218 protein-coding genes, 4 tRNA genes and 5 pseudogenes (2 of these 227 running past the window's edge) are annotated in these 224,127 nt (G+C 63.1%); 121 read left to right on the forward strand and 106 right to left on the reverse strand.

What is annotated here, in order from left to right:
- The 3 genes from IVB07_RS14570 to IVB07_RS14580 all read right to left on the reverse strand — a co-directional run.
- Positions 1-1,106: the 5' portion of a caspase family protein gene (locus IVB07_RS14570; protein WP_085361707.1), read on the reverse strand. Its footprint begins 253 nt before the window's first position; 1,106 of the gene's 1,359 nt are visible here — the first part of the coding sequence; its start codon is at positions 1,104-1,106; the stop codon falls past the left edge of the window.
- Positions 1,107-1,216: 110 nt separating this feature from the next.
- A complete protein-coding gene (locus IVB07_RS14575) occupies positions 1,217-1,855 on the reverse strand; it encodes a glutathione binding-like protein (RefSeq protein ID WP_247361932.1) in 639 nt (212 codons plus the stop codon).
- A 13-nt stretch (positions 1,856-1,868) separates the two neighbouring features.
- Positions 1,869-2,462, reverse strand: coding sequence for a cysteine hydrolase family protein (locus IVB07_RS14580; protein ID WP_018455620.1), 594 nt, complete (start codon positions 2,460-2,462; stop codon positions 1,869-1,871).
- Between the two features lie 132 nt (positions 2,463-2,594).
- On the opposite strand from IVB07_RS14580, the gene IVB07_RS14585 reads away from it, so the two are divergent.
- Positions 2,595-3,428, forward strand: a complete 834-nt coding sequence (locus IVB07_RS14585; protein ID WP_018455621.1) for a LysR family transcriptional regulator — start codon at positions 2,595-2,597, stop codon at positions 3,426-3,428.
- A gap of 109 nt (positions 3,429-3,537) precedes the next feature.
- Complete coding sequence (gene lepB / locus IVB07_RS14590; RefSeq protein WP_247767728.1) at positions 3,538-4,284, forward strand: signal peptidase I; 747 nt, start codon at positions 3,538-3,540, stop codon at positions 4,282-4,284.
- A 115-nt stretch (positions 4,285-4,399) separates the two neighbouring features.
- Here the strand turns inward: lepB and groL are convergent, their stop codons facing one another.
- Together groL and IVB07_RS14600 are read right to left on the reverse strand one after the other, a co-directional pair.
- Positions 4,400-6,040, reverse strand: a complete 1,641-nt coding sequence (gene groL, locus IVB07_RS14595) for a chaperonin GroEL (RefSeq protein ID WP_085351091.1) — start codon at positions 6,038-6,040, stop codon at positions 4,400-4,402.
- 44 nt (positions 6,041-6,084) lie between these two features.
- Complete coding sequence (locus IVB07_RS14600; protein ID WP_007611913.1) at positions 6,085-6,399, reverse strand: co-chaperone GroES; 315 nt, start codon at positions 6,397-6,399, stop codon at positions 6,085-6,087.
- Between the two features lie 373 nt (positions 6,400-6,772).
- On the opposite strand from IVB07_RS14600, the gene IVB07_RS14605 reads away from it, so the two are divergent.
- Entirely contained in the window at positions 6,773-7,060 is a 288-nt protein-coding gene (locus IVB07_RS14605; RefSeq protein ID WP_007611911.1) for an usg protein, read from the forward strand.
- Between the two features lie 149 nt (positions 7,061-7,209).
- Positions 7,210-7,749: a cupin domain-containing protein gene (locus IVB07_RS14610; RefSeq protein ID WP_247299792.1), complete on the forward strand. Its 540-nt coding sequence runs from the start codon at positions 7,210-7,212 to the stop codon at positions 7,747-7,749.
- A gap of 12 nt (positions 7,750-7,761) precedes the next feature.
- On the opposite strand, the gene IVB07_RS14615 is transcribed toward IVB07_RS14610, so the two are convergent.
- Both IVB07_RS14615 and IVB07_RS14620 read right to left on the reverse strand, forming a co-directional pair.
- Positions 7,762-9,888, reverse strand: a complete 2,127-nt coding sequence (locus IVB07_RS14615) for a tetratricopeptide repeat protein (protein WP_247299790.1) — start codon at positions 9,886-9,888, stop codon at positions 7,762-7,764.
- A gap of 102 nt (positions 9,889-9,990) precedes the next feature.
- Positions 9,991-11,241, reverse strand: coding sequence for a nucleoside transporter C-terminal domain-containing protein (locus tag IVB07_RS14620; RefSeq protein WP_247767729.1), 1,251 nt, complete (start codon positions 11,239-11,241; stop codon positions 9,991-9,993).
- Positions 11,242-11,399: 158 nt separating this feature from the next.
- On the opposite strand from IVB07_RS14620, the gene IVB07_RS14625 reads away from it, so the two are divergent.
- The gene (locus IVB07_RS14625) at positions 11,400-12,638 is read left to right on the forward strand and encodes an MFS transporter (protein ID WP_247361939.1); all 1,239 of its coding nucleotides are present in this window, start codon (positions 11,400-11,402) and stop codon (positions 12,636-12,638) included.
- Positions 12,639-12,876: 238 nt separating this feature from the next.
- Here IVB07_RS14625 and IVB07_RS14630 read toward each other — a convergent pair whose 3' ends face one another.
- The 5 genes from IVB07_RS14630 to IVB07_RS14650 all read right to left on the reverse strand — a co-directional run bounded on the left by IVB07_RS14630 (position 12,877) and on the right by IVB07_RS14650 (position 17,827).
- Positions 12,877-13,635, reverse strand: coding sequence for an SDR family oxidoreductase (locus IVB07_RS14630; protein WP_247299787.1), 759 nt, complete (start codon positions 13,633-13,635; stop codon positions 12,877-12,879).
- Between the two features lie 26 nt (positions 13,636-13,661).
- The gene (locus IVB07_RS14635; protein WP_026232918.1) at positions 13,662-14,420 is read right to left on the reverse strand and encodes a proteasome-type protease; all 759 of its coding nucleotides are present in this window, start codon (positions 14,418-14,420) and stop codon (positions 13,662-13,664) included.
- Between the two features lie 122 nt (positions 14,421-14,542).
- Complete coding sequence (locus tag IVB07_RS14640) at positions 14,543-15,391, reverse strand: transglutaminase family protein (protein WP_247299785.1); 849 nt, start codon at positions 15,389-15,391, stop codon at positions 14,543-14,545.
- A 68-nt stretch (positions 15,392-15,459) separates the two neighbouring features.
- A complete protein-coding gene (locus IVB07_RS14645; RefSeq protein ID WP_018455303.1) occupies positions 15,460-16,404 on the reverse strand; it encodes an alpha-E domain-containing protein in 945 nt (314 codons plus the stop codon).
- 4 nt (positions 16,405-16,408) lie between these two features.
- Positions 16,409-17,827 (reverse strand): circularly permuted type 2 ATP-grasp protein, encoded by a 1,419-nt coding sequence (locus tag IVB07_RS14650; RefSeq protein ID WP_018455304.1) that lies wholly within the window; start codon positions 17,825-17,827, stop codon positions 16,409-16,411.
- A gap of 277 nt (positions 17,828-18,104) precedes the next feature.
- On the opposite strand from IVB07_RS14650, the gene IVB07_RS14655 reads away from it, so the two are divergent.
- The 3 genes from IVB07_RS14655 to IVB07_RS14665 all read left to right on the forward strand — a co-directional run bounded on the left by IVB07_RS14655 (position 18,105) and on the right by IVB07_RS14665 (position 20,131).
- Positions 18,105-18,842, forward strand: a complete 738-nt coding sequence (locus IVB07_RS14655; protein ID WP_018455305.1) for a molybdopterin-binding protein — start codon at positions 18,105-18,107, stop codon at positions 18,840-18,842.
- 36 nt (positions 18,843-18,878) lie between these two features.
- A complete protein-coding gene (gene gpt, locus IVB07_RS14660; RefSeq protein WP_007602504.1) occupies positions 18,879-19,406 on the forward strand; it encodes a xanthine phosphoribosyltransferase in 528 nt (175 codons plus the stop codon).
- 107 nt (positions 19,407-19,513) lie between these two features.
- Positions 19,514-20,131 (forward strand): hypothetical protein, encoded by a 618-nt coding sequence (locus IVB07_RS14665; RefSeq protein ID WP_026232920.1) that lies wholly within the window; start codon positions 19,514-19,516, stop codon positions 20,129-20,131.
- Here the strand turns inward: IVB07_RS14665 and IVB07_RS14670 are convergent.
- Positions 20,128-20,355 carry a hypothetical protein gene (locus IVB07_RS14670; RefSeq protein ID WP_085351097.1) on the reverse strand — a complete coding sequence of 76 codons (228 nt, stop codon included), beginning with the start codon at positions 20,353-20,355 and terminating at the stop codon, positions 20,128-20,130. The genes IVB07_RS14665 and IVB07_RS14670 overlap by 4 nt on opposite strands.
- Positions 20,356-20,359: 4 nt before the next feature.
- A complete protein-coding gene (locus IVB07_RS14675; protein ID WP_247767730.1) occupies positions 20,360-21,382 on the reverse strand; it encodes a methionine synthase in 1,023 nt (340 codons plus the stop codon).
- Between the two features lie 110 nt (positions 21,383-21,492).
- Between IVB07_RS14675 and IVB07_RS14680 the strand changes: the two genes are divergently transcribed.
- Complete coding sequence (locus IVB07_RS14680; protein WP_247299784.1) at positions 21,493-22,101, forward strand: 2-hydroxychromene-2-carboxylate isomerase; 609 nt, start codon at positions 21,493-21,495, stop codon at positions 22,099-22,101.
- Entirely contained in the window at positions 22,101-23,078 is a 978-nt protein-coding gene (locus IVB07_RS14685) for an NADPH:quinone oxidoreductase family protein (RefSeq protein WP_247299783.1), read from the forward strand. The genes IVB07_RS14680 and IVB07_RS14685 overlap by 1 nt, the downstream gene beginning before the upstream one ends.
- A gap of 12 nt (positions 23,079-23,090) precedes the next feature.
- On the opposite strand, the gene IVB07_RS14690 is transcribed toward IVB07_RS14685, so the two are convergent.
- The 8 genes from IVB07_RS14690 to IVB07_RS14725 all read right to left on the reverse strand — a co-directional run bounded on the left by IVB07_RS14690 (position 23,091) and on the right by IVB07_RS14725 (position 33,262).
- Positions 23,091-23,981 carry a crotonase/enoyl-CoA hydratase family protein gene (locus IVB07_RS14690; RefSeq protein WP_085351100.1) on the reverse strand — a complete coding sequence of 297 codons (891 nt, stop codon included), beginning with the start codon at positions 23,979-23,981 and terminating at the stop codon, positions 23,091-23,093.
- Between the two features lie 150 nt (positions 23,982-24,131).
- Complete coding sequence (locus IVB07_RS14695; RefSeq protein ID WP_204511611.1) at positions 24,132-25,553, reverse strand: amidase; 1,422 nt, start codon at positions 25,551-25,553, stop codon at positions 24,132-24,134.
- Positions 25,546-26,718 (reverse strand): M20 aminoacylase family protein, encoded by a 1,173-nt coding sequence (locus tag IVB07_RS14700; protein WP_085351102.1) that lies wholly within the window; start codon positions 26,716-26,718, stop codon positions 25,546-25,548. The genes IVB07_RS14695 and IVB07_RS14700 overlap by 8 nt, the downstream gene beginning before the upstream one ends.
- Before the next feature lie 13 nt (positions 26,719-26,731).
- Complete coding sequence (locus tag IVB07_RS14705; RefSeq protein WP_247299781.1) at positions 26,732-28,237, reverse strand: M81 family metallopeptidase; 1,506 nt, start codon at positions 28,235-28,237, stop codon at positions 26,732-26,734.
- Between the two features lie 212 nt (positions 28,238-28,449).
- Positions 28,450-30,099 (reverse strand): ABC transporter ATP-binding protein, encoded by a 1,650-nt coding sequence (locus tag IVB07_RS14710; protein WP_247299806.1) that lies wholly within the window; start codon positions 30,097-30,099, stop codon positions 28,450-28,452.
- Between the two features lie 14 nt (positions 30,100-30,113).
- Complete coding sequence (locus tag IVB07_RS14715; protein WP_085351104.1) at positions 30,114-31,001, reverse strand: ABC transporter permease; 888 nt, start codon at positions 30,999-31,001, stop codon at positions 30,114-30,116.
- A 20-nt stretch (positions 31,002-31,021) separates the two neighbouring features.
- Positions 31,022-31,963 carry an ABC transporter permease gene (locus IVB07_RS14720; RefSeq protein WP_007602533.1) on the reverse strand — a complete coding sequence of 314 codons (942 nt, stop codon included), beginning with the start codon at positions 31,961-31,963 and terminating at the stop codon, positions 31,022-31,024.
- Between the two features lie 168 nt (positions 31,964-32,131).
- Positions 32,132-33,262, reverse strand: a complete 1,131-nt coding sequence (locus IVB07_RS14725; RefSeq protein ID WP_247767731.1) for a M20/M25/M40 family metallo-hydrolase — start codon at positions 33,260-33,262, stop codon at positions 32,132-32,134.
- Positions 33,263-33,542: 280 nt separating this feature from the next.
- Here IVB07_RS14725 and IVB07_RS14730 point away from each other — a divergent pair, with 280 nt between their 5' ends.
- On the forward strand, positions 33,543-35,150 hold the full coding sequence (locus IVB07_RS14730; protein WP_247767732.1) for an ABC transporter substrate-binding protein: 1,608 nt from the start codon (positions 33,543-33,545) through the stop codon (positions 35,148-35,150).
- A 240-nt stretch (positions 35,151-35,390) separates the two neighbouring features.
- The gene (locus IVB07_RS14735; RefSeq protein ID WP_346658292.1) at positions 35,391-36,974 is read left to right on the forward strand and encodes a glycosyltransferase family 39 protein; all 1,584 of its coding nucleotides are present in this window, start codon (positions 35,391-35,393) and stop codon (positions 36,972-36,974) included.
- A gap of 9 nt (positions 36,975-36,983) precedes the next feature.
- Here IVB07_RS14735 and IVB07_RS14740 read toward each other — a convergent pair whose 3' ends face one another.
- The 3 genes from IVB07_RS14740 to IVB07_RS14750 form a co-directional block, all read right to left on the reverse strand.
- Positions 36,984-37,124: a hypothetical protein gene (locus IVB07_RS14740; protein ID WP_247361954.1), complete on the reverse strand. Its 141-nt coding sequence runs from the start codon at positions 37,122-37,124 to the stop codon at positions 36,984-36,986.
- 54 nt (positions 37,125-37,178) lie between these two features.
- Positions 37,179-38,429, reverse strand: a complete 1,251-nt coding sequence (locus IVB07_RS14745; protein ID WP_247767733.1) for a multidrug effflux MFS transporter — start codon at positions 38,427-38,429, stop codon at positions 37,179-37,181.
- Positions 38,430-38,589: 160 nt separating this feature from the next.
- Positions 38,590-38,678: transfer RNA gene (locus IVB07_RS14750), tRNA-Leu, on the reverse strand.
- A 171-nt stretch (positions 38,679-38,849) separates the two neighbouring features.
- On the opposite strand from IVB07_RS14750, the gene IVB07_RS14755 reads away from it, so the two are divergent.
- Positions 38,850-39,281, forward strand: a complete 432-nt coding sequence (locus IVB07_RS14755) for a twin-arginine translocation pathway signal (RefSeq protein WP_247361955.1) — start codon at positions 38,850-38,852, stop codon at positions 39,279-39,281.
- Between the two features lie 15 nt (positions 39,282-39,296).
- Here the strand turns inward: IVB07_RS14755 and IVB07_RS14760 are convergent, their stop codons facing one another.
- A complete protein-coding gene (locus tag IVB07_RS14760; protein WP_247361957.1) occupies positions 39,297-40,499 on the reverse strand; it encodes an FAD-dependent monooxygenase in 1,203 nt (400 codons plus the stop codon).
- Positions 40,500-40,518: 19 nt separating this feature from the next.
- Positions 40,519-40,764 (reverse strand): zinc-finger domain-containing protein, encoded by a 246-nt coding sequence (locus IVB07_RS14765; protein ID WP_007602543.1) that lies wholly within the window; start codon positions 40,762-40,764, stop codon positions 40,519-40,521.
- Between the two features lie 303 nt (positions 40,765-41,067).
- Between IVB07_RS14765 and IVB07_RS14770 the strand changes: the two genes are divergently transcribed.
- Together IVB07_RS14770 and IVB07_RS14775 are read left to right on the forward strand one after the other, a co-directional pair.
- A complete protein-coding gene (locus tag IVB07_RS14770) occupies positions 41,068-42,204 on the forward strand; it encodes a hypothetical protein (protein ID WP_247361959.1) in 1,137 nt (378 codons plus the stop codon).
- 34 nt (positions 42,205-42,238) lie between these two features.
- Positions 42,239-42,994: an alpha/beta hydrolase gene (locus IVB07_RS14775; protein ID WP_085396325.1), complete on the forward strand. Its 756-nt coding sequence runs from the start codon at positions 42,239-42,241 to the stop codon at positions 42,992-42,994.
- A 147-nt stretch (positions 42,995-43,141) separates the two neighbouring features.
- Here IVB07_RS14775 and IVB07_RS14780 read toward each other — a convergent pair whose 3' ends face one another.
- Positions 43,142-44,104: an AraC family transcriptional regulator gene (locus IVB07_RS14780; RefSeq protein WP_018455327.1), complete on the reverse strand. Its 963-nt coding sequence runs from the start codon at positions 44,102-44,104 to the stop codon at positions 43,142-43,144.
- A 214-nt stretch (positions 44,105-44,318) separates the two neighbouring features.
- Here IVB07_RS14780 and IVB07_RS14785 point away from each other — a divergent pair, with 214 nt between their 5' ends.
- Together IVB07_RS14785 and IVB07_RS14790 are read left to right on the forward strand one after the other, a co-directional pair.
- Positions 44,319-45,089 (forward strand): alpha/beta hydrolase, encoded by a 771-nt coding sequence (locus IVB07_RS14785; protein WP_026232924.1) that lies wholly within the window; start codon positions 44,319-44,321, stop codon positions 45,087-45,089.
- A 187-nt stretch (positions 45,090-45,276) separates the two neighbouring features.
- Positions 45,277-45,878, forward strand: a pseudogene (locus IVB07_RS14790) (hypothetical protein).
- A 159-nt stretch (positions 45,879-46,037) separates the two neighbouring features.
- Here IVB07_RS14790 and IVB07_RS14795 read toward each other — a convergent pair.
- On the reverse strand, positions 46,038-47,396 hold the full coding sequence (locus IVB07_RS14795; protein WP_247361961.1) for a hypothetical protein: 1,359 nt from the start codon (positions 47,394-47,396) through the stop codon (positions 46,038-46,040).
- A 275-nt stretch (positions 47,397-47,671) separates the two neighbouring features.
- Between IVB07_RS14795 and cysE the strand changes: the two genes are divergently transcribed.
- The gene (cysE, locus tag IVB07_RS14800) at positions 47,672-48,496 is read left to right on the forward strand and encodes a serine O-acetyltransferase (protein ID WP_007602549.1); all 825 of its coding nucleotides are present in this window, start codon (positions 47,672-47,674) and stop codon (positions 48,494-48,496) included.
- A gap of 149 nt (positions 48,497-48,645) precedes the next feature.
- Positions 48,646-48,864 (forward strand): DUF3126 family protein, encoded by a 219-nt coding sequence (locus IVB07_RS14805; RefSeq protein ID WP_007602550.1) that lies wholly within the window; start codon positions 48,646-48,648, stop codon positions 48,862-48,864.
- A gap of 89 nt (positions 48,865-48,953) precedes the next feature.
- Here IVB07_RS14805 and IVB07_RS14810 read toward each other — a convergent pair whose 3' ends face one another.
- Entirely contained in the window at positions 48,954-49,538 is a 585-nt protein-coding gene (locus IVB07_RS14810) for a DUF1349 domain-containing protein (RefSeq protein WP_247361963.1), read from the reverse strand.
- Positions 49,539-49,801: 263 nt separating this feature from the next.
- A complete protein-coding gene (locus tag IVB07_RS14815) occupies positions 49,802-50,509 on the reverse strand; it encodes a hypothetical protein (protein ID WP_085351113.1) in 708 nt (235 codons plus the stop codon).
- A 222-nt stretch (positions 50,510-50,731) separates the two neighbouring features.
- Between IVB07_RS14815 and IVB07_RS14820 the strand changes: the two genes are divergently transcribed.
- The 5 genes from IVB07_RS14820 to IVB07_RS14840 all read left to right on the forward strand — a co-directional run bounded on the left by IVB07_RS14820 (position 50,732) and on the right by IVB07_RS14840 (position 52,764).
- Positions 50,732-51,061, forward strand: coding sequence for a hypothetical protein (locus IVB07_RS14820; protein WP_007602553.1), 330 nt, complete (start codon positions 50,732-50,734; stop codon positions 51,059-51,061).
- Positions 51,062-51,152: 91 nt separating this feature from the next.
- Entirely contained in the window at positions 51,153-51,683 is a 531-nt protein-coding gene (locus tag IVB07_RS14825; protein ID WP_018455332.1) for a gamma carbonic anhydrase family protein, read from the forward strand.
- Positions 51,684-51,754: 71 nt separating this feature from the next.
- Positions 51,755-51,928 (forward strand): hypothetical protein, encoded by a 174-nt coding sequence (locus tag IVB07_RS14830; RefSeq protein ID WP_018455333.1) that lies wholly within the window; start codon positions 51,755-51,757, stop codon positions 51,926-51,928.
- A gap of 64 nt (positions 51,929-51,992) precedes the next feature.
- Positions 51,993-52,292 carry a hypothetical protein gene (locus IVB07_RS14835; RefSeq protein WP_247335619.1) on the forward strand — a complete coding sequence of 100 codons (300 nt, stop codon included), beginning with the start codon at positions 51,993-51,995 and terminating at the stop codon, positions 52,290-52,292.
- A gap of 103 nt (positions 52,293-52,395) precedes the next feature.
- Entirely contained in the window at positions 52,396-52,764 is a 369-nt protein-coding gene (locus tag IVB07_RS14840) for a hypothetical protein (RefSeq protein ID WP_247335622.1), read from the forward strand.
- A 179-nt stretch (positions 52,765-52,943) separates the two neighbouring features.
- Here the strand turns inward: IVB07_RS14840 and IVB07_RS14845 are convergent, their stop codons facing one another.
- From IVB07_RS14845 to IVB07_RS14870, 6 genes are all read right to left on the reverse strand, one after another.
- Positions 52,944-53,438: a hypothetical protein gene (locus IVB07_RS14845; RefSeq protein ID WP_018455336.1), complete on the reverse strand. Its 495-nt coding sequence runs from the start codon at positions 53,436-53,438 to the stop codon at positions 52,944-52,946.
- 176 nt (positions 53,439-53,614) lie between these two features.
- Positions 53,615-54,346 (reverse strand): aspartate/glutamate racemase family protein, encoded by a 732-nt coding sequence (locus IVB07_RS14850; protein ID WP_247364642.1) that lies wholly within the window; start codon positions 54,344-54,346, stop codon positions 53,615-53,617.
- A 20-nt stretch (positions 54,347-54,366) separates the two neighbouring features.
- Positions 54,367-55,245 (reverse strand): ABC transporter permease, encoded by an 879-nt coding sequence (locus tag IVB07_RS14855; RefSeq protein ID WP_085396140.1) that lies wholly within the window; start codon positions 55,243-55,245, stop codon positions 54,367-54,369.
- Positions 55,246-55,248: 3 nt separating this feature from the next.
- Complete coding sequence (locus IVB07_RS14860; RefSeq protein ID WP_018455339.1) at positions 55,249-56,208, reverse strand: ABC transporter permease; 960 nt, start codon at positions 56,206-56,208, stop codon at positions 55,249-55,251.
- 4 nt (positions 56,209-56,212) lie between these two features.
- Complete coding sequence (locus IVB07_RS14865; RefSeq protein ID WP_007602563.1) at positions 56,213-57,502, reverse strand: PotD/PotF family extracellular solute-binding protein; 1,290 nt, start codon at positions 57,500-57,502, stop codon at positions 56,213-56,215.
- 42 nt (positions 57,503-57,544) lie between these two features.
- The gene (locus IVB07_RS14870; protein ID WP_085396144.1) at positions 57,545-58,531 is read right to left on the reverse strand and encodes an ABC transporter ATP-binding protein; all 987 of its coding nucleotides are present in this window, start codon (positions 58,529-58,531) and stop codon (positions 57,545-57,547) included.
- A gap of 265 nt (positions 58,532-58,796) precedes the next feature.
- Between IVB07_RS14870 and IVB07_RS14875 the strand changes: the two genes are divergently transcribed.
- Entirely contained in the window at positions 58,797-59,504 is a 708-nt protein-coding gene (locus tag IVB07_RS14875; RefSeq protein WP_085396146.1) for a GntR family transcriptional regulator, read from the forward strand.
- Positions 59,505-59,546: 42 nt separating this feature from the next.
- Here IVB07_RS14875 and IVB07_RS14880 read toward each other — a convergent pair whose 3' ends face one another.
- Together IVB07_RS14880 and IVB07_RS14885 are read right to left on the reverse strand one after the other, a co-directional pair.
- On the reverse strand, positions 59,547-60,476 hold the full coding sequence (locus tag IVB07_RS14880; protein ID WP_247361966.1) for a tripartite tricarboxylate transporter substrate binding protein: 930 nt from the start codon (positions 60,474-60,476) through the stop codon (positions 59,547-59,549).
- A 163-nt stretch (positions 60,477-60,639) separates the two neighbouring features.
- Positions 60,640-61,452: a helix-turn-helix domain-containing protein gene (locus IVB07_RS14885; protein WP_018455343.1), complete on the reverse strand. Its 813-nt coding sequence runs from the start codon at positions 61,450-61,452 to the stop codon at positions 60,640-60,642.
- Positions 61,453-61,784: 332 nt separating this feature from the next.
- Between IVB07_RS14885 and IVB07_RS14890 the strand changes: the two genes are divergently transcribed.
- Positions 61,785-63,536 carry a CYTH and CHAD domain-containing protein gene (locus IVB07_RS14890; protein ID WP_247335649.1) on the forward strand — a complete coding sequence of 584 codons (1,752 nt, stop codon included), beginning with the start codon at positions 61,785-61,787 and terminating at the stop codon, positions 63,534-63,536.
- A 120-nt stretch (positions 63,537-63,656) separates the two neighbouring features.
- On the opposite strand, the gene IVB07_RS14895 is transcribed toward IVB07_RS14890, so the two are convergent.
- From IVB07_RS14895 to IVB07_RS14910, 4 genes are all read right to left on the reverse strand, one after another.
- On the reverse strand, positions 63,657-64,283 hold the full coding sequence (locus tag IVB07_RS14895) for a transglutaminase-like cysteine peptidase (protein WP_247335651.1): 627 nt from the start codon (positions 64,281-64,283) through the stop codon (positions 63,657-63,659).
- Positions 64,284-64,614: 331 nt separating this feature from the next.
- On the reverse strand, positions 64,615-65,226 hold the full coding sequence (locus tag IVB07_RS14900) for a PilZ domain-containing protein (protein ID WP_007602573.1): 612 nt from the start codon (positions 65,224-65,226) through the stop codon (positions 64,615-64,617).
- Between the two features lie 68 nt (positions 65,227-65,294).
- Complete coding sequence (locus IVB07_RS14905; RefSeq protein WP_247377286.1) at positions 65,295-66,461, reverse strand: MFS transporter; 1,167 nt, start codon at positions 66,459-66,461, stop codon at positions 65,295-65,297.
- Positions 66,462-66,513: 52 nt separating this feature from the next.
- Positions 66,514-67,761, reverse strand: coding sequence for an MFS transporter (locus tag IVB07_RS14910; protein ID WP_245288415.1), 1,248 nt, complete (start codon positions 67,759-67,761; stop codon positions 66,514-66,516).
- Between the two features lie 249 nt (positions 67,762-68,010).
- On the opposite strand from IVB07_RS14910, the gene IVB07_RS14915 reads away from it, so the two are divergent.
- From IVB07_RS14915 to IVB07_RS14930, 4 genes are all read left to right on the forward strand, one after another.
- Positions 68,011-69,162: a zinc-binding dehydrogenase gene (locus tag IVB07_RS14915; protein ID WP_247377289.1), complete on the forward strand. Its 1,152-nt coding sequence runs from the start codon at positions 68,011-68,013 to the stop codon at positions 69,160-69,162.
- A gap of 3 nt (positions 69,163-69,165) precedes the next feature.
- The gene (locus IVB07_RS14920; RefSeq protein WP_018455350.1) at positions 69,166-69,648 is read left to right on the forward strand and encodes a DUF5680 domain-containing protein; all 483 of its coding nucleotides are present in this window, start codon (positions 69,166-69,168) and stop codon (positions 69,646-69,648) included.
- A 120-nt stretch (positions 69,649-69,768) separates the two neighbouring features.
- Positions 69,769-70,197, forward strand: coding sequence for a VOC family protein (locus IVB07_RS14925; RefSeq protein WP_247377291.1), 429 nt, complete (start codon positions 69,769-69,771; stop codon positions 70,195-70,197).
- A 114-nt stretch (positions 70,198-70,311) separates the two neighbouring features.
- Positions 70,312-70,824, forward strand: a complete 513-nt coding sequence (locus IVB07_RS14930; protein WP_018455352.1) for a hypothetical protein — start codon at positions 70,312-70,314, stop codon at positions 70,822-70,824.
- Positions 70,825-70,847: 23 nt separating this feature from the next.
- Here IVB07_RS14930 and IVB07_RS14935 read toward each other — a convergent pair whose 3' ends face one another.
- Together IVB07_RS14935 and IVB07_RS14940 are read right to left on the reverse strand one after the other, a co-directional pair.
- Positions 70,848-71,201: a cupin domain-containing protein gene (locus IVB07_RS14935; RefSeq protein ID WP_018455353.1), complete on the reverse strand. Its 354-nt coding sequence runs from the start codon at positions 71,199-71,201 to the stop codon at positions 70,848-70,850.
- 52 nt (positions 71,202-71,253) lie between these two features.
- Positions 71,254-71,994, reverse strand: coding sequence for a metallophosphoesterase family protein (locus IVB07_RS14940; RefSeq protein ID WP_007602584.1), 741 nt, complete (start codon positions 71,992-71,994; stop codon positions 71,254-71,256).
- A 368-nt stretch (positions 71,995-72,362) separates the two neighbouring features.
- Between IVB07_RS14940 and IVB07_RS14945 the strand changes: the two genes are divergently transcribed.
- Positions 72,363-74,360, forward strand: coding sequence for a DEAD/DEAH box helicase (locus IVB07_RS14945; RefSeq protein ID WP_247361974.1), 1,998 nt, complete (start codon positions 72,363-72,365; stop codon positions 74,358-74,360).
- A 65-nt stretch (positions 74,361-74,425) separates the two neighbouring features.
- Here IVB07_RS14945 and IVB07_RS14950 read toward each other — a convergent pair whose 3' ends face one another.
- Positions 74,426-74,935 carry a GNAT family N-acetyltransferase gene (locus IVB07_RS14950; protein WP_247335658.1) on the reverse strand — a complete coding sequence of 170 codons (510 nt, stop codon included), beginning with the start codon at positions 74,933-74,935 and terminating at the stop codon, positions 74,426-74,428.
- Between the two features lie 145 nt (positions 74,936-75,080).
- On the opposite strand from IVB07_RS14950, the gene IVB07_RS14955 reads away from it, so the two are divergent.
- Complete coding sequence (locus tag IVB07_RS14955) at positions 75,081-75,467, forward strand: hypothetical protein (protein ID WP_204511591.1); 387 nt, start codon at positions 75,081-75,083, stop codon at positions 75,465-75,467.
- A 13-nt stretch (positions 75,468-75,480) separates the two neighbouring features.
- Here IVB07_RS14955 and IVB07_RS14960 read toward each other — a convergent pair whose 3' ends face one another.
- Positions 75,481-76,035: a PAS domain-containing protein gene (locus tag IVB07_RS14960; protein WP_085361735.1), complete on the reverse strand. Its 555-nt coding sequence runs from the start codon at positions 76,033-76,035 to the stop codon at positions 75,481-75,483.
- Between the two features lie 526 nt (positions 76,036-76,561).
- Here IVB07_RS14960 and IVB07_RS14965 point away from each other — a divergent pair.
- Positions 76,562-77,338 carry a rhomboid family intramembrane serine protease gene (locus IVB07_RS14965; RefSeq protein WP_018455359.1) on the forward strand — a complete coding sequence of 259 codons (777 nt, stop codon included), beginning with the start codon at positions 76,562-76,564 and terminating at the stop codon, positions 77,336-77,338.
- A 189-nt stretch (positions 77,339-77,527) separates the two neighbouring features.
- On the forward strand, positions 77,528-77,956 hold the full coding sequence (locus tag IVB07_RS14970; protein WP_085351136.1) for a CBS domain-containing protein: 429 nt from the start codon (positions 77,528-77,530) through the stop codon (positions 77,954-77,956).
- A gap of 16 nt (positions 77,957-77,972) precedes the next feature.
- Here IVB07_RS14970 and IVB07_RS14975 read toward each other — a convergent pair whose 3' ends face one another.
- A complete protein-coding gene (locus IVB07_RS14975; protein WP_085361736.1) occupies positions 77,973-79,013 on the reverse strand; it encodes a patatin-like phospholipase family protein in 1,041 nt (346 codons plus the stop codon).
- A gap of 242 nt (positions 79,014-79,255) precedes the next feature.
- Here IVB07_RS14975 and IVB07_RS14980 point away from each other — a divergent pair, with 242 nt between their 5' ends.
- Together IVB07_RS14980 and IVB07_RS14985 are read left to right on the forward strand one after the other, a co-directional pair.
- Positions 79,256-80,329 (forward strand): hypothetical protein, encoded by a 1,074-nt coding sequence (locus IVB07_RS14980; RefSeq protein WP_204511590.1) that lies wholly within the window; start codon positions 79,256-79,258, stop codon positions 80,327-80,329.
- A 312-nt stretch (positions 80,330-80,641) separates the two neighbouring features.
- Complete coding sequence (locus IVB07_RS14985) at positions 80,642-80,923, forward strand: hypothetical protein (RefSeq protein WP_247361977.1); 282 nt, start codon at positions 80,642-80,644, stop codon at positions 80,921-80,923.
- A gap of 896 nt (positions 80,924-81,819) precedes the next feature.
- Here the strand turns inward: IVB07_RS14985 and IVB07_RS14990 are convergent.
- From IVB07_RS14990 to thrS, 3 genes are all read right to left on the reverse strand, one after another.
- Positions 81,820-83,088: a serine hydrolase domain-containing protein gene (locus IVB07_RS14990; protein ID WP_085351139.1), complete on the reverse strand. Its 1,269-nt coding sequence runs from the start codon at positions 83,086-83,088 to the stop codon at positions 81,820-81,822.
- A 63-nt stretch (positions 83,089-83,151) separates the two neighbouring features.
- Complete coding sequence (locus tag IVB07_RS14995) at positions 83,152-83,715, reverse strand: nitroreductase (RefSeq protein WP_247361980.1); 564 nt, start codon at positions 83,713-83,715, stop codon at positions 83,152-83,154.
- A 93-nt stretch (positions 83,716-83,808) separates the two neighbouring features.
- Positions 83,809-85,890, reverse strand: coding sequence for a threonine--tRNA ligase (gene thrS, locus IVB07_RS15000; RefSeq protein WP_162496534.1), 2,082 nt, complete (start codon positions 85,888-85,890; stop codon positions 83,809-83,811).
- Between the two features lie 186 nt (positions 85,891-86,076).
- On the opposite strand from thrS, the gene IVB07_RS15005 reads away from it, so the two are divergent.
- Positions 86,077-87,249 carry an MFS transporter gene (locus tag IVB07_RS15005; protein WP_247767734.1) on the forward strand — a complete coding sequence of 391 codons (1,173 nt, stop codon included), beginning with the start codon at positions 86,077-86,079 and terminating at the stop codon, positions 87,247-87,249.
- 92 nt (positions 87,250-87,341) lie between these two features.
- Positions 87,342-87,731, forward strand: a complete 390-nt coding sequence (locus IVB07_RS15010; RefSeq protein ID WP_026232937.1) for a hypothetical protein — start codon at positions 87,342-87,344, stop codon at positions 87,729-87,731.
- 68 nt (positions 87,732-87,799) lie between these two features.
- Here the strand turns inward: IVB07_RS15010 and IVB07_RS15015 are convergent, their stop codons facing one another.
- Positions 87,800-89,131, reverse strand: coding sequence for an alpha/beta hydrolase (locus IVB07_RS15015; protein ID WP_018455371.1), 1,332 nt, complete (start codon positions 89,129-89,131; stop codon positions 87,800-87,802).
- Positions 89,132-89,460: 329 nt separating this feature from the next.
- Here IVB07_RS15015 and IVB07_RS15020 point away from each other — a divergent pair, with 329 nt between their 5' ends.
- Positions 89,461-90,828: an amino acid permease gene (locus IVB07_RS15020; protein ID WP_247371671.1), complete on the forward strand. Its 1,368-nt coding sequence runs from the start codon at positions 89,461-89,463 to the stop codon at positions 90,826-90,828.
- 2 nt (positions 90,829-90,830) lie between these two features.
- Positions 90,831-92,045, forward strand: coding sequence for a hypothetical protein (locus tag IVB07_RS15025; RefSeq protein ID WP_085351145.1), 1,215 nt, complete (start codon positions 90,831-90,833; stop codon positions 92,043-92,045).
- On the opposite strand, the gene IVB07_RS15030 is transcribed toward IVB07_RS15025, so the two are convergent.
- Together IVB07_RS15030 and yidD are read right to left on the reverse strand one after the other, a co-directional pair.
- On the reverse strand, positions 92,046-92,258 hold the full coding sequence (locus IVB07_RS15030) for a hypothetical protein (RefSeq protein WP_026232939.1): 213 nt from the start codon (positions 92,256-92,258) through the stop codon (positions 92,046-92,048).
- Between the two features lie 92 nt (positions 92,259-92,350).
- Entirely contained in the window at positions 92,351-92,689 is a 339-nt protein-coding gene (gene yidD, locus IVB07_RS15035) for a membrane protein insertion efficiency factor YidD (RefSeq protein ID WP_247361984.1), read from the reverse strand.
- Positions 92,690-92,942: 253 nt separating this feature from the next.
- Between yidD and IVB07_RS15040 the strand changes: the two genes are divergently transcribed.
- Positions 92,943-93,842 (forward strand): hypothetical protein, encoded by a 900-nt coding sequence (locus IVB07_RS15040; protein ID WP_247361986.1) that lies wholly within the window; start codon positions 92,943-92,945, stop codon positions 93,840-93,842.
- Between the two features lie 57 nt (positions 93,843-93,899).
- On the opposite strand, the gene IVB07_RS15045 is transcribed toward IVB07_RS15040, so the two are convergent.
- Positions 93,900-94,355, reverse strand: a complete 456-nt coding sequence (locus tag IVB07_RS15045) for an iron-sulfur cluster assembly scaffold protein (protein WP_007602629.1) — start codon at positions 94,353-94,355, stop codon at positions 93,900-93,902.
- Between the two features lie 230 nt (positions 94,356-94,585).
- On the opposite strand from IVB07_RS15045, the gene folE reads away from it, so the two are divergent.
- From folE to IVB07_RS15065, 4 genes are all read left to right on the forward strand, one after another.
- Positions 94,586-95,278, forward strand: a complete 693-nt coding sequence (folE, locus tag IVB07_RS15050) for a GTP cyclohydrolase I FolE (RefSeq protein WP_007602630.1) — start codon at positions 94,586-94,588, stop codon at positions 95,276-95,278.
- A gap of 27 nt (positions 95,279-95,305) precedes the next feature.
- Positions 95,306-95,728: a phosphoribosyl-AMP cyclohydrolase gene (hisI, locus tag IVB07_RS15055; RefSeq protein ID WP_085351148.1), complete on the forward strand. Its 423-nt coding sequence runs from the start codon at positions 95,306-95,308 to the stop codon at positions 95,726-95,728.
- Between the two features lie 131 nt (positions 95,729-95,859).
- Complete coding sequence (locus tag IVB07_RS15060) at positions 95,860-96,897, forward strand: lytic transglycosylase domain-containing protein (protein WP_247335680.1); 1,038 nt, start codon at positions 95,860-95,862, stop codon at positions 96,895-96,897.
- Positions 96,898-97,101: 204 nt separating this feature from the next.
- The gene (locus tag IVB07_RS15065; RefSeq protein WP_247361988.1) at positions 97,102-98,277 is read left to right on the forward strand and encodes a DUF2336 domain-containing protein; all 1,176 of its coding nucleotides are present in this window, start codon (positions 97,102-97,104) and stop codon (positions 98,275-98,277) included.
- Positions 98,278-98,401: 124 nt separating this feature from the next.
- Here IVB07_RS15065 and IVB07_RS15070 read toward each other — a convergent pair whose 3' ends face one another.
- The 3 genes from IVB07_RS15070 to IVB07_RS15080 all read right to left on the reverse strand — a co-directional run bounded on the left by IVB07_RS15070 (position 98,402) and on the right by IVB07_RS15080 (position 100,424).
- The gene (locus tag IVB07_RS15070) at positions 98,402-98,980 is read right to left on the reverse strand and encodes an Hpt domain-containing protein (RefSeq protein WP_247361991.1); all 579 of its coding nucleotides are present in this window, start codon (positions 98,978-98,980) and stop codon (positions 98,402-98,404) included.
- Between the two features lie 31 nt (positions 98,981-99,011).
- The gene (locus tag IVB07_RS15075) at positions 99,012-99,557 is read right to left on the reverse strand and encodes a response regulator (protein ID WP_007611745.1); all 546 of its coding nucleotides are present in this window, start codon (positions 99,555-99,557) and stop codon (positions 99,012-99,014) included.
- An 87-nt stretch (positions 99,558-99,644) separates the two neighbouring features.
- Positions 99,645-100,424 carry an NAD kinase gene (locus IVB07_RS15080; RefSeq protein ID WP_085351151.1) on the reverse strand — a complete coding sequence of 260 codons (780 nt, stop codon included), beginning with the start codon at positions 100,422-100,424 and terminating at the stop codon, positions 99,645-99,647.
- 255 nt (positions 100,425-100,679) lie between these two features.
- Here IVB07_RS15080 and IVB07_RS15085 point away from each other — a divergent pair, with 255 nt between their 5' ends.
- On the forward strand, positions 100,680-102,245 hold the full coding sequence (locus IVB07_RS15085; protein WP_247361993.1) for a peptidase S10: 1,566 nt from the start codon (positions 100,680-100,682) through the stop codon (positions 102,243-102,245).
- On the opposite strand, the gene IVB07_RS15090 is transcribed toward IVB07_RS15085, so the two are convergent.
- Both IVB07_RS15090 and IVB07_RS15095 read right to left on the reverse strand, forming a co-directional pair.
- Positions 102,232-103,620 (reverse strand): serine hydrolase domain-containing protein, encoded by a 1,389-nt coding sequence (locus IVB07_RS15090; RefSeq protein WP_247396134.1) that lies wholly within the window; start codon positions 103,618-103,620, stop codon positions 102,232-102,234. The genes IVB07_RS15085 and IVB07_RS15090 overlap by 14 nt on opposite strands.
- Before the next feature lie 115 nt (positions 103,621-103,735).
- A complete protein-coding gene (locus IVB07_RS15095) occupies positions 103,736-104,278 on the reverse strand; it encodes a tetratricopeptide repeat protein (protein WP_247299730.1) in 543 nt (180 codons plus the stop codon).
- Between the two features lie 242 nt (positions 104,279-104,520).
- Between IVB07_RS15095 and IVB07_RS15100 the strand changes: the two genes are divergently transcribed.
- From IVB07_RS15100 to IVB07_RS15115, 4 genes are all read left to right on the forward strand, one after another.
- A complete protein-coding gene (locus IVB07_RS15100) occupies positions 104,521-104,880 on the forward strand; it encodes a hypothetical protein (protein WP_247299728.1) in 360 nt (119 codons plus the stop codon).
- Between the two features lie 389 nt (positions 104,881-105,269).
- Positions 105,270-105,665: a hypothetical protein gene (locus IVB07_RS15105; RefSeq protein WP_247364644.1), complete on the forward strand. Its 396-nt coding sequence runs from the start codon at positions 105,270-105,272 to the stop codon at positions 105,663-105,665.
- Positions 105,666-105,951: 286 nt separating this feature from the next.
- Positions 105,952-106,659, forward strand: a complete 708-nt coding sequence (locus IVB07_RS15110; RefSeq protein ID WP_085384994.1) for an outer membrane protein — start codon at positions 105,952-105,954, stop codon at positions 106,657-106,659.
- 253 nt (positions 106,660-106,912) lie between these two features.
- Entirely contained in the window at positions 106,913-107,155 is a 243-nt protein-coding gene (locus IVB07_RS15115) for a hypothetical protein (RefSeq protein WP_018455389.1), read from the forward strand.
- 39 nt (positions 107,156-107,194) lie between these two features.
- Here IVB07_RS15115 and IVB07_RS15120 read toward each other — a convergent pair whose 3' ends face one another.
- Complete coding sequence (locus tag IVB07_RS15120; RefSeq protein WP_018455390.1) at positions 107,195-107,449, reverse strand: hypothetical protein; 255 nt, start codon at positions 107,447-107,449, stop codon at positions 107,195-107,197.
- 304 nt (positions 107,450-107,753) lie between these two features.
- The gene (locus IVB07_RS15125) at positions 107,754-108,128 is read right to left on the reverse strand and encodes a hypothetical protein (RefSeq protein WP_247361997.1); all 375 of its coding nucleotides are present in this window, start codon (positions 108,126-108,128) and stop codon (positions 107,754-107,756) included.
- 102 nt (positions 108,129-108,230) lie between these two features.
- Between IVB07_RS15125 and IVB07_RS15130 the strand changes: the two genes are divergently transcribed.
- The 7 genes from IVB07_RS15130 to IVB07_RS15165 all read left to right on the forward strand — a co-directional run bounded on the left by IVB07_RS15130 (position 108,231) and on the right by IVB07_RS15165 (position 114,290).
- Positions 108,231-108,395, forward strand: coding sequence for a hypothetical protein (locus tag IVB07_RS15130; RefSeq protein ID WP_007602663.1), 165 nt, complete (start codon positions 108,231-108,233; stop codon positions 108,393-108,395).
- An 826-nt stretch (positions 108,396-109,221) separates the two neighbouring features.
- Entirely contained in the window at positions 109,222-109,941 is a 720-nt protein-coding gene (locus IVB07_RS15140) for a class I SAM-dependent methyltransferase (protein ID WP_247362000.1), read from the forward strand.
- Between the two features lie 67 nt (positions 109,942-110,008).
- Positions 110,009-110,722 carry a class I SAM-dependent methyltransferase gene (locus tag IVB07_RS15145; protein ID WP_247362002.1) on the forward strand — a complete coding sequence of 238 codons (714 nt, stop codon included), beginning with the start codon at positions 110,009-110,011 and terminating at the stop codon, positions 110,720-110,722.
- Between the two features lie 102 nt (positions 110,723-110,824).
- The gene (locus IVB07_RS15150) at positions 110,825-112,663 is read left to right on the forward strand and encodes a PQQ-binding-like beta-propeller repeat protein (protein WP_247767735.1); all 1,839 of its coding nucleotides are present in this window, start codon (positions 110,825-110,827) and stop codon (positions 112,661-112,663) included.
- A gap of 74 nt (positions 112,664-112,737) precedes the next feature.
- Entirely contained in the window at positions 112,738-113,151 is a 414-nt protein-coding gene (locus IVB07_RS15155) for a GFA family protein (RefSeq protein ID WP_247362006.1), read from the forward strand.
- A gap of 176 nt (positions 113,152-113,327) precedes the next feature.
- On the forward strand, positions 113,328-114,059 hold the full coding sequence (locus tag IVB07_RS15160; RefSeq protein ID WP_018455399.1) for a Crp/Fnr family transcriptional regulator: 732 nt from the start codon (positions 113,328-113,330) through the stop codon (positions 114,057-114,059).
- A gap of 3 nt (positions 114,060-114,062) precedes the next feature.
- On the forward strand, positions 114,063-114,290 hold the full coding sequence (locus IVB07_RS15165) for a hypothetical protein (RefSeq protein ID WP_018455400.1): 228 nt from the start codon (positions 114,063-114,065) through the stop codon (positions 114,288-114,290).
- Between the two features lie 79 nt (positions 114,291-114,369).
- On the opposite strand, the gene IVB07_RS15170 is transcribed toward IVB07_RS15165, so the two are convergent.
- Both IVB07_RS15170 and IVB07_RS15175 read right to left on the reverse strand, forming a co-directional pair.
- A tRNA-Thr gene (locus IVB07_RS15170) sits at positions 114,370-114,444 on the reverse strand.
- Positions 114,445-114,609: 165 nt separating this feature from the next.
- Positions 114,610-115,110, reverse strand: a complete 501-nt coding sequence (locus tag IVB07_RS15175; protein ID WP_018458104.1) for a hypothetical protein — start codon at positions 115,108-115,110, stop codon at positions 114,610-114,612.
- A 282-nt stretch (positions 115,111-115,392) separates the two neighbouring features.
- Between IVB07_RS15175 and IVB07_RS15180 the strand changes: the two genes are divergently transcribed.
- Positions 115,393-115,878 carry a hypothetical protein gene (locus IVB07_RS15180; RefSeq protein ID WP_247362008.1) on the forward strand — a complete coding sequence of 162 codons (486 nt, stop codon included), beginning with the start codon at positions 115,393-115,395 and terminating at the stop codon, positions 115,876-115,878.
- 43 nt (positions 115,879-115,921) lie between these two features.
- Positions 115,922-116,455: a hypothetical protein gene (locus tag IVB07_RS15185; protein ID WP_247335727.1), complete on the forward strand. Its 534-nt coding sequence runs from the start codon at positions 115,922-115,924 to the stop codon at positions 116,453-116,455.
- A 61-nt stretch (positions 116,456-116,516) separates the two neighbouring features.
- Here the strand turns inward: IVB07_RS15185 and rlmB are convergent, their stop codons facing one another.
- The gene (rlmB, locus tag IVB07_RS15190) at positions 116,517-117,347 is read right to left on the reverse strand and encodes a 23S rRNA (guanosine(2251)-2'-O)-methyltransferase RlmB (protein WP_247362010.1); all 831 of its coding nucleotides are present in this window, start codon (positions 117,345-117,347) and stop codon (positions 116,517-116,519) included.
- Between the two features lie 206 nt (positions 117,348-117,553).
- On the opposite strand from rlmB, the gene IVB07_RS15195 reads away from it, so the two are divergent.
- Both IVB07_RS15195 and IVB07_RS15200 read left to right on the forward strand, forming a co-directional pair.
- Positions 117,554-117,639: transfer RNA gene (locus IVB07_RS15195), tRNA-Tyr, on the forward strand.
- Between the two features lie 94 nt (positions 117,640-117,733).
- A complete protein-coding gene (locus IVB07_RS15200; RefSeq protein ID WP_247362223.1) occupies positions 117,734-117,976 on the forward strand; it encodes a GIY-YIG nuclease family protein in 243 nt (80 codons plus the stop codon).
- Between the two features lie 37 nt (positions 117,977-118,013).
- Here the strand turns inward: IVB07_RS15200 and IVB07_RS15205 are convergent, their stop codons facing one another.
- Both IVB07_RS15205 and IVB07_RS15210 read right to left on the reverse strand, forming a co-directional pair.
- Entirely contained in the window at positions 118,014-119,045 is a 1,032-nt protein-coding gene (locus IVB07_RS15205; protein ID WP_247362226.1) for an LLM class flavin-dependent oxidoreductase, read from the reverse strand.
- Between the two features lie 154 nt (positions 119,046-119,199).
- Positions 119,200-120,126 carry a LysR family transcriptional regulator gene (locus IVB07_RS15210; protein ID WP_247362230.1) on the reverse strand — a complete coding sequence of 309 codons (927 nt, stop codon included), beginning with the start codon at positions 120,124-120,126 and terminating at the stop codon, positions 119,200-119,202.
- A gap of 207 nt (positions 120,127-120,333) precedes the next feature.
- Between IVB07_RS15210 and IVB07_RS15215 the strand changes: the two are divergent.
- The 4 genes and pseudogenes from IVB07_RS15215 to IVB07_RS15230 all read left to right on the forward strand — a co-directional run.
- Positions 120,334-120,834, forward strand: a pseudogene (locus IVB07_RS15215) (MFS transporter); the annotation flags it as partial.
- A 67-nt stretch (positions 120,835-120,901) separates the two neighbouring features.
- Entirely contained in the window at positions 120,902-121,594 is a 693-nt protein-coding gene (locus IVB07_RS15220) for an MFS transporter (protein ID WP_247767736.1), read from the forward strand.
- Positions 121,591-122,088: a GAF domain-containing protein gene (locus IVB07_RS15225; protein WP_247362237.1), complete on the forward strand. Its 498-nt coding sequence runs from the start codon at positions 121,591-121,593 to the stop codon at positions 122,086-122,088. The genes IVB07_RS15220 and IVB07_RS15225 overlap by 4 nt, the downstream gene beginning before the upstream one ends.
- A 17-nt stretch (positions 122,089-122,105) precedes the next feature.
- Positions 122,106-123,359: an amidohydrolase family protein gene (locus IVB07_RS15230; RefSeq protein ID WP_247362239.1), complete on the forward strand. Its 1,254-nt coding sequence runs from the start codon at positions 122,106-122,108 to the stop codon at positions 123,357-123,359.
- 2 nt (positions 123,360-123,361) lie between these two features.
- Here IVB07_RS15230 and IVB07_RS15235 read toward each other — a convergent pair whose 3' ends face one another.
- Entirely contained in the window at positions 123,362-124,342 is a 981-nt protein-coding gene (locus tag IVB07_RS15235; protein WP_247362241.1) for an NADPH:quinone oxidoreductase family protein, read from the reverse strand.
- Between the two features lie 56 nt (positions 124,343-124,398).
- Positions 124,399-126,456 (reverse strand): ATP-dependent helicase, encoded by a 2,058-nt coding sequence (locus tag IVB07_RS15240; RefSeq protein ID WP_247362244.1) that lies wholly within the window; start codon positions 126,454-126,456, stop codon positions 124,399-124,401.
- A 127-nt stretch (positions 126,457-126,583) separates the two neighbouring features.
- Here IVB07_RS15240 and IVB07_RS15245 point away from each other — a divergent pair, with 127 nt between their 5' ends.
- Complete coding sequence (locus IVB07_RS15245) at positions 126,584-127,174, forward strand: TMEM175 family protein (protein WP_247299708.1); 591 nt, start codon at positions 126,584-126,586, stop codon at positions 127,172-127,174.
- 9 nt (positions 127,175-127,183) lie between these two features.
- Here IVB07_RS15245 and IVB07_RS15250 read toward each other — a convergent pair whose 3' ends face one another.
- Complete coding sequence (locus IVB07_RS15250; protein ID WP_247362247.1) at positions 127,184-127,570, reverse strand: YciI family protein; 387 nt, start codon at positions 127,568-127,570, stop codon at positions 127,184-127,186.
- Positions 127,571-127,766: 196 nt separating this feature from the next.
- On the opposite strand from IVB07_RS15250, the gene IVB07_RS15255 reads away from it, so the two are divergent.
- On the forward strand, positions 127,767-127,946 hold the full coding sequence (locus tag IVB07_RS15255) for a hypothetical protein (protein ID WP_247362250.1): 180 nt from the start codon (positions 127,767-127,769) through the stop codon (positions 127,944-127,946).
- A gap of 29 nt (positions 127,947-127,975) precedes the next feature.
- Complete coding sequence (locus IVB07_RS15260) at positions 127,976-128,179, forward strand: hypothetical protein (RefSeq protein ID WP_026233505.1); 204 nt, start codon at positions 127,976-127,978, stop codon at positions 128,177-128,179.
- A gap of 7 nt (positions 128,180-128,186) precedes the next feature.
- Here IVB07_RS15260 and IVB07_RS15265 read toward each other — a convergent pair whose 3' ends face one another.
- Positions 128,187-128,900: a transporter substrate-binding domain-containing protein gene (locus IVB07_RS15265; protein ID WP_026233506.1), complete on the reverse strand. Its 714-nt coding sequence runs from the start codon at positions 128,898-128,900 to the stop codon at positions 128,187-128,189.
- Positions 128,901-129,261: 361 nt separating this feature from the next.
- Here IVB07_RS15265 and IVB07_RS15270 point away from each other — a divergent pair, with 361 nt between their 5' ends.
- Positions 129,262-131,673 carry an ATP-binding protein gene (locus tag IVB07_RS15270; RefSeq protein WP_247767737.1) on the forward strand — a complete coding sequence of 804 codons (2,412 nt, stop codon included), beginning with the start codon at positions 129,262-129,264 and terminating at the stop codon, positions 131,671-131,673.
- 351 nt (positions 131,674-132,024) lie between these two features.
- Positions 132,025-132,098 (forward strand) — tRNA-Gly (locus tag IVB07_RS15275).
- Between the two features lie 6 nt (positions 132,099-132,104).
- Here IVB07_RS15275 and IVB07_RS15280 read toward each other — a convergent pair.
- A complete protein-coding gene (locus tag IVB07_RS15280; RefSeq protein WP_247362254.1) occupies positions 132,105-132,476 on the reverse strand; it encodes a hypothetical protein in 372 nt (123 codons plus the stop codon).
- Between the two features lie 627 nt (positions 132,477-133,103).
- Positions 133,104-133,391 carry a hypothetical protein gene (locus tag IVB07_RS15285; protein WP_247362256.1) on the reverse strand — a complete coding sequence of 96 codons (288 nt, stop codon included), beginning with the start codon at positions 133,389-133,391 and terminating at the stop codon, positions 133,104-133,106.
- 970 nt (positions 133,392-134,361) lie between these two features.
- Here IVB07_RS15285 and IVB07_RS15290 point away from each other — a divergent pair.
- From IVB07_RS15290 to IVB07_RS15300, 3 genes are all read left to right on the forward strand, one after another.
- On the forward strand, positions 134,362-134,796 hold the full coding sequence (locus IVB07_RS15290; protein ID WP_247371725.1) for a hypothetical protein: 435 nt from the start codon (positions 134,362-134,364) through the stop codon (positions 134,794-134,796).
- Between the two features lie 448 nt (positions 134,797-135,244).
- Positions 135,245-135,520 (forward strand): hypothetical protein, encoded by a 276-nt coding sequence (locus IVB07_RS15295; protein WP_247362258.1) that lies wholly within the window; start codon positions 135,245-135,247, stop codon positions 135,518-135,520.
- Between the two features lie 173 nt (positions 135,521-135,693).
- Positions 135,694-136,449, forward strand: a complete 756-nt coding sequence (locus tag IVB07_RS15300) for an outer membrane beta-barrel protein (RefSeq protein ID WP_247364656.1) — start codon at positions 135,694-135,696, stop codon at positions 136,447-136,449.
- 70 nt (positions 136,450-136,519) lie between these two features.
- Here IVB07_RS15300 and IVB07_RS15305 read toward each other — a convergent pair whose 3' ends face one another.
- Positions 136,520-136,732 (reverse strand): hypothetical protein, encoded by a 213-nt coding sequence (locus IVB07_RS15305; protein ID WP_247364660.1) that lies wholly within the window; start codon positions 136,730-136,732, stop codon positions 136,520-136,522.
- 89 nt (positions 136,733-136,821) lie between these two features.
- On the opposite strand from IVB07_RS15305, the pseudogene IVB07_RS15310 reads away from it, so the two are divergent.
- From IVB07_RS15310 to IVB07_RS15325, 4 genes and pseudogenes are all read left to right on the forward strand, one after another.
- A pseudogene (locus IVB07_RS15310) lies at positions 136,822-137,308 on the forward strand (metal-dependent phosphohydrolase); the annotation flags it as partial.
- A gap of 65 nt (positions 137,309-137,373) precedes the next feature.
- Complete coding sequence (locus tag IVB07_RS15315) at positions 137,374-138,489, forward strand: AI-2E family transporter (RefSeq protein WP_247362260.1); 1,116 nt, start codon at positions 137,374-137,376, stop codon at positions 138,487-138,489.
- A 151-nt stretch (positions 138,490-138,640) separates the two neighbouring features.
- Positions 138,641-139,135: pseudogene (locus IVB07_RS15320) on the forward strand (acetate kinase); the annotation flags it as partial.
- Positions 139,136-139,397: 262 nt separating this feature from the next.
- A complete protein-coding gene (locus tag IVB07_RS15325) occupies positions 139,398-139,886 on the forward strand; it encodes a potassium channel family protein (protein ID WP_247362262.1) in 489 nt (162 codons plus the stop codon).
- Here IVB07_RS15325 and IVB07_RS15330 read toward each other — a convergent pair.
- On the reverse strand, positions 139,834-140,520 hold the full coding sequence (locus tag IVB07_RS15330; protein WP_247362263.1) for a helix-turn-helix domain-containing protein: 687 nt from the start codon (positions 140,518-140,520) through the stop codon (positions 139,834-139,836). The two genes, IVB07_RS15325 and IVB07_RS15330, sit on opposite strands and share 53 nt — an antisense overlap.
- 373 nt (positions 140,521-140,893) lie before the next feature.
- Between IVB07_RS15330 and IVB07_RS15335 the strand changes: the two are divergent.
- A pseudogene (locus IVB07_RS15335) lies at positions 140,894-141,516 on the forward strand (response regulator).
- A gap of 214 nt (positions 141,517-141,730) precedes the next feature.
- Entirely contained in the window at positions 141,731-142,078 is a 348-nt protein-coding gene (locus IVB07_RS15340; RefSeq protein WP_345956893.1) for a response regulator, read from the forward strand.
- 15 nt (positions 142,079-142,093) lie between these two features.
- Here the strand turns inward: IVB07_RS15340 and IVB07_RS15345 are convergent, their stop codons facing one another.
- From IVB07_RS15345 to IVB07_RS15355, 3 genes are read right to left on the reverse strand one after another with little or no spacing between them, the layout of a single operon-like run.
- Positions 142,094-142,705: an invasion associated locus B family protein gene (locus IVB07_RS15345; RefSeq protein ID WP_247362265.1), complete on the reverse strand. Its 612-nt coding sequence runs from the start codon at positions 142,703-142,705 to the stop codon at positions 142,094-142,096.
- Positions 142,706-142,733: 28 nt separating this feature from the next.
- Entirely contained in the window at positions 142,734-142,985 is a 252-nt protein-coding gene (locus tag IVB07_RS15350) for a hypothetical protein (RefSeq protein WP_247362267.1), read from the reverse strand.
- An 11-nt stretch (positions 142,986-142,996) separates the two neighbouring features.
- Positions 142,997-144,685 carry a transporter gene (locus tag IVB07_RS15355; protein WP_247362270.1) on the reverse strand — a complete coding sequence of 563 codons (1,689 nt, stop codon included), beginning with the start codon at positions 144,683-144,685 and terminating at the stop codon, positions 142,997-142,999.
- 130 nt (positions 144,686-144,815) lie between these two features.
- Here IVB07_RS15355 and IVB07_RS15360 point away from each other — a divergent pair, with 130 nt between their 5' ends.
- The 6 genes from IVB07_RS15360 to IVB07_RS15385 all read left to right on the forward strand — a co-directional run bounded on the left by IVB07_RS15360 (position 144,816) and on the right by IVB07_RS15385 (position 152,959).
- The gene (locus tag IVB07_RS15360) at positions 144,816-145,490 is read left to right on the forward strand and encodes a YoaK family protein (protein WP_247364666.1); all 675 of its coding nucleotides are present in this window, start codon (positions 144,816-144,818) and stop codon (positions 145,488-145,490) included.
- Positions 145,487-147,223: a SulP family inorganic anion transporter gene (locus IVB07_RS15365; RefSeq protein ID WP_247362271.1), complete on the forward strand. Its 1,737-nt coding sequence runs from the start codon at positions 145,487-145,489 to the stop codon at positions 147,221-147,223. The genes IVB07_RS15360 and IVB07_RS15365 overlap by 4 nt, the downstream gene beginning before the upstream one ends.
- A 168-nt stretch (positions 147,224-147,391) precedes the next feature.
- Positions 147,392-150,145 (forward strand): decarboxylase, encoded by a 2,754-nt coding sequence (locus tag IVB07_RS15370; RefSeq protein ID WP_247362274.1) that lies wholly within the window; start codon positions 147,392-147,394, stop codon positions 150,143-150,145.
- Positions 150,146-150,159: 14 nt separating this feature from the next.
- On the forward strand, positions 150,160-151,860 hold the full coding sequence (locus IVB07_RS15375; RefSeq protein WP_247362277.1) for a transporter: 1,701 nt from the start codon (positions 150,160-150,162) through the stop codon (positions 151,858-151,860).
- Between the two features lie 31 nt (positions 151,861-151,891).
- The gene (locus tag IVB07_RS15380) at positions 151,892-152,326 is read left to right on the forward strand and encodes a hypothetical protein (RefSeq protein WP_247362280.1); all 435 of its coding nucleotides are present in this window, start codon (positions 151,892-151,894) and stop codon (positions 152,324-152,326) included.
- 177 nt (positions 152,327-152,503) lie between these two features.
- Positions 152,504-152,959: a hypothetical protein gene (locus IVB07_RS15385; RefSeq protein WP_247362282.1), complete on the forward strand. Its 456-nt coding sequence runs from the start codon at positions 152,504-152,506 to the stop codon at positions 152,957-152,959.
- 99 nt (positions 152,960-153,058) lie between these two features.
- Here the strand turns inward: IVB07_RS15385 and ppk2 are convergent, their stop codons facing one another.
- Together ppk2 and IVB07_RS15395 are read right to left on the reverse strand one after the other, a co-directional pair.
- Positions 153,059-153,859, reverse strand: a complete 801-nt coding sequence (ppk2, locus tag IVB07_RS15390) for a polyphosphate kinase 2 (RefSeq protein ID WP_247362285.1) — start codon at positions 153,857-153,859, stop codon at positions 153,059-153,061.
- 36 nt (positions 153,860-153,895) lie between these two features.
- On the reverse strand, positions 153,896-154,348 hold the full coding sequence (locus tag IVB07_RS15395) for a hypothetical protein (RefSeq protein ID WP_247362288.1): 453 nt from the start codon (positions 154,346-154,348) through the stop codon (positions 153,896-153,898).
- A gap of 160 nt (positions 154,349-154,508) precedes the next feature.
- On the opposite strand from IVB07_RS15395, the gene IVB07_RS15400 reads away from it, so the two are divergent.
- The 6 genes from IVB07_RS15400 to IVB07_RS15425 all read left to right on the forward strand — a co-directional run bounded on the left by IVB07_RS15400 (position 154,509) and on the right by IVB07_RS15425 (position 160,761).
- A complete protein-coding gene (locus tag IVB07_RS15400) occupies positions 154,509-154,940 on the forward strand; it encodes a hypothetical protein (RefSeq protein ID WP_231190719.1) in 432 nt (143 codons plus the stop codon).
- Positions 154,933-156,165, forward strand: coding sequence for a biotin/lipoyl-binding protein (locus tag IVB07_RS15405; RefSeq protein ID WP_247362291.1), 1,233 nt, complete (start codon positions 154,933-154,935; stop codon positions 156,163-156,165). Before IVB07_RS15400 ends, IVB07_RS15405 begins: the two co-directional genes overlap by 8 nt.
- Before the next feature lie 113 nt (positions 156,166-156,278).
- Complete coding sequence (locus IVB07_RS15410; protein ID WP_247767804.1) at positions 156,279-157,598, forward strand: TAXI family TRAP transporter solute-binding subunit; 1,320 nt, start codon at positions 156,279-156,281, stop codon at positions 157,596-157,598.
- A 154-nt stretch (positions 157,599-157,752) separates the two neighbouring features.
- Positions 157,753-159,396: a DUF3300 domain-containing protein gene (locus IVB07_RS15415; RefSeq protein WP_247368051.1), complete on the forward strand. Its 1,644-nt coding sequence runs from the start codon at positions 157,753-157,755 to the stop codon at positions 159,394-159,396.
- Positions 159,393-160,310 (forward strand): DUF2950 domain-containing protein, encoded by a 918-nt coding sequence (locus tag IVB07_RS15420; RefSeq protein WP_247362297.1) that lies wholly within the window; start codon positions 159,393-159,395, stop codon positions 160,308-160,310. Before IVB07_RS15415 ends, IVB07_RS15420 begins: the two co-directional genes overlap by 4 nt.
- Before the next feature lie 49 nt (positions 160,311-160,359).
- Positions 160,360-160,761: a hypothetical protein gene (locus IVB07_RS15425; RefSeq protein WP_247362300.1), complete on the forward strand. Its 402-nt coding sequence runs from the start codon at positions 160,360-160,362 to the stop codon at positions 160,759-160,761.
- A gap of 39 nt (positions 160,762-160,800) precedes the next feature.
- Here the strand turns inward: IVB07_RS15425 and IVB07_RS15430 are convergent, their stop codons facing one another.
- The 4 genes from IVB07_RS15430 to IVB07_RS15445 all read right to left on the reverse strand — a co-directional run bounded on the left by IVB07_RS15430 (position 160,801) and on the right by IVB07_RS15445 (position 165,220).
- Positions 160,801-162,495 carry an MASE4 domain-containing protein gene (locus IVB07_RS15430; protein ID WP_247362303.1) on the reverse strand — a complete coding sequence of 565 codons (1,695 nt, stop codon included), beginning with the start codon at positions 162,493-162,495 and terminating at the stop codon, positions 160,801-160,803.
- A 169-nt stretch (positions 162,496-162,664) separates the two neighbouring features.
- Positions 162,665-162,862 carry a hypothetical protein gene (locus IVB07_RS15435; RefSeq protein ID WP_247362306.1) on the reverse strand — a complete coding sequence of 66 codons (198 nt, stop codon included), beginning with the start codon at positions 162,860-162,862 and terminating at the stop codon, positions 162,665-162,667.
- Positions 162,863-163,140: 278 nt separating this feature from the next.
- Positions 163,141-164,139, reverse strand: coding sequence for a hypothetical protein (locus IVB07_RS15440; RefSeq protein ID WP_247362309.1), 999 nt, complete (start codon positions 164,137-164,139; stop codon positions 163,141-163,143).
- A 202-nt stretch (positions 164,140-164,341) separates the two neighbouring features.
- Positions 164,342-165,220, reverse strand: a complete 879-nt coding sequence (locus IVB07_RS15445; protein WP_162496436.1) for a hypothetical protein — start codon at positions 165,218-165,220, stop codon at positions 164,342-164,344.
- 234 nt (positions 165,221-165,454) lie between these two features.
- Between IVB07_RS15445 and IVB07_RS15450 the strand changes: the two genes are divergently transcribed.
- Positions 165,455-166,063, forward strand: a complete 609-nt coding sequence (locus IVB07_RS15450; protein WP_231190730.1) for a hypothetical protein — start codon at positions 165,455-165,457, stop codon at positions 166,061-166,063.
- An 89-nt stretch (positions 166,064-166,152) separates the two neighbouring features.
- Here IVB07_RS15450 and IVB07_RS15455 read toward each other — a convergent pair whose 3' ends face one another.
- From IVB07_RS15455 to IVB07_RS15495, 9 genes are all read right to left on the reverse strand, one after another.
- Positions 166,153-167,739 (reverse strand): class I SAM-dependent methyltransferase, encoded by a 1,587-nt coding sequence (locus IVB07_RS15455; RefSeq protein WP_085383663.1) that lies wholly within the window; start codon positions 167,737-167,739, stop codon positions 166,153-166,155.
- 5 nt (positions 167,740-167,744) lie between these two features.
- Entirely contained in the window at positions 167,745-170,384 is a 2,640-nt protein-coding gene (gene tssH / locus IVB07_RS15460) for a type VI secretion system ATPase TssH (RefSeq protein ID WP_247362313.1), read from the reverse strand.
- Between the two features lie 97 nt (positions 170,385-170,481).
- The gene (tssG, locus tag IVB07_RS15465; RefSeq protein ID WP_018457638.1) at positions 170,482-171,546 is read right to left on the reverse strand and encodes a type VI secretion system baseplate subunit TssG; all 1,065 of its coding nucleotides are present in this window, start codon (positions 171,544-171,546) and stop codon (positions 170,482-170,484) included.
- On the reverse strand, positions 171,510-173,477 hold the full coding sequence (tssF, locus tag IVB07_RS15470) for a type VI secretion system baseplate subunit TssF (RefSeq protein WP_247362314.1): 1,968 nt from the start codon (positions 173,475-173,477) through the stop codon (positions 171,510-171,512). Before tssF ends, tssG begins: the two co-directional genes overlap by 37 nt.
- A gap of 1 nt (position 173,478) precedes the next feature.
- Positions 173,479-174,027, reverse strand: coding sequence for a type VI secretion system baseplate subunit TssE (tssE, locus tag IVB07_RS15475; protein ID WP_026233415.1), 549 nt, complete (start codon positions 174,025-174,027; stop codon positions 173,479-173,481).
- 181 nt (positions 174,028-174,208) lie between these two features.
- Positions 174,209-174,694 carry a type VI secretion system tube protein Hcp gene (locus IVB07_RS15480; RefSeq protein WP_018457635.1) on the reverse strand — a complete coding sequence of 162 codons (486 nt, stop codon included), beginning with the start codon at positions 174,692-174,694 and terminating at the stop codon, positions 174,209-174,211.
- Positions 174,695-174,743: 49 nt separating this feature from the next.
- The gene (gene tssC, locus IVB07_RS15485; protein ID WP_204511553.1) at positions 174,744-176,246 is read right to left on the reverse strand and encodes a type VI secretion system contractile sheath large subunit; all 1,503 of its coding nucleotides are present in this window, start codon (positions 176,244-176,246) and stop codon (positions 174,744-174,746) included.
- A 16-nt stretch (positions 176,247-176,262) separates the two neighbouring features.
- On the reverse strand, positions 176,263-176,790 hold the full coding sequence (gene tssB / locus IVB07_RS15490; protein WP_026233414.1) for a type VI secretion system contractile sheath small subunit: 528 nt from the start codon (positions 176,788-176,790) through the stop codon (positions 176,263-176,265).
- Positions 176,791-176,914: 124 nt separating this feature from the next.
- Entirely contained in the window at positions 176,915-178,255 is a 1,341-nt protein-coding gene (locus IVB07_RS15495) for a type VI secretion system ImpA family N-terminal domain-containing protein (protein WP_247362316.1), read from the reverse strand.
- A 321-nt stretch (positions 178,256-178,576) separates the two neighbouring features.
- On the opposite strand from IVB07_RS15495, the gene tssI reads away from it, so the two are divergent.
- The 9 genes from tssI to IVB07_RS15540 all read left to right on the forward strand — a co-directional run bounded on the left by tssI (position 178,577) and on the right by IVB07_RS15540 (position 192,167).
- Complete coding sequence (tssI, locus tag IVB07_RS15500) at positions 178,577-180,445, forward strand: type VI secretion system tip protein TssI/VgrG (protein WP_018457631.1); 1,869 nt, start codon at positions 178,577-178,579, stop codon at positions 180,443-180,445.
- 5 nt (positions 180,446-180,450) lie between these two features.
- Positions 180,451-181,014, forward strand: a complete 564-nt coding sequence (locus IVB07_RS15505) for a hypothetical protein (RefSeq protein ID WP_026233412.1) — start codon at positions 180,451-180,453, stop codon at positions 181,012-181,014.
- Between the two features lie 12 nt (positions 181,015-181,026).
- The gene (tagH, locus tag IVB07_RS15510) at positions 181,027-182,397 is read left to right on the forward strand and encodes a type VI secretion system-associated FHA domain protein TagH (protein ID WP_018457629.1); all 1,371 of its coding nucleotides are present in this window, start codon (positions 181,027-181,029) and stop codon (positions 182,395-182,397) included.
- 48 nt (positions 182,398-182,445) lie between these two features.
- A complete protein-coding gene (gene tssK / locus IVB07_RS15515; RefSeq protein ID WP_018457628.1) occupies positions 182,446-183,783 on the forward strand; it encodes a type VI secretion system baseplate subunit TssK in 1,338 nt (445 codons plus the stop codon).
- 290 nt (positions 183,784-184,073) lie between these two features.
- Positions 184,074-185,306 carry a type VI secretion system protein TssL, long form gene (gene tssL / locus IVB07_RS15520; protein WP_256467656.1) on the forward strand — a complete coding sequence of 411 codons (1,233 nt, stop codon included), beginning with the start codon at positions 184,074-184,076 and terminating at the stop codon, positions 185,304-185,306.
- A 44-nt stretch (positions 185,307-185,350) separates the two neighbouring features.
- On the forward strand, positions 185,351-188,881 hold the full coding sequence (gene tssM, locus IVB07_RS15525; RefSeq protein WP_247362320.1) for a type VI secretion system membrane subunit TssM: 3,531 nt from the start codon (positions 185,351-185,353) through the stop codon (positions 188,879-188,881).
- Complete coding sequence (gene tagF / locus IVB07_RS15530) at positions 188,878-189,579, forward strand: type VI secretion system-associated protein TagF (RefSeq protein WP_018457625.1); 702 nt, start codon at positions 188,878-188,880, stop codon at positions 189,577-189,579. Before tssM ends, tagF begins: the two co-directional genes overlap by 4 nt.
- A 6-nt stretch (positions 189,580-189,585) precedes the next feature.
- A complete protein-coding gene (locus IVB07_RS15535) occupies positions 189,586-190,362 on the forward strand; it encodes a protein phosphatase 2C domain-containing protein (protein ID WP_085348552.1) in 777 nt (258 codons plus the stop codon).
- The gene (locus tag IVB07_RS15540) at positions 190,359-192,167 is read left to right on the forward strand and encodes a serine/threonine-protein kinase (protein WP_247362322.1); all 1,809 of its coding nucleotides are present in this window, start codon (positions 190,359-190,361) and stop codon (positions 192,165-192,167) included. Before IVB07_RS15535 ends, IVB07_RS15540 begins: the two co-directional genes overlap by 4 nt.
- A gap of 9 nt (positions 192,168-192,176) precedes the next feature.
- Here the strand turns inward: IVB07_RS15540 and IVB07_RS15545 are convergent, their stop codons facing one another.
- Together IVB07_RS15545 and IVB07_RS15550 are read right to left on the reverse strand one after the other, a co-directional pair.
- A complete protein-coding gene (locus IVB07_RS15545; protein WP_085383672.1) occupies positions 192,177-193,160 on the reverse strand; it encodes a DUF4424 domain-containing protein in 984 nt (327 codons plus the stop codon).
- Between the two features lie 98 nt (positions 193,161-193,258).
- Complete coding sequence (locus tag IVB07_RS15550; protein WP_231191009.1) at positions 193,259-193,819, reverse strand: hypothetical protein; 561 nt, start codon at positions 193,817-193,819, stop codon at positions 193,259-193,261.
- Here IVB07_RS15550 and IVB07_RS15555 point away from each other — a divergent pair.
- From IVB07_RS15555 to IVB07_RS15565, 3 genes are all read left to right on the forward strand, one after another.
- Positions 193,701-195,428 carry a hypothetical protein gene (locus IVB07_RS15555; RefSeq protein ID WP_247362323.1) on the forward strand — a complete coding sequence of 576 codons (1,728 nt, stop codon included), beginning with the start codon at positions 193,701-193,703 and terminating at the stop codon, positions 195,426-195,428. The genes IVB07_RS15550 and IVB07_RS15555 overlap by 119 nt on opposite strands.
- Positions 195,429-195,485: 57 nt before the next feature.
- A complete protein-coding gene (locus IVB07_RS15560) occupies positions 195,486-197,264 on the forward strand; it encodes a caspase family protein (protein WP_247362325.1) in 1,779 nt (592 codons plus the stop codon).
- Positions 197,265-197,387: 123 nt separating this feature from the next.
- Positions 197,388-197,930, forward strand: a complete 543-nt coding sequence (locus IVB07_RS15565) for a DUF4384 domain-containing protein (protein WP_240543158.1) — start codon at positions 197,388-197,390, stop codon at positions 197,928-197,930.
- Between the two features lie 18 nt (positions 197,931-197,948).
- On the opposite strand, the gene IVB07_RS15570 is transcribed toward IVB07_RS15565, so the two are convergent.
- From IVB07_RS15570 to IVB07_RS15580, 3 genes are all read right to left on the reverse strand, one after another.
- Entirely contained in the window at positions 197,949-198,470 is a 522-nt protein-coding gene (locus IVB07_RS15570; protein WP_247362329.1) for a hypothetical protein, read from the reverse strand.
- The gene (locus tag IVB07_RS15575; RefSeq protein ID WP_247767738.1) at positions 198,425-198,934 is read right to left on the reverse strand and encodes a hypothetical protein; all 510 of its coding nucleotides are present in this window, start codon (positions 198,932-198,934) and stop codon (positions 198,425-198,427) included. Before IVB07_RS15575 ends, IVB07_RS15570 begins: the two co-directional genes overlap by 46 nt.
- Positions 198,935-199,091: 157 nt before the next feature.
- Positions 199,092-200,936, reverse strand: a complete 1,845-nt coding sequence (locus IVB07_RS15580; protein WP_247362339.1) for a caspase family protein — start codon at positions 200,934-200,936, stop codon at positions 199,092-199,094.
- 706 nt (positions 200,937-201,642) lie between these two features.
- Between IVB07_RS15580 and IVB07_RS15585 the strand changes: the two genes are divergently transcribed.
- Both IVB07_RS15585 and IVB07_RS15590 read left to right on the forward strand, forming a co-directional pair.
- Positions 201,643-202,203 carry a hypothetical protein gene (locus IVB07_RS15585; protein ID WP_026233406.1) on the forward strand — a complete coding sequence of 187 codons (561 nt, stop codon included), beginning with the start codon at positions 201,643-201,645 and terminating at the stop codon, positions 202,201-202,203.
- Positions 202,204-202,847: 644 nt separating this feature from the next.
- On the forward strand, positions 202,848-203,807 hold the full coding sequence (locus IVB07_RS15590; protein WP_018457614.1) for an OmpA family protein: 960 nt from the start codon (positions 202,848-202,850) through the stop codon (positions 203,805-203,807).
- Positions 203,808-204,108: 301 nt separating this feature from the next.
- On the opposite strand, the gene IVB07_RS15595 is transcribed toward IVB07_RS15590, so the two are convergent.
- Together IVB07_RS15595 and IVB07_RS15600 are read right to left on the reverse strand one after the other, a co-directional pair.
- Positions 204,109-204,315 (reverse strand): hypothetical protein, encoded by a 207-nt coding sequence (locus IVB07_RS15595; RefSeq protein WP_018457613.1) that lies wholly within the window; start codon positions 204,313-204,315, stop codon positions 204,109-204,111.
- A 95-nt stretch (positions 204,316-204,410) separates the two neighbouring features.
- On the reverse strand, positions 204,411-205,274 hold the full coding sequence (locus tag IVB07_RS15600) for a formate/nitrite transporter family protein (protein WP_204511540.1): 864 nt from the start codon (positions 205,272-205,274) through the stop codon (positions 204,411-204,413).
- 195 nt (positions 205,275-205,469) lie between these two features.
- Between IVB07_RS15600 and IVB07_RS15605 the strand changes: the two genes are divergently transcribed.
- The 4 genes from IVB07_RS15605 to IVB07_RS15620 are packed head-to-tail and all read left to right on the forward strand — an operon-like array spanning position 205,470 to position 207,686.
- Positions 205,470-205,922 carry a DUF2231 domain-containing protein gene (locus tag IVB07_RS15605; protein ID WP_085357988.1) on the forward strand — a complete coding sequence of 151 codons (453 nt, stop codon included), beginning with the start codon at positions 205,470-205,472 and terminating at the stop codon, positions 205,920-205,922.
- Positions 205,919-207,253, forward strand: coding sequence for a sorbosone dehydrogenase family protein (locus IVB07_RS15610; protein WP_247362342.1), 1,335 nt, complete (start codon positions 205,919-205,921; stop codon positions 207,251-207,253). Before IVB07_RS15605 ends, IVB07_RS15610 begins: the two co-directional genes overlap by 4 nt.
- A 22-nt stretch (positions 207,254-207,275) precedes the next feature.
- The gene (locus IVB07_RS15615; RefSeq protein WP_007611681.1) at positions 207,276-207,479 is read left to right on the forward strand and encodes a hypothetical protein; all 204 of its coding nucleotides are present in this window, start codon (positions 207,276-207,278) and stop codon (positions 207,477-207,479) included.
- Between the two features lie 36 nt (positions 207,480-207,515).
- Entirely contained in the window at positions 207,516-207,686 is a 171-nt protein-coding gene (locus tag IVB07_RS15620; protein WP_166520788.1) for a hypothetical protein, read from the forward strand.
- A 54-nt stretch (positions 207,687-207,740) separates the two neighbouring features.
- On the opposite strand, the gene IVB07_RS15625 is transcribed toward IVB07_RS15620, so the two are convergent.
- Positions 207,741-208,124, reverse strand: a complete 384-nt coding sequence (locus IVB07_RS15625) for a type II toxin-antitoxin system VapC family toxin (RefSeq protein ID WP_247362344.1) — start codon at positions 208,122-208,124, stop codon at positions 207,741-207,743.
- The gene (locus IVB07_RS15630; RefSeq protein ID WP_018457607.1) at positions 208,121-208,378 is read right to left on the reverse strand and encodes a type II toxin-antitoxin system prevent-host-death family antitoxin; all 258 of its coding nucleotides are present in this window, start codon (positions 208,376-208,378) and stop codon (positions 208,121-208,123) included. The genes IVB07_RS15625 and IVB07_RS15630 overlap by 4 nt, the downstream gene beginning before the upstream one ends.
- 348 nt (positions 208,379-208,726) lie before the next feature.
- On the opposite strand from IVB07_RS15630, the gene IVB07_RS15635 reads away from it, so the two are divergent.
- The 6 genes from IVB07_RS15635 to IVB07_RS15660 all read left to right on the forward strand — a co-directional run bounded on the left by IVB07_RS15635 (position 208,727) and on the right by IVB07_RS15660 (position 214,715).
- Positions 208,727-210,118, forward strand: a complete 1,392-nt coding sequence (locus tag IVB07_RS15635) for an MFS transporter (RefSeq protein WP_247362347.1) — start codon at positions 208,727-208,729, stop codon at positions 210,116-210,118.
- A 123-nt stretch (positions 210,119-210,241) separates the two neighbouring features.
- Positions 210,242-211,069: a 3-keto-5-aminohexanoate cleavage protein gene (locus IVB07_RS15640; RefSeq protein WP_247362349.1), complete on the forward strand. Its 828-nt coding sequence runs from the start codon at positions 210,242-210,244 to the stop codon at positions 211,067-211,069.
- Between the two features lie 135 nt (positions 211,070-211,204).
- On the forward strand, positions 211,205-212,410 hold the full coding sequence (locus tag IVB07_RS15645; protein ID WP_247362351.1) for an MFS transporter: 1,206 nt from the start codon (positions 211,205-211,207) through the stop codon (positions 212,408-212,410).
- Positions 212,411-212,579: 169 nt separating this feature from the next.
- A complete protein-coding gene (locus IVB07_RS15650) occupies positions 212,580-213,809 on the forward strand; it encodes a CaiB/BaiF CoA-transferase family protein (RefSeq protein WP_247362353.1) in 1,230 nt (409 codons plus the stop codon).
- Positions 213,810-213,998: 189 nt separating this feature from the next.
- Positions 213,999-214,214, forward strand: coding sequence for a hypothetical protein (locus tag IVB07_RS15655; protein WP_018457601.1), 216 nt, complete (start codon positions 213,999-214,001; stop codon positions 214,212-214,214).
- Positions 214,215-214,322: 108 nt separating this feature from the next.
- Entirely contained in the window at positions 214,323-214,715 is a 393-nt protein-coding gene (locus IVB07_RS15660; protein ID WP_162847229.1) for a RidA family protein, read from the forward strand.
- A gap of 3 nt (positions 214,716-214,718) precedes the next feature.
- Here the strand turns inward: IVB07_RS15660 and IVB07_RS15665 are convergent, their stop codons facing one another.
- Positions 214,719-215,381, reverse strand: coding sequence for a TetR/AcrR family transcriptional regulator (locus IVB07_RS15665; protein ID WP_247362355.1), 663 nt, complete (start codon positions 215,379-215,381; stop codon positions 214,719-214,721).
- A gap of 222 nt (positions 215,382-215,603) precedes the next feature.
- On the opposite strand from IVB07_RS15665, the gene IVB07_RS15670 reads away from it, so the two are divergent.
- From IVB07_RS15670 to IVB07_RS15680, 3 genes are all read left to right on the forward strand, one after another.
- Positions 215,604-216,839 carry an acyl-CoA dehydrogenase family protein gene (locus tag IVB07_RS15670; protein WP_007611657.1) on the forward strand — a complete coding sequence of 412 codons (1,236 nt, stop codon included), beginning with the start codon at positions 215,604-215,606 and terminating at the stop codon, positions 216,837-216,839.
- Between the two features lie 132 nt (positions 216,840-216,971).
- Complete coding sequence (locus IVB07_RS15675; protein WP_085351268.1) at positions 216,972-218,030, forward strand: phosphotransferase family protein; 1,059 nt, start codon at positions 216,972-216,974, stop codon at positions 218,028-218,030.
- 89 nt (positions 218,031-218,119) lie between these two features.
- Positions 218,120-218,746 (forward strand): LysE family translocator, encoded by a 627-nt coding sequence (locus IVB07_RS15680; protein WP_247362356.1) that lies wholly within the window; start codon positions 218,120-218,122, stop codon positions 218,744-218,746.
- Between the two features lie 201 nt (positions 218,747-218,947).
- On the opposite strand, the gene argE is transcribed toward IVB07_RS15680, so the two are convergent.
- Entirely contained in the window at positions 218,948-220,120 is a 1,173-nt protein-coding gene (gene argE, locus IVB07_RS15685) for an acetylornithine deacetylase (RefSeq protein ID WP_247362358.1), read from the reverse strand.
- A gap of 1,015 nt (positions 220,121-221,135) precedes the next feature.
- Positions 221,136-221,921 carry an SDR family oxidoreductase gene (locus IVB07_RS15690; RefSeq protein WP_018456438.1) on the reverse strand — a complete coding sequence of 262 codons (786 nt, stop codon included), beginning with the start codon at positions 221,919-221,921 and terminating at the stop codon, positions 221,136-221,138.
- A 134-nt stretch (positions 221,922-222,055) separates the two neighbouring features.
- On the opposite strand from IVB07_RS15690, the gene IVB07_RS15695 reads away from it, so the two are divergent.
- Both IVB07_RS15695 and IVB07_RS15700 read left to right on the forward strand, forming a co-directional pair.
- Positions 222,056-222,754, forward strand: a complete 699-nt coding sequence (locus tag IVB07_RS15695; protein ID WP_018456439.1) for a histidine phosphatase family protein — start codon at positions 222,056-222,058, stop codon at positions 222,752-222,754.
- 67 nt (positions 222,755-222,821) lie between these two features.
- Complete coding sequence (locus IVB07_RS15700) at positions 222,822-223,589, forward strand: SDR family oxidoreductase (RefSeq protein WP_018456440.1); 768 nt, start codon at positions 222,822-222,824, stop codon at positions 223,587-223,589.
- 165 nt (positions 223,590-223,754) lie between these two features.
- On the opposite strand, the gene IVB07_RS15705 is transcribed toward IVB07_RS15700, so the two are convergent.
- Positions 223,755-224,127, reverse strand: the end of a protein-coding gene (locus tag IVB07_RS15705) for a serine hydrolase domain-containing protein (RefSeq protein ID WP_018456441.1). Its footprint extends 863 nt past the window's final position; the window shows 373 of its 1,236 coding nt (coding positions 864-1,236); its start codon lies off the right edge, out of view — the gene reads right to left on this strand; it ends in the stop codon at positions 223,755-223,757.

Here is a 224,127-nt window from a genome sequence, read left to right on the forward strand (position 1 = left end):
TTCGTGACGGTGGCGACCAGAGGTCTGGTGAAGCCCTGCGCCTTGCCGGTGGCCAAGCAGTTCAACGTCACGTCCCAGCTGCCGTCAAAATCCTTGCTTCCGCCGCTCCGGCCGTTGCCTGACGGCGCGAGCGCCACCTTCTGCTTCAGCCCCTCGATCCGAGCTTTGGCGAGCGTGGCGAAGATGCAATTCGGGAATCTCGCGAGGTGATCCTCGAAAGCGCCCAGCGTGCCGATGCCGTCGGCAGCCTTCCAGTGTGCTTCTGCTGCTGCGCAAGGGTCAGCCCGGGGCGCGGCTTGTGGCGCCGCCGGCGCCACCGTGACCGACACCGGTCCGTTCAGGTAGAACTTGCCGATGATCGACAGCGACAGCTCCGGGAGTTGGGTCTTGCCGCTGGAATCGTAGACGTCGCTGCTGATGTCGCGAAAGACTTCGCCGATCTCCTGCGGCTCCTCGATGTGCTTCAGGAACGCCGTCGTATAGGGGCTGTTGCGGCCGCTGCCATCGGCCGCCGTCTGCCCGGACTGGGTTGAGAACGACACGATCGTGCCGCGCGGTGCTTCGACTTTCGACAGGCCCCGCCCGATCGAGGCGCCGCGCGTCATGCCGGCGGAGCGTTTCAAGGTTTCGGCCAGCGGATTGTCGCGGCAGGAATCGAGGATGAGGATGCGCAGGTTCTTGGCCTGCTGCAGGTCGTTCACGATGTCGTCCACCCGCAGGAAGCGCTTCAGGTCGGCTTCGTCGCTCAGCACGGCATCGACAGGCATCAGATAGTTCACGCCGTTGTACTGCATCGCATGGCCGCTGTAGTAGAACATGGCGACGTCGGCTTTGCTCGCGGCGCGCGCGAAGCGGATGGTGAGGTCCTGCATGTCAGCTTGGCGCAGGTCGATGCCCTGGAGCACCTCGAAGCCGCTGCGCTTGAGCGAGGCGGCGACGTCTTCGGCATCGTGCGACGGGTTGGGAAGCTGCGCCGTACTGGCATAGGCGCCATTGCCGATCACCAGGGCGACGCGGGTTTCCGCCGATGCCGGCGCAACGGAAAGCCAGCAGACCAGGAGGGCAAGGCAAAGTCCGGCCGGGCAAAATCTGGAAAGAGCACGCATGAATGCCTTCCAAGGAAATGTCGAAAAATATCCCTCCAGATTAGCGCATGCCGCGCCGACATCAATGCCCTGCCGGAGCACCGCTCAGATTTCCCGGCCGTGACATCCTGTCACGCCGGGCTCGCCGCCATCGTCATGCGGACGGCCATTTCGGTCGCAATCGCGTCCCGCACGGCCGGTCGCGCCTGCATGCGCGCGAGATAGGCCGACAACGATGGCCATTGCGCGACGTCGATTCCCGCGGGACGGAGCAACAGCAAAGCCCAGGTGAGATGGGCATCCGCGACGGTGAAGCTGTCGCCGACGAGGAATTCGCGGTCCGTCAGATGCGCGGCAGGCATCGATAATGTCTGCGTTATTCTTGCACGCGGCTTGGCGAGCGAGGCGTCGTCCTTGTACCAGAAGGTTGGAAACAGGAACGCCTTGTGGATCTCGGCCCCGACGAAACTGAGCCATTCCTGGAGCCGATACCGGTCGGGATTTCCGAAGGCGGGTGCAAGGCCCGCCTGCGGCTTTAGGTCGGCGATGTATTGCAGCACCGCGGCGCTTTCGGTCAGCCGTTCGCCATTCTCCAGCACCAGGACCGGCACCGCGCCCTTTGGGGAAACGCCGAGGAAATCGCTGCCGTCGTCCACGACCTGCTTGGTCTGGAGATGGACCGGATGATAGCGGGCCTCGATGCCCGCTTCCATCAGCGCGATGCGGCTCGCAAGCGAGCAGGCCATCGGTGAGAAATAGAGTTGCAGCATCGCCTACGCTCCTTCAGGTCAACGTCTCGGTTTGTGCGATGATCGCAAACCGGTCCGACAATTCGGCCAGGGCGACCTCGTGGATGATCCTTGCGGAGAGCGCTCCGCCGCGGCCGTCGGGAAGATCGCGTGTGGCGCAGGCATCGGCTGCGATCGTCGTGCGCAGGCCGAGGTCGAGCGCGGCGCGGGTGGTCGAGCTGATGCACATATGGGTCATGAAACCGGCCAGCACGATGTTCGTGCGTCCGGTTGCGGCCAGCCGGACTTGCAGGTCGGTGCCGGCAAAAGCGTTCGGCAGCGCTTTTTCGATCACGGCTTCGCTGGCGAGCGGCGCCACGTTCCTGACGATCGCGCCGCGCGCGGCCTCGCGGTCGAACAGGCTGCCGGCACGTCCCTTGTGCGCGATATGGAAGATCGCAGCGCCGCTCGCCCTCGCGCGGGCGAGCAGGCGCGCGGCGGCGGCGATTGCGGGCTCCGCGTCCGGCAAGGCGAGCGGCCCGGCGCAATATTCGTTCTGGATGTCGATTAGCACGAGGCAGGAATCGGCGAGCCTGGGCGGAGTGAGATCGGCGCCGGACAATTCAAGCAGGGTTTTTGGGGCGGTCATGCGGGTCGGGCCTTCCTAAGGCATATCGGATGGCGCCACAGTAGCGCGGCGGCGGCCTGCCAATGTGCAGGACTATTGCAGCATATGGCTGCAAATTTGCAGGAGCCCGTCGTGCCTGCTAGGCTCATCGCCATGAACTGGGACGATCTGCGCATCATCGCCGCGGTCAGGGACGAGGGCACCTATGCCGGCGCCAGCGCGCGGCTGCGCATCGACGAGACCACCGTCGGCCGCAGGCTCGCGCGCATCCAGCGCGATCTCGGCGTGCCGCTGTTCGATGCGGTGGACGGCCAGCGCCGGCCGACGCGGAGTTGCGAGGCGGTGCTGGCGCATGTCGAGGCGATGGCCGCACATGCCGCCGAGATCGGTCGCGTCGGCGAGAGTCTTGCAGGCCCGGTGGGACGCCTGCGTATCGCCTCCACCAACACGGTTGCCGAGGAGGTTCTGTCGCCGCGCGCGAGCGACTTCCTGCGCGCCAATTCCGGCCTGACGCTGCAATTCCTCACCTCGAGCGAGAACGTCAAGTTCTCGCGCTGGGAAGCCGATCTCGCTATCCGGCTGCGCAAGCCCGACAAGGGCGACTTCGCGATCTCCAGGCTCGGTGACGTCAAGCTCTATTATTTTGAGCCTGTCACGACCGAAGGCGAGCCGGTGCTGTGCGCCTATCCGGACGAACTCGGTGCCATTCCCGAGATGCAATTCCTGCGTATGAAGCAAGCCCACGCGCGCTGCGTTACCGACAACGTTCGCGTCATCCGTAACCTGATCCGCGCGCATCAGGCCGCCGGCGTGTTGCCGGAGCATGTCTGCGCGGACTTACTCGGCGATCGCCGCCTGCGCGCCACGCTGCTGCCTGGGCGCCGCGACGTCTGGCTGCTGGTGCAGAACCATCTCAAGCGCGATCCGGCGACGCGGCTCACCATCGAATGGATCCGCCGCTGCTTCAGCGATCTCGCGCGCGGTTGATTGCGACCCGTGAACGCGATCCGCGCGCGGCGCGACCAAGTTATGGGATTGCGTACGCGCGAGGGTTGCGTAATCTCGCGACGACTACGGGCTTGATCAGGGCAGGCGCATGACCACTCTTCATGAAACCATCCACCCGCAGGCCAAAGTGCGGGAATGGAAGGCGATCGTCATCCTGATCCTCCTGATTCCGGTGCTGTGGTCGCCGCCGTTCCTGTTTCGCATCTTCCTGTTTCAGCCGTTCAACATCCCTTCCGGCTCGATGACGCCGACGCTGGTCGTCGGCGACTACGTCTTTGCTGCAAAATATGCCTATGGCTATGGCCGTTATTCGTTTCCCTTCGCGCCGTCGTGGATCTCCGGGCGTTTCCGGGCCACCGATCCCGAGTATGGTGACGTCGTCGTGTTCCGGACGCCAAAGGACACCGCGGTCGACTATGTCAAGCGCGTGGTCGGGCTGCCCAGTGATCGCATCCAGATGCGGCAGGGCCAACTCATCCTCAATGACCGCCCGGTGACGCGCGTCGCTCTGAAGCAGGCATTCGCCGGCTCCACCTGCGGCGTGGATGACGGTGCGAAGGCCAAGCGCTGGCGCGAGACGCTGCCGAACGGCGCGTCCTACGTGACGCAGGACTGTGTCGACAACGGCTACTACGACAACACCGACGTCTACACCGTGCCGCCGGGCCATTTCTTCGTGCTCGGCGACAATCGCGACAACTCGAGTGACAGCCGCGTGATGTCGTCGATCGGATTCGTGCCGATGGACAATCTGGTCGGCAAGGTGACGCGGATATTCTGGTCGCTCGACCAGCACGGCGAACCGCACATGGAGCGGCTGGGGAAGGTGTGGTGAAGCCCCACTGTCATTCCGGGCTCCGCGCTGCTCCGGGATGGGACCACCGAAGAAAAACAAAACCCCGGCATCGCTGCCGGGGTTTCGCATTTTGTCGTTTGCCGGAATGGCTGGATCAGAAATCCATGCCGCCCATGCCGCCGCCCGGGGGCATCGCCGGACCGGAGCCGCCCTTCTTGGGCAACTCGGCGACCATGGCTTCCGTGGTGATCAAGAGCGCCGCAACCGAGGCTGCGTTCTGGATCGCGGTACGGACCACCTTGGTCGGGTCGATGATGCCCTTCTTGACGAGGTCGACATATTCGCCGGTCTGGGAGTCGAAGCCGTAGGCGTACGACTTGTTCTCAAGGACCTTGCCGACGATCACGGAGCCATCTTCACCGGCGTTGATCGCGATCTGGCGAGCGGGCGCGGAGAGCGCCTTGCGCACGATCTCGACGCCGGTCTTCTGGTCGTCGTTCTTGGTGCGCAGGCCCTTGAGCTGCTCGGAGGCACGGAGCAGGGCGACGCCGCCGCCCGGGACGATGCCTTCCTCGACCGCCGCGCGGGTCGCATGCATCGCGTCATCAACGCGATCCTTGCGCTCCTTCACCTCGACCTCGGTCGCGCCGCCGACGCGGATCACCGCGACGCCGCCTGCGAGCTTGGCAAGACGCTCCTGGAGCTTCTCACGGTCGTAGTCCGAGGTGGTTTCCTCGATCTGCGCCTTGATCTGCGACACGCGCGCTTCGATGTCGGCCTTCTTGCCGGCGCCGTTGACGATCGTGGTGTTCTCCTTGTCGATCATCACCTTCTTGGCGCGACCGAGCATGTTGAGCGTGACGTTCTCGAGTTTGATGCCGAGATCTTCCGAGATCGCCTGGCCACCGGTCAGGATCGCGATGTCCTGCAGCATGGCCTTGCGGCGATCGCCGAAGCCCGGAGCCTTGACGGCCGCGACCTTCAGGCCGCCACGGAGACGGTTCACGACTAGGGTGGCAAGCGCTTCGCCTTCGACGTCCTCGGCGACGATGACCAGCGGCTTGCCGGTCTGCACCACGGCCTCGAGCAGCGGCAGCAGCTCGTTCAGCGAGGAGAGCTTCTTCTCGTTGATGAGGATGTAGGCGTCGTCCATCTCAACGCGCATCTTGTCGGCGTTGGTGACGAAGTAGGGCGAGATGTAGCCGCGGTCGAACTGCATGCCCTCGACGACGTCGAGCTCGGTCTCGAGCGACTTGGCTTCCTCGACGGTGATGACACCCTCGTTGCCGACCTTCTTCATGGCGTCGGCGAGGAACTTGCCGATCTCCGCGTCGCCGTTGGCCGAGATGGTGCCGACCTGGGCGATCTCGTCGTTCGAGGTCACCTTCTTGGAGTTCTTGACGAGGTCCGCAACGACGGCTTCGACCGCGAGATCGATACCGCGCTTCAGATCCATCGGGTTCATGCCGGCGGCAACCGACTTGGCGCCTTCGCGCACGATCGCCTGGGCCAGCACGGTCGCGGTGGTGGTGCCGTCGCCGGCCGCGTCAGCGGACTTGGAGGCGACTTCGCGCACCATCTGCGCGCCCATGTTCTCGAACTTGTCCTCGAGCTCGATCTCCTTGGCGACGGTGACGCCGTCCTTGGTGATGCGGGGAGCGCCGAACGACTTGTCGAGCACGACGTTGCGGCCCTTCGGACCGAGCGTGACCTTCACCGCGTTGGCGAGAATGTCGACGCCGCGAAGCATCTTGTCGCGCGCATCGACCGAGAATTTGACTTCTTTAGCTGCCATCTGGATTTTTTCCTTAGGTGTTTAACTGGATAAGAGAGGGGCTCTTAGGCCGCCTTCTTCTTGGAAGCGGGGACGTCGAGGACGCCCATGATGTCGCTTTCCTTCATGATCAGCAGGTCGACGTTGTCGATCTTGACCTCGGTGCCGGACCACTTACCGAACAGCACGCGGTCGCCGACCTTCAGGTCGATCGGGATCAGCTTGCCAGCTTCGTCGCGGCCACCCGGGCCGACGGCGACGATCTCGCCCTGCGAGGGCTTTTCCTTCGCCGTGTCGGGAATGATGATGCCGCCAGCGGTCTTCTCTTCTGCGTCGATGCGCTTGACCACGACGCGGTCGTGAAGCGGACGGAAATTCATGCAGTTCTCCTAAGCTTTTGCACGATTTGGGAATTTTGGGTTGTTAGCAGTCTACGCCGGCGAGTGCCAGCGCAGGCACAACTGAGATAAGGCAGGATTTTGGCGGGAGCAAGGGCTTGTAGCAGAAAAATAGCACTCGGAGGCGCCGCCTGCCAAAATCTCTTTCCATCGTTAATCGCGCTCGGCGCAGTATTAGCACGGAGCTAGATCTGCTGCTAACGCATTGAATTTCAACAGCTTGTTAAACTTTTGGGCTTGAGATGGATTGTCAGTTTGCGTCACATTTCTCTTATGTGAGCGCATCAGCAGCGGGTGGCTCTTAAGGCGCACCGGAAAGCCACTCCTTGAATGCGCTCCTGCAAAGGAGGTTGGCATGGGCTTGCGGAGTGGAGCCGTTTCGGACGATTTCCGGAAACAGCTGCTGGGTTACGGAATGACGACGGCGCAGATTCTCTACCGGATGCCGGATCATCCCTCGCTGCTCCAGACTTACGTCTGGCAGGACTACGACATGTTTCCGAAATTTCCGGCGCTGAAGGATTTTCTGGCGTTCTGGCAGGAAAAGCTCGACGGACCGCTTCACTCGGTGACAGTGGCGCATTCCAAGCTGATCAAGCCGGCCGAGTTGCGCGCGGTGGACGGAGTATTCCGGCTGCATTGAAGGGCGGAGCTGTAGGGTGGGTTAGCGTCAGTGTAACCCCCCATGCTTCAACGCTTGCGCAAAGAAGTGGTGGGTACGTTAGCGCTAACCCGCCCTGCGATTTCGCATTCTGTGCTAGCCTCTCCCCATAACAACAGGGGAGGCCGCCCATGGCCAAGAAAGCAAAATCGCGCAGCGCATCGCAAGCCGCGGTGAAGAGGCGTAGCGGGGCCAAACCCGCAGCACGATCCACGGCGCGCACGGCGGTGAAGGCAAAAGCCCCCACGACAACGGCAAAGTCATCCGCCAAGAAACCGGCGCGGCCCAAGCAGCGCATTGCGATCAGCCATCACCGCGAGGAAGACTTCAAAGCCGACGGTCTGCGTACCTACGCGAAATATCGCGACCTCGGCATCGCCGCCGCCAGCCACGGCCTCGCGCAGGCGCACGTGATCCGGCTGCAAGGCCCCTGCAATCCGGACGAAGTGTCGAAGCTGCACTTTCACGACGTCGAATTCCAGATGGTCTACGTGCTCAAGGGCTGGGTGAAGACCTATATGGACGGAGTGGGCGAGACGCTGATGAAAGAAGGTAGCGCCTGGACCCAGCCGCCGAAGATCAAGCACATGATCCTGGACTATTCGGACGACGTCGAGCTGCTGGAGGTGATCCTGCCGGCGGAGTTCAGGACCGTGGAGTTTAAGGCGTAGGCGAGGCGGAGATCAGCCGCCGTCGTTGCAATAGCGTTTCCACATCGCGCGATAGGCATCGTCCACCGCTTGCACGTATGAGATTGGGTTGCCGGCGGCGGCAGCCCTGATCTGTCCGGGCAGTTCGCCGCGCAACTTATCGAGCTCGCCGATCTGCAACCCACGGCTCGCTGCGATTTCGACATAGGCCTCATCGCTGTCCGCGACCCACTCCGGCAGGCCCAGCGCGGTGAGGATGGAGCCGGCAGCACGGCTCGGCAGGCTGTGACCGAGCTTCGCCACCACCGGCACGCCCATCTGCAAGGCTTCCCACGTGCTGACGCCGCCATTCTGCGGGAATGGGTCGAGGCCAATATCGACGCGATTGAACGTTGCCAGATGTTCGTCTCGCGACGTGGCTCCGAGCAGATCGACGCGTTCGGCCGGCAACCGGCAAGCGGCAAACCGCGCCAGCAGATTGTCGCGGACCAGCTGAGCGTCCAGTGCAGTATCCTTGATCAGCAGTCGCGAACCCGGCACCCGCTCGAGAATCCTAGACCAGACTTCCACCGCCTCGTTCGAAATCTTGCTGATGCGGTTGAAGACACCGAATGTGATGAAGCCGTTCGCGAGCGCCGGCGTCGGCGCCCGCGCAATCCCGGGTGGCAGCGGCGCCAGCGTCACAAAGCACGGCAGGTCAACGATGGTCTCCGCAAACAGATGCCGAACCGCGGCAGGAATCGCGACCGGGTCCGAGAATAGATAATCGATGGTTGGCAACCCGGTCCCGGTACCATGGCCCCAGCCATGCGCCTGAACAGGTGCCGGTTTGCGCGCAAACACACCGAGGCGGTTTCCGCTGGTGTGGCCGGACAGATCGATCAGGATATCGACGCCGTCGGCGCGGATCTGAGCGGCGAGGCGATCGTCGGACCATTGCGAGGCGTCGCGCCAGCGATCGGCGATCCCCTGAAACTCGCTGGTCGTCGCATCCGTTTTCGGTGAACAAGCGTAGCACACGATCTCGAACTGTGCCCGATCATGGTGCTGCAGGACCGGCTCGAAAATGAACGCCGCTGAATGTGTGTGAAAATCCGACGAGACATAACCCAGCACCAGACGGCGATCCGGATCGCGGCTGTTCTCATGCGATCCCGCCGCTGCTGAGGCGATCTTCGCACCGATCTGCTCCCACCATACATGTCGCGCTTGCTGATGCTGCGCAACGCTGGCGTCGGCCATGAAATCGAGGGTGAATATCTTGCTGGAGATCGTGCTCTGATCAGGCTCGATGTCGAGAGCTCTGTCGAAACTGGCGAGGGCTTCGTCGACCCGGCCAAGTGCCGCGAGACATTGGCCGAGCAGGCTGTGGGCCTGAGAGAAGCCGGGATCGGCCGCGAGAGCCTTCTCGCAATCGGACAATGCTTCGGCAACTTGCCGGGTCAGGAGCAAGATACTGGCCCGCCAGAGCCATCCATTCGCGTCGTCGGGTGCGAGGGCGATTGCGCGATTGCAATCCGCCATGGCTTCGTCAAATCGCTGAAGCTCCCGCAATGCAACGGCGCGGGTCGACAGCGCCGAGGCGTAGTCAGGCTTGATCGATAGCGCGCGGTTTAAGCTTGCGATCGCTTCGTCATAGGCGCGCACACGGCAGAGCGCCCAACCCCGGCCGTTATGGGCTTCGGAAAGTCTTCCGTCGATTGCGAGCGCCTTGTCGTAGCTCTCGAGCGCTTCCTGGTAAAGTTCAAGGGCCGCGCTTGCGTTGCCGAGATTGGACAGGGCCAAGGCGTAGTTGGGGCGAAGGGCGAGGGCCTTCCGATAGCTCTCGCGGGCCTCATTGTGACGTTTCAGCCCGTTGAGCGCGACGCCCAGGCTCATATGGGCTTCGGCAGATCGCGGATCCAAGGCCACCGCTCGGCTCAGCAAAACTTGCGCCTGCCGATAGTTTTTGGCTTCAGACTCCAAAGCGCCCAGCAAATGCAGCGCGATGAATTGGTCGGGCGCAAGCTCCAGGAGTTCGCGATAGGCCGTCTTGGCCTCGGGGAGAAGTCCCGCCTTGTGCAGCTGGAGGGCGCGCGCGAGCAACGGCCCTAGCTCGGCTTTTTGCCGTTTCTGAAGCCGGGCATTTTGAAATGCCCGCTGGCCTGCGCTGTTGCTCATGAATCAATTCCAGCCGAATCTCCTGAAGAGATTAACATGGAAGGTTGTCGCGATTGCGCTGCGCCCCATCGGAGCTGCGAGGGCGCCAGCCTCACACAAGCTTCACGTCAACACCCCCACCACTGCTCCCATCAGGCACGTCGTCAGCGTTCCCGACACGATCGACTTCAGCCCGAGCGCATTGATTTCCTCGCGCCGTTCCGGCGCCATCACGCCGAGACCGCCGATCATGATGCCGAGGCTGGCGAAATTGGCGAAGCCGCACATCGCATAGAGCATGATCAGGCGCGAGCGCGGATCGAGCGTGCCGGGCGGCAGCTTCGAGAAGTCGACATAGGCGATCAGCTCGTTCAGCACGGTTTTCGTGCCCATCAGGCTGCCGGCGGTGATCGCCTGGTCCCACGGCAATCCCATGAGCCAGCACACCGGCGCCATCACGAGGCCGAGCAGGCGCTGCAACGAGATCGCAGCGCCGCCGACATCAGGCAGCAGGCCGAGGATCGCATTGACGAGATAGACCAGCGCCACCAGCACCAGCAGCATGGCGACGATGTTGATCAGCAGCTCGATCCCCGCGCCCGTCCCTTTCACGATCGCGTCCATCGTGCTGGAGACCTCCATCTCGGGAGCCTCCAGCGCGCCGCCGGTGCGCTTGTCGGATGTCTCCGGCACCATGATGAGGCTGACCAGGATCGCGGCCGGGGCACCCAGCACCGAGGCGATGACGAAATGGGCGGCTGCGTCGGGAATGAGGGGAGCAAGGAGCGTCGCATACAGCACCAGCACCGTGCCGGCGATGCCGGCCATGCCGCCGGTCATCACCAGGAACAACTCGCTGCGGGTCATTTGCGCGAGATAAGGCCGCACGAACAGCGGCGCCTCGACCATGCCGAGAAAGATTTTGGCGGCGGTCGAGAGTCCGACCGCGCCGCCGACGCCGAGCGTCCGCTCCAGCAGCCAGGCCATGCCGCGCACGACCGGCGGCAGCACGCGCCAATAGAACAAGAGCGTCGTCAGCACGCTCATGACCAGCACGATCGGCAGCGCCTGGAACGCCAGGACGAAATCGGCACCCGGTGCTTTCAGGTCGAAGGGCAGGGGACCGCCGCCGACATAGCCGAACACGAAGGAGGAGCCGGCGCGCGAGGCCGCCGAGATCGCGCCCACCGCGTCGTTGATGGCACCGAACGCGCGCGCGACGACGGGCACCTTCAGGAGAACGATCGCGGTGACGAAGGTGGCGACGAGGCCGATCGCCGCCTGGCGCAGCGAGGCCGCGCGGCGATTCTCGCTCAGGACCAAGGCGATCAACAGCAATGCGAAAACGCCGAGTGCCGATTGCAGCCGCAGCATGATGTCCCCAAACCCCGATGATTATGGCCACCCCTGCGTTGCAAACGCAATGCCGGGAGATTGTCGAAGCGTCTCGCTGTTGACAAGCAGGTCCGCGTCAGCCACGCGGAGCACGTCGACATCAGGAGCCGGATAGCCCGAGCGTGACCGAAGAGGCGATGCCAGACCAGCCCATATCGGGAAACCCGCCGGTCAGTGCCCGCGCGCTCCTCTCCCATCGCGCCTTTCTGTTCTTTCTGCTCTCGCGCAGCCTGTCGCGTTTCTCCAGCCAGATTGCGGCGGTCGCGATCGGCTGGCAGATCTACGATCTCACCGGCTCGGCCTTCGATCTCGGCATGGTCGGCCTCGTGCAATTCCTGCCCACGGCGCTGCTGGTGTTCATCGCCGGCCATGCCGCCGACCGCTACGAGCGCAAGCGCGTGGTCCAGCTCTGCCAACTCGTGGAAGCAGCGACCGCGCTCTATCTCGGCGTCATCACCTATCTCGGCTTGGTCAGCGAAGTTCAGATTTTCGTGGCCACCTTCGTGCTCGGCATTGCCGGCGCGTTCGAGAGCCCGACCACCGCGGCGCTGCTGCCGGCGATCGCGCCGCAGGGCTCGCTCCAGCGCGCCACCGCCGTCTCCAGCGGTGCGGCGCAGGTCGCGACCATTACCGGTCCGGCGCTAGGCGGTTTTGCCTACGCGGTTGCGCCGCATCTCGCCTACGCGGTGATGGTGCTGTTCTGGATCTTCGGGATGATCCTGACCGGCTTCATCCGGCCGCGCCCGCAGGCGATCGCCAAGGATATCGCGGGAGCCGACAATATCTTCGCCGGCGTCCGCTTCATCCGCGGCAATCCGGCGATCCTCGGCACCATCTCGCTCGATCTGTTCGCGGTGCTGTTCGGCGGCGTCACGGCGCTTCTGCCGATCTATGCCCGCGACATCCTCCAGACCGGTCCGATGGGACTCGGAATCCTCCGCGCCGCGCCCGCGGTCGGCGCGCTGCTGATGACCATGGTGCTGGCCCGTCACGCCATTTCGCGGCATGTGGGCCTGCGCATGTTGCAGGCAGTGATCGTGTTCGGCGTCGCAACGATCGTGTTCGCGCTGTCGTCCTGGATGTGGCTCTCGGTGCTCGCGCTCGCCGTTCTCGGCGCGGCCGATACGATCAGCGTCGTGATCCGCTTCTCGCTGGTGCAGCTCGCGACGCCCGACGAGATGCGTGGCCGGGTCGGTGCGGTGAACTTCCTCTTCATCAACGCCTCCAACCAACTCGGCCAGTTCGAGAGCGGGGTGGCTGCCGCACTGTTCGGCGCGATGCCGGCAGCCGTGCTGGGCGGCGTCTGCACGGTTGCGGTGGCGCTGTTGTGGATGAAGCTGTTTCCGAGTCTGCGCCGGGTGGAGAGTTTGGAGTAGGAGCTCGCTCTCTCCCCGTCATTGCGAGGAGCCCGCGACAAATTGTGAAGTAATTTTGCGCTGGCGCGACGAAGCAATCCAGAATCTTGCCGCGGTGGTAGTCTAGATTGCTTCGCTGCGCTCGCAATGACGATTGTTGAAGCAGTGCGGAGATTTAGCCGACTTCACGTCCGCTTGCGGAGCGAGGCTGCAACCCCATGCCGCCTACTGTGCATGGGGTTGTTTTCGCGTTTTTTGTTCAGCCGCGTCCCACGAACGGCATCTTGGTTGCCATGACCGTCATGGTCAGCACGTTGGCATCGAGCGGCAGGCCGGCCATGTAGGCGACGGCATCGCCGACCGCCTTCGCGTCCATGCGCGGCTCCTGCTTCGACGTGCCGTCGGGCTGCAGCACGCCGGGACCGTTGACCATGCGGTCGGTCATGGGCGTTGCGGCATTGCCGATGTCGACCTGGCCAACCGCGATGTCGTACATGCGCCCGTCGAGGTTGGACGCCTTGGTGAGGCCGGTGATGGCGTGCTTGGTCGAGGTATAGGCCGCCGAGAATGGCCGCGGCGCATGCGCCGAGATCGAGCCGTTGTTGATGATGCGGCCGCCGCGCGGGGTCTGGTCCTTCATGATGCGGAAGGCGTGCTGGGTGCACAGGAACGGTCCGGTGAGGTTGGTGTTCACCACCGCCTGCCACTGCTCGAGGCTGAGATCCTCGAAATTCACCGGCGGTGCGCCCATCCCGGCATTGTTGAAGAGCACGTCGAGCCGGCCATAGGTGGCCTTGACCTTGTCGAACAGCGCGGCGATCGAGTCCGGCTTGGTCATGTCGGCGGTGATGCAGAGGCTCTTTCCGGCGGGGCCGAGCTTGGCCGTCTCCTCGAGCATCTCGGGCCGGCGCCCGACCAGCACCACGGTGAAGCCTGTGTTCATCAGCGCCAGTGACGCCGCGCGCCCGACTCCAGTGCCAGCGCCCGTCACCACTGCGATCTTTTTCGCTTCACTCATCGTTTCCTGCCTTTTCTCTTGATCTGTCAGGTTTTGGATTCTTTTTCGTTCTTGTAGGGCGGCCGCGGAATGTTCTGATGCGCGGCGCGCAAGGCCGCCGACCAGCGCGAGCGCAAATCGTGGAAATAGGGCTCGCCCGCCTCGATGCGGTGGTTGAGGTCGGCCTCGCAGGCGTCGGCGCGCACCACCAGAACGTCGATCGGCAGGCCGACGCCGAGATTCGAGCGCATGGTCGAATCCATCGAGATCAGCCCGGTCTTCAGCGCCTCGTAGAGTTCGACGTCGTAATGCATGGCGCGGTCGAGCACCGGCTTGCCGTATTTGTGCTCCCCGATCTGCAGATAGGGTGTGTCGGTGGTGCATTCGATGAAATTGCCGGCGGTGTAGACCATGAACAGGCGCATGCGCGCGCCGTTGATCTGGCCCCCGAACAGGAAGGACACGTCGAACGATACGTCCTCAGACCTCAGTGCGGGGCCCTCGGTCGCGTGCACGGCCCGGATCGCCCGGCCAATGCGCTGGGCGGCCTGGAACATGGTCGGCGCGTTCATCAGCGTCTCGATCTCACCGGTGTCGGGGTCTTCGAGGCCCTCGGTCAGCGTCGAGAGCACCGACTGGCTGATGGCGAGGTTGCCGGCGCTGGCAATTGCCATGATGCGATCGCCGGGCTTGGAGAAGATGTGGAGCTTGCGGAAGGTCGAGACGTTGTCGAGGCCGGCATTGGTGCGGGTGTCGGCGATCATCACCAGACCGTCCCGAACCAGAATTCCGCAACAATAGGTCATTTCCTGTCCCCGAACGCGTTTGCGCGGATTACTAGCCAATTTCAACGGCCGCTCCAACCCCCGATTGCCGCGGGGCGGCAGGGTGGAAACAGACCGTGGGTGAGGGGCGCGCGGGGCGCGGCTCAGCTCTGCCGCTGGGACTGCGATTGCGACTGGCCGCCACGGCCGGCCTGCTGGACCTTGACCGCCACCGACAGCGTCTCCGCGCCGCCGCCATAGCGGGTGCCGCGTACGGGGGCGGCGCCGAGATAATCGAGCCCGATCGCGACGCGGACATGGGCGTCGGTGGCGCAGATGCTGTTGGCGGGATCGAAGCCGACCCAGCCGAGACCGTCGACATAGGCCTCCGCCCAAGCATGGCCCGCGTCCTGATGCACCGTGCCGTCGGAGCGCAGGAAATGGCCGGAGACGAAGCGCGCCGGCACGCCGCCGCTGCGGGCGCAGGCGATGAAGATGTGCGCGTAGTCCTGGCAGACGCCGCGCTTGAGCGTGAACGCTTCCGCCGCCGACGTGCCGCTGTTGGTCGGGTCCTCGTCGAAGGTCATGTGATCGCTGATTTGCGTCATCAGCGTGTGCAGGAAGCCCAGCGTGTCGCTCTCGGCCTCGCTGCGCAGCTGGCGCGCGACCGCATTCATCGCGGGATTGACCGTGGTAAGGTCGGTGGCCCGCAAGAACATGCCGGCCGGAAAGCGCTCGTCGGCGCCGCGCAGAACGCCGCCGGTGTCGTGGGTCTCGATCAGGCCCTCGGCGGTGATCTTGATGTCGCCGACCGGTCCGCAGGACAGCACGTGGGTGACGTTGCCGAACGCGTCCTCGTGCGTGTCGAGCTTGGTGTCGGTCGACACGTCGATCTGCCACTCCGCCACATATTGCCCGTCATGGCTGCCGGGCGTCATGCGCAGGATCTGGATCACGCTCGTGGCCTGCGGCTCGTAGCGATAGGTCGTGGTGTGCAGGATTCGCAGGCGCATGGTGGACCGTTGTTCTAGCGTCATCGATCCGGGCTAGCCCTGCGGGCGTCCCCGGAATGACAGCAGTATCAGATCAAATACTGCTTCGTGATGATTTCGCCCAGCCTGGAATTGTCCAAGATGAATTCCTGAATGAATTCATGCACGCCATGCTGGAAAATGTCGTTCATATTGCTGTGTTCCAGCCGGTTGCGGATGCCGCGGGCATGGCGCTGGGCCGGACCCTGGCGGCCATAGGCTACCCCGATCTGATCGAGATTGCGCACGAGGTTGCCGTAGCAGCTCGCCAGTGAACGCGGCAGCGAATCGTTGAGGATCAAGAGGTCCGCGATCAGCCAGGGTTTCAGCGTCTCGCGATAGACCCAGTGATAGGCCGTCAGCGCCGAGACCGAGCGCAGGATCGAGGTCCATTGGTAGAAATCGAGCGGGCCGCCGACATGCTCCTCCTCGGGCAGCAGCACATGGTATTTCACGTCGAGAATGCGCGCAGTGTTGTCGGCGCGTTCGAGATGCAGGCCCATCCGCGAGAACCAGTAGGCGTCGTTGCGCAACATGGTCCGGTAGGCCGAGCCGTCGAAGCGCAGCGAGGTCTCCTGCACGAAGCGCAGGAACTTTGCGAGATCCTCGCGCGTGGAGGTCCCTCTGCTCCAGACCTCCTGCAACTCGATCCAGGCCGAGTTGATGGTATCCCACATCTCGCTCGTCAGCGCTGTGCGCACCGAGCGCGAATTCAGCCGCGCGGCCTCGATGCAATTCCTGATCGAGGACGGATTATCCGCCGAGAACGAGAGATAATCCACGACGTTGCGCTCGTTGGCTTCTTCGTACTGCTGATAGAAGCTTGCGGCGACGCCGGCGGTCAAAAGCGCCGAGTCCCATTCGTTGGTCTTGCCGATATAGGCGGCGGGAAGCGCGGTGACGCGCAGCGTCGCATCGATGGTGCGCGCAAGATACTCGGCCCGTTCGACGTAGCGGGCGAGCCAATAGAGGTTTTCGGCGGTACGCGACAGCATCTCTCTACTCGTCCAGGATCCAGGTATCTTTGGTGCCGCCGCCCTGGCTCGAATTCACCACCAGGGAGCCTTCCTTCAGGGCAACGCGTGTCAACCCGCCGGGCACGATCGTGGTGCTCTTGCTGCCGGTGAGCACGAACGGTCGCAGGTCGACGTGGCGGGGCGCAAGGCCGGATGCCGTGCAGGTCGGGCAGGTCGAGAGCGCCAGCGTCGGCTGCGCAATGAAGCCCTCGGGCTCGCGCTTGAGCTTCTCGCGGAAGGCTTCGATCGTCGCCTTGGTCGCGGCAGGGCCGATCAGCATGCCGTAGCCGCCGGAGCCATGCACCTCCTTCACGACGAGCTCGCTCAGATGGTCCAGCACATAGGCGAGGTCCTTCGGCTCGCGGCAGCGCCAGGTCTGCACGTTCTTCAGGATCGGCTCCTCGCCGAGGTAGAATTTTACGATGTCCGGCATGTAGGAGTAGATCGCCTTGTCGTCGGCGATGCCGGTGCCGACCGCGTTGGCGAGCGTAATGTTGCCGGCCGCATAGGCCGACATCAGCCCGGGCACGCCGAGGGCGGAGTCGGGGCGGAAGGTGAGGGGATCGAGGTAGTCGTCGTCGACGCGGCGGTAGATCACGTCGACCCGTTTCACGCCCTCGGTCGTCCGCATGAACACTTCGTTGTTCTTGACGATGAGGTCACGGCCCTCGACCAGCTCGATACCGAGCTTGTCGGCGAGGAAGGAGTGCTCGTAATAGGCCGAGTTGTAGACGCCCGGCGTGAGCAACGCGACGGTCGGCTCGCCGGAGGCGCTTTGCGGCGCCACCGAGCGCAGGGCGGATAGCAGCTCGTCCGGATAGCGTTCGACCGGCGCCACCCTGTGGCGGGCGAACAGGTCCGGAAACAGCCGCATCATGATCTCGCGGTTTTCCAGCATGTAGGACACGCCCGAGGGCGTGCGTGCATTGTCCTCCAGCACGATGAAGTCCTCGGCATCGACCCGGACGATGTCGATGCCGGCGATGTGCACGTAGACGTCGTGCGGCACCTGCTGGCCGTTCATCTCGGGACGGAAGACCGGGTTCTGAAAGATGAGGTCGTCGGGCACGATCTCGGCACGGAGGATATCGCGGCCGTGATAGATGTCGCGCAGGAACATGTTGAGCGCGCGCACGCGCTGCTTCAGGCCCCTCTCCAGCAGCGCCCATTCCTTGCCGGACATGATCCGCGGGATCACGTCGAAGGGGATCAGGCGCTCCGTGGACTCGGAGTCGCCATAGACCGCGAAGGTAATGCCGATGCGGCGGAAGAGGAGCTCGGCCTCCTGGCGGCGATATTCGAGCGCCTCGGGAGGCGTCTCCTTGAGCCAGCGCGCCAGCTCCTGATAGGCGGGCCGAAGGTCCCCACCGGGAATGTTCATTTCATCAAACGCGACTGCCATAGATCCCGACTTGTCTCCGCAAGGCGTTGCGCCATTCGACAGGTCGCGAGGCCCTGGTGAAGACCGCAACGTCCTGGCCATGCGGCAAGAGTGCATGACTTTCATGCGGTAGCAAGGGCCGGGCCAGCGCGATAAGCATGGGGAGAGGACATTTGCCGGGGATGGCCGGCGGCTTGCCTGAAAAAATGGCTGAGGACTGCTTATTTCGGCAGCAAAACCGCGTGACTTCAACGCGTTACCTCGGCAAAGTCGGGCCGATAGGTGAGGGACTTGAGGTATGAGCGAGATCGTCACGGCGGGTATTCTGGTCATTGGGGACGAAATCCTGTCCGGCCGGACCAAGGACAAGAACATCGGCTTCATCGCCGAATACCTGACCAATATCGGCATCGACCTGAAGGAGGTCCGGGTCGTCTCCGACGACGAGTCCGACATCATTGCCGCGTTGGATGCACTGCGGCATCGCTACACCTATGTCTTCACCACAGGTGGCATCGGGCCGACCCATGACGACATCACCGCTGATAGCGTCGCCAAGGCGTTCGGCGTCGGCATCGACCATCACCCGGAGGTGGTCGCCCGTTTCCGCGAGCGCTGGAGCGAGCAGGACCTCAACGAGGCCCGCCTGCGCATGGCCCGCATTCCTGATGGTGCCGAGCTGATCCAGAGCGCGACCATCCTCGCTCCCGGCTTCAAGATCGGCAATGTCATCGTGATGGCGGGCGTGCCCTCGATCATGCAGGCGATGATGGACATCGTCTCGCCCAAGCTGAAATCGGGCGTGCGCATGCTCTCCGAATCGGTCCGCGCCAATGCGCGGGAAGGCGACATCGGCAGCCCGCTGCGGGCGATTGCCGCCCAACATCCCGACACCATCATCGGCAGCTATCCCTTCATGGATGAAGAGCAGAAGCCGAACACCAATCTGGTGGTGCGCTCGCGCGATGCGGACAAGCTCGCAGCCGCAATGGCGGCGGTGAAGGAAATGCTGGCGGGATTGAACATCACCCGCTAGCAACCTAGCTGCCGGCAGACGAAGCAGGAGACGACGATGGCTGGTGAAGCACCGGAACTAAGTGCGGAAGAACGGGCGGGCCGCCCCTTTCCGGTGTCGTGGGACCAGTTCCACCGGGATTGCCGGGCACTGACCTGGCGGCTCAATGAAGTTGGTCCGTTTCATGCGGTGATCGCGATCACCCGCGGCGGGCTTGTGCCGGCGGCGATCGTGGCGCGCGAGCTTGGCGTGCGCGTGATCGATACGGTCTGCATCGCCAGCTACGACCACGACAAGCAGGGCGACCTTAAAGTGCTGAAGGGCATCTCCGAAGACGTGATGAAGCTCGGCGGCGGCACCGGCAAGGGGCTCCTGATCGTCGACGATCTCGTCGACACCGGCAAGACCGGCAAGCTGGTGCGCGCGATGCTCCCCGACGCGCATTTCGCAACCGTCTACGCCAAGCCGAAGGGACGTCCGCTGGTCGATACCTTCATCACCGAAGTCTCGCAGGACACCTGGATCTTCTTCCCCTGGGACACCGCGCTGTCCTATCACCCGCCGCTTCGCGACGGGGCGGCGTGATTATCGCCGTCATTGCGAGGAGCGAAGCAACGAAGCAATCCAGGCTACCTCCGAGGATGCATTTCTGGATTGCTTCGCTTCGCTCGCAATGACCGGTGGAGGCGACCATGCCCCTGCAAAACCGCGTCACGCCGACCGGCGAGATCATCGCGACACCGCACCGCGGCATGTTCACCGGCAACCGCGGCATCATTCATGATCCCGCGACGAAGACGCTGCTGAAAAAGCGCTGGTCGTCGCCGGCCTGGATCACCTGCCTGTGCGAATTCCGCGGCTGGCGTCGGCCGGTGATGGCGCGGCGGAGCTGGACCGAGCTGTTCTTCCTCGACGAGGCCACGGCTTTTGCCGCCGGCCATCGGCCCTGCTTCTTCTGCCGCCGCGACGATGCGAAGCGATTTCGCGTTGCATGGGAGATGGGCAACGATGCCCGCGGCATCAGCGCCAAGGCGATGGATGCCGTACTGCATCGGGAGCGGCTCGATCGTGGCAAGAAACGGCTGCATGTGCTGTCGATGCCGCTCGCGGAATTGCCTGACGGCGCGATGGTGCAACAGGGCGATGACTGCTTCCTCCTCGCGCAGGGCAAGGCGCTGCTGTGGTCACCCGCGGGCTACGTCCTGCATCCGAGCGCCCTCGATCACCCGTTGCTGTTGACGCCGCCTTCCACGCTGCGCGCGATCATCGCTGGATATCAACCTGTGCTGCATCGGACCGCGCGCCGCTAGCGCAGCGGCTTGCCGTGCTCATCCACTGTGGTCCGCGCATCGCGCAGTGCCCATTCGCGGATCACTTGGCGGCAGCGCGTCAGCTCGGCTTCGCTCGCGGCATTCGCATCCTTCGACGCACGCTCCACGATTGCCTTGCAATTGAGAAGCACGGAACGATCCTCTGCGCGCGCCGACAGCGCGAACGCGGCAAGCGTTGCAATGGTGAACGCCAGACGGATCACATCCCTAACCCAGCTTCTCGCGTGCCAGCGCGGCACCGGCGCCGAGCGCCATCAGCTTGGCTTCGGCGATCTCGCGCCGCATCGGCGCCATGCCGCAATTGGTGGTGGCGATGATGTTGCTCTTGGGTACGAATTTCGACACCGCGTCGATCACCTGCACGACATCCTCGGCCGTCTCCACCGTGTCGCTGGCGACGTCGATCACGCCGGCCTGCACGATCTTGGTCTTGAGCAGCGCAAGCAGGTCGAGCGGCACCTTCGAGTTGCGGCACTCGATCGCGACCTGCTGGATTGGGCTGGCGTCGATCGCGGGAAATATCTGCTCGTACTGCCGCCATTGCGCGCCGAGCGTTTCCTTCCAGTCGGTGTTGGCCTTGATGCCGTAGCCGTAGCAAATATGCACGGCGGTGGCACAGGTCAGGCCCTGCGCGGCGCGCTCCAGCGCCTTGATGCCCCAATCGTTGACCTCGTCCATGTAGACGTTGAACGCGGGCTCGTCGAACTGCACGAGATCGACGCCGTCGGCCTGGAGCGCCTTGGCTTCCTCGTTCAGCAGTTCGGCGAACGCAAAGGCCATCTTGGCGCGGTCGCCATAGTAGCGATCGGCAATGGTGTCGATGATGGTCATCGGGCCGGGCAGGGTGAATTTCAGCTTCTTCATCGTGTGCGCGCGGGCGACACGCGCCTCGTCGGCGTGGACGCGGCTCTTCAGCCGGAGCGGGGCGACGACCTGCGGCACCATCGCCTTGTAGCGATCCTTGCGGATACCCATCTCGACCTTGTGGGCGAAATCGATGCCCTCGATCTTCTCCAGGAAACCGTGGACGAAATGTTGCCGGGCCTGCTCGCCCTCAGTGACGATGTCGATCCCGGCGTCCTCCTGGACTTTAACGGCAAGCATCGTCGCATCGCGCTTGGCGCGGACGAGCTCGTCGCCTTGCGACTTCCAGGGCGCCCAGAGCATGTTGGGTTCGGCGAGCCATTCCGGCTTCGGCAAGGAGCCGGCGATCGTGGTTGGAAACAGCATGGCGGCCCTCTCGGCGGGTTATGATTGCGCCCCTTCCTGCCATGTCTTAACGTCGAGGTACAGAACAACAAAAGTCGCCTTGAAACCGGCGGCGCCGGACCGGAAACGCCATGATCGAATTCTTCTTCGACTGTTCCAGCCCCTGGACCTATCTCGCCTTCCACAACATCCAGCCGCTGGCCAGGGAGGTTGGCGCGGAGATCATCTGGCGGCCGATCCTGGTGGGCGGCATCTTCAATACGGTCAACCCAAGTGTCTACGCGCAGCGTGAGACGCCGGTGCCGCTGAAGGCGCGCTACATGAAAAAGGACCTTGCCGACTGGTCGCGCTCGGCCAGTCTCGCGATCAAGATGCCGCCGACGGTATTTCCGGTGAACAGCGTGAAAGCGATGCGCGGCTGCATCTGGCTCGGGCAGGAATCGGTGCCTTTCGCCACGGCGGTGTTCGAGACCTATTGGGGCGAGGACAAGGACATCTCGCAGGATTCAGTGCTCGCGGAGATCTGCAGGAAGGTCGGCGTCGATGAGCAGAAATTCTTCGCGGGCATTTCGGGGCAGGGGATCAAGGATCAGCTCAAGGCCAACACCGAAGAAGTCGTCGCCCGCGGCGGCTTTGGCTCGCCGACGATCTTTCTCGGCAAGACCGACATGTATTTCGGCAATGACCGCCTGCCGTTGATCCGCGAGGCGCTGCTGCGCGGCAAGGCGAGCGCGGCCTGATGGTGCGGGCTGTCGTTTGCCGCGCGCTCGGCGCGCCCGAAAAATTGCAGCTCGAAGAGTTTCCGTCGCGCGAGCTGAAGCCGGGCGAAGTGCGCGTCGCGATCCGTGCCGCCGGCCTGAATTTTCCCGACGTGCTGATGGCGGCCGGCGAATACCAGCTCAAGCCGGAGCTGCCGTTCACGCCGGGCATGGAGGCGGCCGGCGACGTGACCGAGGTCGGCGCAGAGGCGAGTGGCGTCTTCCTCGGCGACAAGGTCATCGTCAAGATGCGACACGGTGCCTTCACGGATGAAGCCGTGGTGACGCCGTCGCAGCTCACCCCGATGCCATCGACGTTCGACTATGCGGAAGCCGCGACCTATCTCGCCGGGCACGGCACCGCCTATCACGCGCTGATCGACCGCGGCCGGGTTGCGCCGGGCGAGGTGCTGCTGGTGCATGGCGCCGGCGGTGGCGTGGGCCTTGCTGCCGTGGAGATCGGCAAGATGCTGGGTGCCACCGTGATCGCGACGGCGTCCAGCGACGAAAAGCTCGCGGTCGCCAAGGCGCGCGGCGCCGATCATCTCGTGCGCTACGATCGCGAGCCGTTTCGTGATGCTGTCAAACGTATTACCGACGGGCGCGGTGCCGACGTCGTGTTCGATCCCGTCGGCGGAGAAGTGTTCGAAAACTCGATGCGTTGCATCGCCTGGGGCGCACGGCTGCTGGTGATCGGCTTCACCGGCGGCATCGGCTCGGCGAAAACCAATCTCTTGCTGATCAAAGGCGCCAGCGTGCTCGGCGTGCGTGCCGGCGAGGCCGTGCGGAAAAATCCAGCGCTTGGCGAAGTGCGCCTGAGGGCGCTGCTCACATGGGCGGAAGAGGGCAAGCTGCGCCCTAACGTCTCGCATCGCCTGCCGCTGGAGGAGTTTGCGCAGGCGATGCGGTTGCTGATCGACCGCAAGGCGATCGGGCGTGTGGCGCTGGTGATGGACTAAGCGCCTACAAGGTCACTTGTACTCCCGCTCAGTCCACCACGGGAAATAATCCGGCATGTCGCTCGATACCTTGTTCTTGAACTGCGCGGGGCGCTTTTCCAGGAACGACACCACGCCTTCCTTCACGTCGTCGGAGCGGCCGCGGGCGTAGATGCCACGGCTGTCGACCTTGTGGGCTTCCATCGGGTCGTCAGCGCCCATCATGCGCCACATCATCTGCCGGATCAGCGCCACCGATACCGGCGCGGTCTTGGCCGCGAATTCCTTGGCGAGCGCGCGGGCGGTCGGCAGCAGATCATCGGGGGCCACGACCTTGCTGACGAGACGTCCTGCGAGGGCTTCCTGCGCCGGGAAGACGCGGCCCGAATAGCACCATTCCAGCGCCTGCGAGATGCCGACGATGCGCGGCAGGAACCAGCTCGAGGCCGCCTCCGGCACGATGCCGCGCTGGGAGAACACGAAGCCGAAGCGCGCCGCATCGGAGGCGATGCGGATGTCCATCGCGAGCTGCATGGTAACACCGATGCCGACCGCGGGACCGTTGACCGCGGCAATCACCGGTTTCAGGCATTTGAAGATGCGCAGTGTCACCTGGCCACCGCCGTCGCGCACCTGGGAATCACTGTAGTCGACCTTGCCGTCGGCGAAGCGCTTCACCGGTCCGCGACGCGCGTCGCGATCAAAGGTGTCCGCGCCCGACGAAAGATCTGCGCCCGCGCAAAACCCGCGACCGGCGCCTGTGACGATGATGGCGCGGACGTCATCGTCCTTGTCGGCGGCGTCGAACGCGTCGATCAGCTCTCCTTGCATCTGCGCGTTGAAGGCGTTGAGCTTGTCGGGCCGGTTCAGCGTGATGGTGAGGATCTGCTCGGCGACCTCGTATTTGATCGTCTCATACGCCATGGTGGTTTCCTTCCCTGTCCTGAATTCTGTCTCGAAGAGACGTCATGCATAGCCGCCAGCGTCCGTCTTGCGCGGACTGGGCATGTGGCGGCCAGTAAGAGAACGCGGATGGCCAGTCTAAACAACAAGCCCGGCCATGACGGAGTGTATCTAATTCGCCGGCGGGCTCGGCCAGGGCTTCTGCGGCCCGCGCAGGCTCTCGAAAGCCTTGGCCATGCCAAGCACGCCGATATCGTCGAAGCGGCGGCCGACGATCTGCACGCCGATGGGAAAACCCTTGGCGTCGAAGCCGCCGTTGATGGAGATCGCCGGATTCTCCGACATATTCCATGGCACGGTATAGGCAATGTGTTCGAACGGCTTCATGGGATCGTTGGTCGGCGAGGCCCACTCCGCCGGATAATTCACGTTCGGCGCGGTCGGCGAGATCACATAGTCGAGCTCGCAGAACAGCTTTGATGCCGCAGCGCGGATTGCCATGGTCTGGTTGAAGCCCCTGATGACGTCGACGCCCGAGAGCTTCGCGCCGGACTCGCCCCACTTGAAAATGTAGGGCAGCACCTTTGCCTGTTCGGCGGGCGTCAGCTTGGACAGATCGTCCCACATCCGTGCGCGCCAGAAGCTGTCGAGCCCGTCGAGCATCTCGCGCGTGAGGATGCCGTCGACCTCGGTGACGACGGCGCCTGCGGATTCGAACGCTTTCGCCGCCTTTACCGCGACCTCGCGCCCCGGTTTCTCCAGCGCCAGGCCAACGCCGGGATCGAGCATCAATCCGATGCGCAGTTTGCGCGGGGATTTCTCCGGCCCCTTCCAGTTGAGGGGCTCCGCTGGAAGGCTCATGCCGTCGCGCCGGTCGGGTTTTGCGATCACGCTCATCATCAGCGCGCAATCGTCAACGGTGCGGGTCATGGGGCCGGCGACGCGGCCGACATAGGTGGGATCGATCGGCACGCGGCCAAAGCTCGGCTTCAATCCGACGAGGCCGCACCAGCCCGCGGGCAGGCGGACCGAGCCGCCGATATCGGTGCCGAGATGCAGCGGACCATAGCCAGCCGCCGCAGCGGCGCCCGCGCCGGCGCTGGAGCCGCCGGGGTTCTTGGAGAGGTCCCAGGGATTGCGGGCGAGCGCGTGGAAGGAGGACAGCCCCGAGGACAGCATACCGTAATCGGGCATGGTGGTCTTGGCAAAGATGATCGCGCCGGCTTCGCGCAGGCGCGCGGCGGGCGGTGCGTCCTTCTCGGCCGGCACGAGCTTGACGCTGGCCGCGCCCAGCGGCACCGGCACGCCTTTGGTCGCGATGTTGTCCTTCACCGTCACCGGCACGCCGTCGAGCGCTCCGGACGGCTCGCCCCCGGACCAGCGCGCGGTCGAGGCCTTCGCGGTCTCGCGCGCGCCGTCGGGATCGAATGCATAAAGCGCCTTGAGGTGCGGCTCCCACGCGGCGACGTGCGCGAGCACGTCTTCCAGCACCTCGCTCGGCGAGAACTGCTTGGCGCGATAGCCCGCGATCAGATCGACCGCAGAGAGATCGTGCAGCGAGGTGACTTCCTCTTCGACACCCTTTTTATGCATGGGCACCCACCGGCATCCGGGTCTCGATGATCCGGGCGAACATGCTGGCACCGATCGGCAGGATCTTGTCGTCGAGCACGAAGCCGGGATTGTGCACGGGCACCGAGCCGTCGTGGCCGACCCAGAAATAGGCGCCGGGAATGGTTTGAAGCATGTCGGCGAAATCCTCGCTGCCCATCTTCGGCTGGGCGCGGGTGATCACGTTGGCGGGGTCGACGATGGTGCGCGCGACCTCCTCGACCACCTTGGACTGCTCGACCTGGTTGACCAGCACATCGAAGGTGTCGCGGATGTCGACGTCGATCACGCACTGATAGGCGCTCGCAATGCCGGCGCAGATCGTGCGAATGCGTTCGCTGATCAGGATGCGGACTTCTTTCGAGAAAGTGCGGATGGTGCCGCAAAGATGCGCTTCGCCGGGGATGACGTTGTACGCCGAACCGGCGTGAATCTGCGTGATCGAGACGACGGCGGCCTGCAGCGGCTCGACGTTGCGGCTGACGATGGTCTGGATCGCCTGCGCCAGCGTGGTCGCGATGATCACCGCGTCCTTGGAGCGTTCGGGCATCGCACCGTGCGCGCCGTAGCCAGTGATGCGGAGGTCGAAGAAGTCGGCGCTGGCCATCGCGGGGCCGGGCAGGATCGCGATCTCGCCGTGGTTGAGGTCGGGCGCGTTGTGCAGGCCGTAGAGTTCGTCGCAGGGAAATTTCTCGAACAGCCCGTCCTTGATCATCGCGCGGGCGCCGCCGAGACCTTCCTCGGCCGGCTGGAAGATCAGGTGCACGGTGCCGTCGAAGTTCCTGGTTTCGGCGAGGTAGCGCGCGGTGCCGAGCAGCATGGTGGTGTGGCCGTCATGGCCACAGCCGTGGAAGCGGCCGGGGATTTTCGAGCTCCATTTCAGATTGGTGTTCTCCTCCATCGGCAGCGCGTCCATGTCGGCGCGAAGCCCGATACGCTTGCCGCTCGAACCCTTGCCCTTGATGACTCCGATCACGCCGGTGCCGCCGAGACCGCGATGCACCTCGATGCCCCAGCTCTTCAGCTTGTCCGCGACGATTCCGGAGGTGCGCACTTCCTCGAAGCCGATTTCCGGATGGGCGTGAAGGTCGCGCCTGATAGCAGTGAGTTCGTCGGCATAGCCGTCGATGCGGTCGATCGTGGGCATGTGTTCTGTCCAGTTAGCGTGAGGAGGGAGTGAAAATCGGGCCGTTCGGCTTGATGCGGATGCCCGGCCGCAGGCGCGTCCATGGCAGCGTGGCTGTGTCCGCGGGCATCGCGCCGGGGGCGGCGCAGATCATCAGCTTTTCTGCGATCGGCTCGAAATCGGCGCGGAAGTGCACCGAGCTCTTGTTGACCAAAATCTTCTCTTCGGTCGGCTCGATGCCGACATAGCGGTACATTGCCTGATCGGCGAGCTGCGCCTTATGCGAGGATACGACGACCCGGACATCGCCGATGCGAAGGCAGGCCGACGGGCCCATCTCCATCTCGCGGCCGCCGTAGTAGGGACCGGGCGCGATGAAGCGGCCGTCCGAAAGTTTTTCGACGACGAAGGTCGCACGATAGGGCTCGTCGCCGGGAATGCCGGACTTGCCGCCGAGCGACAGCGTCACGGTGGCACCGGCGCCGGCTGCATGCGCGGCCTTGGCCGATTCCGGATCGTAGATCGCGCCGGTCGCGGCGCTGGCCTTGTTGCGGACCAGCGCGCGTAGCATGCCGGTGGTGTCGGAATCGCCGCCGGCGCCGGGATTGTCCTGGGTGTCGGCGATGATGATCGGCTTGCTGGCGCCCTTCGAGAGTTCCATCGCGTGGCGTACGCCGTCATCAGGTGACCAGATCTTGCCGTCGAAATCGTCCTCGTGGCTTTCGATCAGCTTCACGATCGCATCCGCCGCGCGGTCGGCATCGGCTTGCGTCTTGCCATAGGCGAACACGCTCGGCCCGCAATCGCGGAAATCGGCGGCGGGGAAGCCGGGGGCAAAGGACAGCGTCGGAACCGCGTCGCTCTCCAGCGCGGCAAGCTTTTCGTAGATGCGTTTGGTCGGCTGGTCGTTGGTGCACTGCCAGCTGATCGGAATCAGAAACGGCAATTGCCGGAAGGCCTTTGCGAAACGCCGCTGTGTCTTCAGAAGCAATGCGAGATGTTGCGCGCAGGCGCGGCCGGTCTCGGCCATGTCGACATGGGGATAGGTGCGGTAGGCGATCAGCGCGTCCGCATGCTCAATCATTTCGGGGGTGACGTTGGCGTGGAGATCGAGGCTGGTGACCAGCGGAATGTCCTTGCCGATGACGCGGCGCACGCGCGCGAGAATCTCGCCTTCGCCGTCGTCGAGATGTTCCGTGACCATCGCGCCGTGCAGATCGAGATAGACGGCGTCGATCGGGCCGGCGGCTGCAATGCCATCGACCATGACCTTCACGATGCGCTCGAAGGCGTCCTTGGTGACATGCGCCGAAGGGCTCGCGCCGCAGGCAATCGTTGGAATGAGTTCCCAGCCGTGGGCCTCGGCGCTGTCGACGAAACCGGCGAGGCCGACATTGATGCGGCGCATCACCTTCAGCACGTCGGGACCTTGCGTCATCGCCGGCCAGCCGCCGCCGTGCTGGAAGTCCGCGAACGTCGCCTTCGTCGGAGCGAAGGTGTTGGTCTCGTGCAGGAAGCCGCCGACGGCGATACGTGTCATCAACTCAAGTCCAGCAATTGAAAGTGCGCGACGTTAGCCCTGTGCTTGCGGCGAGAGCAAGCCGGGAAGCAATCGCGCCGCGCATGGCGTCAAGCCGTTTTGGGAATGCTTGTCGCAACCACCGTCATTGCGAGCGAAGCGAAGCAATCCAGAATCCCTCCGCGGGGACAGTCTGGATTGCTTCGCTGCGCTCGCAATGACGAGGCGAGAGACTAGGCGCTGGCCGCCGCGCCCTCGGCCACCGGCCGGAAGTTCGCAAAATCCCAGCCGCGGCCTGGCGCTGCCTCGAGCAAGGCTCTGGTGTACGCCTCCTTCGGATGCGTCAGCACTTCGGCGGCCGGACCCTGCTCGACGACGCGGCCGTGTTGCATCACCATGACCTCGTCGCAGATCTGTGCTGCGACGCGTAGATCGTGAGTGATGAACAGGATGGCGATGCCGAGCCGCTGCTGGATCTCGTCGAACAGTTCCAGCACCTGCGCCTGCACGGAGACGTCGAGGGCGGAGACCGCCTCGTCCGCGACCAGCACGTCGGGATCGAGTGCGAGCGCGCGGGCGATCGCAATGCGCTGACGCTGGCCGCCGGAGAACTGGTGCGGATAGCGCGCGACCGCATCGGCGGGCAGGCCGACCAGCTCGAGCAATTCGCGCGCACGCTTCGTTGCGTCGGCATGCGACACGCCGTAATTGATCGGGCCTTCCGCGATGCTTTCGCCGACGGTGACGCGCGGGTTGAGCGAGCGGTAGGGGTCCTGGAATACGATCTGGATCTTCTTCCGATGCGGCTGCAACAGCCGCCGCGAAATGTCCGAGATCTCGCGGCCGGAGAGGCGCACGCCGCCCGAAGTCGGGTCGATCAGGCGGACGATGCAGCGCGCCACGGTCGATTTGCCTGAGCCGCTCTCGCCGACGATGCCGAGCGTGCGGCCCTTGCGCAGCGTCAGCGTGACCTTGTCGGCAGCGACGACTTCGCGGCCTTTACCGAAGAACGCGCGCTCGCGGTAGACCTTCCCAAGCTCGTTGGCTTCCAGCACCACCGGTTCCTTGGTCTCAAGCCGTGCCGCGCGCGGCACCAGGCTCGGCACTGCGGAAAGCAGGTTGCGGGTGTACTCCATGGTCGGATTGCGCAGGATGGAATCCAGCGTTCCGGTCTCGACCAGTCGGCCCTGCCGCATCACGGCGACGCGGTCGGCGATCTCGGCGACCACGCCCATGTCGTGGGTGATGAACAGCACGGCGGTTCCGTGATCGCGCTGGAGGTCGCGGATCAGGGTCAAGATCTGCTTCTGCGTGGTGACGTCGAGTGCGGTGGTCGGTTCGTCCGCAATGAGCAGCTTCGGTTCGAGCACGAGCGCCATCGCGATCATGATGCGCTGGCGCTGACCGCCGGAGAGTCGGTGAGGGTAGGAGGCAAAGATACGCTCGACCTGGGGCAGGCGCACCTGCTCCATCATGTCGAGGATACGCTTCTTGCGCGCCTTCGCGTCGAGTTTGGTGTGCGCGCGCAGGACTTCGTCGATCTGACGGCCGACCGGCATCACCGGATTGAGTGCCGTCATCGGCTCCTGGAAGATCATCGCCATTCGGGTCGCGCGGAGCTGCCGCAGGCGGCGGTCGGTCGCGGTGAGAATCTCCTCGCCGACCAGCTTGACGCTGCCGCCGGTGGGAACGAGCGTGCCCTTCGGCAGCAGACCCATCGTGGTCAGGGAGGTCACCGACTTGCCTGAGCCGCTTTCGCCGACAAGGCACAGCGTCTCGCGCTCGTGCACCTGGATCGAGATGCCGTCGAGGATGTTTGCAGCATTCGGCTTCTTGCCGACGGACACGACGAGGTTGTTGATGTCGAGGATGGGGCTGGTCATCACTTGATCGGTCATCATTTGCCTTCCCGCTGCTTCATGCGCGGATCGAGTGCATCGCGGGCGGCGTCGCCGATCAAATTGATGCTGAGGATGGCGATCGAGAGCAGCAGGCCCGGCCAGAAGATCAGCGTCGGCTTGAGCTGGAAGTACTGACGGCCCTCGGCCATGATGTTGCCCCAGGTCGGCGTCTCCGGCGAGATGCCGGCGCCGAGGAAGGAGAGGATGGCCTCAGTAAGGATCGCGGACGCGCAGACGTAACTGCCCTGCACGATCAGAGGTGCGATCGTGTTCGGCATCAAATGCCGCCACATGATCTTTGGCAGGGATGTGCCGACCGAGATCGCCGCTTCAACATAGGGCTCTTCGCGCGCCGACAGCACGACCGAACGCACCAGGCGTGCCACGCGCGGAACTTCGGGGATCGTGATCGCGATCAGCACCGTCCAGAGGCTGGCGCCGGACAGCGACACCACGGCGATTGCCAGCAGGATGCTCGGCATTGCCATCAGGCCGTCCATGATCCGCATCATGACGGAATCGACCAGCTTGAAGAAGCCGGAGACGAGGCCGATCGCCAACCCAATGACGATCGACATGATCGCCGAGCCGATGCCGATCAGAAGCGAAATGCGTCCGCCATACATCACGCGCGACAGCAGGTCGCGGCCATAGGCGTCGGTGCCGAGCAGGAATTGCGCCGAAGAGGGCTTCAGCCGCTGCGAGGGCGCAAGCTGGATCGGATCATACGGCGCGATCAACGGCGCCAGGATCGAGATCAGCACAACCAACACCAGGCAGATGGTCGCCGCCGCGATGATCGGCGTCGAGGTCAGGAATCCGAGGCGCGGTCGCAGCGGCGACGTGATCGGGATGGAGGACTGGGGAAGGGTATCGACCGACATTTTTGTTGTTATCCTTAGCCCTAGTACCGGATCCGGGGATCGAGCAGCGTGTAGGCGACGTCGATCAGGAGATTGACGACGACATAGATCAGCGACGTCAGCAAGATCATCGCCTGGATCACCGGATAGTCGCGCGCCAGCACCGCATCCACCGTGAGGCGGCCGATGCCGGGGATGTTGAACACGCTCTCGGTGACGACGACCCCGGAGATCAAAAGCGCAAAGCCGGTGCCGATCACCGTGATCACGGGCACGGCCGCGTTGCGCAGCGCGTGCCGCATCATCACGGCGACTTCGTTGATGCCTTTTGCCCGCGCGGTGCGGACGTAGTCCTCCCCGAGCACGTCGAGCATCGCCGCGCGCGTCATGCGCGCGATCAACGCGATATAGATGAAGGACAGCGCACAGGTCGGCAGGATGATGCGCTCGAAGAACGGCCCAAACCCGTTCGAGATGCTGCGGAAGCCCTGCACCGGCACCCAGCGCAGGTCGATCGCGAAGACCTCGATCAGGATGTAGCCGACCACGAACACCGGCACCGAGAAGCCGAGCACGGACAGGCCCATCACGAAGCGGTCGATCCAGGTGCCGTGCTTCCACGCCGCGATCACACCTAGGGGAACCGCGACGATGACGGCGAGGATGATGGTCGACAGCGCGATCGAGATCGACGGCTCGACCCGCTGGCCGATCATCTTCATCACCGGAAGGTTGGAGATGAGTGACGTTCCGAGATCGCCATGCAGCAGCTTGTTCAGCCAGGTGATGAACTGCACGATCAGCGGCTCATTGAGCCCGAGCGAGGTGCGGATGCGCTCGAGCCGCTCCGGCGTGGCGTTGTCGCCGGCCAGAATCGCGGCGGGATCGCCCGGGGTGAGGCGGAGCAGGAGGAAGACGAACAGCGCCACCACGCCCATCACAGGCACGGCGGCGAGAATTCGGCGAAGGAGATATCCGAGCAAGTTGGATCCCGTCAGATGAGAGTCAAATCAGAGACAGCGGCTGGAGCCTGGGGTTCTGCCACCAGCCTAACATTTCAGCAATTCCCATGCCATCCGGGCCACCGTTTTTGCAGTGCGGTCAACTTGTTTCGGTGATCTGGCCCGGTTTTGGCGATGTGGCTCGCGCCGTTACTCCAGAGTCGCGAGCAGCCCCGCCATCAGCCGGCCGCGTTCGACCAGACTTTCAACCTCGATATACTCTTCGAGCGTGTGGCCGTTGCCGCCACGCACGCCCAGGCCGTCGAGAGTCGGGATGCCCATTGCGCCCGTGAAATTGCCGTCGGAGCCGCCGCCGGCGCTCGCATGCGGCAGTTCTGCGCCAAGCGACTTGGCGATCCCGCGCGCCCTTTCATACAGCGCCATGGTGCCGGCATCGGGCTCCCAAACCGGACGTGTCACGCCGCGCGTCACCTTGAAGGTGACATCATTGGTTGTACCGGAGAGCGCCAGCATCCTCTCGACGCCGCGATCGAGGTCAGCCTGGCGCTTGGCCATCGAAAGCGCTTCGCCGGTGGCGGTCGTGGCAACGCAATTGACCCATTGACCCCCATGCACGACGCCGACCGAAAACGTGCAGTCTTCGCCCGTCATCGCATCGATGGCGAGGATTTGCCGCGCCATCTCGCGAATCGCCGAGCGGCCCGCCGACAAGGTCGCGCCGGCGTGGCTGGGCCGGCCGGTCGCCTCGAGATTGAAGCGCGCGATGGCGCAACGTCCGGCGGTGACGCCGTTGTCGGCGCGGCCGGGCTCCGGCACCAGCACGTATCTGTTGCGCGCGGCTTCCGCCTCGATGATATCGCGCGTGGAGGGTGTGCCGACTTCCTCGTCGGGCGTGAACAGCACGGTGATCGGCAGTGGCGTCGTGAACGAGGCGCGGGCCAGTTGGCGGATGGCTTCCAGCGAAAGATAATTGCCGCCCTTCATGTCGTAGATGCCGGGGCCGTAGCACTTGCTGCCCTCGCGGCGCCATTTCAGCTTCTCGATGGTGCCCGTGGGGTGGACCGTATCCATGTGTCCGGCGATCAGGATGCCCGGTTCGCCCTGCTTCGGATGCGGAAAGCGGGCGCGGATCACGCCGCCAAAGCCCTGGAGACCGGCGATGCGCTCGATCGTCGCACCCATGATCGCCATCTCCCGCGCTGCGATATCGAGCATGCGGTTCACGGCGCTCGCGTCCCAGGTCGGGCTTTCGCATTCCACCCAGCCGCGCAGACCCTGTAGCATCGCTTCGGAATCGAAGGGAAGATTGGCTGGATTCATCTCAATGTCTCTCCAATGTCTCTTGGGCTTTGGAACATGGAACGCGCATTGCATCGGCGCGGGGCAGGACAGGCGGAGAGTGTTGTAGAGCCAAACCGATCCTTGTGGAGTCCGTGTGCGCGCCGCTTGGGCTTGCAGCGAAACCGGATTGACGCGCTCGGCACCGTCTGCAAGTCTCGAAAAGATAAAGGCATTGCATGAGGTTAGTTCGCCTAAAGAACGAACCGGATGCTCAATCAATAACCTGCCTTTGAACAGTTTCACGTCAGGAGAACTTTTTATGTTTAAGTTGATGCGCCGGGGGCCTCGCGCGTTCGCCTCCAAACTTGCGCTTTCGGTCGTCGCGCTTTCGACCGCACTGGCCTCGCCGGTGCTTGCGGCCGGCAAGACCATCACGGCGGTGATGCATTCGGATCTGCGCATCATCGATCCGATCTTCACCACGGCCTACATCACGCGTGACCATGGCTACATGATCTACGACACGCTCGTGGCGCCCGATTCGAACTTCAAGATCCAGCCGCAGATGGCGGACTGGAAGATCTCCGACGACAAGCTCACCTACACGTTCACGCTGCGCGACGGCCTGAAGTGGCATGACGGTGCGCCGGTGACGGCGGAGGACTGCGTCGCCTCGCTCAAGCGCTGGGCCGCAGTCGATGGCATGGGCCAGAAACTGCTCGACTTCACCGCCAGCATCGAGCCGACCGATGCCAAGACCATCACGCTGAAACTGAAGGAGCCCTACGGCCTCGTGCTCGACTCGATCGGCAAGCCGTCCTCCCGCGTTGCCTTCATGATGCCGAAGCGCCTCGCCGAGACGCCGCCGGACAAGCAGATCCCCGAGCAGATCGGTTCGGGGCCCTTCAAGTTCGTGCAGTCGGAATTCCAGCCGGGCGTGAAGGCGGTCTACGTCAAGAACACCGATTACGTGCCGCGCAAGGAGCCGTCGAGCTGGACCTCCGGCGGCAAGGTGGTGAAGGTCGACCGCGTCGAGTGGATCACCATGCCGGACTCGCAGACCGCGGTGAACGCGTTGCAGTCGGGCGACGTCGACTTCGTGGAAAATCTGCCTTACGACATGCTCCCGTTACTGGAAGCGAACAAGGACATCACGATCGAGGTCTCGAACAAGTTCGGTTTCCAGACGCTCGGCCGGATGAACTTCCTTTATCCGCCGTTCGATAATGTCAAAGTGCGCCGTGCTGCCTTTCTGGCGATAAACCAGAAGGACGTTCTCGACGCGCTCGTCGGCAACGCCAAATATCAGAAGGTCTGTGGCGCCTTCTTCGTGTGCGATACGCCGTTCGCGACGGAGGCCGGTGCCGAGACCCTGGTGAAGGGCAACGGCATGGCCGAAGCCAAGAAGGCGCTCGCCGAATCCGGCTATGACGGCACCCCGATCGTGATCATGGCCCCCGGCGATGTCACGACGCTGAAGGCGCAGCCGATCGTTGCGGCTCAGTTGCTGCGCGAGGCCGGCTTCAAGGTCGACCTGCAAGCGACCGATTGGCAGACGGTGGTGAGCCGCCGCGCCAGTCAGAAGCCTCCGAAAGAGGGCGGCTGGAACATGTTCTTCACCAACTGGGTCGCGGCCGACGTCTCCAACCCGATCGCCAATCTCTCGATCGGCGGCCAGGGCAAGAAGGGCTGGTTCGGTTGGGCCGAGAACGCCAAGATCGAAAAGCTCAAGGACGACTTCGTTCGCGCCGCCTCGCTCGACGATCAGAAGAAGATCGCCGCTGACATCCAGAAGGAAGCCTATGAGCAGGTGATCTACATCCCGCTGGGGCAGTATCTCCTGCCGAGCGGCTGGCGCAAATCGCTGACCGGCGTGCTCGACGGTCCCGCGACCCCGCTGTTCTGGAACGTCGACAAGTCGGAGTAGGGCAAAGGCCCTTCCTTTCGTCCGGATCATCATGCGGCGCCGCTGTCATCAGCGGCGCCGCTCTTTTGCCAGTCTCGGTCCTTTGTTGACCTTACGCCGGCTGAGAAAGCGGATGCTTTCAACGTTCCCAGTCTGCGATCATTGCTATTTGTTTCGATCCAGAACTAGATGTGTCGTGCTCGCGCATCATCTTCCTTCCTCCATTTGATTCCAGTGCCGATCGATTTTGCATTCCAGGCGATGGCCGAACGGTCCGATCGCGCGCCGGCACGATGGCGCCGGCCATTCCGGCGTTGGCTCGATGGCCATGAGACGGGCTGGGCCGTGCCGCTTCTCGTCGCCTGCTTCGTCGGGATCTGGACGCTCTATCTGGCAGTCGCCTATGCCGGCAGCGGTCTGCACCCCGATACGCTGGAGGCCTGGACGCTGGGGCGGCATTTCGCGTGGGGCTATCCCAAGCATCCGCCATTGACCGGCTGGGTTGCCGCGAGCTGGAGCGCCATTTTTCCGCTCACCGACTGGTCGCTGCAATTGATGGCGATGGCCAATGCCGGGCTTGCGCTGGTCTTCGTTGATCGGATCGCGCGGCAATTCGTGACGGGGCACAAGCGCGTCCTGGTGCTGTTGCTCCTGATGCTGACGCCGGCCTATCAATTCCATGCCCAGCGCTTCAACGCCAATGCGGTGCTGCTGGCCGTCTGGCCACTGGCGACCTGGTGCTTCCTGCGCGCATTCGAGACCCGAGCGGCGTCGTGGGCGGTTGCCGTGGGATGCACGACGGCACTGGCCATGGTCGGCAAATATTATTCGATCTTCCTTGTCGCGAGCTTCACGTTTGCCGCGCTGGCGCATCCGGCGCGACGCGCCTATTTCACTTCCGCCTCGCCCTGGATTTCGGTCGTCGTCGGGCTTGCGGCGCTGTCACCGCATCTTCATTGGCTCGCGACCACGGGGGCATCGACCTTCACCTACGCGCTGAACCATGCCAACGGCACTGCGGCGAGTTCTGCTGCTGATGTCAGGAACTTCCTTTTGGGCCTGTTGGCGGCCATGAGTGTGTCAGCCGTCAGCTGGGTATTAATCGCCGGCACGCGGCTGAAGCAGTTTCCGGACGATTTCGCGGCGATGAATCCGGGCCTGCGGCTCCTCTTTTGCGTTGCCGTCGGCACGATTGCGCTGCCGGTCCTGATCTCGCTCGTGATGGGCACCGATCTGCCGTCGCTGTGGGCTTTGCAAGGGTTGTTTCTGTTCGCCATTCTCGTGGTCTGCGGCACAAATTATTCAATCGAGCGCTTTTACACCGTCAACCTCACCGTGGTCGTGGCCGTTGTCGCGCTCACGGCCGTCCTCGTCGCCGCGCCGACCCACGCGGTCTATCGCAACGATCACGGGCGCAATTTCTACGCGCAAGCGGCGAGCCGATTGACACGCGAGTGGCGCGAACTGACGGACGAGCCGCTCGCCGCCGTCAGCGGCGACGATTCACCGGCCTTCGCGACAGCCTTCTACAGCCCGGACCACCCGCACCACGTGCGGCCGTTCGAGGATCAATATCCCGGGGGCTTGCCGCACAAGACGACGCTGGAGCGCGGCTGGGCCGCGCTCTGTTTTCGCGATCAGGATGATTGCAGCCGGTGGATGGACTCGGTGGCCGGGCGCGCCGAGCATTTCATCAGGCGGGAACTTATCATACAGGCGCAGCTATGGGGCCGGCCCGGTCTCACGCGGGAAGTGGTTGTGCTGATGGTGCCGCCCCGTGGAAGCGGCGCGGCACCCGAAGGCATTGCGGACGATTTCAGCGCCAGCAGGCGCGCAACGGAATAGGCGTCTTGCTCAGCAGTGGCTGTCGCGGACCCGCTCGAGCCCTTCACTCACGAATGGCACGGTGACGGCGGTCTTTTCGGCGCTCGACGGCGTGCGTTCCGTCTCCGCCCGTTCCGCGGCGTCGTGGTCTTTACGGTGTTTCGGTTCCATTGAAGCGCCCTTTCAAATTGTTGCAGTACAACATCGAGAGCGCCACGGAGTTCCTCAGCCGATGGCGCGATGATGCGGCCTGAACAACCGTCCTCTCTCCACCACCAGCACGATCGCGAGCGCGGCGAGGGACGACACGAAGAAGCCGACCGAGAACGGCAGCAACGTGCCGTCGAAGCTTTGTCCGATGGCCATGCCGACGGCGATGCCGATCAGCGTGGTGATCGAGCCGTAGAGCGAGGACGCCGTGCCGGCGATGTGGCCCTGCGGCTCCATGGCGAGTGCAGTGAAGTTGGCGACCATCATGCCGAACGAGAACATCATCAGCGCCGAGAGCACCATGAACAGGGGAAGCGGCAACGCGGCGAGGCTTTCCGTCAGCAGCATCACTCCCGCCACCGCGGTGTAGAGCGTCAGCGCGCCGTGCGAGATCACGCGCATGCCGAGGGTCCCGACGAATCGCGCATTGAGAAAGCCGGCAATGGCGGTGCCGGCCGCGATCCCGGCGAAGGCGAGCGGAAAATAATGGCCGAGGTGATAGATGCCGACAAAAACTTGCTGAGCCAAAAATACGTAGGCGAACAGCGCGCCCATGACGCTACCGGCGGCGAGCGCATAGCCGAGGGTTTGGCGATGGGTCACGGTCTGCCAGTAGGCCGTGAGCACGTCGGCCGGCGCAAGCGACCTGCGTTCGCTCTCAGGCAGGGTCTCCGGAAGCCGCAGCACGGACCATGCAAGCGCGAGCAGCCCGTAGAGCATCAGCACGACGAAGATGCCGCGCCATTGCGTCACCAGCAGCACCGCCTGTCCGAACGAAGGGGCGATCACGGGGACGGCGATGAAGATCATCATCGCAAGCGACATCACGCTCGCCATGCGGCGGCCGACGTAACAGTCGCGCACGATCGAGGTCGCGATCACGCGAGTCGCCGAGGTACCGAAACCCTGCAGTGCGCGTGCCAGCAGCAGCGTCTCGAACGACGGCGCCGCAATCGCCAGCACGCTTGCCACCGCATAGACCGCCATCCCGCCGAGCAGCACCGGGCGGCGGCCAAAGCGATCCGACAGCGCGCCCATGACGAACTGCCCCGCGCCAAAGCCGATCAGGAAGGTCGACAGCACCAGCTGAAGATGGTTGGCGACGGGGATATTGAAGGCCGACCCGATATTGGGCAGTGCCGGGAGCATCATGTCCATCGCAAGCGGATTCAGCGCCATGATCGACGCGATCACGATGACGAATTCGGGGAAACCCATGGGACGGTGTCCCGAGGACACCCAGTCGTCGGCATTGACGTCGGACAAGAAGCTCACCTCTGATTTGAGGCCCTTATCTATCTTCAATGCTGCGTTGCACAAGCAACGTTTCGGGATGGCTGGCAGGCGGTGCAGGAGCAGACAGGAATTGATGAGGTATCAGCGCTCGCGGCCGCCGCGCGCGGCGGGATCCTCCGCGCAGCTTTCGTGGTGCGGGCAGCCGGGGTCGAACCGGCACAGCGCTTGCGCGCCGAGGGATTTTAAGTCCCTTGCGTCTACCAATTCCGCCATGCCCGCTTGATCCAACGAGATCAGCCACTTAAGTCCCTTGCCGGCGGTCTGGAATTGGCATTTGCAGGCCGGAGGGTGGTTCTTCCTTAGGCGAGCCGGCGGCACAAGGCAAAGCCTCAATCCGGACATCTGTTGTTGCTTTAGGCATTCTCAATCGACGGGGACTATTCATCCGGCATGTCAGCTTTGATCCAATATCGCCTGCGCCCGTGCTGCGTGGTCGCCGCGCTGCTCGCGGCCGGCTTCGCGCTGTCCGGCTGCGCCGGCATGAGCGAGACGGTCGCTCCGGCCTTTGCCGATCCCGCCAAGTACGAATTGTACGATTGCAAGCAGCTTGAAGGCGAGCGCAAGTCGATCGCCAACCGCACCGGCGATTTGCAGAGGCTGATGGACAAGGCACAGACCGGCGCGGGCGGCGCCGTGGTGTCGGAGCTTGCCTATCGCAACGACTACATCGCGGTACGCGGGCAGGCGCAGATGGCCGATGACGCTTGGCGCCGCAACAAGTGCCGGGAAACGCCCCCCGAGGCGACGCCGGCCGCCGCGGCGCCCGCTGCCAATCCTGCCCCGATCAAGCCTGGCCCGAAATCGACAAGAGCCGTGCGCTGAAACTAGCGCCTCGCGTCAGGGCCGCCAGCCGTAGATCCAGTCCTGCCGTGCCAGCATGCGTTCCGGGCCGAGGGCGCGGACCGCAAGATCGCGCGCGTAAGCGAGCGGCCCACTGAAATGATAGATGCGGCCCTGCTGCCGAGCGGTCCGCTGCACCCGCCGCACGCGCGCCTGGCGCGTCCGGCCGTATTGTCTCAGCGCTGCCGTGATGCCCGCGGTGGTCTCGGCGATCTCAGGGCTCAAATGCTGCGCGAGCACCGCGGCGTCCTCGATCGCCATGCCGGCGCCCTGGGCCGAAAACGGCAGCATCGCATGCACGGCGTCGCCGAGCAGCGCGACCGGGCCTTTACTCCAGGGGCAGTCGTCGGGGACGCCGAACAGCGCCCATTTCCGCCAGCTGTCGACTGTGGCGAGCATCATGCGCGCCGGCGGCGGCCAGCGCGGCGCGGCGAAGGCGTCCAGCACTTCGCGGGGATCGCCGGGCGTGCTCCAGCCCGGCCTGTTCCAGGTGCCCGGCAGCACCGCGACCACGTTGATCTGGCGTCCGCCCGCGATCGGGTAGGCGACGAGATGGGCATTCGGGCCCATCCAGAGCTGGACCCGGCGCGCTGTGTAGTCCTTCGGCAGTTGCGTGGCATCGAGCGTACCGCGCCAGGCAATCAGCCCGGAGAAGCGCGGCTGCACCTCGGGGAATAGATGCTGGCGCACCGTCGACCAGATACCGTCGGCGCCGATCAGCGCACTGGCGAGATCGCTGCGCCGGATCGTGCCGCTGCGATGAACCACCGTCAGCCCCTTGGCGTGAGGCGCGACGTCTTCGAAGGTCGCGCCGAGTTTCAGGTCGATATGGGGATGGTCGGAAACTGCGCCGGCGAGGGCGGATTGCAGGTCGGCGCGGTGCACCACCCAATAGGGGGCGCCGGCGCGCTCGGCGGCGGCTTCTCCCAGCGGCATGCGCAAAAGCTCACCGCCGGCCCGCGCGCTCATGATCGAGACTGCCTCCGGGATCACGGCGCGCAACTTGAGGCGCTCGGTGAGGCCGAGCTCGACCAGCACGCGGCTGGCGTTCGGGGAGAGTTGCAGACCGGCGCCGACTTCCTCGAGCCGCTCGGCCTTTTCCAGCACGATGATGCGGAAGCCGCGGGCCGCGAGCGCAAGCGCAGCCGTCAGTCCACCGATGCCGGCACCGGCGATGACAATCGTTCGGGAGAGCGCCACCCCTGGCCGATGGAAGCGGTCAGGCCACCTTGTCCTTCAGGACGCATTCCGGCGGACGGGCTTCGCCCGCCTTCAGGTCGGCGGCGAAACGGTACAGAGTCGAGCAGTACGGGCAGATGATCTCGTTGTCGTTGCCGAGGTCGAGGAAGACGTGCGGATGATCGAACGGAGGGTTGGCGCCCACGCACATGAACTCTTGCGAGCCGATCTCGATGACGGGGACACCGGCATCGTTGTGGAAGTGCGGGACGACATGGTCGGACATCGTACTCATCCTGGAGTGGCAATGGCGGCAGACACAATCACGACTGCCGCGGCATTATTAAGGCGCCGCGGACCATACTGGTGGGTGGAGATGATTGCTAGTCCAGCGGAACCGAAAGCTCCGCAATGCCCCATGCTCATTTGCTCATGCAAATTCGACACAATCTTGCGGCCTGAGAGAAGCCCTTCTTTCGTCGGGGACGTTGTGTCGCAATTTTGGCATACTATGTCTGTGGACGAGCGTAATTGCGACGAAAGACAACCGTTAGGCGTCAACGATCTCAGGACCGTCCAGGCTCTCCGCATGAAGTGGTTGCGAATCAGCACAGCGTTGACCGGTATCGCGGCATGCGGCTTCCTGCTCGCGCAGGTAGCACCGCACGCCCGCGAGGCCGGGGCGATTCTGGCCGCCCAGGACGATCCCGCCGCGCTCTCAGAGATCAAGCTCGACGCGCTGCTGCGGCACAACGACCGCCTGATTCAAGACAACATCGAGGTCGCGCTCGCATCGGGCGATGCCGATCTTGCCGACAGTTTTGTCGCACTGGCGCGCGACCGCAACATCGCGCTGCCTGACGACCTCCCGAGCCGTGTCGGTGACGCGGTCAAAGCCGAAAACTCCACCTCGCATTTCGCAAAACGGTTTGCCACCGGTCTCGTTACCGGCAACGCGGATGATGTTGCGAGCTTGTCGGGAACCGTGGCCGGCGATCTCTTCGTCATCGGCGACATCAGGGACGTCGTCCGCGAGGGCAAGCACCTCGCCATGGGCGAGGAGACCGATCGCCTGGTGCTGGGCCTTGCGGCCGCGGGTCTCGCGGTCACGGCCGTGACCTACGTCTCCGTCGGCGGTGCCGCGCCGGTTCGCGCCGGGCTGACGCTGGTGAAGGACGCGCGCAAGGTCGGCCGGCTCGGCGAGGGACTAGCGGCATGGGCCGGCCGGTCCGCGCGCGAGGTCGTCGATACGCCGATGCTCCAGAACGCGGTTGCCTCCGGCTCGGTGCTGCGGCCGGGCCAGACCTTGAGCGCGATCAAGGCCGCGTTCCGCGCCGAGAAGGCCGGCGCGCTGGTTCGGCTCGGCAAGGATGTTACGCGCGTGGTCGAGAAGACCGGCACGCGCGGCGCGACGGATAGCTTGCGCATCGCTGAAGGTCCCAAGGACGTCGCACGCGCGGCGCGGCTCGCGGAAGCGCAGGGCGGCAAGACGCGCGCGATTCTGAAGCTGCTCGGCCGCGGCGCGCTGCTGCTGATCGGCGGGGCGTTCAATCTTGCACTCTGGCTGTTCGGTGCGGCGTTGACGCTGCTCGGCCTGTTGTCCTCGATCAAGGCGACGACGGAGCGCCTGACCCAGGCCTGGTGCGATCGCAGACGGGCGCGGCGACTTCGCCGGGCGCGGATCGCCGCCGAAGCCGTTCTGGCAAGCCCTGCCATCACGGCCTAAGATACCTCTTCCCCTCAAGATTGCGGAACTGATGATGCCGAGCTTTCACAACGGCGCCGTTGAAATTGCCTATCTCGACGAAGGCGAGGGCGATCCGATCATCCTGGTGCACGGCTTTGCCTCCAGCAAGAACGTGAACTGGGTCTATCCGACCTGGGTCTCGGAGCTGCGCAAGAACGGCCGCCGTGTCATTGCGCTCGACAATCGCGGCCATGGCGAAAGCGCAAAGCTCTACGAGCCCGCGCAGTACTCCATCCCGACCATGGCCGGCGACGTGCTCGCGCTGATGGATCACCTCGCCATCCCGCAGGCCGATCTCATGGGCTATTCGATGGGCGGACGGATGACGGCCTGGCTCTCCCTCAACGAGCCGCAGCGCCTGCGTTCGGCAATCCTCGGCGGCATCGGCATCGGCGGCCTGATCGAGGGCACCGGGCCCGGGGAGAACGTCGCGAAGGCGCTGGAAGCGCCCTCGCTCGACGACGTCTCCGATCCCGTCGGACGCACTTTTCGTGCTTTTGCAGACCAGACCCGTTCCGACCGCAAGGCGCTGGCCGCCTGCCTGCGCGGCACGCGCGATCTCATGACGAAGGACGAAGCCGCGCGCATCGACGTGCCCGTGCTGATCGCGGTCGGCAGCACCGACGACGTCGCGGGTTCGGCCAGCGCACTCGGTGCCATCATCCCGGGTTCGGAAGTGCTCGATATTCCCGGTCGCGATCACATGCGCGCAGTCGGCGACAAGGTCTACAAGACTGGCGTGCTCGATTTCCTCTCACGCCGCGCCTGAGGCGATGAGGCGGTTTCAGCTATCCTGAAATGTCTCGTTACAGTGGGCCATCCACTCCCTTCGGCAACCGTCCATTCCTGTACCTAGGGATCGGGGTTCGCTAAGGGCGCATATGAGACTCAACTCGAAGCCACAGCTTTATCGAGGTCAATCGGAGACTTGCAATTCCGATCCGTCCAACTGCGCACGGGCTCCGTCGGCGCGTCGCGCAGCCCGGTAACGGCCGGGCGACTGACCAATGTGCCGGTGAAACAACTTCGAAAACGCCGCTGCAGTCTCGTAACCGATCCGGTTGGCAATCCGTGCGATCGGTTCGTCGCTGGTTTCCAGCAGGAACGCCGCCTCCGCCATCCGGCGTTCGATCACATAACGTTGCATGGGCTGGCCCACGAGCCTAGTGAAGCGCGCCGAAAATGCCGAGCGGCCGAGCCCGACGCGACGGCCTAGGTCGCTCAGCGTCCAAAGCTGCTCCGGACTTTCGTGAATCAGCTTCAGCGCCGGTCCGATATGGGGGTCAGAAATGGCCCCGATCCAGCCGCCTTGCCCGGGACTGAGAGACGCGATCCAGCTTCGCAGCACCTCGACGAAGAGCACTTCCGTCAGTCGTGAAAGCGCGACGCCTTGGCCAGGACGCTCGAGCGCGGACTCGCTCATCATGCGGCGCAGGATGGCTTCAAGCCAACCACGGTCGGACGTCGGCTTCAGCAAGAGCACGGGTGGAAGCAACTCCAGCACGCTGCCAAACGTCGGCCGCGACACCGTGAAATTGCCGCAGAGCATGGTCGAGAGCGGCTTTGCACGGCTGCCGTGACGAACGAATCCGAGGCGTGGCGACGACCGTTCGATATCCACGATGCGCAAAGGCTCGGCCCGGCGATCCGAATAAAACACATGGGGCTCGCCACGTGTGATGACGACAAAATCGCCCCCGGTGATCTGGATTTCCTCTCCCTGTTCGAGCGCGAGGGTCGCTGAACCTTGGCTGAGATAGTGAAACAGGGCGTAGGGGCGCGCCGGCAACTCAAGATGCCAGGGATGGCCGAGCTCGAAGTGAAAGAGCAGCGTCCCGCCGAGACGAACCCGATCGAGCACCTGGGTGAGTATATCCATCCCCCGAGACTAGAACCGCGGACGATCGGACACAAGACACGGACGATTGGTCCCTATCGTCCGAGAGGTCCACGGAATACGTCATGCCACGGCGGGCCGACCGGACGTGCGGCAACCATTTCGCCAACGGCAGATGGAAGAACCGCGACCTTGCTGGAAACGCCTGTCCATTCCCCCGGACTACTTTCGTCCGACATGCCAACAGGAACAAACAATGCGAACTATTCTCCTCTCAGCCGCCACCGTCCTCCTGGCCGGAACGACGTTGGTCGGAGCCGTACATTCCGCCGAACTGCCCAAGGGGGCAGCGCACAATGTCGTGCTCGTGCACGGCGCCTTCGTAGACCAGACGAGCTGGCAGCCGGTTGCCGATATTCTCACCAAGAAAGGCTACAACGTCACGCTCGTCGAAAATCCACTCACTTCGCTCGCCGCCGACGTCGATGCGACCAAACAGGCGCTCGCGAAGCAAGCCGGCAGGACCGTTCTGGTCGGCCACTCATGGGGCGGCGTGGTGATCACGCAAGCCGGCAACGATCCCAAGGTTTCGGCGCTGGTTTATGTGTCCGCCTTTGCGCCGGAGGTCGGTGAATCCCTGGCGTCGCTGGCAAAGGCCGGTCCGCCGACCGAAGGCGGCAAGGCGATCCACCCCGATGCGAAGGGCAATCTGTACATCGATCCAAAGGTGTTTCCGTCAGCCGTCGCGGCTGACCTTCCTCCGGAGATCGCCGCGCACCTGGCCAACTCGCAGCTTCCGCTGAACCACGTTGCATTCGAAGCCCCGGTCGACGTTGCGGCCTGGCATGACAAGCCGACGTTCTACGTCATCAGCACGAAGGACAAAGTCCTCGCGCCCGAGGCCCAGAAGTCGTTCGCGGCCAGGATCCACGCCCAGACGACGGAAGTCACCGGCAGCCATGCCTCGCTCGTCGTCCATGCGAAGCAGGTCGCTGAGGTGATCGAAAAAGCCGCCCTCACGAGGTGACGGTGCCGCTCCCGGCGCTGTGGCGCCGGGAGCCCGCGCGCTCCCGCTCGACCATTTTAAGCCAGGCATCCGTAGAGTGCTGAAACGTCCTGACGACACTTCAGCTCACGGACGTGAACACCTCCAATCGCGGAACGCAACAAGTGTTGTCATGATGTGAGCGACGCATTGGAATGGACATTCCTGCATGTATAAGGCACTTCTTGTCACCCTCACTGCTGTGGCTCTTACCACCGTGTCTGCCGCGTCTGCTCCCGCCGTCAGCAGAGAGCCGCTGAATGCTGCGACGCTCAGCGCAATCAAATCGAAGTTCGGAAGGCTGATGAAATTGGCAAACAAGCATGATTTCAAGGCTCTGCATCGGATGTTCTGGCAATCGCCCTCGGCCCTTTTGGTGGCCAAGAGCGCGATCCCGTCCGAGGGAAACTGGGCCGGCTTTTGGGGTAACGCCGCGATTGATCAATAGCTGCATGATATCGGTAGCCCGGTCCGGTCGTACTCGAGCCAGATTTTTCGAAGCTCAGGGTTGTCGGCCTGACGCGCGACGTCGCCGAGTCCTATGTGCCGATGAACATCACCGTCTCTTATGCGGGGCAAGATGGAACAGCCAGGCCGTTTCTCATGATCAGCAACTGGCTTCGCGTCGGGAAGGACTGGAGGGTCGCTTCCGAAATCATTCTTCCGGTGCCGGCGGCACCGGCACAAAGAGCTAGCCGCGGAACGCCTCAGTTGTTGTACGGCACTGACCGTCTCGCACTTGGGTCCGTTTTCACGCAGCCGGCTGACTAACGGCTGGTCGTGCTCATGCCACCGCCCCGCCGCGTGTGCCGATTTGCGGGGGCGATGAAGGGCTCCAACACCCTTGAGAACCAACGATGCGCTGGTCTTACTGGATAAACGCGATCGCTGCTCGGACGAAACCAGGCACGATGGCGCTTCACCCCAATCTCACCGCGCTTTGCTGTCTTCCCCAAGGCGGCGCGCCAGCGCCATCAGCACGGTGAAGGTCGCAACCCACACCATCCGCGCGCCATAGCGGTCGTGCGGGCCGGAGATCACGCCGCAGATGAAGGCGTTGCCGAGCAGCGCCAGCGTGATGGTCGCCGCCAGCAAGGTCAGGTCGTCGAGCCGGCGGTTCGCGAGGGCATGCGCCAGCAGCGCGACCAGCGCCAGCATCGAGGCCAGCGCGACGGGAACGTGCAGCCAGTTGATGGTGTCGAAATCGAGTCCCCAATTCTGCTGGCGCGCGGCGCGCATCGGCGCGGCCTGCGAGGGGACATAACGTTCGATGATGCCGCGGGTGTGCGGGATCCAGCCATTGGTGCCTTCGCCGGTCGCCACATGCAGCAATTGCTGGCCCAGCGCCTGCAAGGCCGCGCCGGCCTGCCAAGCCGGATAGTCGGCGAGCGAACCCACGACGATGGTGCCCATCTCGTCGTTCATGCCTTCGAAGCGGCCGAGCGTGTTGAACATGCTCTTGCCCCACAGGAATTCGTCGGCGCTCGCCGGCAATTGGTCGCGATAGGGGCAGAGCTTGAGTTTTTCGCGTGGGCAATGGTCATTGAGATAACGCGCAACGATGCCGTCCTGCATCATGCGGCCGAAGGCGACGCCGGTGCCGCCGGGCGTCCATGTCCACTTGCCCGACAAGGCATGGTTCGCCGACACCAGCATCAGGCCGCCAGCGAGGATGGTGAGGCTCGCTTGGGCCAATCCGGCGATCGGAAGCCGGGGCCCCAGCAACGGCCGCGCCATCCAGCCGGCGATGCAGAGCCCGAGCAGCACGCCGAGCGTGGCGCTGTGGGTCGCGGCGGCAAAGGCCGTGAAGACGAACAGCGAGATTTTTTCGAGCGCCGAGGTCCGCGGCCCGCCGACGACCAGCAGGAATAGCGACAGCACCGACAGGCCTGCAAAAATGTCGGTGAGCAGCATGCTCGCAAGCCAGGGCAGCGCAGTCGACAGGATCAGGAGCAGGCTGATCACGACGAAACGGAACGTCTGCATCATCGAGAGCACGCGCAAGGTGAGTTGCAACAGCCACAGCGTGGCCAGCGACTGGACCGCGAGGTTGATCCAGAACCCTGAACTTTCGCCATAGTGCAGATAGATGCCGAACACGGTGGAGCGGCTCGGGACGAGATAGCCCTCGTACCAGCGCGCCAGATAGCCTCCGGTATCCCATTGCAACAGCGGATAGCGGTTCCAGAATGCCGGCGCGATCAACAGGAGCGGCAGGGCGATGGCGGCGAGCCGCAGCCAGAGTGAGCCCGCGGCGCCCGCGCGCGCATGATCGGTGGTGATGGTCAAATCCGCTCCGTCCTCACTCGGACCATGCCCGCAATTACCGTTGAGGCGGAATTCACCAATAGTTTGACGCCGCCCGGCTTGAATTTGGCGAAACCCTGACCATTTTGAGCCGACCTTGCCGCCCGGGGTGTCGGAAGAAACTGTTGTGATTCAACGCGTTGGCATGCCCCCGCCGGGCAACGCACTGTTCACTCTCAGGCAAGCCCGTCAGGACTTTGTCGCCTAGACTGTGTTATAGAACCAGTGAAACGAGCCAATTCGAAAGAGCAGATCTCATGGCAGTGCATCAGGTCAATCCGGGAGGAAAGCTTGCAACGCTTGATCCGATCTGGGATCGGATCCGCGGCGAAGCGGAGGACATCGTCCATCGCGAGCCGGAGCTTGCGACCTTCATCTATTCGACGGTGCTGCATCACAGCCGCCTGGAAGATGCGGTGATCCATCGGGTCGCCGACCGGCTCGATCATTCCGCGCTGTCGGGCGATCTCGTGCGCCAGACCTATGACGAGGCGCTGCGCGACGATCCCGATCTCGGCAACGCCTTCCGCGCCGATCTCGTCGCCGTCTACGATCGCGACCCCGCGACCTCGCGCTTCATCGATCCCTTGCTCTATTTCAAGGGCTTTCACGCCATCCAGACCCACCGCCTCGCGCATTGGCTCTATCTGAAGGGCCGCAAGGATTTTGCGTATTATCTGCAGAGCCGGGCGTCTGCGGTATTCCAGACCGACATCAATCCCGCCGCGCGCATCGGCCGCGGCATCTTCCTCGACCACGCCACCGGCTTCGTCTGCGGTGAGACTGCGCTGATCGAGGACGACGTCTCGATCCTGCATGGCGTTACGCTCGGCGGCACCGGCAAGGAGAACGAGGACCGCCATCCGAAAATCCGCCACGGCGTCCTGATCGGCGCCGGCGCGAAGATCCTCGGCAACATTGAAATTGGTCATTGCGCGCGCATCGCGGCGGGCTCGGTCGTGGTCAAACCGGTGCCGCACAACGTGACGGTCGCAGGCGTGCCTGCCAAGGTCGTCGGCGAAGCTGGCTGCGCCGAGCCGTCGCGCACCATGGATCAGATGATCAACGCCATGGGACTCTGAGATGGGCCTCTGAGGCGGCCTTCGAGCTTGTCGGAAGGGGCGGATTTTCCGCCCCTTTCGTCCAAAAATTCTTTGGCAATTCATGCTGGCGGTTGGTCGCGTCTCGTCCTAAAACCCGCGCCAACCCAGATTTCGATTGGAGACTTGCCGTGGACGTCAAGGAAGTTAGGAAGCTCGACGCGTATTTGAAGCGCGTATTCGGCAATCCCAAGATCCGCGTCGTGCCGCGGCCAAAGAAGGATGATTCCGCCGAGGTCTATATCGGCGAGGAATTCATCGGTGTGCTCTTCGTCGACGACGAGGACGATGATCGCTCGTTCCAATTCCAGATGGCGATCCTCGAGGACGACCTCGTCGACCAGGAATAGTTCGGCGATCGTCTCGCTCAACGGGGCCGCGCGGGCGCGGCTCCATGCCTTTGCTTTCTTGCAAGAACATATTTCTGCAAGGGTGATGTTCAGCTCAGGTCGTGCAGGTCTTTTCCGGGGGGAGGTGTCAGACGAAACGTCGAGAATACGACTTCTAGCCCCGCCCGTTCGGGTGTGCAGGCCATCGGTCCCACAAGGTAGGAGTTTGCTTTAGGAAACGCCGCCAGCCGCATGAGGGGCCAGGATTTGCCGTCGGCCGAAACTTGCAGACGAAGGACACCGTTGGCGATGGTCGCGCGGACCCAGAAGTCGCTGGCATTATGCTCATAGGGTGCTGTCGCCCAGTCTGATTGCCCGTTTGTCAGCACGCTCGCGAGCATAGCGCGGCCATCTGACAATTCGATTCCGGCTTTGACCCAATGATGCGCGTCGAGGCGCACCATGATGCCCGCCTGATCATAGAGCGCCCGGAAATCGCCCTGAACACGCAAATCTGCGGTGAATGCTTCGCCTGTCGGAAAGCCCAGGAAATGTCCGCTATCGCGATTGAAGCCGTAATGGGTTTCGCGCCAGAAATCCGTGGCCTTGTCCGTGAGGATCCGCAGGTCATCACCCTTTGCCGCCCATCGCTGCGGTTCATTTAGCCACACACCGTCACTTCTGCGGAGAATCATGACTAACCTCTGTCGCGGATGCCTGCCGGTTCGGTCCGTGAGTCGGACGAGCACGGCATCGTGCATTGAGATGAAAAGGCAATGTAGCCGAGATTGCTTCGCTTCGCTCGCAAGGACGAGCAACAGCTTCGCCGCCGCCCCATCCTGACACCATACGCGCGAAGCTGACTTCGAAAAATACGAAGCATTACAGGAGCTTGGCTACTGTGCATGGGGTTGTTTTCGCAGTTTTTGTTTTGGAGGCGCAGGTCGCGCGGTCGCGTTCAGCCCTTCGGGCCGCGCAGCTGCGCCGTCAGCTTCTCCATCGCTTCCGCCGTATCGCGCCACTGCGACAGCCAGCTGCGCGGAAAGCGGAAGGTGAGGTCGGCGCCGCCGACGCGGCGTTCGGCGAGGCACATGCCGGGCGTCGCACCATCGCGCGTGCAGCGCGCGGTCAGCGCGGGACTTGCGGCAGAATAGAGATCCTCGGTGCCGTAAGGCGTGTCAGCGCGGAATATCCGCATCGTCAGCCCATCCTGAGGCATTGCCGCGGCCTGGTCGAGATAGCGTGGATAAATCGTGGCGGTGCGCTGCTCGGGCGAGAGCGCATCGCGATGTGCGGCGATCGACAGGAAGATGCGGTCGATCGGCTGCATCGCCGCATCCACGCTATCGGCGGTGACGTGCTTCGGCGCGCCCGGCGGCTCCAGCGAAGGGTACAGGAAGTCGAGATCGATCCGCTCCTGTGGCCCGGAGTGGCGCTGGATCTTCATGCGGATCGCGTTGGTCGGCAGGTTGAACAGCGTGCCGCCGACGCTCACCGGCAGCTTGTCCGGGGCGTTCGCGCCGCTCGGCCCCCAGGTCGGCCACAACAAATAGGCGACGAGCGCGACGGCGCACACCGCGGCAATGCCGCCGAGCACGATCGGGACGACGTGGGCCCGGGTGCGCACCCGGGGAGATTGAGGGGAAATTGCCGAAAACACCGTCATGAGCCGCGCGAATGAGCCGGAAGTCGGCCGATGGCCGACGAATCAGCGGCGAATATGCCACGTGGTGGCGATTTCGCGGAGCGTTGGCCGGCTGCAGGGAAGGGAGAGAGGCCTGCGTGGAACGGCTGGCGGCGTTAACCTTCCCTTAAGGATAATGTAGCGTTAACCGGCACTCTTTGTCACAGGAAGGTACCTCGCGTTGCGTAAGGGCGGACTGTTCCGATGACACCTGAAGCTCTCAACACATTCTTCTCGATCGGCATTGGTTTCGCGCTCGCGGGAGCGCTCGTGAGCGGATACCAGACGGTCGCACAGCGGCCGGCCGGCTTCGGTCTGTTGCAGGACGGCGTGGCGCCGAAGACCTTCGCGGCGGTTCCGTTCCTGGTGTTCGCGGCGCCTTTCATCATCATGCGCAATACTCTGCGCGGCAGGCAGGTGGAGAGCCGCCGCGTCGAATTCGTGATGATGGCGACCGTCATCGCCGGCTTCTGGAGCATGATGAGCGGCACCTTCTTCCTGATGACGCTCCGCGCGGCCGGCGTTCTGGTCTGATGCGCGCCGCTGTAGGGCTGCCTGCGCGGCGGCCCTTTGCGTCAAGGCCGCCGTTTCGCTATGGCTGGGGTTGACGCGACAGGAGACCCTCATGGCGATCTACGAGCTCGACGGGCAGGCGCCCGACCTTCCCGCCGACGGCAACTACTTCATCGCGGAGACCGCTACCGTGATCGGCCGCGTGCGCCTGAAGCCGGGCGCGAGCGTCTGGTTCGGCGCGGTGCTGCGCGGCGACAATGAGTGGATCGAGATCGGCGAGGGCGCCAACGTGCAGGACGGCTCGACCTGCCACACCGATCTCGGTTTTCCGCTTCAGATCGGCAGGAACTGTACGGTCGGGCATAACGTCATCCTGCACGGCTGCACCATCGAGGAGGGCGCACTCGTCGGCATGGGCTCAATCGTGATGAACGGCGCCAGGATCGGGCGCAACAGCATCGTCGGCGCCGGCTCCGTCATCACCGAGGGCAAGGAGTTTCCCGAACGGTCCCTGATCATCGGCTCGCCGGCGCGGGTGATCCGCACGCTCGACGATGCTCAGGTGCAGAAGATGGGGAGTGCTGCGAAGTTCTACGTCGCCAATGGACCGCGCTTCACAAAGGGCCTCAAGCGGATCGGGTGAACTCAGCTTCCTTCGGACTCGCGCGCTTCTATTGCGCTTGCGACCTTCTCGTGCCCCGCGGACCATAGGGCATGCTCATCGCTACCGTCCTGGTACGGATTGGCTTCCGCCGGAATGTTTTTACGCGCCGCGCGTTCGCCTTCTGCAAAAGCATCGCGATCGTTCATCGTGACTGCGCCTTTCTGTTTGCGGAGCAGAAGATCAGCTTGCGCGTGATCGTGCCCGCCTTCCCGGTTTCAAGCTGATGCGACGGCATTTGTTCCGGAACCGGTCCTTGCTGCGGCGGTTGATCGGCGAAGGAGAATTTCAATGGCCAGATTGCCTATAGCCCGTTCAATCAAGACCGTGATCGTGATCTTCGCCCTTGTTCCGGTGCCGGCCGCATCGTTCGCGCAAGCCACCGGCGGCTCCACAGGATCGGCCGGAGGTGTCGCCAATTCTCCGGCTCCCGCGCCAGGCACCAACAGTCTGGGGACCGCCCAATCGTCCGGTGCGAATGCACCCGGCGTCACCACTGGGACCGGCGCAGGTGGGTCCACCGACGCCGCCGTCAACGCCGAGAACCGGCTGCTCGACAAGAAGCTCAAGAGCATCTGCCGCGGCTGCTGACGCTCGCGGGGAAGTGAGACAGTGAGGCTGTCAGGAACGCCTCAAGCCGATTAGCTTGGTCCTGCTTTGGAGCGTGGAGGGTATCCACGCAGAGGATCGAGTGATGATACGGAAGATGATGTTGACGGCGCTGGCTGTGGTGGCGGTTGGGTCGTCGATGCCGCAGGCGGCACAAGCGGGCGGTCACGGCGGCTGGGGTCATGGCGGCGGTGGCTGGGGCCGTGGTGGCGGCTGGGGTCATGGCGGCCACTGGCATGGCAGTGGCTTCTGGCCAGGCGTCGCCATCGGTGCCGGTATCGCCGGCGCAGGTTACTACGGCGGGTATTACGGCTACGGCCAACCGTATTACGGCAATCCATATTACTATGGTACCCGATACGATGATGGCGGTTATGGCGGCTGCTACGTTGTGCGGAAGCGCGTCATGACGCCAGCGGGCTGGCGCATCCGCCCCGTGGATGTCTGCGAATAGGCGGCGGTACCCGTCAAAAAACAAGGCCGTTGACGCAATATACCGTCAACGACCTTGCCAGCCCCGGACATTGAAATCGGCTCACGCCATCCGGTAACGGCGAGCATCGCTTGGAATCACACGGGCGAATGTGATCCAGTTCACAAGTCCAAAAATTTAAGGGTGGCGGCGCCGGCTGCTCAGCCGCGCGAGCGCTTGCGTGCACTGGCATGGACACGATGCCGTGCAGGTTTCCTGCGGGTAACTGAGGGAGTCTCCGCCTCGCTCGCCCGGGCGCTGGCAAAGGATTGCCGCAGGCCATCGATGGACTCGTTGAGTATCGTGACCTGCTCGGACAGACGCTTGGTGTCGGCCTGCTGGAATGCGAGCAAGCGCTTCACACTCTGGAGCTGGTCTTGCACGACCTGGAGCTGGTCAATCGATTCCTGCTGGGTTGCCTCCAGCCCCTTGGTCTTCTCGACCAGCTGCTCGGATGCCTGTGCGGTGCGAGCCTGCAGCTGCCGCGACGCCACCACCCGGTCGGTCTCAGGGGCCGCACCGGTATAGGCACGCCAGATCGCGATCGAGGTCACCCCCGCGATCAGGAGCAGGAGCGCGGCGGCGGTCAGCGCGATAGGCTGGGCGCCAAGGCGAAAGAGGGGATGGGACCGTGTGTCCTCTGCGAGATCGATCATCGCTGACAAAACCCAAATTGAAACTTGGTGAGTGGCGAAGACCGGCAACCTGAGGTTACCGGGGCGTCCCGAAAGCGTTACGTGTCGGCAAGGAATGGGACCAAAAAGAGGCTAAGAGCAAAAAAACCAACAATCAGGATGCCTTAGGGCATCCGTGCCCCCGTCAGAGGCAGAGATCAGGGCTGAAACAGCGAAAACGGACCGGAATGGGTCTTCGAGCGCGGCGCCGCGTAGGGCCCGAGCCGGGAGGTCTTCAGTCCCAGTCGCACCAGTGATTCTGCCAAGGTCACCGCGGCGGCGACGCCGTCGATCACGGGCAGGCTGTGCGTGGCGGCGAGTTCATTGGCGAGATCGGCCATGCCGGCGCAACCGAGCACGATGGCCTCTGCGCGATCGTCGCGGATCGCGGCCGTGATTTCCGTAGAGATTTTTGCGAGCGCATCGGTGTTGCGCTCCTCGAGCGCGAGCACCGGCACCTCGGCGGCGCGGACGCGCGCGCAGCGTTCGGCGAGGCCGTATTTCCGCAAATTATGCTCGATCGGCACGATGGAGACACCGAGCGTCGTCACCACGGCGAAGCGCGCGGCAATCAGGCTCGCCATGTGGAAGCCGGCCTCGCCAATGCCGATCACTGGTGCCCTTGCCGCAGCGCGCGCGGCGTCGAGGCCGGTGTCGTCGAAGCAGGCGATGACATGCGCATCCGCGCCGTCGCGGTCGGCCTCGCGGATGCAGCCGAGCATGCCCGGCACCGCGAACGCCTCGTCGTAAAATCCCTCGATCGAGACCGGGCCCATCGTGGGCTGGCGCGCATCGATCACGGTGTCGGGCAGGGCGACCGCGCGCGCGGCAGCGGCGATCTTCACCGTCATGGACGCAGTGGTGTTGGGATTGACGACGTGAAGCCGCATCGGATCAGACAAGCCCCTTCTCAGACAAGCCCTTTGCCGGCGTCCGAGCCTTTGGCCGCCTGTCGCTTGTTGAGCATGTGGATGGTGCCAAGCGCAAGCGCGATCACCGTGAACGAGACGGCCGAGATCACGGTGCCGAGCGCATAGATGTCGGGGTTCGTCACGGTGGTGGTGAGTCCCTGGAGATCGAGAGGCAGCGTGTTCACCGCCCCGATCGCCTGGCTGGAACGCGCGAGTTCGTCCCAGGACAGTGTGAAGCCGAACAGTCCAATGCCGATCACGGAGGGCAGGATGATCGGCAGCACGACATGACGGAACGCCTGCCACGGTGTCGCACCGAGATCGCGCGCGGCTTCCTCGAGCCTGGGATCGAAGCGATTGAAGATCGCGAACATGATGAGAAGGCCGAACGGCAGCGTCCAGGTCAGATGTGCACCGAGGCCCGAGGTGAGCAGACCCATCGAGGTCTCGAAATTCTCGTTCCAATGCGCCTTGATCAGATCGTCGATGATGCGGAATTCAAGCGAGATGCCGAGCGAGGTGATGATCGAGGGCACGATGAGGCTCGCGATCGCGGAGTAGAACAGGATGCTTTGCGCCTTGAACTTGCGGCGAAACGCCATGCCCGCTGCGACCGACAGCACGACGGTGACGATCATCACGATGATGCCAAGCAGCAGCGAACGGCGGAAGGCGGCGCCGAGATCGACGATGCCGGTGCCCTGGAACAATTTTGCGATCCAGAAAGTCGATACACCGTTCATCGGGAAGGTGAGGCCGCCCTGCGGTCCCTGGAACGACAGCACATAGATCGCGATCATCGGGCCGTAGAGGAACAGCGTGTAGGCCGCGAAGAAGATCGCGAGCACGTAGAAAGAGCGCGGGCGTCCTTCCTTCATGCTCTAGAGCTCCTTCTTGATGTCGACGATACGCGACATCATGGTGATGATCAGGAACGTGATGACGAGCAGGATCACGGCATTGGCCGCTGCTGCCGGGAATTGCAGCGCATTCACCCGCGTCTCGATGATCTTGCCGGCGGCCGCGATCTGCTGCCCGCCCATCACGCCGATGGTGATGAAGTCGCCCATCACGATGGTGATGACGAAGATCGAGCCGATCACGATGCCGGGTTTTGCCAGGGGAATGATGACGTTGACGAGCGTCTGGAAACCGGTCGCCCCGGCGTCATAGGCGGCCTCGATGAGCGATTTGTCGATGCGAACCATTGAGTTGAAGATCGGCACCACCATGAAGAAGGTGAAGAGGTGCACCAGCGCCAGCACCACGGAGAATTCGGAGAACAGCAGCCATTCAACGGGATGGTTGATCAGCCCCGTCTTCACCAAGCCTGAGTTGACAAGGCCATTGCGCCCGAGCAGCGGAATCCAGGCGATCATGCGGATCACGTTGGAGGTCCAGAACGGGATCGTGCAGAGCAGCGACAGTCCCATCTGCCAAGTTTTCGACTTGACGTGAAAGGCGAGGAAGTAGGCGACCCAGAAGCCGATGAAGAGTGTGATGACCCACACGATGAAACAAAGCTTCAGCGTCTTCAGATAAGTCTTGGCGATCGTGCAGAGATCGGGGAGCTGCGCGATGCAGCCCTCGAACGTGTCGGTGTAGCCGCGGCCCGAGAAGGCCGGCAGCAACTGGTATTCGTTGTAGTCCCAGAACGAGACGATGACGACGAAGACGAGCGGGATCAGGAAGAAGGCGAGGAACACCAGCATCATCGGCCCGGCCTGGAGCCAGGAGATGAAGGAGGGTGACAGCCGCGCCGCTTTGCTGCGGCGCGCCGTCTCCGATCCCCGGACCAGGTCCGGAGATGCCTGTTGCAAAATGTCCTCCGACGTGTCCATCAGATTACGCCGCGATGAACTCGTTCCACTTGCGGACCATGTAGTCGTTCTCGTCCATCACGGCGTTCCAGCACGCGACGCCGCCCATGCGGTCCTCGTAGGAGCCGCCGTCGCGCACGGCGCCAGCCTTCTCGAGCAGCGAGCCGTCGGGCGCCTTGATGTCCTTCTCGGCCGCCTTGCCTTCCATCCAATAGGCCCACTCGTAAGGCTCCATATGCGCCTTCGCGGTGGAGAGCACGGCCGAGTAGTAGCCCTGGCGGTTGAGATAGGCGCCGGCATAGCCGGACAGGAACCAGTTGACGAACTCATAGGCCCATTCGAGCTTCGCACCCGAGACGCCCTTGGAGACGCAGAAGCCGGAGGCCCAGGAGCGATAGCCTTCCTTGAGCGGCTGGAAGGTGCAGGCAATCCCCATCGAGCGGACCTTCGTCACCGCCGGCGACCACATCGACTGGATCACGGTCTCGCCCGAGGCCATCAGGTTGACGCTCTCGTTGAAGTCTTTCCAGAAGGCGCGGAACTGGCCCGCCTTCTTGGCCTCGGTCATCACCTTCATGGTGAGATCGATCTCTTCCTTGGTCATGTTGCCCTTGTCGGCATATTTGTACTTGCCGGTGGCTTCCACGACCATCGCGGCATCCATGATGCCGATCGAGGGGATGTTGAGGATCGAGGCCTTGCCCTTGAACTCGGGGTTGAGCAGCTCGGCCCACGAGCTGATCGGACGCTTGATGATATCGGGGCGAATGCCGAGCGTGTCGGCGTTGTAGACGGTCGGGATCAGCGTGACGAACTCGGTGGCAGACGTCGCGAACTTCTTGGAGTCCTTGCCTTCGAGATAGAGCACCTTCCAGGGTGCGGTGCCCTGGCCGCCGATCTTCTTGCCGCCGGGCGTGACGCCCTTGGTGAAGACCGGCGTGATGTTGTCGAATTCCTTGATCTTCCTCGCGTCGAGGGCAAGGATGTTGCCCGACGGCACGATCTTCTTTAGCGCGAAATATTCGGTGTCCAGCACGTCGAAGGAATTCGGCTGGGTCATCACGCGCTTGGTGACGTCGTCGGTGGTCGCGGTGATATATTCGATCTTGATGCCGGTGTCCTTCAGGCACTGCTTGGAGATCTCGTCACCCTCGTTCACTGCGGTGCCGAGATAGCGCAGCACCTTCGGCTCGGCCGACATTACATAGGGAAAGCCTGTGATGGCGCCGGAGCCCGCGGCAAGTCCGGCGAGACCCGCGGTGCTCTTCAGTAGCGTGCGGCGGCTAAGGCCCTTCTTCCTGGTCGTTTCGGTCATATCACTCACTCCTCTGTTGCGCATTCCGGTGATTGATCGGCGCTATTGCAGACGTTGCGCCTTGGCGGGATCCCAGATGGCCAGCACGCGATCGCCCGGCCGGAACTGGTGGACGTCGAAGGCGGCCTCGGGAAGGTGGGAAAACAGGGCGGTCCCGTCGTCGAGCGTGAGCGAGACGGCGATGTAGGAGCCTTGGTACTCGGTCTGGGTCAGTAGCGCGGGCGCGCCGAAGGCGCCGTCAGTGAACGGCGCGATGCCGAGCTGATCGGCGCGCACGGCGATGAGTTTGCCTGCGTCGCTGAGGACGTTGTGACCGCCGATGAAGCGCGCCACGAATTCGGTGCGGGGGTGATGGAAGATGTCGCGGGCGCTTCCCTGCTGTTCGATCCTGCCCTGGTTCATCACCACGATGTGGTCGGCCAGCGCCATCGCCTCTTCCTGGCCGTGCGTGACCTGAACGAAGCTGATGCCGAGCTCGCGCTGCAGCCGCTTCAATTCGCCCCGCATCTTCACCCGCAGGAACGGATCGAGCGCCGAGAGCGGCTCGTCGAGCAACAGGATCTGCGGCTCCGTGATCAGCGCGCGGGCGAGCGCGACGCGCTGCTGCTGGCCGCCGGACAGCTGTGCGGGGAGGCGGGCCGCATAGGGCGTCATCGCCACCAGCTCGAGCAACTCGCCGGCGCGCTTGTGCCGCGTCGCCCGGTCGATGCCGCGCATTTTCAGGGCAAACGCCACGTTGTCGAGCACGGTGAGGTGCGGAAACAGCGCGTAGGACTGGAACATCATCGCCGTGCCGCGCTTGGCGGGTTCGAGATCCGTGACGTTCTGCGGACCCAGGATGATGTCGCCTTCGCTGACGGCCTCGTGGCCGGCGATCATGCGCAAGGTCGAGGTCTTGCCGCAGCCGGAGGGGCCGAGCAGGCAACAATAAGTGCCGGCCGGGATTTTCAGATTGACGGTGTCGACCGCCAGCGTCGTGTCGTAGCGCTTGGTGACGGCGACCAGTTCGAGGGCGGCGGGAGTGGCCATGGCGTGTCCGGGGCGAGGGCGATGCTGCGCCTCTCTCCGCAAGGTCCATGCCAATCGCGCTTGAATCGTTCTCGGCCGGCCGAATTCCAAAACAGTGCAGCGGAGTCAGATCGTTAGATCGAATCCCACGGGCTTGGGCGGTTCGCTGCCTTCGCAGTTGCGTGCACACAAAACAGGCGCGGATTGTATAAAGTTTCGCCTGTGATTGGATACAGCTGGTCGATTAGGATTCAACGCCCTCGTCGACGATCGAGTCCTCACCCCCATGGCCGTCAAGTCCCGACCGAACTCCGACGCGCCAGATGCGAGCGATCGCGTCAGCCGCATCCGGGAAGGTGTGACTGCGGCGATCCTCGAGCATCGCCTGTTGCCCGGCACGAAACTCGGCGAGGACGAGATCGGCGAGATCTACGGAGCAAGCCGAACGCTGGTTCGCACCGCGCTGCAACAGCTCGCGCACGAGGGCATCGTCAACATCGAGAAGAACCGCGGCGCCTTCGTCGCGCGGCCGACGCCTGCGGACGCCCGCGAAGTGTTCGAGGCGCGCCGCCTGATCGAGCCGACAATCGTCGATCACGCCGTTGACGCGGTGTCGCCGGCCTGGATCGGGCGTCTCCAGCGGCATCTTGCCGAGGAGCGCGAGGCGGAGCTGCGTGGCGATGCGCGTGCTTCGGTCCGCCTCTCCGGCGACTTCCATCGACTCGTCGCCGAGATGAGTGGCCACAGCATCTATCTTGGTTTTCTCAAGGAGCTGATCGCGCGGTCCTCGCTGATCATCCTGCTCTACCGCCGGCACGACACGCCGGCCTGCGGCACCGATCATCACGCCGGAATCGTCTCCGCGATCCGCAAATGCGACAGGGAGGCCGCGCGCGCGCAGATGTTGTCGCATCTGAACGAGATCGAGGCCGAGCTGTTTCTGAAGGATCCCGCCGCTGACGAGTTGCGACTCGCGGACGTGCTCGGGGTCTGAGCTCAACGAGGCGCGTCCGCACCCGGCTGGGCGCGACGGCGGCTATTGCGGCTCTAATCCGAGAGTCTTGATCGACTCGAGCCAGATCGGCCCTTCCTTTTCGTAGAGCGCAATCGAGGATGCGCGATCCATGGCCGGCTGGTCGACGCCGAAGGCATCGAGCAGCTTCTGCACGCGCTCCGTCTTGCCGCCTTCGACCATCAACTTGGCGAGCATGTCGATCCGGTCTGCCGGCATCGCAGCGGGCGCCACCAGCGCGGTAAAACTGATGAGCTGGAAGACATTGCCCGTGACCCCTTGCTCGGCAAATGTCCTGGTTTCGGGCAGCTTCTTCATGCGCACTGGTGTCGGCACGGCAATCGGGCGGCCGATGCCGGTATCGAGCACCGGTAGCGCAGCCTGATAGCTGCCGACGGCCGCCTGGATCACCCCCGCGGCCAGATCCTGCCACATCGGCGCTTCGCCGCGGTAATGCACGATGGAAATGTCGAGACCGAATTGCCGGTTGAGCTCGGCGATCGCAATATGTGCGAACGAGCCGATGCCGTACGAGCCGGCCGTGACCTTGTTGCCACGTGCGTACGCGACGAACTCTTCGATCGTCTTTGCATTGGTGGCGGAATGGACCACCAGCGGCAGATGCCCCGAAGGCGTCATCGCGACGATCGTGAAATCCTTGTCCGGATCATAGGCCAGCGATTTCAACAACAGCCGGTTACCGAGCAAGGTGGACGAGATCGTGTACATCAGCGTGTAGCCGTCGGCCGGGGAATCCTTCACCGACTGTGCCGCCAGCGCACCGCTGGCTCCGGTTTTGTTTTCGACAATGACCGGCTGGCCAAGCTTCTGCGAGATATAGTCGCCATAGGCGCGGGCGAAGGCATCGGTGATGCCGCCTGCCGGCGTGGAGACGACGATCCTGATTGCCCGGGTCGGCCAGGCTTCGGCCAAAGCCGTTTCAGAAGCGGCCATCGTCAGGCATGCCATCGCGGCAGCCCAAATTCTCGCGGATGTCCGCACTTCGGCCTCCCCTTTTCCCTGTGTCATTGGGCAGCAGGCAGCCGCCGCAACGAGGTGTCACACGGGCAGGAAGGGGGGTCAAGAAATCAAAATATCGTTTCACTGTGTGAAATGATCATCGCCGACCTGCAGGAGAACCCGGCGCAGCAAGCTTGGCACCGAGCGCCTCGGCAAGTGCGGAAGCGACTTTCTTCATCGGCGGTACGAAGCGCCGCACACCGTCCTCCAGACCGACCGCCTCGCGAAGCATCATCACGTTCATGCTGCCGAACAGGCGATTCCGCAAAACGACGGGTACGCCGATCGCCCACACTGCGCCCCCGAAGACGCGGCGGCTGTAGGTCTCGTCCATGACTGCGAACCCCGCGCTACGGATCGTGCGCAGCACTTTGGCAAGTCTGCCGGGATTGCGCGCCAGATCGTTCCAGGGCTCCGGACCAAGGGCCAGCCGTGCGGCAATGCGCTCCTGCTCGGCGGGTTCGCAGAAGGCGAGATAGGCGCGTCCCATCGAGGTGCCGAGGACGGGAAAGCGAAAACCCGGCGGGCGGCTGAACAGCAGCGATCCATCGACGCGCGTCGTGTGGGCGATGACCATGGACTCCTGATCGAGCACCGCGATGTCTGACGGCCAATGGATCTGCTTGCGGAATTTGTTCAGGATGGGTTCGGCGATGCCGCCAATCCAGGTCGGCTCATCATAGCCTGCGCTGAGCAGCAGCGCCCGTCCCGTCGGCGCGTAGCTGGCCGGCTCGGTACGACGTACCACATAACCTTCATGTTCCAGCGTCTCGAGCATGCGGACGATCGTTGACTTGTTCAGCCCCGTCGCCTTGTGCAGCGAGCCGACGGTCGACTGCCGTTCCTGATTGATCACCCGAAGGACTTCGAGGCCCCTGGACAACGCGATGACGGGACGGAACGACGTCATGCCAACTCCTTGTGATTGCCTGTGCCGCTAGCCGATGAAGCAACGGCCGGAGGGACAGGGCAGCGCGCTCGACGCCATCGCCACCGATTGCGGGAAGGTTGGCATGAGTCAAGCTCGCTGACGCGTTCATCTCGGTTTCGAGAAGGGCGGGATTCGCAGTCAACTCGATCGCTTGCTGTGCCCAGCGGCAATTTAGTTCCTGTGGTCAAGCTGGATTGTGCGCTCCCAGCCTCGTGTGGACGGTAGGGCGCTGCGACGTCACGTGACTATTCCTCGCGAGCCACACCGGCTATAGGATGGCGCTCTGTCATCGAACTGTCATGTTACCGTAAATGCTGAAGTCAGACGCAACGCCGGTTCGCAAGGCTCCGAGCGCGCGGGATGGAAATCCTGTTGCAAGGGAAAACAAGAGAACGCAAGTCGTTGCTGGCTTCTTCAGGCAGCGTGAGCCGGCCGAACTCGTCGCGGAACCTGTGATCGATCAGACGCCATTGCAAGACGCGGAACCGGCAACGGAACCACTGCGGTCGAGCGCTGCCGCGCATGGTGCCGGTGAGATCGAGCTCAAGCTTTTCGTCGATGCCGATCGCATGGCGCATTTCAAGGCCGCGCCTGTGATCGCGATGAACGCGCGCAACAAGGGCGCGCGCAAACATCTCAAGTCCGTCTATTACGACACGCCGGAGCGGACGTTGCGTCGCCACGGCTTGAGCTTGCGCGTTCGTCAGAGCGGCGCGCGCTTCGTGCAGACCGTGAAGACCGATGCGGTGGACGATCCGCTCCGCCGTGGTGAGTGGGAGATGAGGGTACCGTCGCTTGCGCCCGATCTCGGTTTGGCAATGCCGTTCATTCCCGAGAAGCTTCGCGGCAACCTGGAAGCGCAGCCGCTCGAATCGGTCTTCACTGCCGATGTCCATCGCCATGCGCGGCCGATCGAACTGCCGTCAGGCACGGTCGAGATCGCCTTCGACCAGGGTGAGTTGACGGCCGGCGACCGTTCACTGCCGGTGAGCGAGATCGAGCTGGAGCTCAAGAGCGGCAGCGCGAGCGCGGTCTACGAGATCGCGCTGCGGCTCGCGGAGCACGGCGACGTAAAGCCGTCCATTCGCTCCAAATCGGCACGCGGCTTCGATCTTGCCGCCGACAAGCCACCCTCGGCGCGGCGTCCGCGAAAACTTCGTCTCGATCCGTCGGTGACATTGGACGAGGCGTTCGCGACAATCCTGCGTTCCTGCTTCCTCCATTTGCTTCAGTCGCTGCCGGCGGCCGAGGATGGCCGCAATCGGGAAGGAATCCATCAGCTGCGCGTCTCGCTGCGCCGGCTTCGATCGGCGTTGGATCTGATGGGGTCGGTCGGCGCGCTCAGCAATCTCGATGCGCTGCGGTTGGAAGCCAGATGGCTGGCGCAAGAGCTCTCCGCTGCGCGCGACTGGGATGTGTTCCGGCTCGATACCTTGCCGAAGATCGCAACAGCCTGTCCGTCGGTCGCGGGCTTCGATGCACTGGGCCTGGCTGCGGCCGGGCGCCAGTCCGACGCCTATCGCAAGGCGCATGGCGCCCTCGAAGATCGCCGCTGCGCCATGTTCCTGCTCGGCCTCGGCAACTGGATCGAGGCGCGCGGCTGGCGCAACGACGTCGCCACCGAGGATCTCGGCCAGCTCGCCGAACCCGCGGCCGACTTCGCGGCACGCATCCTATCGGCGCAATACGCCAAGGTGCTCAAGCGCGGCCGCCGCTTCAAGTCGCTTTCCGCCGAACAGTTGCACCGCCTGCGGCTCGCGACCAAGCGGCTGCGCTATCTCAGCGAGTTTCTGCTGCCGCTGTTCGCAGACCGCAAATCCACGCGAAAATTCTCGCGAAGGCTCGCCGGCTTGCAGGAGCAGCTTGGCGCCGTCAACGACATGGCGGTTACGGCATCATTGCTGGACGGGCTTGATGCCGAGCCCGACGGCACCATCGCCGCGGCGGCGATCGCAGGCTGGCAGGCGCGCGCGTCGATCGGGGTGCAACCCGTCCTGCAAAGCACATGGCGCGATTTCACCGTCGCGCGCGTGCCCTGGTCGCGGCAGGCGCCGCAGAACTAAGCGAAGTACACCCTAAAAAAGTTGCGGCCAGCCATTGGGGGATGGCTGGCCGCGCGCGAACCGGTCTGGGACGGGGAGGGGTGGGGATGTGACCGGGTCGCGTATCTCTTTCGTTTGTCTCTACTGATCCCTTGCGCTGGCGGTGGAGATCGCCGGCTTGGTGTCGCCGAGCGAGACCCAGACATTGGGATCGCTCTGCGACTGGCGCTTGACGAAGCGGTAGCCGGTCTCCGTCCAGGCAACGACGTTCTCGTTCTGATTGTCGAGAACGAACTCGCCCTTGTCGGTCTTCACCGTCAGCACCGCGTGTCCTTCGCCCTTCTTGTCGCGCACGACGGTGATGAGCAGGGCCTCGCGCGGCCATCCGGCATCGATCAGCATCTTGCGCTTCAATAGCACGTAGTCCTCGCAGTCGCCGTAACCGTCCGACGGCAGCGACCACTTTTCGATCACGCCCCAGTGCTCCTGGTCGGTCAAAGGCTTGACGGTCTCGTTGACCCAGCGATTGACCTTGACGAGGTCGCGCCATGCAGCCTGCGACATCACGATGTCACGCGGTTGCGTCGGTGCGCCCTGGCACTGAGCGGCATTGTCCGCACAGAACTCGACCCAGCCGATCGGCGCACGCGTGGTGTCGCCGAGGCTTGCGTAGAGCAGACGGCCTTCGCCGGCCTGCGCTGCCGCGCTCATTCCGAAGAGCATGGCGGCGAGCGCCAATCCCTTCCCCTGTCCCCTGAAATGAAACATTGCGGCCCCCGTTTCTTGTTGGGACCACATTGCGCAGGCAGCTTTTGAGTTGCCGCTAAGTCAGTCAAGTCAAGTCGAGACGAATGCAAGTAAAACACGCGGCGAATTCGATCTATACTTGAGTCAAATTTGAATAAAATTCGATATGACTGCAATTGATTCAAATTTTATGGATTAACGCGGAAACGCTAGCGGAACCGTTGTTTGCACGCTCCCGCAGCCTCCGCGTTAACCCGCGCGAGCCTCGACGCCACTCATGAAAAAGGCGGCGTCCGCATCGCGGAGGCCGCCTTCAGTACTGGAAATGCAGTGGTTTTGGTGCCTTCGCGCTTTACCGCGCGGTAACGCTCTCTTCGAGAGTTTCAATTGGCTGCGAATGCATGAACTCGAGCGCGAAGCCATCTTCGAGGTTTCGGACCACGCGGCCCTGCACCCGGCCGAGCAAAACCGTCGATTTCAGCGGGGGGCGGTTCTCCGCGGCGATGGCGGCGCCCGACAGCGAGAGGTCGATGATGCGGCAGGTCATCTTGGTGCCGTCCTCGAGCGTCAGCACCGCGATCGGATTGCGCGGCACGATACGATCGTGGCGGCGGTCTTCCGGCAGATTGAGGATGTCGCGGTTGGCGAGCCAGGTCAGCTGTGCCGCAAGCTTGTCGCGCTTTCGCGGCGTGGCACCGACCGTCATGGCGAAGCCATTGTCGATGATGCGGGTGATCTTGCCCTCGACGCGCCCGATATGGTCGAGATAGGCGACCACGCGGTCGCCGACATTGCCGATGCCGGGGGCCAGCAGTGCCAGCCCGCCCGGCGACATGTTGATCACCTGGCAGGGGAATTCACGGCGGTCCGGCAGCATGTAGCGGCCGAGCAGGTGAACCTTCACCCGCTGGAAACGCCGACGTTCCTCGGCGGCCGGAAGAAATTTTTTGTGCGCCAACGCCATTTTCACAACCCGACCCCCCGCCTGGCGGAGTCCGGGACGACCCTAAGGTGCACAGGGTTAATGCCGCGTTAGGATCGGGCGCGGCGATGACGAACAGACACAATGCGTTCGAAAAGCCACATCAGGGGCGGGCAGGCCAGCACTGTCAGCGCGCCGAGGTCAAGCGCGACCGCGGCCGTGCCGGCCGATTTGGCGAGCCGGCCCGCCACCGCCGGTCCCAGCATCATCGCGGCATAGAAGAGAGTGTAGAACACGCCCATCCCGATCGCCCTGGTTTCCCGCACGAGCACGCGGGCGGTCAGGCTCATGATCGGCCCGGCCGGATGGCCGCCGATCAGGCCGATCAGGACGAGGATCGTGATCACGGCGTCGGACCGGGTCAGCCAGGCCAGCAGCCCGGCCACCACCAGGCTGGCCACGATAGCCAGCACGAACGGCCGCTTGAAGCGATCGGCGAGATAACCGCCTGCCGGCACCGAGATCACCGACAGCCACATCACGAGGCTGATCGCCGATCCCGCCGCGGCAATGCTCCAGCCGCGCTCGGCGAGCAGCGAGGGGCCGAACGAGAAGATCATGGCGAAGCCGACATTATAGAGGCCCCAGATCGCGCCCGCGACGATCACCGCCAGAAGCGCGAGCGGATCAAGCCGCCCGGAGCCGGCCGCGCTGGCGGTTGCTCCCGGCGGTGCTTGGTAGAACGTGATCAGCACAATGCCGATCGCGGTGAGCGCGCCGGCCACGAGGAACACGGCGCCCGCGCCATAGGCCGTGCCGATCGCCGGCAGCACCAGCAGCGAGATCGCAACGCCGGCCGGCCAGGAGTTGACGAAGATCGCCATCGCGGTAGCGATCTCCTTTCCCGCAAACCAGTCGGTGCCCATCTTGGTGAGCTGCACGGTCAGCAGCACGCCGCCGGCGCCGGAGGCGAGCCGGCCCGCCATCTGCCAGCCCCAGACGTCGGTGGTGGCCATGACGAGACTGCCCGCCGTCATCAGCAGCAGCGCCACGATCGTGGTGGGCTTGTCGCCAAGCGTCCGGCCAATCGCGCCGCCCGGCAGCGCCAGCACGATGCCCGGTGTGAAATAGAGTCCGATCAGGATGCCGATATCGGCGAGCCCGACGCCGAAGCTCTGCTGCAGCAGCGGCGCGACCGCGGCCACGCTCTGGAACTGGAATGCGATGGTGAGGCGAACGACGAACAGGATCGCAAGTATGCCCCAGCGATTGCGCAACGCTTCATCTCCCCAAACCCTGTATCGAGCGTGCGGTGGGGAGACGCCGGAGTCAACCGGCCGTCTTCCTCGTCGCGCGCCCATAGAGAAGACATAGCAGTGCCAGCAGCACTGCGGCTGAGAGCCCGAGCGACCAGTGGATGCCGATCGCCGCACCGAACAGTCCGACCGTGATGCCGCTGAACGCCCGCATCCCAAGCCCCGCCATGTTGTAGAGGCCGACGACGCGACCGCGAATGTCGGACGGCGCGTTCAACTGCACCAGCGCCTGCGCCATGGTATTGAACGACAGCTCGAAGAAGCCTGCAAAGAACAACAGCACGATCGCGACCGGATAGATCCGCACCGAGGCGAAGCCGAGCAGCGCCACGCTCCACAGCATGGCGAGCATGATCGCGGTGCGCGGCGTGCCCTTGAGCCGCCCCCAGGATTCCAGCGCGATGCCGGCGAGCAGTGCGCCGGCGGCATCGGCCGCGAGCAGCACGCTGTAGGAGATTCCGGGATCGCCGTGGCCGAGATCGCCGGCAAAGCCCGGCATCTGGGCGTGATAGGCATTGCCGATCATGAAGGAGGTGAGGCCGGCGAGCCATGTCATCGCCGTCAGCACCGGCTGCGTGCCGATGGCGCGGATGGTCAGCATGATGTCGGCAAGGCCGCGCACGGCGAAGCGCCGAACGGCGACACTCTTGTCCCGCACCGGCGCCCAGAACAGCCACAGCAGCATCGGCAGATAGAACAGCGTGTTGAAGATAATGCCATGCGAGGTGCCGAGCGTCAGCATGATAATGCCGCCGACGGCAGGTCCGACCAAAATGCCGAGATAGCGCGCCATCGCATTCAGCCGCACCGCGCTCGGAAGATCGGCCGGACCGACGAGATCATAGAGCAGCAGCTGGTTCGGCGTCTGCCACAACACGCCGGCGCAGCCATGGATCACCAGCAGCAGCATGGCGTGCCACATCTCGATGGCGTCGGTGATGAAGAAGAAACCCCATCCAGCCGAGGCCACGATGAACAGCAGCATGCCGCATTGAATGATGCGGCGCGGATCGACCCGGTCCGCCAGCCCGCCAACCGCGACCGAGAACAGCAGGAACGGCAACCAGTGCGACAGCACGGCAAAACCCGCCAGCGCCGGCGAATGGAATTTCTGGAACACCACCCAATAGCTGATCACATGCTCGATATTGTCGGCCATCATCGCCAGCACGTAAGCGATGAACTGGAGCCGGTAGGGCACCGACCTCATCGCTGCGAACGAGCCGGACGCGACGACGGGATTTTGAGGGAGGGGGTTCAAGCGGGCACCTGGGGTGGGACTTTGGCGCCGTGCCTACACGTTCGCCGTCGAGCGCTCAAGGCACTTGGGTGTGTGGAGACCAGGGTCCCGTAGCCCGGATGACGAAGCGATATCCGGGAATGCTGGCCCCGCATGTCGCTTCGCTCATGCGGGTTACGAGACCGCGGCTTGGCACCAGCGCGCATCTCACATACGCTTCGCTTCAGCCCGCACCAATCAATCATAACAGACGGGCAGCGAGGACACGCCATGGACCAGATCCGCGTCTGCACCCACGCAGGGCCGGGCAGCGAACCCGTCATTCGCACCGTGCCGTGGCCGAAGGTCGGCAAGAGGGCCGCGCTGATCAAGGTCGGCGCGTGCGGCGTCTGCGGCACGGACCTGCACATTCTGAAGGGGCATTGGCCGAAGCCGCTGCCGTGGCCGTTCACGCTCGGCCATGAGCTCGGCGGAATCATCGTCGAATGCGGCGACGAATTCACCGAGGACTTCATGAGCAAGCCGCTCAAGGTCGGATCAAAAGTGATGATCCCGCCGCTGATGCCCTGCGGCCGCTGCTATTACTGCATCCATTATCCCCAAGTCGCCAACAAGTGCCTGACGCCGGTCTATTACGGCCGCTATCTCGGCTTCGACAAAGCGCCTCACATGTGGGGCGGCTGGGCCGAATATGTCTATGTCGATCTCGACATGCTGCCGGGCACCAAGATCTACAAATTGCCTGACGACATGTCGCTGCGGCTGGGTGCGCTGTCGGAGCCGCTGACGTCCTGCATCCGCGCCTTCAACCGCGCCAGCCGCGCCGGCGGTTTCACCTGGGGCGACACGGTGGTGATCCAGGGCTCGGGTCCAATCGGCATTCTCGCGGTCGCCGCCGCGCAGGAGATGGGAGCAGGGCGCGTGATCTGCGTCGGTGCGCCGGAGGAGCCGCGGCTCAAGCTCGCGCGTGAGTTCGGCGCCGAGGCGACAGTGAACATCGAGGAACTGAAGTCACCGCAGGACCGCATCGCCCGCGTGCGCGACATCGTCGGCGGCTTCGGCGCCGATCTGGTGATGGATTGCTCGGGTCACCCCTCCGCCGGCCCCGAAGGCATCGAGATGCTGCGCGACGGCGGCACCTATGTCGAGATGGGCCAGTTCACCGACGCCGGCTCGATCGACACGTCCTGGCACCGCATCTGCACCAAGGACCTCAATGTGCTGGGATCCTGGGGCTTTACCGCCAATGATCTGCCGCTCGGCGTCGACATGCTCTACCGCACCCGTGACAAATATCCCTGGCTGAAGATGCAGACGATCTATCCGTTCACGGAAGACGGCGTCGCGCAGGCGGTCAGGGATGCCATGGCGATGAAGACGGTGAAGTCGACGATCGTGCCGTGGCCGGAGCTGGTGGAATAACCGATGTCGTCCATCCCCGGAGATTTCGCAGCGTTTCTGATCGAAGCCAAGCGGCGGACCTATGCGGGCCTCGACGACGACGCCACCGTGGCCGCTCCGCTGCTCAGAGGCTCAAAGCAGCTCGAGCATCGCGCGGCGCCCTATGCCTATCGCGATATCTATTTCGGGATGGGGTTCTTCGTCGGGCAGGAGACCGTGTCTCGGGATGACCGCGTCATTTGGTCGATGAGCTACAGCGGTGGCGTCCGCGCGGAGATCACGGATCGAGACACCTTCCTCGCGATCTACAAATTCCTGCGCCAGGCGTTGCTGGACGTCAGCATCGAGTATCCGTTTCGGGGCCCGCATCTGTTCGAGCACGCAGGTATGATTTATCGGAACGAGGTCGAGGGCGCGCTCGATCGCTTCCACGGTGTCGAGACGATTGCGCGGCAGGATGGCGTGCCGCTCTATGCGGTCCGTTACAGTGGCGGTATGTTGCGATAGAGTTTCGCGAGCCCTGTAGCCCGGATGGAGCGCAACGTAATCCGGGATTCTCGCCTGTGGCTCCCCGTATTCCGCTACGCTCCATACGGGCTACGGGCCGGCGTTGGTATGAAGGACGAGATGACAAACGAACAAACGACCGAACCAGGCCAGCGCACCCGCTCGCCCTTCCGCGCCATCCGTGCGATCGACTACACCGTCATTTTCGTGCGCGACATGGCGGCGATGCGGCGCTTCTATGAAGACGTCCTCGCATTTCCGCTGCTGCGGGAGCTGTCGCCGAACTGGATCGAGTACGGCTTGGGCCCCAACACGCTGGCTCTCGCAAGGCCGGGCCGAACCGCGACTGACGCGCCGACGCCGGCGGGCAGTGCCGCGCTGCAACTGGCCTTCAAGGTATCCGCGGCCGAAGTCGATGCGTGTGCCGACGAACTCGCACGCCACGGCGTGGCGCTGCTGTCACCGCCGACGAACCAGTCGTTCGGGCATCGGACGCTGTTCTTCCGCGACCCCGACGGTAATCTTTTGGAGATCTATGCGGAGATCTGAACCGGGCAGCGGCGGGCCCGTACACGAAAAGTTCCATCGAAAATCCGCGAGTTATTCACGCCGGGGTGAAACTTAGGCCCAGGTTACGGCTTTGAGTTCACGGGAGAGTTCATCGTGAAGCAGATCCTGAAGCCCCTGACCTACATCGCGGCCGCCATCTACTTCCTGGTGGATGCGGTCTTCATGGCCGTGGCGAGGCCAATCTCGCGCTGGATCGGGCGCCATCTCCAATTGAAGCGATTGCGGGGCTGGATCAGATCGCTGTCGCCTTATTGCTCGCTCGCCTTGTTTTCGGTACCCGTCATTATCCTGGAGCCGGTCAAGCCCGTGGCAGCCTATCTCGCGGCGACCGGTCAGATCGTGAGCGGGGCCGTGACGTTCATCATCGGCGAGCTGCTCAAGCTCGTGCTGGTCGAGCGCCTGTTCCATCTCACCCGTGACAAGCTGATGCGGATTCCGGCTTTTGCCTGGGCGTACGGCAAGTACTCCGAGGTGAAGGCGTGGCTGCAGGCAACCGACGCCTGGCGCGCCATCCGCGCACTGAGCCGCGCGGCCAGGGACACTCTTGTGCGGGCAAGAGCTAGACTGGTCGGCGGCTTCAGCAGCCTGGTGACCTCCAGGGATTAGGGCTGCGCCGGGCGAGTTGCCCTCTATGCGAACTTGCGCGCGGCTGCGGTCGCCTTGTCGCCCGTGTTCGGCGTGCCGGTCGGCTCGATCAACATGAGATGAACCTCCTCGCGCGCCACCGGGCGATGTTCGACACCTTTCGGCACCACGTAGAGTTCGCCCGGACCGAGCGTCACCGTCCGGTCCCGCAACTCGATATCCAGTCTGCCTTTCAGGACGAGAAAGAAATCGTCGGTGTCGTCATGCTTGTGCCAGGTGAATTCTCCCTTCACTTTCACCACCATCACGTCGCAATCGTTGAAGGTCGTGATCGTGCGTGGGGACCAGAAATCCCCAAATGTCGCGAGCTTGTCGGCAAGCGAGATTCCGTCGGCCATGTGTTCTCCCGTTCTTCCGTGCGGCACAATTTAGGTCGAGCGATGCCAGCAGCTATTTGACATATCCCGACGATATGGCCCGCGCCCATTTCGGGTGGTCGTTGGCGAGGGCACGGGACGATGCGGCGTCCCAATCGTATTCGAGGGCCAAGAGTTCGGCCTGCCAGCCCCTTTGTCGCTTCGTGAGGATTGCATATCGCGCGTGCGGCGAGCGGTATTCCAGGTTTGCGGCAACGGGAATGTCTGCGAAGACCGGGCAACCAACGCTCCCTGGATTGAGAACCAGACAGTCATGAGGTCCGTGAACGACGGCCTGGCGGTGGCTATGACCACACAGCACCACGCGCGCCGTCGGCTCACTCGCGAGGCGCATTGCCAGCACGTCGCGGCGTGCCGGTACGAAGCGGCCGTCGTCGAGCGTTTCTTCCAGCAGGCATGTCGTATCGTTGTCGGGCGTGCCGTGGCAGGCCAGGATCCCATCGTCCAGCCGTATTTGGGAAGGCAGGCTGTGGAGTGCGAGACGTTGCTCCGCAGTCAATGCGTTGCGCGCAAACAGACCTGCCGACGAGAGCTTGTCGTCCGGAAACTCCTCAATCCAGCGATCATGGTTTCCGCGTACGGTCGGCAGCGACAGCGCCTCGAGCGCTTCGAAAGTCTCTTTCGGCCACAACGGGCTGGTGACGCAATCGCCAAGGTTGACCGTACGATCGACGCCACGCGCCTTGATGTCGGCCAGCACCGCCTCGAGCGCGGCAAGGTTGCCGTGGATATCGGAAATGACTGCCAATCGCATCGTCGTGCTCCCTAGTCCAATCGGCCTGAGCTTAGCCCTGTTGTGCGTCTCCGGCAGCTCCAACCGCGCATAATTTAAGCGAGGTGGCCGTGAAAATCCGCAGCCTCGCCCCAAAATCCCGCTATATGCAGTAAAATGCCCCGAAAATGCTGGATGTAGCGGGTCGAGCTGGCCAGTAAGCTTATTCTCGGCATCACCAAAGCCATGCGTCATAGGCATGGTGATTTGCCCGCACTTGGCGTAAAGAGCGTCCAAATCAGATCACCACGCGTGCGGCTGGACCATTTGCCGCCTACGCAGCTTCAGGTCGCGCGGCTCGACGTTCCGCGCCTGGACCAACCAAGGTTTATCCCGTGTCTTTTCCGACCATGAGTGCGCCGCTCGCCCGAGCTTTGGCCGAGCGCAATTACGACCGTCCGACCCCCGTTCAGCTCGCCGTACTCACGGACGAGGCCGCTGACCGCGATCTCTTGGTTTCGGCACAGACCGGCTCCGGCAAGACCCTGGCCTATGGGCTGGCCATGGCCAAGGACCTGTTGGGCGACGCCGAGCGGTTCGAGCGGGCGGGTGCACCGCTTGCCCTGATCGTGGCGCCGACCCGCGAGCTTGCCTTGCAGGTCCATCGCGAGCTGGCCTGGCTGTACGAGCATGCGAGCGGGCGCGTCGTTTCCTGCGTCGGCGGCATGGACCCCAGGCGCGAGCAGCGCGAGCTTGCGGCCGGCGCTCATATCGTCGTCGGCACGCCCGGCCGGTTGTGCGATCATTTGCGCCGCGGCCGCCTCGACATCTCGGAATTGAAGGTAGTCGTGCTCGACGAGGCTGACGAGATGCTCAATCTCGGCTTTCGCGAGGACATGGAGTTCATCCTCAAGACCACGCCGGACACGCGCCGCACCCTGATGTTCTCGGCGACGTTCCCGCGCGGCATCGTCGCGCTGGCCAAGCAGTATCAACAGCGGGCGTTCCGGATCGAGGTCGCCGGCGACGAAGGCGGTCACGCCGATATCGAGTACCGCGCGATCCGGATCGCGCCCGGTGATGCCGAGCACGCCGTCGTCAACGTGTTGCGCTTCTACGAGGCGCCGAGCGCGCTGGTATTCTGCAGCACGCGCGACGGCGTCCGGCACTTGCAGGCGGCACTGCTGGAGCGCGGCTTCTCCGTGGTCGCTTTGTCAGGCGAATTGACGCAGAACGAGCGAACCACGGCGCTGCAGTCGCTGCGCGACGGACGCTCGCGCGTCTGCGTGGCGACCGACGTCGCCGCCCGGGGCATCGATCTGCCGAGCCTCGATCTCGTCATTCATGCCGACCTGCCCAACGACGCCGAGGTCATGCAGCATCGCTCCGGCCGCACCGGCCGCGCGGGCCGCAAGGGGACGAGCGTCATGCTGGTGCCGCCCGTGCGGCGGCGGCGTGCGGAAATGCTGCTGAACGTCTCGGGCATCGACGCGGTCTGGGGGACGGCGCCGCAGCCGGATGAGATCCGCAAGCTCGATCACGAGCGCATGAAGGACGTGCTGTTCACGGAGGAGACCACCGCCGACGATCTGGCGCAGGCGCAGGCGCTCTTGGCCGAGCGGTCGGCCGAGGAGATCGCCGCGTCACTTGCACGGCTCTATCGCGCGCGGCTGCCGTCGCCCGAAGACATCATGGAGCCCGTCGAGCGAGCTGGCCGGCCGCGCGAGGATCGCGGCCGCAACGATACGCGCGCGCCGCGCGACGATGTCCGCGCTTCGCGCGGCGATGATCGGACCGAAAGGGCTCGACCAAAAGCGGGAAAATCGTCGTCGAAACATGGCATGGCGGATGGCAGCGTCTGGTTCCGGGCCAACATCGGACGAAAAAAGAACGCGGAAGCGCGCTGGCTGTTGCCGATGATCTGCCGTCGTGGCGGCATCGACAAGAACGACATCGGCGCGATCAAGATCATGGACACCACGACCGAGTTCGAAATTTCCGAGCGGGTCGCGGAATCCTTCGCCGTGAAGATCAAGCGTCCGGACAAGGAAGACAATATCCGTCTCGAGCCGATGGCGGATGCGCCGCAACGGCAGGCGGCATCGGAAGAGCGGCCCCACGCGCCGCGGCGCGAGAGCGGCGACAACGATCATCGTGAACGCCAGGGCGAACGCGCGCGCGAGCCGAACGGGTTTAAACCGCAAGGCAAACCTCACGGCAAGCCACACGGTAAACCGCACGAAAAGCCGTACGCCGAACGCACACCGAAATTCGACGATGCTCCTTCCTTCGCAAAGAAGAAAAAGCACAAGAACAAGCCGGGCCACGCTGAGCCCTCGGTCACGTCGTGGTCTGAGAAGGGCGCCGCCGGGAAGAAGCCGAAGACTAAAAAGAAGCATCGCGCCTGACTGGCGCTGCCCAGCGCGGACGGCAATGATGCCGCCGGATTGCGCCGGCGGCATCGTCTCAGAAATCAGGTGTGAGCAGCGAGATCGCGCAGCATGTAGGTTGCGCTGTCGCCGTAGGTCGCGAGCTTTACCCGCAGCTCCGCATCCGCCGTGACCGGCCGAAAGCCGAGACGCTCCCACAGCGGCCGCGTGGCGTAGACCGACACCAATGCGAGCGTCGCGATTCCTGACGCGCGCGCGAGCTGTTCGGTCGCAACGACATAGTCGCGCGCGACGCCGCCGCGAAAGTCGGGCAGCACCGCGATGTCATGCAAATAGAGGCAATCCGCATCGCCGGGCAATTGCTCGAGGAAGCCGTCGAGCGGCGGAATCCGGTGCTGCATCCAGGGATGCGCCAGACCGTAGCCGACGATCCCGTCGTCCGCGACGATCACGCGGCAGCCATAGGGATAGAGCCGCATCTTTTCCGCAAGCACCTCGGGGCGTTCAGGCAGATCGGGATGGATTTGCGCTGCGATCTTGCTGATCGCCGGCAGATCGGAGGCGCGGGCGGGACGCCAATGCGGCTTGCTCATGTCGATCCGTCGTCCATCTCCATCATCCCAGTTTATTCCGATGCGACGAGGCTTGCAGCGAAAAATATCTTTGCCGCGATCTCAGGAATACGACGGCTCGCGCGGCGTCCTACCCATGCAAGCCCATTGCCTGACAGGAGAGACCATGACGTCATCCATCCGCCTCGCGCTCACGCTCGCAATATCGCTGGCGCTGCTTCCCGCTGCCTTCGCGGCACCGCCGACCAAGACCGGCAAGACCGACAAAGGGAACGTGCTTACCGACGCCAAGGGCATGTCGCTCTATACTTTCGACAAGGATGCTGACAGCAAGTCGGCCTGCAATGGTCCGTGTGCGACCAACTGGCCGGTGCTGAAGGCCGAGGCGAGCGATGCCGCCGCCGACGGCTACACCGTCATCACGCGCGACGATGGCTCGAAGCAGTGGGCCTACAAGGGCAAGCCGCTCTACACCTTTGCCAAGGACACCAAGCCCGGCGACGTCACCGGCGACGGCTTTCTGAACGGCGCCTGGCATCTGGCGATGCCGTGAGCGCGGTGCACTGCTAGCGCAGCCCCTCATAGACCATCAGCCCGCGTGCGATCTGCAGCTTGCGGATCGCGCGCGGCAGCAGTTTTTCCGGCTGGTGCAGATAGCGCCAGGAGGTGAGGGCGAACGGGCCCAGCGCGCCGCATTCGTCGTCGAACGGCGCGAGCACGCCCGTCACGCTCACCGGTGTATGCGGGCGGGCGTTGAACGGCAGCAGCAGCAGCTCGAGATACGCCTTGCTGCCGTCCTCGCGCGCGGCGGTGACGCCGGCGATTGCCCCGAGGCTCTCATCGGCGACGATGGTCGTGATCTCCTCGATCTCGCGGCGGCTAGCCTCGTTGAACAGCGCCGCAAAGCTCGCATCCTTGAGGTCGCGCCCTGCGAGGGCGCAGACGCGCGTGCCGGCGACGCGGAACGGAAAGCCGAGATGGGGCTCGCAGGACAGCACGAAGATGTCACCGAGCAGGCCGCGCACGGCGGCCGGATCGATATCGGCCCGGTCAGGGGCCCGCGCGGTGCCCCGCTTGGTGTCCCAATATGCGAAGAACTCGCGGCTCGACGGATGTTTCATGGCTGAACGCTTACCCCGGGGCGCAACCTCGCGGGACAAACCTGTCCCGCTTCAGTGCAGCCGCGATCCCTGTGTTGTTGTGCAGGAGGGGCTTTGCAGCGTCCATGCCGCAGCGGCATTTTCGGTGCTCCTGGCGCTGCCTTTGCGTCGTTAACGTTAAATTAACTATGCGCTTTCCGTGCACCGCCCCGCTGCTATGGTGATCGCGGTCGCAAGCCTCGCCGCTTTTCTCCAGGTTCTCGGCGAGGCCTGTACACAGGCGTCAAACAGTTTGGTCACCGGCCGCGGGGAGGGGTGGGGATACTCCCGTCTCTCTGGGTACCGGAAGTCCGACACGGATAGGCAGGGCTTTCCCAGGGCCCTGCCTTTTCCTTTTGTGCACTTGCGCAGCGCGGGCAAAGGCGACTATCTCCAAGGCCTGTCGTGAAGCCTGTCGCTCCGATCGCGCCTGAAAGCGAAGCCGCCCTTGGAATTCCCGCCAAATTCTCCGCCGCAAGATCCTTCGTCGCAAGATGCTTCGCTGGGGGTGCCGGCCGTCGTTGAGGAGGCTCCGCGCGAGCCGATCCTGACGCTGCCGTTCGCGCTGACCGCCTATATCCTCCTGCTCGCGGTGATCCATCTGCGGGTGCTGCTGCCGCCGGAGCTCGAGAACTGGACCATCGACGTCTTCGGCTTCATCCCCAAGCGCTACGATTCCTCGCTGCTCAATCTGGAGATCCCCGGCGGAGCCGGCGCCAAGGTCTGGACCTTCGTCACCTATTCGCTTCTGCATGCCAATCTCACCCATCTCGGCTTCAACGTGCTGTGGCTGTTGCCGTTCGGCAGCGCGCTGGCGCGGCGCTTTGGCGCCATCAGGTTCTTCCTGTTCCTCGCGGTGACGGCGGCGGCCGGCGCGCTCGCCCATCTCGTCACCCATGAGCACGCGGTGGCGCCGATGATCGGCGCCTCGGCCTCGGTGTCCGGCGCGATGGCGGCGGCGATCCGCTTCGCCTTCGTTCGCGGCAGCTTCCTGTCGTTCAGCCGATCGGATGCCGATACCGCCGCAAGAGTTCCGGCGCTGCCGCTGTCGCGCGCGTTGCGCGACGGGCGGGTGCTCGGTTTTCTTGCGGTGTGGTTCGGCGTCAACATCGTCTTCGGCGTCGGCGCGATTGGCGTCGACAGCGAGACCACGAGCGTCGCCTGGCAGGCGCATATCGGCGGCTTCCTTGCCGGCCTGTTGCTGTTCGCGCTGTTCGATCCGGTGCCGCGCGTGCGAAGTGATGCTGCGGATGCGTCATCACGGGACATTTCAGACCGCATTTGAAGCGGCGCTTGCGGCGCCGCCCGAATTCATCCATCATTCCCGAGAAGAATGTTCCGAAGCGACAGGCCGCTAGCGGCGATGCTTCGCAAAGCGCCTGAACGTGAAACCGGCGCTGAAACTGTTAGTTGAAGACTCGAAGAACAAGTCCGGACCGCGAACAGCGGACGGTTGCGATTCAGGGAGGCGACAATGACGGTACGTTCGATTCTCAACACCAAGGGCCACCAGATCATGAGCGTCGAGCCCGACGCCAAGCTGGCTGCCGCGGTCAAACTGCTCGCCGACAAGAAGATCGGCGCGGTGCTGGTGATGAACCAGAGCCGGCTGGAAGGCATCCTGTCGGAACGCGACATCGTCCGGGTGATCGGCGAGCGCGGCGCCGGCGCGCTGGAGGAGCCGGTCTCGCAGGTCATGACCCGCAAGGTGGTCACCTGCAAGGAGACCGACACGGTCGCCGAACTCATGGAGATGATGACCACCGGCAAGTTCCGCCATCTGCCCGTGGTCGACAACGGCAAGGTGGTCGGCCTGATCTCGATCGGCGACATCGTCAAGCGTCGGGTGCAGGAATACGAGGCCGAGCAGGAAGCTCTGCGCGACTACATCAAGACTGCCTGATCAGTAGACCGCCTGATCAGGCCTGCTGGTCGGCTTTGGGCGCGGCGCCCTCGGGCGCGGGCGCCAGTTCGTGGATTGCCTCCTGGATGGACTCCAGCGCACGCTCGGCTGCGCGGGTGCCCAGCGCGATGAGGTCTTCGGAGCGGTGGAAATCGAACCAGCCGAATTGGCCGATCCGCGGTGTGATCAGCATGTCGGGCGGATCGCCGGCGAGGCGGGCCCGGGTGATACGGTCCTGCATGATGTTGAAAGCGTCGACCATCACCGAGGAGAGGCCGGGCCGGGCGCTGCCGCCGCCGAAGAACTCGCGCTTCACCGTCTTCTCAGGCGAGAAGAATCTCGGGAAGCGCCGCTTTGACGCCGGCTCTTCGGTCGCGGGGATCACCGGTTCAGGCATCGCGCCGTGCGAATAGACCGTCGTCGAATAGGTGAAGATGTCGCTGGAAAGATTTGCGGCGATGACGATTTCCGCGCCGAGCGCGCGGGCGGCCGAGACCGGCACCGGGTTCACCAATGCGCCGTCGACCAGCCAGCGATCGCCGATCAGGACCGGAGAGAAGATGCCGGGCAGCGCGTAGGAGGCGCGCATCGCGTCGACTACGCGGCCGCGCGTCAGCCAGATCTCGTGGCCGGTGCGGACCTCGGTCGCGACGGCGGCGAACTTGACTGGGAGATCCTCGATCTGGCTCTGGCCGCAGGCAGCCTCGAGCCGGGTCGCCAGCTTCTCGCCGCCGATCAGGCCGGAGCCGTTGAGGCGGATGTCGAGATAGCCGAGGATGTTGCGCATGCCTTGCAGGCTGCGGCCCCATTCTTCCAGCGTATCGAGCCGGCCGGCCGCATAGAGGCCGCCGACCACTGCGCCGATCGAGGTGCCGACCACGACGTCAGGCACGATTCCGTTGGCGAGCAGGGTCCTGATAATGCCGATATGAGCGAAGCCGCGCGCCGCGCCGCCGCCGAGGGCAAGGCCGATGACCGGCCGGCGGATGCTGCCCAAGCCGACTTTCTCGCCGACCTTATCGCTGTTCGAACCCCGACCCTTCAATATGTCCAGCACCGAAACTCTCCTACGCCGGGACCCGCCATCAGACTAGGCACCGCACTCGCGCTCCGCCAGAACCGGGCCGAAGCATGGTTTATGCCGGTTTGGGAAGCGCGCGGGGCAGGAGTATGGCGAGGGACGGGTGCCCCTGGGGTAATCACGCAGGCGTCAGCCGGGTTCCAAAGAACCGTATTGGCCGTATTTCTCGGGGATCCAGAGGCTTGAATTTGCCGCGTTTTCGGTGAAAAGCAGGTGGCATGACTCTCGGGGGTGACGGCATCATCGGATGGCGGCGCAGCACATCGCTGCTGCCGGTGCTGGTCCTTGCTGCCTGCCTCTATACTCTTGGCCAAAATGCTGCGCAGGCGCAGCTTTTCTCCGATCGTCCGCCGCCGGTGCCGCCCGCGTCGGTGCCCGATCCCGGCGGTGCCGTCAGTCTGGCGCCGCCCTCCGGCCCGGGTGCCGGACCGCCGAGCCTGCCGCCGACCCTGTTGCAGCCGACCACGCCCAGCATGCCGCCGCCCGCGGTCACGACTGTGCCATCCGCCCCGCCGCTCAACGCGGCGGTGCCCGGACAGGGCGTGCTGTCGCTGACCGCGAAATACGGCAAGGACACCCCGCCGATCACCAGCGGCCTGGTCTGGCGCGTGTTTGCCGATCGTCCCGACGAGAACGGCACCTTCAAGCTGATTCGCGAAGATCGTAATGCCACGCCAAACATCGTGTTGCCGCCCGGCAATTACGTCGTGCATGTCGCCTTTGGCCTCGTCAGCGCGGTGCGCACCGTCAGCCTGAAAGCCGAGACCGATCGCGAGTCCTTCGTGCTGCCCGCCGGCGGCTTGCGCATCGAGGGCCGCGTCGGCACCAGTCGCATTCCGCAGAACCAGATCTCGTTCGCGATCTACAAGGGCAGCCAGTTCGAATCCGGCGAACGCGCCTCCCTGGTGCCGAACGTGGCCGCCGGCGACGTCGTGCTGCTGCCGGAGGGCACCTACTACATCATCTCGAATTACGGCGACGCCAATTCGGTGGTGCGCTCGGACATCCGCGTCCAGGCCAGCAAGCTCACCGACGTCACCATCACCCACCGCGCTGCCGTCATCACGCTCAAGCTCGTCAGCGACAGGGGCGGCGAGGCGCTCGCCAACACCGCCTGGTCGGTACTGACCCCGGGCGGCGACGTCATCAAGGAATCGATCGGCGCCTTTCCCCGCGTCGTGCTCTCCGAAGGCGAATACCGCGCCATCGCCAAGAACGAGGGCAAGGTCTACGAGCGCGGCTTCAATGTCGTCAACGGCGTCGACGGCGAAGTCGAGGTCGTCGCGCGGTAGTGCTTGAGCGGTGATGCCGCATGCGGCCTGACGCTGGTCTTCGTGCCTGGTGAACACTTCTCATTCAGCGCATGGATTCCCATATCTCATTACCGCCAGTCCCGTGTGCGAAAGCAGATGCTTTCCGCTGCTCCGCTTGCTGTTGCGATTGTTGGCGTTTCGATTTGAACAGCTCTGGCAGCGCTACCAAGCAGGACCGATCAACACCGGCACAGCCGGCTTATTCCAGCGGCGCCGCGACTTCCTCACAGCCGGTGCAAGATACCTATTTCCGATAATCAATTTTATTCGCTTTCCATCCTGCCGCGTTATATGTCGGACATCACTCCAACGGGGGAGGCCGGAGCAGGCTCGTGCGTCTGCGAGACCGGCAAGGAGCAGGGGACCAAGCTCGTCGGCATGTTCGAAGTGATCCTCACCAGGCGTAAGCGGTTCGGCTGGCGGTGGCAGGTGTGCGACCAATCCGGCAAGAAATTTGCCGATGGCTTCGAGCGCACTCGGCCGTCCGCCAAATATCATGGCGAGCGCGCATTGTTCTTTCTGTTGTCGCAGGCCTATCTGCGCAACCGCTTGGCGACGTCCAGCGAGGACTAGTCGGGACTGCGCGTGCAGTCCGATAAGTCCCGTAGCCCGGGTGAGCGAAGCGATACCCAGGACAGCTCGTGGTCGGAATCCCGGATGTCGCTTCGCTCATCCGGGCTACAAGACCTTGCGTTGCCCGACGGGCAAAACACCCAAATTGTCGGTCAACGCGAGCCGCGAAAATATTCCGCTTTGCCGAATTTCGGAAACGACGTATGTGTCGCCGCAACCCGGCCCAAGGAAGAGGGGCGTATCGCGATCGTCACGAACGCGGGCCGGACGGCGGTGGACGTTAGTCACATCGGCGCGATCGGCTTCGCAGGGCGGGCAACCGTGAGCGAAGGCCTCGCGCACACGACCGGTGTGATCGGCGTACGGCAAAATCGTGTGGTCCTGACGCCCGGGGTCTGTGCGTCAAGCGTTGCGGTGATGTGGGTTGCCCAACCGGGCGCACGCGTCAGCCATCCGCAAGGCGACGGGGGCAATAGTGCATCGCTCCCCGGGGAGAGCGCGACATAAGCCGTAAAGCCACTGCGCAGGGAAGGCCGGATGTTTTGGCTTCACCTGTATGCTGCTGTGCAATTTTGTTCACGACAATCTCGCACAGTGGACCGCGGGTGCCAGCCGGCACCCGGTCTCCCTGCGCCCTCTTTCATTTGAGGGTAAGGCATCGAGGCAAAGCTCGGGCGAACAAGCCGCGAGGATGCGAAGGTGCGTCTGCGATCCGGAATGCGATGAAAGTGCGACGCTTCCACCCACAGACTCCGTCGTTGCGAGCGCAGCGAACCAATCCAGAGTCTTTCCGCGTGGGCAGTCCGGATTGCTTCGCTGCGCTCGCAATGACGAGGATGATGGGAGTATACGCCGCCGAGATCGCAAAGCTGCTCGCCGATTTCGGCGAGCGAGATTCACGGACGGCGTAACTCGGACGGATAGCAGTCGTAGACCAGCGCCTTGAAGGCCGGCGTGATGCGGCTGCGCTCGTTCTGGGTCTGCTGCATCAGCAGGTAGACCATGTCGAGCTTGGGATCGACGCCGAAATAGGTGCCGCTGCCACTGTCCCATTTCAACTCGCCGAGCGAGCCCGGCGGCGGCGGTTTGGCGTTGCCGGGATCGGTCCGCACCGCGAGGCCATAGCCATAGCCGAAGCCGTCGCCCGGAAAATAGAAGTAATCGCGTCCGACGCCCGAGCCCGGCCCGACGTGATCGGTCGTCATGGCCTTGAAGGCAGCGGGGCTCAGATAGCGCTTGCCGTCGAACTCGCCGCCATTGAGCAGCATCTGCGCGAATCGCTGGTAGTCGGTGATGGTCGAGAGCAGCCCGCCGCCGCCGGACTGCCATTCGGGGTGATCGAGGCGCTCGCGCTCGGCGGCGAGCAGGATGTTGTCGTTCGGCAGCGGCCGCGCCATCCGCGCAAGCTCGTCCTCGGTCGCCAGCGCGAACTTGGTGCTGCTCATGCCGAGCGGATCGAAGATGCGCTGCTTGAGGAATTCGTACAGCGTCTGGCCCGAGATGATCTCGATGACGCTGCCGAGGACGTCAGTGGAATGACCGTAGCGCCACAGCGTTCCCGGTTGCCGTGCCAGCGGCAGCCTTGCGATGCGTTCGGCGAATTCCCTGTTGTTGAATTGACCTTCGAAGATATTGGCGGCCTTGTAGGCCTGCTCGACCCATTTGCCGCCGATGTAGTCGTAGCTGATGCCCGAGGTGTGCCGCAGCAGATCCTCGATGTTGACGGGACGGACCGGGGCCACGAGATCCAGGTGCAACGTGCCGTCGGGATTGGTGACCTCGAGGCCCACCTTGGTGTCGGCGAAGAGGGGAACGTATTTCGACACGGGGTCGGTGAGCGCGAGCTTGCCCTCGTCGATCAGCATCATCGCGCCAAGGCAGGTGATCGGCTTGGTCATCGAGTGGATGGCGAAGATCGTATCGGGCGTCATCGCGAGACCGGTCCTGGTGTCGCGCACGCCAATAGTCTTCAGATAGACCGGCTTGCCGTGCTGCTGGACCAGCACCACGGCGCCGGGCAGCCGGCCATTCGTCACCTCGTTGTCGAAATACGCTGTGATACGGTCGAGCCCGTCGGACGACGGCGCGGGGACGTCGGCGGCGCGGCTTCGCGCCATCGTGCCGGCCAGCAGCGCGGCTCCGACCAGAAATTCACGACGCTTCATCCGGGCTTCCTCCCTCGCCGGGATCAAAGCCGCAAGACGTCGAAGGCGTCAACACGCCTTCGATTAAAATCGCGTCACGATTTCAGAAAGGACCGGTCGCGGACGGTCTTCGCTCGGCCTGGTCGGCTTGCCGATATGGACGAAGCCCGCGAGCTTCTCGTCCGGCTTGAGGCCGAGGCCATCCAGCACGTCGCGATCGAACGCGAACCAGCCGGTCAGCCAGCAGGCGCCGTAGCCGAGCGCCGCCGCGGCCGTGACGATGTTCATAATGCTGGCCCCGGCCGACAATTCCTGCTCGAAGGCCGGCACCTTCGGATGCGGTTTGGTGAAGCTGACGATGCCGATCACCAGCGGCGCATCCGTGAGGCGTTTGCGCTCGGTCTCGACGTCGGCCGCCGGCGCGCCGGGATTCTTCCGGGCAAACACCTTCGCGATCACCTCGCCGGCGCGCTGGCACGCATCGCCCTCGAAGATGATGAAGCGCCAGGGCGCGAGCTTGCCATGATCAGGCACGCGCGCGCCGATGGTGAGGATCGTCTCGAGCTCGGCCGGGGAGGGGCCAGGTCCGGACATCTCGCGCGGCTTGACCGAGCGGCGGGTCTTCAGGAGTTCGATGGCGTCGGGCACTGCGGTTTCCTCTTCGGCTGGTCGTGGGGCGTGCAGTCCCCACATAGGAATGCACGCCCGCAACCGAAAGCGAGTTTAGACCGATTTCAGATGTCAGGTCGCGCCACGCGCCCGCTTCACATCCGGCGGGGTCGCTTCGTCGACGAGGGCGGCGATGGCTTCCACCGTCGTCGTCACTTGCTGCCCGTCGCTGCCGAGCCGGCGGATCGAGACCGACTGCGTCTCGGCCTCTTTCTTGCCGACCACGAGCAGTGCCGGAATTTTGGCGAGCGAATGCTCGCGGACCTTGTAGTTGATCTTTTCGTTGCGCAGGTCGATCTCGGCTCGAAGTCCCGCACGCCGGACCTGCTCCAGCACCTGCTTGGCATACTCGTCGGCTTCCGACGTGATGGTGGTGACCACCACCTGCACCGGCGACAGCCAGAGCGGGAAGTTGCCGGCATAGTGCTCGATCAGGATGCCGATGAAGCGCTCCATCGAACCGCAGATCGCGCGGTGCACCATGACCGGCGGCTTCTTGCCGCTGTCGTGGTCGATGTAGAACGCACCGAACCGTTCCGGCAGGTTGAAGTCGACCTGCGTGGTGCCGCACTGCCAGTCGCGGCCGATGGCGTCGCGCAGCACATATTCGAACTTCGGTCCGTAGAAGGCGCCTTCGCCCGGATTGATCTCGGTCTTGATGTGATTGTTCTGCGACTGGATCTCGCGCAGCACCGTCGCCATCACGCGCTCGGCGTGATCCCACATCGCGTCGGTGCCGACGCGTTTCTCCGGCCGGGTCGACAGCTTCACAGTGAGATCGCCGGTGAAGCCGAAATCGGCATAGGTCGACAGGATCAGCTCGTTGATCTTCAGGCACTCGTCGGCGAGCTGATCCTCCATGCAGAAGATGTGCGCGTCATCCTGGGTGAAGCCGCGCACGCGCATCAATCCGTGCATCGCGCCGGACGGCTCGTAGCGGTGCACCACGCCGAACTCGGCGAGCCGCAGCGGCAGGTCGCGGTAGCTCTTCAGGCCATGCTTGAAGATCTGCACGTGGCCTGGGCAGTTCATCGGCTTCAGCGCGAACCAGCGCTTGTCTTCGGCCTCCTCGCCGGCCGACTGCGCCGCGAACATGTTCTCGCGGTACCAGCCCCAATGGCCGGAGGTCTCCCACAGCGACTTGTCGAGGATCTGGGGGGCGTTGACCTCGCTATAGTCACCGGCCAGGCGGCGTCGCATATAGGCGATCAGCTGCTGGAAGATGGTCCAGCCCTTGGCGTGCCAGAACACGACGCCCGGACCTTCCTCCTGGAAGTGGAAGAGGTCGAGTTCGCGCCCGAGCTTGCGATGGTCGCGCTTTTCCGCTTCCTCGATCTGCTTCAGATAAGCGTCGAGGTCCTCCTGCTTGGCGAATGCCGTGCCGTAGATGCGGGTCAGCATCGGGTTGTTGCTGTCGCCGCGCCAATAGGCGCCGGCCACCTTCATCAGCTTGAAGGCGTTGCCGACCTTACCGGTCGATGTCATGTGCGGGCCGCGGCAGAGATCGAACCAGTCGCCCTGGTAATAGATCTTGATCGGCTCGTTGCCGGGAATGGCATCGACCAGCTCGACCTTGAACGCCTCGCCCTTGTCGCGGAACACCTGTTTGGTCTTTTCGCGATCCCAAACCTCCTTCGTAAAAGGCTTGTCGCGCGCGATGAGCTCGCGCATCTTCTTCTCGATCGCGGCAAAGTCTTCCGGCGTGAACGGCTCGTTGCGGAAGAAATCGTAATAGAAGCCGTTCTCGATCACGGGGCCGATGGTGACCTGCGTGCCCGGCCACAGCGTCTGCACGGCTTCGGCCAGCACGTGGGCGCAGTCATGGCGGATCAGCTCGAGCGCGCGCGGATCGTCCCGGTTGATCAGCTCGATCCTGGCATCGGCTTCGATGGGATCGTCGAGGTCGGAGACCACGCCGTCGAGCGCCATCGCGACCGTACGCTTGGCCAGCGACGGCGAAATTCCCTTGGCGAGTTCGAGGCCGGTGATGCTCTTGGCGTATTCGCGCCGGGCGCCGTCGGGGAAGGTGAGGGTGATTTTTTCCGGTGGGGTCACGGGTCTCAAATTGCTGAGGCTGTACTGGAAGCCGGATTCGGATTTGGGCTGCTCGGACTTGGATTGGTCCTTGGATGGGTCCTTGGGCTGGTCGGTCATGGCATGTCTCCTGAGGCTCACTCCTGCGAACGAGCGCAGGTAAGCGGGAACGAGCGATATATCAGGCGAGTCGGCCTGCGCAATCCGGCATTTCCAAGAAACCGGCGCGCAAAAGCGGAGGCGCTGCACGAACTATTCCGGGCAACGCCCTTTAACTGGTCGCAAGGCGGCTCTACATGCGTTTGCATGGAAAATGCACGCGCCGGCCGTTTCGCGCCAACCGCCCTGATGCTCGGCAATCTCGTCACCGGCTGCTCAGTACTGGCGCCGGCGGGCATGCTGCCGGAATTGGCGACGGGGCTCGACGTCAGCATCCATGCGGCTGCGCTCCTGATCACCTTCGGGGCTGTCATCCTCTGCATCGGCTCGCCGCTGACGGCCTGGCTCACCAGCCGGATCGAGCGCCGGGCGTTACTCACCACGACGCTGGCGGCGCTCGCTTTTGGCAATCTGGCCTCGGCCTTTGCGCCCGACTATGCGAGCCTCCTCGTCATCCGCCTGGTGATGCTCGCGGTCGGCGCGCTTTACACGCCGCAGGCCGCCGGTACGGCGGCGTTGATCGTGCCGGTGGAGCGTCGCGGCAGCACGATTGCCTACATCTTTCTCGGCTGGTCGCTCGCTGCCGCCGTCGGCCTGCCGCTGATCACCTTCATCGCCAGCCGCTATGGCTGGCGCGCGGCCTATGGCGGAATCGGCGCGCTCGGTTGCGTCAGCTTCCTGCTGTTGCTGATGCGGCTGCCGGGGGGCTTGAAGGGGACGCCGGTGGATCTGAAGACCTGGAGCGCGGTCGGTCGCAACAGAACGATCCGGCTTCTGTTTGCGATCACGATGTTGCAGATGTCCGGGCAGTTCGTGGTGTTCACCTTCATGGGGCCGCTGCTCAACAAGCTGACCGGCGCAGGGCCCGATGCGATCGGCCTGGTGTTCGCTCTCTATGGCGTCTGCGGCTTCCTCGGCGTTGTCATCGCGACCCGCATCGTCGACACCTCGGGACCCTATCGCACCTCGCTGCTGTTCACCTGCCTGCTGCTTGCAGGAATCACGGGCTGGGCACTCGGCGCCGGCACGCTCGCGTTGATGGCGGGTGCGGTCGCGATCTGGGGCCTCGGTTTTGCCTCGACCAATTCGATGCAGCAGGTGCGGCTGGTCTCGGCCGCACCGTCGCTGGCATCGGCGACCGTCGCACTCAACACCTCCGTCCTTTATATCGGCCAGGCGGTCGGCTCTGCCGTCGGCGGACTGCTGTTCGCCCGCGAGCTCCTGCATACGCTCGGCTTCGTCGCAGTCGGTTTCGTGGTGGTGGCGCTGATCCTGGTCGTCCTGACCCGGCCCCGGCCGGCAACAGCCGCCCCGGCCTGAACGGAAGCGTGCCTGTGTGCGCAAGGTGCTTGGCAAACCGCGCGCCGGGAGGCTAGAAGGCCGGTCATGGGGACCAAAGAGGGTTGACTGAGATGAGGATGATTCTGGCGGTTGCCGCGGTGCTCTATTCAGCTTCCGCTTTCGCGCAAGCCGACAAGCCACCAATGATCGGAGACAAGCCGTTGGTGCAGGTCAAGCCCAAAGGGACCAAGGCGGGCACCAAGGAGGCTGCGGCCAAGCCGGCTGCCGCGCCGAAGGGCAAGCCACAATCCATCGCGGCGCGGCTGCAGGCTTGCCTGGACCTCGATGACGGCACCAAGGACCGGCTCAATTGCTACGACGCCGTGATCCCGCCGACGCCAAAGCCGAAGCCGGCCAAGGCCAAGGGCTACGCCGATTGCCGTTTCTTCAAGGAAGAGGACGAGCGGCTGGCCTGCTTCAACGGCTTTGCCGAAAGCATTCCGAAGCTGCCAAAGACCTGAGGCAGATCAGGGCCTGCGACAGTTACAGGCCCACCTAGCCAAAATACCGACGGCGCAATATCGCGGGCTTACCGGCTCGACGGGGATGGATTGGTGGAGGCCACGCGCGTGAGCGCGAGTGATGGCGTCGCCGACATCTTCACGAGGACGTCCTTGAGCGGGTCCCGCGTCCACGCTCGCGTCACATAGTCACGATGCGTGATGCCGTCCCCGGTTTCGACGAACACCACGCTGCCCGGACGCAAGGGGCCGTCCATGTCTTCGGAGACGGTTATGCCTTTCTGCCGCAGCGTGCTCATCAGTTCGCGGTCGCGCCGCGCGGTGTAGCGGGTGTAGGAGCTGACGAAGAAGCCGGAGCGGTGGCTCTCGATCCATGAGGCGAACTTGTCCATCTCGCCATAGACGGCGTCGAGCAACACGACGCCGCGGACACGGTCACTGATGCCACCAACCTCGAGGCTCCAGGCCGTCGGCAGGAAGCCGCCGCTGTAGCCGACGATCACGATCGGCATGTTGGCGAAGGCGCGGGCGCTGTTGGGATCGCCGGTGAGGCGGGCGAGATGGTTCGCCGACTCGTCGATGAAGCGCTTGAGGCCGCCAGCCTGCCAGAATTTTCCTGCGCTGGAATCGGCGGCATCGACCGCCATCTGCGGTGCGAGCAGGATGGCGTTGGCGCCGGAATCAGTGATCTGTTGCGGCACCAGCTGGCGGTCGCGCACGTCGCGCTCCAGCGTCGCGCCATTGCCGTGGAAGAACACCACGATCACGCCTGGCTTCCGCACGTCGAAATGTTCGGGCACGTGCATCAGGACGCGGTTATCGTTGTAAGTCTCGTCCTGCCAGAACACGCGCCCGGAATAGCTGCGGTGGCCGCGGCGGTCGCCCTTGGAGATGTTGAGGAATGGCGCGTCGGAGGCAGGGTTGTTGCCGAAATAGGGGAAGGCTGACGATTTCATGCTGACGAGCGTCGTCAGGTCCTCGCGTGGCGGACGCTGGTAGGGGGCCTGCGGCGCGAGCGAAGCAACCTTGTAAGGCGCCTGCTCCGGCTGCGGCTGCACGGCGCGCTTGGGTGAGAAGTCCGACATCTGCCGTTGCAGAAAACCCTCGCTCGCGGATGGGAAGCGCTCCCTGAACTGGGGGGCCGGGAATCGATCCTCGAACGTGTCGTTGCTTGCGACTTGCTGGTTTGTCTTCGCAACGACCTGGACGTTGGCTTGGACGTTGGCCTGCGAGTTCGCCGCGAGCGCTGCCGGATTGGGCGCCTTGCCGCATTGAACCAGTGTCAGCGACAACGGCACCAAGGCTGAGATCAGAGCGATCCGAAGCGCACGACCGCGTGCGCCGGACGTGGTCCGGTCGGCGCGGATGTCAGCTCTCGGCTTCGGAACGGCCCCGACCATTCACCCATGACCCCAAGTCATGACCACAAGTCCATCGGCAATCGTTAAGGCAATTGAGCCGATGGGCGTTTAGGCGACGTTAAGTATCCGGAGAAACTTCCCCACATCCGGAACGCTCAAAGGGACCACGCAATCGTGTCGTGATTGTGGGGGAGGGAGACGGGATGTCCCGGTGTTTACGACGCTTTATTGCCCGCATCGTGCATTGATGGTGCTGCAGTACCGATTCGGCCCCGCCTCATTTAACCCTTGTTAACCCTGCTTGAATTGACTGGACCGAGCTGCACGATGCTTCCCACGAGGCGTGACGCCTGAGGTTGAGGACGGCGATGACGGCATCAGATGCGGGTACTGCACCCTGGACCGGCCGGCTGACCGGAAGCGGGTCGGGGGTCTCCGTTCTGGTCGCAACCGCCATCGTCGTGGCCGACATGATCGGGGTCGGCGTCTTCACCAGCCTCGGCTTCCAGGTCAAGGACATTCCCTCGGGCTTCTCGATCCTCTTGCTTTGGACGGTCGGCGGCATCGTCGCGCTGTGCGGGGTGTTCTCCTACAGCGAGCTCGGCGCGATGTTTCCGCGCTCGAGCGGCGAATACAATTTCCTCGGCCGTGCCTATCATCCCGCCTTCGGCTTTCTCGCCGGCTGGGTGTCGGCGACGGTTGGCTTTGCAGCGCCCGTCGCGCTCGCTGCGATGGCCTTCGGCGAATACGCCAAATCGGTCGTGCCCGGTGTGCCGCCGATCCCGCTTGCCATCGGCGTGGTGTGGCTGGTCTCGCTCGTGCAACTGACCGGAGTCAGGCACTCCTCGACCTTCCAGTTGATCTCGACCATCCTGAAGGTCGTGCTGATCGTTGCCTTCCTGGTTGCCGGCTTCATCGTCGGCGAGCCGCAGGCGATCGCCTTCACGCCGCAGGCGGGCGATCTCGCGCATATCGTCAGCGCGCCTTTCGCGATCGGGCTCGTATTCGTGATGTATTCGTTCTCGGGCTGGAATGCCGCGACCTACATCATCGGCGAGATGAACATGCCGCAGCGGGACCTGCCGCGCGCGCTGCTCGCGGGCACGCTGATCGTGCTCGTGCTGTACGTGGCGCTGAATGCGGTGTTTCTGCATTCCACGCCGGTGGGCGCGCTCGCGGGACAGCTCGACGTTGCCAGCGTTGCCGGCAGCGCGATCTTCGGCAATCTCGGCGGCCGGATCGTCGGCGCGATGATCTGTTTCGGCCTGATCTCCTCGATCAGCGCGATGATGTGGATCGGCCCGCGCGTGATGATGACGATGGGGGAGGATATTCCGGCGCTGCGCGTGTTCTCGCGGAGATCGGTGCGCGGCGCGCCGGCCTATGCCATCCTGTTTCAGCTCGCCGTCGCCAATTTGCTGCTGTTCACGCGCAGCTTCGAGGCCGTGCTCGACTTCATCCAGTTCGCGCTGCTGTTCTGCTCGTTCTTCACGGTCGCCGGCGTCATCAAGCTGCGCATCACGGATCCCGATTTGCCGCGGCCCTATCGTGCCTGGGGATACCCGTTCACGCCGCTCGTGTTCCTGCTCGTGACCGCGTTGATGATGTACTATTTATTGACTGAGCGGCCGGTGCAATCGCTATCGGGGATGCTCGTCATGGTCTCGGGCCTGTTGATTTATGCTGTTTTCCGCAGGCGGCCGGTCGCCGCTGGCACGTCACACAATCGCGAATAGACATGTTTCGACCCATGAGAATTGCGGCCGTGGCTCTCGCCTTGCTGGCTGCGGCCGTCTCGTCCGCACGTGCTGCCGAGGCAACCTTCGACGACACCGCGCGCTTCCTCGCGGGCATGCAGCCTTCGGCGGATTCGCCGCTGGTGCCGCTCACAAAGGACTCAGGTTGGCAACGCCACGCGAGATTCTTCGACAGTGCCTTCGCCCAGCTCGAGGAGCGCCAGCTCGCGAAGATCCGCAACTGGGCCGACGTCAATTTGGCGGCGACCAAGCCGACCATGTTTTATTGGTTCAGCGGCCCCGACTTCCTCTACGCCAACGCCTTCTATCCCAAGGCCAGCACTTACGTGCTTGGCGCGCTGGAGCCGGTCGGTGCAGTGGCTGACCTGACGCGATTGCCGCGCAGTTCGGTCGGCGCCGCGCTCTATAATGTCGAGCGCTCGCTCGGCTCCATCCTGAGTTTTTCCTTCTTCATCACCAAGCAAATGAAGGTCGACCTGCACACCAACCAGGTCAACGGCACCTTGCCGATCCTCTACGTCTTCCTCGTCCGCTCCGGCAAGATCATCCGCAATGTCGAGATGGTCGCACTCGACGACAGGGGCGGCGTGCATGTCGGCAACGACAATCCAGGACCGAACGCGACGCGCGGCGCCCGCATCACCTTTGCGGGCCCCGACGGCGAGGCGCGCACGCTGTATTATTTCTCGACCGATCTCTCCAATTCAGGTGCACGCGCGGCAGGATTCCTGAAGTTCTGCGAGACGCTCGGACCCGGCAACAGCCTGATCAAGAGTGCGTCCTATCTGCTGCACTCCGGCAATTTCACCGTGGCGCGCGACTGGTTGCTCGCCAACAGCGCGACCATCGTCCAGGACGATTCCGGCATTCCGCTTTCGAGCTACAATTCGCGGCAATGGCGGTTCTTCCCGTTCGGCCGCTATCTCGGACCGATCGGCGAATTTCCCGGCCGCTACCAGGAACGCTACGCCGCGCTGTTCACGCGCGCCCAGCCGATCGATTTCGGCGTCGGCTACCGCTGGCGGATGCACGAGTCGAACTTGCTGCTGGCGGTGAAGGTGCCGGGAAGCGAGACGGCGCCGGGGGCGGAGACCACCTCGTCCGCCGAGCCGTCGCCGAAACCGCTGCGTCCGAAGCGGCCACGTCCGCCTGAGCCGGTCCCGCCGCCACCCGGACGCTTTTTCTGGTCCCGCTAATTACCAGTGCACGCTCTGGCTCGGCACGATGAACGCCGTTGTGCTAGGCGGCGTGGCAAGACTCGTCTCCAGATACCAGCCGGAGCCGACCACGAGCAGCAGCAGGGCGATGATGGCGAGCATGTCGAGGGTTCTGGGATCGTGGCCTCGCGAACCACCCCGGGAATCCGGTCCAAGTCTGACGTGAAAATGAGGGCTGATTTTCCAGCGCATTGTTGTTTCCTCCCGCGGGGAGCATCACAGCAACGCGAGGAGAGAGTTTCGGTTCCACTCAAGGTAGCGACACCTGAGGCGCCGCATCATGCTCAGGATGCGTTGACGCCGCGCCAGCGGCCGTAGCGCCAAGGCAAGTACCAGCGCGCGCCCTGTGGTGCGGTGAGGGGCACGTTGTCGATGCCCGAGGTGCCGAAAGGGTTGCAACGGAGCAGGCGCGCGAGCGTCATCCAGCCGCCGGCCCACAGCCCGAACCGTTCGATTGCCTCGTCGCCATAGGTGGAGCAGGTCGGCAGGTGCCGGCAATTGTAGCCAACCAGCGGCGAGAGCGTGTGGCGGTAGAGCCAGATCAGCGCGCGGCCGAATCTGCGTGGAAGCCGGAGCGCGCCCGCGACGGGATTGGAACAGTGCTCGCAGGCTGATTGCTTCATGGGCGCTTTGCTGAGATCGTGGGCGAGGTGTTGCGCGGTTCCAGTGCAGGGAACTGTAAGCTGTTGTTTGTACGTCATATTTTGCGTGCTTTTTGGGAGCAGTGCAGCAAATGCCTATGGACGAGCTGTATTCCCCCGGATACCATTTTTGTGACGTCCATGTGAGACTCATTGGAATGTCAGAATGGGGCTTGGCTGAGTCGGCTCGCCGTAAGGCTTGGGCTAAGGCTTGGGACTTGGGGAAGGGACCAGTTTGAAACTTCTGAAGGCGCTCAATCTTCGCGGCTGGTTGCTGGTAGGAATCGCCGCTTGTGGAGTCGTGCTGGCTGGTGCCGTCGCGATGCTCGGGTCGTCTGCCCGGGCCGGTGCTGCCCTCGAAGAGCGCAAGCTGCCGATGAAGTTCAATTGGGTCGCCTGCGAGCCGAATTGCCGCGGTTGGGTCAGTGCAGTCGGCATCATCACCGCCGATACGCCCCGGGACTTCGAAGAGTTTTCCCGCGGGCGCCAGCTCGGCGGCGCCACCGTGGTGCTGGATTCCAGCGGGGGTTCCGTCAACGACGCGATCACGCTCGGCCGGCGCTTCCGCAATCTCGGACTTCTGACCACGGTCGGCATTAGCGTTCAGAACCGCGGCGGGCAGTCGGCCCGTCCTGCAGTCGCGCCGGAGGCCTATTGCGAATCCATGTGCGTGTTCCTGCTGTTGGCCGGCAAGAAGCGCTACGTGCCGGACGCGGCCCATGTCCGGGTTCATCAGATCTGGATGGGCGATCGCGCCGACGATGCCAAGGCGGCGAGCTACAGCGCGCAGGACCTAATGATCGTGGAGCGCGACATCGGCCGGCTTGCCAAATACACGTTCGACATGGGCGGTGCCGGCGATCTGCTGTCGCTCGCGCTTAGCGTCCCGCCCTGGGAAGATTTGCACCAGCTCGATGCAGGCGAGCTCAAGCTCACCAATCTCGTGACGACGGATCTCGTGGCCGATGTGCTGCCGCATGTCGACATCTCCGCGCCGGCAATGGCGGAGCTTGCACCAAAGACCCAGGCGAGGTTCGGTGCGGAACCGGAGCAGGCTGCGAAGTCGACCAAGACGGCGGAAGCCCTGGTGCCGACGGGCGGCGTGGCCACGCCGGTTGCGGCGTCGCAGAAGTAGCCTCGAATCTCTGATCTATTTCCGGGCCCTGCGACGAGCCCGGGATCAGCCTCCGAATCAGCCTTGCGCCGCAGCCGGCTGCTTCGCCTTCGCTTCGATCTGGCCGATGGCATCGACCACGGCATCGAAGGTCAGGAGTGTCGAGGCGTGGCGCGCCTTGTAGTCGCGGACCGGCTCGAGGAACTTGATCTCTTCCCATTTGCCTTCAGGAGGCGCGCCGTTCTCCTTCAGCATCTTGCGAACAGTTTCGCGTAACTCACGGAGTTCGCTCGCAGTCGATCCGACGATCTGACTTGCCATGATGGAGGAAGAAGCTTGTCCCAGCGCGCAGGCCTTCACGTCATGGGCGAAGTCAGTGACCTTCTCGCCCTCCATCTTGAGGTCGACCTTGACGGTCGAGCCGCACAGCTTGGAATGGGCGGTGGCGGTGGCATCGGGATCCGGCAACCGCCCGAGCCGCGGAATATTCCCGGCCAGTTCGATGATCCGCTTGTTATAAATGTCGTTCAGCATGTGATGGAGTCCAGCAGGACCGGCCTTGGCGTGCGCCGTCCACGGCCTTATATAGGATCGGAACTGGCGGAAAAACAGTCCAGCGCTGCGGCAGTGGTGTGATCCAGAACCCTGCTGCCGGCGTTACGGCTTGCAGACTTTTCGCAGAAACTGTTCGCTCAGGCGTCCGGCGGTTCGCCGCCCCGTCTGCCGGTGACACTCCGGCCGCAAGGCCGTCGAACGGAGTCGACATGGACGCTACCATCAAATCCATCCGCCCCAACAAGCCCTCCGATCGGCAGCCCGAGAGCCGTCCGGCGGAGCTCGATCCTTCCGAATTCCTCGCCGCCGCCGTCCGCGCCGACCAGCCGCGCCCGGCGCGCGCCGAGGCCGAGCAGGCGGTGAAGACACTGCTCGCCTATATCGGCGAGAATACCAACCGCGAGGGACTGCTCGACACGCCGCGCCGCGTGGTCGAGGCTTTCGACGAACTCTATCAGGGCTACCACCAGTGTCCGGCCGAGGTGCTCGATCGCACCTTCGGCGAGACCGCCGGCTATGACGACTTCGTCCTTGTGCGTGACATCGAGTTCACCTCGCAATGCGAGCATCACATGATGCCGTTCTACGGCAAGGCGCACATCGCCTATACGCCGGTGGAACGCGTGGTCGGCCTGTCGAAGCTTGCGCGCCTCACCGACATCTTCGCCCGCCGGCTCCAGACCCAGGAGCACATGACCGCGCAGATCGCGGCGGCGATCGACGAGATCCTCAAGCCGCGCGGCGTTGCCGTGCTGATCGAGGCCGAGCATACCTGCATGTCGGTGCGCGGCGTCGCCAAGCATGGTGCCTCCACCTTCACCAGCCGCTTCACCGGCATGTTCCGCGACAATCCGGCGGAACAGGCTCGTTTTCTGTCCCTGGTGCGAGGCCTGCAGCGCTGACCTCGCGAATAGACCGGCGAGGGCGTTGTGTCCGCTCACTCCCATGAAACCGAGGAAGGTCTCGCCTTCCTTCCGAGATTCGATGCGGCCGGGCTCGTCACGGTCGTCGCGACCGAATTTGCCACCGGCGACGTGCTGATGGTCGCGCACATGAATGACGAGGCGCTGCGCAAGACCATCGCGACCGGCGAAGCCTGGTACTTCAGCCGCTCGCGCAATGCCTTGTGGCGAAAAGGTGAGACCTCAGGTCAGACCCAGCGCGTGCTCGAGATCCGCACCGATTGCGATCAGGATGCGGTCTGGCTGCGCGTCGAGCAGATCGGCGCTGCGTGTCACACCGGCCGCCGGTCCTGCTTCTACCGCAAGGTCGAGGCCGAAGACGGCGGCGCCAGGCTCGTCTTTGTCGATGCGGACAGGCTGTTCGATCCGGACGCGGTGTACAAGAAGTAGTCCTGCCGTCATGCGGAGGGCGGCGCTGGCGGCCCGAATTTACCCCGCATTAACCATATCTGTCCCACGGTGAGACGACAGGGCGTCGAATTGCCGGCGCGCCTCAACGCCATGCGGGCGGGCACTTCATCATGTCGGTCGACAATTCCAGTGTCTCACAGGCGGCGGTCCTTGATCCGTCGCGGGCACGCGTCGCCAGTGCGATCAAGCAGGCCTCGAACGTAGGTGGCGTCAGCTTCCAGTACATGCTGACCACCGCCAAGATGGAATCGGATTTCGATCCCACGGCGGGGGCGACTACGTCATCCGCGCACGGGCTCTACCAGTTCATCGACCAGACCTGGCTTGGCACGGTGAAGGAAGCGGGCACCCAGCTCGGCTATGGCAACTATTCGGACGCCATCACCAGGACGTCGTCGGGCACCTACACCGTCGATGATCCCGCGATGAAGCGGTCGATCATGAAGCTGCGCGACGATCCGGAGGCCGCCTCCAGCATGGCGGCTGCGCTGACGCAGTCGAACAGCTTCAAGCTCACCGGCCTGCTCGGCCGCAGGCCGTCCGACAGCGAACTCTACATGGCGCATTTCATGGGCGTCGGCGGCGCCGCGAAACTGATCGCCAATGCCGAGGACAATCCGCAAGCGGTTGGCGCGCGGTTGTTTCCTAACGCGGCGTCCGCCAATCGCTCGATCTTCTACGCCAAGGACGGCCGCGCGCGCAGCATCTCCGAGGTCTATTCCGTGCTGGATGCACGCTACGCCGGCGCGGCAAATTCGAAAACCACCCGCAGCGCGATGGCGATGTATGGCGGCACGCCGTCGACCACGCAGGTCGCGAGCGCCAACGGCGTACAGCCTGCCGCGCCGCTGATCGACAATGCCGCGTATCTCCAGACCTTTCCGAACACACGCGCGGTGATGCCGGTCAGCGCGACAGCGCCAACGACGATCGCGGACAATGCGCCAATCACGCCGGTGTTTCGCTCGATCTATCAGCCCGGCGACACCACCCAGCCGGTCTCGACGACCGTGCAGAAATTGTGGGGCAACAATGCCTCGCTCACCTCGGTCGCACCCGCGACCTCGGTCCCATCGGCAACGCCCGACGTCCGGCCGCCCCAGCCGCTTGATCTCTTCAGCGATCGCAGCGGCACGTTCTCAAGCTAATACGCACTCCCGTATCTCGGACACGTCGCAGCGTGAACGCTGCTGCGCAGCGCCAGACGTGAACCGGCCGCCTTTGTTCCCTTAACAAAACGTCAATAAAACCAGCCAGTTATGGTGAACGCTTTGTTAAGCGTCGTGGTTTATTTTGTGTTGCAGGTGACAAGCCGTCACCGCTTCGTCTTCGTTGCGTAAGCCGGAAGCACCATGATCGTTCGGCAGTTCATCAATTGGATCAGGACGGCGCCCGCCGGCGAGCGGGCCGAGGCGACGCGGGCACTGGCCCGGGCCTGGTTGATCTCAGACCTTTCCCATGACGACCGTATTGCCGCTGAAGGCGCGCTTCTGATGCTGCTCGACGATCCCTCGCCGCTGGTGCGGCAGGCGATGGCCGAGGCGTTCGCGCGCAGTACCGAAGCGCCGGCGTCGATCGTGCGGGCGCTGTCGGCGGACCAGCCGACCGTCGCGCTGCCCGTGCTCGAACATTCTCCGCTGCTGATCGACGCCGATCTCGTCGACATCGTCGCGACCGGCAACGACGAGGTGCAGTGCGCGGTCGCGCGCCGCATCGCGCTGCCGGTATCGGTCTGCGCCGCCATTGCCGAAGTCGGCTGCGCGGCGGCAGCGCTCGAGCTGATCGAAAATCCTCATGCAGAGCTTGCGCCGTTCTCCTGGGATCGCATCGTCGAGCGTCACGGCCATCTTGCCGCGATCCGCGAGGCGATGCTGGTGCTGGAGGATCTGCCGTCTGCCACGCGCGCCGCGCTGGTGGCCAAACTCTCAGAGACGCTGGCTCAATTCGTCGTGGCCCGGAACTGGCTGAGTGCCGACCGCGCCGAGCGCATCGCGACCGAGGCGCGCGACCGCTCCACCATGAACATTGCGGCGCGCTCCCGCGGCGAAGACATGGAAGGGCTTGTTCGGCACCTGCGCATCACCGGCCAGCTCACCGCGGGTCTCATTCTGCGCGCGCTGCTGTCGAACAATCTCGACCTGTTCGATGCGGCGCTGGCTGAGCTCGCCGAGCTGCCGCTGGCGCGCGTGTCCGCGCTGCTGCACGATCGCGGCGGCAACAGCCTGCACGCGCTGCTCCGCCGCGCCGGGCTTCCCGAGGCGACGTTTGCAGCCTTCCAGGTCGCGCTCGATGCCTGCCACGAGCAGGGCTTCGTCGACAGCGACGACAATGCAGCGAGGCTGCGCCGCCGCATGGTCGAGCGCGTACTCACTCATTGCGAGACCGACCGCGGCGCGACCGAGCCGCTGATGGTCCTGTTGCGCCGCTTCGCCACCGAATCCGCGCGCGAAGAGGCAAGGCTGTTCTGCGACGAGCTGGTCGCGGAGGAGACGGTTGATCCGGTGTATGACGATCTGATTGCTGCGTAACGAGACGCTGTAGGGCGGGGCAAAGGCGCATTGCGCCGTGCCCACCGTCTCTCCGCACAATTCATGTCGATTGGTGGGCAACGCTTCGCTTTGCCCACCCTACAACACCTCGCGAACGGCGACGCTACCCCGCCGGCGCGATGCTCGGTGCCAGGATCACCTCGAGATGCTCGGGGCGATCGCGGTTGGCGTCGGCGAGATAGTCGTCGGCGACCTTGCGCAGGCGCCGGCTGAGTTCGGCGGAGACGCTGATGCTGTCGAGCTTGGTGTTCTCGTGCACGATGGCAAGGATGGCGTTGATGTGGTGCGTGAACAGCTCGGCCGGTACCTTTTCGAGATCGGGCGCGTGTTCGATGACGCGGCACAGGCTCTCGGCTACGCCCGCCGCCGCCGGATAGCCGAAAGTCGCGGCATCGCCCTTGATGTCGTGCGCGGCGCGAAACAACTCGTCGCGCCTGTCCTTGCTGAAGCCGTCGTGCCGGATGGCGACGTAGGCGGCCGACAGCCGGTTGATCTCGGTCGCCATCCAGTCCTTGAACTCGCCAGCAAGGCCCGCGAGCGCCTGTTCGGCGCGGCCGATCGGATCGTCCATGCCTTTGTCTTCGACGCGGCGCAGGACCGACCGCAGCGGGTTGGGCTGCGTGATGATTTGATGCGTGGCGAAGGCCGTGATCTCGATGTCTCTTGCGCTGTTCTTCGCCATGATATCGGCCTCGATCGTGAGAGACGTTGCGCTAGATGGAGGAGCGGGCCTTGTCGAGCAGCGAGGGCTGCTGCAGCACCTCGTGCTTTTCACCGACGCGGCGCTCGGGGCCCATATAGGCTGAGTTGATGTTGCGGCGGCGGTCCGGGCCGAAATAGGTCTTGGTCTTGATGAAGGGGCGGGGACTGGCGACCACGTTGAGGATGCGCTGGTAGAGCCCCTTGGCCGAGATCGGCTTGGCCAGGAATTCGGTGACGCCGGCATCGCGCGCCACCGTGACGCGGCGCTTCTCGGAATGACCGGTCAGCATGATGATCGGCGCGTAGGGATTGCCCTTGGATTCCGGCTGCCGGATCATCTGCGCCAGCTCGAGCCCGTCGAAGATCGGCATCGCCCAGTCGGTGATGACGATGTCTGGCACGTAATGGCTGTACATTTCCAGCGCCGTGGCCCCGTCCTCGGCCTCGTAGACTTCACGCGCGCCAAACGAATGCAGCAGCGTGCGCAGGATGCGGCGCATGTGCGGATTGTCGTCGCAGACGAGGAAACGCAGCTTGTTGAAATCGATGCGGAACATGGAGCCCGGGCCGAAGTGGTCAACTTTCGTTAACCATATCTCGCCGGGGGTTAATGAAGGGTTGCGATCGGCAGTCCGGCGGGCGGCTCAGGAGCCGAACTGTTCGCGCAGAATGCGCTCTTCCAGGCTATGACCGGGGTCGAACAGCATGCGCATCGAGATGGTCTTGTCGGAGAGCACCTCGACGCGGCGAACATCGCGCACCTCGTCGTGGTCGGCGACCGCCGCCACGGGGCGCTTGTCGCCCTCCAGCACCTCAATCACGACATAAGCCGTGTTCGGCAGCAGCGCGCCGCGCCAGCGCCGTGGGCGGAAGGCGCTGATCGGCGTCAGCGCCAGCAGCGCGGCATTGATCGGCAGGATCGGTCCCTGGGCGGACAGATTGTAGGCGGTCGAGCCAGCCGGCGTTGCCACCATGATGCCGTCGGCGATCAGCTCGGACATGCGCTCGCGCTCGTCGATCAGGATCCGCAGGCGCGCGGCCTGGTAGGTCTGCCGGAAAAGGGCGACCTCGTTGATGGCGTGATGCAGGTGGACGCGGTCGTTGGCGTCGGTCGCGCGCATCAGGAGGGGGTGGATTTCTGATTCCTGCGCCGCCTCGAGGCGGGCTCGAAGATCGACCGTCGAGTACTCGTTCATCAGGAAGCCGACGGTGCCGCGGTGCATGCCGTAGATCGGCTTGCCCGTATGCATGTGCTGATGCAGCGTCTGGAGCATGAGCCCGTCGCCGCCGAGTGCGACCACGATGTCGGCGTCCTTCGGATCGCAATTGCCGAAGTCCCTGGTGAGCTGGCCGAAGGCGGCTTGCGCCTCGCTGCTCGGGCTGGCGACGAAGGCGATCCGGTCGTATCGCGCTGGCTTGGTCATGGTTTCCGGGCAGGGCCGCTGGCTCGAGAAAGTTCCGCCGGGCTCGTCTAACGATCTCGACCCCGATTGTCGAGGATGACCACCCTTCACAGCAGTCCGGCAACTGCCCATTCCGATTTGAGGATGAAACCGGGTCGATTTGTGCCCCACCGGGCTCTTCAGGCGCCGCCGGAGCCATGATCCCCCAAACCGTCGCAATTCCGCGCTAGCCTTGCGGTCCGCACCGGTGGTCGTCGCCGGGCAGGGAGAACGACCATGAATATGAATATGCCGGTGCTCCGCCGTGCGACCCTGGTGCTGGCGGTATCGGCATTCGCGCTCGCAGGATTGGCGCGCGCCGACGATCCGCCGCAGCCGCGCGCCGAGGCGGCAGCGCCAGCCGGACAGAAGGGCGGGCGCGGCGGCGCACAAAGCGCGTCGCAGAATGCATCGCCATCCGCCGAGCCGCACCGTCTTCCGTCGGATTCGACCACGAAGCAGACACTCGATCTTCCCGGCCGCAGCCTCAATTTCGCAGCGACCGCTGGTTCGATCCGCGTGTTCGACGGCAAGGGTGAGCCGGTGGCCGACATCGCCTATACATCCTATGAGCTCGACGGCGCAGACCGTGCGACGCGCCCGGTGACCTTCCTGTTCAACGGCGGGCCCGGTGCGTCGTCGGCATGGCTCCAGTTCGGCGCGGCCGGGCCGTGGCGGCTGCCGCTCGATGGCGAAGCGCTGTCGCCGTCCGCCTCGCCCGAGGTGAAGCCGAACGCGGAGACCTGGCTCGATTTCACCGATCTCGTCTTCATCGACCCCGTCAGCACCGGCTACAGCCGCTTCGTCGCGAGCAGCGATGACGCGCGCAAATCGTTCTACTCCGTCGACGGCGATGTCAATTCGATCGCGTTGGTGATCCGCCGCTGGCTCGAGAAGCACGACCGGCTGACCTCGCCGAAATACGTCGCCGGCGAAAGCTATGGCGGCATTCGCGGGCCGAAGGTGGTGCGCCAGTTGCAGCTCCAGCACGGCGTCGGCGTCAGGGGATTGATCCTGGTGTCGCCGCTCCTGGACTTCCGCGAATTCACCGGCACCAGCCTCCTGCAATATGTCGCGACGCTGCCGAGCTATGTGGCGGTGGCGCGCGAGGCGAAAGGCCCGGTCAAGCGCGCCGATCTCGCCGACGTCGAGGCCTACGCGCGCGGCGAATTCCTGGCCGACCTCGTCAAGGGCGAGGCGGACAAGGAGGCGACCAATCGTCTTGCCGACAAGGTCGCCGAGCTCACCGGCGTCGACCAGGCGGTGAGCCGTCGGCTTGCCGGCCGCTTCGACGTCGGCGAATTCCGCCGCGAATTCGACCGCAAGAACGGCAAGGTGACGGGGCGCTACGATGGCTCGGTGCGCGGCCTTGATCCCTATCCGGATTCGAGCAGCTCGCGGTTCGGTGATCCCTCCGGCGATGCGCTGCAGGCGCCGCTGACGAGTGCGGCGGTTGACCTGCTGACACACAAGCTCAACTGGCGGCCCGACGGCTCCTACGAGGTGTTGAACGGCGCCGTCGAGGGTCATTGGGATTTCGGCCGCGGCATCAATCCGCCGCAATCAGTCTCCGAGCTGCGCCAGATCCTTGCCACGGATGCGAAGCTGAACGTGCTGGTCGCGCACGGCCTGTTCGATCTCGCCACCCCCTATTTCGGATCGAAGCGGGTGCTCGACCAGTTGCCGGCCTTCGCAACGCAGCGGGTCAAGTTCGTGGTCTATCCCGGCGGCCACATGTTCTATTCGCGCGACGGCTCGCGGCAGGCTCTTCGGAGCGAAGTCGAGACTCTCATTCGGGAGTAGGCCGTCGCGTGCGCGGCTTGTATCTTCGTCCGATCTCACGCGCCACGACGGCCGCAGGCTTGATGTTGGCGCCCGCGATCCAGACGTCACTGACCTTGCCGCGCTTGTCGCGGACGCGGCGCACCGGCTCGCCGTGGCTGGAGTAACCGGCGGCCCAGGCGAGCTTGCCGGTGTCGCGGCCGGTGACCTCGATCTCGGCGGCGTCCATGAACGGGTTGTTGAACTGGGGATTGGCGACCAGCACGCGGTTGCCGACCGGCACGAGGTCGTTCGCGCCCCAGATCGTCCACCAACGGCCGGTCCAGTCGCGCACGCGGCGGTCGGGTGCACCACGGGACTGGAAGACGCGCAGGATCTGCATCGCGCCGTCCATCCAGAACGGGGCCGCGCCGTCGATGGAGTTGCTGAGGATGCTGATCGCGAGCTCGCAAGCGGGGATGGAGCAGGTCCTGGAGATGTAACCTTGAAAGCCGCCGCCATGGCCCAACCAATCCCAGCCGTCGGTTTTGCCGGCGTTGACGCCGAGGCCGTAATAGGCCTCGAAGCTTTGCGGCACGCGCCAATGGTTTCGCGTCATCTCGCGGCGGCTTGCGACCGATAGCACGCTCTTTTTCGCATTGGGCGCGAGCTGCGCGTAGAAGCGGGCGGTATCGGCGGCGGTCGCGATGAAGCCGGCGGCGGAGGCCATCGCGTGCGCGGGATTGTCGCCGGGGATCACGCATCGCTCTCCGTACGGCAGCTTGCGAGTGTGGCCGCGCGCGAACGACGCGCCCTTGGGAAGCGGCGCGTCCGGCTCGGTCTCGCGCAGGCCCGCAGGTTCGATGATCTCGCGCTTGATCCAGACCGGGTAGGGCTCCTTCGTCACGGCCTCGATGACGAGACCGATCAGCCCAAAGCCGTGATTGGAATATTTGAAGCGTGTGCCCGGCTCGATTACGGTCGGCCGCTTCAATTCCGCGAGCAGCTCGTTCGCGTCGAGATAGGGACGGCTGTCGATGAACTGGCCGGAATCGGCGCCGTCGCGCGTCAGTCCCGCGCTGTGCGAGAGCACTTGCGCAATCGTCGTTTCGGCGACGCGCGGATGCAGGCCGGCGACATGTTGGCCGATGGAATCGTCGAGCCGGAGCTTGCGCTGCTCGCGCAGCTTCATGACGCCGGCCGAGGTGAAGCTCTTCGAGTGCGAGGCGATGCGGAAGCGATGGCGCGGGGTGAGCTTCTCGCCGGTGTCGAGATTGGCGAGGCCGAACGCATGCTCGGCAACCACCTCGCCGCGATGGACGAAGGCGACCATGACGCCCGGCTGGTGGATTGTGGTGTGCTGGAATTCGATCCAGGAGCCGATGTAGTCGATCGCGGATCGCAGCCACTTGTCCATTGCGCACCGATTTACCAGGAGAGTGTTTGATGCGAGAGGCTAACCGAGAACGCAGAACGGGCACAACCCTGAGGTTGTGCCCGTTCGTCCCATTCGGAGATGCGATGTTCTGTTCTTAATAGACCAGCGTCGCTCCGGTCGGCTTGTCGAGCGCGGCGGCGAGCGAGCGATATTCGGAGCTGTCGGTGCCGGCGAGCGAGGCGAGCTTGTTCAGGTGATACTGCGCCTGCTCGCGGTTGCCCTGCTCGAGCTGCCAGAGGCCATAATACTGCCAGGTGCGGACGTGGTTCGGATCGTCCTTCAGCGCGAGCTCGTAATAGACCTTCGACGACTGGTAGTCGCCGAGCTTGCGATAGGAGTAGCCGATCAGATTGGCGACGTCGGCGACGTCGTCGCGCTTGAGCGACTTCAGCTGGCCGATCGCGCCGGTGTAGTCGTGATTGTCATAGATCGTGGTGTAGGCGGTGCGATAGGCAGCAAGGAATTTCGGATCGCTGACTGAGGAGCTCTTCTTCTTGCCCTTCTTGGTCGAGGTGTCGGATTTCGGTGGCGAGGAGGGCTCATCGCTGCCGGCGGCATAGGCGCTGGTCAGCACCGGCGCCGCTGCCACCGACACGGCGACAAGTCCCGGCACAAGAAGCATTGAGAGTTTGCGCATATAAGTTCTCCGGTATGGAACGTGGCGATCCTACACGATTGCCCAAAGACCGGAACACCCATCAGGCAAAAACATTCCCGGCATCCTGGCCTAGGGCGGATGACAAACTTGTCATCCAGATGAACGGGAGCCTGCTGTGGGCTTCAGATTGGGTTCAGTGCGAGCCTCCTAGGCTCCAACTTACGATCAAAGGGTTGGCGAGAGGGCGCCCGCCTCAAGATCCTTCCAAGAGGAGACCAGCCATGTTGAAGACCATTTCCGCAGCCTTGCTCGCAGCCTCCGTGATCGCAGCCCCGGCCTTCGCAGCCGAGACCGCCACGACCACGCCGGTGATCAAGGCAGACCAGAGCCAGACCAAGGTGTCGACCACCGCCGCGAAACCCGATGCCGGCCTCAAGGCCAACGTCAAGGCTTCGGACGTCAAGGCCGATGCCAAGGTGGACACCAAGTCGAAGGCGATGAACGCCAACGCCGCCGTCACACCGGACGAGCACAAGACCGTGCGCAAGCATCGCCACCACCACAAGCATCTGTCAGCGAAGAAGTCGCTGAAGACGCAGCCGGACGTGACCAAGCCGGCGACGATGGAGAAGCGCAGCTAACGACTGAGCCTGCGCGGCGGCGTCCTAGCATTGCCCCGGCCGCCGCGTGAGGAATTCAGGCCCGGCCCGTTCGTCACGCCTTGCGCGAAAGCTCGAGGTGCTGGCGGCGGGCCGGTATGACCATGCTGAAGCCCGCGAGCAACGTCCCAGATTTGGCGGCCGCAAACAAAACCTCGAAAACAACCCCATGCACAGTAGCGGGTCGTAGATAAATCAATGGTTTAAGGGGTGGCGTATTTGCGGATTTTACGAATCTGTTTGACTCGTCGGGCAAAACACCTGTAGACATGCATCATTGCAACCTTGGGGCTGGAACGTCTCCGAGACTGATCGAGCGGAGAGCGTAAGCGGTGCGGCGACTAGCGGAACGCGCAGTGAGCTTGGCGTTGATGCTGGCACTGCCGCTGGCGCTCACGGGATGTTTCGGCAGCGATGGTGACCGTCCAACCCTGATGGAGGGGACCCAGGCCGGAGGTCCACAACCGTTCCCGGATAATTTCCGTGGCGACACGCTGGCCTTGATGCGCAGCTATCTGAACAATCCTGTCGGCGTGCGTGACGCCAGCATGGCCGAGCCGGCGCAGCGCGAGGTCGGAGGCCGCCAGTTCTACGTCAGTTGCCTGCACTTCACCCCACGCGAGACCGACGGCACCTACAAGGCCACGAGGGAGCGCGCCGTGATCTTCGTCAACGGCCGGGCGGACCGCGTCGTCGATCGCGCCAGCGAGCTGTGCGCGGGCGCGGTTTACGTACCCTTTCCGGAACTTGAAAAGATGACGCGGTAGCGCAAAGCCCACCTTCATCGCTTGGTGATAGACAAAGCCCGCCGGAGCTGCCGGATCACATTTCGGGGAGCTTTGAACGGGGTGGTTTCGCGTTGCGACTAATCGTTACGGAAGGTTTTGTTTCCGACGGAAAAAACCGTCGGCACGCGCCTGTCGGACGGAACAAAATCGCGTTGTTGCCGCTCCGTCACAGTAACGAACGATCAACGTTCCGGCATCGCCTCGAAGCAACCCAATTCACGCCACGTTGTTTCCTGAGTGTCGAATTGAAAGAACGGGGATAATCATGAAGAGGATTTTGCTGGGCGCGGTTGCCCTGCTCGCGCTGGCTGCGCCGGCTGCCGCAGCCGACATGCAGGCGCGCACCTACACCAAGGCTCCGGCCTACACGCCGCCGCAGGTGATCTACAACTGGACCGGCTTCTACATCGGTGGCCATGTCGGCGGCGCCTTTGCCGGCGACAGCAGCTTCCAGTCGAGCGACGCGCGCTTCCTCGGCGGTGTTCAGGGCGGCTTCGACTACCAGTTCGCGCCCAATTGGGTCATGGGTGTCGAGGCCCAGTATTCCTGGCTGCCGACCAACAACGGCGGCGCTACGTTCCCGCTGGGCACGCAGGTGACCTCCAATACCGACCAGCTCGGCTCGGTGACCGGTCGCATCGGCTACACCTGGGGACCGGCGCTGCTTTACGCGAAGGGCGGTTATGCCTGGCGCAATGGCGGTCTTGGCGTCAATGTCGCCGGCGTCCCGCAGCCCTTCACCGCCACCGGCAACAGCAAGGACGGCTATACCGTTGGCGCTGGCCTCGAATACATGTTCGCGCCGAACTGGTCGGCCAAGGCCGAGTACCAATATTACAACTTCGGCAACACGACGATCACCTCCGGTCCGGCTGACGTCGTCGGCGTCCGCGGCCGGGAGGACGAGCATACCGTCAAGGTCGGCGTGAATTACCGCTTCGGCTGGGGCGGTCCGGCAGCCTCGCGCTACTGACGCGCCACCAGCGACCCACGACCTGACAAAGGCCGGCTCTCGCCGGCCTTTCGTTTGCCCAGCCCTCGTTCGCAAGTCCTTTGTTTGCATCGCGTCAACCATCTGGCGCGTCATTTGCAGGCAAACGTTCTGGCGGGCGCTTTCTCGCGCGCGTCATGGAGCTCGGGTAAAGCAAAAATAATTTTTGCAGCTTACGGAACTCGCGCGCCGGAACGCGTTATATGACAATTACCGGGCTGGTGGGACGACGGACATGCGTATCTTGGTGTCGGCTGTGGTGCTCTCGTGCTTCGTCAGTTTGCCGTGCGCTGCCCAAACAATCCTCAAATCCGAGCCTCTGATGCTGGCACCCTACGAGGTGGCCTTCGTCAAGGACGCCTCGTGCTCCTCCGGTAAGGTGCTGAAGGTCACCGGCGCGATCCGTGGGCTGCATCGCCGGAAGGCCTGCGTGGCTCTGGCGGGCGAGCAGGCGTCACTGGCCACCGCGACCCCCTAAGCTTTTCCTGAGCTCTGGCTTCCCAGCTTCGATTCCTCTTTAGGAATTCAGCTCAAGCTCCATCCTCGCTTGGCGATCAGCCTCGGCCTTGTTCCGGGCCGGGTCCTCGCCCTGTGCGGCCCGGCACGGCTTGATCTCGTAATCGTTGTCGAGCACCCGGCGTGGCCCGGGACGGTTGTCATCCGCAGTTACGTCCACGACGAGGCCACTTCGCTGCGCGAGCCTCCAGACGTCGGACTCGTCAGGATAGGCCTTGCTGATCTGGGCATCGTTGCAGAACAGGGCGTAGGGCATTGTTCCCGCTCCTGGAAAGCGCATTAACGAATTTGACGGGGTAGGGGTTCCGCTCGCCGGTCGATCACGCGGCCGTGATCAGGGCCGCCGGGTCCTGAGTCCTTAACGAGTCCTGAATCCCGGAAAAAAGAATCCACGGGACTCATTTGGCGGAATCAGCGGATGTTTTCGGTCATGACGACGGACCTGAAAACCTCTTGCGGGCACATGCTGCTGCCCCTCACGCTGGCCCTGTTCGGCGCCTGCGCGGCCAATCTCTGGCTAGTGTGGTCCTGGCTTTAGGCCAGCGACGGGAGATCCGGCTTTACTTGTCAGCCGGTGGACGGGAGGAGGGCTCGCGGATGGCGGCCCGCAATTTGGTCAGGGTGGCCGCGCAATATTCCTCGCGCTCCCGCTCGAACCGCTCCTGATGCTTGCGGAAATTGGCGATGCGGGCCTGTATTTCGGTGCGGACGTCGTGGCTCGCCACCCGGGGCAACGGGAGAGGTAACGGCTGCGGCGGAGCGGCCTTAAGTGGCTCGGTCCCGATGATGGTGTTGACGGGGGCGATCTGCACCGACGCCGCCACTGTCGCCGTCGGGATCTCCGGTGGATGCAAGTCATCCTTTTTGCCGGTTACCGATTGGACGAAAGCCATTGTCTGCGCGATCAGCGCGTCGCGTTCCGCGATCCACTTCATGGTGCACCCCTGTTGGCGCCATTCCAGCAAAGCTGGCCGGCCGAATCAAGAAGGTGTTGGGTGGGGGATTGCATATTTTTCCCGGCCGCCCGACAGTGGGGAATGGATGCCAAAGCAGACCATTCAGCCGAAGCCGAGGGCTTGAGGCTCGTCCGCGCGTTCCTATCGCTGCCGCCCGACAAACGGGCGGAGGTGATCGCGTTCGTTGAGGAGTTGGCCCGCGCCAAACGCCGTCCGGAGGAGGGCGCCGACGTCTCGCCGGGGTGAGCGCTAGCGCTCCCGCGGATTGAGGTTGGGCTCGAACGGCGCCCCGACCACCCGAACCGGCGTCGGCGTGGTCCCGTCTATTGCTACCGTTTCAGCCCGCTGCTTTGCCGGAGCCGGCCAGGGACCCTGTTCGAACAGCGCAACAGCCCCGGCCAAGGCGCTACAGCACAGCGTTACCGTGGCCAGCAGAAACATGTTTCGATTTTCTTCCCTGATCCGCATGGGTCGACAACGGCCGACGCCCTTGACGGGTTCCGCCTGACCATGCCCGGATCGCTCCCCAAACTGCCGGCGGGACGCGATCGGGACATGGCCAGGACAAATCTGCAAAGACAAATCTTCAAAAACCACGGATCGAGGTCGTCTCACGGCAGCGCAGATCGAGGTTGAGAAGCAAGCCGCCCATCAGCGCAAGCGCGATATGGTCAACCTTGCCGACGGCTTTGAGCGCGCAGCCGGCGAGATCAAGACGGTGGGCGCGGCGTCCACCGAGCTTGAAGCGTCGTCCTCGACGCTGGCCAAGTGCTTTCCACGGCCAAGATGCTGGTGAGCGACAGCAACCGGCTGGGTGGCACAAACTCCGGCGGCACGGCGCCCCGGCAAGCAGCTGATTTATTGCGGCAGCAAGAGGGACATCGCGATCGCGAACAGGAAGCCCGTTGCGACGATCGCCGCGACAGCACCCGCGGTGATCTTGGCGATCTCTCGGCTGGTATAGGGACGCATGGGATGCGCATGCTACCTCATGTTCAACTCTGATCCAATCTGTGGTCAGTAGCCGCGCCCGAAATGCGTGCGGCCAACGTCCATTCCCGAAGGTCGATCCATGAACGAGGATATCAGCGACGGCTGGACCGCGTCCGCGGCTGCTTGGATCGTCGAGCAGGGTGAAGACGGCGACTATGGTCGCCGCTTCGTGCTGGACGCGCCGATGCGAGCGCGGATCGAAGGGCGCGGCTTCCGCAATGCGCTCGACGTTGGCTGCGGCGAGGGGCGCTTCTGTCCCATCATGCAGCGCGCCGGCATCCGCACCACCGGCATCGACCCGACCGAAGCGCTGCTCGCGCGTGCCATGGAATTGGACCCGCAGGGCGACTACCGGCTTGGCCGAGCTGAAACAATGGAGATCGAAGCGCCATTTGATCTGGTCGTCAGCTATCTCAGCCTGGTCGACATGCCCCATCTCGGTGCGGCGATCGGGAAGATCGTGGCAGCGCTGCGGCCGGGCGGTACGCTGCTGATTGCCAATCTGACCAGCTTCAACACCGCGGGTCCGCCCGACGGCTGGACGCGTGACGGCGACGGCGCCTTGCGCTTCAACATCGATCATTACATGGAGGAGCGGCCGACTTGGGTGACTTGGCGCGGCATCCGAATTCTGAACTGGCATCGTCCGCTCAGCACCTACATGACGCTGCTACTCGATCAGGGGCTCCTGTTGCGCCTTTTCGTCGAGCCGCAGCCCAGCGGCGGCGACCCCGACAGGAATGCCTTTCATCGCCGGGTGCCTTACTTCCACATCATGGAGTGGCAGAAACCGGTTTGAGGATGGGATGAGATTCGGATGGAACGCATGACCACAGTGTTCACAACGTAGTCTTAAGGTCCGGACGATGATCTCCAAGCGCCCACCCGTGCTCGCCCATGAGCGGTTCACCGCCGACCGCGAGAATTTTGTCGGCCTCGATCTGGCCGCGCGGTTCGAGCGCATCGAGAAGACCAACCTGTGGGGGGCGGCCAGTTCGGTGTCGGGCCTCGGCTCGGAGAATCCCGCGACCGCAGCAATCCGCGAGGAGCTTCCTGCACTCCTGCAACAGCTCGGCGCGCGCTCGCTGCTCGATGCGCCCTGCGGCGACGCGGGTTGGATCGGTCGCATCAAGCTGGATCTCGACTACACCGGAATCGACATCGTGCCGTCGCTGATCGCGGCCAATCGCAAGCGCGTGGCTGGCGGTGAGTTGTCAGGCCGGTTTCTCGTTGCCGACATCACACGCGATGCACTGCCGCGTGCCGACGTGGTTCTGTGCCGGGACTGCCTGGTCCATTTGAGTTTCGACCACATCGTCCGCGCCGTCGCGAACTTTCGCGCCAGCGGTGCGCGTTTCCTGCTGGTCACGACGTTTCCCGAATGGGACGACAATTGCGATTGCGAGGACGGCGACTGGCGGGCGCTGAACATGGAGAAGGCGCCGTTCGACTGGCCGGCACCGCGCGAGCTGATCAACGAGCGTTGCGAAGAGGGCAGTGGCGGCTGGCGCGACAAGAGCCTCGGGCTGTGGCGGCTCGATGAACTGCCCGATCCTGTCCTCACTGCCCGGGGGATATGACGGACGCGGGCGGAACGTCCGTTGCGTGAGTGATTGCCCTCGCGCTATACTTTGGGTTGCATGATGCCGTCTCGCATTGCGGTGACGATGTTGGAGCACGCCATGAGACCGAGTGTTGTCGCCGTCGCCATGCTGGTCTGGTGCTGCGCGCCCGCGTTGGCGCAGCAGGACGGCGCTGCGCTCTACGCAAGCCACTGCGCGCAATGTCACGATGGCGGTGATGGCGAGAGCCGTGTGCCAGGCCGCGGCGCCATGCAGGCGATGTCGTTCGATCATGTGCTGGGAACGCTGACTTCTGGAAGCATGGCGGCGATGGCGAAGGACCGCAGCGACTCGGAACGGCGTGCGATTGCCGCCTTTGTCACCGGCAAGGCCGCGGTGGGCGACAATGCAGTCGATGCGGAGGGACGCTGCACGCAGCAGGTCAATTTCTTTCCGCAAGCGCTCGATGGTCCGCGCTGGAATGGCTGGGGCGTCGACGTTGCCAACAGGCGCTTCCAGTCGGCCGAAATGGCCGGCCTCACCGCGGAAGAGGTGCCGCGCCTGCGGTTGAAATGGGCTTATGCCTTTCCCGGCGCCTCGGTGTCGTTTGCGCCGCCGACCATCGTGGGCGGTCTGCTGTTTATCGGCGGCACTCACCGCAAGGTGCACGCGCTCGACGCGCGAAGCGGCTGCACGAGGTGGACGCTGCCGACCGATGCCGCGGTGCGCGCGGCGATCAGCTTCGGGCCGCTTCCCGGCACCGATCAGTTCGCGATCTTCTTCGGTGACCTGCGCGCCAATGCCTATGCGGTGAACGCACTGACTGGCGCGCTGATCTGGAAGACGAAGGTCGAGGAGCATCCGGCAGCGCGCATCACTGGCGCGCCGACGCTGCATTCCGGCGTGCTCTATATCCCGGTCTCCTCGCTGGAGGAGGCCGCCGGTTCGCAGGCCAGTTACGAATGCTGTACCTTCCGCGGCAGCGTGGTCGCGCTCGAGGCAGTGACCGGCAAGCCGGTGTGGCAGGCCTACACGATCCCCGAGGTGCCGCATCCGACCGGCAAGAATGCGAGAGGCACGCAGCTGTTCGGCCCGTCCGGCGCGGCGGTGTGGTCGGCACCGACGATAGATCCGAAACGCAACGCCGTCTACGTCGCGACTAGCAATTCCTATTCGAATCCACCCGCCGCAACCGCCGATGCGGTCCTCGCTTTCGAGCTTGCGACAGGTAAGCTGCTCTGGAAGCAGCAGGCGACCCCGAGCGACGCCTTCATCGTCGCGTGCTTCGGCGCGGACAAGACCAATTGTCCTGAAGATCACGGGCCCGACCACGATTTTGGCCAGTCGCCGATCCTCGTGACCTTGCGTGACGGCAGGCGCGTTCTTGCCATCGCGCAGAAGTCCGGCGTCGTGCACGCGCTCGATCCTGATGATGGCGGCAAGATCCTATGGCAGACGCGGATCGGGAAGGGCGGTGCGCTCGGCGGCAGCGAGTGGGGCTCGGCCGCCGACCAGGATCGCATCTATGTCGCGAACTCAGACGTGCGGTTCCTGCGCGATGGTACGCGGCGGCTCGATGCCACCCAAGGCGGCGGCCTGTTCGGCCTCGACCTCGCCAGTGGGAAAATTGCGATGGAAGTATCTCCTGTCGCCTGTGGCGATCGCCTCCAATGCAGCCCTGCGCTGTCGGCTGCCGTGAGCCTGATCCCCGGCGTCGTGTTTTCCGGCGGCGTCAGCGGCTTTCTGCGCGCCTACGCGACAGCCGACGGAAAGCTGTTGTGGGAATACGACACGGCGCGAGACTATACGGCGGTGAACGGCGCCCCTGCTCATGGCGGCGCGATCGACGGCCCGGGGCCGATCATCGCCGGCGGAATGCTCTACACCAATTCCGGCTACGGCCAGTGGGGCGGCGTCGCCGGCAACGCACTGCTGGCGTTCGAGGTTGCGAAGGAGTGAGGGTCAGTCCTGGATTGCCCTGCGCTCCAGCCGAGCGACAGAACCTGTCAGCCAACTGAGGAGGAAGAGCTTCGATGATCGATGCCCAATGCAGGTGCGGCGCTCTCGCGCTGTCGCTTCCAGGACCTTCCAGCCTCGTCGTCGCCTGCCACTGCATTGACTGCCAGCGTCGAACCGGCGCGCCGTTCGGGGTCGGTGCGTTCTATCCGGCGGAGGGCGTCACGATCTCAGGGACGTCGAAGGAGTACGTCCGGACAGCCGCAAGCGGCGGCAAGGTCCGCAGCTATTTTTGCCCCGAGTGCGGTTCGACGGTCTATTGGAAAGCGGACAATCTGCCTGCGATGATCGGCGTTGCCCTGGGCGCGATCGCGGTTCCGAACTACCCGGCGCCCATCAGCTCGGTTTTCGAACAGTCGAAACATGCCTGGGTGGAGATATCAGGCGCCGAGCACTTCCAGCAAAGCAGCGCACCGAAGCATTCGAAGTGAGCGTTGCGCGTCAAATTTCGCTCCAAGGCTTCGCGGCAAGATGAATTGACGCCGTTCCCGTGGGTTCCGCCGAGGGTTGGAATTTGCGGCGGTCCCTCTGCTTCGCGTGAGACAATAGCTAGCCGTCCGGATTGGAACGAACGTCACAAAAATTCGTTTGCCGACCGGAGCTAACGATGAATAACGCGGAAATTTTCGAACCTTTCTTGAGGCGGTTGCGGGTCAGCACCGAAATTGATGAAGAGGACGAGGCCGCTATCCGTCATCTGCCAATCACGGTGAAACGGATGGCTGGCGGTCAGCCGGTCGTTTCTCTCGGAGATCGACCTTCGGCGTGCTGCCTTGTCGTTGATGGCTTTATCCTGAGATCAAAGATCGTCGGCAATGGCCACCGCCAAATCATGGCCTTTCACCAACCCGGCGACATCCCCGATCTGCAGGGTCTCTTTCTACATGTGATGGACCATGACGTCAGCACGCTTGGCGATAGCGTTCTCGGCTTCATTCCGCATGCAGCGGTGCGCTCACTGATAAGAAAGCGGCCTAACGTGGCCGAAGCGCTTTGGCGCGATACACTGACCGACGCCGCGATCTTCCGGGAGTGGATTTGCAACGTTGGTCAACGCGAAGCCACAAGCCGCGTGGCGCATCTCGTGCTTGAGCTTTACACCAGATTGAAGGCGATCGGTCGAGCGGACGGCCTGTCCTTCGACTTTCCGGCCTCTCAGGCACTCCTCGCCGACGCCGTCGGCACGAGTGTGGTCCATATGAATCGCGTCGTTCAGCAGCTACGTGCTCAGCGCGTGTTGGACCTGGAGCGGGGAAGAATATCGATCCTTGATGAAGCCAGGTTGCGCGAAATAGCAGACTTCGACGTGCTTTACCTTCATCTCAATCCGTCGCTCTGAGCCATGAAGTTCTACTTCGATATCAAGGACGACTTTTTCGCTGCGGTCGACGAGGATGGGGTGGATTTGCCCGGCCCGGAAGCCGCCGAAAAAGAGGCGATCGCAATGGCGACCTCGATTGCCAGAGACGTTGCGTCGGCAAAGGGGGCGCAGGTCCTCATTATAGTCAGGAACGAGAAGCACCCGCTGCTCGAGTTGAGTGTAACGGTCGCCCGGAAAGCTCTGACGTGATTGCGTGGGAAATCGATTCTAGCTGTCGTTAGACGGAGGAGTGCCCCGATCTATCAGGCCGCGGTGTCGGCTAAATCGGTGGTGCCGGCTGAGGGGATTGAACCCCCGACCTTCGGTTTACAAAACCGCTGCTCTACCGCTGAGCTAAGCCGGCGACGCCTGGAGAAGCGCAGGGGCCGGCGTACGCCGGGGCCCTCCGCCCGTGCGCGCCGCAATACCAGACTTGACTGGAAAGTGCCAGAACCCGCGATCCCCGATGCAGACATGAATCAGGCGGCCCCGAGGGCCGCCTGATCTGTCGCGTTCGGTTCAAACCGCTTTACTGGCAGATGTGGCGGTTGCCGTCTTGGCCCTTGAACCAGGTGCCGGGCGTGCAGACGAAGCCGTTGCGCTGGGCGTAGGTGCGGGTGTCCCAACCGCGATTGTCCCAGCCGCGGTTATCCCAACTGTTGTCGTAGGCGAAGGCATCGTTCGTGGCACGGAACGGGGCAGTTGCAATCGCGCCCGCAGTCCCGATGGCTGCGCCGGCCACGCCAGCGGCTGTTCCGACCGCGCCGGCGGCGACGTCGGTCGGCCAGAAGCCGGTGCGGCTCCTGTTCCAGTCGTTATTCCAGTCGCCGTTGGTGGTCTGGCGATAGGACACGCGACGATGCCGATAGCCGCTGTCGGTGTACGGATTTCCCGGTCCGACGTTCTGGCAGTTGGCGTTGGGGAATTGCGCCGCGCAACGGCCGGGATTGGTGATCACGGCCTGCGCCATGGCAGAGCCTGCCACCAGGGTCGCCGCAATCGCCGTGGCTCCGAGAAGTTTGACGTTCATGATTGTTTGGCTCCCGTTTTGTTGACGGGGGCTAAACGCCGAAGACGCCGGACGTTCCGCTGAAGCCGCGGATTTTCGTCGGCGACAGTCAAACGGAAGTGAGCACGGTCCATGGTTCCGGACTGCAGGGTCCGGCGGCGTTAATGCTTCGCTAGTTCGCTTTGGCGCATTTGAGCGGCGCGGAATCCTTACACATTAGGCTTACCGGCAATTGGTGAGAGGGCCTTAACCCTCTCTGCGCCGCCATCGGGTAGGTTGTCGCCGAATAAATGGGGTCCTCTCATGCGCGCTGTGGCGCTCGCGGCCTTTCTGATCGGACTGCCCGCGACGGCGTTTGCCGGCGGCGGCTTCGATATCGTCGTTCCCGGTCGCCCCGGCGTGCCCATCATCATCAACAACATCGACGCGTCCTATGCCGTGATCGAGGGGACCTGGGGCCTGGGGAAGAACGTCCAGGTGCAGCCCACGATTTATGGCGGCCGCTATGTCGCCGAGCGCCAGCCCACCGACGTCGGCCATTACTATCCGACGCTGGGCCTGCGGCCCGGCTATGGCCGGCTCGAGGTCGAACCGCCCGCGAACCGCAAATTGCCCAAGCCGCCCGATAGCTATCACCAGAGCTGGGGCGCCCAATCGGCGCCGCTGCCGCCGCAGATGGACGTGCCCGTCAATCCGCCGCCGGTGATTCTCGCGCCCGAGATCAACGACCAGCCGCGGCGTCCTCGGCCGCGGCCGCGTGCAGAGATGCCCGGCAAGCCGCCGGGTTAAGAAACGACAAAATCCAAAAAACGGAAATCAACAGGAGAGAGTAATGCGTCAGATGATTTCGGGACTGGTCGCGGCGGCTGCCGTGATGTTCGCCGCCACCGCGCCCGCTGCGGCCTGCGGCTTCGATCCGTGCCAGCCGGTCGCGCCGGTCTATTCCGGCTGTAACACCGGCTGCGGCGGTTATGGGGCCGGCTACAGCTACGGCTATGGCGCCTATGAGCGTCTCGCCGAGCCCACCACGCAATATTATCACGTCAACCAGGGCCCGACCTACACCGGCCCGGGCGCCTTCGCGCCGTATCCGACCTACCGTGAGGACGCGGTGGTTGCGCCCGCCAATTACGGCTACGGCCGTGGCTACGGCTATGGGCACGGCTATGGCTATCGCGCTGCCGCGGTCGAAGCGCCGGCCGCCTATCCCTACCGCCGCCCGTATTACCGTCCGTATCGCTACGGCTACGGCCCGCGCGCCGGCTATCTGCCGCGCACGCATTACGGCTACGGTCCGCGCTACGGCTACGCCCCGCGCCATGCGCCGTACTATGGCGGCCACCGCGTGCTGCGCCGCTATTACTGATCGCTTGATCGGTTGAGCCGACGAGACGCCCGTCCGCGACGCGGACGGGCGTTTTGTTTTGTTACCGCTTCATCAGCCCGAGCCGGCTCGCGCCGACATAGAGCGAGAGCACGGCGGCATTCGAGACGTTGAGACTCTTGATCTCTCCCGGCATGTCGAGCCGCGCCACGACGCTGCAGGTCTCGCGTGTCAACTGCCGCAGGCCCTTGCCTTCCGCGCCCAGAACCAGCGCGAGCGGCTCGCGCAGGGTGAGCTCGGAGAGATCCGCGCTGCCTTCACTGTCCAGCCCGACAGTCTGGAAGCCGAGCTCGTTCATCGTGGTCAGTGCGCGGGCGAGGTTTTGCACCGTCACCATCGGGACCAGCTCCAGCGCGCCGGAGGCGGCCTTGGCCAGCACGCCGGTCGCTTCCGGACTGTGACGCGCGGTGGTGACGATCGCCTTCACCGCAAAGGCGGCCGCCGAGCGCAGGATGGCGCCGACATTGTGCGGATCGGTGATCTGGTCGAGCACCAGCACCATGCCGTCCTGCTCCAAATCCTCGATGTCGGGCGAGGGCAGGGGATCGGCCTCGGCGAGCAGGCCCTGGTGCACGGCGTCGGGCGACAGCAGCCGGTCGATCTCCTGGGGCCGGACGATCTCGGGCGCGACCGGGATCGCGATGTTCTCGTCCGCCAGACGCCTTGCGGCGTTCTCGGTCAGCGTCAGCTTGCGGATCTGCCGCTGGGGGTTGGCGAGCGCCATGGAGACGGTGTGCCAGCCATAGAGGATGACAGGCCCGTCGGTGTCCGAATCGCGATCGCGACGGGCCGGACGACCGGCCGATTTTCCGGGCCTGTTGAAGGGCTTAGACCCGCCGCGGGGGCCCCTCGGGTTGAATTTTCGATCCTTCATGGGCTCGCTTGTGTCACGGGTCCCGGAATATGGCAATTTGGGTGGTGTCGGGGGCGATTTTAGCTGTTCGCCTCGGTTGACTTTACCCCACCGCTTCGCCGATAACCGCGCCCGGTCGCGCCCCCATCCGGGCTGTCGCGGCCTTCACGTTCCATGGCCGTCTTCGGTCGCCGGCAAGGTCCGGCCCGATTGTGCTGCCGTCGAGCGGGGGAGTGTCCCGAGTGGCAAAGGGAGCTGACTGTAAATCAGCCGCCTTATGGCTTCGCAGGTTCGAGTCCTGCCTCCCCCACCATCCTGCTTCGCGCTGACGCGCTTCGCAGGATTTGCAGCCTTTTACTGCGCGAAGCAGGATGCCCTCCGAAGCCTAGGCGAAGGGGGGCGGCGTCATGCACTATGTCTATCTTCTGGAGAGCGAACTTTTCGTGGGCCAACGCTATATTGGGCTGACGAAGGATCTCAAGCAGCGGCTAGCCGATCACAACGGGGGTAAATCGCCGCACACGTCTAAGTACGGTCCGTGGCGACTGGTGACCTATGTGGCCTTTTCCGACATCGAGAAGGCTAGAGCCTTCGAGCGCTATTTGAAATCCGGTTCGGGCCACGCCTTCGCGAAGAAGAGACTCTGGTGAGCGAAGGCGAAGACGCACTGAAGCGGATCCGATCGCCTCACCCCACCATCTCCCGCACCATCGGCACCACCTTCCGCCCGTAGAGCTCGATGCTCTTCATCAGCTTGCCATGCGGCAGCGGGCCCGCCGAATACTTCAGCTGAAACCGCGAAATGCCGAGCGCCTTTGCCGTCTTGGCGATCTTGCGCGCGACCGTCTCCGGCGAGCCGACATAGAGCGAGCCGTGCTCGGCCTCGTTCACGAACTCGTCGCGGCCCATCGGTGGCCAGCCGCGTTCCTTGCCGATGCGGTCGCGCATCGCCTTGTAGTCGGGCCACAGCTCCTCGCGCGCCTGTTCGTCGGTCTCGGCGACATAGCCTGGCGAGTGCACGCCGATCGGCTGTGCCGGGCGGCCGAACTCCCTGAACGCGCGATGATAGAGCTCGACGAAGGGCGCGAAGCGCGCGGGATCGCCGCCGATGATCGCGAGCATCAAGGGCAAGTCGTAATGCGCCGCGCGCACCACCGATTGCGGACTGCCGCCGACGCCGATCCAGGTCTTGAGCGTGCCGTTCTCGACCGGGGGATAGACCAGCTGCCCGTTCAGCGGCGGACGCAGCTTACCTTCCCAGGTCACCGGCTTCTGCGACAGCAGTGCCGCGAACAGATCGAGCTTCTCCTCGAACAGCGCCTCGTAAGCCCGCAGGTCGAAACCGAACAGTGGAAAGGACTCGGTGAACGAGCCGCGGCCGAGGATCACCTCCGCACGTCCGTTCGAGAGCGCGTCCAGCGTGGCAAAGCGCTGGAAGACGCGGATTGGATCGTCCGAGCTCAGCACCGTCACGGCCGAGCCGAGATGGATCCGCCTGGTCCGCGACGTGATGGCGGCCAGCACGGTCTCAGGGGAGGAGATCGCGAAGTCGGCGCGGTGATGCTCGCCGAGGCCGATGAAGTCGAGGCCGAGCTCGTCGGCGAGCACCGCCTCGTCGACGACGTTGCGGATCACCTGTGCGTGCGGAAGCATCGCGCCGGAGGCGTCCCTGGTGACGTCGCCAAAAGTGTCCAGTCCGAATTCGAGCGGTGCGGTCATTGATGAGGTCTCTGCGGGCGCGGCTTGCGCGCCTGTCACTGGGGGAGGGGATTGCTTTGGTTGGAGCTAAGCAGCAGGGACTGGCGCGCAATGCTGCTTCGAGAAACCCATTGTTTCCCTTTTTCGTGGTGTCGGGGCGCCCGCCGCCCGCGCCTCAGTCCGACCTGGCGAACATCTCGACCAGCGTGTCGCGCAGCCAGCGCTGCGCCGGTACGGTGTCGTTGCGCTGGTGCCAGAACAGCCTGACGATGCGCGGCGGCGCCTTGAGCGGAAGCGGCATGGCGTGCAGGAACGGCGCGTGCCGGGATTGCGAGCGCAGATCGCTCGGCAGCACGGCGATCAGGTCGGACTGGCGCACGATTTCGTAGGCGGCGCTATAGTGATTGACGGTCGCGACCACGTTGCGCGACAGCCCGCGCGAGGCGAGGAAGAGGTCGTAGGACGGCAAGGTCTTGCCGGCGAGGCTCACATCGACATGCCCCGCGTTGAGGAAGCTGCGCGTGCTCAGCCGCTTCATCGCGGCGAGCGGATGGCTGCGCCGCATGAAGCAGGCGTAGTCGACGGTCCACAGCGAGCGCGAGCGGATGGCGGCCGGCTGCTGCGCCTCGTTGACATAGACGCTGAGGACGCAATCAACGCGATTGTCCTCGAGCTGGTCGGCGATCTCCAAAATGGTGTTGGGAACGGTGTGGATTCGCGCCTTGGGCGCGACCTTGCCGAAATGGTTCAGCAGGTTTGGCATCACCAGCGAGGCGACGTAATCCGACATCGACAGGCTGAACTCGGTCTGAGCACGGTGCGGATCGAACACCTGCTCGTCGAGCGCGCCGCGGACGGTTTCGAGCGCTTCGCCGATCGGCTCCCACAGCACCACGGCGCGCTGGGTCGGACGGATGCCGGTGCCGGACCTGACGAACAGGGCATCGCCGAGCGCGTCCCGCAGGCGTGCGAGCGCGTTGCTGACGGCCGGTTGCGTCATTAGAAGCGCGTTGGCGGCGCGCGTGACGCTGCCCTCGGTCATCAGGGCCTCGAACACTTTCAGCAGGTTGAGGTCGAGCGAGCGAAACGACAGAACATTCACCCCAGTGATGTACTAGATCATGATTATAAATTATGACGATAATATCTCCTTGTCTATGGTTCCCCCCGGGAATGAGCGGAGTGCCGGGCCGCCAGACAGAGGGGGACTTTCATGTCGATGATCTCGGCGCGGATCGAGCGCCTTCCATTCGCACGCTTCCACAAGCATCTGCTGCTGATGGGCGGGCTCGGCTACATGTTCGACGCGATGGACGCAGCCGTGCTGGCGTTCATCCTGCCGGTGCTGCGCACGACCTGGAATCTGTCGAGCGTCCAGATCGGCGTGCTCGGCAGCAGCACCTATATCGGCTTCCTGTTCGGCGCGCTGCTGGCGGGCACGCTGGGTGACCTGATCGGCCGTCGCGCGGTGATGATGTCGGCGCTGGCACTCTATTGCGTCGCATCCATCGTCAGCGCTGCGGTGAACGACTGGTCGTCCTTCTTCGCCGCGCGCGTCGTCGCGGGCATGGGCACCGGCGCGGAGAGCGCGATCATTGCGCCCTATCTGGCGGAATTCGTCGCACGGCGTTACCGCGGCAGCTTTACCGGCGCGCTGGCCGGATTCTTCTCCATCGGTTTCGTCGCGGCGGCCTTGCTCGGCTATTTCATCGTGCCCGCCTCTGAGAACGGCTGGCGCATCGTTCTGGTGATCACCGCGGTGCCGGTCGTCATGCTGCTGTGGTGGCGCAGGGCGCTGCCGGAATCGCCGCGCTGGCTGGAAAGCCGGGGCCGGGAGAAGGAAGCCGCAGCCGTGCTGGACAGGATCGAGGCCGGATTTGCGAGAAGGCCATGTCCTGCCGCAACCGGTCGTCGAAATCACGGCGCCTGCCGTGACTGGTGGGACGCTGCTTGCCAATTTCGCCGCGCTCCTCGCCGGCCGCCAGGCGCGCATCACCATCATGACCTGGATCATGTGGCTTACGATCACGTTCAGCTACTATTCCTTCTTCGTCTGGATCCCCGGCCTTCTGGTCCAGAACGGCATGAGCATCACCAAGAGCTTCGCCTATTCGATCGCGATCTATTGCGCGCAAATTCCCGGCTATTTCAGCGCTGCGTACTTCAACGAGCGCATCGGCCGGCAGGCGACGATTGCCTCCTACATGGTGCTCGGCGGCGCCAGCGCGCTTGGACTTGCATTCGCGCAGAGCGATCAGCACATCATGGTCGCCGGAATCTTGCTGTCCTTCTTCATGAACGGCACCTATGCGGGGGTCTATGCCTATACCGCCGAGGTATTTCCGACGGCCGTCAGAACCACCGGCGCCGGGCTCGCCTCCGCGATCGGCCGCATCGGTGCGATCGTCTCGCCGATCCTGGTCGGCTATCTCTATCCCAATTTCGGCTTCGCCGGCGTGTTCGGCCTCACCACGAGCGTGCTGCTGTTAGGCGCGCTCACCGTGGTGCTGATGGGCGTGCCGACACGCGGCCGTTCGCTGGAAGAGATCGCGGCAGGCGAAGTCGCATGAGGGAGACGAAACACCGATCCGATCCGCTGCTCTGCGCGGTGGCGGCCGCGCAGGGCAGGGCGGATCAGCCGGATGCCCTGTACTCGGCGCTGGACGGCGCCCTGAAGTCGGCGATCGGGCACAAGCTGTTCACGATCCTGACCTATGACGACGACACGAGGGAAGCCGCGCGGGTGTATTCCAATCTGCCCGGACCTTACCCCGCGGGCGGCCGCAAGCACCTGGCGCCGGGGCCGTGGACCGAGGCCGTGCTCGACCGCGGCGAGGCCTATATCGGCCGCACCCGGGACGATCTGCGCGAGGTGTTTTCCGATCACGAGCTGATCGCTTCGCTCGGCTGCGAGAGCGTGCTCAACATGCCCGTGCGCTGGCGCGGGCGCACGCTCGGCTCGCTCAATCTGCTCCATGAGGCAGGCTGGTACGGCGAGGACGATGTCGCTGCGTGTCTCCCATTCGCCCAGCTCGCCTTGCCCGCGCTGCTCATACAGTCCTGATAAGACAGGAAGTCGTCATGTCCCGTGTGCTCTTCAAGAACGCCGCTCTGCTCGATCCGCTTCAGCCGGACCTCCTGGAGGGACATCACATACTGGTCGAGGACGGTCTGATCAAGGAGGTCTCCGATCGGCCGCTCCAGGTGGAAACCGACCGCACCGTCGATCTGAAGGGCAAGACGCTGATGCCCGGCCTGATCGACCTGCATGTGCATGCGATCGCCGTCGAGCTCAATCTGGCGCAGCAGGTGCACATGCCGAACGTGCTGGTGACGCTGCGCTCGACGCTGCTGCTGCGCGGCATGCTGCGGCGGGGCTTCACCACCGTGCGCGACGCCGGCGGCGCCGGCCATGCGCTGAAGCAGGCGATCGAGACCGGTCTCACCGACGGTCCGCGGCTGTTCGTCTCGGGTCGTGCGCTCAGCCAGACCGGCGGGCACGGCGACATGCGGGCCCGCTCGGATTACCTCGCCAGCGACGCACCGTGCCCCTGCTGCGTGCGTGTCGGCGCGCTGGCGCGCGTTGCCGATGGTGTCGACGGCGTGCGCAAGGCCGCGCGCGAGGAGCTCCAGATGGGCGCCGACCAGATCAAGATCATGGCTTCCGGCGGCGTCGCTTCACCGACCGATCCGGTTGGCGCCTTCGGCTACTCCGAGGACGAGATCCGCGCCATCGTCGAGGAGGCGCGCGGGCGTCAGACCTATGTGCTCGCCCACGCTTACACCGCTGCCGCGATCGAACGCGCGGTGCGCTGCGGGGTGCGCACCATCGAGCACGGCAATTTGGTCGATGCTCCGACCGCGCAGCTGATGGCCGAGAAGGGCGCCTATGTGGTGCCGACGCTCGCCACCTACGAGGCGCTGGCTAACGAGGGTGCCCAATATGGCCTGCCGCCCGAAAGCGTTGCCAAGATCGCCGATGTCCGCGACGCGGGCCTGCGTTCGCTCACGATCTACCGCGACGCCGGCGTAAAGATGGGGTTCGGCAGCGACCTGCTCGGACCGTCGCAGCGTCTGCAGAGCGACGAATTCCGCATCCGCGCCGAGATTCTCGGTCCGCGCGCCGTCATCGCCAGCGCGACATTGGTCGGCGCCGAGGTCCTCGGCATGGAGGGCAAGCTCGGCCGCATCATGCCCGAAGCCATTGCGGACCTGCTGGTGGTCGATGGCAATCCGCTCCGCGACGTGGCCTGCCTGCTCGGCCAGGGCGAGCACATCCCGATGGTGATGAAGGCAGGCAAGGTCCAGTTCGACCGGCTGGGGGCGCGTAGCTAATCCTATTTCGAGATGCGCACGACCATCTTGCCAAGCGCCCCGCGCGTCTGCATCGTCCTGAACGCTTCCCGGAAGTCATCCAGCGCGAAGATGCGACCGACCACAGGCTTCAGCTGGCCCTCGACCAACCAGGCCGTCAGCTCCGACATCAGGCGCTTCTGCACCTCGGGCTCGCGGATTGGAAGCTGCGCGAGGTCGACGCCGAGCAGGGCGCCGCCCTTCAGCAGTGGCAGGTTGAATGGCAATGCCGGGATCGCGCCGGCGGCAAAACCGACCACGAGATGACGGCCGCGCCAGGCGATGGAGCGAAAGGCCTGTACCGAGACTTCGCCGCCGACGGGGTCGAAGATCACGTCTGCGCCGCGTCCTGAGGTCAATTCCTTCAGCGTGTCGCGCCAGTTGGTCTGCGTGTAGTCCACCACAGCGTCGGCGCCGTGCTGTCGCGCGAACGCGCGCTTGTCTGGTGTCGATGCCGCTGCGATCACACGGGCGCCGAGCAGCCTGCCAATCTGGACGGCCGCGATTCCCGTGCCGCCCGCTGCGCCCAGCACCAGAAGCTGTTCGCCTGCGCCGAGCGACGCGCGCGCACTCAGCGCATAGAGGGCGGTCAGGTAATTGGCACGAAACGAAGCGGCGACCTCCGCCGCGACGCTGTCCGGCAGGGGATAGAGCGCTTCGGGGGGGACGACGATCTCTTCGGCAAGCGCGCCCGAGCGCGTCATCCCCATTACGCGCATCCCGGGTTGATAGCCGCCCGGTGCGCCGGGGGCTTCGTCCACGATGCCTGCGAATTCGGTTCCGGGAATGAAGGGCAGGGGATCCTTGGTCTGATAGCGCCCCTCCATCTTCAAACCGTCAACAAATCCGATTCCTGCAGCCTCTACCCGGACACGCAGCTGTCCGGGCCCGATGCGTGGAGACGGAACGTCCTTCAGGGCGATTTGATCGATCGGCGCGTATTGCTCGACGACGACGGCTTTCATGTCGGACCTCTGTTGTCCAGTTATGCTGACAGGTCTCGACACCAGCCTCTTGTGTCTTACCGCCACATTCCGCGCATCCGCGCCCTGATGTCGACCTTCGGCCCTTGCGCCGCCGTGCGGGCCGCGCTTGCCCCAGCCTTCGGCCAGGCGGTGCGCTCGAACAGATAGACCAGCGGCTCCGGGATGAAGCGGGTGCGCGAGGCGTAGACGTGGCGGTCGCCCTTGGCTTGCTGGCCGTGGGTGAAGAAGCGCTGCGGCACCACGAGGTGCAGGTCGTCCTTGGCGCGCGTCATCGCGACATAGAGCAGGCGGCGTTCCTCCTCGAGCTCGGCGCTGGTGCCGGCGCCGAGATCCGACGGCATGCAGCCGTCGACGACATTGAGCACGAATACCGATTTCCACTCCTGGCCCTTGGCGGAGTGGATGGTGGAGAGGATCAGATAGTCCTCGTCGCGCAAGGGCGGCCCGGATTTGTCGCTGGCAGCATCCGGCGGGTCGAGCGTGAGCTCGGTCAGGAATTTCTCGCGCGAGGCATAGCCACTCGCGATCTGCTCGAGCTGCATCAGGTCGGCGCGGCGCGTCTCCGAATCCTCGTGGAGGCGATCGAGATGCGGTTCGTACCAGAGCCGCACGCGTTCGAGATCGGCCGGCCATTCCGAATAGCGCAGATTTTCGATGGTGCGGACGAAGTCGGTCCAGTCCGCGCCGGTGCGCGGCGGCACCGGGAGCTGGCCGAGCGCGGCGAGCGGATCGGAGCTCTCCGCCATTTGATCGAGCACGCGCTGCGCCGTCGCGGGTCCGATGCCCGGCAACAGATGCAGGATGCGAAAGCCGGCGACGCGGTCGCGCGGATTTTCGGTGAAGCGCAGCAGCGCCAGCACGTCCTTGACATGCGCGGCATCGAGAAATTTCAGCCCGCCGAACTTGACGAACGGGATGTTGCGGCGGGTCAGCTCGATCTCCAGCGGGCCCGAATGCGAGGAGGTCCGGAACAGCACTGCCTGGTGCTTCAGGAGCGCGCCTTGCTCGCGGTTGGCCAGCACTTCCTCGACGATGTAACGGGCCTGGTCGGTCTCATCGTGCACGGTGACGAGCTGCGGCTTTTGCGCGGAGCTGCGGTCGGTCCAGAGGTTTTTTGTGAAGCGCTCGCGCGCCAGACCGATGACGCCGTTCGCCGCCGCCAGCACGGGTTGCGTCGAGCGGTAATTGCGGTCGAGCGTGATCATCTCGGCGCGGGGCGAGAAGCTCTGCGGAAAATCCAGAATGTTGCGGACCGTGGCGGCGCGGAACGAATAGATCGACTGCGCGTCGTCACCGACGACGGTGAGGCCGCGTCCGTCCGGCTTCAGCGCCAGCAGGACCGAGGATTGCAGGCGGTTGGTGTCCTGATATTCGTCGACCAAGACGTGATCGAAGCGGCCGCCGATTTCTTCCGCGATCAGCGCATCGCTCATCATCTGCGACCAGTAGAGCAGCAGGTCGTCGTAATCCAGCACGTGCTGGGCCTGCTTGGCCTCGACATAGGCCGCGAACAGGCCCTTCAGCTCGGCCGCCCAGCCTGCGCACCAAGGATAGTGCGCCCCCAACACCTTCTCAATCTCCATCTCGGCATTGACGCAGCGCGAGTAGATCGACAGGCAGGTGCCTTTGGCGGGAAAGCGGCTCTCCGTCTTCGACAATCCGCGCTCGTGCCGGACCAGATTCATCAGGTCGGCGGAATCCTCGCGGTCGTGGATGGTGAAGGCAGGATCGACGCCGATCCGCTCGGCATATTCGCGCAGCAACCGTGCGCCAATGCCGTGGAACGTGCCGGCCCAGCTGAGCGCGTCGCGCATGATCGCGGCATTGTTCTCGCCGAGCACTTTTCGGGCGATGCGCTCGACCCGGCCGGCCATCTCGGCCGCGGCGCGGCGGGAAAACGTCATGAGGAGGATGCGGCGCGGATCGCTGCCCGCGACGATCAGATGCGCCACGCGGTGGGCCAGCGTGTTGGTCTTGCCGGAGCCCGCACCGGCGATGACGAGCAGCGGCGCGCCCACGGTCGCACCATCGGCCACGCCATGCTCCACGGCGCGGCGTTGCTCCGCATTGAGCGTGTCCAGATATGTCGCCACGAATCGCCCCGGTGAAACAGCCAGAGTCGGCGATCCCGCTGCGAATCGCAATGCGTCTGGACGGGACCGATGTTAAGACCTAGGGACAAGACGGCCCAAGGTTCCATTCCGAAAAGCGCCACCCGGCATGACCGAGCTCAAATCCGACCAGTTCGAGATGCGACGGCTGGAATCGCTCAGCAACACCATCTTTGGCGTCGCCATGACGCTGCTCGCCTACGATCTGCCTAGGGCCGCGGTCTTCACCAGCGCGCCGGACTGGAACGATCTCGCCCGGGTCTATTCCGGCAAGCTCGCGGGTCTTGCGCTCAGCTTCATCATCGCCGGCGTGTTCTGGATCAGCCATCACCGGCGGCTGGCGCGCCAGCCCGTCGGCAGCCGCGGCGCGGTGATCCTCAATTTGTTCTTCCTGCTGTCGATCGTGCTGCTGCCGGTGACCAACGGCCTCTACACCAACTACGCCACGAGCAGTGCGGTCGCCGTGCTCTACGGCCTGCACCTGACTGCAATCGCCGGCCTCAATGCCTGGCTGTGGTGGAGGATCTTGGGCGGCTGGCGCCAGGAGATCATGGCCTCGTTGTTTCCGCTGCTGGTGTTCATCCCGGGCACGGTCGTTGCGGCGTTCGCGCCGCAAGTCGCGCCGTTCGTGTGGTTCATCGCCTTCGGCGGGCTGCTGATCCAGCGCTTCTATGTCGGGCCCACCGGGACGGACAATTAGGCCTGCCGTTCATTCGCCGGAGGGCGTCGCGCCGAACCCGTCGGCCGGCACGTAAAGCTTGACCGGGCGGATTTCGTAGACCGCTGAGGGATTGACCTGGCGCAGCGTTCGCGCCGCCGCGATCGCCTCCTCTTCCGTGTCGTACTCGGCGAGGTGGAAGCCCAGAAGCTGCTCCTTGGTCTCGGCAAATGGGCCGTCCAGCACGACCCCCGCGCCGGGGCCGCGCAAGGTGCGGGCCTTTCGGGTCTCATCCAGGCGGGCGGCCGGGCCAAAATGCCCGCTTGCCCGGAGGGGAGCCTGAACCTCGATGACCTTTGCCACGACCGCGGCGTCCTTCTCGGGCGTCCAGGACAAGATCTCGTCTTCCACGTGATAGGCCAGGATAGCGTAAAGCATCGTCACCTCGTTGATTTTCGCTGCGCGCGTCCAAAGGACGTATCACCACCGTCGCAGCCGACAATGGGGCTGCGGAAAATATTGCGTCGCGGGTGCGGCGACGAAACCTTCCCGAAACCCGATTGCGGCCGAAAGGTGTGAACGCCGCGCGAAATCGGCGCGACTGATTGCCACCAAGAGCACTTCGGAGGCGGCCATGTCGACCATCAAGATCATCTGCGACGCGCGTCGGACGGGAAAGTCGGAGCTTGCGGATCTGCACGACCAGAGCGGCCACCATCGCTATTACGACAGCTCGGCCGAGAGCGGCGGCGAGCGCATCGTTGAAAGCCGGCGCGGCAAGCGCCCGCGCGCAATGAACGTTTGCGGCTTCTAAGCCCAATGCTTGCGAAACAGCCTGCGACCATGAACGTCGTGCAGATATCGATCGCCGCGATGCCGTTCCTGCTCTCGCTCGCGAGCAGGTCCGGCAAGGCGATGGCGCCAAGCCTGCTGGCGGGCATCTTCACCGTGCTTCTCGGCAGCGAGCCGCCGCGGGCGGCCATGGCCTGGTGCGTCGGGCTGTTGATCGCGGCGGTTGCGGTGCGGGAGCGGACTCGCACGACCTGACCGCGTGTCACATCCCGCTCAGCACCTGCTTGATCAGGGTTTCCCGCAACCGGGCGATTTCGCCGCTCGCCTCCATCTGCTCGATCATCCTTCCGACCTTCGGCACGAGATCGCGATGCCGTTCATGCAGATGGTGGTAGATGCTGATGCGCTCGAGGGGTGGTGAGAGCGGATGGATCCTGGCCTGGAGATTGAGCTTCCTCACCGCAGCCAACCCGCTGAAGAGGTCGGTGACCATCACGTCGATGCGGTCGGCGTCGAGCATCTTGACCATGTTGTCGAGGCTTGTCGTCGCCGTGACCCGGGTCATGCCGCGCGTACCGGCTTCCGACGAGCCGACGCCGCGTACGATGCCGATGCTGTAGTCCCTAATTGAATTCCAGCCGGCGACGTCGAACTGCAGTTTCGTGGTGAAGACAGTAGGCTCGATGTAATTGATCGCAGGTGTCACCTGGATCAGCGTCGGATAGTCGCGAGAGAGCGTTCCGATCCGCTGGACCTCGCCGTCGACCTCGCCGGTGCTCGACAGCGCGAGCGCGCGCTTGCCGGGCACATCCTCGAATTCGAGCTTGATGTTCAGCCGGGCATAGACCGCGCGGAGCATCTCGCCGCCGACATATTGATCGGGGATATCGGCGATGCGCGCCAGCCTGATGACCTCTTGCGCCTGCGACGGGCCTGCCGCGAGCAGCAACAGGCAGACCACGACTATCCGCCTCATGACGCATCTCCCTGGCCATGCCTCTTGGGCGTGCCCTGCTACCATCGGATTCCGGTGCCGCGATCTACCGGAGATGGCGGCTGCGCCGGTCCGCAACGTTGAGAGCGCGTTCCCGCTGTATGGCGGCTCCGGACTTTCACCGATGTCATTCTAGCACGCGAGGTGGTAGTTTGCCTGGGAAGCCTGCTGCTGGGCGCAAGATATGACCCCGTCGAGCTCAAGCCGCCCAAGGGCCAACAGGATCATCGGCCGACAAGATCGCCACGTGTATCGCGTGCTGAGGCAGCGCCTCAACCGTTCACCTGCTCGCGGCTGCGATCGGTAAGCTGAGCAGGTGCCGCCATTTTCGAGGACATGGTGCATGGGCGACGCAGGTGACGATGATATCAAGCGTGGCCGCGCCATTGCGCCGGCGGCTTCGAAGCAGGATTTGACCGGCATCGGCGCCCCGTTCGCGCCTCCGATGTTCGCGGCGCTCCTGTCGCGGATCTTCAACTGGTCGCGCAGCGGCGTCGGGCCTCGGCTGCTTGCCGCCGTGCTGCTGTTCTCATCGGTCGTGACGCTGACCCTGACCGCGCTCCAGCTCTATCTGGATTACAATCGTGAGGTCGGACTGATTGAGACGCGGCTCGACGAGATCGGCCGCAGCACTACGGGCAGCCTCGGAGAGAGCCTGTGGAATCTCGACCAGAACCAGCTCAAGCTCCAGCTCGATGGCATTCTGCGGCTGCCCGACATCCGTGCGGCGGAGGTCCGCGAGATCGCCGATCGGCCCAATCCGATCCGCGTGGAAGTCGGCGAGCGAAACACTCGTTCGATCATGACCCGGGAGTTTCCGCTGAGCACGATGGTGCAGGGGACCTCGCGTGCCATCGGCACGCTCCGGGTCGAGGCGACGCTGACCGACGTCTATCAGCAATTGTTGAACGGGGCCCTCGTCATTCTGGCAAGCCAGGCGGCAAAGACGTTCCTCGTCTCGTTGTTCATCATCTACATGTTTCATCTGCTGGTGACCCGGCATCTCGTCGCGATCGCCGAGTACGTCGGCAAGTACAGCCTCGGCCGGCCGCCGCCGCCGCTGCGCCTGGAGCGCCGGCCGCCTGACGAGGCCGACGAGCTGGACAAGGTGGTCGTTGCTTTCAACGCCATGTGCGCCAACCTCGAACATGCCTATGGCGAGCTGCGCGCGGCCAATGGGAATCTCGAGCGCGACCTGAAGATCCGGCGGCATGCCGAGGAGAACGCCCGCGCGAGCGAACAGCGCTTCCGTGACTATGCCGAGACCGCATCCGACTGGTTCTGGGAGACCGGTCCGGATCACGTGTTCACCTATATTTCAGATCGGGCCGGTGCTTTCGGCATGGACCCCAAGGCGCTGATCGGCAGGCGCCGTTCAGACGCCGCCTTCGACCACGATGCCGAGCCGCAGAAATGGCGCAGTCACTGGGCCACGCTGGATCGCCACGAGCCGTTCCGGAAGTTCGAGTATCGCGGCCGCGATGCGGCTGGCCGCGCGCACCATTTCAGCGTTAACGGCCAGCCGGTGTTCAGCGCCGATGGACGCTTCATGGGGTATCGCGGTTCGGCTACTGATCTGACCGAGCAGCACGAGACGGAGGAGCGGCTTCGCCAGTCGCAGAAGATGGATGCGATCGGTCAGCTCACCGGTGGCGTCGCGCATGACTTCAACAACGTGCTCACTGTCATCACCGGCACCATCGAGATCATCCGGGAGGGGCTGGCGGACAAGCCCGACCTCGCCGCGATCGCCCAGCTCATTGACGATGCGGCGGCGCGAGGCGCGGAGATCACCTCGCAGCTCTTGACCTTTGCGCGTAGGCAGCCGCTGGAGCCGCGCGAGATCGACGTCAACGGCCTCGTGCTCGAGACGGCGAAGCTGTTGAAGCCGATCCTGGGCGGAAACATCGAGATCGTGACCCGCCTCGCGGACGACGCCTGGCCGGCGATGGCCGATCCGTCGCAGCTGTCGTCGGCGATCATCAATCTCGCCGTCAATGCGCGGGATGCGATGCCTGGCGGCGGCACGCTGACGCTCGAGACCGCGAACCGCGAATTCGATGGCGCGGATGGTGCTGGTGACGGCGATGCCACGCGCGGCGCCTTCATCATGGTTGCGGTGGCCGACACGGGCCATGGCATCCCCGCCGACATCCGCGACCGCGTGTTCGAGCCGTTCTTTACCACCAAAGGGGTCGGTCGCGGCACCGGGCTCGGCCTCAGCATGGTCTACGGCTTCGCCAAGCAGAGCGGCGGCAGCGTTGCGATCGAGAGTGAGGAAGGCCGCGGCACCGTGATTCGGCTGTTTCTGCCGCGATCTGCGGGCGGAGCGCAGGCCAGGACCGGCTCGCTCCAGGCGCCCGCGGCGGCACGCGGGCACGAGGCGATTCTCGTCGTCGAGGACGATCCGCTGGTGCAGGGCTATGTCATCGCCCAGCTCGGCAGCCTCGGCTATCGCATCCTCGCAGCCGGCGACGGCGCAACCGCGCTTGCGCTGGTGCAGCAGGGCGCCCAATTCGATCTGCTGTTCACCGACATCATCATGCCCGGCGGCATGAACGGGCAGGAATTGGCCGAGGCCGTGTGGCGCCTCCGCCCGGGGATGAGGGTGCTCTATACGTCCGGCTATACCGACAACGCCCTCGACCACGAGGGTCAGCTCGGTCCCGGCGTTGCGCTGCTGAGGAAGCCGTACCGGAAGGCGGACCTGTCGTTGAGGATCCGCGAGGTCCTCGCCGGCGAGCCGCCCGCCTGAGCAGCCGGCGCGCGATGCCAACGAAAAAGGCGCGGCGGGGAAGGCCCCCGTCGCGCCCGATTTCTTGCTCGCTGGTCCAGGCTGAGAGCGCCCCGATGCCAAGCCTCTATTAAAGGCTTAGCGGGCGATCCCAGCGAGGTGACAGCGCTTGGTAAAAGACACTGGATCACCTCCTTTCGTTGGTTGCGGAAGATTTCAATATAGGCGGCAATTCCGGCGTTGTTAAGGGGAGGCGGGTCGGGAGGAACCAGCGGCTGTTCGTAGGGCCGGGCAGACGCTGGAAGCCGTCTCTTAGGCAGTTGATCTTGGGCAGTTGAGACCGCCGCCCGGCCGTGTTAGGGAGCCCCTGTCGCGGGTGTAGCTCAATGGTAGAGCAGCAGCCTTCCAAGCTGAATACGAGGGTTCGATTCCCTTCACCCGCTCCAATTATTTCAATAACTTAGCGCGTTAAGGCCTTTCCATTCTGACAAGCCGCGCATTCTCATTCTGACAAACGTTCCTTTCGCTTGTTTTGCACGGCGCTTGATGCGTTTCATTTGCGCATCTTGCTTTGCCTGATCGTCGTCGTGCAGATAGTGCGCCATAGCTGCCGTCGACGACCACTGACCCTTCTTCATTAGCTGCGTTTCCGTTAGCCCGGATGTGCTTGCTTCGGTCGTGCCGCCGTGGCGGCCGAAAGAGGTAAAAGTTAGCTCGGGCCGTAAACCTGCAGCCAAGATAATTTTCTTCGTGATGCGTTGGACTTGAGTCAGCGTCTCGCCCTTGCCAAACCAGGGTAGACTGCTCCCATCACGTCGCAACATCAGACCTCCTGTCGGACGCAGCTCCTTGATCGCACCGAGCTCTGCCATTAGCAGCGGGTAACATGCCTTCCCCTTGGCTTCTTTGAAGAGCTTTCGAAGAGCTGATCGACGAAAGCGGTGTCAATACTTGCGACCCGGCGCGTCCCCAGTCGTCGGCCATCTTGCAAGATGTACTCACCGATCATTTTGATGCCAGTCTCATGAACCCGGCACTGACCGGGGCTCAAAGGCTGAAGTCGCTTAGCTGTCTTCTGGGGACCACGTTTGACGGTAGAGATGAAACATCCAATCTACCGTGCCGATGACCACGCCAATGCCAATCGCATTTTGCGTCCTCGCCGCCCATGCGCCAGCTATCTGAAGCTCGACCTGAACAGCACATCCTGCAAGAACTCATCCTGCAGGATGCGGTGTACATACTGCCAGCAAGAGATGTTAGCGGCAGACGTAGCTGCCGTTAACCAGAACGCGGACACACGCGGTGCCCACCGTAGGTCATGGTATCCTCCCCCTAGGCGTCGATCTCCTGAGCGCAGATTGGCGCGAGAGGCGGCGGCTCAATGAGCGCCGCCCATCGCGCCATCATCAAGCTCTATTGGCACACATACATGATGCCATCACCGCCCTTCACCAACGAGCCTGGGACGCATCCGGTGCCGTTGCGCGCCGCATAGTCGGCCAGCCGCTATAGCCGTAGCTCCACGGCCCGCCGAAGTAATAAGCTCGCACCGCGTACCAGGGCAAACCGTCATTCGTGTAGTAGTGACCGCGATAATAAGGAGTGACGTACAATCGGGCGGCCGCTTGGGCGTTGTCGAGTCGCAGCGAGATCCCGCTTCGGTCGGTCAAGCCAATGAACAGCGCCGTGCCGCATACGAGCGCGGCGACGGCAATCTTCCTTGCGCTTATCTTCATGGACGTTCTCAAAAAATGAACTTCAACGCCACAACACCAACGCCACAACAGGGCGGCGATTTGCGTTAGATCAAGGGAATCAAACAAATCGAATCTGCTTCTCCTTCGAATTCGCAGGATCAGTTCGGATCAAATAATGCGAATCTGGAGGATAGCACTCCAGCCCGACAAGTGCGGCCCACCATCGGAAAGCTCGCTGTCACGGTGGCAGCGCCGGCTCTCTCTGCACTGGAGCCAAGTATGCAATTGTGCGAGTGCTTTTCGCCAGAATGCTTCAGGCAGTCGGGGACGAGCTCGGAGACGGCATCGCGGTTCGGGATCTGCTCTTCATCAGCTCTGCCGATCGGTTCGTAGGATCCTGTTGCGCAGCGACCAATTTGCTGAACGCAAAGAAGAATCTGGCGACGACACCCTCGTCCGATCCGCGCTCATCACGAAGCGCCTCTGCCGCCATAAGCGACCAGCTTCTTGCCTCAGCCATCCAGACGGTGCGGTTTGCCGCATCCTCGCTTGCGAGCTGCCGACAAAGTGCTGCGCGCGAACTCAGCTCGAATTGACTCATCATCGTCCCTCCCTGCCAGAAGCTCGATGTACGCGGTGAGAACTCTGCGTTGCGTGCCACGTCTCTGCAATTGACCTTCCGGTCATTGTACCAAGGGGCATGTCACAGCCACTGACCAAGCCGCGCGATACTACGCCAGGCGGTGTTGCGAAAATTCAGTTTGTTGATCTGGCTCAAGCGACGCCGCATTCGAACGCGGTGAACATTAGCCTGCTGCAGCGTGCGTGCGCTTACCAGTGAAGCGCCACCGATGCATCAGCAAGTGCTTCACCAGGGGCGCGCCGCGGCGGAAGCAACGGCGGCTCGATTTAGGCAGCCATGCCCATGCAGGTCGCATTTCTTCGCCAATCCTGCCGCCGTGGCCCGTTGCTTGCCAGACGAAGGTCTGCGGCGGCAATGGCGCCGACAATGCCCATCTCGCGATATCTGGTCTATGTCGGCGGTGCGTTGCTCGCGATGCTCTTCGTTGTGGACGCCCTGGTGCAGGATCGGCCTGCCATCCACGGTGGAGCTGCGCGCTCCGCGACCATCCGCATCCATTCCGATTGGAAATTGCCCGAGCGGGTCGTTCTCGACACTAGCCTGCCGACGATCGTCGCAACCGACATCGCCAAGGTCGAGCCTGGTGCCCTGCCGGGCGCCGACCTCTCACAGAGGCGCGCTCGCGAGGCCTTCGCTCAGCTAGGAGCAGCCGATGCCGAACGACCGCCGGCGCGTCCGTCGACAAAAGCTGATGTGAAGCCGCAGCGTCAAAACAAAAGTGCGCGGAGGCACATCGAAAAAAATATCCGCCTCGTCGCGCGGCCGCCGCAGTACGGCTGGTTTGGCAACCAGGTTTGGTGAGCGTCTCCGATCGTCGCATCTTCGGCGTGGGGCGCCTGCCATCGATACTATCAACGAGTGCACGTCGAGGGATTGCCCAATCAAATGTCCTTCAAGATCGGGAGTAACTGACATGAGTGAAACGTCAAGGTTTGAACGGTTAGATCGTCGCGGGGCTCTTTCATTGCCCGGATGGGCCGCTGTACTCGGATTGGCGGCACCCGGCACGGTGCTGTTAGGAACAGAAGCGCCGGCGCAGACGATCGGCATGGAGCGACGCCAGGAGAGGCGGGGAGCCCGCCACGAGCGACGTCAGGAACGGCGCACGGGCCGGACTGAACGCCGCCAGGAAAGGCGTTCAGGGCGCACGGAGCGCCGTGAAGAGCGGCGCAACTAGGACGTCAACATGCTCTCACCGATCATCGCTCGCCGGCAGAAGTCTGCTTGATCGCGATCCGGAAGCTGGCGGATGCCGCAGACCTGCTACGTCACATTCGAGGTGCACAAGCGTGGGACCTTGCCGAAGCGGCGAAGTCCACGGGAGACACGCACATTCGAGAGCGAAGCCGAGGCGCGGGCTTTCGCGCGAGAGAAATTCAATGAGGGATTGATCGTGTTTGCAGGCACGCTCAATCCCTTTTTGCCACGACGGCTGATTCCCTCGAGCGACATTCCGTCCTGGATAGAGCAAGACCGAGGCGGCGAGGTTGGCGGCCACGATGACAAGCGCGAACCGGAGAAATAGGCAGCATGTCTTGGTGCTTCATGCCGATGTCACGTTCGAAATGTCTTGAGTGTTGCCATTATGGCACGTGGAGTTTGTGCCCTCGCCCGTAGAGTTTCAGCTGGAAGTTGGGGGATGATCGCAGGGCAACAAGCCACCGTTCGAGCAATCAAAAAGCGGCCGGCAAGGAGAGCATGATGAAAAGACTTCTGCTGACAACCATTGGCGTGGTGACGCTGGCCATGGGACCCGCCATGGCTGCCGATATGGCCGTGAAGGCGCCGCCCCCGGCACCGATCATTCCGATCTACAATTGGACGGGGCTCTACATCGGCGGCAATGGTGGCTGGGCGCAGAACCACAGCTGCGTCGATTTCCTTGACGCGGCCGGCGTCGCCGTCGCTTCCGGCTGCCGCGATCGTTCCGGTGGTGTTATCGGTGGCCAGCTTGGTTATCGCTGGCAGGCCAGCCAGTGGGTGTTTGGTCTGGAAGCTCAGGGCGATTGGGCGGATCTCAGCAATCAGCGCGTCAGCCTGTTCGATCCAACGCTCTCCACGCGCGCCAAAACCAGCGCTATCGGCCTCTTCACCGGCCAGATCGGCTACGCCTGGAATGCGTCACTGCTCTACGTGAAAGGCGGCGCTGCGGTGACAGACAATCGCCTCAGCGTACTTGATACTGCGACCGGCGCCGAGCTCGCGGCGCAAAGCGCAACCCGCTGGGGTGGTGTCATCGGTGTCGGATTCGAGTATGGCTTCACGCCGAACTGGTCGGTGGGTCTCGAATACGACCATCTGTTCATGGGGCACCGGAATAATTCGTTTACGGTCGCTGATCCGCGACTTGCTGCTTTCGTGAACGATCGGATCACCCAGGACGTGGATATGCTCACCGTGCGCTTCAACTACCGGTTTGGCTGGGGCAGCAATCCGGTCGTCGCGAGGTACTGAACTTTCCTGGTCTGATGTCTTCAGGAGGCCGGCAGCGACGCCGGCCCTCATTTTTGCGCTTTGGCGCGTCCTATCCTCGGCGCCTGCCAACGCGATCGACCGGACCGCCGCGATTGGTCGGTGTGCCGGGCCGCACTGCTTCTCGTGCGCCAGCGCGCGCGACAGGACGCACCCCCAGGACGACGCCCGGTCTTGCAACGCAATGCGCGGGATAGTCCACGTATTGGCAGTATGCGACGGCGTTGGCGCTCCCAGAACTCGTGAAGACGAACCCGACCGTCATCAATGCAACTGCTAATGCGATGGATGGCTTCATTTTTGGCCTCCTGTTTTTGGAGCCGTAGTGGAAGCCTGCGCGTTGCGGACGTTACCGGCAAAACGGTTCGTCTGCCGCGAGAATCGTCCGATGCGGCTCTCGCGCCATAGAATGTCGATCGCTCAAAACTGTTCGTGCTGGAGCGGTTGGATTCCGTCGAGCGGCCGGGTTGCTCGGGCGATCGAATACACTCGGTTTCCTTACACGATGTCTTCCAATGATAGCCTGATCGAGGAGGAAGGATTGCTGTTGCGGGCCGCCGATCTCATCGGTCAGCTCGGCGATCCCAACTACCTGAAGAAGTCCAACGCGCTGTTCTACGAATTCGAGGAGATCGGCCTCAACAGGACCTTGGGCTACGCGACGCCAGCGGACATCGTTTACAAATATCCGCCATTCTATTGGAGTAACGTAGCTCCCCAGATCCAGCCGGCGATACGTCATCTCAACGTGACGTCCCGAGGCCGGCAATGGATAGCGAGTCTCTACGGCAACATATTTCGGGCCGAGCGCGAGCTGACTCTGTCTGGACCTCAGCCCTAGAAGAGGCTCGACGCTTGATCTGGATCAAGCGTGCGGCGTGAGAGCAGGGGCTAGTTCGCCTCAGCATGCGCGGCATGGCTGAAGGCGCGTCCGTGAAAACACTCCGTCAGATATTCTCCGGAGACGAGATCATCCAGCTTCTGATCCGACTCGGATTGCTGGGGCTGCTGCTCGTCTGGGCGCTCCTCCTGGTCCGTCCATTCATCCCCATTTTGGCCTGGAGTGTCGTGCTTGCTGCTGCGCTGAACCCGGCGTTTCGGCGCCTCAGCGACATTCTCGGCGGACGGCCGAAGCTTGCGGCGACGATCCTCACGCTCGTGAACCTGGCTGTGGTGATCGGACCGGCGACCTGGCTGGGCATGGGCGCGGTCGACGGGATCACCGATCTTGCCGCCCAGGTGACGGCCGGTGAATTGCATGTGCCTTCGCCGCCGCAGTCGCTCAAAGAGTGGCCAGTCATCGGGCCTCAGCTCTTCGATCTCTGGGATCAGGCGACGACCAACCTCCGGTCGCTCTTGCGCGCGGTCGTGCCCTATTTGAAGCCATTCGCGTCCACCTTGCTTGGGTTTGCCGGCAATGCTGGTGTGGGAACGGTCAAGTTTCTGCTGTCGGTGGCGGTGGCCGGCGTGCTGTTTCCGTATGGACCTCAGCTCGTGGCCGCAGGGCGCAGCTTTCTGTCCCGCATCGTGCCGGACCAAAGCGAGCATTTTCTGGACCTGGCAGGAGCCACGATCCGTGCGGTGGCTCAAGGCGTGATCGGCGTTGCCATCATCCAAGCCTTGCTGGCGGGAATAGGTTTCAAGCTCGCCGGCATCGCCAGCGCGGGCCTTCTTGCTTTCGTGGTGCTGTTGCTGTCGATCGTGCAGATCGGCGGGACCATCGTCATCCTGCCGGTCATCATCTGGATATGGACCGACAAGGAATTCCCGATCGCGCTCCTACTGACGGTGTTTCTCGTGATCGTGTCGGTGCTCGACAATATCCTGAAGCCGCTCGTCATGGGGCGCGGCCTGACCACGCCAGCGCTGGTCATCCTGATCGGGGTGATCGGCGGAACTCTCTTCCACGGAATCATCGGCCTCTTCATCGGACCGATCATTCTGTCTGTCGTCTGGGAGTTGACAGTCGCCTGGATCCGCGCTGAACGGGCTGCGCCCGCACAGCTGGCAATCGAGCGTTGACCTCGATGAGCTCGATGGAAGCTCTCGGGTGAAGATACGACGACCGGTCGGAGATGGTGGTGGATATGCCTGGCTCGCCCGCTGACGTTGCTCGGACCATCAGAGTCGATGCGGGGCGTCGGCATGCTGCAAAATTTGCGGTGTGAGTGCCATGGACACCATCCTTGTCATCAATGCCGGCTCCTCTGATCTCCGATTCCAGATCTACTCTGTCGAAGGAGAAGGCAGGCTACGGCAACGGCTCAAGGGGCAGATGGACGGCATCGGGCGCTGTCCGCGCTTGCGGGCGAGCAAGGCTGGCGGTGGTCCGCTCGCCAATCGCGCTTATCCAGTCGAAACAGTGCCGGATGTTGCGGCTGCGATGGACATCACCAGCACCTGGTTGCGGGACGAGCTTCATATAAATCCGATTGCAGTCGGGCACCGCGTCCTTCACGGCGGTCCAGAGCATGACCGCCCCGTCTTAATCGATCATGAAGTCATGGCCCGCCTGGAGCGGTTGACCAGGTCCGCACTTTTTGATCTGCCGCACAACTTGGCGCCAATCCGTTCCATTCTGGCGAATTTCCCGGCAATCCCGCAGGTCGCCTGCTTTGATGCCGCATTTCCCGGAACGCATGCCGCAGTCGCCGACCATTCTGCGGTTTCTCCGGCGAGCCGCATTCCGGTCCATGTCATCCCCTCCGACGAGGATCTTATGATCGCCAGGCACACGCTGGCACTGCTGATGAAGGGTAGCCCGAGAGCGCCAAGCTGAGCGTCATGACCGGGCTCCTTGGTGGCCGGGGTGCGGGCAATGAGCGTACACGCCCGCGCCACGTTGATCTGCATCAAACGCCCGCATCATACCGCGGGCCGGATGGCAGCGCTGACCAACCAAACCCCGGCAGCGTCGGAGGGAGCTCGCGATGGCTGTCCAATTTCTGCTCGGCACTTTCATTAGCGTGATCAACATCATGATTCACGCGCTGGTGACCGTTGCAGCGATCGACATCGCCCGCAGCGCGGGATTGAAGCATACAATGCGGCCCCGATCTCACATGATGGCGGTGATGGTCACGATAGCTGTCATTTTGATGGTTGCACACACGGTCGAGGTTCTTGTCTGGGCGCTGGCTTACGCTCTGGTTGGTGCCGCGCCCGAGGGGAGCGAGTTGCTGTATTTCACCTTCGTGAACTACACCACGCTGGGCTACGGCGATGTCACGCCAGTGCAGGGATGGCGGCTGACGGGGCCGATGACTGCCATGAACGGCATTCTGATGTTCGGCTGGTCGACCGCAGTCCTGTTCGAGGTGTTACGCAAGACCCTTGAACATCTCTCGGCAATCGCGGCGCCCGGCTTCAATTCTGGAGATCATCAAGAGCTGCGAGCTGATGCCGGTCCAGGAGCATGATCTGCCGCTGGGTGTTGCCGATGAAGCCGAGGATGCCGAGGTCGTGAAGGCGGGACAGGGCGCGGGACACGGTCTCCAGGGTCAATCCGAGGTAGTCCGCGATGTCGCGCCGGGACATTGGCAGGGCCAGAATTCCTGCGGCCGTTAGCCGCGTATCCATCTCGAGCAGGAAGGCCGCCACCCGCTCCAGCGAGGTCTTGCGGCCGAGCAGCAGCATGTGATCTTCCGCATGCTGAAGGTTGTTGGTGGTCATGCTGAGCAGGTTTCGGGCAACCATGGCATCGCCTTCTGCGACGAGTTCGAGGCTCTGCCGTTTAACCAGGCGTACGGTCGTGTCGACGATCGCTTCCGTTGTGAATCTATGCTCGCTGCCGTTTTCGAGCCCGAAGATGTCGCCAACCAGGTGGAAGGCGCCGATCTGGCGACGCCCGTCTGACAGGAGCTTGTAGCTTCGCACGGCGCCTGATTTGACCTGATAGACGTATTCGGCCGGCTCTTTCTCGCCGTAGATTTCGGTGCCCTTTTTATAGGTAAATTCGTTTAAACTGATGATCGGATTTGAACTGGTATTCAGGCCAAGCTCGCGGAGTGAATGATGCCGCGAGGAAGCGTCGGCAGCGTTGCGAACCAGCATGGTCAACTCCCGAACTGGTGCTGACGCGATAATCGCGAGCAGCTTATTTCCGTCACCGGGAATACGGAGCCGCCGATAAATCACCCTTCCCGCAAAGGTTGTTTAAGCCAAAAGCAGGCTTTGCAGCCATTGTCTGTAGGTGCATTGTACCAAAGTACAGGGACGGCGATGGTGCGCTGGATGAGAAACCTGTCAGAACATCTGTCGGATTGCGCGGCGTAGGCTTACGTCGCGCATTCCGCCCGAAGTCGTGCCACTGCGGGCGGGCTGCTTTCATTGATGTTGACCGCGGGCTGCGAGGCGTCTTGAATTGCTTCTAAGGCTTGCGCGAGCGGTGGTGTTCTGCTTGCAAGAACAGGTCGGGAGGAAAACATTGCCTGGCTTCGTCTATGTGGTCGACGACGACCCATCGTTTCGCACCGCCATCCAGCGCGGCTCAAGCTTGCCGGCTATGAGGTTGTGACCTACGCGTCGGCGCAACAATTGCTCGAGGATCCCCCGGGCTCCGAACATCCGGGCTGCATCCTGCTCGACGTGCAGATTCCGGGCCTGAGCGGCCCTGAGTTGCAAGCGTGCCTCGCCCAACGACCTTCGCCGTTGCCGATCGTGTTCCTGACAGGGCATGCTGATACCGCAACGACTGTTCGCGCGATCAAGGCCGGCGCGGAAGACTTTCTGACCAAACCAGTATCTTCGGAACAGTTGATCGACGCGATCGAGCGCGCACTGGTTCGACAAGAGGTGGTGCGCGGCCAACAGGGCAAGCTGGATTCGTTTCGTGCTCGTTTGACGTCTCTGACGCGACGCGAGCGACAGGTCTTCGACCTCATCGTGCGCGGGAAGATCAATAAGCAAATCGCTTACGAGCTTGGAACCACCGAGCGCACCGTAAAGGCGCATCGGCACCAGGTGATGACAAAGATGCAGGTGCCGTCCTTGGCCGAGCTGGTCTCCGTCGCCGAGCGGCTCGGACTTCTGAGCTCGCAGCCGGCGTGAACCGTCGGACTGTTTGCGGTAGGTGACGTCAATCTCGCGATCAGACCTGTACGATAGGACAATACGAAATATTGTTGACAGATTCTGGCAACGACTGCCTAGTTGGCCGTTGGATTTGCGCAGGAACATTTGCGGCGCCTCGTCGTTGTGAGGCGGGTGCAGAGTGTTCGATGAGAAAGCTCACCCATTGTTTGCACGCAGGTCAATATACGTTGTGGATGACGATTCATCGATGCGGCGAAGCATGGAGCGGTTGCTGCGGAACCACGGCTTTACCGCGGTTGTTTTCGAGTCCGCCGGTGCATTGCTTAGTCATGGCCACCTCGAAGACGCGTGCTGCCTCGTGCTGGACGTCAATCTGAACGGCGAGTCGGGTATCGCCCTGCGGCGCAAGCTGGCAAGTGACGGCGCTAAGGTGCCTGTCGTCTACATCACGGGCAACGACAGCCAGGCAAATCAGGCGGCCGCGATCGATTCCGGCTGTGCGGCCTATTTGAGCAAGCCCTTCGCGGCCAGCGAGCTGATCGCAACGGTTGAACGCGCCTGCGCCAAGAGCGCTTGAGTTGTTCTCACCTGCTCACTCCTCGATGTCCTGCTCCAGGATCTGTGCAGGCGCGCCTTTGTGAGCCGGGCCGAACTGTGCCAGCGGCAATGACGTCGTCAGAGACAGAAGGTTGGAGTCGGTGACCTCAAGGACGAGAGCCGTGCCGGCATCCATGTCGTTGATGAACTTGGGATCGGCTGCGTCGGCGGCAATGCAGGTATTGCTCAGGCACCAGGTGTAAGGCAATGACTGGACGTTGGCCCCGTCGATCGTCAGCTTGACCGGCTTCTGCAGATACATGCCGACGGGAACAAACACTTGTAGGCGCGCAATGGGGTCGCCGTCACGCTCGATGAGGTCCACGCGGATTGCCATCTGACCCGTAGCAAACCGCCCCGTGATCGAGGTTCGGCACAGCATCGGCGTTCCTGCAGGCCGTACGCAAAGCTTTGTCCAGCCGCCATAGGTGATGTCCTTGGCTTCGCGCTGCCCGCGAGGTGCGATTTCGGCGGACTTTACCTCTGGGGTCGGCTTTGGCGCGGCTATATTCTGCGCTGAAGCTGGTCGGGCAACAGCCGCCGCGAACAATATCGACACGCAGACGAGCGCACGCCCGGACAAAAGCACTGAAGTTGCGTCGATCATGTTCTGCCTCCAGGCGCCAGCTCTGCGGCTATTTCTGCGCGTCAAGGAATCGTTCGACGAGCGGTGCCCACATCGGAATCGTGTAGGGCAAGCCGATGAGGAAATGTCCGTCGCTGACGGGCCGAACCACATAGGCGAACATAGGTAGCGGCAGTGGCAAGGCCCAGACCTCTTCCTGGATACGAACATTGTGGTCGGCGCCTCCCGGGGCTAGAAAGCAGGCCAGGATGCTCAATGCCGCGGCGAAGTAGGTCACTGTCGAAGCATGCCGCAGGTTCACGCGCGCCTCCTTCAGCCGGCGAAAGTGCTGGCCACGATGATCGGTCCAAGCACGGTGAGCACAACGTTGCCGACAGCGTAAGGCACGGCGACTCCGAGGACGGGGGTTTGGCTTTCTGCAACTTCGCAGGCGCCGGTCACGGCGGCGTCGACCGTCATGGCGCCGGCCAGCGCTCCGCAAATGATGACCGGGTTCATGCGGAGCACGCGATGGGCAAACAGGGTGGTCACGATCAGCGGCACCAGCGTGACGACCAGGCCCATGCCGACCAGTAACAAGCCGTGCGACTGGATCGCGACCCAGGCCGCGTGGCCGTTGCCGAGCCCGATCGCGGCGATGAAGCCGCCGAGCCCGAGGTCGCTCAGCGTCTGCTGCGCTGCGGGAGGCATTGCACCCATCGTCGGCCGCCGAGAGCGCAGCCAGCCGCAGAAAAGCCCTGCAATCAGGGCGCCGCCGCCACCTCCCAACGTCAGGGGCACAGACCCGATCTTGACGCTCACGAGACCGGCAAGCAGACCTATGGCAATGCCTGCGGCAAGGAATGCGATGTCGGTACGGTCTTCGGAGCTCAGGATCTGTCCAACCTGCGAGGCGGCGCGCTCGATGTTGCGGGTGCTGCCGACCAGCGTCATGACATCACCGACATAGACGCGGGTCTCCGCGCTCAAGGGGACCTCGCGTCCCATCCGCGTCAAGGTGCGCAGGAACACGCCGCGCGCGGCGTCGCCGACGCGGTCGGCCACGTCCTTGACGGAGCGGCCGTGGAGCTTGCGATTGTCGACGAGGACGTCGACCACATTGCCTGGAAGAGCCTTCAGGATCTCGTCGGCGTCGATTTCGGTGCCAACAATCGGCTTTGCGGCGACAATGGCCGCCGTGCGACCCGCGATGACGATGTCGTCGGCCGCTTCAAGAACCGTGTCACGATGCGGCTCGACGTCAGCTCCCCCGCGCACGATCCGCTCGATTACACTGCGGCTGCCGATCTCGTCTTCGACGGCGCCGACCGTGCGTCCCGCCGCTGCCGACACCCGGTACGCGCGCGCCTGGAACTTTCGATAATGCAGATTTTCGGTCTGCGGCGGGTTTCCTCCTGACAGCTCCGCTTCCAGCTTCGCAGCCTCCGCCTTCAAATCGATCCGCATCAATTTCGGCGCGACAAAGGGTACGAACAGAAGCGTGAGGATGTAACCAAGGACGTACGTCACCGCGTATCCGGCGGCGATATTCGCCTCCTGCTGCTCCAGCACGTCCTTGGCGAGCCCGAGTTGGGCCAGCGCGCCGGACGCGGTGCCGATCACCGAAGATTGCGTCAGGGCTCCCGCAGCGAGCCCCGAAGCGGTGCCGGGACCGAGTGCGAATGCCTTGGCAAATATGAGAACGATGACAAGCCCGGTGCCGCCAAGCACGAGCGCGAGGGCGACCTGCGCCAAGGTCCGGATGCTCAGAGAAGCAAAGAACTCTGGCCCCGACCGGTACCCGATCGTGAATACGAACAGGCTGAAGAGGATGACTCTCAGTAGCGCTGGAAATGTGAAGGTGCCGAGCTGCCCGATCAGGACCGCCACGATGAGCGTGCATGCGGTGGTGCCGATCGAAAATCCAAAAATACGGACGCGGCCAAGGATGGTGCCGAGCGCGACCGACAGCAGCAGGAAGATTTCCGGCGCGGCAGAGATGATCCACCTGACGGTAATCATGGCGCATTGCCTCCAGTAGTTAGGGGCCAATCTCGTTGCCGAAAGCTGGCGACAGTTGATCCAGATCAATCCTGGTCGGCGGCAAGCTCGCTTCTTGTGGAGCCTCAAGAGTCAAAGCCGACCTTCGGACATGAGCACGATGGATACTGCCGCTGCTTCGTCGATACGCCGCGACGAAACGGTGCCGATTGCGCTGCTGCTTGCCTTCGCCGGGGGCTATATCGACGCCTTTACGTGGATCATCCACGGCGTGATGGCCAATGCCCAGACCGCAAACCTTGTGCTGTTGTGGGTTTATGGCTCGATCGGAAATTGGACGAAGGCGCTGCACTTCGTTCCGCCGATCCTTGCATTCGCCGCCGGTATCCTGGTCGCTGCATGGCTGCGACGGGCAACCGGAGCGCGCGCCAGCGCGATCGGTACGCTGATCGAAATCCTGCTGCTGGTTACTATCGCCATCCTGCACAATCGCCTGCCGGATCTTGCGGGAACGCTTGGCATTTCCTTCGTCGCCGCCGTACAGAGCGCCGTCTTCACGAGGGTCGAAGGCGTGCTCTACAGCTCCGTCATGATCACGGGCAACATGCGGCAGGCGATTGAAGGTGTGTTTGCTGTAGCGTCTGGCGAGGGGGCGCTACGGCTCCCCGGCATTTTCGTTGTCTTGTGTATCACGTTCGGCCTCGGCGCGGCTCTTGGCGCCTTCGCGACCAAGCAGATCCCGAATTTGGCGCTCGGTGTCCCCGTGATCGCGCTGCTGGTTGTGCTGTTGCGTTGCGAAAGTCCAGGCGAGGAGGCCAGCTCATGACCTCATCCAACCGCAGATCGCGCTGGACTTTCCTGTTTCCGCCGGCGACATGGTTGGCGCAGTACCGTAGCGCTTGGCTGCGTTCGGACGCCATCGCCGGCATTACGCTTGCGGCGTACGCCCTCCCTGTGTCACTTGCCTATGCGACGCTGGCGGGCCTGCCGCCTCAGATCGGCATCTACGGCTACATGCTCGGCGGCATCGGCTATGCGCTGCTGGGGTCGTCGCGCCAGCTTGCAATAGGTCCAACCTCGGCGATCTCGCTGATGATTGCGGCGACCGTCGGGACGCTGGCCGGCGGAGACGCGGCGAAATATGCCGAGATCGCGAGCCTGGCCGCCTGCGCGGTGGCGCTGCTGTGCCTGATCGCCTGGTTGTTCAAGCTCAGCGTTCTCGTCCGCTTGGTGAGCGACAGTATCCTGGTCGGTTTCAAGGCCGGCGCGGGACTTACCATCATGATGAGCCAGTTGCCGAGCCTGTTCGGCGTTGCCGGAGGCGGTCACAATTTTTTCGATCGCGCCATCAAGCTCGCGGGTCAGCTCGGCGGCATCAATTGGCTGGTTCTGGCGATCGGAGCCCTCGCTCTCTTGTCCCTGCTTGTGGGAGAGCGGTGGCTGCGGGGAAAGCCGGTCGGGCTCACGATCATGGCGCTATCGATCATGCTGGCGACACTGCTTGGCCTTCCATCGCTTGGCGTGCCGGTGACCGGCAAAATTCCGGAGGGATTGCCGGCGTTTGGACTACCCAGCTTTGGTCTGTTGGAGCCGGACGAACTGTTCCCGCTGGCTGCGGGATGCGTGCTGCTGGCCTATATCGAAGGTGTCTCCGCCGCGCGCAGCTTTGCTGCCAAGCATGGCTATGCCCTTGATGTCCGTCAGGAGTTTTTGGGGCTTGGCGCGGCCAACCTCGTCGCCGCATTCGGCCACGGCTACCCCGTGGCGGGCGGATTGTCGCAATCTGCCGTCAATGACAATGCGGGCGCGCGCACGCCCCTGGCTCTGGTGATCTGTTCGACGACGCTGGCACTGTGCCTGCTGTTCTTCACGGGAGCCCTGACGAATCTGCCCAAGGCGGTGCTGGCGGCGATCGTCTTTGCTGCCGTTTACAGGCTGGTGGACATCCGCGCGCTGTTGCGGATGTGGCAGGTCAGCCGCATCGACTTTAACGCTGCGGCAATTGCGCTGGTATCCGTGCTGCTCCTGGGGATATTGCAAGGCGTTCTGCTGGCGGCGATTGCCTCGATTGTCCTGCTCCTGGCGCGAGCCTCACGTCCGAATGTCGCCTTCCTCGGCCGGCTCCCGGGCACCGGCCGCTACTCCGATGATGCGAGGCACGAAGGCGTCGAGCCATTGGTCGGTATCATCGCCTTTCGACCGGAAGCCTCGCTGCTTTACATCAATGCCGAAACAATCCTGGAAACAGTGTCGGATGCCTTGCTGAAGTCGTCCGATATCAGGCTGGTTGTCTGCGATCTCTCCGCTTCGCCCTACATTGATTTGGCTGGGGCGCGCATGTTGCACGACCTTCACGACAAGCTCGCCTCGGTCCATATCGCCTTCTGCATCGTCGGTGCACATGCACAATTGCGCGATCTGCTGCGGGCCGAGGGATTGGCGGAAAAGACCGACAGTGCGATTTGGCTTCGCTCGGTCGACAGCGTGCTCGGTGAAAGCAAGCAATCGTCTGATCCCATATCGGAGGATCCGGCCGGCGTGTTGGCCACCCGGCTCTGATCCGATCTCTCTCGCCTGCAATCGGAATCGGGCAACCACCTCGGACGATATTGCATCGCGAGGTGCTTCGGGTCTCTTCAAGATGCGCGTCCGTTGACTTGGATCAATAAACCGAGGTGAGCGGGCATCACGATCCGGCTGCGACCTCGCAAAGATCCGGAGAGAGACATGTCCAAGGACGCCAAGCCTGCAGAGAAGCGCATCGATCAGTTCATTTCCGGGCCCGGCGGACGGGCAGACAACTGGCGCGATCTGGTCGAAGCAGCCAAAGCATGGGCGCGCGGCGGCGACCGTGCGATGTTTGACGCGGCCCTGGCCGATCTCTCCGTGATAGAGGAGTTTCACGGCTATCCGGGGCTGCAGTTGATGGCGGCTTTGCGGGAAGCCGCCTCGGCCGGGGATGCGGCGGGTTCACTTGCTCTCGCGACGCGCATTACGCAGGCGTTGATGACGAGATCCTTCCGCCAGCTTGCCGGCGACTGGGATGCCAAGGACGACGGCGACGGTGATGCGCCCGAGCTTGTGCCGTCAACTTTCGGATCGCATGCAGCTCGGCGACCCTATTTCGAAACGCTGGTCGTCACCGGCGTCTCCTCCGAGAAGTGGCCAGCTCTCGCTGCCGAATGGCGCAAGTTGCGGCGTCCGGTCGATTCGTTCGTCTATGAGCCGGTGATCGTCGGAAGTCTGGAAGACGCCTTCTGCGCGACGATGCTCAACCCCAATATCGCCGCCGTCGTCATCAACGAGGGGTTCGCTCTGCGCTCGCGTCACGACGCGCCGGTATTGCGCACCATGACCGCCGCCGCGGGGATCAATGACGAGTCGGACGCGTCCGCGCTCCGGCTAGCCCACGTCATCAAGCGGGTACGTCCCGAGCTCGACATCTATCTGATGTCGAATCGCGACGTCGAGGAAATGGCGGGGAACCCCGAGGCCAATGTGGCTCGGCGGATATTCTACTCCATCGAGGAGCTCCTCGAGCTCCATCTCTCCATCCTCGAAGGGATCCAGGATCGATTCGATACGCCATTCTTCGACAACCTGAAGAAATACGCGCAACGCCCGATCGGCACGTTCCATGCGCTGCCGATCGCTCGCGGCAAATCTGTCTTCAGGTCGGACTGGATCCGCGACATGGGCGAGTTCTATGGCTTGAATCTGTTCCTGGCCGAAAGCAGCGCCACCACCGGCGGCCTCGACAGCCTGCTGGAGCCGACCGGCACCATCAAGAAAGCGCAGGACAAGGCGGCACGCGCGCTCGGCGCGGATCGCGTGTTCTTCGTGACCAACGGCACCTCGACCTCCAACAAGATGGCGGTGCAGGCGCTGCTCGGGCCAGGCGATATCGCGATCGTGGATCGCAACTGCCACAAGTCGCACCACTACGGCATGGTTCTGGCCGGCGCCCAGCCGATCTATGTCGAAGCGTTCCCGATGACCGAGTATTCGATGTACGGCGCGGTGCCGCTGCAGACCATCAAGCAGGCGCTGCTGAATGCGCGGGCAGATGGCCGGCTGGACCGCGTCAAGATGCTCGACCTGACCAACTGCACCTTCGACGGCCACATCTATAACACCCGCCGGGTGATGGAGGAATGCCTCGCGATCAAGCCCGATCTGATCTTCCTGTGGGATGAAGCCTGGTTCGGCTTTGCACGCTTCTCGCCGTTCCTGCGGCGGCGGACCGCGATGGGCGCCGCGAACGAGATCGAGGCCTGGATGCACGACCCGAAATCGGTTGCGGCTTACGAGAAGCAGCAGGCCGAGCTCGACAAGAATCCATCGGACGAGGTGCTGCTCAAGACCCGACTGATTCCCGATCCGCGTCAGATCCGCTTGCGCGTCTACCAGACCAACTCGACCCACAAGTCGATGTCGGCAATCCGGCAGGGCTCGATGCTGTCGGTCAAGGACGTCGAATTCCATACCGTCGAGCAACAGTTCAAGGAGGCGGTGTTCACGCACGCGTCGACCAGCCCGAACCAGCAGCTCATCGCGAGCCTCGACGTCTCGCGGCGTCAGATGGAGCTCGAGGGCTATGGTCTGGTAGCGAACGCGATCGAAATCGCGTTCGCGATCCGCAAAGCGGTCAACAACAATCCACTGATCTCGAAATACTTCCGGATTCTCGGTGCGGACGCGATGGTGCCGGCGCAATACCGCCAGAGCGGCTTCACCGACTATCTGGCCACCGGCACAAACTGGGCGAGTGTCCTGAAGAGCCTTGACGACGACGAGTTCTGCCTCGATCCGACCCGCATGACGTTGGTGTGCGGCACCGCCGGATACGACGGTACGCAGTTCAAGGGAATCCTGGCAAACGAGTACAACATCCAGATCAACAAGACCTCGCGCAATTCGGTGCTGTTCCAGTCCAACATCAACAATACCCGCAGCGATGTTGCGCATCTGGTGAGGGTGCTGGCCGAGATTGCGGGCGAGGTCGATCGTGGACTGGTTCAGGGTGGCGCCAATGCGAAGAAGACCTTCGAGGCGCGGGTCAAGAGCCTGATGACCGATGTGCCCGACCTGCCGAACTTCTCGCAGTTCCACGACAGTTTCCGTGGCGATGCCGGCACCAGGACCAATGAGGGCGATATCCGCAGCGGCTTCTACTCGGCCTACGACGCGGCGGGATGCGAATATATCCGGCTCGGCGATCCCGAGATCGACCGTCGCCTCAAGGCCGGTCCCGACCTCGTCTCTGCCAGTTTCGTGATCCCGTATCCGCCGGGCTTCCCGATCATGGTGCCGGGGCAGGTCATCACCCAGGAAACCATCGACTTCATGCGCAAGCTCGATGTGAAGGAAATCCACGGCTACGACGCCAAGGAGGGGCTGAAGCTCGTACGTGCCGAAGCCCTGGCGAAGATTGGCCGGCCCAAGCCCGGCGCCGCGCCGAAGCTGAAGGCGGCATCGTAATAAAGGGGACGGACATGCAGAGCTTTTTCACGTTCTTGCAGCAGAACCCGTTTCTGTTGCTGTTCTTCGTCGTTGGCCTCGCCGTCTGGATCGGCCGTGCCAGCATCAAGGGTTACGGCCTCGGCATGGTCGCCGGCGCCATCGTGGTGGGCGCAGCCCTTTCGGTTTGGGCGTCGGTCTACGGCGTGAAGCTTGAGCTGAACACGTTCGCCAAGAGTCTGTTCTACTATTTGTTCATGTATGGCGTCGGCTTACGTGTGGGACCGTCCTTCATCAACAGCCTGAAGGGCGACGGTCTCAAGTTCTGCATCCTGGCGCTGGTGTCGAGCGTTCTCGGTCTGGCGCTTGTCGTTATGCTTTCAAAGCTCTTTGCGCTGCCGATCGGCGCTGCCGGCGGCATGCTGGCGGGGTCGCAGACGATGTCCGCCGCGATCGGCTCAGCCGAGCAGGCCATCACCTCAGGTGTCGTCAAGCTTCCTGACGGCATGAAGCCCGAGGACGCGTCGGGCATGATCGCGCTGTCCTACGGCATTACCTATATCTGGGGCACAGTCGGCATCATCTTGATCTGCAAATACCTGCCGCGCTGGTGGGGCGTCGATGCCAAGGCGGCTGCCAGGCAATACGAGAAGGAATTTGGCGTCAAGGATCTCGAGGGTGGCGGCCTGACCGGCTATCGGCAGTTCGGCCTGCGCGCCTACCGGCTCGAAAATCCGGCCCAGGTCGGCATGAGCATCGCCAAATTCCGCACGATCAACCCGGAATACCGCATCGTCAACGTGGTGCGAGGCGGTCAGCCGTTGGGAGCCGATCCCGACGTCGTGCTGCAAAAGGGAGACCTCGTCGCGCTCGGTGGCGCGACCGAGCATCTGACCGACAAGATGGGACTGATTGGCCCTGAGGTTGCCGACGCCAAGGCGCTCGGCATTCCCATGGATCAGGCGGACATCCTGGTCACCAACAAGGAGATGGTCGGACGCACCTTCGAGTCCTTCCGTGAGACCGCGATTGCCGGCCAGCTGCAGGTCACCAAGGTCGAACGTGGCGGCGTGCAGATTCCGGCCGGTCTCAAGACGGAGTTGCAGCGGATGGACATCGTCTCGGTGGTCGGTATCAAGTCGGCCGTCAACGAGCTCGGCGAGGTGTGGGGACGCATTGCGCGGACCAACACTTCGACCGATCTGCTGACGCTCGCCGCCGGCATGATCATCGGCTTCCTGATCGGGATGATCGAATTTCCAGCCTTCGGCGCCAAGATCGGCCTCGGCAATGCCGGCGGACTGCTGCTGTCCGGCGTGATCGTCTCGTCGCTGGTCTCCCGACTGCGCTTCTTCGGCAACACACCGAACGCGGCGCGCAATGTGCTGGAGGATCTCGGCCTCGTGGTCTTCGTCGCCATCGTCGGCATCAATGCCGGCGCCGGGTTGTTGGCGCAGCTCACGGGTGCGGTCGCGTTGAAGATCTTCGTCGCTGGCTTCATCGCCTGCACGATCCCGCCGTTCGTCGTCTGGGCGATCGGCTTCCACGTCTTCAAGATCAATCCGGCCGTGCTGATGGGCGGCGTTGCCGGTGCGCGGTCGCACTCCGGTCCGTGCCGCGAAGCCGCGGTGGAAATCCAGAGCTCCGTGCCCTGGATCGGGTTCCCAGTCGGCTACGCCGTATCGGGCATTCTGCTCACCGTGTTTGGCTACTTCGCGATGATACTGGCTCAATAGATCGGCATAACAACCAGAGGAAACGAATCTCATGAGAAAAGTCGCCATCCGTGTCGCCTTGACTGCTCTGCTGATAAGTGCCGGCTTCAGCACGCCGTCGCAGGCAGAGACCGGCCAGGTCGCCGTGGTCTTCACCAAAGGCGGATTCATCGTCGGCGTCGGTGGCGGCGAGGGCGTTCTGCTGCTGCGGGGCCACAAATATCCCTTCACCGTCTCGGGCATGAGCGTCGGCTTCACAATCGGCGCCTCGACCACCAAGCTGGTCGGCCGCGCTCTTAACCTGAGGGGGCCGGAGTCGATCGAAGGCTCTTATGCTGTGGGCGGTGCGGGCGGTGCCGTCGCCGCCGGCGCAGGTGCCGTTCAGCTGCAAAACGGCAACGGCGTGATTCTGCAGCTTAGCGGGCCGAAGGTCGGTGCGGAGCTGTCAGCCGCTGTGGGGGGCGTGACGATAGCTTTGAAGCGGTAGAGCGGCAGTCGCGCCGCTTCGGCGGTCGCGGCGCTCTAGCTTGAATGGCGGCTGCTTCTCTCATGCACATAGGTCAGGGAAGCGGCCGCAACTCAGTGCCACGTTCGGGTGCCAACCGCGTTCCGCGAGGCATCGTCGAAAGCGGATCACGGCACCCATATCGAGGGAGGACATGCCATGCTTCGTTATCTTCTGGCTCTTGTTGCGGCCGTCGTTCTTCTCACGGCCACGCTCATTCCCGATGATGCCTATGCCCGCCGCGGAGGTGGCGGTGGTGGCTATCGTGGAGGTGGAGGGGGCATGCGCGCCGGAGGTTTTCATGGCGGCGCCGTTCACGCCGGACGGATCCATGGCGGAGGCGGGCGCCACTATGCAGGAGGTCCGCGGCCAAGCCATCCGATCGCCGGTCGTCCTGGCCGTCCAGGTTACCCCGTTGCGGGCCGTCCCGGTCGTCCGGTCGCCGGTTATCCCGGAGGCTATCCGCGATATGGCTATCGAGGCGCGGCTTACGGTGCCGCCGCCGTCGGTGCGGCCGCCGCGGGCGCCTACGGATACTACAACAACAACTACAATAACGGTTGTTATCAGGACACGTACGGCAATTGGGTCTGCCCCAACCAGTATCCGTATTGAAAGAATGCGCTGCTGACGGACCCAGCGAAGTCCGTCGGCAGCATCGATCTGACCGTCAACGATCGGACCGCGCCCGCCGTGCGGCCCGCGATCACTTCGTCAATATCGTTCCGCGACGAAGTTCATCCCGCGCAAGGGGGCCTGGTCATTGTAACGTCCCTTGTCGGAGCGCTTCGGCAGCTTCACCTTGTCCTTCTTGATCCGCTTGTGCGGGATAGCCTCCAGGATGTGCGCGATACAGTTCAGCCGCGCCCGCCGCTTGTCGTCGGACCGAATGATGTACCAAGGCGCGTCCTTCGTGCTCGTCTTCTTGAGCATCAGGTCGCGCGCGCGCGAATAATCATACCAGCGCTTGAAGGATTCGATGTCCATTGGGCTGAGCTTCCATTGCCGCACCGGATCGTCGATGCGGGCGTTGAAGCGGCGCTCCTGCTCGTCCAACCCGACCTCGAGCCAGATCTTGATCAGGATGATGCCGCCGTCGATGGCGTACTTTTCCATTTGCGGGCAGAGCGCGAGGAAACGATCGTGCTCGGCGGGCGAGCAGAATCCCATGACATACTCGACGCCGGCCCGATTGTACCAGCTCCGGTCGAAGATCACGATCTCGCCCCCGGCCGGAAACTGCTTCATGTAGCGCTGGAAGAAAAGCTGCGTCTTTTCGCGATCCGATGGCGCCGGCAGTGCCACCACCCGGAACACGCGCGGGCTGACCTTTTCCGTGATCGCCTTGATCGTGCCGCCCTTGCCGGCCGCGTCGCGGCCTTCGAACAGGACGATGACCCGAAGTCTATTTTCCTTCACATAATCCTGAAGATGGCAAAGCTCGATCTGGAGCTTTTCGAGCTCCTTCTCGTAGTCCTTGCGCTTCATCCGCTCTGTGGCTCGATCCTTCGCCATGCTGCTCCGCCTTCCGTCAATCCGGCCGAAACGTGATCAGTCGCCCCACGAAATGATGACGCCGATATCCCCGGGCACGCCGCCAGGAAAGTCGATGACCTGATAGCCGATCCGGTAGCCGCGCGGCTTGAGGTATTCGGTCCAGAGCTCGAATATCTCTTTTGGAATTCCCGTCAGCGTTTTCTCCCATCCTCCCTCCATCTGGTTGATGGCGCGGCCCTTGTCGGTGCACAGGGTGTTCGGGAAGCGGTAGACCTGCACCTCGGTCAGACCGTTGCGAACCGCGCGCTGGATGATGGTCGAGGCGAGCTTGATCTTCTCCTCCTCGGTCTTGCCGGACGGCTTGCTCAGCCGCTCGATCAGGGCGCGCTTCTCGGCTTCGGCGGCGGCGGCGAGGCGCACATATTCTTCGGCCTTTTTAGTGTCTTCGAGCGCCGCTTCCTTGCGGATTTGCGCGGCGTGGGGGATGAGATCATCGATGCCGGGCATGACTGACGAGCTCCTGGCTTGCTGTGGGGTAGAGTCAGGGCTAGGCTAGGTTCCGCGCCGTTCGGACCTTTGATTCATATCAATCAATTTCTCGCCTGCGTTGCCACGGTCGTTGTCTAGAGCGCGTACTGCCCTCATTCCTTTTGGTGGAGAGCTACCGTTGACCGAGCAAATTCACCCGTTGGCCCCGCATCATCTGCCGTTCTATCTCGCGCCGGGAAGCGGCACGGACGTGCTGATGGTGGTGATGGGGATCTTCCTGATCGGCAGCGTGCTCTGGGTCGGTACGCTCTATTGGAAGCTGCACAGCCTCCCCGAACGAATGGCGCACAAGTCGCAGAAGCTGCAGTTCGAGATCGTGGCCGTGCTGGGCATCATCTCGCTCTTTACGCACATGCACATTTTCTGGGTGGCCGGTCTTCTGCTCGCGATGATCGACCTACCGGATTTCGGCACGCCGCTGCGGAGCATCGCAGGCTCGGTCGAGAGAATCGCTGACGCGGCGCCCGGTGAGGGCCGCGAGCCCGAACTGCCAATCCTGCCGCCGGTCGAGAAGCCGATCGTCAAGGGGAAGGAACACAGCCATGTTTGAGCTCATGTTCTGCTCTCTTCTGACCATCCTGCCGGACTACCTCTACCGCCGCTATGCCCAAGGCAAACGTTTCGGCAAAGAGATCACGTTCTTTTCCATTTGGTACGAATTGCGATGGGGCATCACCGGCTGCCTGATGCTCACGATTTCTCTGATCACGATGATCTTCTACTTTCATCCGTCGACGACCTCGGCCACGCTCTATTTCCGCACGGTGCCGATCCTGCCCGAGGGTTCGGGCCGCGTCGCGGAAGTCAATGTCGGCTACAGCGAGGCAGTGAAGAAAGGCGACGTACTTTTCAGGCTGGACAGTTCGAAGCAAAAGGCGGCTTTGGAGACGGCCACTCGCAAGATCGCTGAGGTCGATGCCGCGATGACAAGCGCGGAAAACGACGTGGTCAAGGCCGAAGCGCAGATCCAGGAAGCCAAGGCCAGCCTTCAGCAGGCCAAGGACGAGTTGGACGTGAAGACGGAATTGCAGCGCCGCAACCCCGGCATCGTCCCGCAACGCGATATCGAGAAATTACAGGTCGTGGTCAACCAGCGGCAGGCTGGTGTGGACTCGGCCACTGCGTCCAAGACGTCGGCGACGTTGCGGCTTTCAACCCTGTTGCCGGCTGAAAAAGCGAGCGCCCAGGCGGCGTTGGCCGAAGCGCAGGTCGATCTGGACAAGACCTTCGTTCGCGCCGGCGTCGATGGCCGCGTGGAGCAATTCCTGGTCCGCACCGGTGATGTCGTCAATCAGCTGATGCGGCCGGCCGGCGTGCTGGTTCCGGACGGCGCCGGCCGGCGCGCCTTGCAGGCCGGCTTTGGTCAGATCGAGGCACAGGTGATGAAGGTCGGCATGGTGGCGGAAGCAACCTGCATCTCGAAGCCGTGGGTGATCATTCCCATGGTCGTCACCAGTGTTCAGGATTACATCGCAGCCGGCCAGTTCCGAAGCGGTGAGCAGCTGATCGAGGCGCAGAACGTCGGGCGGCCCGGCACGATCCTGGCCTTCCTTGAGCCCCTCTACAAGGGCGGCCTCGAAGGCGTGACGCCGGGTAGCAGCTGCATCGTCAATGCCTATACCAGCAATCACGAGGAGATATCCGCGAAGGAGACGGGCACGGGTCGGGCCGTCGCTCTGCATGTTGTCGACGGTGTCGGCCTCGTGCACGCCATGCTCTTGCGGATTCAGGCGCTGCTGCTGCCGATCAAGACGCTGGTGCTGAGCGGGCACTGACCGGCTTCGCTTTGGTTTGAATCGCACTTCGGTTCGGCGATGCGCCTCAGTTGAGCCGGTCTGGCATCATGAGCCAGTCCGACCACCCAGCGCATATTCACTATGAGGGCCACATGGTCCCTGCAAAAATGCCGATCTGGCTTCGTTCCTTCATTGTCGCCAGCGCTGTTGTGCTCGTGCTTGGAGCGGGCCTGTTCGGCTACCGCTGGTACTCTCACCCGACGACGCTGACCATCGCGGTCGGGTCGCTGGATGGCGAAGCCACGCGTCTGGTATCGGCGTTGGCGAGCCGGCTTGCCGTGGTGAACGCCCCGGTCCGGCTCAGACTGGTGGAAACGACCAACGCGGTTGATGCTGCCGAGCAGTTTGCGGCGGAAAAGGTCGAGCTTGCTGTCGTCCGCGGCGACGTCGGCGACCTATCGCAGGCGCAGGCTATCGTGGTTCTCGCCCACGCCGTTGTCCTGCTGGTTGCGCCGCCGGGCTCCTCCATTACCGAAATCGCTGGTCTGAAGCGCACCAGCGTCGGCGTGATCGGCGGCGAGATAAATCGCAAGGTCGTCGACGTCCTCAGCGACGAATACGGCCTCGGACGCGCCAACGTGTCATTCCGCAATCTCCAACCGGCAGACGCGCGGCGGGCACTCGATGCCAAGGAGGTACGGGCGATTCTGATCGTCGTTCCTCTTGCCGAAAAGTATCTGGCCCTCTTGCGCGGTCTCTTTCTGCAGACGCCGAAGACCGCGCCGGTCCTCCTTCCCGTCGAGGCGGCTGGTGCCATCGCGGAAAAGCAGCGCGCCTATGAAAGCTTCGATGTCCCGAAGGGCACGTTGCGCGGTTCGCCGCCTGTCCCGAGCGAGGATCTTACCACGCTGCGGGTTTCGTTCTATGTGGTCGCGCAAAAGCAGCTCAGCGCAGAGGTGGCGGGCAGCCTGGCCGACGCGCTGATGAAGGCGCGCAGGGACCTGCTCGGCGAATTGCCGATACTCTCTCAAATGACCGCGCCGAGCACGGATTCGGACGCCTTTCTCGCGGTTCATCCCGGCGCCGCGGCATTCTACAACGGAACGCAGCAGAGCTTTCTGGACGAATGGGGAAACATCATCTTTCTCGCGCCCATGATTTTCGGCGGCCTCATCTCGGTACTGGCGGCTGCCTGGAAATTCCTTCGGGTAGGCGATCCATCGAAGGCCGAACGGGGGCTGGACTTGCTGTATGCGTTGGGTGTGCGGATACGCAGGGCGGAGGCAGTAGCCGAACTGTCCGATATCGAGGCCGAAATCGACCGGGTTCTCCAGGCTCAGCAGGCCAAAGCCGCGGCAGGAGACGAAAATGCGCTCGATGTCACGACCTTGAATGTCGCGGCGCATCGCCTTCAGAGCCTGATTCATGATCGCCGGGTTTTGCTGTCCGCGCTCCCGGGCTCCAGCGCCTGAGCGGCGCGGCCGGATCTCGACCGGATCAAACGTCGGGCCGCCGTGGAATGTATAGCGCGGACTTCGAGAGAGCTCCTTGTTCCTTGATCTTGATCAATAAAGGTCACTGATCGTCCAAGATGCTTGGCCCAATGAGGGTTCAAGGGAGGACGCGATGCTTCGTTGCGGTAGAACTCTGATCGCGATGGTCCTGCTCTTGGCGCCCGTGCCCGCGGCAGCCCAAACTGCGGACACTTCGGCCGCCTCAGGTGCCCAAGCCCAAACGCCGGGTCAGCCGCGGGCGGCTGCCGAAATGCTCAAGCCCGAGCAGCTCGAAGCTCTGGTCGCACCGATCGCGCTCTATCCCGACGAGTTGCTTGCCAACGTGCTGGCGGCATCCACCTATCCTCTGGAAGTCGTTCAGGCCGATCGCTGGCTGAAAGAGCACAAGACTCTGAGGGGTGATGCCCTAAAGACTGAAGTCGAGAAGCAGCCGTGGGATGACAGCATCAAGGCGCTGGCCTCGACTGCTGAGGTCCTTTCCATGATGAGCGACAAGCTCGACTGGACCAAGGTGCTGGGCGACGCGGTGCTCGCGCAGCAATCGGATGTGATGGATGCGGTCCAGCGGCTGCGGACCAAGGCTTATGACAACAAGAAGCTGCTGACCACCACGCAGCAGAAGGTGAGCGTCAAGACCGAGGAAAGCAGGCAGGTGGTCGTGATCGAGCCGGCGGTTCCCGATACGATGTACGTGCCGTACTACGAGCCTGCGACGGTCTACGGCGCGTGGCCCTACACCGAGTATCCACCATATTACTTCGGCTACCCGTCCTACATCGGCGCAGGCGTCGTCGCGGCGGGTCTCGCGTTCGGCACAGCCTGGGCTATCGGTCGCTGGGGCAATTATTGGGGCGGCGGCTGCAACTGGGGTAACCGCAACGTCTATATCAATCACCGCACCACCAACATCGGAACTGGCTGGCAGCACAATCCGTCGCATCGCCAAGGGGTACGCTACAACAACGCCAACGTTCAGCAGCGCTTCGGCAATAGCAATCTGAAGGCCGGCGCCGCCGACCGCATGGATTTCCGCGGCCGCGACGGACAGCAAGTCTTGAAGCCGGGACAGGATCGGCCTGGTGGCGCAGATCGCGCTGGGGATCGTGCGGCAGATCGCGCTGGCGACCGAGGTGGCGACCGTCAAGGCGCCGGGGATCGCGCCAAGGCGGGAGGCGATCGCGCCAAAGGCGGTGGCGATCGCGCGGCCAAGGGCGGTGGTGCCAAGAATGCCGGCGCAAAGAGTGCTGGCCCTAAAGCCGGCGGCGCCAAGGGCGGGGGCGCCAAAGCCGCGAACCGCGGTGGTAGCGGAAGCGTGCTGAACGTGTCGTCGGGCCGCTCGGCGGCCGCAGCATCGGCGCGTGGTCATGCGAGCATGGCGAGCATGGGACCGCGCGGTGGCGGTGGCGGAGGTGCGAGCTTCGCCGGCCGAGGCGGCGGCGGAGGCTTCCAGGGTGGCGGAGGCCGTGGTGGTGGTGGTGGCGGCGGACGGCGTTCCGATATCGCGCTGAAGCATGACGTCGTTCTGCTCGGCCATCTCGCAAGCGGTCTTGGTTATTACCGCTTCAGCTATATCGGCAGCGACAAGGCCTATGTCGGCGTCATTGCGCAAGAAGTCGAGGACGTGAAGCCGGTAGCCGTCACCCGCGGAGCCGACGGCTATCTCCGGGTCTATTACGAAAAGCTCGGTCTGAAATTCCGTACCTATCGCGACTGGCTCGAGAGCGGCGCGCGGATTCCTGGCGAGGTGACGCCATGATGGGTTTGAAGTCGCTTCGTCTCGCCATCTTGCCGGCCATTATTGCGCTTGGGCTCCTGAGCTCGCCATCCCTTGCGCAGCAGTCCTATCCGACACCGGAGGATGCGGCAGGGGCGCTCGCTGCCGCCGTGAAAAGCGGGCCGGACCGGGCCATCCTGAAAGTCCTCGGCAGCGCTGCCGAGGACATCGTTTCCTCCGGCGACGAGGTCGCCGACGTCGACATCCGGAAACGCTTCACCTCGATGTATGATGCGAAGCATGCGATCAAGGCGGAAGGTAACAGGAAGGCAGTGCTGATGTTGGGTCCGGACGACTTTCCGTTCCCGATTCCGCTCGTCAACACCAGGACCGGCTGGGAATTCGATACCGCCGAAGGCCGCATTGAGGTCCTGTATCGCCGCATCGGCCGCAATGAACTCGACGCGATCCAGACCAGTCTCGCCTTTGTCGATGCCGAGAACGAATACGCCGACAAGGATCGCGGTGAGGGTACTGGCGTGTACGCGCAGCGCATCGTCAGCAGCGCAGGCAAGAAGGACGGGTTGTTCTGGCGCGACGACAGCGACCCGAGCCCGCTCGGTGCATTGGCGGCGCAGGCTTCGGCCGAAGGCTACAAGGCCGAGGAGGGGCCGGCGCCCTATCATGGCTACTATTTCCGCATCCTGAAGGGGCAGGGATCGAACACGCCAGGCGGCGCGCTGAACTATATCGTCAACGGCAAGATGATCGGAGGTTTCGCACTGGTCGCCTGGCCGGCCGAGTACGGCAATTCCGGCGTCATGACCTTTCTGGTCAACCATGCGGGCGTTGTCTACCAGAAGGATCTCGGGCCTCGGACCAAGGTCCTCGTTTCCCGCATCAGCGCGTTCGATCCGGACCAGACCTGGAAGAAGCTGGATGGTGTAAAACCCTGAGCGACGCACGCAGATCTTGCGTGGGCTTCTTTGGCGTTTGGCACGCCTCGTGCTGCTCGCACTCCTTATCCCGACGACCCCGTCGTTTGCACAGGCATCCGCGCAGGTCCGGATCAAGATCGTAAAGGCGGGGCTGCTCGTGGGCGGTGGCGCTGGGAGCGGCGTGCTGACCTATCGCGGCCGCCATCATCCGTTCCGCATCAGCGGGGTAAGCTTGGGTTTTACCGTCGGCGCTACCGTTGGGTGGCTCGAGGGCTGGGCTTCAGGCATTCGAGAGGTCAGCGATTTTGCCGGCGCATACAGCTCGGTCGGTGGCGGGGCTGCCCTGATCGGCGGCATCAATGGCGCTCAGCTGCGCAACGACAAAGGGGTCACGATGGTGCTGCAGGGACCAAAAGCCGGGGTGGAATTCGCCGCTAATCTCAGCACAATCATGATCTCTCTGAAGTGAGCGCGCGAAAGGCGGAATGGTCGTGACGGTCCCGTACCGTCATTGCACCGAAGCGGGGGCGGAGACGGGCATTTCCAGCTCGAAAACGGAGCCCCTGACGTCCGATTTGACCAGCCTCAGCTTTCCACCGCACCTTCCGACCAGGTTGGAGGAGATGGCCAGCCCCAACCCCATACCGCCTTGTTTCGTCGTGAAGAACGGATCGAAGATGCGCTCTTGGTGACGGGGTGTGATGCCGGTGCCGGAGTCTTCTACGGACAAATGGACCGTTGCGCCACCATCAAGGCTGGTTTTCATACGGAGCTGTCGTTGATCGGCGGGGACAGAACTCATTGCGTCAAGCGCGTTTTTGCAGAGGTTCAGGACAATCTGCTGAAGCTCAGTGCCGCCCAGAGCGACTGGGGGAATGTTGCCCTGAAACTCCGTAATTACTGATACGCCATTGGCAAGGAGATCGTGCCTCAACAGTCGCAGCGCAAGCTCGGCGACATCCTCGACGTTTGCTGAAGCGCCGCCCTGCGCCGTTTTGATTGTCATCTCGCGAATGTTCGATATGATGTCAGCGGCGCGGCTGCTGTCCGCTTCGATGTCAGACAGGATGTTTTCGAGGTCCTCCAATTCAAGGGGGGCAGCTCGCAGGTGACTGAGGCCTGTCGCAGCATTGAGCGAGATGGCCCCCAATGGCGATCTTAGCTCGTGGGCGATCGCGCCAGTGACCGCGTCGATGCTGAGAAGCCGGTTCGCTCGTTCGCGTCGTTGCAGGGCAATGACGCTGGCAAGGCGCGAATAGATAAACATCGTTTCGATGAGCAATACGGTCAGCAACATGCAACTGCCGACGAGAACGAAACCGCGTGCTGCGTACCAACCGATGGTGAACCGAACCGAGCTGCCGATGATTGCTACCAGAAAGTTCGGCAAGTAGGCGAGCAAAGTCACCATCAGCCAAAGGTCAAGAATGGTGCGCATGCGTGCAAACAAAACGGTGAGAGCAGTCAGATTCCATAGCAAAAGTATCAGGTTGACCTGATTGCCGAGAGGGGTCTGGTGCCTGACGTCGTTCACGTAGAAATTAGGAAGCCATTCGGCTTTCGCGTTCACGATCCACGCCAGTCCTGCCACGGCGGCGCCGATGCACCCGACAACTATTATGATCGCGGCTGTTGCAGGTTTGCCTGGTTTGCCGCCGGCGGTATGATCCTTCGTGAACCCGTAGCCGAAAATCGCCGCGGGGAACGTTGCGTGCCATAGCACGTAAAGCCAAGCGGGGCTGTTCAGTCCATCCCCAATGACACCCGCGGAAGCGTATCCGTTCGGAAAGGCGAGCGTTTGCAAGAATGCGAATGATCCGCTGAAAACGTATCCGCTTGCCAGTGCGAGAAGTGCCCGTTGAGGCTGGATCGAAAATTGAGCAAATAGCAGGGCTGCCGTGATGAACTCGGCCAAGGCCAACGCGGTCTGCAACACTGGAACGAAACCATTAATCTGGCCCAATTGGATCCGGGCGAACGGCGCGATGACCGCTGCAAGGACGATGAGCAAGACGGCGACACCCACCGCCCAGGCCTTTTGACGAGGGGTTGCGGGGATGTTCGCGATGATCAGTGGGAATTCTTGCTCATCATCGTAAGCGGGCTCGGCGGCTGCGTTGGCTGATCGCTGGCTCGCTGGCGCAATGCCCGGCCCTGATGCTGTCGCACCGCCGACAAGTCCCATGAACTTGCGCTGGCTCATGCCGCCTCCGGGCCACGAGACAGCATCTTACTCGTCCCCACGCCCGTTGAAAGCCCGTGAGGGCAGACCAGGTTGAAGCCTCTCCGAGGAACGATCATGAAGCTTTGCGCCGCGTATACACCGGAATCCTGCAAGGACTGTGCGAAGCTTGCTATAGCTTTCCCCAACCTTAATCCACAATAGTGTCGCGCCGGTTCACCGCGCCGGGGATAATCATCCGGATCGTTGCTCGCCGGTTGAGCCGGTAACATACCGGAAATTCGTCATGCGGGGCAATGTGCTGGTGTCGAGTTTGGTTGGTGTAGATTTGAACCTCGATCGATGATTTTGCGGTCTGGATTTCGTCGGCGGCTGCGAGGGCGAGCAAATTGTACGTCGAGCCGAGGCTATTCTGACCGCGGATGTCCCGAGCTATGCGCCGCGCGCTAGCGACGCAGAAAACAATCTGCCAGGACGTCGATTGCCTGTCGCATGGCGGCCGCGCAATTCTTCTCCGTGTGCTTGCGCTATGAAGCTGACCAGCACGCTGGACAAGTCGTAAAACTACTCTCGGAGAGAGGAAGAATGCGCTACCGCACCGCGGCGAATTATCGGCGTGTTGGTGCATCACTTGAGTAAGCTCCCGACCACTCCCTTGCGACGGACCTACTCCAGGTGCCTTGCGCGCAGATCTTGAAGGTCCTTTTTCAATGCCGCCAGATCCAGCCCGCGAGGAAAAGTGAGGCGTCCAGATCGGATCACGAGCCGGACGTACGGATAGCGTTCCTCGGCAAGCATCGGCAAACTGATTTTGTATTTGTGCCAATCTTCAACGATGTGTGCCTGTTGCTCGACGTTGTATGAGTCCCAGGAGTCGCCGGGCGTGTAATCGTAGCCGGCACCGATTGTCTGCGCCCAGAAAGAGCGCGCCATCGTCCAGTTCGAATCGTTGAACGCCTGCCACACATGGGTCATTTCGTGCACGAAGAGGTCGCAAATTCGACCGAAGTTGTCGCACAGGAGGCCGAAGGTGGGGCTAGGAGATGCCAGGTTACTGAACGCGACATTGCCAAGATTGATGGCATACCGCATGCTCGGCACCATGGGATTGCTTCCTCTAAAGAACGGTCCGTCGTTCGTCCACGGTCTTCCGCCTGCTCCCAGGCCATTGGTAATCGCGATCGTCTCCCACGGCGGCAGGGTCGGGCCAAAGACGTTGCGCGCGAAATCCCGTTCGCTGACGTCCAGCACGCGGGCGAAGTCGGGTCGGCTTCCTTCACATGCCGGTGGGATCGGGGCCACTGGGGTGGGCGCAACCGGTGGAATGGGCGCAATCGGCGGGGGAGGCGGCGTACCTGGCGGTAGATAGATGAAGCCGCCTTTCCATCCACCTTTCCCGCCGGTCGTACCGGAAGAAAACGCAAAATTCTGGCGGTCGGGCGATATCGCGCGGCAGCCTACATACTCGGCCAGGTACCAGTTCACCTGCCTTGCGGCTTGTTGGAAATCGCGCTGTTTGACGAGCTTGATGCCCGGAAAATTGAACTCGATGAGGTCCCATGGATCGATGCCGATCCGCTTGGCGAGGGATATCCAAGTCTCGCCTGCCGCCACCGCATGTCGCGTTCCCGCTGGCGGTACGTAGCTTTCGACGACAGGCTTCAAGGGTCTTTCCTGGTTCGGCAATGTAAGGACCTCCCTTGCTGAGTCCTGCAGAACTACCCGATCTTGCCGCCAATATTCATTGGTCGCCGTTACTTTGAGGCGGTTCGATGGTTCCATTCCATTCGGGCCGCGAACAGGTAGGCTAGGGAGGAGCCTCATTCGTAGCTTGGAGGCGTGGACAATCGAACCAGCAATCTCCGCTTTAGCGCCGGCCTTTTGACCTCGAGCCTAGCAGGTCATGCGTGCCGCTGACGCTCACGGTTCCGGAGCACTCGAAACCGCCGAAAATTCCGCAGGAGCCGGTGACCGTGACGCGCAGATCTTTGCGCTGGTACATGTCGACCGAAACGCCCACGCGCGAAAAGTCGTTCGCGCTGTTCGGCAATATCAAGTCGATGTGTTCGGCCGCCCAACGCGGCACATGTGAGTTGCTCTTCCAGAACAGCTCGTTGCCGGCGTGGTGCATGAAGTTCGGCCCGACCGTAAGGGCACCGTCCACGCCCTCGAACACGAAGCCTGTTTCGTCGATGTGCACGTTCACCCGGTCGGGTGCTACTGCGAAATGCAGCGAGGTGATGTCCTGGGGCTGCGGGTCTTTGCCGAATTGCGAGCTGTAGGCATCGCTCCATTGTCCGCGGTCGCGTCCGAGCCCGAAGCCGTGCCGGCCCGGGAGATCCCGCGTTGAGAGTGGCTTGTCGGACAGCTTTGGGCGCCAGATCTCCCGAAACCCCTTGCCGATCGTTGCCGCCATCGACAGATCGAGAGCCCAATGCGACGCCTTTTCCGGGCTTTGCCCTTCGGCGAATGCGTCGAATCCGTCCGTCGTCTTGGCAATGCGCAGCTTCTTGATCAGCTCTTCCCAGTCCTTGGGCAGGAAGGTGACGCCGTCGAGCGTGGTCGTCGCGGCAGCGACACCATACTTCTCGAGTTGGTGTCGGATGTAGGGCTTCTCGTCATAAAGGCGCACATTCGGGTTGGCGCCGGCAAAGTAATTCTTCAAATCGATCTGCGGTCGCAGCATGGTCAATCGCGCCGCGATCTTCCGGTAAGTGTCGGTCGTCGTCGGATCGGTCGTCGTCATGGCGCGCCCTCCGTGGCAATCCTCACCTCAGATTGGTCTCGCCCGAACGGGTTCGGGTTCAATGTCTGCTCGTTCTATGAAGTTGCCGAAGGCCCCATGCCAATTCCGGCAAAAGTCAAACCCCTATTGCCCCAGCACCGATGCAGTTTGAACCCGCCAACTGGAATCGGCGACCACTATGCAGGGGGTACTTTAAGCGGCGAGGATGATCAGATGTCACTGCGAGGCAGGGTATTGGATATACTCAATGGGCCGGCGGTCGCACGCATTCGTTTCCGATTTCCGATCCGCGGCAGCCACGTGACGATTGCGCCGCAAACGTTCCATCACGTCGCCCGCGCGATCCGGTTGGGGCGGGTCACCGTCAGGGCTCCGACGGATCTCGCGGCAGGCGTTGCCGCACAATATAACGATGTGGCGAGAACCAGGGCGGACGGCACAGCGGTCGCTGCGAACACGCTGGAGGTCGTGTCGGCGGCGGGGCGGATGGACGGAGCCTATATCGTCCATGAGAGCCTGCATGCAGCCTACGATCTGTTGCGTACCGGCCTCGACGCCAATGCCGAAGAGGCGTCCGCGTACGTCTGCACGGCGCTCTATTGCCGCATGACCGGCCTCCCGCGGCCGCGCTGGGCCAACGGCCCGATTTACGCCAATGCCGCTGAGGTCGCCAAAACGTTACTGTCGCAATACCAAAAGGGCGATCCTGGCATTCCCTGGGTCGGCGAGAGTGAATGGCGGATGCTGCGCGCCGGCGTGGGCCTTCATCCGGTCTATACCAGCGGACCCGGTGGTATTCTCACCGGATGGCTGCTCGGCCAGCAGTACACCCACGATGGCTGAGTGATGGGCACCTCGCCTGTTTCGGGAGGTAGCAGATCTTCTGGTTCCTTCCGCCACTCCTTCCACGGTGCCCGGCGCACATGAGCGCGTCAGGCGATTAGCAAGCCCAGCTTGCCGACCATCGCAAGCGAGCGTTGAACGCTTTCTCGCGTTGATAGCAGCAGCGGCTCGGCGGGCTTCCTGGCACGATCCTTCTGACCTACCTGGATGGTCGGGCCGAATTTCTCGGTCATTTCGGCCGTGATCTGGTCGATAGTCCGCGTACCATCGAGCAATTGCAGGAAATCCCTGGTTCGGTCGTCCTCCAACTGCACGGTTTGGTGGAGGAGATTGGTGACGAGCGGACCTGTTTGCGCTTGTTTTCGCGCGAGCAGGCTCGCCTGCGGATGCTCGGTCGCTTCCGTCAATAAGAAGGGACGCGACAGCAGGAACGAGACCTCGCCGCTGCAAGCTAGGATAAACATCGCCTCGGTCAACGCCTTTTGGTCATCATCTGCCTGCCCGCCGCCAAGCAGCACTCGCGCCCCATCGAGCAATTCGTCAAATGACAGCGCGCGAGGCCAAGCGCGGCCGAGGCATAGGTGCGCCGCCTTCAAGAGCGAATTGGTCACCGTGATCCTGCTACCGTCCTCATTTTCGAATTCCATCGCTGAATCGTCCGTTACGCAGGCGTCCGGATCAACCGGGCTCGTCGTGCTCAGCAAATAGAACCGGGTGACGAAATCGAGGTCGGTCTGGCGGGAGAGCGAGACGTTGTCGTGGCAGAGCAAGGTACGGCGAAAGCCGTTACCGTCGATAAAGTCCTGATACTGATCGCGTGCCATGAACTCGGTTTCCGGGAAGCGTTGCAACGTCGCGCGTACCTCCTCGGAATAGCCCGCCAGATTGCGTCGCGAGAAATCGGCGTCGCTTAGATATTGCAAGCCATGAGAGCCTGCAAGCTCGACAACCTCGTGCAGCAGGAAGGCCTCGGCGCCTTCGTCGAGATCGTCATGAAACAACAGCTCGTCGGGCGCCTTGAGGACGCGGTTGTACTGATCGCGCATGATCGCGCCGTGAACCGAGTTGGCTTTCGATCCCTCGCTCAAGAACTTCAAGATTGCGCGGGCCTGTCCTACTTTTTCTTTCATGCCGGTGAGGCGGCGGGTGTGATACCGCATCATGTCGCGGACCATGTCGCGCATATGTGAGAACGGGTGCGCATTGTAACTGACGTAGCAGACCCCCTGCGGCGCGAGGTTCTGTTTGAAGATCATCATCATCTTCTCGCGCACCGCCGGTGGCACCCAGGAATACACGCCGTGCGCGATGATGTAGTCGAACCGTCCGAAGCTTGCATCGACATTCATGATGTCGCAGTGGAGAAGCTTGATGTTCTCCAGGCCCAATGTAGCGACATTGTTCTGACCGCGCTCGATCGTCACGCCGCTCAGGTCGACACCGACGAATTCGCTGTTCGGGTATTGAAAGGCCATCGGCAACAGGTTGCCGCCGACGCCGCAGCCAAGCTCCAGCACCCGGCAACGCTCGACCGGCGCCGGCTGCATGCCGTAAACGGCGGCCATGGTAGCAAGATGGTTGGGATGAGTAAGCCCATAAACATGGCCCGGGTAGTAGACCTCGTCGTATGGCGTTGGACCGATGTTTGGGTGACGATGCTCGGTTTGAATGTTCATCGTGCTCAATTCCACGAATATGCGAACTTGTTGTTGTCGATCGAGACACGTGCTTCCTTCACCTCTTCCTTGGCGAGCGACTTGCTGAGGAATTCGCGCGACAGCTCGGGAAGCAGGGTGTTGGTGATGATGTTGTCAATCATTCGCCCACCGGAGTCGGGGTCGTTGCAGCGCGACACAATGTGCTCGACGACCGCGTCGTCATAACCGAAGGTCGCGTTATGATTGTCGCGAAGGCGCCTTCCGATGCGGTCGAGTTGCAAACGCACGATCCCGGACAGCATCTCGTCCGATAGCGGGAAGTACGGTATCGAGACGATGCGTCCGAGCAGCGCCGCTGGGAACACCTTGAGCAACTCCGGCCTTAGCATCCTGGCGAGCTCTTCCGGCTCGTCGCGATACTTTGGATCGCGTGATAGGCCCATGATCATATCGGTGCCGACGTTGGTGGTAAGGATGATCAAAGTGTTCTTGAAGTCGATCCGTCGCCCGTTGCCGTCCTCCATGGTTCCTTTGTCGAATACCTGAAAGAAAATCTCATGGACGTCGGGATGAGCTTTCTCCACCTCGTCGAGCAGAATGACGCTATAGGGCTTGCGCCGGACGGCCTCGGTGAGGCGCCCACCTTCGCCATAGCCGACATACCCGGGAGGTGCGCCTTTCAAGGTCGAGACGGTGTGCGCTTCCTGGAACTCTGACATGTTGATCGTAATCATGTTTTGCTCGCCGCCATAAAGAGTCTCGGCAAGCGCCAGGGCGGTTTCGGTCTTGCCCACACCGGATGGGCCAGCCAACATGAATACGCCGATCGGTTTCGACGGGTTGTCCAGCTTAGCGCGGCTGGTCTCAATTCGCTTGGCGATCATTGTCAGCCCATGGGACTGGCCGACGACGCGGCGGTTGAGGATCTCCGGTAGCTTCAGCACGGTTTCGATCTCGTCGCGCATCATCCGGCCGACCGGGATGCCGGTCCAATCAGAGACAACGGACGCCACCGACTGCTGGTCTACATGGGCATAGACCATTCGCTTTTCCGGATTGATGGTCTCAAGTGTGTCGAACTTGCCGCGCAGCTCCGCGCGCTTGGCAGCCGGATCTTCGCCTTCCTTGGGCCTGGACAGGATTTCACGAATGCTGCGGATGTCCTTGATGAGCTCCTGCTCGACCGCCCAATCGCCATCGAGGTTCGTCAGCTTGTCTTTCAGTGCGGCGATGTCGTTGTCGATCGCGACAATGCGCTCGTTGTCCTCTATCCCAAGGTCGCCGTCGCTGACGAGCGCAGATCTCTCAGCTTCACGAGCGGCAATCGCCACGCGTGCATCCTCGATCAAGGCCGGCGTCGCGCTCTGGCTGATGGCTACGCGTGCCGAGGCTGTATCAAGCAGGCTGACCGCCTTGTCCGGCAACTGCCGTGAAGGAATGTATCGGTGGGACAGGTTGACTGCTGCGACGATCGCAGCATCCGAAATGCGAACGCCATGGTGCTTTTCCATCGGACCGAGAAGTCCGCGAAGCATGATGCAGCAGGTCTCCACATCAGGTTCATCGATCTGGATTGGCTGGAAGCGCCGGGTGAGTGCGGGATCCTTCTCGATGTACTGGCGATATTCCGCCCATGTGGTGGCGGCGATCGTACGCAGCGTGCCACGGGCGAGGGGAGGTTTCAGGAGATTGGCCGCATCGCCGGTACCGGCGGCGCCGCCGGCGCCGATGAGTGTGTGGGCCTCATCGATGAACAAGATGATGGGAGTAGGTGAGCTCTGGACCTCGTCGATCACCGACCGCAAGCGCTGCTCGAACTCGCCCTTCATGGAGGCGCCGGCTTGCATCAGGCCGATGTCGAGTGCGCAGAGCCTTACACCGCGCAGCGGTGGCGGCACGTCGCCGGCGGCAATGCGCTGCGCAAAGCCTTCGACAACTGCGGTCTTGCCGACGCCAGCCTCGCCGGTGAGAATTGGATTGTTCTGCCGCCGACGCATCAACACGTCGATCAGTTGGCGGATTTCTTCGTCCCGGCCAAGGATCGGATCCATTTCGCCCGATTTAGCCTTGGCAGTGAGGTCCTGGGAGAACCGGTCGAGCGGCGTCGTGCCCTTCGGACCAGCTTGGGCCGCGCCTTCCGTGCCGGCGCCAACCAGGCCCGATCCGTCCATCGGCCGCATGTTCTCCTCGTCGGAGCCGGTCCAGACAGCGCGGCGTTCCGCCGCCAGTGCGTCGACGTTGACCTTGGCAAATTCCCGCGAGAGGTTGTTCAGCGCGCGACGAATATCGTTCGATTTCAGGCCGGCAACGAGCAGATGACCGGTGCGGATCTGGGTCTCGCCAAAGAAAAGCGTGGCATAGTGCCAGCCGCGATCGAGCAGATCGATGACCGAATTCGCGACGCCCGGCATGTCGGTCTCGTTCTTAGCAAAGCCGCTGATCACGCCGGCCAGGTCCGACAATAAGCGCGCGCGGTCGAGCTTGTAGTGATCGACCGAGAGGCTGAGATCGTTGCCCTCCTGCTGCAGAATATGAAACAGCCAGTGCGCAAGCTCGACGTTGCGATTGCCGGCGCTCTTTGCGTGGCGGAGGGCCTGTATGAAGGCATCATAGCCGGCCCGGTTCAGCTTGCCCGTTACAGCTTCAATGCTGATGTCGGTCACGGCGGCTCCTCCTGCTCAACTCCTCCGCGGATGCTTGTCATCATGCGGAATTGGCTTCAAATTCCATAGTATTAGGCGATCAGCACTATGGATAGGTTCAAATCGCCGTGGCATTGGCTGCGGCGCTCCGGCGGGATCTCAATCGCTCCCCGAGCTGAAAGCGGGCATCGCGGCGATATTCTTCTGTGGAGGCCCAGTTCGGCGAGACCCAAGAAGTCCATCCAAGTCGACCACTTTGTCCGAGCCTGACCGGTACAACCTCTCCGGCAGGAATGGCGAGCTCTACCTCCCATTCCAATTCGTCGCCGACATAGAAGAAAACGGCGTCGGCCAGTGGCTCCGACAGGTTGGGTGTTTCGGTCGGCAGGAATTGTTCGTACTGAGCAAATGTTCTGACAAAGACCCGAACTCTGATCTTGTCCTCGACGCTGAACACGCGCGAGCCCAGAAGGGCGTCCTGACCGAGCCTCGCATGCGTTCCGCCGAGCCGGCTGCAGTGACTTGGGTCGAACGAGAGCCAAGTGCCGACGAATTCGTCGATCTCGACTTTGACCTCGAACAGTCCTTGCAGGAATCGCGTCAACCGTGATGCACACTTCGCCCTTGGCGCGACCAGTCCAGCGAAGCTGAGCTTCGCCATGTCCGGAACGGTATCGCGATCGGCGAAAACATCGGTGCCCAAGCCGGCGAAGGAGCCGACATAGGCAATGAAGCGATCGTCCGCCGGGCGGTCGTGCTGCGCGATCGGGCGCGCGTCGGCCCAGGCACGAAAGAAGAGTTGCAGGAAGCGCCCGTTAAACAGATCGAGAAAGCGCGGGAAAGCGTCATCCCGCATCAGCCACCAGCTGAGGCTTTCGTCGGTGGTGGCAATGGGCAGGGCGCCCTGCGGGCCCAGGAGGCCGAGAAATTTGACGAGTATCCTGAGCCGGCCACTCTGGTCGTCCACGGCCGCGAGATTCGAGGCGGGAAACTCCAGATAAGGCACTTGGCCGAGGTCGACATATTCGTCGCGGCGCGCGGCACTGTCACCGATCCGCGGTCGATCCGGGTTGGCGCGCTCGAACTGGCGTAACGTATGGAAGAAATCGAAACGCCAGGGCTCGGCCTTCATCTGGTCGATCAGGGTCATAGCGGTCTCCGCGTGCCCATGCGCGGCGGCCATCGCATGATCTCGCCGCGCTCCGGCGTCGAGATGACCGTCTGGGTGAAGGTGTTGAAGCCGGAATAGTCGGCAAAGAAGCGTTCCAGGATCGCCCCGAGCAAGAACACGCCGCTGCCCTCAAATGCCTTCTCGTCGAGTGTGACGATAATCTCCAAGCCACGTGCTGCGCCGCTGCCGGTGCGCTCACGCACGCGTCGCACGATGGGGCGGCTTTCTATGCTGCGCACGCCGCGGATCTTGCGTTCCGTGGCGTCGTCGAATTGGTCGGCGAACAAGGACAGCATCTCGCGCAGCGCTCCGGCGTTCTTGCCGCCACCGCGCTCGACGAGCCCAAGATAGTTGAGGCTGAGCATGTTGATGAGCCGCCAGCTGACAACGCCGCTGTTGACGATTTCGCTGCGGCTGCGCAATTGGGCCACCACCGGCTCGCGCGGCGGCGTCGGACCAGCGACGCACATCAGATCAAGAGATGTGTCGTCCAGCAAACGAAAATCGGCGCCGCCCTGGCCGACCGGCAAGTGCTCCGTGAGATGGCGATTGGAGCAGAGAGCCCGAACGCTCAGTTCGGCGACAGAGCCTTTGCCGCTCAATTCACCGGGCTCGAGCAGTGACAGGAACATGTCCGTCCCGGTGTAGTCTGAGGAGGCGCCGTATGTCTTTTCTTCCACTGTGCGGCGCCGCGGCAAGCGGCGCACAGTGAAATAAAGCCTGTCGGCCGACCCGCCGCTCCGGTCGACGGCGGCCGAATATAGCGGGCGCACGGGGCGCTTATCCTTCTCTGCCGGAAGGTGTGCGTAGACTTCGAGCACCTGGTGCGGTTCGTATTCCAGATAGCGGCTGCGATCTGGCACCACATGGTACTCGTGCGTATTCGACTTGACCGGAATACGATCACTCGTCTTCTCGAACAGATTGATCGCCGGCGCGGTATAGAGCCTGAACGTCTCGGGGCGCACCGAGGCGGCCAATCGTGAACTGTGTTCATCGAATGCGAAGACAATATCGATCGATTTGCTGCGCAGCCGTGACATCACGCCGCGAAGTCCGGTGAGGGTAATGCCGAGGAACTTGCGTGGAAACATGAAATATTCACGCAGCAATTCCGAGCCACGAAAGATCCGGTTATCGTTAGGAAATAGAGACTCATTCTCGTCGAAGCCAATTTGCTGCACGCTGTCATGGGGGGCACGAGTCACCACCGGATCGCCAAAGTCGTCGAGATGCCGGAAGTAGACCCCCCTGCAATTCGAGATCAACTGCTCGTAAAGCGCGATGGCGTCGGATTCCGCACCGGACAGGTAGATCGGAAGCTCGCTCACGCGGCAGCCTGCGAACCACGTTTCCGGCTTGGTCCGAGCCTCCGCGTCCGGCGGCTCGTCCTCGAGCCGGGCCGCACTACGATGGGTCAACGATAGCCTCAGCCCCGCGATGACGTCACTGCCGATCGGGATACCAAGCGCCTGCAGAGCGCCCGCCGTCGAGAAATACTCGGCGCTTGTGACGTCAAATGGCCAGAGCACGATGTCGCGGCAAAGTCGAAACCGGCAGGAAAGACTTCGCTCTCTCTCGCGATAGGTCGCGTCGAAATAGGCGCCGCGCGCGATCTTCCTGCCGTCACGCAGCGCCGGGTCGGCATAGGGTGGCCGTGCGGTCACCAGCATGGCCGAAGGTGTCGGCGCAAGATAGTTCGGTACCAATTGCTCGAGCAGGTTTGCAGTGAATTCCGGGAACTCGTGCTTGAGCTTGAGTTGAACGCGGGCGGCAAGAAAGGCAGCGCCTTCCAGCAGTCCCGTGATCATCGGGTCCGAGCGGTCTCGGATCAGGCCGCCGAGGCGCTCTGCGATACCTGGATATTCTTCGGCGAAATCTCCCGCCTGCTCGTACAGCAATGACAGTTCACGATTGTAGAAATCGAGGAATTCGCGATTCATGCTAAAGTCGATTGATCTGGATGTCGCCGCTGTCGAGATCGACGTCGGCGACAAATTCCACGGGGACGTTGAGCGGCTCAGCTTTGAGGTCGGCGTGAACGATGAAGCGCAGCTTCAGCTGCTCAGGGCCGACCGAGCCGTCGCGACGAACCCGAATCGTCTTGCGGTCGAGTCTGGGTTCGTAGGTCGCTAGCGTCTCGCGCAACGCGTCGGTGAGTTCGTCGTCCGTAACCTCGTCGATCGAGCGGTGGGCGATATCGGGGAAGCCGTAGTTCAAGATCGATCTCCGGACGCAATCCCGGTCGCTCAGATCCAAAGTCGATTCCAGAGCAATGGTATTGAGAAGGGCTTCTAGGTCATGAGAGATTTCCCGCCGCAACAGCGTTTCCGAGATCGGAAAGCGGCCGGCGCTACGCCGTCCGGCAATGACCCGTTCACCGAATTCATCGCGCAAATTGAGCTTCTTGCGCGCATCGCGAGCTTCATGAGCCAAGCGAAAGGCCAGCATTAGCGGGGGAGAGAGACGATCCCTCTTTGGAGTAATGGTCATTTACCTTCCCCAAGATGCCGGGCCCGCTATGCCCTTCCGCGGAGCATCAGCTGGTCTCCAGGATGGTTGTCGCCTCGGCAGGCGGTCGTGCTCGTAACCGCTCCCGCCGAGACGTCAACGCAATCGCACCGTGCGGCGCCGGCTCAGCTAATCGCAACCAACGCCAAGCAGAAGCCGACGATCAGGCCCATTCCTTGTTGGCGGGAACGTCCCAGCCAAACACCGGCGCCGCTCCAGCGCCGCCTTTTTCCGTCTGGGTCTTGTACGTCATCTTGACCTTGGCGAAATTCAGACTCACGTTTTCAGTGAGGCGATCTTCGCCGTGCGATCCGCCCGTCGATACACTCGTGACCAGAATGTGCTTCATCTCGATCTTGAGATACTCCAGCGGATTTTCACCCGCCTTGCGCACCGTGAGGATCGCCGTATCAATGTGCTTGCCGTTCGCACAGACTTTGAAAAGCTCCGGCGTGGCCTTGTCGACGAAGTGCGTGAAGTGCAGGTCCTGGATGCTGACCTTGCCGGCACCGCCGCCCGAACCGCTGTGGAAAGTGCCTGACTGGCTCTCGCCGAAAGACCAGCTCAAAATATCGATTTCGTCCTTGTGCTTGTCGTCCAGCGACTCGCCCTTAATCGGATCGAGTTTCAGGAAAATGTCGACAGCCATAGCATAGTCCTTTCAAATTTCTGCATGTTACGGTTGCGATGCTGCGGCGTCAGGAGCCGGGGCCGGGAAGGCGCGAAACCAGACTGAGGCCGACGTCCATCGCCTCCAACTGAAAGTGTGGACGAAGAAAGAAGCGCGCGTTGTAATATCCCGGGTTCTCCTCGTTTGCTATGACCTCTACCTTCGCAGCGGCCAGCGGCTTGCGCGCCTTCTGAGCTTCTGACGACAGGGCTGGATTGGCATCAACGTACTCGTTGATCCAGGTCTGCAGCCAGACCGTCAGCTCATCCTTCTCCTTCATGGATCCGATCTTGTCGCGAACCATGCACTTCAGATAGTGCGCAAAGCGAGACACAGCGAACATGTAGGGCAGTCGTGACGACAGGTTATCAGAGGCGGTGGCATCCACGCCTTTCTCGCCGAAATACTTCTTCGGCTTGTAGAGCGACTGAGCGCCGATGAACGCCGCCTTGTCGGTGTTCTTGCGATGGATCAGCGGGATGAGGCCCGCCTTCGCAAGTTCGTGCTCACGGCGATCGCTGATGGCGATCTCGGTCGGGCATTTCAGGTCGACGCCGCCGTCATCGGTCGGGAACGTGTGCGTCGGCAGGTTGATAACTTCACCGCCGGACTGCACACCGCGGATGCGCGTGCACCAGCCAAACTCCTTGAAGGCGCGGTTGATGTTGACGGCCATTGCGTAGGCGGCGTTGATCCAGCCGTATTTGTCGCCGGTGTGTCCGTCCGTCTCCTCTTCGAAGGCGAACTCTTCCACGGGCTCCGATTTCGCGCCGTAGGGGAGGCGGCCGAGCGCGCGCGGCATGCACAGGCCGAGATAGCGCGAGTCGTCCTGATCGCGCAGTCCCTTCCATGCGGCATATTCCGGCGTGTCGAACACCTTGCCGATGTCCCGAGGGTTGGACAGCTCGGTCCAAGAGTCCATTCCCATCAGCGTCGGCTCGGCGCCGCTGAAGAAGGGGGCGTGTGCGGCGCCGGCGATCTTGCTGAGATCGCGGAGCAGTTGCACATCGGTGGGGAGGTGACTGAAATAATAGTCGCCGATCAGGCAGCCGAAAGGCTCGCCACCCAGCTGGCCGAATTCATACTCATAGATCTGCTTGAAAAGGGGGCTTTGGTCCCAGCGTGCATCGGGATAAAGCCGCAGATTTCGATACAGCTCGTTCTTTGAGACGTTCATCACCCGGATTTTCAGGTTGGCGTCGGTCTCGGAATTGAAGACGAGGTAGTGGAGACCGCGCCACGCACTTTCGATTGCCTGGAACTCAGGTGTATGAAGAATCTCGTTCATTTGCGCGGTCAGCTTCTGGTCGATCCGCGCGATCATCTCCTCGATGGTGTCGAGGACGTCCGACTTTATGACGCTTGTGTCCTTCAACGCCTCTTGAACGAGCGTGGATACGGCGTTTTCGACTTCGGTCGCTGCACGTTCAGTGCGCGGTTTGAAGCTTTGCTTTAGCAGGCTGGTAAACTCATCAGCTTCGACGGTTTTGACTTGGGTAGGGCTCTCTGTGTGAACAGCTTCTTTTGCCATGGTCCCCATTCCTTCCTTAGCTCTCGGTGCCAGGTTCGCTCGACTGGCTTGTCGCGCGTTCCCGCAGCGCTGCCATCAGTTGAGGATCGGCGAGAAGTTTTTTCAGCTGGTCCTCGGCGGCCACCTTGCCGTCCATGTAGCGCAGCAGGTTGGCGAGTTGTTCGCGTGCCTCGAGCAGCTTGGCGGTGGCCGGCACCTGGCGGGCGACTGCCACCGGAGTGAAGTCTGCCATCTTGTTGAAGCGCAAGTTGACCGAGATCTTTTCGTCGGAACCATCGCTGAGGCGATTGGCGACGCGCGCCGTCACGCCGGGCTGGATTGCGGCCATGCGGTTGTCGAAATTGTCCATATCGAACTCGAGGAACTTACGCTCCTCGACCTTCGACTTCTCGATGCCGGGGTTGTTGCCGGAGAGGTCGGAGAGGACGCCCATGACGAACGGCAGCTCGATCAGCCGCTCGGCATCGTAAGGATCCTCGTATGTTATGTGCACGCGTGGTGCGCGGTTTCGTCGAATGAATTTTTGACCGCTGTCAGTAGCCATGGTTCCCCTCCCTGCGAAATCGCATCAGAAGCCAAATTGCACGACGCAGATTGACTAAGGCGTCTCAACTTGCGGTCGGCAAAACATTCTTATGTCCAGTTAGTGCCTTCGAGAGAAAGGTGGTTCAATACGATTTGTCGATTGTCTTGAGAGCGCCCTCAGGAAGGACATCATTCAGAAGGCTGAGGAAATCCCGCTGTGCGAGGTCGCGCGCGCGATCGACCAAAAAGGGGATCGGGCTGGACGGCTCCGCGGTTCGGAAAAACGACGCCACCTTCGTCAGCAGACCCAAGGCCTGCGCTCTAGTTTCCACCGAAAAAACAATATCTTGGGCGCTCTCATCCGTCGTTGATGAGAGCGGGGTCGCGAGCTCCGCCATCCGTTCGATCGGCAGGTCGAAGACTTTGTCCCGCCCGATGTTGATGGCAGCGCTCTCCACGTGGGACGGCACCAGCATCCGCATCACTTCAATAAATGATTTGCCGACCATCTCCTGCGCTTGACGTACCAGCAACAGCGCCGGGTTGGATGGTTCCATTCGGGCAAAATAGGCGGCCGCTGCGCCGAGCGCTGCGGACGCCTGTGCAGATGAAGCAAACATCGTGGTTGCGTCCAACGGCACCTGCGTATCGAGGGGACCGGCATCTTCCGCAGTTGCGGCAATCGCCACCGGATCACGCAATGCGACAAGACCCGCAAGCCAGGCAGCCATGCCGTCAACCAAGCCGGAGAGCCTGTCGAGGCTGATAGGTTGCCCCGAATTCATCTTCTCACGCCAGGTCGCCTTGATACCTGCGATTTCAGCAGCGACCGCGGAGCACCGCGCGCTGATTGCCTTGAGAGTATCGAGATCCGTCTCGCTGACGATGCGCTCGATAGTCGCGAGATCGAGCCCGTCGGCGTCGGCATCGCCGGCGGGAATTTCGCCTTGCGCGATTTGATAGGCACGGTAGTGGAGGTTGCCGTGTCTGCGGTTCTCGATCAGGGGGAGGAACTGGAGCGGGTTGATCACGGTCGGAAACACGTCGATTGCTTCGACCGTGACGGCCCGAAGCGCGTAGTCGCCGTTCTCGCCCCTCGGATGTACCGCTTCCCACTGCTCGCGCAGCAGCAAGTTGGTCGCCCTCAGGCAGTTAAGAAAGCCGTCGAGATCGCGGTTGAGGATTGAAAACTTCGCGAGCAGCAGGTTTAGGCGCAGATCGCGGGTACGCGCCAGGAGGGGCTGTGCAGCGGCAAATTGGCCGGCAAAATCGACTGCCTTTGGATCGAAGCGTCCACGCTCCCCATTGGCATTGACGACCTCGAAGAACGACATTGGCAGCAGGGATTCCGCACCTGCGAAGAAGTTCAGATATTGGACGTCTCCGATGGCGTCGAGATCCGGTCCGCAGGGATCGTCAGCGGTAATGGGCAGCGTCAGGGAGGCGACATCAAGCATGCGAGGATCGTCCATCTGCTCGGTCACGGCCCCGCTGCCGAGCCGTGACGACTAAGGGATCGCGCGGGGCGCATGATCCGATTCTATACCTATGGGTCAGATGCCTGCTGATCTTGGTTCATTCCCGAAGATCATGCCATTTTCCCGTGAACCGGCAAGCTCTTGGAGCCGACTACTTGATGGCCGGGGTGGTTCTTTGGACGGCTGTCGTGAAACGTCAGGAGGCCAGCCCCGGGGCGGACTTGCCGGCACTGCCAATTGGCGGGGCAGGATTTCCGCGGATCTTGCATACGTCTGATCAGCTCTTTGCAGCGGGTCATTCGATCGAAGGAGGGAGTTTAAGCCCACATGGGCCAGCTTACTCAGGATACCCGCCTCTGCGAACTCAAGACGCCTCTTGGCAAGGACGTTCTGGTTTTTGCCGGATTCGAGGGCTCGGAAGGTCTCAGCGAACTGTTCGAGTATCGCATAGAGTGTCTCAGTGAGGATGCCGACCTCGACTTCGACCGAGCCATCGGTCAGCAATGCACGCTGACCATAAAGCTGCATGAAAAGGAGCGCGAGTTCAGTGGCATTCTGACAGAGGCCCAGTGGCTCGGGGTAAGGAACGACTATTTCAGCTACCGGATCGTGCTGAGGCCCTGGTTTTGGCTGTTGTCGCGGACCACCGATTGCCGGATCTTTCAGGACAAGAAAGCGCCCGACATCATCAAGGAGGTGTTCAACGAACGCGGCTTCACCGATTATGAATCCAAACTGACCGAAGAGGGGTCCTGTCCGAAGCTCGAATATTGCGTTCAGTACCGCGAGACTGACATGAATTTCGTGTGCCGGCTGATGGAACAGCACGGCATCTACTACTTCTTCAAACACGAGGGCGGCAAACATACGCTGGTGTTGGCGGATTCCAAATCGTCGCATAGCCCGATCAACGGTCTTGCTACGATTCCCTATATCCCGTTAACGGGGGCCGATCGTCGAGGCGAGCAGCATATCTACGAATGGGTCTCGGAGCGCCGGTTTCGAACCGGCAAGATCGAGCTTAACGACTACAACTATCAAAAGCCCAACGCGCAGATGATCAGCGACGCCAAGGGCTCCGAGCACTACACCCGGTCGGAGATGGAGTTTTACGACTATCCAGGGAAGTTCAAGGAAAAATCCGACGGCGAGCGCTACGCGAAGATCCAGCTCCAGGCCGAGCAGGCAATGGACCGAAGGCGCCGCGGCAACGGCGACGCCGTCAACCTGTTCCCCGGTGGGTTAACGAAGCTTGAAAAGCACTCCAAGGATTCGCAGAACGTGGAATATCTCGTGGTGCGAGCCACGCACTCGTTCTCGATCGAATCTTATCGCACCGGAGGTCCGAGCGACGCCGGGCAACACGTCTATTTCGGCAGCTACGAGTTTCTGCCGAGCGATCGGCCGTTTCGAGCGCCAATGACGACGCCGAAGCCAAGGATCAATGGCATCCAGACTGCCAAGGTAGTGACCAAAGACGACAATTCGAGCGAGGAAATCGACGTCGAGTCGCTCGGCGAAATCTATGTCCGCTTTTTCTGGGATCGCAAGAAGAAGCGGTCGTGCCGGTTGCGCGTCGCCCAGGTTTGGTCCGGCAAGCGCTGGGGCGGTCAGATCATTCCGCGTGTCGGACAGGAAGTCGTTGTCGAGTTCCTGGAAGGGGATCCGGACCGGCCCCTGGTGATTGGCACCGTGTACAACGACGAATACAAGCTGCCTTACGATCTGCCGTCGAAAAAGACGATTGGCGGCTTGAAGTCGGACTCCACCAAAGGTGGCGGCGGCTTCAACGAGTGGAGCTTCGAGGACAAGAAGGGGTCCGAGAAGATCACGGTGCATGCCGAGAAGGACCATGACGTGACGGTCCGGGACACCGAGACACGGACCATCGGCGAAGCTGCATTCGGCGGCGATACCCGCAAGACCACGCTCAAGAAAGGCAATGACAAACTCGATATCGAATTGGGCGGTCAACACATCACGCTGGCCATGGACCAGTCTGTCAATGCGGGCATCAGCATCACGCTCACGGCCAGCGCCAATATCACCCTGCAGGTTGGTCCCAGCCAGATTATCCTGACCCCGGCGGGCATCGTCATCAACGCGCCGACGATCGCCATGACAGCGCAGGCCGGCATGGCGCTTGCTGCCGGCGGTCCGCTGGTCGCTCACGGCACTCCAACTCTTGTCGGCTGACGATCATGGGGCAGGTTCGATTCGGAACGGTACAGGATCTGTTTCAGGCCTATCCGTTGGCGCGCTATGATGTCGGCAGAGCCGACGCTGACAAGCCTTCGCTGGATTTCCTTCAGGAGGCCGCCGACGCGTGCAATTGGCACCCGGCCGTGTCTTATTGTGCATACCTACTTCCAAGGCGTGTGGCAATTGGCTGGGGATGTCGCTCTCTGCGGCGGATGTTCGATCATTTCGATGCCAGCGATAGCAGGTCGCTCAATATTGTGGAGACCTGGGTCCGGCAACCGGACGAGCAGTCCCGGAACAAGGCGCTGGCTGTCGGCAATGCCAACGATCCTGAGCAGCCGGCAACGTGGCTGGCGCTGGCGGCCGGCTGGTCCGGCGGAAGCGTGGTTCCCCCGGAATTTGCGCCCGTGGAAGCCAAGCCAGATCAGGCCGCACGGGCGGTGCGTACAGCACTGCTGATTGGCCTCTGCCGGCTCCCTCGTGACTTCCGGGACCAGATAATGACGTCGTGCCTGGAGGATGGTATTCAATTGGCACGCGGCGAACCGCGCCCTCCGCGCTAACGAGACGATGTGATGGTGCTTCGCTTTAATATCGAGAACGAACCGAATCTTCCGGACGGCGGACCTGTGACGTTTACGGTCACCGGCAGGCGTTCGGTCGATATTGGCCGGGACCGTCACCTCGACTGGACGCTGCCGGATCCGGCGCGGACTATTTCCGGAAAGCATTGCGAGGTGCACTTTCGCGACGGTGGCTATTGGCTGCACGACGTCTCGACCAACGGCACCTTTCTCAATGGTGCCGACCAGCGCATGCGGGGGCCGCACCGCTTGCGCGACGGCGATCGGCTCACGATCGGCCACTACATCATCGGAGTTTCGCTGGAGGATGAGGCTGGCGGGCGTATCCCAAATCAAGCGGCGCAACTGCACGAACCCTCGGTCCAGCAGCATGCGGATTACGGAGAGCTTTGGACGGCCGATCGTGACGTTCCGCCGCCGATCGATCCGCAACTGTTGAAGAAGCCACGCGAGGCGGCGCGGCCCGTCAATCCGGGGTTCCTTGATTGGGCAGCGAGCGTGCCGGCGCCGGGTGTAGACCCATTTCGATGGTCATCGCCGACGTCTACGTCCCAACCGTCCGTGCAGGACGATGACATGAACTGGGCAGCCGGTCCGGTCACCGCGCCGAAACCGCAAGTCGAGCGCCCGCAAGCCATCCCGACTCCACGCCGGCCGTCGGTTTGGATCGATGATGAACCAGTCGCTGCCCAGCCGCCAACATCGCCATCGCACCCGCAGGTCGAGACGGCGCAAGCAGCAGACGAGCGACCTGTCGCGGCCAAGCCAGTCGGTGGTACCGAGTTCGCGCGACTGGTGGCGCGCGCTGCGGGATTGCCGGAGAATTTCTTCGCCAGCAAGTCCGATGCCGAACTCGCCGAACAGCTCGGCATCATCTTGCGTATGACCGTGGACAATCTGATGGCGCTGCTGCAAGCGCGAACCCAAGCCAAGCAGCTGACCCGTAGCACCAGCCAGACCACCGTCCAAGCCCTCGAAAATAATCCGCTGAAATTCTCGCCGACCTCGGAGGAAGCGATGCGCATTCTCTTTGGGCCGCCGACACGCAGCTATCTCGATGCACAGCGCGCCTTTGCACAGGGCTTCAGTGATCTCAAGTCACATCAGTTGAGAACCTATATGGCGATGCAGCACGCTGTCCATGAGCTGATTGCGGGCATAGATCCGACGCTGATGGCGCGCGAGCTCGAGCTTCAGCGTGGCGCAAGCTCCTGGCTCGGCACGAACAAGGGCAAACTCTGGGACGAGTTCTTGACGCGCTGGAAAGCGCATCTTGGCCGCGACAACAACGCCCCGATCGAAACCTTTATGTTGCTTTTCTCGAACTATTACGACCGCGGTGATAAGCCCGGCTCAAAGTAAACTCTCGGCGACCACGAGGTTGCCTACAATTTCTAAGTGGATATAGGAATGTCTTGGTACAGCAAGGTCTTCTGGTCGGAAGGTTTGTTTCTGCGGCCGCATCATCTGCAGCAGAACGACCGCTACATCGAACACTTGCTGGAAAAGCGCGTTCGCTACACGACACCATACCCTTGGGGCTTTGCCGAGCTAGAGATCGATAGGGATCTTACCGAACAGAGCAAATTCGCGGTGCGCAGTGCGTCCGGCCTCATGCCGGACGGTACGCCGTTCGATATCCCTGCGGACAGCCCAATACCCGAATCGATCGAGGTGCCGGAGACGGCTGCAGGCCAGATCGTCTGGCTGATGATGCCGGTCGCGGCGCCAAACACCCGCGAGGTCGACGAGGACCGCACCGACAGCGCCAGTCGTTATGTTCGCACTTCGGAAACCTTCATCGACTCGACCTCGGCGCTCCGCATCGAGGAAGAGATCGACATCGCTTATCCGCGCCTGTCTTTCGAACTGCGCAAGACAAGCAAGCCCGGATACATGGGCCTGGGCATCGCGCGCATTCTGGAGGTGCGCGACAAGAACATCCTGTTCGACGACAAGTTCGTGCCGCCGATGCTGGTCTGCGCCGCGCATCCGATCATCGATGGCTGGCTCAACCGCATCATCGGCTGGGTTGAGACTAAACTCGACGAGTTGGCGCGTTACGCCGTCGATCCGTCATCCGGTGGTGGGTTGCAGAGCGTCGACTATCTGGTCCTGCAAGTGCTGAACCGTACCATTCCCGTGCTGACTCATTTCCAGCGCTCCGGCAGCGTTCACCCGGAGCGCCTGTACGAGGAATTGCTGAGGTTCGCGGGTGAACTTGCGACGTTTTCCACGGCGGAACGGCGGGCGCGCAACTATCCGGCGTACAATCACGACGATCTCGAGAACGTCTTCACACCCTTGGTGAGCGACATCCAGGACTTCTTGAGCGCGCGGCTGGGTCGGCGGGCGATCCGCCTGGAGATCATCGAGCGCGCACAGAATGCGTTCGTATCGCCGATCCGCGATCGAGCGCTATTCCGAAATGCGACCCTGGTGCTGGAAGTTGCCGCACGGCGGCCGCTTGTGGAGATCCAGAACGATTTCCCGCACCTGTTCAAGGTCGGGCCGAACACAAAGATGAACGAGATCGTGCACGCAAACCTGCCGGGCCTCACGTTGGCGCATTTGCCGACGCCGCCGCCGCATATCCGGGCCATCACGGATCACGTCTATTTCTATCTCGACCGCAAGTCACCGCTGTGGCCCGAGTTCAGTACGGCTGCGTCGATCGGAATGCATTTTTCCGGCGACTGGCCCGAGCTTGAGCTGTATCTTTGGGCTATCCTGGAAGACAGGCCATGAGCGACAAGGACAAGCCGGTCAATCCTTTCGGGCGGGGCGAACGGACGATCATCCGTCCCAACCCCGGCGGGAAGTTGCCGCCGGCGCCGATCTCTCAACCTCCGCCGGGTGGGGGGCCCGCAGCACGCCCAGCCTATTCGCCATCACCCGTACCCTCTCCCGGCACGCCGGCCCCACCACCATCCTTTTCGCCCGTTCCACAGGGCTCGAACTACGCCTCCGCGCCGGCCAGCCATCCAGCCGAGGAATGGATTTCGACACCCGCGCAAGGCCAGGTGCCGCAACCCTTGATGCCGCCAGGGCCGCCGTTGCGCGTTGACGATCTGGTCGCGCCAAATGCCAATCCGGTGATGCGCGCTGCGGGCCCGTTGCTGCAACTGCTCGGTCGGTTGCGTGTGGCGCTCATGCGAGCGTCATTCGCCAGCCTGATGGAGCAGGTCGCAGACGCGATCAAATTCTTTGAGAAGGACATCCGTTCAGCGGGCATTTCCGAGCACCAGGCCAACACAGCAAAATACATCCTGTGTGCCACTGCTGACGATATCGTGCAGCACATCCCAACCGAAGAGCGTCACGTCTGGACGCAATATTCGATGCTGAGCCGGTTCTTCGGCGAGCGTGTCGGCGGCGTCCGTTTCTTTGAGATCCTCGACCATTTGAAGGTTGATCCACTGGTCAACTATCCGGTCCTCGAACTTCAGCACGCCTGCCTTGCGCTTGGTTTTCAGGGCATCCACCGGACGTCAGGGGGCGGACTTGCGAACCTGCAACTGATCCAGCGCAACCTCTATGAATTGCTGCGCCGGGTTAGACCGAAAACGATGAGCGACCTGTCGCCCAACTGGCGCGGGCAGGCGCTGGCGGGGCGCCGGCAGCGTCTGCGTGTTCCGGTTTGGCTCGTGGCAGCCGTGGTCGCCGCGCTGCTGACCGGGTCCTATTTCGTTCTGCGGACGCTCCTCGCTGGACGGGCAGAGAATGCTGCTGAGGTGGCGCTCGCGCTCCATCCGGCCGGTCCGATCGAACTCAAGCGTCAGGTCGTTGCACCACCCCCACCGCCGCCGCCTCCGCCGCCGCCGGATCGCATTACCCAGTTGCAACGCATCCGCAATGCACTCGCGAAGGAGAACACCGCCTGCGCCATGACGGCGGACCAGACCCCCAGCTTCATCGTGATCAGGGTCTGCGACCTGGCCTTGTTTGCGTCGGGCCAAGCGACCATCCTCGACGGCTTTAAGCCGATCGCTCTCCGCGTCGCAGCAACCCTCGACAAGGAGCCGGGACGGATCCGGGTCGTCGGCCATACTGACAGTTCGCCGATCCGCACAGTCCGCTTCCCGACCAATTTCGAGTTGTCGGTCGAGCGCGCCAAGGCGGTTGCCGCGGCACTGAAACCTGGCTTGAACGATGGTTCGCGCGTCGACGTCGAGGGCAAGGGAGCAGATGCGCCGATTGCCAACAACACAACGCCGGAGGGACGTGCCAAGAACCGGCGCGTCGAGATCTTTATCGAACGCAGCGAATAGGCACACACCGCCGGATCAGGTGGTTTTGCGACGGGTACGGTTAGATGCTTGCCAAGGACATTCTTCGCATCGTTCTCTACGGGGTCGGGCTCAGCTCGCTCGGAGCGGTGATCTATTTCGCCGGTCCCTTCATCGCATTCGGCGATTGGCGGCCGCTGGAGAACCATATCGTCCGGCAGATCGCTATTCTGCTGCTCACCACGGCCGTGGCAGGCATCGTTGGCCTCAATCTGTTCAAGCGGCGCAAGGGTGCCAAGGAGATTGCCGATGGTATCGCTGGTGCAGACCAGCCCGTCAGCGATGAACCAGTGCTCAAGGAGCGCATGAAGGATGCGCTCGCGACGCTGAAGACCGCCAGCGGCAACAAGTCGGGCTATCTCTACGATCTCCCCTGGTACGTCATCATCGGTCCGCCCGGCGCCGGCAAGACCACGGCGCTTGTCAATTCCGGGCTCAAATTTCCGCTCGCGCGCGGGGCAACGCCCGCGGCGATCGCAGGGGTCGGCGGTACCCGCTACTGCGATTGGTGGTTTACAGAGGAGGCGGTGCTGATCGATACCGCCGGCCGCTACACCACCCAGGACTCCAACAGCAAGGCCGACAAGGACAGCTGGCTGGCGTTCCTGGACATCCTGAAGAAAAGCCGGTCGCGCCAACCGATCAACGGCGTTCTTGTCGCCATCAGTATCGAAGACATCCTGACGCTGCCGAAGCAGGAGCTCGCACTTCATGCCGATGCCATCAGGATGCGCCTGCTCGAGCTGCATCAGAGACTCAAGGTCAGCTTCCCAGTCTACGCGCTATTTACCAAAGCGGATCTCGTTGCCGGCTTCACCGAGTATTTCGCCTATCTCGGGGAGGCCGGCCGCCGTCAAGTCTGGGGTGCCACGTTCCAGACCGCCGACAAGACCCAGAATCTGGTTGGGCAGATCCCGTTCGAGTTCGACCGTCTGCTGGAGCGCCTGAGCGAAGAGACGCTCGACCGTCTGCAGGACGAGCCGACGCCCCAGCACCGCGTGCAATTGTTCGGTTTTCCGGCACAGATGGCGCGGCTCAAGCCTCAGATCCACGATTTCCTCAACCTGATCTTCGAGCCGACGCGCTATCACGTGAACGCGAACCTGCGCGGATTCTACTTTACTTCGGGTACGCAGCAGGGCACGCCGATCGATCAATTGATCGGGTCGCTGGCGCGCACGTTCGGCGCTGAGGAAGTCGGTTCCGGATCCTATTCGGGCACGGGCAAGAGCTTCTTCCTTGCCGATCTGATTTCCAAGGTCATCATCGGCGAGGCCGACTGGGTCTCGACTGACCGTGCCGCGGTGCGCCGCGCGCTGGTCCTGAAGACCGCAGCCCTGTCATTGATCGGTCTGGTCTCGATCGGGCTGATCGCAGCTTGGCTGGTGAGCTACAAGCGGAACGCCGATTTGATCGAGCAAAGCCTGCAGGCGGATAGCGAGTATGCAACCGCCGGCGCGGCACTTATCAAGCAGACGTTGATTGCCGATCATGATCTCGACAAGGTGCTGCCGCTACTCTACCGGCTTCGCAACGCCCCGGCGGGCTACGGATCGCGCGGCGAATCGGTGCCTCTGTCGGCTCGCTACGGGCTCAGTCAGCGCGCCCGGCTGCTGTCGCCCTCGAAAGCGGCCTATCACACCGCGCTTGAACGCATGTTCCGACCGCGCCTGCTGTATCGCCTGGAAGAGCAGCTCAATGCGCGCATAAACGAGCCTGCCTTCGTCTATGAGGCGCTCAAGGTCTATCTGATGATCGGTGGCCTGCAGTCGCCGGATCGCGAGTTGATCCGCTCCTGGATGCAACGTGACTGGGCGGATAATCTCTATCCTGGCGCCACCAACGCAGAAGGGCGGCGTCTGCTCGACGAGAACCTCGTGGCAATGTTCGACCTCGAGACCGAACAGCCGCCCTTGGTCGAACTCGACGGCCGGTTGATCAAGCAGGCCCAGAACTCCTTGGCGCGCCTGAGCGTGTCGCAACGAGCGTACGAGTTTCTGAAATCGGAGGCTCGCGCGTCGATCGCCGGCGACTGGATCGCCGGCCGCCATGGCGGACCCGACATGGGTGTCGTGTTCGAAACCACGACCGGGCAGCCTTTGGACGCCGTGCGGGTACCTGAGTTCTTCACGTATAACGGCTTCCATCAGAAGTTCGTCGCCCGGCTGTCCGGATTGTCTGAGCGGATGAAGCGGGAGCGATGGGTTTTGGGGGATGCCGGCCAGCAGTCGGCCATCAACCAGCAGTACGACAATCTGGCCGGCGATCTGCTCAGCATCTATTCAAACGATTTCGTGACGACCTGGCGAACGGCGCTCGGGAGCCTGCGCCTGAAGAAGCTGCTCGCCGACAAACCGAAATATGAGGTGCTTCGGGCGCTTTCGGCGCCGACCTCGCCGATGCGGCAAATTCTGGAGTCGGTGCGCGACGAGACGGTGCTGACCAAGGAACGGGCGAAGAGCGCTTCGGCGCCAGCTGCCGCATCGGCGCCAGCACTCTTCACGAATGCTCAGGATGGACCGCCTGGCACGATGATCGAAGCACAGTTCAAGCCTTACCACGCAGCGCTCGAAGGCGAGAGCACCCGCCGGCCAATCGACTCGACCGTCGCGAACCTGAACGACATCGCGCAGAACCTGACGCTGATCATCGAGAATCCCCAACTGACCGCACAAGCCACAGCTGCGCTCCAGAACCAGGTCGCAGCGCTCCGCAACAACGCCTCGCGCATGCCGCCGCCATTCTCCGATATGTTGCGAGCAGCAGCCGCGGAGTTCGAAGGTAGCATCGCGGCTTCAACCGCCGGACAAATCCTGCAAACGTTGCGCGATCAGGTCACGCCGGTCTGCCAACAGACCGTGACTAATCGCTACCCGTTTATCCGCGGCAGCGGCCAGGAAGTTCCGCTCGCGGATTTTGCCAAATTGTTCAGTCCGAATGGCGTTATGGACAGGTTCTTCACCCAGTACCTGGCACCTTATGCCGACACGTCGCGGTCGGACTGGGCTTGGCGAAAGGAGAGCCCCGTTGGTCGGTCGTTCTCGCCCGAGACGCTCAAACAATTCCAGAATGCGGCTTATATCCGGGATGCGTTCTTCCAGACGGGCGGCGGTGTGCCCGCCGTTTCATTCGCGATCCGACCCCCTGGGGCACCGGGACCAGGCGTGACAGTTAAGACCGAGATCGGTGGCACCACAATTGCGAGCCCAACCATTGCCGGATCGGCCCCTCCGTCCTTGTTCGGCGGGCCGCAACCTACGCCACCGCCACAGCCGCAGACCAACTCGCCGACTACTATCCTATGGCCGGGCCCAGCGCCGCGAACGGCAATTTCAGTCAGTAACGATACCGGCCCGCCATCCGTACTTGAGCGCATTGGTCCCTGGTCGTTGTTTCGGATGTTGGAGGCGGGCTCGTTAGTGGTGAAAGCGGAAACGGCCAGCGCGAGTTTCATCGTCGCCGGGCGCGAGCTCAACTATCAAATTTCGACCGGATCGTTGCGCAACCCGCTGAACCTGTCAGTGCTGCGCGAGTTTCGTTGCCCGACCGGGATATGACCATGCGTTGCGGGATATTCGGCAAAATCGGTGCGAAGCGCGATTTCATCGCGATCGCGACCCCGCGCAGCTTCCTGGAAGCCTGGGAGCCGTGGGTACAGGCTGCGCTGTCAGCAAGTCGCCACCAGCTTGGCCCAGGATGGCAACAGGCCTTTCTGACCGCGCCGGTCTGGCGGTTTTGGCTCGGCGCCGCGATCTGCGGCACGACAGTGGCGGGTGCGATCATGCCCTCGCTCGATGGGGTGGGGCGATACTATCCCTTGACCCTGCATGCGGTGACCGGCGAGGCCGTCTCGCTGCCGCCGCCGAGCATTGATCCGCAGGACGAATGGTTCGGGCAAGTGGAGGCGTTCCTGCTTTCGACCCTGGATCGGGCCGCAACCTTCGAGCAGATCTCCGATGCATTGGATCGGCTTTCGGTGCCACGACTGCAGGAGACCATCACCGGCGATCCGCCGGTCACGTCGCTTGGTACTGCGGCAATGGGGAGGGCTTCGGCGGTCGAAGCCTTCGCGGCGTCGTTTGCAGCACTTTGCGCTGCCAACCCACAGGTCTACGCCGCGGCTAGCTTCTGGTGGACCGCCGGAGGGGAAGGCTTCCCGCCAATGGCGCTGAGTTGTCGCGGATTGCCAGATCCGTTTCACTACGTCACGCTGCTGACCGGTGATCTCGGACCCGCGGCATCCGGGAATGGATGACGCGCGATGGTGCATATTCCGTCCTTGTTCGATGTTGGCAGCGTCACCCATGCCGGACGCGTGCGGGAGCGGAACGAGGATTCATGTTTGGTACGAACCGACGTTGGTCTGTGGGCGGTCGCCGACGGCATGGGGGGGCACGAGGCCGGTGATCTCGCCAGTCGCATCGTAGTGCAGTCGCTCGACGCTATCGCTACACCAGAATCAGCCGCAGACCTGCTGGCGGAATGCGAGGAGCGGCTTTTCAGCGCAAACCAGCAGATACTGGCGCTTAGTCATGAACGACAGGGTGCCACCGTCGGGACAACAGCGGCGGTTCTGCTCGTTCGCGATAACTACTATGCCTGCATATGGGCGGGTGACAGCCGGGTCTACCTTATTAGTCGCGGCGCAATTCGCCAGGTCTCGCATGATCACAGCGAACTGGAGGAGCTGATCGCAAAAGGTGCGCTGTCGCGCGAAGACGTGAATGATTGGCCGAGCAATGCCATTACGCGTGCCGTCGGTGTCGCCGATGATCCGGAATTCGAGGTGGTGACAGGCCCGGCCGAGCCAGAAGATATCTTCGTGATCTGCAGCGATGGCCTGACCAGGCACGTGCAGGACGACGAGATCCTGCAGCACGCGGCTACGCGACGCGCCCAGGCGGCTTGCGATGACATGCTCGCGCTGGCTCTTGATCGTGGCGGGCTTGACAACTTGACGATTGTGATCGTGCGACTACTGACGCCACGATCTCAGGGGACGACAAGATCTCCGCTCAATCGGGAGCCGCAACCATGAGTCCGAGCGATCCGTTCCGATCGTCCTATCACGGCGTGCCGCCCGGCACCCGTCTCAATGGCATTTACGAGATCGAAGCGATGATCGGCGCGGGCGGCATGGGTGAGGTCTACAAATGCCGTGAGATCCAGACTGGATCGCCTATTGCGGTGAAAATGCTACTGCCCGACGTGGTTGATAACGAGGCCGCGCTCGCGCTGTTCCGTCGAGAGGCCGCGGCACTCCACAATCTTCCGCACGACGCGATCGTTCGCTACTTCCTGTTTACCGTCGAGCCGGTGCTGCAGCGACCTTATCTCGCGATGGAGTTCGTGAATGGCCGCTCGCTCTCGAACATGCTCGATGATGGGCCGTTGACCTTCGAGGCGCTGATCAGGCTGAGGCAGCGTGTCGCATTGGGACTGGAGGCCGCACATGAGCACGGCATCATCCATCGCGACGTGTCTCCGGACAACATCATCATTCCGCTCGACGACGTCAGTCGGGCCAAGATCATCGACTTCGGCATCGCTCGGTCGACCCAAATGGGCGACAAAACCATCATCGGCTCGGGCTTCGCCGGCAAGGACAACTACGCATCGCCGGAGCAAGTAGGGTTGTACGGCAATGACGTGACTGCGAAATCCGATGTCTACAGCCTCGGTCTTGTGCTGTTCCATGCGCTGACCGGACAGAAACTCGACATGGGCGGCAGCCAATTTCAACTGGTGGAGAAGCGCCGGCGTGTGCCCGATCTCGGTGGTGTGGATATGCGCATCCGACCTTTGCTGGAGCGGATGCTGCAGCCTGATCCGGCATTGCGCCCCACTATGGGGGAGGTCGCCAGCTGGACGCCAACCGGTTCCGCCCAGACGCCGGCCGCGCCGTTATATGGCTTCGATCCGCTGCGGCGGCCGGAAAGCGCGTCGCCGGCGCCGCAGGACAGGATGCCGGAGATCGCGCGGAGTCCGCGCCGCCTCTGGCTGGGGGCGGGCGCCGCGGCATTGTTGCTGCTGGTCGGCGGTGGTGGATATGCCTTCTACAAGCTGGTTTGGTCAGCGCCAGGCACCGCGGTCTTGTCGCCACCCCCGAAACTCGCCGGAGCAATGGCGCCGCCGAAGGTCGAGCCCGCTGGACCACAGCCCGGACGCCAAGAGCCGGAGAAGTTGCCCGCGCAGCCGACGGCGACGCAGTCTCCGGCACTCGATGGGCCAGGGCGCGCCGAGCGCATCCGCAAATACGTGGCCCAATATTCCGGCGGTGACTGCTTCTTCGTGTTGCCGATTGCCGTGAGCCCAAATGCCGCTGTCATCGAAGGGTTCGGTGCCTCGACCGTCCCATTCGACACGTTCGACAAAGCGTTTCGGCGTGAGCAGGGTTTCGAGGCTTCGATCGGCGTCAGGCAAGTGACCCAGGCGCAATGCCCAGCCGTCAAGTTCTTGAGTCAGGTCGGGAGCGATCAGGCGCGAATGCCACGCATCACCTTGTCAGCGACAGAGCTGAAGGGCGGTGAAACCCTCAATGGGACCATCGAGAACTTTGCCAACCGCGTGGTGGAGCTCCTGATGGTATCTGATCGCGGCGAAGTTCAGAGCCTGTCTTATCTTCTGAAGCCGGGCATCGACTCACTTTCGTTTACGCTCCCGACAGCGCGCGCGAGCGGTCCGCAACTGCTATTGGTCGTGGCGGTCCCGCAGGTTCTCGACTCGTTGCGCCAGCCGCGACCGATCGCCGCCGACACGTTCTTCCTGCAGGCGCTAAGCGAGGCTCAGCGCAATAAGATGACTGTCATCGCGGCCGTGCGCTACGTGCTGCTCACCAATTGACCGGCACGCTCAGAATGTTCCGATCACCAGGATTTTCAGGTCGGCATCCGGCTTGAAGTCGCTTGCCGTATATTCAAGCGTGTTTCCAGTAGCGGACGATGCCTTTAGCCGCCCAGGACAGAAGCTCACCAAGCGGTCGCTGCCGCCTGGGTCGATAGTCAGCTTGAATGACCGGATCGGCCCAGCCCAATTCGCGCCGGTCTTGAGCACGTACGATATGCGCCGCTCCTGGAGATTTGCGCCGTTGGTCTGGTTATTGCCCGTGCGCTTGTCGAGCTCGGCAAGGAACGTATCCTGGATGCAGTATTCTTTCCGGTAACGCGCAACTTCCTGACCGAGTGCGCTGCTGCGGCGCAGGCTCGAGCGCAGAATGGTGTCAGGACTGGAGCCGACGCTCGGCCGGTACTGGTGTTCGACCGTGACGCTGCGCACGGGCGGAAACAACTGCTGGCGCACAGCCGAGGTCTTGACGGTCCACCCCGGCGCATATTGCTGGCGACCGTTGTCGCTCATTCCGGCAGGCATCAGAAGTCCGTCGTCCACAAGCCGGGTCCGGGTCGCCGCGGGCAGGTCGGTCACCCGGATCTCGCGGCCACCAATCGGCAGCAGCGGCAACTTGAGTTCGCGGAGCAGGGCACTGACATCCCTGTTGCCAACCATGGCGCGCTGATCGACGGTCAGCGGCGCCAGGTTGCCATCGACCTTGGTCTCGAATTCGACGAAGTTGATCGGATCACTTGACGGCAATGCAACATTCTCAGCTTCCGACAGGTCGATGTCGGGCAGCGGAAAGGCAACATTAAGCGTGACCGGCTTGGCGGTGAGGTTGGCGAATTGGTAGCGAACGCTGATTCTGTCGAGCGTGATACGAAGGTTCTCGCTCTCCATGGCCACGTCATTGGTGCGTACGAACTGGAGCCCACCGATCGACAATTCCGCAGCCGAGTCGTTGGCGCGTGCCGGCCAGCCTGTCGCAACGAGCAGCGCGACCATCAGGGCCCGTATAAGGAACGACAGTCGGGCGGAGGGTCCGTTCGGCAAGCTAGTCTGTATGCGGCGTCGCAGCATTTGCCGGCTCCATCCGATGCGGGTCAATCGATCGGTTGATAAAGATCGCCCCACTCGGGCTTCCAGACCCCGTCTGGATCGCACACCACGAGCGCGAGCTTGACGTCGTTAGCCAGCCGGATCGCGCCGCGAAAAGCATCCTGAGCCGGCAATTGCGCGCTGACCTGGTCGGTGGTCAGCCGCCCTTGGCTCGCGGCGGCAGGCAGCACGATCGCTCCGGAGGCACCGTCACTGTCGCGTTTCAGGAGCAGCGTGACCGCGTCGGGCTGGACTTCGTTCACTTGCTCAAATCTATTCCGGGCCATGGTTTTCCTCGGCAAGCTGAAGAAATTTCGGACTATCACCGTCCAGTGATAGAATTGAACGCGATTGAGATTGCTCACCACTAATTGACGCGCGGCATCAACGGCATCTCGGATTAGTCGATCCGACGCGGCGATCGGTTCGGGGTACATTGAGGCGAATATGCTTCGTCCAAAACATTGGATCTGGGTCTTCATCGTTAGCGCGGGCATTTTCGGAACCAAGGCGCACGCCGACGATACTGTCGTACGCAGCTTTACCGGCGGTTCGGCTGCTTCCATGGTCGGCATAGTCCCGGCCAGCGAGGACGTGGAACTCGCGGGACCGCAAGCACTCAGCGCCGACGGGCAGGGCAACCTGTTTTTGCTCGATCAGATCAACGGTCGCATCATCCAGTTTGACCCGAAACAGCCAAACTCCGATCCCGACGTCCTCAAGATGCCGAAAGACGTCCAGCCGACCGATCTCGTCGTCCATGAGGACGACATAATGGTTTGGGACGGTGGCGTACGGACGCTGAAGGCGGCGCCGGGGCAATCCACGCGCGGACTCGGCGGTGACGTGATCCAGCTTGAGGAGGTCTCGAGCCGTGGAGCAGACGACCAGGTTGCCGTCTCCGCTTTCGCCCAGATGGGATCGCAGGCACCCGGCAGCGCGGCGGACCTGCTCGATCAGAACACCCGCGCGGCCATCATCAGGACGACCCGGCAGCCTGACCGGCAATACGTGGCTTCTCGAAGCAAGGGCTCGGTGATCGCCGACATCATTCCGGACAAGGGCAATGCCAGCGTCCGGGTCGAGATCCAGACCATGGTCACCAACGAAACCATCGGCCAACTCGGCCTGCGCGTGCGCAACCAGCTCGGCACGGTGGAGTTTCTCGAGATCGACAACAGCGACCGCTTCTACGTGCTGGCCGAGGACGTTCCGCCATCAGGAAAGAACGCCTCCACGTTCGTCGCACGCTATGCCGCGAACGGGCGTCTCGAGGGAATCTATGAGCTTCCTCTGGAAAATACGCCGCTGACCAGACGGTTCGTCACGGTGTCGGGCAGTGGCGATGTCTATTTCCTGCGAACCAAGCCGGACGGTATCGAAGTGATTGGCGTCGGGTTCCGACCTCTGACCAATGCCTCGATTATCGACGTGCGGCCGTCGCGAACGACGACGGCGCCGGCACCACAATCCGGCGTCAAATTTGACGCTTCGGCCGCCGTGAGGCCGTCCAATCGCCAGCAGGCGATCGAGACCGCGTTTGCGTTCGAGGGTATCCAGTGGAAGCTGACGCAGGCGAACTACGGCAACGATCCCGACAGCCAATGCAGCGGCTTCAGCCGTGTTCGTCGGCCGTGGTATCTGCAGGGAAAAGTGAACCAGGAGGTGCGCGGCGTACCGTATTGCTGGGGCTGCCACGGTTCGCTCGCGAACTTCCGGCAGCGGATCGAGAGCGGAACGCTGGCTGGCAATGTGTGCACCCGCAATGCGCCACGGCCCGATGTGGCGGGCGTCGACTGTTCGGCATTCGTCAGCGCCGCGTGGGGGCTCTCCGTCCACTATACGACTGCAGCTATCCCCGCGATCGCTGCGCCCGTGGCAAATCCTTGGGACCTGAGGCCCGGCGATGCGCTGAACAAGCCAGGCTCGCATGTGATGCTGTTCCTGCGGTTCACGCCTGATCGCAAGGCCGAGGTGATGGAATCCTCGACCGGTGGCTGCAACGGCCGCGTCTGTCGCAACGTCTATCCATTGGCGAGCTTGCTCGCGCGCGGCTATGTTCCGGTCCGCTTTCGAGCGTTCGCGGATGATCAGACGACGGTTTCAGCGGGCGCCTATCAGGAGCAGACTGAACAACCGCCGGCGGGCCGCAAAACGGCAGGCAAAAGGCGCTGAACCCAGTGTGTCGCCAGAGCTACAAAATGGGTAGGCATGATGTCGAGGTGGATCACGATGCGGATGCCCAGAGGACTTGACTGCGGGATCGGGCGGCTGTGCGCCACCATCGGGCTCGCCGCGTTGATCGGACTGACAATCCCGCGGGCGCATGCGGCAGGAGATTTGTCGCTCAGCAATCCAGATGGGGCGGCGGTGCGTGCGCTCGTGATCGGGATCGACGACTACCAGCACGTGCGCAAATTGAAGGGTGCGGTCGCTGACGCTACGGACATCGTGACCAGCCTTAAATCCATGGGGGTTGGCGACGTCGTCGAACTGACTAACGCGCAGGCCGACAGGGCAGGCGTCCTGCGCGAGATCAGTGCACTGGTGGAGCGGACCAAGAACAACGACCTCATCTTTCTGTCGATCGCCGGCCATGGCACCCAGGAGCCGGAGCGCGTCAAGGGCGCGGAGCCGGACGGGATGGAGAACGTGTTCCTGCTGCCAGGCTTTGAAACCACGCCAACCGGGTCCGTTGAGCGGGTTCTGGGCAGCGAGTTCAACCATTTCATACGGCAGTTCGAGCTGCGCGGAGCGAGGGTGATCTTCGTGGCTGACACCTGCCACGGTGGCGGTATGGTGCGCGACATCGATCCGCGTGCCGCTGAGATGAGCTTCCGGCAGGTCCCGCGCTACACGTTGCTGGTCGACGAACTGAAGCCGGTGTCGGACAGCAACGATCCGAAGTCTGAACTTGACCTTGACCACACGGCGTTTCTGGCCGCGGTGGACCGCTACACCAAAGCGCCGGAAGTCCGCATCCCTGGCATCGATGGCCTACGCGGGGCTCTCAGCTATGCGGTCGCGCGTGCGGTGGAAGGTAGCGCGGACATCAATCACGATGGGAAGGTGACGCTTAAGGAGCTTTTCAGCAACGTTCGGCAGGTGGTCTATCAGCTCTCGGACCAGCGCCAGAATATCGTGACTGTATCATCGCCAGCTCAGACGCCGGATACCGACGTCGCCTTCGGATTGACGCGCGGTGTCGTGCTGATTCAGGGGCCGGCCGCGAGAGCGGCCTCGGGTCAGGCCGGAGCCGGGGTGCCCGTCGATGGACAGGCGCCCGCACCGCCGGCTGTCACGGCCAAGGCTCCAACCATTCCGACCCTTGCGGGCGCGGCCAAGGAACTTCCGATCGCCGGCGCGCCGGGGCCTCTACGCCTCGTTGCACCAATCCGGCTGGCGGCGCTGGACGGCAAGACTAGCTATTTTGTAAGCGTGAAGCCAAAAGATGTTTCCGTGCAGGCTGTTCAACCGACGGACAATCCCGACCTGATATGGGATCCTGTGTCGCACGACGTGATCGCTTGGGGTGATGTGGTCGCCTACGGGATGGACGTTGCCAGCCTGCCGACGGTGATTGATAGGACTGCGGCAATTCGTGAACTCAAGCGCATTGCGACACGGTCGCCGCAGGTGATGCGTATTTGGCCAGACGATCGCCAACAACGTGCTGGCCAGACCATCGAAGTTGACCTATCTGATGTGGCATCAAGGGCGGTGCTGCTGTTCAATGTGTCCGGCGACGGCACCATCCAATTGTTGTATCCGGTGGGTGCTGATGCGGCGTTGGCCAGATCGGCGAGTTTGCGCCTACCGCTCAGGGTCGGCGAGCCGTTCGGTGCGGAACAGATCGTTGCGGTGACTTCGCAGCAACGCATGGTCGAGCTTGAGACAGCCCTAGTACAGTTCAACCGGCGTCGCGCCTCGGGGCAGGTGATCAAGAGTCTCGAGCGTTACTTGCCCGCGGACGCGCGAATCGCCTCGATCGGCTTCTTCAGTGCTCCCTGACTCTTAGGGGAGCACGCCATGCCGTCATCGCAGTCGATCCGCCGCCAGCGAGCATGGTTCGCATTCCTGCTGCTACAGGCGGGCAGCGGACCTGCGTCCGCAGCACCGTTGCCGACGGGGGCGTTGCATATCGGCACGACGTACGTACCTTGGCTTTGGCCCGCACAAGCGGTGCGCAGGCAGACCAATACCGCGAGTGTGTCCCTTCAGATCCTGCCGAGTCAGACCGTCAACGTCGGCGCCAAGGTCTCGTTCGGCGTCACCGCCAGGAGGCCTGGATATCTCATTCTGGTTGACGTCGACTCGGAAGGGCGGATGTCCCAGATCTTTCCGACCCCCGAGCTATTGGCGCAGTCGAACGAACGCGACATTAATCTCGTCAAGCCGGGTGTCGAATTTGTCGTCCCTGCTCCGGCGGCGCGGCAGCGTGGTTTTGAATATGTCGTCGCACCGCCGACGGGGTCCGCAGTGATGATCGCCATCCTGAGCGAGCTGCGCGTGCAATTGCTCGATTTGCCGGACATGCCTCGCAAGCTGGAAGGTCAGGCGGACGCGTTGAGCTATCTATCGGCCTGGACCAGTGAGCTGCGCGTGCCGGACAACAGCAGCGGAAAGCTTGTGACGAACAATTGGTCGTTCGACGTCAAATCCTATTCCATCAAGTGAGTCCTGTGAGGCTTGGGGCTATAGCTTGCTCAGTCGGCTGAAGAAGCCACCGCGGGCGATCATGTAATGAATGTCCTTTGGAAAGGGAAAAGCACTGCGAATGTTGGAAATCGCGTGCTGGAGGAATTCCCCGTCCAGCGGCGCAGGCTTATGCCGCGGTTGGTCCGCGACCTGCGGTATCATGAAGCGATCCACGAAAGCCGCGTCAAGATCGTTGACCCTGACCATCTGTCCAAATGCCGGGAACAGGTCGTAATGACCCAAGCTTACGTTGAGATTCTTGAGGGCAGGGCGCTGAGGCTGGGTTTGATTGCCATCGGCCGTCGCCAGCCCGCGCCCGATCAGGTCCAGCTTCACCGATTGCGGGAGAGTTGACGGACCATACACGATCTCGAGGGCGTGGCCGCTCTGCCCAGATAGCCACTGGTACCAAAAGGTCGCATCGTCGGGCCGCGCATTGGCACCGTAAAGGCAATCAAATCCCCAACAAGCCGTCAGCTTCCCCTGATACTTTCCGAGGCTCCCGACGAGATTGCGCATGCCGTTACCACCGCCGGAGTGGCATGCGATGATGAGCTTGCCGATCTGGAGCTGAGGAATGGACGTCGAGGAGATACCCAGGAACCTGCCAGAGCTCCAAGGATCTCCTCGAGATAGCGTTCACCCCAGTTCGCGGTGGCCAGGTCGGACACGCTGTAGTTTCCGGCAAAGGTGTTGCCCACAGCATATTCGTAGCCCAGGAAGGGCGCGATGAGCACCACGTCCTTGCCGGAATCCCGGACCTGTTCGCGCAGCCGCGCTGGATCGTTTTGGAAAAGGAATTCATGGTTTTTGACGTAGAAGCCGTGAAGCCAGATCACGACATCGAACTTGGTGGCGGCTGTTGGGTGCTTTGGCGGAAGATAAACCGCCGTTGGTTTCATGCCGGGCGCCTGCCGCTTCGTGAAGAGCGTCACCCCAGGAAAGGCGTTGGCGTCCTTTTGCTCAAGCTCACACGCAACCACGCAGGTCGCTCCGATTCGGCCACATCAGGCTTGGGACTCTGACGTTAGCTCGGCCACTTGCCATGCTTGCGATCCTAAATCCACCGGGCCTGATGGCTCCGACGCGCCGTGACAACTCGGCGCCGTGCCAGCGCGCAGTTGTGTAGGAGCGGTGAGGCTAATGGCATACCTCGACATTGGCCTCGTTGCCTGGCCCGCCACCGCCGCGATATTCGAGATGGCAGCCGCGCTGGACCGGACGGCAGCTGCTGGCGTTGCATATGATCTGAGGACTGGCCGTCGCATGGCCCACCGCAGCGCCATAGCCGCCTGCGCTCGCCTGCGCCCGCTGACGCAATGGCCGATCCTGCCGCTGACTGTCATTGCTCTTGGCGGCATTGACGGGCCTGGCGCGCTGTTTCTCGCATTCATTGTCGTCGTTGAGGAACGAGCCCCTTGCACAGGAGATTCTGCTGCAGTGGTCGCCGGCAGCCTTGTAGCCATGATCACAGATCAGGGGACAGACGCGGGACGGCTTGAGCTTGATTGCGTCAAGCGCGTCGAGACTTGCGAGCTTGGCGTCAAATTTGGTTCCCGCGTGCTGGTTGAAGAGAGCCAAGGAGCGCTGGGAGGCTGCATTCCATTGGCCATCTACGCTACCGGTGAAGCAGCCGACGCGGTTCAATTCGCTTTGTACGGATTTGGTGATATCGGCTTTTGCGATATCGGTCTGGCGCGGCTCGGCGCTGAGTGCGGCAAGCTTTGGCGGCGTATTGTCGTCAGCCAGCGCAGCGACTGTAGGATTGTCCGCGAAGGCACTCCCAACAGCCGGCTTATTCCCGGAGAGAGCCGCAACGATTGTAGATTCGGACGCAATTCGTTTCCGTTCTGCCTCGGTGGCCTGCTCCTGCGCGGCCTGCTTCGCCTTCTCGGCGGCAATTCGGGCGTCTTCCGCAGCCTTCAGATCCGCGGCCGCCTTCTCTTGGTCGGCACGCTGGGCGCCCTGCGACATCAGCCGAGTTTTCTGCTGTTCCGCCTGCTGCGCCTTCGCTGTTGCCGCGACGCGTGCGTCCTCAGCATCGAGCTGATTAAGCTGCAGCTTGGCAAGATTTGCGTAGTATCCGTCCGGATGCTGGTTCAGGAACGCGTCCAGAGCGGGCTTGTTGCGTAGTTGCAAGGCCAATTCGTAATCACGACGAATTTCTGCCTGGGGGTTGGCTGCTTGCACCGGCTCATCAGCCTTGGCAGCGGGAACAAGTGCAACGTCTTCGCCGCCCAGCGAGCCGTAGACATAGGGCTCCTGTCGGTTGCCGGTGGCTTGCAAGACATCATCGCGGACGAAGCCGAAGGCCCTACGCAAGTCGAGCCCCGGCTTTGCGATGTACTTTACGAGAGCCGTCGCATACGGACTATTCTTGCTGTTGCCATCGAGGGCGGTTAGTCCGGCTTTCGCGGCAAACGCGATCAGCGTGTTGGAGACGGCGGGTTCGACCCTGGCCAGCCCGCGGCTGATTGATCGAGAGGCAACTGTACGCTTCATCGAATCGGCAAACGGATTGTTGCGGCACGCGTCGACGATCACCACGCGCAACTGTCTCGCAGGCTCGATTGCCAGCAGGACGCGGTCGAGTGAGAATGCTTCGTCATAAATATCAGTGTCACGTTCGAGTCTGGCGTCGGTCGGGATCAGATAGTTTGTCCCGTCGATCTCGATGCCGTGGCCAGCATAGTACACCAGGGCTATGTCCGCATTGCGCGCCTGATCGGCGAATTCTCTCAGGGCCCGCCGCATATCGGTCGCGGCGAGGTTGAGCCTTGAGTCAACCACATCGAAACCTGCGCCCTTCAAGGTTTCAGTGATGGCGGCAGCGTCGTTGGCCGGGTTTGGGAGCAGAGGGGCATTCTGATAGTTGGCATTGCCAACCACCAAAGCCACGCGCTTTGTCGCCCAGGCTGGCTGGGCTGCCAGTAACAGCGAAGCGGCAAGAAGAAGCAAAACTCGAAGGTGCCTGTATAACCTCATGGCGAACACCCAACCTATGCTCATCGAATGATAACGTCGCGAAGATGGCCGCGTAAGGCATGATTACTGAATTCACACGCCACTGGCCGCTGGCCTATCTCCGTACAGTACCAGTTTCGAGCCCGATCCATTCCTATGTGTTGTCTGGCACTGCGCTCGCGTTCAAACGGCACGGAAGAAATCGCGGGCCGGCGCTGTGTGCCGTTTCATGAGGATGATGGGCACCCGCCAGTATCGATGTCTCGCGCTGGCGAATTAAGCTTTTGAAATTATAGGATTATTGCACTTAAGGCGTGTTCGCGGCAGTGCAGCAGAGCCTCTGGCTTAGTTCAAACGAAGATTCCGCGGTCGGCAGATCGAGGGGACGTAAAGTCCAGGACGCCGGCTTGCGGGTCAATCTCTCGGTTACAGCTTGCGCGGAGGTCAGGAGCCCGTCAGTTCGGCTTTCCATGGTCCCCGGTGCTCGATCTTCAGGTTCCTGCCGGACGCTCGCCCCGGCAACTGCTCCTTCGCAACGAGGGAACCAGTCTCCGAGTCGCGAAGGCGGGCCTTGGTCGACCAGTCGATCGCGTCGGTGGCCGCTGCCGGAAGTCGTCAGTGCGCAAGTCGCCAGCCGACTTAATCAGAAAGCCCTGAATATAAGCCGCTCTATTTCGAACGATAGCGTACGGAGATACAATCGCAATTCCGAACTTTGGAGAAGTTGATGCCCATTCCGTTGAGGATTTACATCACGCCATTTGCCGATAGGGGGAGCGTTGAGCCCGGGCAATGGAGCAGCGAGACAGCCAAGAAGGCGCTCGACGTGGTCAATACGATCTGGTCAAAGGCCAAGATCGCGTTCGTGATCAGCGATTGCTTGATGGAGAAGCCGCTCGACATGGCAAAGAGCGCGCGCAGCAATGACCAGCGATTGCTGGGTGTTCTTGCCTCTCGGCACGATCCGGACAATGCCGTCCACATCTACCTCGTCAATTCGATTGAAAATCTGGCCGCCGGTGGAAGCTCATACCCCAATAGCCAACCGGAGCCGGCAAGCTTCGTCCAATGGTATGGCAATGACCACGCCAATGGACGCGCCTGGGCTCACGAGCTCGGCCATCTAATGAGCCTCGATCACGTCGAGATCGACTATTCCAATGAGAAGCAGGCGGCGCGGCGTGTCAAGAACCTCATGACGATAGGATTGAGCGTCGGTTCTGACCTGACGGGCCAGCAGATTGATGCAGCCAAGGGTTCAAAGCTGGTCAAGCGATTTGGTGGATAAGTCCGTGGCCGGCCGCAGAATTTGTCAGCTCCGTCGTTCTGCACGTTGCGCGCCTTCGTTCCTATTCGCGAGATCCTCGTCGCTCCAATCCAGGCGTTCGGCGCAAGAGTCCATGATTGCGATCACGCTGGTAACCACTTCTCCCGCTTTGGGAAAAGCCATCCGCAATTAATATGCAAATGACCCCAACGATGAGATCACCAACGACCATGTCAAGTGCTTCCGGGATATTGCAGCTGCGCTAGACGACGCTTACCGTTTCGCTCTATTTTTGATGGGCGATCAGGCAGACGCAGAACAAGCCGGCAAACGTACTATCCAGATGCACTGCCGATTTAACGTGGTTGGGTAGCGGCCCTCCAAGTCTAGGGCGATCGCGCAAAGTCGTCGTGCTGTACGAATTCCAGGGCCCGTCCTATCGCGACTCTCTTATATCGTAGCTGCTCCGATCGCGACAGTGATGTCGCGTATTGCACAAGCGCATACTCCTTCGGTGCCAGATCGAAATGGGAGCAAGGTCACAACCTTCGTTGCAGCTGTCGATTTGAACTTCTCTTTTCCTGCCTGCACTAAAACAAGGTGGTCCTGCGGCCGTCCGGACGATCACCGACGAGTTCCTATTTGTCGATTGCAGGTCGAAGAGAATGTTCCACAAAACCGGTCCGGGCAAGGTTGACGTCGATCTGGATTTTTCGGGAGTGGGGGTTTTGCACGCGCGGCTTTGGAATTTCGATTTCGATGACTTTGCCGGCTACCAGTTTCGGGGCTTGAAGACAGAGCACTTCGAATTTCTGAAGAACAAGGTGGTTCCCCTGGTGGAGCACGACGCTGGTCAGATCTGGATGACGGGATCCGCGAGCCGGATCGGTACGGCTGATTGGAATATGACGACATCAGCCAACCGCGTCATTACGGTCGCGCGGTCTCTGTCAGAGATGGGCATCCGCCCGGAGCAAATGCAGACGCACGCCATCGGCAATACGCAGACGGCAAATCACAGGCTGGACGAAGACAACGATAGATCAGTGGTCCTTTGGGTTCTGCCTAAGGTCTATTTCGAACCGATCATAAAGCCAGACTTGCCGCGACCCGTTCCGCCGAAGCCAAAGGTCAGTCGAAATTTCAAGATAGCCATGCTGCTTGAGGTCGACGGTTCGATCTCGTTTGCAGCGAGAGCGGCCATCAAGCGCATCGTCAAGGGCAGGGCCGGAGCCGGGATTGCGTTTGCCAGCGCGTTGTTCTCCATATGGGACACGGAAAACAATTTGAAGTGCACCTACGTCTATGCGGCGGTCGGCCTAGGCTTCGGCTTGACCCTTCCGAAGACCGGCGGCAGATCGGGTACTCTGCATGGCCCCTGGAATTCGTTTACGACCGAAAAGCCCATCTCCTGTTCGCAGTTCGGCAAGTCAATGCGCTTTACGACTATCGGGATAGGGGACTTAAGCAAGAACTGGATCTTGCTCGAAACGCCCAGAGGAGTGAAGGACGTCTACTTGAGCATCAGCACGGGCACGACCATCGGCGGCGGCGCGTCGACCTACCCAGCCCATTTGAGCGCTTTCGTCCCGCTGGAGCGACCGAAGCCGTTTGGCGGGCCTTGAGTGAATCGGCTCATCATAACCTTTAGCCGGCGTCGGCGAGGGGAGCTCCGGGTTGACCCGCCGTAGTGATCTCAATGGGTCAAAAAAAGCCGAAAATGTCAGAATAGCCTTTGAAGACACTACAGTATTTCGAGACTTCCAAGCTGAATACGAGGGTTCGATTCCCTTCACCCGCTCCATCCCAACAATTGATGCATCTTGATTGACCGACTTTGACCGTCAAGTCGGTCCCGGTGACGGCTGGAGCTTGGAGCGGGCGGCCTTGCGATAACCGGGTGCGTTTCGGGTCGGCAGAGCGGCTCTATTCCTGTTTGCTGTCCTTCTCCTCGCGCTGCTTCCGGGCACGATCGACTGCGCCGCCCTGGGGCTGCCCGCTGACCTTCACGCCGGGGAGATGATCGACCTTGTTGTTGGCGGTATCTTCGGCACGCTGCAATTCACGATCGATGATGTCGCGTGATCCTTCGGCCGGGTCCTTGTCGAATGGGCTCTTGGTATCGGTGCTCATGATTGATCCTGCTCGTCGGCGCGCGTTGATTTGCCGAGGCAAGCTCGGCTCGGGCCCATCGTTCCTGTCGAGGCGGCAGCTTTTGTGCAGGCTCTTTACTCCCTGTGGTCGCGGATTTCGGGGGCGACCTGTCCGTAGTTCAGCAGGGCCACGAGGGTCGTTCCGCCCAGAATATTGCCGAGGAGTGTCGGTACGAAGAAGTCCGAGGCATATTGCGAGAGCGACGCCAGGCCGCTCTGCACCAGGAAGGCGCACTCGACCGAGCCCGCGATGATGTGCGCGAACTGGCCGAGCGCGACCACATAGGTCATCACGACGACGAGGTGCGGGCGCGATCCCTTCACGGCAGGCAGTAGCCACGCCATCAAGGCGATCAGCCAGCCGGCAAAGATCGCCCGGACAAGGGTCGTCGCGAACGTACCCTCGATGGTGTGGCGGCTGAGATCGACGAAGGCGCCCACGATGCGGGGTTCGAAGATGCTGGTGTGCGCGAGCACGGATCCAACGGCCCAGGTTCCTGCGATGTTGGAGGCGAGGACCAGGCCCCAAAGCTTGATCACGCTCCCAAGCGTGCCGAGATCCCTGTTGTGCAACAGCGGCAGCATCGGCGTCAGGGTGTTCTCGGTGAAGAGCTGCTGCCGTCCCAGCACCACGACCAGGAAACCGACCGTGTAGCCGAGCGGAGCCACCAGCCGTCGGGTGGCCTCGTCGGAAATCAGCGCGTGAAACTCGCCCTGGACAATCAGGGACAATCCCATCGAAAGGCCGGCGGCGAGGCCGGACAGCACGATGGCCCACCATCGCCGTTCCAGTTCCTGCTCACCCTCGGCGCGGATTGTCTCATGGATCAGCGCTGCGCTAGGCCGGCTCTGGGATTCGATCTGTTTCGTCTGGCGCCGCGAGACGCCGTCGAGCTTTGAGGCTGGATTGAAGGAGGCGCCGTCGCCAGGCTGGTCCACTCCGCGGTCTCCTGAAGGGCAGGTTCATCTCAATGCCGGGATCAAGGCTCGGAGCGGCAAGGGGTTCCTGGTAAGTGCTCGCACGCCGCGGCATTGTTGAGGCACAGCGGCGGCGCCGTGGTCGACCATCAGGAACCTTCGTGGAAAGCGGGTGTTTTCTACCGGGGCGGGTGGCGATCTGACAAGAGGCCAACCGTGCAAGACAATTTGCGTGTGCGCTCAACCGCGCAGATCGCGGGCCATCCGATTCATCCGATGCTGGTGCCGATACCGATCGCTTGTTTCATCGGAGCGCTGTTGACCGATATCGCCTATGTCGTCAGTGCCGAGATCATGTGGGCGGATTTTTCCGCCTGGCTTCTGGTCGTCGGCGTCATCTTCGGCGTACTGGCGGCGATCGCGGGCCTGACCGATTTTCTCGGCAACCGTCTGGTGCGGGCGCAACCGCCGGCCTGGCCGCATCTGATCGGCAACGCGGTGGCGTTGGTCCTGGCGATCGTCAATGCGTTGATCCATACGCGCGATGCCTGGACCTCGGTGTGGCCGACCGGGCTCATTCTTTCAGCCATCACCGTATTGATCCTGCCGGTCACCGGCTGGCTCGGCTGGGCGATGGTGTATCGCCACGGTGTAGGAGTTGCGCGATGAACTCCGCAATCGTTCGGGTGCTGTTGTGTGCCTCGCTGCTGTGTCTCGCCGGCTGCAATGACGGCAGTGGCGATCCGAAGGCGCAAACCGGCGCCAACCCGACGCTGCCCGACATCCAGCAATACCTGCTGCCGCCGATGCACATCGCCCGTATCGTCGGCTGGAAAAAGGACGAGACCCCGGCCGTCGCGCAGGGCTTGCAGGCCAAGGCCTTCGCGACCGGCTTGCAGCACCCCCGATTCCTCTACGTGCTGCCCAACGGCGACGTGCTGGTGGTGGAATCCAAGGCGCCGAAGGGCGCTCCGATCAAGCGGCCCAAGGAAATCGTGATGGGATACATCGAGTCCTGGGCGACATCAGGCGGCGACACCGGCGCGAGCAACCGCATCACGCTGCTGCGCGACAGCAACGGCGACGGCGTGCCGGACGTGCAGAGCGTCTTCCTCGACCATCTCAACTCGCCGTTCGGCGTCGCGCTGGTCGGCAACGATCTCTATGTCGCCAACACCGATGCGATCGTCAGATATCCCTACACGGAGGGTGATACGAAGATCACCGCGCCGGGCACGGTGCTGACGCCGCTGCCGGGCGGACCAATCGATCATCACTGGACCAAGAGCCTGGTCGCGAGCCCCGACGGTTCAAAGCTCTATGCCGGCGTCGGCTCCAACAGCAACATCACCGAGAACGGCATGGAGGCCGAGCACAATCGCGCCGCGATCCTCGAGATCGACCGTGCCAGCGGCCGCTGGCGCATCTTCGCGAGCGGCTTGCGCAACCCGAACGGCCTCAGCTTCGAGCCGCAGACCGGGACGCTGTGGACGGTGGTGAACGAGCGCGACGAACTCGGTCCCGATCTCGTGCCGGACTACATGACGTCGGTGAGGGACGGCGGCTTCTATGGCTGGCCCTACAGCTATTACGGCCAGCACGTCGATCCTCGCGTCAAGCCGGAGCGTCCTGATCTCGTCGCCAAGGCGATCGTGCCTGACTATGCGCTGAGCTCGCATGTCGCGCCGCTCGGCATGGCCTTCAACACGAGCGCGAGTTTGCCGGCGGCCTATCGCGGCGGCGCCTTCGTCGGCGAGCACGGCAGTTGGAACAGGCAGGTCTTGAACGGCTACAAGGTGGTGTTCGTGCCATTCACGGATGGCAGGCCGAGCGGTCCGCCGCAGGACGTCGTCACCGGCTTCCTCAACAGCGACAACCAGGCGCGCGGGCGGCCCGTCGGCGTCGCCATCGACAAGACCGGCGCGCTGCTGGTCGCCGATGACAGCGGCAACACGGTGTGGCGCGTGACGGCGGCGCACCCGCAGCTCACGCAGCGATAGATAGATCTCGAGGAGTTACACCATGGGCCTTGCTCAATACACGATCGTGCCGGTGCAGGACGAATGGGGCGTGCTGCATGACGGCGACGTCAAGAACAGATACTCCACCAAGGAAGCGGCCTTCGAATCGGCGGTGGCTGCCGCCTCGCTGGCGCTTCGCGAGGGACACGAAGTCCATGTCAGCGTGCCCGGCCGGGAAGCCGGCGAGAACGCGCTGGGAATTTGATGGGACACTCCGAGCAGAACACTTCAGGAGGCTGCGATGACCAAGCCCCGTGAACCGAACGGCATTGAACCCTCCCGCTCTGAAGACGACATTCAGCGAGACCAGCTCGGGCCGCGCGGCGTGCCGGGTGCGCCGGATCCGGCCAAGATGACACCCCAACGCGACAAGAAAACGCCGAAGCACGTCGATCCCGGTCACACGGCCTGACGGCTGCCCCGCGGCTTTTCTGTTCGGCCGGTAAGTCGGCGCCCGGCCGTCGACTTACGCCGCCGCAACGATATCCGTCTTGGCAAAGTCGTCGCCGACATAAAGAAGTGCGCAGCCATGCTCCTTGGCGACATCGTAGGCGAAGCAGTCACCAAGGTTGAGACCGGCAGGACGAATGCCTTTGCCCCAACGCGAGTAGATTTGCGCCACGCGTTCGGCCGAAGCTAGGGTCACCGAGATCACGTTCAAACCGAGATCGTTAATCAGCTTGTTCATCTCTTCGTCGACGCCCCGCCGTGCCGCGACGATCAGGCTTTCTGCAACGGAGGCCGCCGAGATCAGGATTTCGTCGGCGGTGTCCAGCGCGGTGATGCAAGCATCGGCTTGGGGTTCGTCGAGCACGATCGCCATCAGCGCGGAGGTATCGACTGCGATCATTCCGGCAGTCCATCATCGCCGAAAAGAAAGTCCTGACTGCGCGCGGCGCTCGGTCCGGGAATAGCTTTCGCCCCGCCGGTCCTTCGCGCCGCCTCAAGCGCGGTCCGGCGGGTGGCGCGGTCCGGCGAAAGCTTGACCGGGACGAGCCGTACCGCGGGATGCCCATGTCGCGTCAGGATCACCTCGTCGCCGGCCTCTGCGCGGCGGACAAGATCGGTCAATTGTCCTTTTGCGTCGGTAACGGAGACCCGCATCTCATTGTCCTTCCTCAGTTTTCATAAAATGGACCATGCAATGGTCCAATGTCAACCACCTCCCACCCCACCATCGCCGGACGCGATCTCGCGGTTGATCTCGGCATGAGCCTGCCGGCGGTGTTCGCCGGAACGTGGGCTCTCCGTACAAAATAACATCATGTTAGGTTTGTCGAATAACTGGGTAATTGTGTTAGCCCGGCGAAAGCTTATCGTCGCCACCAAGCAGACACCCATCGGCAATGACAAGCGCTCGCGAAACTCCGCAGAGCGGCCGGAGAGTGCTGCCCAATTTTGAGCGAAGCCCGTCAACGGGACGTCAGCAAAACCCAAGGGAGGAATCTTGAGATGACCGCGATCCATCAGATGAGTCAGTCCAGGAAAGCCGCTGCCAGCGGCTGGATCGGGTCGGCTCTCGAATATTATGACTTCTTCATCTACGCGACCGCCGCGTCACTGATTTTCCCGCAAATCTTCTTCCCGTCGGAGAATCCCACCGTCGCGATCGTCGCCTCGTTGGCGACCTATGGCGTCGGGTATGTGGCCCGGCCGATTGGCGCGTTCGTCCTCGGGCACTGGGGCGACACCCATGGCCGCAAGACGGTTCTCATCGTCTGCATGTTCCTGATGGGCATCTCGACGATGGCCGTGGGTATCCTGCCGACCTACCAGCAGGTTGGCATCCTGGCGCCAATTCTGCTCGTCATTCTGCGCCTCGTGCAGGGATTTGCCGTTGCCGGCGAAATCTCGGGCGCAAGCTCGATGATCCTGGAGCACGCGCCGTTCGGCCGACGGGGCTTCTATGCCAGCTTCGCCCTTCAGGGGGTGCAGGCCGGACAGATCCTCGCCGCAGCAATCTTCCTGCCGTTGGCGGCCTATATGCCGACCGACGCCTTCAACAGCTGGGGCTGGCGGATTCCCTTCCTGCTCAGCTTCTTCGTCATCGTCGCGGGCTACATCATTCGTCGCGAAGTCGACGAGACCCCTGCTTTTGCCCGCGAGGGCGAACGGGGAGAAACGCCGCGCGCGCCCATCGTCCAGGCCATCAAGCTGAGCTGGCGCGACATGCTCAGGGTCATCTGCATGGCGCTGATGAATGTCATTCCTGTCGTTGCGACCATCTTCGGCGCGGCCTATGCGGTGCAGCCGGCCTACGGGATCGGTTTTGCCAAGGACGTCTATCTCTGGATCCCCGTGCTCGGAAACATGCTGGCCGTGTTCGTCATTCCCTTCGTCGGCAATCTCTCCGACAAGGTCGGCCGCAAGCCCCCGATCATCGTCGGCGCGCTTCTCTCCGGCTTGCTCGCCTTTTGCTATCTCTATGCCATCAGCATCAGGAATGTGCCGCTGGCAATATTGGTGTCGCTCTTGATGTGGGGCGTCGTCTATCAGGGCTACAACGCGATCTTCCCGAGCTTTTACCCGGAGCTGTTTCCGACCCGCACCCGCGTCTCGGCGATGGCGATATCGCAGAACATCGGAACCACCATCACCGCATTGCTGCCCGCCCTGTTTGCGACCGTCGCGCCTCCCGGCTCGACCAACATTCCGTTGACGGTGGGGGCGATTGCCTTCGCTATCACGGTCATCGCCGCGCTGGCCGCCCTGACCGCGCGGGAAACCTATCGGATCAGGATCGACGATCTCGGCAATCCCAATGCCGTTCCAATGCTGCGGGCAGATTATGACCGTCAGCGCGCCGGCGATGCGGTGAGCGGGGCTGCCACGGTTCGGACCTGACGGGTATGGTAGAGGCAACTGCCGCCGCGATCGATGATGTTCGCGGCGGCAGGGCCTCACTGCATAGTCAGGCCGCCGATTCGAATTTGGTGCGCGCGAGCGCAATCAATATGAGGTTGCAAGATGAACCCCGTCGTCATTGCCGTCGCAATCACCGGCTCCGTTCCGCGCAAGAAGGACAATCCCGCGGTCCCGATTCTGCCGTCCGAGCAGATCGAGTCGACGCACCAGGCCTTTGAAGCCGGTGCCACGCTCGCCCATATCCATGTTCGCAACGATGACGAGACGCCGTCCTCCGATCCCGAGCGTTTCGCCCTGGTGCAGGCGGGGATCAAGAAGCACTGTCCGGACATGATCGTTCAGTTCTCGACCGGAGGGCGGGGCCGCGATCCCTCGGCGCGCGGATCGTCGCTCTACCTGAAGCCGGACATGGCCTCGCTGTCCACGGGATCGGTGAACTTTCCGACCATCGTCTACGAGAACAGCGCCGCGCTGGTCGAGACCCTCGCCACCGGGATGAAGGCGAATGGCATCCGGCCGGAAATCGAGATCTTCGATTTGTCGCATCTGCATGGCGCCCGCCGCCTGATCGAGGCGGGGCTGATCGACCAGCGTCCGCACGTGCAGTTCGTCATGGGCGTCAAGAACGCCATGCCCGCGGACGAGCATGTCCTCGACATCTTGCTGGGAGAGCTCAGGCGGCTGATCCCGGAGGCGACATGGACGGCAGCGGGGATCGGACGCCACCAGGCCGAGGTCATGGGCTGGGCGCTCGCGCGGGGCGCCGATGCGGTCCGCACCGGCCTCGAGGACAATATCAGGATCGACAAGGCGCGCCTCGCGGCCAGCAACGCCGAGCTCGTGGCCGTCGCCGGTGAGGCTGTCGCGCGTCACGGCCGGCGCGTGGCGACTGCGGCCGAGGCGCGATCCCTGCTCGGGCTCGCGGGGTAGGGCGCTCCTGCCGCCACCTGACATGCTCCCGGCCGCCTGCTGCCATTCGACGGCCGGCGTTTCCCTGCGCTAAGTCCGGGGGTAAGACAGGTGTCACAGGCGTGATCGGCGCCTGCCGGGCAGGCGACGATTGGAATGCGGTTCTTGAAATCTGACAGCAGGCTCATCGGGGTCCTGCTGGTGCTTGCGGTCTCCCAGCTTCTCGGGTGGGGTACGATAGGTCTTCCCGCCATCGTCGGACGCGATCTCGCGGCCGATCTCGGCATGAGCCTGCCGGCGGTGTTCGCCGGGACGTCCGTCCTCTATGTGTCGATGGGGCTATGCGCGCCCTGGCTCGCCAGGTCGTTTGCGCGGCACGGCGCACGAAAGGTCATGATCTCAGGCACGGTCCTCACCGTGCCGGGCTTCATCCTGCTGTCCCTCGCGCGCGAGCCGATGCTGTATTTCGCGGCCTGGATCGTCCTTGGCATCGCCGGCAGCGCCACGCTTTCGACCGGCGCCTATATCATGCTGAACGAGGTCGCCGGGCGGCAGGCCAAGAATGCCATCGGCGCGCTGATGCTGGTGACGGGCCTGTCGAGCAGCATCTTCTGGCCGACGACGTCGTTCCTCAGCGGTTTGCTCGGCTGGCGCGGGACGTGCCTCGTCTATGCAGCCATGATGGTCGTCATCAACCTTCCGCTCTATGCATTCTTTGCACCGCGCCGGAAAATCGTCGGTGATCGTGGCGGCGAGCCGGTGAAATCTTCGCCGCCGCCTGCGATTCCCAGGAGCACCTTCAGCCTCGTCGTTGCCGCGATCACGCTGAATGCCTTCGTCAATTTTGGCATCGGCGCCATCATGATCGAGTTGCTCCGGGCGGAGGGGCTTCCCCCGGCGCAGGCGCTTGCGTTTGGCTCGATGCTGGGCGTGATCCAGGTCAGCGCCCGCGGACTCGATTTTCTCGGCGGAGGGCGGTGGGATGGAATCACGACCGGGCTCGTCGCCGGCACGGCGCTGCCGATCGCCATGCTGCTGCTGATGACGAGCGAGGGCGCGACCTGGGCGGTTGCGGCCTTCATCCTGCTCTACGGCGCCGGCAGCGGCGCGATGGCGGTGGCGCGGGCAACGATCCCGCTCGTGTTCTACGATCAGACCGAGTTCGCCAAGGCGATGTCGATGATCGCGTTGCCGCTCAATCTCGCCTCCGCGGTCTCGCCGCCGCTCCTTGTCGGCCTGCTCACCCAGTTCGGCAGCCGCGGCGCGCTCGGTCTCACCTTCGTCTGCTCCTGCGCCACGGTGCTGATCCTGGTCCTGCTCGGCCGCCGCCGGCCGCAGGTGGCTGCAGCGGCTGCAACCTGAGAATATTCGCCATGCGGAAATTCACCGCGCGGTGACCTGCGCCGGGCGGGCTGGGGGATGGCCGTATGCCCACAGTGCAGTGCTCGGATCGCCAAAATAGTGTATCCGCAGGAAGCGCGGCCTGCGATCTCGCCGCCGCGCCAAGATCCAGTTCCCGGAGGAATTCGACATGTCGGCCCTGCCGCTCTCAGGCATCAAGATCCTTGACCTCACCCGCGTGCTTGCCGGGCCTCTGTCGGCCCAGATGCTGGGCGATTTGGGCGCGGAGGTTATCAAGATCGAGCGGCCGGGCACCGGTGACGACGCGCGCGCCTTCGGCCCGCCTTACCTGACTGACCCCGAGGGCAAGGCCAACAACAACAATTCATTCTACCTCTGCGCCAACCGCAACAAGAAGTCGGTCACGGTCAACATCGCCAAGCCCGAGGGGCAGGCGATTATCCGCGAGCTCGCCAAGGATGTCGACGTCTTCATGGAGAACTACAAGGTCGGCGATCTCAAGCGCTACGGCCTCGACTACGAGACCATCAAGGCGATCAATCCCGGCATTATCTACTGCTCGGTGACCGGCTTCGGCCAGACCGGCCCCTATGCGCCGCGCGCCGGCTACGACGCCATCCTGCAGGCGATGGGCGGCCTGATGAGCGTCACCGGCCATATCGACGGCGAGCCCGGCGAGGGCCCGATGAAGGTCGGCCCGTCGATCGTCGACTACATGACCGGCATGAACACCTCGATCGGGATTCTCTCGGCGCTCTATCATCGCGACGCCAATGATGGCGTGGGGCAGCATATCGACGTCTGCCTGTTCGACACCGTCATCGCGTCGTTGTCGCACTGGCTGCAGATCTACCTCGTCAACGGCAAGACGCCGCCGCGCCGCGGCACCTGGGGCAATGGCGGCATGCCGGCCGGCGTGTTCCGCTGCACCGACGGCGAGCTGATGCTGGTGGTCGGCAATGACGGCCAGTTCCAGCGCACCTGCGCCGTGCTCGGCGCGCCCGAACTCGCGAGCGACAAGCGTTTCGTCAGGAACAACGACCGCGTCGTGCACGGCAAGGAGATCATGGCGATCTTCGCCGGCCTGTTCCTGAAGCAGCCGGTGGCCTATTGGCTGGACAGATTGGAGGAGGCCGGCGTGCCCTCCGGCCCGATCAACAATTTCGAGCAGGTGTTTTCCGATCCGCACGTCCAGTCGCGCGGCATGCGGGTGAAGGTCGATCATCCCTTCCAGCCCGATCTCTCGCTGATCCGCAACGCGCTGACGCTCTCGGAAACCCCGATCAAGGATTACCGCGCCCCGCCGCTGCTCGGTGAGCACACCCAGGAGGTGCTCGCCGGCAAGCTCGGCTACGATGCCGGCAAGATCGAGGCGCTGAAGCAGCAGGGGATTATCTAGCTTCGGCGAAGCGGCGCGCGCGGTTTGGTCTGATCGCCACTGGATAAAAAGGGACGTCAACATGACGCTCCTGCGGCCTTGCGCGAACCTTGCGGGCAATCCCCAGATAATTCCGGTCCGTACTCACACAGGCTTCCGCTCCGCGCGCGACTCAGATTCGATCGGTCCACTCAGTCCGGGAGGGAACGCATGTCCTACACGATCGGGTTTCAGGCCAAGAACCAGAAGGCAATTCTGGCGACCGAGGCGGCAACGGCCAACCAGGCCGTCGCGATCATTGCCGCGTTGCGGCAAAGCGCCGACGAAATAAAGTTCATCCGCTCGCCGCAGGAAGGCGACATGGGCATCGAGATGCTGCTGCTGCTCGCCAAGGAAGAGGCCGAGGAGATGCCGCAGCACGCCTAGGCGGCTCGGCGACCAAACTTCGATCAGAAGCGAAGCATGGCGGCTGCAACATGCCGTAGCAAGCCGTCATCTCGCTTGGACCGAAGGTGGCCGCCCATGAATCTCGAAATGAAACGCGAAGCGCTCCGCGTCGAACCGATCTCGACTTTCCTCGATCGTCGGCAGGCGCCGGTCTCGCCGGTCACGCGCGCCGGCAACATGATCTTCGTCGCCGGCCTGCCGCCATTCGACCCCGAGACGGGCGAGATCGCGGACGTGCCGATCGAACGGCAGAGCGAGCTGATCATGGAGCAGATGAAGCTGTGCCTTGAGACGGCGGGCGCGAGCCTCGACAACGTCATGAAGTGCAACGTCTACTGCACCTCGACCAAGCACTTCGCCGCGTTCAACAACGTCTATGCGCGCTATTTCCCGCACGATCCGCCGGCGCGGATCTTCGTCTGTACGCCGGAATGGTTCGGCCCCTTCGACGTCGAGATCGACTGCATCGCGATGATGTGAAGGTTAGCGCGCCGCCATTTTTGACGGCGCCTTCGCCTCCGTCCGTCCCGCCGTCAGCGCCATCGTCGCCACGCTGACGACGCGCGCGACCACGTCCTCGACATCGTCGAGGTCGCATTTGCCCTCCGACAGTTTCGTCAGCCGCTCGCTCTCGCGGATGGTGTGGTGCGCCATGGCGAGCGCGAAGTTCAGGCCCCAGTAAATATCGACGTCGCTGCGGTCGGGCAGGGACCTTCGCATCGCGCCGGCGAATTTGCGCAAATGGTCGATCTCGCGATTCTTGATGCGGCGGATCGGCGGCACGGATTCGATCGAAGCGCGGATCATGAAGCGCGCCGCGCTCGAGCGCTGGTTCTCGGGACCGAGGCAGCCGCGCAGCGTCGGGCCGACCAAGGCATGCAGGATTACCTCGATCGGCGCGCGGCCGCCGCCTTGTTCTTCCGCCGCCTTCAATTCGCGCAGACGCTCGCGATTGGTGGCGATCGAGCGTGTCACGAACAGCTCCGCGATCAACTCGTCCTTCGAGCCGAAATGATAGTTCACCGCCGCGAGGTTGACATTGGCCTCAGCGACGATGTCGCGCAACGTCACGTCGCCGAACCCGCGATCGGCATAGAGCCGTTCGGCGGCGGCGAGAATGGCAGTCCGGGTATGATCGCTGGCCATGGGAGCCCCTCGGGGAGGGAGTTGCAATTCAAACGGTTGTATGAAACTATCGTTTGAAGGCCGGGAAAGTCAATCCGCAATCGGGACTCGTTCGCAAACGCGCGAATGGGTTCCGGAGCATCCGCAAGCCGCGCATTCGCACTTGCGGGTCGCACAATGCGGGTGGACAGTCCGGCGCAAAACAAGTTCGCCAAACGAGTTGGCAAAGACGAGGAGCGTCCCATGGATTTCGATCTGTCGCCGAAGCAGAAGGAATGGCTCGACCGCGTGCAGTCCTTCATGGCCAAGCACGTGCGCCCGGCGGTGCCGGTCTATGATGAGCAGGATCGCAGCGGCGAACGCTGGAAGGTGATCCCGGTGCTCGAGGATCTCAAGAAGAAGGCGAAAGCCGAAGGCCTCTGGAACATGTTCATGCCGCCCAACGAGCATGAGGACGACGAATTCCGCGGCGCGGGACTGACCAATCTCGAATACGCGCTGCTCTCCGAGCAGATGGGCCACATCTCCTGGGCTTCGGAAGTCTTCAATTGTTCCGCGCCCGACACCGGCAACATGGAAGTATTCATGCGCTACGGCTCCAAGGAGCAGAAGCGCAAATGGCTGCGTCCGCTGATGGACGGCGAAATCCGCTCCGCCTTCCTGATGACGGAGCCGGCCGTGGCCTCGTCTGACGCCACCAACATCGAGACCAGCATTGTGCGCGACGGCGACCACTACGTCATCAACGGCCGCAAATGGTGGTCGTCCGGCGTCGGCGATCCCCGCTGCAAGATCGCGATCCTGATGGGCAAGACCGACTTCAAGGCGGCCAAGCACCAGCAGCAGTCGCAGATCCTGGTTCCGCTCGACACCCCCGGCATCAAGGTCGAGAAGATGCTGCCCGTGTTCGGCTTCGACGACGCGCCGCACGGCCACGCCCAGGTGCTGCTCGAGAACGTGCGGGTGCCGAAGGAGAACATCCTGCTCGGCGAAGGCCGCGGCTTCGAGATCGCGCAGGGCCGCCTCGGTCCCGGCCGTATCCATCACTGCATGCGCACCATCGGCAAGGCCGAGGAGGCGCTGGAGAAAATGGTGAAGCGGCTTACCTCGCGCACTGCCTTCGGCAAGCGGATCGTCGAGCATTCGGTGTGGGAGCAGCGCATCGGCGAGGCCCGCACCAACATCGAGATGACGCGGTTGTTGTGCCTCAAGGCCGCCGACATGATGGACAAGGTCGGCAACAAGACCGCGCAGGCCGAGATCGCCATGATCAAGGTCGCAGCCCCCAACATGGCGCTGAAGATCATCGACGAGGCGATCCAGGCCTTCGGCGGTGCAGGCGTCTCGGACGAAGCCGGCCTCGCCAAGGACTACGCCCACATCCGCACGCTCCGTCTCGCCGACGGCCCGGACGAGGTGCACAATCGCGCCATTGCCAGGCTCGAGGTTCGGAAGTATGCAAACTCTTCCAGTCATTAAGCGGGAGAGCACGCTGGCGCTCCCGATTCGAAGAAACGACAGGGCATGATCCGTGATCGGATGACCGCTTGACGCAAGTGCGCTGGGGGTTACCGATTAGGATCATGTTCGGACTGAAGAGGGAGCGTCATCGTGGCTGACGGCGTCAGGAAAGACGAAGAGTTCTCGGGCACCAAACCGGTCGAGGAGCGTCATCGCATCGACGAGATGCGGCTCGAAGCCTGGCTGCGCGAGAACGTCGAGGGTTATGAGGGACCGCTGGTCGTGCTCCAGTTCAAGGGCGGCCAGTCCAACCCGACCTATCGGCTCGACACGCCGAACCGCTCCTATGTGATGCGCCGAAAACCGTTCGGCAAATTGTTGCCGTCGGCGCACGCGGTCGATCGCGAATATCGCGTGATCGCGGCGCTGGGAAAGCAGGGCTTTCCGGTCGCGAAGGCCTATGCGCTGTGCCAGGACGACAGCATCATCGGTTCGGCCTTCTACATCATGTCGATGGAAGACGGCCGGGTGTTCTGGGATCCGACGCTGCCGAGCCAGACGCGGGATGATCGTCGAAAGATCTTCACCAGCAAGATCGAGACGCTGGCAAAACTCCACATGTTCGATCCCGTCGCGATCGGTCTTGGCGACTTCGGCAAACCCGGCAACTACTTTGCCCGGCAGATCGACCGCTGGACCAAGCAGTACCGCGCGTCCGAGACCCAGACCATTCCGGAGTTCGAGAAGGTCGCCGAATGGTTGCCGAAGACCGTGCCGGAGCAGGCGCGCGTCTCGATCGTCCACGGCGACTATCGCCTCGACAACATGATTTTCCACGCGACGGAACCACGCGTGCAGGCCGTGCTCGATTGGGAATTGTCGACGCTCGGCGATCCCATGGCCGACTTCACCTATCTGCTGATGCAGTGGGTCATGCCCGGCCTGGACGGCGCCGACCTCAAGGCGCTCAACATCCCGAGCGTGGAGGAGGCCGCGCAGATCTATTGCAACGTCACCAAGATGACGGTGCCTGACCTCAACTGGTATTTCGCCTACAACCTGTTCCGTCTCGCCGGCATCACGCAAGGCATCGCCGGCCGGGTCCGCGACGGCACCGCGGCGAATGCCAAGGCGCTGGAGTCAGCCAAGCGCACCGTTCCGCTGTCGAAGGCGTCTTGGGAGTACGCGCAGAAGGCGGGCGCGGTTTAAGGAATCCGAAGGCGCGGCTGACGGCCGCGCCTTTGCTTGCGTTCCTCTCGTGTCTGGACACGGGACAGAATGACGAGAGAGATGCCCGCATGATTGATCACACCACCCTCATCACCTACATCCTCATCGTCCTCGGCTTCGTCTTCATTCCCGGACCGGCGACACTCCTCACCATGGCGCGCGCCGCGAGCTCGGGAACCAGGGTCGGCATCGCGACGGGCGCGGGAATTGCGGCCGGTGACGTGGTCCACACCACCATGGCGATCGTCGGCCTCTCTGCGATCATCGCGACTTCGGCACTCCTGTTCAGCGTCGTCAAATACGCGGGCGCGGGCTTTCTGATCTATCTCGGCATTCGCGCCATGCTCGACAAGACGCCGATCGAGGTGAATGGCGGCGCGCCCGCGATCAGCGCAGCGCGGGCATTCCGGCAGGCCGTGCTGACCGAGGTGCTGAATCCGAAGACCGCGCTGTTCTTCCTCGCGTTCCTGCCGCAGTTCGTCCGGCCCGAGCATGGTTCGACGACGCTGCAGCTCGCGCTGCTCGGTGCTGTGTTCGTGTTGCTCGGCCTCCTTAGCACGGTGGTGTTCGCCGTCGGCGCCGGCCGTCTCGGCAATTTGCTACGCCGCCATCCAGCCGTCGTGAAATGGCAGGGCAAGGTGGTCGGGACCATCTACTGCGCCGTCGGCGTGCGGCTGGCTTTGCAGGAGCGATGAGGCGCACCGCTCATTCGTAGCCCGGATGAGCGCAGCGATATCCGGGACAGCGGCCCCGCATGTCGCCGCTATGCTCATGCGGACTACGGGTGTCTCCAGACGCTCGTCATTGCGAGCGAAGCGAAGCAATCCAGAATCTTCGCACGGTGGCAGTCTGGATTGCTTCGTCGCAAGAGCTCCTCGCAATGACGCGGAAACACCTTACCCCTTCACGCAATGCGCGATCAGCTTCTCCACGAAGCCTGCGCATTTCTCCAGCTCCGCCATCTCCACGAACTCGTCCGGCGTATGCGCCTGCGCGATCGACCCGGGCCCGATCACCACTGACGGGATATCGGTCATGCTGGCGAACAGGCTCGCCTCGGTGCCGAAGGCGACCTTGGCGTGGTCGTTGCGCCCCGCGAGGCTCTTGGCCAGCGTGACGATGGTGGCGTCGGCGGCGGTGTCGAGGGCGGGATAATCGAGGATCTCTTCGAAGTCGATGCCGCACTCCGGGTGTCGCGCCCTCATCGCCGGCTCGATCTCGGTCTTGGCCCAGGCGACGATCGCATCCGTCACCTCCCTGGATTCGGTTATGCCGATGCCGCGGCATTCGAAATCCACCGTGCAGGTATCGGGCACGATGTTGAGCGCGGCGCCGCCATGCACGATGCTGGTGAGCAGCGTCGAGTGAGGGACATCGTAGAGGCTGTTCGTTGCTTTCGTGCTTGCGAGTTGCAACGCGCGGCGGCGGATTTCGACGATCAGCTCGGCGGCGTATTCGATCGCGTTGACGCCCTCGGGTGCGATCGAGGAGTGGCGGGCGAGGCCCTGGAACGTGGCGCGCACGCCGTGCTTGCCCTTGTGGCCGATGATGACCTTCATCTCGGTCGGCTCGCCGATGAAGGCGCCGAGCGGCTTGATCCGTTTCTTCGCGAGCTCGCGCAGCATCGGCCGCACGCCGACGCAACCGATCTCCTCGTCATAGGAGATGGCGAGATGAATCGGCGTTGTCAGCTTCGCCTCCAGCATCTCCGGCACCATGGCAAGGCACACCGCGACGAATCCCTTCATGTCGGTGGTGCCGCGGCCGTAAAGCTTGCCGTCGCGCTCGATCAGCTTGAAGGGATCGTGGCTCCAGTCCTGGCCGACCACAGGCACCACGTCGGTATGTCCCGACAGCACCAGGCCGGGGCGGTCCTCGGGTCCAATGGTGACCCATAGCGCGGCTTTCTGTCCGGTCTCGTCGACGATGCGCTCACTCTTGACGCCGTGTGCGGCGAGATAGCTCTCGATATGCGCGATCAGGGGCAGGTTGGAGCGATCGCTGATCGTGTCGAAGCCGACGAGGTCGGCGAGCAGCTTGCGAATACGGTCGGGTCTTGAGCTTGGCATTGTCACGTTCTTGTCAGGGGGATGGAAGCTGAAGTGCTTGCACGAACCATACCAACGTCGGCTGTGGTAGAGCAAATCAACACAGACCGGTAGCCCGGGTGAGCGAAGCGATACCCGGGACAGCTCGTGGTCGGAATCCCGGATGTCGCTTCGCTCATCCGGGCTACAAGCCCTTGCATTGGCCGACGGGCAAAACACGCGAGCGGCAGGTCAACGCCCGCCGCTGAAAATATTCCACTTTACCGAAATTCGGAAACGGCGTATGTGTCGCCGTAACCCGGCCCAAGGAAGAGGGGCGTATCGCGATCGTCACGAACGCGGGCCGGACAGCGGCGGACGCTGGGCCACACCGGCGCGAATGGTTTCGCAGGGCGGGCAACCGTGAGCGAAGGCGTCGCGCACACGACCGGTGCTGACAGCGTACGGCAAAACCGTGTCGTCCTGACGCCCGGGGTCTGTGCGTCAAGTCTTGTGGTGATGTGGCGGCCCGACCGGGTTCGCGCATCAGCCATCCATGAGGCGACGGGGGCAATAGTGCATCGCTCCCCGGGGAGAGCACGGCATAAGCCGTAAAACCGCTGCGCAGCGAAGGCCGGACGTTTTGGCTTCACCTGTATGCCGCTGTGCAGATTTTTTACTGCAACTTCGCGCAGTGGACCGCGGGTGCCAGCCGGCGCCCGGTCTTCCCTGCGCCCTCTTTCATTCGAGGGTGAGGCGACCAAGCAAAGCTCGGGCGAACAAGCCGCGAGAGGGCGAAGGTGTGTCTGCGAACGGGAATGCGAATGGAAGCGCGACCCTGCCACCCACAGACTCCGTCATTGCGAGCACAGACTCCGTCATTGCGAGCACAGCGAAGCAATCCAGGCTGACGCCGCGGAAAGACTCTGGATGGCTTCGCTGTGCTCGCAATGACGATGCTGAAGCAGTTGCGCGCCAAAACTTCTGTCTCGTGCCCCGGACGCAGCGCAGCAGCGTGAGAAAGCTGCAGCGCCTCCGGGACGCGAGAGTGCGTGAACTAAACCGGCTTCCCCGTATACGGCATCGACGCCGTCAGTCCGCCGTCCACCGGGAAGGCCTGGCCATTGACGTACGACGCCTCGTCGCTGGCCAAGAACAGTCCCATCGCGGCGAGCTCGTGCGGCTGGCCGGGGCGCTTGAGCGGATTGAGCTGGCCGATCTTGTCGGCGGTGCCGCGCTCCTTGGCGCGGTCGAAGATCGGCTTGGTCATGCCGGTCTCGATCAGGCCCGGGCACACCGCGTTGATGCGCACACCGGTGCCGGTGAGCGAATAGGCGGTGGTCTGCACCAGGGAGATGACGCCGGCCTTGCTCGCGGCATAGGGATGTCCGCTGGCGCCGGCCTTGAGGCCCGCGACGGACGCGGTGAGCACGATCGCGCCGGACTGCTGCTTCACCATGTGCGGCATCGCATGCTTCACCGCGAGAAACGGCCCGATCAGGTTGATGCGCAAGACTTCCTGCCATTGCTCGACGGTCTGCTCGCCGAGCGGAACGAGTCCGCCGGAGACGCCGGCATTGGCCCAGATCACGTCGAGCCGGCCGTGCGTCTTCACCGCCTTGTCGATCACGGCCATGACGTCCTTTTCGGAGCCCGCATCCGCCATCATGGCTTCCGCGACACCGCCGGCCTTCTTCACCTCGTCGACCGTCTCCTTCACCGCCTCGCTGCGATCGACCGCGATTAGCTTGGCGCCTTCCCTGGTGAACAGCAGCGCGGCCGCGCGGCCGATGCCGCTGCCGGCACCGGTGATGATGACGGATTTGCCTTGCAGACGGCCCATGCGGTTTCTCCCTTTGGTTCGCGCGCGACGCTTGCCGCGCGACGGAATTTCAAACAAGATTTCAAACGGTAAAGTGTCTTGAGACACGTTCGCTACTGACGTACAGCGACATCAGACGGGATGGAAGGGTTTCGATGGCAGGTGCAGACAAGCCCAAAGTGGTCACGACACGCTGGTGGTGGGTCCGTCACGCGCCCGTGCGCAATGACGGTGGCAACATCTACGGTCAGTCCGATCTCGCCTGCGACACCAGCGATACCTACGTCTTCAATGCTGTTGCCAAGGTGCTGCCACGCAAGGCGGTCTGGTATTCGAGCAATCTGATGCGCACCCATCAGACCGCCGAAGCGATCTGGGCGGCCGGATTCCCGAGGCCTGCATCGATGAAATGGGAGGCGGACCTCGCCGAACAAAACCTCGGCCGTTGGCAGGGCATGAACCGCGCCGAGTTCATCGCCAGCCGTCCCGTCGGCTCGAGCTGGTTTGCCGACATCAACGAGCCTGCACCCGGCGGCGAAAGCTTCATGGACCTCTACAACCGCACCCGCCGCACCATCGAGCGGATCAACAATGAGGCCGCCGGGCAGGACGTGATCGCGGTCGCACATGGCGGCACCATCAAGGCAGCGCTGGGGCTGGCGCTCGACAATCAGCCGGAGCGAGGGCTCGCGTTCGATATCGACAATTGCTCTGTGACGCGGCTCGACTATTTCGCAAGCCCCGAACGCAATGTCTGGCGGCTGCCGATGGTGAACCAGCAGCCGTGGATCGCGGACGATGCGCATGCGGCGATGCATCAACCCGCGGGACCGGAAGTCAAGAAGCTCGCCTGAGCAATTGCCCGGTCGCGCGGACGCGGCGTAAGCTTCAAGCAATCAAAACGTACTCTGGGAGAGAAACATGACCTTGTTCGACATGAAGGGGAAAGTCGCCGTCATCACTGGTTCGACGCGCGGCATTGGGCTTGCGATCGCCGAGCGCATGGCCGAGCACGGCGCCAAGGTGGTGATCTCCTCGCGCAAGGCCGACGTTTGCGACCAGGTCGCCAAGAGGATCAACGACAAGTTCGGCAAGGGCACGGCGGTGGCGATCGCCGCCAACATCTCGTCGAAGGAAAATCTGCAGAACCTCATCGACGAGAGCAACCGCGCCTTCGGCAAGATCGACGTGCTGGTCTGCAACGCCGCGTCGAACCCGTATTACGGCCCGCTCGCCGGCATCTCGGACGATCAGTTCAGGAAGATCCTGGACAACAACATCGTCGCCAACAACTGGCTGATCTCGATGGTGGTGCCGCAGATGATCGAGCGCAAGGATGGCTCGATCATCATCGTCTCCTCGATCGGCGGCCTGAAAGGCTCGACCATCCTCGGCGCCTACGCGATCTCGAAAGCCGCCGACATGCAGCTCGCGCGCAATTTGGCCTGCGAATATGGCCCGCACAATATCCGCGTGAACTGCATCGCGCCCGGCCTGATCAAGACCGATTTCGCGAAAGCGTTGTGGGACAATCCGGAGAACCTGAAAGCCTCGACTGCGCGTTCGCCGCTGCTGCGCATCGGCATCCCCGACGAGATCGCGGGCGCCGCGGTGTTCCTGGGCTCGAAGGCCGGCGACTTCATGACCGGCCAGACCATGGTGATCGACGGCGGCGCGACGATCAGTTGAGGCCCCAATAGGTGTCATCGCCCGTGAAGGCGGGCGATCCAGTACTCCGCGGCCTTCGTTGGAGAGCTCGCTCTCGCCACATCCGCCCCGGAGTACTGGATGCCCCGGTCAAGCCGGGGCATGACAGCGAAAATGTGATGCAGCGCCGCGCATAGCGGCGCCGCCTCAATCCACCGCCGCGTACACCAGATCCCGCACCAGCGTACGCGTATGATCGCGCTGCCCCGGGCCCTGGCTCATGAACACGACGAACAGATCCTCCTTCGGATCGATCCAGAAGAACGTCCCCGCGATGCCGCTCCAGAAAAACTGGCCGACGCTGCCGGGGAAGGGCGCGATGCCGGCTTCACGCCGCACCGCGAACCCGAGGCCGAAACCATGGCCAGGCGACAGCAGCGTGCCGTTGGTCACGACGTTCGGGCCGAGATGATCGGAGGCCATCAGCTCCAGCGTCTTGCGGCCGATGATCCTGTTGCCGTCGAGCGTGCCGCCATTGCGCAGCATCAGCGCGAAGCGGGCATAGTCCATCGTGGTGGAG

This window comes from Bradyrhizobium sp. 172 (assembly GCF_023101065.1).
Lineage (GTDB): Bacteria > Pseudomonadota > Alphaproteobacteria > Rhizobiales > Xanthobacteraceae > Bradyrhizobium > Bradyrhizobium canariense_D.

Coding starts and splice junctions, on each gene's coding strand:
- IVB07_RS14575 (WP_247361932.1), bottom strand. CDS start 1,855: ATGCTGCAACTCTATTTCTCACCGATGGCCTGCTCGCTTGCGAGCCGC.
- IVB07_RS14580 (WP_018455620.1), bottom strand. CDS start 2,462: ATGACCGCCCCAAAAACCCTGCTTGAATTGTCCGGCGCCGATCTCACT.
- IVB07_RS14585 (WP_018455621.1), top strand. CDS start 2,595: ATGAACTGGGACGATCTGCGCATCATCGCCGCGGTCAGGGACGAGGGC.
- lepB (WP_247767728.1), top strand. CDS start 3,538: ATGACCACTCTTCATGAAACCATCCACCCGCAGGCCAAAGTGCGGGAA.
- groL (WP_085351091.1), bottom strand. CDS start 6,040: ATGGCAGCTAAAGAAGTCAAATTCTCGGTCGATGCGCGCGACAAGATG.
- IVB07_RS14600 (WP_007611913.1), bottom strand. CDS start 6,399: ATGAATTTCCGTCCGCTTCACGACCGCGTCGTGGTCAAGCGCATCGAC.
- IVB07_RS14605 (WP_007611911.1), top strand. CDS start 6,773: ATGGGCTTGCGGAGTGGAGCCGTTTCGGACGATTTCCGGAAACAGCTG.
- IVB07_RS14610 (WP_247299792.1), top strand. CDS start 7,210: ATGGCCAAGAAAGCAAAATCGCGCAGCGCATCGCAAGCCGCGGTGAAG.
- IVB07_RS14615 (WP_247299790.1), bottom strand. CDS start 9,888: ATGAGCAACAGCGCAGGCCAGCGGGCATTTCAAAATGCCCGGCTTCAG.
- IVB07_RS14620 (WP_247767729.1), bottom strand. CDS start 11,241: ATGCTGCGGCTGCAATCGGCACTCGGCGTTTTCGCATTGCTGTTGATC.
- IVB07_RS14625 (WP_247361939.1), top strand. CDS start 11,400: ATGCCAGACCAGCCCATATCGGGAAACCCGCCGGTCAGTGCCCGCGCG.
- IVB07_RS14630 (WP_247299787.1), bottom strand. CDS start 13,635: ATGAGTGAAGCGAAAAAGATCGCAGTGGTGACGGGCGCTGGCACTGGA.
- IVB07_RS14635 (WP_026232918.1), bottom strand. CDS start 14,420: ATGACCTATTGTTGCGGAATTCTGGTTCGGGACGGTCTGGTGATGATC.
- IVB07_RS14640 (WP_247299785.1), bottom strand. CDS start 15,391: ATGCGCCTGCGAATCCTGCACACCACGACCTATCGCTACGAGCCGCAG.
- IVB07_RS14645 (WP_018455303.1), bottom strand. CDS start 16,404: ATGCTGTCGCGTACCGCCGAAAACCTCTATTGGCTCGCCCGCTACGTC.
- IVB07_RS14650 (WP_018455304.1), bottom strand. CDS start 17,827: ATGGCAGTCGCGTTTGATGAAATGAACATTCCCGGTGGGGACCTTCGG.
- IVB07_RS14655 (WP_018455305.1), top strand. CDS start 18,105: ATGAGCGAGATCGTCACGGCGGGTATTCTGGTCATTGGGGACGAAATC.
- gpt (WP_007602504.1), top strand. CDS start 18,879: ATGGCTGGTGAAGCACCGGAACTAAGTGCGGAAGAACGGGCGGGCCGC.
- IVB07_RS14665 (WP_026232920.1), top strand. CDS start 19,514: ATGCCCCTGCAAAACCGCGTCACGCCGACCGGCGAGATCATCGCGACA.
- IVB07_RS14675 (WP_247767730.1), bottom strand. CDS start 21,382: ATGCTGTTTCCAACCACGATCGCCGGCTCCTTGCCGAAGCCGGAATGG.
- IVB07_RS14680 (WP_247299784.1), top strand. CDS start 21,493: ATGATCGAATTCTTCTTCGACTGTTCCAGCCCCTGGACCTATCTCGCC.
- IVB07_RS14685 (WP_247299783.1), top strand. CDS start 22,101: ATGGTGCGGGCTGTCGTTTGCCGCGCGCTCGGCGCGCCCGAAAAATTG.
- IVB07_RS14690 (WP_085351100.1), bottom strand. CDS start 23,981: ATGGCGTATGAGACGATCAAATACGAGGTCGCCGAGCAGATCCTCACC.
- IVB07_RS14695 (WP_204511611.1), bottom strand. CDS start 25,553: ATGCATAAAAAGGGTGTCGAAGAGGAAGTCACCTCGCTGCACGATCTC.
- IVB07_RS14700 (WP_085351102.1), bottom strand. CDS start 26,718: ATGCCCACGATCGACCGCATCGACGGCTATGCCGACGAACTCACTGCT.
- IVB07_RS14705 (WP_247299781.1), bottom strand. CDS start 28,237: ATGACACGTATCGCCGTCGGCGGCTTCCTGCACGAGACCAACACCTTC.
- IVB07_RS14710 (WP_247299806.1), bottom strand. CDS start 30,099: ATGACCAGCCCCATCCTCGACATCAACAACCTCGTCGTGTCCGTCGGC.
- IVB07_RS14715 (WP_085351104.1), bottom strand. CDS start 31,001: ATGTCGGTCGATACCCTTCCCCAGTCCTCCATCCCGATCACGTCGCCG.
- IVB07_RS14725 (WP_247767731.1), bottom strand. CDS start 33,262: ATGAATCCAGCCAATCTTCCCTTCGATTCCGAAGCGATGCTACAGGGT.
- IVB07_RS14730 (WP_247767732.1), top strand. CDS start 33,543: ATGTTTAAGTTGATGCGCCGGGGGCCTCGCGCGTTCGCCTCCAAACTT.
- IVB07_RS14735 (WP_346658292.1), top strand. CDS start 35,391: ATGGCCGAACGGTCCGATCGCGCGCCGGCACGATGGCGCCGGCCATTC.
- IVB07_RS14740 (WP_247361954.1), bottom strand. CDS start 37,124: ATGGAACCGAAACACCGTAAAGACCACGACGCCGCGGAACGGGCGGAG.
- IVB07_RS14755 (WP_247361955.1), top strand. CDS start 38,850: ATGTCAGCTTTGATCCAATATCGCCTGCGCCCGTGCTGCGTGGTCGCC.
- IVB07_RS14765 (WP_007602543.1), bottom strand. CDS start 40,764: ATGTCCGACCATGTCGTCCCGCACTTCCACAACGATGCCGGTGTCCCC.
- IVB07_RS14770 (WP_247361959.1), top strand. CDS start 41,068: ATGAAGTGGTTGCGAATCAGCACAGCGTTGACCGGTATCGCGGCATGC.
- IVB07_RS14775 (WP_085396325.1), top strand. CDS start 42,239: ATGCCGAGCTTTCACAACGGCGCCGTTGAAATTGCCTATCTCGACGAA.
- IVB07_RS14780 (WP_018455327.1), bottom strand. CDS start 44,104: ATGGATATACTCACCCAGGTGCTCGATCGGGTTCGTCTCGGCGGGACG.
- IVB07_RS14785 (WP_026232924.1), top strand. CDS start 44,319: ATGCGAACTATTCTCCTCTCAGCCGCCACCGTCCTCCTGGCCGGAACG.
- cysE (WP_007602549.1), top strand. CDS start 47,672: ATGGCAGTGCATCAGGTCAATCCGGGAGGAAAGCTTGCAACGCTTGAT.
- IVB07_RS14810 (WP_247361963.1), bottom strand. CDS start 49,538: ATGATTCTCCGCAGAAGTGACGGTGTGTGGCTAAATGAACCGCAGCGA.
- IVB07_RS14815 (WP_085351113.1), bottom strand. CDS start 50,509: ATGACGGTGTTTTCGGCAATTTCCCCTCAATCTCCCCGGGTGCGCACC.
- IVB07_RS14820 (WP_007602553.1), top strand. CDS start 50,732: ATGACACCTGAAGCTCTCAACACATTCTTCTCGATCGGCATTGGTTTC.
- IVB07_RS14825 (WP_018455332.1), top strand. CDS start 51,153: ATGGCGATCTACGAGCTCGACGGGCAGGCGCCCGACCTTCCCGCCGAC.
- IVB07_RS14830 (WP_018455333.1), top strand. CDS start 51,755: ATGCTCATCGCTACCGTCCTGGTACGGATTGGCTTCCGCCGGAATGTT.
- IVB07_RS14835 (WP_247335619.1), top strand. CDS start 51,993: ATGGCCAGATTGCCTATAGCCCGTTCAATCAAGACCGTGATCGTGATC.
- IVB07_RS14840 (WP_247335622.1), top strand. CDS start 52,396: ATGATACGGAAGATGATGTTGACGGCGCTGGCTGTGGTGGCGGTTGGG.
- IVB07_RS14845 (WP_018455336.1), bottom strand. CDS start 53,438: ATGATCGATCTCGCAGAGGACACACGGTCCCATCCCCTCTTTCGCCTT.
- IVB07_RS14850 (WP_247364642.1), bottom strand. CDS start 54,346: ATGCGGCTTCACGTCGTCAATCCCAACACCACTGCGTCCATGACGGTG.
- IVB07_RS14855 (WP_085396140.1), bottom strand. CDS start 55,245: ATGAAGGAAGGACGCCCGCGCTCTTTCTACGTGCTCGCGATCTTCTTC.
- IVB07_RS14860 (WP_018455339.1), bottom strand. CDS start 56,208: ATGGACACGTCGGAGGACATTTTGCAACAGGCATCTCCGGACCTGGTC.
- IVB07_RS14865 (WP_007602563.1), bottom strand. CDS start 57,502: ATGACCGAAACGACCAGGAAGAAGGGCCTTAGCCGCCGCACGCTACTG.
- IVB07_RS14870 (WP_085396144.1), bottom strand. CDS start 58,531: ATGGCCACTCCCGCCGCCCTCGAACTGGTCGCCGTCACCAAGCGCTAC.
- IVB07_RS14875 (WP_085396146.1), top strand. CDS start 58,797: ATGGCCGTCAAGTCCCGACCGAACTCCGACGCGCCAGATGCGAGCGAT.
- IVB07_RS14880 (WP_247361966.1), bottom strand. CDS start 60,476: ATGGCCGCTTCTGAAACGGCTTTGGCCGAAGCCTGGCCGACCCGGGCA.
- IVB07_RS14885 (WP_018455343.1), bottom strand. CDS start 61,452: ATGACGTCGTTCCGTCCCGTCATCGCGTTGTCCAGGGGCCTCGAAGTC.
- IVB07_RS14890 (WP_247335649.1), top strand. CDS start 61,785: ATGCTGAAGTCAGACGCAACGCCGGTTCGCAAGGCTCCGAGCGCGCGG.
- IVB07_RS14895 (WP_247335651.1), bottom strand. CDS start 64,283: ATGTTTCATTTCAGGGGACAGGGGAAGGGATTGGCGCTCGCCGCCATG.
- IVB07_RS14900 (WP_007602573.1), bottom strand. CDS start 65,226: ATGGCGTTGGCGCACAAAAAATTTCTTCCGGCCGCCGAGGAACGTCGG.
- IVB07_RS14915 (WP_247377289.1), top strand. CDS start 68,011: ATGGACCAGATCCGCGTCTGCACCCACGCAGGGCCGGGCAGCGAACCC.
- IVB07_RS14920 (WP_018455350.1), top strand. CDS start 69,166: ATGTCGTCCATCCCCGGAGATTTCGCAGCGTTTCTGATCGAAGCCAAG.
- IVB07_RS14925 (WP_247377291.1), top strand. CDS start 69,769: ATGACAAACGAACAAACGACCGAACCAGGCCAGCGCACCCGCTCGCCC.
- IVB07_RS14935 (WP_018455353.1), bottom strand. CDS start 71,201: ATGGCCGACGGAATCTCGCTTGCCGACAAGCTCGCGACATTTGGGGAT.
- IVB07_RS14940 (WP_007602584.1), bottom strand. CDS start 71,994: ATGCGATTGGCAGTCATTTCCGATATCCACGGCAACCTTGCCGCGCTC.
- IVB07_RS14945 (WP_247361974.1), top strand. CDS start 72,363: ATGAGTGCGCCGCTCGCCCGAGCTTTGGCCGAGCGCAATTACGACCGT.
- IVB07_RS14950 (WP_247335658.1), bottom strand. CDS start 74,935: ATGAGCAAGCCGCATTGGCGTCCCGCCCGCGCCTCCGATCTGCCGGCG.
- IVB07_RS14955 (WP_204511591.1), top strand. CDS start 75,081: ATGACGTCATCCATCCGCCTCGCGCTCACGCTCGCAATATCGCTGGCG.
- IVB07_RS14960 (WP_085361735.1), bottom strand. CDS start 76,035: ATGAAACATCCGTCGAGCCGCGAGTTCTTCGCATATTGGGACACCAAG.
- IVB07_RS14970 (WP_085351136.1), top strand. CDS start 77,528: ATGACGGTACGTTCGATTCTCAACACCAAGGGCCACCAGATCATGAGC.
- IVB07_RS14980 (WP_204511590.1), top strand. CDS start 79,256: ATGACTCTCGGGGGTGACGGCATCATCGGATGGCGGCGCAGCACATCG.
- IVB07_RS14985 (WP_247361977.1), top strand. CDS start 80,642: ATGTCGGACATCACTCCAACGGGGGAGGCCGGAGCAGGCTCGTGCGTC.
- IVB07_RS14990 (WP_085351139.1), bottom strand. CDS start 83,088: ATGAAGCGTCGTGAATTTCTGGTCGGAGCCGCGCTGCTGGCCGGCACG.
- thrS (WP_162496534.1), bottom strand. CDS start 85,890: ATGACCGACCAGCCCAAGGACCCATCCAAGGACCAATCCAAGTCCGAG.
- IVB07_RS15005 (WP_247767734.1), top strand. CDS start 86,077: ATGGAAAATGCACGCGCCGGCCGTTTCGCGCCAACCGCCCTGATGCTC.
- IVB07_RS15010 (WP_026232937.1), top strand. CDS start 87,342: ATGAGGATGATTCTGGCGGTTGCCGCGGTGCTCTATTCAGCTTCCGCT.
- IVB07_RS15015 (WP_018455371.1), bottom strand. CDS start 89,131: ATGGTCGGGGCCGTTCCGAAGCCGAGAGCTGACATCCGCGCCGACCGG.
- IVB07_RS15020 (WP_247371671.1), top strand. CDS start 89,461: ATGACGGCATCAGATGCGGGTACTGCACCCTGGACCGGCCGGCTGACC.
- IVB07_RS15025 (WP_085351145.1), top strand. CDS start 90,831: ATGTTTCGACCCATGAGAATTGCGGCCGTGGCTCTCGCCTTGCTGGCT.
- IVB07_RS15030 (WP_026232939.1), bottom strand. CDS start 92,258: ATGCGCTGGAAAATCAGCCCTCATTTTCACGTCAGACTTGGACCGGAT.
- yidD (WP_247361984.1), bottom strand. CDS start 92,689: ATGAAGCAATCAGCCTGCGAGCACTGTTCCAATCCCGTCGCGGGCGCG.
- IVB07_RS15045 (WP_007602629.1), bottom strand. CDS start 94,355: ATGCTGAACGACATTTATAACAAGCGGATCATCGAACTGGCCGGGAAT.
- folE (WP_007602630.1), top strand. CDS start 94,586: ATGGACGCTACCATCAAATCCATCCGCCCCAACAAGCCCTCCGATCGG.
- IVB07_RS15060 (WP_247335680.1), top strand. CDS start 95,860: ATGTCGGTCGACAATTCCAGTGTCTCACAGGCGGCGGTCCTTGATCCG.
- IVB07_RS15065 (WP_247361988.1), top strand. CDS start 97,102: ATGATCGTTCGGCAGTTCATCAATTGGATCAGGACGGCGCCCGCCGGC.
- IVB07_RS15070 (WP_247361991.1), bottom strand. CDS start 98,980: ATGGCGAAGAACAGCGCAAGAGACATCGAGATCACGGCCTTCGCCACG.
- IVB07_RS15075 (WP_007611745.1), bottom strand. CDS start 99,557: ATGTTCCGCATCGATTTCAACAAGCTGCGTTTCCTCGTCTGCGACGAC.
- IVB07_RS15080 (WP_085351151.1), bottom strand. CDS start 100,424: ATGACCAAGCCAGCGCGATACGACCGGATCGCCTTCGTCGCCAGCCCG.
- IVB07_RS15085 (WP_247361993.1), top strand. CDS start 100,680: ATGAATATGAATATGCCGGTGCTCCGCCGTGCGACCCTGGTGCTGGCG.
- IVB07_RS15090 (WP_247396134.1), bottom strand. CDS start 103,620: ATGGACAAGTGGCTGCGATCCGCGATCGACTACATCGGCTCCTGGATC.
- IVB07_RS15095 (WP_247299730.1), bottom strand. CDS start 104,278: ATGCGCAAACTCTCAATGCTTCTTGTGCCGGGACTTGTCGCCGTGTCG.
- IVB07_RS15100 (WP_247299728.1), top strand. CDS start 104,521: ATGTTGAAGACCATTTCCGCAGCCTTGCTCGCAGCCTCCGTGATCGCA.
- IVB07_RS15105 (WP_247364644.1), top strand. CDS start 105,270: ATGCTGGCACTGCCGCTGGCGCTCACGGGATGTTTCGGCAGCGATGGT.
- IVB07_RS15110 (WP_085384994.1), top strand. CDS start 105,952: ATGAAGAGGATTTTGCTGGGCGCGGTTGCCCTGCTCGCGCTGGCTGCG.
- IVB07_RS15115 (WP_018455389.1), top strand. CDS start 106,913: ATGCGTATCTTGGTGTCGGCTGTGGTGCTCTCGTGCTTCGTCAGTTTG.
- IVB07_RS15120 (WP_018455390.1), bottom strand. CDS start 107,449: ATGCCCTACGCCCTGTTCTGCAACGATGCCCAGATCAGCAAGGCCTAT.
- IVB07_RS15125 (WP_247361997.1), bottom strand. CDS start 108,128: ATGAAGTGGATCGCGGAACGCGACGCGCTGATCGCGCAGACAATGGCT.
- IVB07_RS15130 (WP_007602663.1), top strand. CDS start 108,231: ATGGATGCCAAAGCAGACCATTCAGCCGAAGCCGAGGGCTTGAGGCTC.
- IVB07_RS15140 (WP_247362000.1), top strand. CDS start 109,222: ATGAACGAGGATATCAGCGACGGCTGGACCGCGTCCGCGGCTGCTTGG.
- IVB07_RS15145 (WP_247362002.1), top strand. CDS start 110,009: ATGATCTCCAAGCGCCCACCCGTGCTCGCCCATGAGCGGTTCACCGCC.
- IVB07_RS15150 (WP_247767735.1), top strand. CDS start 110,825: ATGAGACCGAGTGTTGTCGCCGTCGCCATGCTGGTCTGGTGCTGCGCG.
- IVB07_RS15155 (WP_247362006.1), top strand. CDS start 112,738: ATGATCGATGCCCAATGCAGGTGCGGCGCTCTCGCGCTGTCGCTTCCA.
- IVB07_RS15160 (WP_018455399.1), top strand. CDS start 113,328: ATGAATAACGCGGAAATTTTCGAACCTTTCTTGAGGCGGTTGCGGGTC.
- IVB07_RS15165 (WP_018455400.1), top strand. CDS start 114,063: ATGAAGTTCTACTTCGATATCAAGGACGACTTTTTCGCTGCGGTCGAC.
- IVB07_RS15175 (WP_018458104.1), bottom strand. CDS start 115,110: ATGAACGTCAAACTTCTCGGAGCCACGGCGATTGCGGCGACCCTGGTG.
- IVB07_RS15180 (WP_247362008.1), top strand. CDS start 115,393: ATGCGCGCTGTGGCGCTCGCGGCCTTTCTGATCGGACTGCCCGCGACG.
- IVB07_RS15185 (WP_247335727.1), top strand. CDS start 115,922: ATGCGTCAGATGATTTCGGGACTGGTCGCGGCGGCTGCCGTGATGTTC.
- rlmB (WP_247362010.1), bottom strand. CDS start 117,347: ATGAAGGATCGAAAATTCAACCCGAGGGGCCCCCGCGGCGGGTCTAAG.
- IVB07_RS15200 (WP_247362223.1), top strand. CDS start 117,734: ATGCACTATGTCTATCTTCTGGAGAGCGAACTTTTCGTGGGCCAACGC.
- IVB07_RS15205 (WP_247362226.1), bottom strand. CDS start 119,045: ATGACCGCACCGCTCGAATTCGGACTGGACACTTTTGGCGACGTCACC.
- IVB07_RS15225 (WP_247362237.1), top strand. CDS start 121,591: ATGAGGGAGACGAAACACCGATCCGATCCGCTGCTCTGCGCGGTGGCG.
- IVB07_RS15230 (WP_247362239.1), top strand. CDS start 122,106: ATGTCCCGTGTGCTCTTCAAGAACGCCGCTCTGCTCGATCCGCTTCAG.
- IVB07_RS15235 (WP_247362241.1), bottom strand. CDS start 124,342: ATGAAAGCCGTCGTCGTCGAGCAATACGCGCCGATCGATCAAATCGCC.
- IVB07_RS15245 (WP_247299708.1), top strand. CDS start 126,584: ATGACCGAGCTCAAATCCGACCAGTTCGAGATGCGACGGCTGGAATCG.
- IVB07_RS15250 (WP_247362247.1), bottom strand. CDS start 127,570: ATGCTTTACGCTATCCTGGCCTATCACGTGGAAGACGAGATCTTGTCC.
- IVB07_RS15255 (WP_247362250.1), top strand. CDS start 127,767: ATGTCGACCATCAAGATCATCTGCGACGCGCGTCGGACGGGAAAGTCG.
- IVB07_RS15260 (WP_026233505.1), top strand. CDS start 127,976: ATGAACGTCGTGCAGATATCGATCGCCGCGATGCCGTTCCTGCTCTCG.
- IVB07_RS15265 (WP_026233506.1), bottom strand. CDS start 128,900: ATGAGGCGGATAGTCGTGGTCTGCCTGTTGCTGCTCGCGGCAGGCCCG.
- IVB07_RS15270 (WP_247767737.1), top strand. CDS start 129,262: ATGGGCGACGCAGGTGACGATGATATCAAGCGTGGCCGCGCCATTGCG.
- IVB07_RS15280 (WP_247362254.1), bottom strand. CDS start 132,476: ATGTTGCGACGTGATGGGAGCAGTCTACCCTGGTTTGGCAAGGGCGAG.
- IVB07_RS15285 (WP_247362256.1), bottom strand. CDS start 133,391: ATGAAGATAAGCGCAAGGAAGATTGCCGTCGCCGCGCTCGTATGCGGC.
- IVB07_RS15290 (WP_247371725.1), top strand. CDS start 134,362: ATGCCCATCTCGCGATATCTGGTCTATGTCGGCGGTGCGTTGCTCGCG.
- IVB07_RS15295 (WP_247362258.1), top strand. CDS start 135,245: ATGCCGCAGACCTGCTACGTCACATTCGAGGTGCACAAGCGTGGGACC.
- IVB07_RS15300 (WP_247364656.1), top strand. CDS start 135,694: ATGATGAAAAGACTTCTGCTGACAACCATTGGCGTGGTGACGCTGGCC.
- IVB07_RS15305 (WP_247364660.1), bottom strand. CDS start 136,732: ATGACGGTCGGGTTCGTCTTCACGAGTTCTGGGAGCGCCAACGCCGTC.
- IVB07_RS15315 (WP_247362260.1), top strand. CDS start 137,374: ATGCGCGGCATGGCTGAAGGCGCGTCCGTGAAAACACTCCGTCAGATA.
- IVB07_RS15325 (WP_247362262.1), top strand. CDS start 139,398: ATGGCTGTCCAATTTCTGCTCGGCACTTTCATTAGCGTGATCAACATC.
- IVB07_RS15330 (WP_247362263.1), bottom strand. CDS start 140,520: ATGCTGGTTCGCAACGCTGCCGACGCTTCCTCGCGGCATCATTCACTC.
- IVB07_RS15345 (WP_247362265.1), bottom strand. CDS start 142,705: ATGATCGACGCAACTTCAGTGCTTTTGTCCGGGCGTGCGCTCGTCTGC.
- IVB07_RS15355 (WP_247362270.1), bottom strand. CDS start 144,685: ATGATTACCGTCAGGTGGATCATCTCTGCCGCGCCGGAAATCTTCCTG.
- IVB07_RS15360 (WP_247364666.1), top strand. CDS start 144,816: ATGAGCACGATGGATACTGCCGCTGCTTCGTCGATACGCCGCGACGAA.
- IVB07_RS15365 (WP_247362271.1), top strand. CDS start 145,487: ATGACCTCATCCAACCGCAGATCGCGCTGGACTTTCCTGTTTCCGCCG.
- IVB07_RS15370 (WP_247362274.1), top strand. CDS start 147,392: ATGTCCAAGGACGCCAAGCCTGCAGAGAAGCGCATCGATCAGTTCATT.
- IVB07_RS15375 (WP_247362277.1), top strand. CDS start 150,160: ATGCAGAGCTTTTTCACGTTCTTGCAGCAGAACCCGTTTCTGTTGCTG.
- IVB07_RS15380 (WP_247362280.1), top strand. CDS start 151,892: ATGAGAAAAGTCGCCATCCGTGTCGCCTTGACTGCTCTGCTGATAAGT.
- IVB07_RS15385 (WP_247362282.1), top strand. CDS start 152,504: ATGCTTCGTTATCTTCTGGCTCTTGTTGCGGCCGTCGTTCTTCTCACG.
- ppk2 (WP_247362285.1), bottom strand. CDS start 153,859: ATGGCGAAGGATCGAGCCACAGAGCGGATGAAGCGCAAGGACTACGAG.
- IVB07_RS15395 (WP_247362288.1), bottom strand. CDS start 154,348: ATGCCCGGCATCGATGATCTCATCCCCCACGCCGCGCAAATCCGCAAG.
- IVB07_RS15405 (WP_247362291.1), top strand. CDS start 154,933: ATGTTTGAGCTCATGTTCTGCTCTCTTCTGACCATCCTGCCGGACTAC.
- IVB07_RS15410 (WP_247767804.1), top strand. CDS start 156,279: ATGGTCCCTGCAAAAATGCCGATCTGGCTTCGTTCCTTCATTGTCGCC.
- IVB07_RS15415 (WP_247368051.1), top strand. CDS start 157,753: ATGCTTCGTTGCGGTAGAACTCTGATCGCGATGGTCCTGCTCTTGGCG.
- IVB07_RS15420 (WP_247362297.1), top strand. CDS start 159,393: ATGATGGGTTTGAAGTCGCTTCGTCTCGCCATCTTGCCGGCCATTATT.
- IVB07_RS15430 (WP_247362303.1), bottom strand. CDS start 162,495: ATGAGCCAGCGCAAGTTCATGGGACTTGTCGGCGGTGCGACAGCATCA.
- IVB07_RS15445 (WP_162496436.1), bottom strand. CDS start 165,220: ATGACGACGACCGATCCGACGACGACCGACACTTACCGGAAGATCGCG.
- IVB07_RS15455 (WP_085383663.1), bottom strand. CDS start 167,739: ATGAACATTCAAACCGAGCATCGTCACCCAAACATCGGTCCAACGCCA.
- tssG (WP_018457638.1), bottom strand. CDS start 171,546: ATGGCCGCCGCGCATGGGCACGCGGAGACCGCTATGACCCTGATCGAC.
- tssF (WP_247362314.1), bottom strand. CDS start 173,477: ATGAATCGCGAATTCCTCGATTTCTACAATCGTGAACTGTCATTGCTG.
- tssE (WP_026233415.1), bottom strand. CDS start 174,027: ATGACCATTACTCCAAAGAGGGATCGTCTCTCTCCCCCGCTAATGCTG.
- IVB07_RS15480 (WP_018457635.1), bottom strand. CDS start 174,694: ATGGCTGTCGACATTTTCCTGAAACTCGATCCGATTAAGGGCGAGTCG.
- tssC (WP_204511553.1), bottom strand. CDS start 176,246: ATGGCAAAAGAAGCTGTTCACACAGAGAGCCCTACCCAAGTCAAAACC.
- tssB (WP_026233414.1), bottom strand. CDS start 176,790: ATGGCTACTGACAGCGGTCAAAAATTCATTCGACGAAACCGCGCACCA.
- tssI (WP_018457631.1), top strand. CDS start 178,577: ATGGGCCAGCTTACTCAGGATACCCGCCTCTGCGAACTCAAGACGCCT.
- IVB07_RS15505 (WP_026233412.1), top strand. CDS start 180,451: ATGGGGCAGGTTCGATTCGGAACGGTACAGGATCTGTTTCAGGCCTAT.
- tagH (WP_018457629.1), top strand. CDS start 181,027: ATGGTGCTTCGCTTTAATATCGAGAACGAACCGAATCTTCCGGACGGC.
- tssK (WP_018457628.1), top strand. CDS start 182,446: ATGTCTTGGTACAGCAAGGTCTTCTGGTCGGAAGGTTTGTTTCTGCGG.
- tssL (WP_256467656.1), top strand. CDS start 184,074: ATGCCGCCAGGGCCGCCGTTGCGCGTTGACGATCTGGTCGCGCCAAAT.
- tssM (WP_247362320.1), top strand. CDS start 185,351: ATGCTTGCCAAGGACATTCTTCGCATCGTTCTCTACGGGGTCGGGCTC.
- tagF (WP_018457625.1), top strand. CDS start 188,878: ATGACCATGCGTTGCGGGATATTCGGCAAAATCGGTGCGAAGCGCGAT.
- IVB07_RS15535 (WP_085348552.1), top strand. CDS start 189,586: ATGGTGCATATTCCGTCCTTGTTCGATGTTGGCAGCGTCACCCATGCC.
- IVB07_RS15540 (WP_247362322.1), top strand. CDS start 190,359: ATGAGTCCGAGCGATCCGTTCCGATCGTCCTATCACGGCGTGCCGCCC.
- IVB07_RS15545 (WP_085383672.1), bottom strand. CDS start 193,160: ATGGTCGCGCTGCTCGTTGCGACAGGCTGGCCGGCACGCGCCAACGAC.
- IVB07_RS15555 (WP_247362323.1), top strand. CDS start 193,701: ATGCTTCGTCCAAAACATTGGATCTGGGTCTTCATCGTTAGCGCGGGC.
- IVB07_RS15550 (WP_231191009.1), bottom strand. CDS start 193,819: ATGGAAGCAGCCGAACCGCCGGTAAAGCTGCGTACGACAGTATCGTCG.
- IVB07_RS15560 (WP_247362325.1), top strand. CDS start 195,486: ATGCGGATGCCCAGAGGACTTGACTGCGGGATCGGGCGGCTGTGCGCC.
- IVB07_RS15570 (WP_247362329.1), bottom strand. CDS start 198,470: ATGCGCAATCTCGTCGGGAGCCTCGGAAAGTATCAGGGGAAGCTGACG.
- IVB07_RS15580 (WP_247362339.1), bottom strand. CDS start 200,936: ATGAGGTTATACAGGCACCTTCGAGTTTTGCTTCTTCTTGCCGCTTCG.
- IVB07_RS15585 (WP_026233406.1), top strand. CDS start 201,643: ATGCCCATTCCGTTGAGGATTTACATCACGCCATTTGCCGATAGGGGG.
- IVB07_RS15590 (WP_018457614.1), top strand. CDS start 202,848: ATGTTCCACAAAACCGGTCCGGGCAAGGTTGACGTCGATCTGGATTTT.
- IVB07_RS15595 (WP_018457613.1), bottom strand. CDS start 204,315: ATGAGCACCGATACCAAGAGCCCATTCGACAAGGACCCGGCCGAAGGA.
- IVB07_RS15610 (WP_247362342.1), top strand. CDS start 205,919: ATGAACTCCGCAATCGTTCGGGTGCTGTTGTGTGCCTCGCTGCTGTGT.
- IVB07_RS15615 (WP_007611681.1), top strand. CDS start 207,276: ATGGGCCTTGCTCAATACACGATCGTGCCGGTGCAGGACGAATGGGGC.
- IVB07_RS15620 (WP_166520788.1), top strand. CDS start 207,516: ATGACCAAGCCCCGTGAACCGAACGGCATTGAACCCTCCCGCTCTGAA.
- IVB07_RS15625 (WP_247362344.1), bottom strand. CDS start 208,124: ATGATCGCAGTCGATACCTCCGCGCTGATGGCGATCGTGCTCGACGAA.
- IVB07_RS15630 (WP_018457607.1), bottom strand. CDS start 208,378: ATGCGGGTCTCCGTTACCGACGCAAAAGGACAATTGACCGATCTTGTC.
- IVB07_RS15635 (WP_247362347.1), top strand. CDS start 208,727: ATGACCGCGATCCATCAGATGAGTCAGTCCAGGAAAGCCGCTGCCAGC.
- IVB07_RS15640 (WP_247362349.1), top strand. CDS start 210,242: ATGAACCCCGTCGTCATTGCCGTCGCAATCACCGGCTCCGTTCCGCGC.
- IVB07_RS15645 (WP_247362351.1), top strand. CDS start 211,205: ATGCGGTTCTTGAAATCTGACAGCAGGCTCATCGGGGTCCTGCTGGTG.
- IVB07_RS15650 (WP_247362353.1), top strand. CDS start 212,580: ATGTCGGCCCTGCCGCTCTCAGGCATCAAGATCCTTGACCTCACCCGC.
- IVB07_RS15655 (WP_018457601.1), top strand. CDS start 213,999: ATGTCCTACACGATCGGGTTTCAGGCCAAGAACCAGAAGGCAATTCTG.
- IVB07_RS15660 (WP_162847229.1), top strand. CDS start 214,323: ATGAAACGCGAAGCGCTCCGCGTCGAACCGATCTCGACTTTCCTCGAT.
- IVB07_RS15665 (WP_247362355.1), bottom strand. CDS start 215,381: ATGGCCAGCGATCATACCCGGACTGCCATTCTCGCCGCCGCCGAACGG.
- IVB07_RS15670 (WP_007611657.1), top strand. CDS start 215,604: ATGGATTTCGATCTGTCGCCGAAGCAGAAGGAATGGCTCGACCGCGTG.
- IVB07_RS15680 (WP_247362356.1), top strand. CDS start 218,120: ATGATTGATCACACCACCCTCATCACCTACATCCTCATCGTCCTCGGC.
- argE (WP_247362358.1), bottom strand. CDS start 220,120: ATGCCAAGCTCAAGACCCGACCGTATTCGCAAGCTGCTCGCCGACCTC.
- IVB07_RS15690 (WP_018456438.1), bottom strand. CDS start 221,921: ATGGGCCGTCTGCAAGGCAAATCCGTCATCATCACCGGTGCCGGCAGC.
- IVB07_RS15695 (WP_018456439.1), top strand. CDS start 222,056: ATGGCAGGTGCAGACAAGCCCAAAGTGGTCACGACACGCTGGTGGTGG.
- IVB07_RS15700 (WP_018456440.1), top strand. CDS start 222,822: ATGACCTTGTTCGACATGAAGGGGAAAGTCGCCGTCATCACTGGTTCG.